General features: G+C 52.4%; 200 protein-coding genes, 1 tRNA gene and 2 pseudogenes (1 of these 203 only partly in view). 90 read left to right on the forward strand and 113 right to left on the reverse strand.

The annotated features are described in order from the left end of the window. Together cysQ and nudE are read right to left on the reverse strand one after the other, a co-directional pair. Positions 1 to 16, reverse strand: the beginning of a protein-coding gene (cysQ, locus tag J6J34_RS02425; RefSeq protein WP_301719324.1) for a 3'(2'),5'-bisphosphate nucleotidase CysQ. Its footprint begins 827 nt before the window's first position; 16 of the gene's 843 nt are visible here — the first part of the coding sequence; it begins with the start codon at positions 14 to 16; the stop codon falls past the left edge of the window. Next, complete coding sequence (gene nudE / locus J6J34_RS02430) at positions 3 to 560, reverse strand: ADP compounds hydrolase NudE (protein WP_301719323.1); 558 nt, start codon at positions 558 to 560, stop codon at positions 3 to 5. The genes cysQ and nudE overlap by 14 nt, the downstream gene beginning before the upstream one ends. Before the next feature lie 138 nt (positions 561 to 698). Here nudE and sthA point away from each other — a divergent pair, with 138 nt between their 5' ends. Beyond that, positions 699 to 2,105: a Si-specific NAD(P)(+) transhydrogenase gene (gene sthA / locus J6J34_RS02435; RefSeq protein ID WP_301719322.1), complete on the forward strand. Its 1,407-nt coding sequence runs from the start codon at positions 699 to 701 to the stop codon at positions 2,103 to 2,105. Here the strand turns inward: sthA and envZ are convergent. The 4 genes from envZ to J6J34_RS02455 form a co-directional block, all read right to left on the reverse strand. Continuing rightward, complete coding sequence (gene envZ / locus J6J34_RS02440; RefSeq protein ID WP_301775043.1) at positions 2,085 to 3,434, reverse strand: two-component system sensor histidine kinase EnvZ; 1,350 nt, start codon at positions 3,432 to 3,434, stop codon at positions 2,085 to 2,087. The genes sthA and envZ overlap by 21 nt on opposite strands. Then, positions 3,434 to 4,162 (reverse strand): osmolarity response regulator transcription factor OmpR, encoded by a 729-nt coding sequence (gene ompR, locus J6J34_RS02445; RefSeq protein WP_301719320.1) that lies wholly within the window; start codon positions 4,160 to 4,162, stop codon positions 3,434 to 3,436. The genes envZ and ompR overlap by 1 nt, the downstream gene beginning before the upstream one ends. Positions 4,163 to 4,275: 113 nt before the next feature. Continuing rightward, positions 4,276 to 5,763 (reverse strand): class I adenylate-forming enzyme family protein, encoded by a 1,488-nt coding sequence (locus tag J6J34_RS02450; RefSeq protein WP_301775044.1) that lies wholly within the window; start codon positions 5,761 to 5,763, stop codon positions 4,276 to 4,278. Between the two features lie 25 nt (positions 5,764 to 5,788). Continuing rightward, positions 5,789 to 7,456: an isovaleryl-CoA dehydrogenase gene (locus tag J6J34_RS02455; RefSeq protein WP_301719317.1), complete on the reverse strand. Its 1,668-nt coding sequence runs from the start codon at positions 7,454 to 7,456 to the stop codon at positions 5,789 to 5,791. A 136-nt stretch (positions 7,457 to 7,592) separates the two neighbouring features. Here J6J34_RS02455 and greB point away from each other — a divergent pair, with 136 nt between their 5' ends. Both greB and J6J34_RS02465 read left to right on the forward strand, forming a co-directional pair. Next, entirely contained in the window at positions 7,593 to 8,087 is a 495-nt protein-coding gene (greB, locus tag J6J34_RS02460; RefSeq protein WP_301719315.1) for a transcription elongation factor GreB, read from the forward strand. 106 nt (positions 8,088 to 8,193) lie between these two features. After that, positions 8,194 to 10,536, forward strand: coding sequence for a Tex family protein (locus J6J34_RS02465; RefSeq protein ID WP_301835495.1), 2,343 nt, complete (start codon positions 8,194 to 8,196; stop codon positions 10,534 to 10,536). A 134-nt stretch (positions 10,537 to 10,670) separates the two neighbouring features. On the opposite strand, the gene J6J34_RS02470 is transcribed toward J6J34_RS02465, so the two are convergent. Beyond that, entirely contained in the window at positions 10,671 to 11,807 is a 1,137-nt protein-coding gene (locus tag J6J34_RS02470; RefSeq protein WP_301719313.1) for a fatty acid desaturase, read from the reverse strand. A gap of 223 nt (positions 11,808 to 12,030) precedes the next feature. Between J6J34_RS02470 and fabR the strand changes: the two genes are divergently transcribed. Further along, entirely contained in the window at positions 12,031 to 12,654 is a 624-nt protein-coding gene (fabR, locus tag J6J34_RS02475) for an HTH-type transcriptional repressor FabR (RefSeq protein WP_301719311.1), read from the forward strand. On the opposite strand, the gene J6J34_RS02480 is transcribed toward fabR, so the two are convergent. After that, positions 12,620 to 14,398, reverse strand: a complete 1,779-nt coding sequence (locus tag J6J34_RS02480; protein ID WP_301719310.1) for an SLC13 family permease — start codon at positions 14,396 to 14,398, stop codon at positions 12,620 to 12,622. The genes fabR and J6J34_RS02480 overlap by 35 nt on opposite strands. A 111-nt stretch (positions 14,399 to 14,509) precedes the next feature. On the opposite strand from J6J34_RS02480, the gene J6J34_RS02485 reads away from it, so the two are divergent. Together J6J34_RS02485 and J6J34_RS02490 are read left to right on the forward strand one after the other, a co-directional pair. After that, the gene (locus J6J34_RS02485) at positions 14,510 to 16,522 is read left to right on the forward strand and encodes a prolyl oligopeptidase family serine peptidase (protein WP_301719309.1); all 2,013 of its coding nucleotides are present in this window, start codon (positions 14,510 to 14,512) and stop codon (positions 16,520 to 16,522) included. Next, entirely contained in the window at positions 16,503 to 17,561 is a 1,059-nt protein-coding gene (locus J6J34_RS02490) for a GGDEF domain-containing protein (protein ID WP_335342624.1), read from the forward strand. Before J6J34_RS02485 ends, J6J34_RS02490 begins: the two co-directional genes overlap by 20 nt. Here the strand turns inward: J6J34_RS02490 and J6J34_RS02495 are convergent. The 4 genes from J6J34_RS02495 to coaD form a co-directional block, all read right to left on the reverse strand. Further along, a complete protein-coding gene (locus J6J34_RS02495) occupies positions 17,545 to 18,726 on the reverse strand; it encodes an ABC transporter permease (protein WP_301835488.1) in 1,182 nt (393 codons plus the stop codon). The two genes, J6J34_RS02490 and J6J34_RS02495, sit on opposite strands and share 17 nt — an antisense overlap. Next, a complete protein-coding gene (locus J6J34_RS02500; protein ID WP_301775050.1) occupies positions 18,723 to 19,649 on the reverse strand; it encodes an ABC transporter ATP-binding protein in 927 nt (308 codons plus the stop codon). Before J6J34_RS02500 ends, J6J34_RS02495 begins: the two co-directional genes overlap by 4 nt. A gap of 167 nt (positions 19,650 to 19,816) precedes the next feature. Beyond that, positions 19,817 to 21,421: a phosphoenolpyruvate carboxykinase (ATP) gene (pckA, locus tag J6J34_RS02505; protein WP_301719305.1), complete on the reverse strand. Its 1,605-nt coding sequence runs from the start codon at positions 21,419 to 21,421 to the stop codon at positions 19,817 to 19,819. Between the two features lie 137 nt (positions 21,422 to 21,558). After that, positions 21,559 to 22,044 carry a pantetheine-phosphate adenylyltransferase gene (gene coaD / locus J6J34_RS02510; RefSeq protein WP_301719304.1) on the reverse strand — a complete coding sequence of 162 codons (486 nt, stop codon included), beginning with the start codon at positions 22,042 to 22,044 and terminating at the stop codon, positions 21,559 to 21,561. 114 nt (positions 22,045 to 22,158) lie between these two features. Between coaD and J6J34_RS02515 the strand changes: the two genes are divergently transcribed. Genes J6J34_RS02515 through ubiA form a run of 6 tightly spaced genes read left to right on the forward strand, consistent with a single transcriptional unit; the run spans position 22,159 to position 27,010 of the window. Then, positions 22,159 to 23,352 carry a glycine C-acetyltransferase gene (locus J6J34_RS02515; RefSeq protein ID WP_301719303.1) on the forward strand — a complete coding sequence of 398 codons (1,194 nt, stop codon included), beginning with the start codon at positions 22,159 to 22,161 and terminating at the stop codon, positions 23,350 to 23,352. A gap of 14 nt (positions 23,353 to 23,366) precedes the next feature. Next, the gene (gene tdh / locus J6J34_RS02520) at positions 23,367 to 24,395 is read left to right on the forward strand and encodes an L-threonine 3-dehydrogenase (protein WP_301719302.1); all 1,029 of its coding nucleotides are present in this window, start codon (positions 23,367 to 23,369) and stop codon (positions 24,393 to 24,395) included. A 23-nt stretch (positions 24,396 to 24,418) separates the two neighbouring features. Then, positions 24,419 to 24,742, forward strand: a complete 324-nt coding sequence (gene glpE, locus J6J34_RS02525; protein WP_301719301.1) for a thiosulfate sulfurtransferase GlpE — start codon at positions 24,419 to 24,421, stop codon at positions 24,740 to 24,742. Position 24,743: 1 nt separating this feature from the next. Beyond that, positions 24,744 to 25,595: a rhomboid family intramembrane serine protease gene (locus J6J34_RS02530; RefSeq protein WP_301719300.1), complete on the forward strand. Its 852-nt coding sequence runs from the start codon at positions 24,744 to 24,746 to the stop codon at positions 25,593 to 25,595. After that, positions 25,585 to 26,172 (forward strand): chorismate--pyruvate lyase family protein, encoded by a 588-nt coding sequence (locus tag J6J34_RS02535; protein ID WP_301719299.1) that lies wholly within the window; start codon positions 25,585 to 25,587, stop codon positions 26,170 to 26,172. The genes J6J34_RS02530 and J6J34_RS02535 overlap by 11 nt, the downstream gene beginning before the upstream one ends. Then, positions 26,165 to 27,010: a 4-hydroxybenzoate octaprenyltransferase gene (ubiA, locus tag J6J34_RS02540; protein ID WP_301835484.1), complete on the forward strand. Its 846-nt coding sequence runs from the start codon at positions 26,165 to 26,167 to the stop codon at positions 27,008 to 27,010. The genes J6J34_RS02535 and ubiA overlap by 8 nt, the downstream gene beginning before the upstream one ends. Here ubiA and plsB read toward each other — a convergent pair. Beyond that, the gene (gene plsB, locus J6J34_RS02545) at positions 27,007 to 29,460 is read right to left on the reverse strand and encodes a glycerol-3-phosphate 1-O-acyltransferase PlsB (protein WP_301898433.1); all 2,454 of its coding nucleotides are present in this window, start codon (positions 29,458 to 29,460) and stop codon (positions 27,007 to 27,009) included. The two genes, ubiA and plsB, sit on opposite strands and share 4 nt — an antisense overlap. A 144-nt stretch (positions 29,461 to 29,604) precedes the next feature. Here plsB and lexA point away from each other — a divergent pair, with 144 nt between their 5' ends. From lexA to J6J34_RS02575, 6 genes are all read left to right on the forward strand, one after another. Next, a complete protein-coding gene (gene lexA / locus J6J34_RS02550) occupies positions 29,605 to 30,225 on the forward strand; it encodes a transcriptional repressor LexA (protein WP_301719295.1) in 621 nt (206 codons plus the stop codon). Continuing rightward, on the forward strand, positions 30,222 to 30,638 hold the full coding sequence (locus J6J34_RS02555; RefSeq protein ID WP_301719294.1) for an SOS-response cell division inhibitor: 417 nt from the start codon (positions 30,222 to 30,224) through the stop codon (positions 30,636 to 30,638). Before lexA ends, J6J34_RS02555 begins: the two co-directional genes overlap by 4 nt. Before the next feature lie 332 nt (positions 30,639 to 30,970). Next, positions 30,971 to 32,059, forward strand: coding sequence for a cytochrome c oxidase subunit II (coxB, locus tag J6J34_RS02560; protein ID WP_301720778.1), 1,089 nt, complete (start codon positions 30,971 to 30,973; stop codon positions 32,057 to 32,059). Positions 32,060 to 32,072: 13 nt separating this feature from the next. Further along, entirely contained in the window at positions 32,073 to 33,692 is a 1,620-nt protein-coding gene (gene ctaD / locus J6J34_RS02565) for a cytochrome c oxidase subunit I (RefSeq protein WP_301719293.1), read from the forward strand. After that, positions 33,685 to 34,263 carry a cytochrome c oxidase assembly protein gene (locus J6J34_RS02570; protein ID WP_301719292.1) on the forward strand — a complete coding sequence of 193 codons (579 nt, stop codon included), beginning with the start codon at positions 33,685 to 33,687 and terminating at the stop codon, positions 34,261 to 34,263. Before ctaD (J6J34_RS02565) ends, J6J34_RS02570 begins: the two co-directional genes overlap by 8 nt. Positions 34,264 to 34,274: 11 nt before the next feature. Next, positions 34,275 to 35,156 carry a cytochrome c oxidase subunit 3 gene (locus tag J6J34_RS02575; RefSeq protein ID WP_301719291.1) on the forward strand — a complete coding sequence of 294 codons (882 nt, stop codon included), beginning with the start codon at positions 34,275 to 34,277 and terminating at the stop codon, positions 35,154 to 35,156. A 29-nt stretch (positions 35,157 to 35,185) separates the two neighbouring features. Here the strand turns inward: J6J34_RS02575 and J6J34_RS02580 are convergent, their stop codons facing one another. Next, positions 35,186 to 35,401 carry a DUF2909 domain-containing protein gene (locus J6J34_RS02580; RefSeq protein ID WP_301775053.1) on the reverse strand — a complete coding sequence of 72 codons (216 nt, stop codon included), beginning with the start codon at positions 35,399 to 35,401 and terminating at the stop codon, positions 35,186 to 35,188. Positions 35,402 to 35,428: 27 nt separating this feature from the next. Here J6J34_RS02580 and J6J34_RS02585 point away from each other — a divergent pair, with 27 nt between their 5' ends. The 5 genes from J6J34_RS02585 to J6J34_RS02605 are packed head-to-tail and all read left to right on the forward strand — an operon-like array spanning position 35,429 to position 39,283. Then, complete coding sequence (locus tag J6J34_RS02585) at positions 35,429 to 36,157, forward strand: SURF1 family protein (RefSeq protein WP_301835478.1); 729 nt, start codon at positions 35,429 to 35,431, stop codon at positions 36,155 to 36,157. Then, entirely contained in the window at positions 36,154 to 36,699 is a 546-nt protein-coding gene (locus J6J34_RS02590) for a hypothetical protein (protein WP_301719286.1), read from the forward strand. The genes J6J34_RS02585 and J6J34_RS02590 overlap by 4 nt, the downstream gene beginning before the upstream one ends. Before the next feature lie 3 nt (positions 36,700 to 36,702). After that, positions 36,703 to 37,686, forward strand: coding sequence for a COX15/CtaA family protein (locus J6J34_RS02595; protein WP_301719285.1), 984 nt, complete (start codon positions 36,703 to 36,705; stop codon positions 37,684 to 37,686). A 37-nt stretch (positions 37,687 to 37,723) separates the two neighbouring features. Then, positions 37,724 to 38,620, forward strand: a complete 897-nt coding sequence (cyoE, locus tag J6J34_RS02600; protein ID WP_301719284.1) for a heme o synthase — start codon at positions 37,724 to 37,726, stop codon at positions 38,618 to 38,620. A gap of 39 nt (positions 38,621 to 38,659) precedes the next feature. Then, complete coding sequence (locus tag J6J34_RS02605; protein WP_301719283.1) at positions 38,660 to 39,283, forward strand: SCO family protein; 624 nt, start codon at positions 38,660 to 38,662, stop codon at positions 39,281 to 39,283. Between the two features lie 2 nt (positions 39,284 to 39,285). Here J6J34_RS02605 and J6J34_RS02610 read toward each other — a convergent pair whose 3' ends face one another. After that, positions 39,286 to 40,377 carry a polysaccharide deacetylase family protein gene (locus J6J34_RS02610; protein ID WP_301835477.1) on the reverse strand — a complete coding sequence of 364 codons (1,092 nt, stop codon included), beginning with the start codon at positions 40,375 to 40,377 and terminating at the stop codon, positions 39,286 to 39,288. Positions 40,378 to 40,444: 67 nt separating this feature from the next. On the opposite strand from J6J34_RS02610, the gene J6J34_RS02615 reads away from it, so the two are divergent. Continuing rightward, a complete protein-coding gene (locus J6J34_RS02615; RefSeq protein WP_301835476.1) occupies positions 40,445 to 41,719 on the forward strand; it encodes an MATE family efflux transporter in 1,275 nt (424 codons plus the stop codon). On the opposite strand, the gene J6J34_RS02620 is transcribed toward J6J34_RS02615, so the two are convergent. Together J6J34_RS02620 and nfuA are read right to left on the reverse strand one after the other, a co-directional pair. Beyond that, complete coding sequence (locus J6J34_RS02620; RefSeq protein WP_301835473.1) at positions 41,712 to 43,109, reverse strand: DUF4397 domain-containing protein; 1,398 nt, start codon at positions 43,107 to 43,109, stop codon at positions 41,712 to 41,714. The two genes, J6J34_RS02615 and J6J34_RS02620, sit on opposite strands and share 8 nt — an antisense overlap. Before the next feature lie 69 nt (positions 43,110 to 43,178). Continuing rightward, positions 43,179 to 43,757 carry a Fe-S biogenesis protein NfuA gene (gene nfuA / locus J6J34_RS02625; RefSeq protein WP_301719280.1) on the reverse strand — a complete coding sequence of 193 codons (579 nt, stop codon included), beginning with the start codon at positions 43,755 to 43,757 and terminating at the stop codon, positions 43,179 to 43,181. Positions 43,758 to 43,901: 144 nt separating this feature from the next. On the opposite strand from nfuA, the gene J6J34_RS02630 reads away from it, so the two are divergent. Then, complete coding sequence (locus J6J34_RS02630; RefSeq protein WP_301835471.1) at positions 43,902 to 46,520, forward strand: M14 family zinc carboxypeptidase; 2,619 nt, start codon at positions 43,902 to 43,904, stop codon at positions 46,518 to 46,520. Here J6J34_RS02630 and J6J34_RS02635 read toward each other — a convergent pair. Beyond that, positions 46,517 to 47,215, reverse strand: a complete 699-nt coding sequence (locus J6J34_RS02635) for a ComF family protein (RefSeq protein ID WP_301835469.1) — start codon at positions 47,213 to 47,215, stop codon at positions 46,517 to 46,519. The two genes, J6J34_RS02630 and J6J34_RS02635, sit on opposite strands and share 4 nt — an antisense overlap. A 32-nt stretch (positions 47,216 to 47,247) precedes the next feature. Here J6J34_RS02635 and bioH point away from each other — a divergent pair, with 32 nt between their 5' ends. Next, positions 47,248 to 48,030: a pimeloyl-ACP methyl ester esterase BioH gene (gene bioH, locus J6J34_RS02640; protein ID WP_301719277.1), complete on the forward strand. Its 783-nt coding sequence runs from the start codon at positions 47,248 to 47,250 to the stop codon at positions 48,028 to 48,030. Here bioH and mutM read toward each other — a convergent pair. After that, on the reverse strand, positions 48,027 to 48,842 hold the full coding sequence (mutM, locus tag J6J34_RS02645) for a bifunctional DNA-formamidopyrimidine glycosylase/DNA-(apurinic or apyrimidinic site) lyase (RefSeq protein ID WP_301898434.1): 816 nt from the start codon (positions 48,840 to 48,842) through the stop codon (positions 48,027 to 48,029). The two genes, bioH and mutM, sit on opposite strands and share 4 nt — an antisense overlap. Before the next feature lie 110 nt (positions 48,843 to 48,952). Here mutM and J6J34_RS02650 point away from each other — a divergent pair, with 110 nt between their 5' ends. Further along, complete coding sequence (locus J6J34_RS02650; RefSeq protein ID WP_301898435.1) at positions 48,953 to 49,609, forward strand: 2OG-Fe(II) oxygenase; 657 nt, start codon at positions 48,953 to 48,955, stop codon at positions 49,607 to 49,609. A gap of 52 nt (positions 49,610 to 49,661) precedes the next feature. Here the strand turns inward: J6J34_RS02650 and rpmG are convergent, their stop codons facing one another. The 3 genes from rpmG to radC all read right to left on the reverse strand — a co-directional run bounded on the left by rpmG (position 49,662) and on the right by radC (position 50,902). Beyond that, the gene (rpmG, locus tag J6J34_RS02655; protein WP_126763407.1) at positions 49,662 to 49,817 is read right to left on the reverse strand and encodes a 50S ribosomal protein L33; all 156 of its coding nucleotides are present in this window, start codon (positions 49,815 to 49,817) and stop codon (positions 49,662 to 49,664) included. 11 nt (positions 49,818 to 49,828) lie between these two features. After that, positions 49,829 to 50,065: a 50S ribosomal protein L28 gene (gene rpmB / locus J6J34_RS02660; protein WP_126763405.1), complete on the reverse strand. Its 237-nt coding sequence runs from the start codon at positions 50,063 to 50,065 to the stop codon at positions 49,829 to 49,831. A 159-nt stretch (positions 50,066 to 50,224) separates the two neighbouring features. Then, positions 50,225 to 50,902, reverse strand: coding sequence for a RadC family protein (radC, locus tag J6J34_RS02665; RefSeq protein ID WP_301719273.1), 678 nt, complete (start codon positions 50,900 to 50,902; stop codon positions 50,225 to 50,227). 179 nt (positions 50,903 to 51,081) lie between these two features. On the opposite strand from radC, the gene coaBC reads away from it, so the two are divergent. Both coaBC and slmA read left to right on the forward strand, forming a co-directional pair. After that, positions 51,082 to 52,317 (forward strand): bifunctional phosphopantothenoylcysteine decarboxylase/phosphopantothenate--cysteine ligase CoaBC, encoded by a 1,236-nt coding sequence (gene coaBC / locus J6J34_RS02670; RefSeq protein ID WP_301898436.1) that lies wholly within the window; start codon positions 51,082 to 51,084, stop codon positions 52,315 to 52,317. A 42-nt stretch (positions 52,318 to 52,359) separates the two neighbouring features. Continuing rightward, on the forward strand, positions 52,360 to 52,947 hold the full coding sequence (gene slmA / locus J6J34_RS02675) for a nucleoid occlusion factor SlmA (protein ID WP_301719271.1): 588 nt from the start codon (positions 52,360 to 52,362) through the stop codon (positions 52,945 to 52,947). Here the strand turns inward: slmA and gpsA are convergent. The 3 genes from gpsA to J6J34_RS02690 are packed head-to-tail and all read right to left on the reverse strand — an operon-like array spanning position 52,939 to position 54,931. Next, a complete protein-coding gene (gene gpsA / locus J6J34_RS02680; RefSeq protein ID WP_301719270.1) occupies positions 52,939 to 53,940 on the reverse strand; it encodes an NAD(P)H-dependent glycerol-3-phosphate dehydrogenase in 1,002 nt (333 codons plus the stop codon). The two genes, slmA and gpsA, sit on opposite strands and share 9 nt — an antisense overlap. 23 nt (positions 53,941 to 53,963) lie before the next feature. Next, positions 53,964 to 54,467 (reverse strand): protein-export chaperone SecB, encoded by a 504-nt coding sequence (secB, locus tag J6J34_RS02685; protein WP_301719269.1) that lies wholly within the window; start codon positions 54,465 to 54,467, stop codon positions 53,964 to 53,966. A gap of 35 nt (positions 54,468 to 54,502) precedes the next feature. Beyond that, positions 54,503 to 54,931: a rhodanese-like domain-containing protein gene (locus J6J34_RS02690; protein WP_301719268.1), complete on the reverse strand. Its 429-nt coding sequence runs from the start codon at positions 54,929 to 54,931 to the stop codon at positions 54,503 to 54,505. A gap of 173 nt (positions 54,932 to 55,104) precedes the next feature. Between J6J34_RS02690 and gpmI the strand changes: the two genes are divergently transcribed. The 3 genes from gpmI to J6J34_RS02705 are packed head-to-tail and all read left to right on the forward strand — an operon-like array spanning position 55,105 to position 58,566. Continuing rightward, positions 55,105 to 56,640 (forward strand): 2,3-bisphosphoglycerate-independent phosphoglycerate mutase, encoded by a 1,536-nt coding sequence (gene gpmI / locus J6J34_RS02695; RefSeq protein WP_301898437.1) that lies wholly within the window; start codon positions 55,105 to 55,107, stop codon positions 56,638 to 56,640. Positions 56,641 to 56,650: 10 nt separating this feature from the next. Further along, the gene (locus J6J34_RS02700; RefSeq protein ID WP_301719266.1) at positions 56,651 to 57,802 is read left to right on the forward strand and encodes a murein hydrolase activator EnvC family protein; all 1,152 of its coding nucleotides are present in this window, start codon (positions 56,651 to 56,653) and stop codon (positions 57,800 to 57,802) included. Further along, positions 57,802 to 58,566 carry a divergent polysaccharide deacetylase family protein gene (locus tag J6J34_RS02705; RefSeq protein WP_301898438.1) on the forward strand — a complete coding sequence of 255 codons (765 nt, stop codon included), beginning with the start codon at positions 57,802 to 57,804 and terminating at the stop codon, positions 58,564 to 58,566. The genes J6J34_RS02700 and J6J34_RS02705 overlap by 1 nt, the downstream gene beginning before the upstream one ends. A gap of 4 nt (positions 58,567 to 58,570) precedes the next feature. Here J6J34_RS02705 and J6J34_RS02710 read toward each other — a convergent pair whose 3' ends face one another. The 5 genes from J6J34_RS02710 to ftsY all read right to left on the reverse strand — a co-directional run bounded on the left by J6J34_RS02710 (position 58,571) and on the right by ftsY (position 62,790). Next, positions 58,571 to 58,777 carry a YkgJ family cysteine cluster protein gene (locus J6J34_RS02710; RefSeq protein WP_301720777.1) on the reverse strand — a complete coding sequence of 69 codons (207 nt, stop codon included), beginning with the start codon at positions 58,775 to 58,777 and terminating at the stop codon, positions 58,571 to 58,573. 48 nt (positions 58,778 to 58,825) lie between these two features. Then, positions 58,826 to 59,692: an RNA polymerase sigma factor RpoH gene (gene rpoH, locus J6J34_RS02715; RefSeq protein ID WP_301719263.1), complete on the reverse strand. Its 867-nt coding sequence runs from the start codon at positions 59,690 to 59,692 to the stop codon at positions 58,826 to 58,828. Between the two features lie 160 nt (positions 59,693 to 59,852). After that, entirely contained in the window at positions 59,853 to 60,833 is a 981-nt protein-coding gene (gene ftsX, locus J6J34_RS02720) for a permease-like cell division protein FtsX (protein WP_301719262.1), read from the reverse strand. After that, a complete protein-coding gene (gene ftsE, locus J6J34_RS02725) occupies positions 60,830 to 61,507 on the reverse strand; it encodes a cell division ATP-binding protein FtsE (RefSeq protein ID WP_301719261.1) in 678 nt (225 codons plus the stop codon). The genes ftsX and ftsE overlap by 4 nt, the downstream gene beginning before the upstream one ends. Next, positions 61,504 to 62,790 (reverse strand): signal recognition particle-docking protein FtsY, encoded by a 1,287-nt coding sequence (ftsY, locus tag J6J34_RS02730; protein WP_301898439.1) that lies wholly within the window; start codon positions 62,788 to 62,790, stop codon positions 61,504 to 61,506. Before ftsY ends, ftsE begins: the two co-directional genes overlap by 4 nt. Positions 62,791 to 62,922: 132 nt before the next feature. Between ftsY and rsmD the strand changes: the two genes are divergently transcribed. Both rsmD and J6J34_RS02740 read left to right on the forward strand, forming a co-directional pair. After that, a complete protein-coding gene (rsmD, locus tag J6J34_RS02735; RefSeq protein WP_301719259.1) occupies positions 62,923 to 63,543 on the forward strand; it encodes a 16S rRNA (guanine(966)-N(2))-methyltransferase RsmD in 621 nt (206 codons plus the stop codon). After that, positions 63,540 to 63,821, forward strand: coding sequence for a DUF1145 domain-containing protein (locus tag J6J34_RS02740; RefSeq protein WP_301719258.1), 282 nt, complete (start codon positions 63,540 to 63,542; stop codon positions 63,819 to 63,821). The genes rsmD and J6J34_RS02740 overlap by 4 nt, the downstream gene beginning before the upstream one ends. Here J6J34_RS02740 and J6J34_RS02745 read toward each other — a convergent pair. Then, on the reverse strand, positions 63,818 to 64,432 hold the full coding sequence (locus J6J34_RS02745) for a YjaG family protein (RefSeq protein WP_301719257.1): 615 nt from the start codon (positions 64,430 to 64,432) through the stop codon (positions 63,818 to 63,820). The genes J6J34_RS02740 and J6J34_RS02745 overlap by 4 nt on opposite strands. Positions 64,433 to 64,537: 105 nt before the next feature. Between J6J34_RS02745 and J6J34_RS02750 the strand changes: the two genes are divergently transcribed. Then, the gene (locus J6J34_RS02750) at positions 64,538 to 65,458 is read left to right on the forward strand and encodes a threonine/serine dehydratase (protein ID WP_301719256.1); all 921 of its coding nucleotides are present in this window, start codon (positions 64,538 to 64,540) and stop codon (positions 65,456 to 65,458) included. A gap of 13 nt (positions 65,459 to 65,471) precedes the next feature. On the opposite strand, the gene J6J34_RS02755 is transcribed toward J6J34_RS02750, so the two are convergent. The 3 genes from J6J34_RS02755 to J6J34_RS02765 all read right to left on the reverse strand — a co-directional run bounded on the left by J6J34_RS02755 (position 65,472) and on the right by J6J34_RS02765 (position 68,365). After that, positions 65,472 to 65,906, reverse strand: a complete 435-nt coding sequence (locus J6J34_RS02755) for a VOC family protein (protein WP_301719255.1) — start codon at positions 65,904 to 65,906, stop codon at positions 65,472 to 65,474. Between the two features lie 321 nt (positions 65,907 to 66,227). Continuing rightward, the gene (locus J6J34_RS02760) at positions 66,228 to 67,391 is read right to left on the reverse strand and encodes a cystathionine gamma-synthase (RefSeq protein ID WP_301719254.1); all 1,164 of its coding nucleotides are present in this window, start codon (positions 67,389 to 67,391) and stop codon (positions 66,228 to 66,230) included. 2 nt (positions 67,392 to 67,393) lie between these two features. Further along, positions 67,394 to 68,365 (reverse strand): PLP-dependent cysteine synthase family protein, encoded by a 972-nt coding sequence (locus J6J34_RS02765; RefSeq protein WP_301719252.1) that lies wholly within the window; start codon positions 68,363 to 68,365, stop codon positions 67,394 to 67,396. A 145-nt stretch (positions 68,366 to 68,510) separates the two neighbouring features. Here J6J34_RS02765 and J6J34_RS02770 point away from each other — a divergent pair, with 145 nt between their 5' ends. Together J6J34_RS02770 and ltaE are read left to right on the forward strand one after the other, a co-directional pair. Further along, positions 68,511 to 69,104, forward strand: coding sequence for a hypothetical protein (locus J6J34_RS02770; RefSeq protein WP_301719251.1), 594 nt, complete (start codon positions 68,511 to 68,513; stop codon positions 69,102 to 69,104). Between the two features lie 9 nt (positions 69,105 to 69,113). Beyond that, positions 69,114 to 70,127, forward strand: a complete 1,014-nt coding sequence (gene ltaE, locus J6J34_RS02775; RefSeq protein ID WP_301719250.1) for a low-specificity L-threonine aldolase — start codon at positions 69,114 to 69,116, stop codon at positions 70,125 to 70,127. Here ltaE and J6J34_RS02780 read toward each other — a convergent pair. Continuing rightward, positions 70,113 to 71,648 (reverse strand): YifB family Mg chelatase-like AAA ATPase, encoded by a 1,536-nt coding sequence (locus tag J6J34_RS02780; RefSeq protein ID WP_301720776.1) that lies wholly within the window; start codon positions 71,646 to 71,648, stop codon positions 70,113 to 70,115. The genes ltaE and J6J34_RS02780 overlap by 15 nt on opposite strands. Positions 71,649 to 71,998: 350 nt before the next feature. Here J6J34_RS02780 and J6J34_RS02785 point away from each other — a divergent pair, with 350 nt between their 5' ends. Then, positions 71,999 to 72,757, forward strand: a complete 759-nt coding sequence (locus J6J34_RS02785) for a hypothetical protein (RefSeq protein ID WP_301719249.1) — start codon at positions 71,999 to 72,001, stop codon at positions 72,755 to 72,757. 45 nt (positions 72,758 to 72,802) lie between these two features. Beyond that, a pseudogene (locus J6J34_RS02790) lies at positions 72,803 to 72,904 on the forward strand (integrase core domain-containing protein); the annotation flags it as partial. On the opposite strand, the gene J6J34_RS02795 reads toward J6J34_RS02790, so the two are convergent. The 7 genes from J6J34_RS02795 to J6J34_RS02825 all read right to left on the reverse strand — a co-directional run bounded on the left by J6J34_RS02795 (position 72,876) and on the right by J6J34_RS02825 (position 77,227). Next, positions 72,876 to 73,124, reverse strand: a complete 249-nt coding sequence (locus J6J34_RS02795; protein WP_301719248.1) for a type II toxin-antitoxin system RelE/ParE family toxin — start codon at positions 73,122 to 73,124, stop codon at positions 72,876 to 72,878. The pseudogene J6J34_RS02790 and the gene J6J34_RS02795 sit on opposite strands and share 29 nt — an antisense overlap. Continuing rightward, entirely contained in the window at positions 73,121 to 73,393 is a 273-nt protein-coding gene (locus tag J6J34_RS02800; protein WP_301719246.1) for a CopG family ribbon-helix-helix protein, read from the reverse strand. The genes J6J34_RS02795 and J6J34_RS02800 overlap by 4 nt, the downstream gene beginning before the upstream one ends. A gap of 343 nt (positions 73,394 to 73,736) precedes the next feature. Beyond that, positions 73,737 to 74,165 carry a hypothetical protein gene (locus tag J6J34_RS02805; protein ID WP_301719245.1) on the reverse strand — a complete coding sequence of 143 codons (429 nt, stop codon included), beginning with the start codon at positions 74,163 to 74,165 and terminating at the stop codon, positions 73,737 to 73,739. 180 nt (positions 74,166 to 74,345) lie between these two features. After that, positions 74,346 to 74,480, reverse strand: coding sequence for a hypothetical protein (locus J6J34_RS02810; protein ID WP_301719244.1), 135 nt, complete (start codon positions 74,478 to 74,480; stop codon positions 74,346 to 74,348). Positions 74,481 to 74,487: 7 nt separating this feature from the next. Further along, complete coding sequence (locus J6J34_RS02815) at positions 74,488 to 75,195, reverse strand: hypothetical protein (protein ID WP_301719243.1); 708 nt, start codon at positions 75,193 to 75,195, stop codon at positions 74,488 to 74,490. Positions 75,196 to 75,208: 13 nt separating this feature from the next. Continuing rightward, positions 75,209 to 76,144: a hypothetical protein gene (locus tag J6J34_RS02820; RefSeq protein WP_301719242.1), complete on the reverse strand. Its 936-nt coding sequence runs from the start codon at positions 76,142 to 76,144 to the stop codon at positions 75,209 to 75,211. A gap of 339 nt (positions 76,145 to 76,483) precedes the next feature. Beyond that, entirely contained in the window at positions 76,484 to 77,227 is a 744-nt protein-coding gene (locus J6J34_RS02825; RefSeq protein ID WP_301719241.1) for a ferredoxin--NADP reductase, read from the reverse strand. 92 nt (positions 77,228 to 77,319) lie between these two features. On the opposite strand from J6J34_RS02825, the gene J6J34_RS02830 reads away from it, so the two are divergent. Beyond that, on the forward strand, positions 77,320 to 77,997 hold the full coding sequence (locus J6J34_RS02830) for a hypothetical protein (protein ID WP_301719240.1): 678 nt from the start codon (positions 77,320 to 77,322) through the stop codon (positions 77,995 to 77,997). On the opposite strand, the gene J6J34_RS02835 is transcribed toward J6J34_RS02830, so the two are convergent. After that, the gene (locus J6J34_RS02835) at positions 77,994 to 78,239 is read right to left on the reverse strand and encodes an accessory factor UbiK family protein (RefSeq protein ID WP_301719237.1); all 246 of its coding nucleotides are present in this window, start codon (positions 78,237 to 78,239) and stop codon (positions 77,994 to 77,996) included. The two genes, J6J34_RS02830 and J6J34_RS02835, sit on opposite strands and share 4 nt — an antisense overlap. 117 nt (positions 78,240 to 78,356) lie before the next feature. On the opposite strand from J6J34_RS02835, the gene rep reads away from it, so the two are divergent. After that, entirely contained in the window at positions 78,357 to 80,366 is a 2,010-nt protein-coding gene (rep, locus tag J6J34_RS02840; RefSeq protein WP_301719236.1) for a DNA helicase Rep, read from the forward strand. Here rep and J6J34_RS02845 read toward each other — a convergent pair. Both J6J34_RS02845 and J6J34_RS02850 read right to left on the reverse strand, forming a co-directional pair. After that, positions 80,359 to 82,917: a sensor domain-containing phosphodiesterase gene (locus tag J6J34_RS02845; RefSeq protein ID WP_301898440.1), complete on the reverse strand. Its 2,559-nt coding sequence runs from the start codon at positions 82,915 to 82,917 to the stop codon at positions 80,359 to 80,361. The genes rep and J6J34_RS02845 overlap by 8 nt on opposite strands. A 214-nt stretch (positions 82,918 to 83,131) precedes the next feature. Further along, on the reverse strand, positions 83,132 to 83,581 hold the full coding sequence (locus tag J6J34_RS02850; RefSeq protein ID WP_418055157.1) for a c-type cytochrome: 450 nt from the start codon (positions 83,579 to 83,581) through the stop codon (positions 83,132 to 83,134). A 74-nt stretch (positions 83,582 to 83,655) separates the two neighbouring features. Between J6J34_RS02850 and dinB the strand changes: the two genes are divergently transcribed. Beyond that, the gene (gene dinB / locus J6J34_RS02855; RefSeq protein ID WP_301719232.1) at positions 83,656 to 84,738 is read left to right on the forward strand and encodes a DNA polymerase IV; all 1,083 of its coding nucleotides are present in this window, start codon (positions 83,656 to 83,658) and stop codon (positions 84,736 to 84,738) included. Here dinB and J6J34_RS02860 read toward each other — a convergent pair. The 3 genes from J6J34_RS02860 to J6J34_RS02870 form a co-directional block, all read right to left on the reverse strand. Then, the gene (locus tag J6J34_RS02860) at positions 84,735 to 85,775 is read right to left on the reverse strand and encodes a PepSY-associated TM helix domain-containing protein (RefSeq protein ID WP_301719231.1); all 1,041 of its coding nucleotides are present in this window, start codon (positions 85,773 to 85,775) and stop codon (positions 84,735 to 84,737) included. The genes dinB and J6J34_RS02860 overlap by 4 nt on opposite strands. Continuing rightward, positions 85,775 to 87,880 carry a TonB-dependent receptor gene (locus tag J6J34_RS02865; RefSeq protein WP_301898441.1) on the reverse strand — a complete coding sequence of 702 codons (2,106 nt, stop codon included), beginning with the start codon at positions 87,878 to 87,880 and terminating at the stop codon, positions 85,775 to 85,777. Before J6J34_RS02865 ends, J6J34_RS02860 begins: the two co-directional genes overlap by 1 nt. A gap of 91 nt (positions 87,881 to 87,971) precedes the next feature. Further along, positions 87,972 to 88,817 (reverse strand): MurR/RpiR family transcriptional regulator, encoded by an 846-nt coding sequence (locus tag J6J34_RS02870; RefSeq protein WP_301719229.1) that lies wholly within the window; start codon positions 88,815 to 88,817, stop codon positions 87,972 to 87,974. A gap of 119 nt (positions 88,818 to 88,936) precedes the next feature. On the opposite strand from J6J34_RS02870, the gene J6J34_RS02875 reads away from it, so the two are divergent. The 5 genes from J6J34_RS02875 (at position 88,937) to J6J34_RS02895 (ending at position 95,653) form a co-directional block, all read left to right on the forward strand. After that, positions 88,937 to 90,310 (forward strand): Na+/H+ antiporter NhaC family protein, encoded by a 1,374-nt coding sequence (locus tag J6J34_RS02875; protein ID WP_301719228.1) that lies wholly within the window; start codon positions 88,937 to 88,939, stop codon positions 90,308 to 90,310. Between the two features lie 18 nt (positions 90,311 to 90,328). Further along, the gene (locus J6J34_RS02880) at positions 90,329 to 91,918 is read left to right on the forward strand and encodes a serine hydrolase (protein WP_301898442.1); all 1,590 of its coding nucleotides are present in this window, start codon (positions 90,329 to 90,331) and stop codon (positions 91,916 to 91,918) included. A 3-nt stretch (positions 91,919 to 91,921) separates the two neighbouring features. Then, positions 91,922 to 93,025 (forward strand): alanine racemase, encoded by a 1,104-nt coding sequence (gene alr, locus J6J34_RS02885; protein WP_301898443.1) that lies wholly within the window; start codon positions 91,922 to 91,924, stop codon positions 93,023 to 93,025. Between the two features lie 96 nt (positions 93,026 to 93,121). Next, entirely contained in the window at positions 93,122 to 94,540 is a 1,419-nt protein-coding gene (locus J6J34_RS02890) for an SH3 domain-containing protein (protein ID WP_301898444.1), read from the forward strand. 12 nt (positions 94,541 to 94,552) lie between these two features. After that, positions 94,553 to 95,653, forward strand: coding sequence for a dipeptide epimerase (locus J6J34_RS02895; RefSeq protein ID WP_301719223.1), 1,101 nt, complete (start codon positions 94,553 to 94,555; stop codon positions 95,651 to 95,653). Positions 95,654 to 95,669: 16 nt separating this feature from the next. On the opposite strand, the gene J6J34_RS02900 is transcribed toward J6J34_RS02895, so the two are convergent. The 3 genes from J6J34_RS02900 to J6J34_RS02910 all read right to left on the reverse strand — a co-directional run bounded on the left by J6J34_RS02900 (position 95,670) and on the right by J6J34_RS02910 (position 98,789). Continuing rightward, positions 95,670 to 96,104 (reverse strand): YqaA family protein, encoded by a 435-nt coding sequence (locus J6J34_RS02900; protein ID WP_301719222.1) that lies wholly within the window; start codon positions 96,102 to 96,104, stop codon positions 95,670 to 95,672. A gap of 2 nt (positions 96,105 to 96,106) precedes the next feature. Beyond that, positions 96,107 to 98,185: a S9 family peptidase gene (locus J6J34_RS02905; protein ID WP_301898445.1), complete on the reverse strand. Its 2,079-nt coding sequence runs from the start codon at positions 98,183 to 98,185 to the stop codon at positions 96,107 to 96,109. A 103-nt stretch (positions 98,186 to 98,288) separates the two neighbouring features. Continuing rightward, the gene (locus J6J34_RS02910; protein WP_301719220.1) at positions 98,289 to 98,789 is read right to left on the reverse strand and encodes a TIGR00645 family protein; all 501 of its coding nucleotides are present in this window, start codon (positions 98,787 to 98,789) and stop codon (positions 98,289 to 98,291) included. A 177-nt stretch (positions 98,790 to 98,966) separates the two neighbouring features. Here J6J34_RS02910 and J6J34_RS02915 point away from each other — a divergent pair, with 177 nt between their 5' ends. Next, a complete protein-coding gene (locus tag J6J34_RS02915) occupies positions 98,967 to 100,370 on the forward strand; it encodes a cytochrome ubiquinol oxidase subunit I (protein WP_301898446.1) in 1,404 nt (467 codons plus the stop codon). A gap of 2 nt (positions 100,371 to 100,372) precedes the next feature. After that, positions 100,373 to 101,374, forward strand: a complete 1,002-nt coding sequence (gene cydB / locus J6J34_RS02920) for a cytochrome d ubiquinol oxidase subunit II (RefSeq protein WP_301898447.1) — start codon at positions 100,373 to 100,375, stop codon at positions 101,372 to 101,374. 103 nt (positions 101,375 to 101,477) lie between these two features. On the opposite strand, the gene J6J34_RS02925 is transcribed toward cydB, so the two are convergent. Continuing rightward, entirely contained in the window at positions 101,478 to 102,311 is an 834-nt protein-coding gene (locus J6J34_RS02925) for a prephenate dehydratase (protein ID WP_301898448.1), read from the reverse strand. Positions 102,312 to 102,455: 144 nt separating this feature from the next. Between J6J34_RS02925 and J6J34_RS02930 the strand changes: the two genes are divergently transcribed. Continuing rightward, positions 102,456 to 103,850: an amidohydrolase family protein gene (locus J6J34_RS02930; RefSeq protein ID WP_301898449.1), complete on the forward strand. Its 1,395-nt coding sequence runs from the start codon at positions 102,456 to 102,458 to the stop codon at positions 103,848 to 103,850. Between the two features lie 2 nt (positions 103,851 to 103,852). Here J6J34_RS02930 and pbp4b read toward each other — a convergent pair whose 3' ends face one another. Genes pbp4b through J6J34_RS02945 form a run of 3 tightly spaced genes read right to left on the reverse strand, consistent with a single transcriptional unit; the run spans position 103,853 to position 110,731 of the window. After that, positions 103,853 to 106,312 carry a penicillin binding protein PBP4B gene (gene pbp4b / locus J6J34_RS02935; RefSeq protein WP_301898450.1) on the reverse strand — a complete coding sequence of 820 codons (2,460 nt, stop codon included), beginning with the start codon at positions 106,310 to 106,312 and terminating at the stop codon, positions 103,853 to 103,855. Beyond that, a complete protein-coding gene (locus J6J34_RS02940; protein ID WP_301719213.1) occupies positions 106,309 to 107,874 on the reverse strand; it encodes a tryptophan halogenase family protein in 1,566 nt (521 codons plus the stop codon). Before J6J34_RS02940 ends, pbp4b begins: the two co-directional genes overlap by 4 nt. A gap of 22 nt (positions 107,875 to 107,896) precedes the next feature. Further along, positions 107,897 to 110,731: a TonB-dependent receptor domain-containing protein gene (locus J6J34_RS02945; RefSeq protein ID WP_301898451.1), complete on the reverse strand. Its 2,835-nt coding sequence runs from the start codon at positions 110,729 to 110,731 to the stop codon at positions 107,897 to 107,899. Between the two features lie 504 nt (positions 110,732 to 111,235). Here J6J34_RS02945 and J6J34_RS02950 point away from each other — a divergent pair. Next, entirely contained in the window at positions 111,236 to 113,101 is a 1,866-nt protein-coding gene (locus tag J6J34_RS02950) for a glycoside hydrolase family 3 protein (protein ID WP_301898452.1), read from the forward strand. Here J6J34_RS02950 and J6J34_RS02955 read toward each other — a convergent pair. Continuing rightward, positions 113,098 to 114,255, reverse strand: coding sequence for a M14 family zinc carboxypeptidase (locus J6J34_RS02955; protein ID WP_301898453.1), 1,158 nt, complete (start codon positions 114,253 to 114,255; stop codon positions 113,098 to 113,100). The two genes, J6J34_RS02950 and J6J34_RS02955, sit on opposite strands and share 4 nt — an antisense overlap. After that, entirely contained in the window at positions 114,252 to 117,035 is a 2,784-nt protein-coding gene (locus tag J6J34_RS02960; RefSeq protein WP_335342625.1) for an FAD-binding and (Fe-S)-binding domain-containing protein, read from the reverse strand. Before J6J34_RS02960 ends, J6J34_RS02955 begins: the two co-directional genes overlap by 4 nt. Positions 117,036 to 117,105: 70 nt before the next feature. On the opposite strand from J6J34_RS02960, the gene J6J34_RS02965 reads away from it, so the two are divergent. Next, the gene (locus J6J34_RS02965; RefSeq protein ID WP_301719208.1) at positions 117,106 to 117,954 is read left to right on the forward strand and encodes a MurR/RpiR family transcriptional regulator; all 849 of its coding nucleotides are present in this window, start codon (positions 117,106 to 117,108) and stop codon (positions 117,952 to 117,954) included. A gap of 6 nt (positions 117,955 to 117,960) precedes the next feature. On the opposite strand, the gene J6J34_RS02970 is transcribed toward J6J34_RS02965, so the two are convergent. From J6J34_RS02970 to J6J34_RS02985, 4 genes are all read right to left on the reverse strand, one after another. Then, a complete protein-coding gene (locus J6J34_RS02970) occupies positions 117,961 to 119,130 on the reverse strand; it encodes an exo-beta-N-acetylmuramidase NamZ family protein (RefSeq protein ID WP_301898454.1) in 1,170 nt (389 codons plus the stop codon). Beyond that, positions 119,127 to 120,059, reverse strand: a complete 933-nt coding sequence (gene murQ / locus J6J34_RS02975) for an N-acetylmuramic acid 6-phosphate etherase (RefSeq protein WP_301719206.1) — start codon at positions 120,057 to 120,059, stop codon at positions 119,127 to 119,129. The genes J6J34_RS02970 and murQ overlap by 4 nt, the downstream gene beginning before the upstream one ends. 8 nt (positions 120,060 to 120,067) lie before the next feature. Further along, positions 120,068 to 121,648 carry a sodium:solute symporter gene (locus tag J6J34_RS02980; protein ID WP_301719205.1) on the reverse strand — a complete coding sequence of 527 codons (1,581 nt, stop codon included), beginning with the start codon at positions 121,646 to 121,648 and terminating at the stop codon, positions 120,068 to 120,070. Positions 121,649 to 121,761: 113 nt separating this feature from the next. Beyond that, the gene (locus J6J34_RS02985) at positions 121,762 to 123,072 is read right to left on the reverse strand and encodes a hypothetical protein (RefSeq protein ID WP_301898455.1); all 1,311 of its coding nucleotides are present in this window, start codon (positions 123,070 to 123,072) and stop codon (positions 121,762 to 121,764) included. Positions 123,073 to 123,196: 124 nt separating this feature from the next. On the opposite strand from J6J34_RS02985, the gene J6J34_RS02990 reads away from it, so the two are divergent. From J6J34_RS02990 to J6J34_RS03015, 6 genes are all read left to right on the forward strand, one after another. Continuing rightward, positions 123,197 to 124,093, forward strand: coding sequence for a glucosamine kinase nucleotide-binding domain-containing protein (locus J6J34_RS02990; RefSeq protein ID WP_301898456.1), 897 nt, complete (start codon positions 123,197 to 123,199; stop codon positions 124,091 to 124,093). Further along, a complete protein-coding gene (nagB-II, locus tag J6J34_RS02995; protein WP_301898457.1) occupies positions 124,090 to 125,082 on the forward strand; it encodes a glucosamine-6-phosphate deaminase NagB-II in 993 nt (330 codons plus the stop codon). The genes J6J34_RS02990 and nagB-II overlap by 4 nt, the downstream gene beginning before the upstream one ends. Then, positions 125,082 to 126,206, forward strand: a complete 1,125-nt coding sequence (gene nagA, locus J6J34_RS03000) for an N-acetylglucosamine-6-phosphate deacetylase (RefSeq protein ID WP_301898458.1) — start codon at positions 125,082 to 125,084, stop codon at positions 126,204 to 126,206. The genes nagB-II and nagA overlap by 1 nt, the downstream gene beginning before the upstream one ends. A 1-nt stretch (position 126,207) precedes the next feature. Then, positions 126,208 to 127,485 carry a glucose/galactose MFS transporter gene (gene gluP, locus J6J34_RS03005; RefSeq protein ID WP_301719200.1) on the forward strand — a complete coding sequence of 426 codons (1,278 nt, stop codon included), beginning with the start codon at positions 126,208 to 126,210 and terminating at the stop codon, positions 127,483 to 127,485. A gap of 62 nt (positions 127,486 to 127,547) precedes the next feature. Then, positions 127,548 to 128,702 carry a GGDEF domain-containing protein gene (locus J6J34_RS03010; protein WP_301898459.1) on the forward strand — a complete coding sequence of 385 codons (1,155 nt, stop codon included), beginning with the start codon at positions 127,548 to 127,550 and terminating at the stop codon, positions 128,700 to 128,702. 81 nt (positions 128,703 to 128,783) lie between these two features. Continuing rightward, positions 128,784 to 130,319 carry a serine hydrolase gene (locus J6J34_RS03015; RefSeq protein ID WP_301898460.1) on the forward strand — a complete coding sequence of 512 codons (1,536 nt, stop codon included), beginning with the start codon at positions 128,784 to 128,786 and terminating at the stop codon, positions 130,317 to 130,319. A gap of 5 nt (positions 130,320 to 130,324) precedes the next feature. Here J6J34_RS03015 and J6J34_RS03020 read toward each other — a convergent pair whose 3' ends face one another. Together J6J34_RS03020 and J6J34_RS03025 are read right to left on the reverse strand one after the other, a co-directional pair. Beyond that, entirely contained in the window at positions 130,325 to 130,792 is a 468-nt protein-coding gene (locus J6J34_RS03020; protein ID WP_301898461.1) for an ion channel, read from the reverse strand. Between the two features lie 8 nt (positions 130,793 to 130,800). Further along, positions 130,801 to 132,375 carry a leucyl aminopeptidase family protein gene (locus tag J6J34_RS03025; protein WP_301898462.1) on the reverse strand — a complete coding sequence of 525 codons (1,575 nt, stop codon included), beginning with the start codon at positions 132,373 to 132,375 and terminating at the stop codon, positions 130,801 to 130,803. A gap of 163 nt (positions 132,376 to 132,538) precedes the next feature. Here J6J34_RS03025 and J6J34_RS03030 point away from each other — a divergent pair. Both J6J34_RS03030 and J6J34_RS03035 read left to right on the forward strand, forming a co-directional pair. Beyond that, a tRNA-Arg gene (locus J6J34_RS03030) sits at positions 132,539 to 132,615 on the forward strand. Positions 132,616 to 133,298: 683 nt separating this feature from the next. Then, entirely contained in the window at positions 133,299 to 134,036 is a 738-nt protein-coding gene (locus J6J34_RS03035) for an endonuclease/exonuclease/phosphatase family protein (protein WP_301898463.1), read from the forward strand. 513 nt (positions 134,037 to 134,549) lie between these two features. Here the strand turns inward: J6J34_RS03035 and merA are convergent. Genes merA through merT form a run of 3 tightly spaced genes read right to left on the reverse strand, consistent with a single transcriptional unit; the run spans position 134,550 to position 136,630 of the window. Continuing rightward, positions 134,550 to 135,956 (reverse strand): mercury(II) reductase, encoded by a 1,407-nt coding sequence (merA, locus tag J6J34_RS03040; protein WP_301775025.1) that lies wholly within the window; start codon positions 135,954 to 135,956, stop codon positions 134,550 to 134,552. After that, positions 135,946 to 136,266: a mercury resistance system periplasmic binding protein MerP gene (gene merP, locus J6J34_RS03045; protein WP_301898464.1), complete on the reverse strand. Its 321-nt coding sequence runs from the start codon at positions 136,264 to 136,266 to the stop codon at positions 135,946 to 135,948. Before merP ends, merA begins: the two co-directional genes overlap by 11 nt. Before the next feature lie 13 nt (positions 136,267 to 136,279). Beyond that, positions 136,280 to 136,630, reverse strand: a complete 351-nt coding sequence (gene merT / locus J6J34_RS03050) for a mercuric ion transporter MerT (RefSeq protein WP_301898465.1) — start codon at positions 136,628 to 136,630, stop codon at positions 136,280 to 136,282. A 73-nt stretch (positions 136,631 to 136,703) separates the two neighbouring features. Between merT and merR the strand changes: the two genes are divergently transcribed. Further along, complete coding sequence (merR, locus tag J6J34_RS03055) at positions 136,704 to 137,123, forward strand: Hg(II)-responsive transcriptional regulator (RefSeq protein ID WP_301898466.1); 420 nt, start codon at positions 136,704 to 136,706, stop codon at positions 137,121 to 137,123. Positions 137,124 to 137,436: 313 nt separating this feature from the next. Here the strand turns inward: merR and J6J34_RS03060 are convergent, their stop codons facing one another. After that, positions 137,437 to 138,492 carry an isopenicillin N synthase family dioxygenase gene (locus J6J34_RS03060; RefSeq protein WP_301898467.1) on the reverse strand — a complete coding sequence of 352 codons (1,056 nt, stop codon included), beginning with the start codon at positions 138,490 to 138,492 and terminating at the stop codon, positions 137,437 to 137,439. 331 nt (positions 138,493 to 138,823) lie between these two features. On the opposite strand from J6J34_RS03060, the gene J6J34_RS03065 reads away from it, so the two are divergent. Next, positions 138,824 to 139,183, forward strand: coding sequence for a SpoIIAA family protein (locus J6J34_RS03065; RefSeq protein ID WP_301721078.1), 360 nt, complete (start codon positions 138,824 to 138,826; stop codon positions 139,181 to 139,183). 47 nt (positions 139,184 to 139,230) lie between these two features. Here the strand turns inward: J6J34_RS03065 and J6J34_RS03070 are convergent, their stop codons facing one another. Next, a complete protein-coding gene (locus tag J6J34_RS03070) occupies positions 139,231 to 140,154 on the reverse strand; it encodes a bile acid:sodium symporter family protein (protein WP_301721077.1) in 924 nt (307 codons plus the stop codon). Positions 140,155 to 140,876: 722 nt separating this feature from the next. Here J6J34_RS03070 and J6J34_RS03075 point away from each other — a divergent pair. Genes J6J34_RS03075 through J6J34_RS03085 form a run of 3 tightly spaced genes read left to right on the forward strand, consistent with a single transcriptional unit; the run spans position 140,877 to position 146,496 of the window. Beyond that, positions 140,877 to 142,124, forward strand: a complete 1,248-nt coding sequence (locus J6J34_RS03075; protein WP_301721075.1) for a TolC family protein — start codon at positions 140,877 to 140,879, stop codon at positions 142,122 to 142,124. Continuing rightward, positions 142,121 to 143,347 carry an efflux RND transporter periplasmic adaptor subunit gene (locus tag J6J34_RS03080; RefSeq protein WP_301898468.1) on the forward strand — a complete coding sequence of 409 codons (1,227 nt, stop codon included), beginning with the start codon at positions 142,121 to 142,123 and terminating at the stop codon, positions 143,345 to 143,347. Before J6J34_RS03075 ends, J6J34_RS03080 begins: the two co-directional genes overlap by 4 nt. Positions 143,348 to 143,358: 11 nt before the next feature. After that, on the forward strand, positions 143,359 to 146,496 hold the full coding sequence (locus J6J34_RS03085; protein WP_301898469.1) for an efflux RND transporter permease subunit: 3,138 nt from the start codon (positions 143,359 to 143,361) through the stop codon (positions 146,494 to 146,496). A gap of 58 nt (positions 146,497 to 146,554) precedes the next feature. Here J6J34_RS03085 and J6J34_RS03090 read toward each other — a convergent pair whose 3' ends face one another. Then, the gene (locus J6J34_RS03090) at positions 146,555 to 147,526 is read right to left on the reverse strand and encodes a retropepsin-like aspartic protease (protein ID WP_301898470.1); all 972 of its coding nucleotides are present in this window, start codon (positions 147,524 to 147,526) and stop codon (positions 146,555 to 146,557) included. A gap of 107 nt (positions 147,527 to 147,633) precedes the next feature. Between J6J34_RS03090 and J6J34_RS03095 the strand changes: the two genes are divergently transcribed. Beyond that, a complete protein-coding gene (locus J6J34_RS03095; protein ID WP_301898471.1) occupies positions 147,634 to 148,524 on the forward strand; it encodes a prenyltransferase in 891 nt (296 codons plus the stop codon). Between the two features lie 9 nt (positions 148,525 to 148,533). On the opposite strand, the gene J6J34_RS03100 is transcribed toward J6J34_RS03095, so the two are convergent. From J6J34_RS03100 to J6J34_RS03120, 5 genes are read right to left on the reverse strand one after another with little or no spacing between them, the layout of a single operon-like run. Beyond that, on the reverse strand, positions 148,534 to 149,352 hold the full coding sequence (locus J6J34_RS03100; RefSeq protein ID WP_301898472.1) for a cytochrome c oxidase assembly protein: 819 nt from the start codon (positions 149,350 to 149,352) through the stop codon (positions 148,534 to 148,536). After that, positions 149,343 to 149,684: a hypothetical protein gene (locus tag J6J34_RS03105; RefSeq protein WP_301898473.1), complete on the reverse strand. Its 342-nt coding sequence runs from the start codon at positions 149,682 to 149,684 to the stop codon at positions 149,343 to 149,345. Before J6J34_RS03105 ends, J6J34_RS03100 begins: the two co-directional genes overlap by 10 nt. Further along, positions 149,681 to 152,182: a cytochrome c oxidase subunit I gene (ctaD, locus tag J6J34_RS03110; protein ID WP_301898474.1), complete on the reverse strand. Its 2,502-nt coding sequence runs from the start codon at positions 152,180 to 152,182 to the stop codon at positions 149,681 to 149,683. The genes J6J34_RS03105 and ctaD (J6J34_RS03110) overlap by 4 nt, the downstream gene beginning before the upstream one ends. Beyond that, positions 152,175 to 152,891, reverse strand: coding sequence for a cytochrome c oxidase subunit II (gene coxB, locus J6J34_RS03115; RefSeq protein WP_301898475.1), 717 nt, complete (start codon positions 152,889 to 152,891; stop codon positions 152,175 to 152,177). The genes ctaD (J6J34_RS03110) and coxB (J6J34_RS03115) overlap by 8 nt, the downstream gene beginning before the upstream one ends. After that, positions 152,882 to 153,325, reverse strand: a complete 444-nt coding sequence (locus J6J34_RS03120) for a CopD family protein (RefSeq protein WP_301721066.1) — start codon at positions 153,323 to 153,325, stop codon at positions 152,882 to 152,884. The genes coxB (J6J34_RS03115) and J6J34_RS03120 overlap by 10 nt, the downstream gene beginning before the upstream one ends. Before the next feature lie 257 nt (positions 153,326 to 153,582). Here J6J34_RS03120 and J6J34_RS03125 point away from each other — a divergent pair, with 257 nt between their 5' ends. From J6J34_RS03125 to egtD, 4 genes are all read left to right on the forward strand, one after another. After that, the gene (locus J6J34_RS03125) at positions 153,583 to 154,857 is read left to right on the forward strand and encodes a sensor domain-containing diguanylate cyclase (protein ID WP_301898476.1); all 1,275 of its coding nucleotides are present in this window, start codon (positions 153,583 to 153,585) and stop codon (positions 154,855 to 154,857) included. 200 nt (positions 154,858 to 155,057) lie between these two features. Then, a complete protein-coding gene (gene katG / locus J6J34_RS03130) occupies positions 155,058 to 157,202 on the forward strand; it encodes a catalase/peroxidase HPI (RefSeq protein WP_418055279.1) in 2,145 nt (714 codons plus the stop codon). 62 nt (positions 157,203 to 157,264) lie between these two features. Further along, a complete protein-coding gene (gene egtB / locus J6J34_RS03135) occupies positions 157,265 to 158,536 on the forward strand; it encodes an ergothioneine biosynthesis protein EgtB (protein ID WP_301898478.1) in 1,272 nt (423 codons plus the stop codon). 22 nt (positions 158,537 to 158,558) lie between these two features. After that, entirely contained in the window at positions 158,559 to 159,500 is a 942-nt protein-coding gene (gene egtD / locus J6J34_RS03140; protein WP_301898479.1) for an L-histidine N(alpha)-methyltransferase, read from the forward strand. Position 159,501: 1 nt separating this feature from the next. On the opposite strand, the gene J6J34_RS03145 is transcribed toward egtD, so the two are convergent. The 8 genes from J6J34_RS03145 to J6J34_RS03180 form a co-directional block, all read right to left on the reverse strand. Then, positions 159,502 to 161,256, reverse strand: a complete 1,755-nt coding sequence (locus J6J34_RS03145; RefSeq protein WP_301898480.1) for a sensor domain-containing phosphodiesterase — start codon at positions 161,254 to 161,256, stop codon at positions 159,502 to 159,504. Positions 161,257 to 161,412: 156 nt separating this feature from the next. Further along, positions 161,413 to 164,418, reverse strand: a complete 3,006-nt coding sequence (locus J6J34_RS03150) for a ligand-binding sensor domain-containing diguanylate cyclase (RefSeq protein ID WP_301898481.1) — start codon at positions 164,416 to 164,418, stop codon at positions 161,413 to 161,415. 87 nt (positions 164,419 to 164,505) lie between these two features. After that, positions 164,506 to 165,606: a DUF2891 domain-containing protein gene (locus tag J6J34_RS03155; protein ID WP_301775013.1), complete on the reverse strand. Its 1,101-nt coding sequence runs from the start codon at positions 165,604 to 165,606 to the stop codon at positions 164,506 to 164,508. Positions 165,607 to 165,618: 12 nt separating this feature from the next. Next, positions 165,619 to 165,939, reverse strand: coding sequence for an antibiotic biosynthesis monooxygenase family protein (locus tag J6J34_RS03160; RefSeq protein WP_301721055.1), 321 nt, complete (start codon positions 165,937 to 165,939; stop codon positions 165,619 to 165,621). A gap of 37 nt (positions 165,940 to 165,976) precedes the next feature. After that, positions 165,977 to 167,530 carry a phospholipase D family protein gene (locus tag J6J34_RS03165; RefSeq protein WP_301898482.1) on the reverse strand — a complete coding sequence of 518 codons (1,554 nt, stop codon included), beginning with the start codon at positions 167,528 to 167,530 and terminating at the stop codon, positions 165,977 to 165,979. 155 nt (positions 167,531 to 167,685) lie between these two features. Beyond that, on the reverse strand, positions 167,686 to 169,278 hold the full coding sequence (locus tag J6J34_RS03170) for an ABC-F family ATPase (protein WP_301721052.1): 1,593 nt from the start codon (positions 169,276 to 169,278) through the stop codon (positions 167,686 to 167,688). Between the two features lie 115 nt (positions 169,279 to 169,393). Beyond that, positions 169,394 to 169,591 (reverse strand): hypothetical protein, encoded by a 198-nt coding sequence (locus J6J34_RS03175; protein ID WP_301721051.1) that lies wholly within the window; start codon positions 169,589 to 169,591, stop codon positions 169,394 to 169,396. A 94-nt stretch (positions 169,592 to 169,685) separates the two neighbouring features. Then, positions 169,686 to 170,276 (reverse strand): hypothetical protein, encoded by a 591-nt coding sequence (locus J6J34_RS03180; RefSeq protein WP_301721050.1) that lies wholly within the window; start codon positions 170,274 to 170,276, stop codon positions 169,686 to 169,688. A gap of 174 nt (positions 170,277 to 170,450) precedes the next feature. On the opposite strand from J6J34_RS03180, the gene J6J34_RS03185 reads away from it, so the two are divergent. From J6J34_RS03185 to J6J34_RS03215, 7 genes are all read left to right on the forward strand, one after another. Further along, complete coding sequence (locus J6J34_RS03185; protein WP_301721048.1) at positions 170,451 to 170,795, forward strand: zinc ribbon domain-containing protein; 345 nt, start codon at positions 170,451 to 170,453, stop codon at positions 170,793 to 170,795. Between the two features lie 149 nt (positions 170,796 to 170,944). Then, positions 170,945 to 171,367: a CBS domain-containing protein gene (locus tag J6J34_RS03190; RefSeq protein WP_301721047.1), complete on the forward strand. Its 423-nt coding sequence runs from the start codon at positions 170,945 to 170,947 to the stop codon at positions 171,365 to 171,367. 93 nt (positions 171,368 to 171,460) lie between these two features. Then, positions 171,461 to 172,078, forward strand: a complete 618-nt coding sequence (locus J6J34_RS03195; RefSeq protein ID WP_301898483.1) for a DNA polymerase ligase N-terminal domain-containing protein — start codon at positions 171,461 to 171,463, stop codon at positions 172,076 to 172,078. Then, positions 172,071 to 173,096, forward strand: coding sequence for a non-homologous end-joining DNA ligase (gene ligD / locus J6J34_RS03200; RefSeq protein ID WP_301898484.1), 1,026 nt, complete (start codon positions 172,071 to 172,073; stop codon positions 173,094 to 173,096). The genes J6J34_RS03195 and ligD (J6J34_RS03200) overlap by 8 nt, the downstream gene beginning before the upstream one ends. Before the next feature lie 15 nt (positions 173,097 to 173,111). Continuing rightward, positions 173,112 to 174,035 (forward strand): non-homologous end-joining DNA ligase, encoded by a 924-nt coding sequence (gene ligD / locus J6J34_RS03205; RefSeq protein ID WP_301898485.1) that lies wholly within the window; start codon positions 173,112 to 173,114, stop codon positions 174,033 to 174,035. A gap of 14 nt (positions 174,036 to 174,049) precedes the next feature. Continuing rightward, on the forward strand, positions 174,050 to 176,044 hold the full coding sequence (locus J6J34_RS03210; RefSeq protein ID WP_301898486.1) for an acetyl-CoA hydrolase/transferase C-terminal domain-containing protein: 1,995 nt from the start codon (positions 174,050 to 174,052) through the stop codon (positions 176,042 to 176,044). 75 nt (positions 176,045 to 176,119) lie between these two features. Then, positions 176,120 to 176,407, forward strand: a complete 288-nt coding sequence (locus J6J34_RS03215; RefSeq protein WP_301721041.1) for a sll1863 family stress response protein — start codon at positions 176,120 to 176,122, stop codon at positions 176,405 to 176,407. Positions 176,408 to 176,415: 8 nt separating this feature from the next. Here the strand turns inward: J6J34_RS03215 and J6J34_RS03220 are convergent, their stop codons facing one another. Beyond that, a complete protein-coding gene (locus tag J6J34_RS03220) occupies positions 176,416 to 177,159 on the reverse strand; it encodes a hypothetical protein (protein ID WP_301721039.1) in 744 nt (247 codons plus the stop codon). A 149-nt stretch (positions 177,160 to 177,308) separates the two neighbouring features. Here J6J34_RS03220 and J6J34_RS03225 point away from each other — a divergent pair, with 149 nt between their 5' ends. After that, positions 177,309 to 178,451: a sensor histidine kinase gene (locus J6J34_RS03225; protein WP_301721038.1), complete on the forward strand. Its 1,143-nt coding sequence runs from the start codon at positions 177,309 to 177,311 to the stop codon at positions 178,449 to 178,451. Beyond that, entirely contained in the window at positions 178,448 to 179,101 is a 654-nt protein-coding gene (locus tag J6J34_RS03230; RefSeq protein WP_301721037.1) for a response regulator, read from the forward strand. The genes J6J34_RS03225 and J6J34_RS03230 overlap by 4 nt, the downstream gene beginning before the upstream one ends. Here the strand turns inward: J6J34_RS03230 and J6J34_RS03235 are convergent, their stop codons facing one another. The 3 genes from J6J34_RS03235 to J6J34_RS03245 all read right to left on the reverse strand — a co-directional run bounded on the left by J6J34_RS03235 (position 179,102) and on the right by J6J34_RS03245 (position 183,580). Next, complete coding sequence (locus tag J6J34_RS03235; RefSeq protein ID WP_301898487.1) at positions 179,102 to 181,348, reverse strand: glycosyltransferase; 2,247 nt, start codon at positions 181,346 to 181,348, stop codon at positions 179,102 to 179,104. Continuing rightward, complete coding sequence (locus J6J34_RS03240) at positions 181,345 to 182,430, reverse strand: lysylphosphatidylglycerol synthase transmembrane domain-containing protein (RefSeq protein ID WP_301898488.1); 1,086 nt, start codon at positions 182,428 to 182,430, stop codon at positions 181,345 to 181,347. The genes J6J34_RS03235 and J6J34_RS03240 overlap by 4 nt, the downstream gene beginning before the upstream one ends. 94 nt (positions 182,431 to 182,524) lie before the next feature. After that, entirely contained in the window at positions 182,525 to 183,580 is a 1,056-nt protein-coding gene (locus J6J34_RS03245) for a threonine aldolase family protein (protein WP_301898489.1), read from the reverse strand. Between the two features lie 116 nt (positions 183,581 to 183,696). Here J6J34_RS03245 and J6J34_RS03250 point away from each other — a divergent pair, with 116 nt between their 5' ends. Continuing rightward, entirely contained in the window at positions 183,697 to 184,782 is a 1,086-nt protein-coding gene (locus J6J34_RS03250; protein WP_301898490.1) for a mechanosensitive ion channel family protein, read from the forward strand. Positions 184,783 to 184,796: 14 nt separating this feature from the next. Here J6J34_RS03250 and J6J34_RS03255 read toward each other — a convergent pair whose 3' ends face one another. Next, entirely contained in the window at positions 184,797 to 186,602 is a 1,806-nt protein-coding gene (locus J6J34_RS03255) for a diguanylate cyclase (protein ID WP_301721031.1), read from the reverse strand. A gap of 200 nt (positions 186,603 to 186,802) precedes the next feature. Between J6J34_RS03255 and J6J34_RS03260 the strand changes: the two genes are divergently transcribed. Next, positions 186,803 to 187,801, forward strand: coding sequence for a branched-chain amino acid aminotransferase (locus tag J6J34_RS03260; RefSeq protein WP_301721030.1), 999 nt, complete (start codon positions 186,803 to 186,805; stop codon positions 187,799 to 187,801). A 2-nt stretch (positions 187,802 to 187,803) separates the two neighbouring features. Here the strand turns inward: J6J34_RS03260 and J6J34_RS03265 are convergent, their stop codons facing one another. The 9 genes from J6J34_RS03265 to J6J34_RS03305 form a co-directional block, all read right to left on the reverse strand. Further along, on the reverse strand, positions 187,804 to 188,607 hold the full coding sequence (locus J6J34_RS03265) for an SDR family oxidoreductase (RefSeq protein ID WP_301721028.1): 804 nt from the start codon (positions 188,605 to 188,607) through the stop codon (positions 187,804 to 187,806). 101 nt (positions 188,608 to 188,708) lie between these two features. Then, complete coding sequence (locus J6J34_RS03270; RefSeq protein ID WP_301721027.1) at positions 188,709 to 189,638, reverse strand: sodium-dependent bicarbonate transport family permease; 930 nt, start codon at positions 189,636 to 189,638, stop codon at positions 188,709 to 188,711. Between the two features lie 181 nt (positions 189,639 to 189,819). After that, the gene (locus tag J6J34_RS03275; protein WP_301898491.1) at positions 189,820 to 191,016 is read right to left on the reverse strand and encodes an alginate export family protein; all 1,197 of its coding nucleotides are present in this window, start codon (positions 191,014 to 191,016) and stop codon (positions 189,820 to 189,822) included. A gap of 124 nt (positions 191,017 to 191,140) precedes the next feature. After that, positions 191,141 to 192,505, reverse strand: coding sequence for a permease prefix domain 1-containing protein (locus tag J6J34_RS03280; RefSeq protein ID WP_301898492.1), 1,365 nt, complete (start codon positions 192,503 to 192,505; stop codon positions 191,141 to 191,143). Further along, the gene (locus J6J34_RS03285) at positions 192,486 to 192,863 is read right to left on the reverse strand and encodes a PadR family transcriptional regulator (RefSeq protein WP_301898493.1); all 378 of its coding nucleotides are present in this window, start codon (positions 192,861 to 192,863) and stop codon (positions 192,486 to 192,488) included. Before J6J34_RS03285 ends, J6J34_RS03280 begins: the two co-directional genes overlap by 20 nt. Positions 192,864 to 192,965: 102 nt before the next feature. Then, on the reverse strand, positions 192,966 to 193,574 hold the full coding sequence (locus J6J34_RS03290; protein WP_301721022.1) for a 4'-phosphopantetheinyl transferase family protein: 609 nt from the start codon (positions 193,572 to 193,574) through the stop codon (positions 192,966 to 192,968). Beyond that, a complete protein-coding gene (locus J6J34_RS03295; RefSeq protein WP_301898494.1) occupies positions 193,571 to 194,908 on the reverse strand; it encodes a M23 family metallopeptidase in 1,338 nt (445 codons plus the stop codon). Before J6J34_RS03295 ends, J6J34_RS03290 begins: the two co-directional genes overlap by 4 nt. A gap of 103 nt (positions 194,909 to 195,011) precedes the next feature. After that, positions 195,012 to 195,497, reverse strand: coding sequence for a protein disulfide oxidoreductase (locus J6J34_RS03300; RefSeq protein WP_301721019.1), 486 nt, complete (start codon positions 195,495 to 195,497; stop codon positions 195,012 to 195,014). Next, entirely contained in the window at positions 195,498 to 196,232 is a 735-nt protein-coding gene (locus tag J6J34_RS03305) for an SGNH/GDSL hydrolase family protein (protein ID WP_301898495.1), read from the reverse strand. It lies immediately after the preceding gene. Between the two features lie 70 nt (positions 196,233 to 196,302). On the opposite strand from J6J34_RS03305, the gene J6J34_RS03310 reads away from it, so the two are divergent. Beyond that, positions 196,303 to 196,746: a YaiI/YqxD family protein gene (locus J6J34_RS03310; protein ID WP_301721017.1), complete on the forward strand. Its 444-nt coding sequence runs from the start codon at positions 196,303 to 196,305 to the stop codon at positions 196,744 to 196,746. A gap of 36 nt (positions 196,747 to 196,782) precedes the next feature. Further along, positions 196,783 to 197,415, forward strand: a complete 633-nt coding sequence (locus J6J34_RS03315; RefSeq protein ID WP_301898496.1) for a DUF3047 domain-containing protein — start codon at positions 196,783 to 196,785, stop codon at positions 197,413 to 197,415. A gap of 59 nt (positions 197,416 to 197,474) precedes the next feature. Here J6J34_RS03315 and J6J34_RS03320 read toward each other — a convergent pair whose 3' ends face one another. Beyond that, positions 197,475 to 199,904, reverse strand: a complete 2,430-nt coding sequence (locus J6J34_RS03320; protein ID WP_301898497.1) for a S9 family peptidase — start codon at positions 199,902 to 199,904, stop codon at positions 197,475 to 197,477. 176 nt (positions 199,905 to 200,080) lie between these two features. Between J6J34_RS03320 and J6J34_RS03325 the strand changes: the two genes are divergently transcribed. Further along, on the forward strand, positions 200,081 to 201,541 hold the full coding sequence (locus tag J6J34_RS03325; RefSeq protein ID WP_301721013.1) for an amidase: 1,461 nt from the start codon (positions 200,081 to 200,083) through the stop codon (positions 201,539 to 201,541). Positions 201,542 to 201,660: 119 nt separating this feature from the next. Next, positions 201,661 to 202,341 carry an SDR family oxidoreductase gene (locus J6J34_RS03330; protein WP_301721011.1) on the forward strand — a complete coding sequence of 227 codons (681 nt, stop codon included), beginning with the start codon at positions 201,661 to 201,663 and terminating at the stop codon, positions 202,339 to 202,341. Here the strand turns inward: J6J34_RS03330 and J6J34_RS03335 are convergent. From J6J34_RS03335 to J6J34_RS03350, 4 genes are all read right to left on the reverse strand, one after another. Continuing rightward, complete coding sequence (locus J6J34_RS03335; protein WP_301721009.1) at positions 202,338 to 203,024, reverse strand: dUTPase; 687 nt, start codon at positions 203,022 to 203,024, stop codon at positions 202,338 to 202,340. The two genes, J6J34_RS03330 and J6J34_RS03335, sit on opposite strands and share 4 nt — an antisense overlap. A gap of 52 nt (positions 203,025 to 203,076) precedes the next feature. Then, positions 203,077 to 203,739, reverse strand: a complete 663-nt coding sequence (locus J6J34_RS03340; protein ID WP_301721008.1) for a cupin domain-containing protein — start codon at positions 203,737 to 203,739, stop codon at positions 203,077 to 203,079. A gap of 23 nt (positions 203,740 to 203,762) precedes the next feature. Continuing rightward, complete coding sequence (locus tag J6J34_RS03345) at positions 203,763 to 203,978, reverse strand: YgaP family membrane protein (protein ID WP_323125499.1); 216 nt, start codon at positions 203,976 to 203,978, stop codon at positions 203,763 to 203,765. An 85-nt stretch (positions 203,979 to 204,063) separates the two neighbouring features. After that, positions 204,064 to 204,777 carry a thioredoxin domain-containing protein gene (locus J6J34_RS03350; protein WP_301721004.1) on the reverse strand — a complete coding sequence of 238 codons (714 nt, stop codon included), beginning with the start codon at positions 204,775 to 204,777 and terminating at the stop codon, positions 204,064 to 204,066. A 135-nt stretch (positions 204,778 to 204,912) separates the two neighbouring features. On the opposite strand from J6J34_RS03350, the gene J6J34_RS03355 reads away from it, so the two are divergent. Both J6J34_RS03355 and J6J34_RS03360 read left to right on the forward strand, forming a co-directional pair. Further along, positions 204,913 to 205,866 carry an META domain-containing protein gene (locus tag J6J34_RS03355; RefSeq protein ID WP_301721002.1) on the forward strand — a complete coding sequence of 318 codons (954 nt, stop codon included), beginning with the start codon at positions 204,913 to 204,915 and terminating at the stop codon, positions 205,864 to 205,866. A gap of 9 nt (positions 205,867 to 205,875) precedes the next feature. After that, positions 205,876 to 206,493: a glutathione S-transferase family protein gene (locus J6J34_RS03360; RefSeq protein WP_301721000.1), complete on the forward strand. Its 618-nt coding sequence runs from the start codon at positions 205,876 to 205,878 to the stop codon at positions 206,491 to 206,493. Here the strand turns inward: J6J34_RS03360 and J6J34_RS03365 are convergent. The 6 genes and pseudogenes from J6J34_RS03365 to J6J34_RS03390 all read right to left on the reverse strand — a co-directional run bounded on the left by J6J34_RS03365 (position 206,490) and on the right by J6J34_RS03390 (position 215,444). After that, positions 206,490 to 207,359 (reverse strand): DUF4434 domain-containing protein, encoded by an 870-nt coding sequence (locus J6J34_RS03365; RefSeq protein WP_301720999.1) that lies wholly within the window; start codon positions 207,357 to 207,359, stop codon positions 206,490 to 206,492. The genes J6J34_RS03360 and J6J34_RS03365 overlap by 4 nt on opposite strands. 29 nt (positions 207,360 to 207,388) lie before the next feature. Further along, a complete protein-coding gene (locus J6J34_RS03370; RefSeq protein WP_301720998.1) occupies positions 207,389 to 210,409 on the reverse strand; it encodes an NfrA family protein in 3,021 nt (1,006 codons plus the stop codon). Continuing rightward, positions 210,397 to 212,610, reverse strand: coding sequence for a glycosyl transferase family protein (locus tag J6J34_RS03375; protein WP_301720997.1), 2,214 nt, complete (start codon positions 212,608 to 212,610; stop codon positions 210,397 to 210,399). The genes J6J34_RS03370 and J6J34_RS03375 overlap by 13 nt, the downstream gene beginning before the upstream one ends. A gap of 230 nt (positions 212,611 to 212,840) precedes the next feature. Further along, positions 212,841 to 213,608: pseudogene (locus J6J34_RS03380) on the reverse strand (EAL domain-containing protein). A gap of 19 nt (positions 213,609 to 213,627) precedes the next feature. After that, positions 213,628 to 214,569 (reverse strand): YeiH family protein, encoded by a 942-nt coding sequence (locus J6J34_RS03385; protein WP_301720995.1) that lies wholly within the window; start codon positions 214,567 to 214,569, stop codon positions 213,628 to 213,630. Beyond that, positions 214,569 to 215,444: an MBL fold metallo-hydrolase gene (locus tag J6J34_RS03390; protein WP_301720994.1), complete on the reverse strand. Its 876-nt coding sequence runs from the start codon at positions 215,442 to 215,444 to the stop codon at positions 214,569 to 214,571. The genes J6J34_RS03385 and J6J34_RS03390 overlap by 1 nt, the downstream gene beginning before the upstream one ends. A 126-nt stretch (positions 215,445 to 215,570) precedes the next feature. Here J6J34_RS03390 and J6J34_RS03395 point away from each other — a divergent pair, with 126 nt between their 5' ends. Beyond that, the gene (locus J6J34_RS03395) at positions 215,571 to 216,290 is read left to right on the forward strand and encodes a YebC/PmpR family DNA-binding transcriptional regulator (RefSeq protein ID WP_301720992.1); all 720 of its coding nucleotides are present in this window, start codon (positions 215,571 to 215,573) and stop codon (positions 216,288 to 216,290) included. A gap of 16 nt (positions 216,291 to 216,306) precedes the next feature. On the opposite strand, the gene J6J34_RS03400 is transcribed toward J6J34_RS03395, so the two are convergent. Further along, a complete protein-coding gene (locus J6J34_RS03400; protein WP_301720990.1) occupies positions 216,307 to 218,466 on the reverse strand; it encodes a S9 family peptidase in 2,160 nt (719 codons plus the stop codon). 207 nt (positions 218,467 to 218,673) lie between these two features. On the opposite strand from J6J34_RS03400, the gene J6J34_RS03405 reads away from it, so the two are divergent. Next, entirely contained in the window at positions 218,674 to 220,764 is a 2,091-nt protein-coding gene (locus J6J34_RS03405) for a tetratricopeptide repeat-containing diguanylate cyclase (RefSeq protein ID WP_301720989.1), read from the forward strand. A 76-nt stretch (positions 220,765 to 220,840) separates the two neighbouring features. Then, entirely contained in the window at positions 220,841 to 222,340 is a 1,500-nt protein-coding gene (locus J6J34_RS03410; protein WP_301720987.1) for a winged helix-turn-helix domain-containing protein, read from the forward strand. Here the strand turns inward: J6J34_RS03410 and J6J34_RS03415 are convergent. The 5 genes from J6J34_RS03415 to J6J34_RS03435 form a co-directional block, all read right to left on the reverse strand. Then, positions 222,337 to 223,593, reverse strand: coding sequence for an amidohydrolase family protein (locus J6J34_RS03415; protein WP_301720986.1), 1,257 nt, complete (start codon positions 223,591 to 223,593; stop codon positions 222,337 to 222,339). The genes J6J34_RS03410 and J6J34_RS03415 overlap by 4 nt on opposite strands. A 10-nt stretch (positions 223,594 to 223,603) precedes the next feature. Beyond that, positions 223,604 to 224,686, reverse strand: coding sequence for an efflux RND transporter periplasmic adaptor subunit (locus tag J6J34_RS03420; RefSeq protein ID WP_301720985.1), 1,083 nt, complete (start codon positions 224,684 to 224,686; stop codon positions 223,604 to 223,606). Then, positions 224,673 to 227,738: an efflux RND transporter permease subunit gene (locus tag J6J34_RS03425; protein WP_301720983.1), complete on the reverse strand. Its 3,066-nt coding sequence runs from the start codon at positions 227,736 to 227,738 to the stop codon at positions 224,673 to 224,675. The genes J6J34_RS03420 and J6J34_RS03425 overlap by 14 nt, the downstream gene beginning before the upstream one ends. A gap of 177 nt (positions 227,739 to 227,915) precedes the next feature. After that, positions 227,916 to 230,081 carry a prolyl oligopeptidase family serine peptidase gene (locus tag J6J34_RS03430; protein ID WP_301720982.1) on the reverse strand — a complete coding sequence of 722 codons (2,166 nt, stop codon included), beginning with the start codon at positions 230,079 to 230,081 and terminating at the stop codon, positions 227,916 to 227,918. Between the two features lie 24 nt (positions 230,082 to 230,105). Next, positions 230,106 to 230,666: a glutathione S-transferase gene (locus J6J34_RS03435; protein WP_301720981.1), complete on the reverse strand. Its 561-nt coding sequence runs from the start codon at positions 230,664 to 230,666 to the stop codon at positions 230,106 to 230,108. Positions 230,667 to 230,686: the final 20 nt, after the last annotated feature.

The raw sequence follows: 230,686 nt of genomic DNA on the forward strand, positions 1-230,686 counted from the left end.
GCTTAGTTGGAGTCACGCTCAAGTTTCCTTAGGGTCATCAGTAAAGCCGCGATACTCCGCGCTTCGGTGAAGTCCTCCTGGTCCAGCAGCGCTTGTGCCTTACTCAGCAGCCAGGGTACCCGCTCCAGCGGTTCCGGCTCATCGCCCTCCAGCTGCTCAGGATAAAGGTCTCGGGCGATAAAAATATGCATGGTAGCGGAAAAGAACTGCGGTGCCATAGTGACACTTTTTAGCGGAATGAGTTGCTGCGCACCAAAGCCAATTTCTTCTTTAAGTTCGCGGTTGGCCGCCTGTTCCGGTGTCTCTCCCGGATCGATCAACCCCTTGGGAAAGCCGAGCTGATAATTGTGCAGGCCAGCGGCGTACTCACGGACTAACATTAGGGTATCAGCGTCGACGAAGGGCACGATCATGACTGCGCCGCGACCACTGCTTTGCATGCGTTCAAATTGCCGTTCGACGCCATTGCTAAAGCGTAAATCGACGGCTTCAATGCGCAGCAGGCGACTGCGCGCTACAATTTGTCGTTGAAGAATTTCTGGGGTAGGTTTTCGCGCCATATTTTTTCTGCCAACCAGAGTTGCCATCGCAATCGGTGAAACTGATATCCAGAATAAGCCTGGGTTACTGGCTTCCGAACTGCTGTTTCGGTTACTATAACGGCTTGTAACTAGCGGTACAACAAAGAGGAGCTTTTCATGAGCGAAACCACAGCACAATATGACGCCGTAGTCATCGGCAGTGGCCCCGGTGGTGAAGGTGCAGCCATGCAACTGGTGAAAAACGGTCGCAGCGTCGCGCTCATCGAAAAACACGAATCGCTTGGGGGCGGTTGTACCCATTGGGGCACGATCCCATCAAAGGCATTACGACACTCTGTCAGCCGTTTAATTGAATTCAATAGCAACCCGCTTTTCTCCGGTGAAAACATTCAGCGCGGGTTATCCTTTGCTGACATTCTCCGTCACGCGCAGGGTGTTATTTCAAAACAAGTGCAAATGCGTAGTGGATTTTACCAACGCAACGGGGTAACGGTGCTGCACGGCGTCGCTACTTTTGAAGACGCCAATACCATTAAAGTTACTCAGCCGGACGGAACCCTTGAATACATCGGTGCAAAACAGATAGTTATCGCCACTGGCTCACGTCCCTACCATCCGCCTGATGTAGACTTTAAGCACGAACGCATTTACGACTCCGACACCGTGTTGTCACTTAAATATGAGCCACGCAGCATCATTATTTATGGTGCCGGTGTGGTGGGTAGTGAGTACGCCAGCATCTTCCGTGGCCTGGGCGTCAAGGTCGACTTAATCAATACCCGCGACCGCCTGTTGTCGTTCCTCGATGCCGAGATTTCCGATGCGTTAAGCTACCATCTGCGTAACAACGGCGTAGTGATCCGCCACAATGAAGAATACGAGAGAATTGAAGGGCATGAAGATGGCGTCACATTGTTTACCAAGTCAGGTAAACGTCTTGATGCAGATTGTCTGCTGTACGCTAACGGCCGCTCCGGTAATATCGAAGAGCTTAACGTCGAAGCAGTGGGGTTAAAACCAAACTCTCGGGGACAGCTCGATGTTTCTAACCAGTACCAGACTGAGGTGGAAAACATTTATGCCGTCGGCGATATCACGGGTTACCCATCACTGGCGTCAGCGGCGTATGACCAGGGACGAATTGCCGCCACCGCAATGCTTCCCGGTGATTGCGCAGAACGTTTGATTAGCGACATACCGACCGGAATTTACACCATCCCTGAGATTAGTTCGGTCGGTAAAACTGAAGAAGAACTGACCGAGCAGAAGGTACCTTACGAAGTCGGTCGCGCGCAATTTAAACACTTAGCCCGGGCGCAGATCTCCAATATGGCGGTAGGTAGTCTGAAGTTACTATTTCATAGAGAAACCAAAGAAGTTCTTGGGATTCACTGCTTTGGTGAACGTGCTGCAGAGATCATTCACATTGGTCAGGCCATTATGGAACAGAAGAATGGCGGCAATACCATTGAGTATTTCGTCCGCACCACGTTCAACTATCCAACCATGGCCGAAGCCTATCGGGTGGCAGCATTGAACGGTTTAAACCGGGTTCGCGAATAATTCGTCGGATTTCGCGGCTGGTAGCTCAATGCGAACTGCCAGACCGCCAAGTTTCTGGCTCCGCCCGAATGATATACGCCCGTTATGCCGCTCGATAATACGTTTCACGATCGCTAGTCCCAATCCTGAGCCTTTCGCTGCGCGAGCTTTGTCTCCCTGAGTGAAGGGTTGCAGTACGTGCTCGACCTGACTTGCCGGAATGCCCTCGCCGTCATCACTGACGGTAACCCAGACGCTTTCCCGGGCGGCATGATAGCCGGTTTCAATACTGATCCGACGGCCTCCATAACGCTCGGCATTTTCTATCAGATTTAGCAGTACCCGCTTAATGGAAACGGCCCGCATCGGGATTTTCGGGATTTCGCCGTAATGCACCTCGATAGTGCTTTGCCAGCTCTCCGGCACATGACCAACGACGTCCTCAATGAGGTAGTTAAGATTTTCGCAGTCACTGTCAGCCTGGGTATCCACGCGCACATAATCAATGAACTGATCGATAATGGCATTCATATCGTCAATGTCACCAATAATACCCTCGGCCAATGCATCTTCACTCGGCGGCATCATTTCGGTCGCCAAACGTATGCGGGTTAGCGGGGTGCGTAAATCATGCGAGACCCCAGCCATCAGCAATACTCTATCCTGCTCCAATTGCCGTACCCCCTGCGCCATTTGGTTAAATGCCTTGGTCACCGCAATGACTTCAGTAGAACCACGTTCGGGCAAGGCCTCCGGATAATCTCCGCGACCAACCTTGAGCGCGGCCGCTTCCAGTGACTTAAGGGGCTTATTCTGCCAATTGGTAAACAGCATGCCGCCTAAAATACTTAAGGCGCCAATCAGGATGAGATAAAACAGCAAGGGAGAGAACCGGGCTTCATCAAAGGTTTCCAGCTCCACCCGCAGCCAGTATCCTTCAAGGGATTCGGTTTGAATCCAGACGAAGTAGACATCGTCCTGCGAAATACGAACTTCGGTATTTGCCGCAAGTTGTTGGCTCATTTGCTCAGAGAGGAAATTGTAGATCGTGGCCTGCTGTAAGCCGTTCGCCAAAGCTTCTTTTTCGGTGAAACCATCGATACCCACGGCTTGGGTATAACGCTCGGCCAGATTGCGTTTTTCAAACGCTGACATCTCATGAGTACTCAACCACTGGTCAAGCACAATAATGCCCTGCACCTGTTTCGATACCACCGAGCTGATCTGTTGCATGGTTGGCTTCACTACATACAGGCCAACCATGACGTAAGACACTACCTGATTAATGAATAGCAATAGCGCGATCAGGGCGACCGTGCGGGCAAACGCGGAACGCGGAAGGATACGCATCAACTGGCTTTTTTACTGCCATCCGGCACGAATACGTACCCGAGTCCCCATACGGTTTGTATGTAGCGCGGGTTAGCTGGGTCCACTTCCAGCATGCGCCGCAAGCGTGAAACCTGAACATCAATACTGCGCTCCAACGCGCTGTAGTCGCGCCCGCGAGCCTGATTCATTAATTTATCACGCGACATCGGCTGGCGGGGGTGAGTGACCAAAGCCTTCAGAACGGCAAATTCGCCACTGGTCAGCGGCATTGGCTCAGCACCGCGGTACATTTCCCGGGTGCCCAGATTCAGTCGGAAATCACCAAATTTAATTTCTTCATCATCCGCTGACGGTGCACCCGGGATTGACTTGCCTCGGCGCCTCAGCACGGCGCGCACGCGGGCAAGCAACTCGCGGGGGTTAAAAGGTTTAGCTAAATAATCGTCGGCACCAAGCTCAAGACCGATGATGCGGTCGACCTCGTCGCCTTTTGCGGTCAGCATGACAATAGGGATGTCGTTGCTTGCCTGACGCAATCGTTTACAGATGGATAAACCATCTTCACCGGGAAGCATCAGATCCAGCACCATCAGATGAAAGTTTTCACGTTCCAGCAAGCGGTCCATTTGCTCACTTTCCGCTGCGGAGCGCACGTAAAATCCTTGCTCAGTGAGGTACCGCTCCAGCAAGCTCCGCAATCGTGCATCGTCATCCACGACTAATATTTTAAAAGTCTCTTGCCCCATGCCTGCGATGTCCTATGGCTATGTCAGTAGTGCAACTATAAAAGAAGCTTGGCGGTTTGCCAACGCAGCGGGAACTAGCCGCAGCCGCTTTTTGTATCCAAATGTGTTCTGCCCTAGCCCAGCTGATGTTTTAGGACCTTACCGTTGGCGTTGCGCGGCAACTCATCCATGACCTCATAGAGTCGCGGCAACTTATAATCTGCCAACCGTTCTTGCAGAAACTCGCTCAGTTCCTGCTGCGGAGCTGCCAGCGGCTGCCGCAAAATCACAAACGCCTTCACCGTCTCTCCCCATTCCTTATGTGGCACGCCGATAACGGCAGCTTCGATGACAGCCGGATGCGCCGCCAGAGCATCCTCTATCTCGCGTGGGTAAAGGTTGACCCCACCGCTGATGATAATGTCTTTTTTACGGTCCTTAATCCAATAGAAACCGTCCTCATCACGGATAGCAACATCGCCGGTTTTCAGCCAACCATCTGCGGTGAAGGCCGCAGTGGTGGCGTCCGGATTATTCCAGTAACACTGCATCATGCCCTCGCCGCTGATCTCGACCTCACCCGGCTCGCCAGTCGCGGGTTCCTGCCCCGTTTCCGTGCGTAATCGTACTTCGGTGTTAAAAGCTGCGCGCTGACCGACGGACCCCGCTTTGGTTGCATGTTCATGGGGCAATAAGAGCGTGCCCGACGGGCCGGCTTCGGTAAGTCCGTAAACACAATAAAACTGATCTGAACCAAAAGCCTTTTGTACCAGCTGTGTTTGCTCAGTGGACATCGCTGCACCGCCGTAAATCCAATGACTGACACTGCTAAGATCGGCGGTTTCTACTGTCGGCTGCTGAGCCGTCAGTAGGTAAGCCACGGGCGCACCAAAAAAGTGGGTCACCTGATGTTTGGGCACCAGACTTAATAACAGGTCCGGTGTGAAAGTAGGTGCGACCACATGAGCTGCGCCGACCAGGGTGCCGGCCATGAGAAATAAATTCAGCGGCGCGGAGTGCGTAAATGGCATTAAGTGCAGCAACTTACTGTGCGGCGTCATCGCCATTTCCAGGGCAATCATGGTGGCTACGGCATGAATTGCGGTGTGCTGGAACAGGACGCCTTTCGGCCGCCCGGTGGTACCCGATGTATAAAGTAAAAGGGCCGGGCGGTCAGACTCCGCCAGCGGCACATCTAACTCTCCGACAGAAACGCCAGCCATCACTGAGAAATCGTCCAGCCAGAGACCGGCCAGGCCTTGCTCAATCAATGGTTTGAGCGCACTGTCCGTCATTGAGCAAGTGAGTACTAACTTTGCTTCAGCATCGCCAAGAATATACTCCAGCTCTGGAGTGGTAAGGCGCACATTGATAGGCACGGCAATAGCGTCTAACCGCTGGATGGCAAAAAAACCGACGATAAAAGCGATACTATTAGGTAAAACCAGCGCGACCCGATCGCCCGCTTGGACCCCCTGTTCCTGCCGTAACCAGGCCGCGGTGCGCTCTACCTGTCTGGCAAGCTCCTGCCAGTTGAGTTCCTGCTGGTCATCGGTGACCGCCAGGCACGCTGGAAACTTGCGCGCATTACGCGCCAGCATCTGATAGATCGTCATCGTCATTCTCTCCTTGTCCCTCAGGTTGTCATTAAGCAGGCCAGGCGCGCGACAGGATCTGCCTGGCTGCAGTAGGGTCAGTTAACCTACCATACCCCATGTGCTCTGTTACGCCTAAACGCGAGCTACAGAACGCATCGGCGACTGCATTGGGCGCATGCTGTTGCAACAAAGCGCCTTGTAGCGCCCGCGCCATCAACTCCACCAGTTGTCTGGCATAGAAAGGCTGCTGCTGCGCCGTTTTCAGGCGCTCGGGCAGCGCTGCAATAGCCGCATCAAGGTTGGCGTGGCTGCCTTTGGCGCGATTGAGCTCCTTTAAAAAGGCAGCAAAAGAGTCCGGCTGTTTTGCCACGGCCCGCAACACATCCAAACACTGAACATTGCCACTGCCCTCCCATATAGCATTGATAGGTGCCTCACGATACAGCCGTGGCATGATGCAATTCTCCATCACCCCACTGCCGCCGATGACTTCCATGGCTTCATAGGCATGTTCTGGAGTGCGCTTGCAGATCCAGTACTTACCAACGGCCACGGCAATACGGGCAAAGGCGCGTTCATGTTCGTCGTGTTGATGATCCATGGCCCGAGCCATGCGCATCGTCAGGGTCATCGCTGCTTCGCTCTCCAGCGCCAGATCCGCCAGCACATTCTGCATTAATGGCTGGTCGATAAGTTGGGCACCAAATGCTGCCCGGTGATGACAATGATGAACAGCTTGCACTGTGGCCTGCCGCATTCCCGCCGAAGAGCCAATCATGCAGTCGTAGCGCGTCATAGCAACCATCTCAATGATGGTGCGCACACCGCGTCCCTCATCCCCCACCATCCACGCCAGCGCACCGCGCAGTTCAGCTTCACTGGAGGCGTTCGCGACATTACCCATTTTGTCTTTGAGGCGCTGGATCTGTAGGGGGTTCTTGCTGCCGTCAGGCCGCCAGCGTGGCAGCAGGAAGCAACTTAATCCGGCTTTTGTTTGCGCCAACACCAGGAAGGCATCGCACATCGGTGCCGAAACAAACCACTTATGGCCCACCAGCTCATAGGCTTGGCCCGGCCCCTCTTTGCCAACGGGATAAGCATAGGTAGTATTGGCTCTGACATCAGAGCCGCCCTGCTTTTCGGTCATTGCCATGCCAATGGTCACCGCCTGCTTCTCGCCATCAGGGACATTGCGCGGATCGTAGCTGTTTTTTAAAATCTTCGGCAGCCAATAAGCCGCCAAATCCGGCTGGTGTTGCAAAGCCGGAACTGCAGCAAAGGTCATGGTGATCGGGCAGCCATGCGCAGCCTCGACCTGGGTGTGCAGATAATACCTGCAGGCACGGGCAACATGCGCTCCTGGCCCGGGCTCTGCCCAGGGCGAAGCATGCAAGCCGTGCTTCGTGGCCAACGCCATCAGCTGATGATAAGCGTCGTGATACTCGACCAAATCGGTGCGGTGACCGAAGCGGTCCTGCGGCTCAAACTGCGGCCGATAGGCATTTGCCAAAAATCCGAGGCGGATGGTCTGAGCCTGGCCAGCAAGTTCACCAAACGCAGCAACCGAGTCCCGGGCCCAACTCGCACCTTCGCGCTTGAGTGCCTCTTGCAGGGCAGTATCTTGCGCAAATAAATTATAGTTCTCGAGCGCCGGAGGTTGATTCTGAACCTCGTGCGTGCGCGCCAGAAATCGTTCTGCCTGTTGCCAGCTTGTCATAAAACCCCCTTATCAAAACCTTACCATCGCACCCGTGCCAGCGCTCATCAGTTGGGCATGCCCGCAGCTAAGTGCTATTATCCGCGGCTAGTCCTCAACCGTTACCGAACCCTTATCGCATGATGGTATACACGACATGGCACGCACGAATCTGATTACCCGCAACGGCTACTATAAACTCCAGCATGAGCTTGACCACTTGTGGCGGGTCGAGCGCCGCGAGACCACCGAAAAAGTGACCTGGGCTGCGAGCTTAGGAGATCGCTCAGAAAACGCAGACTACAAATATAATAAACAAAAACTGCGACAAATCGACCGCCGTATCCGCTTTTTGCGTAAGCGCCTGGAAGCCCTCAAGATTGTCGATTATGCGCCCTCTCAAGAAGGAAAAGTATTTTTTGGCGCCACCGTGACCATTGAAAATGACGATGGTGTCGAAAAACAATTTACCATTGTTGGTCCCGATGAGATCTACGACGATAAGACAGTCATCTCTATTGATGCGCCTATGGCCCGCGCCGCGATCGGTAAACAGCTTGACGACGAGGTGCGGGTCACCACGCCTACCGGCACCCACGAGTGGTTTATCACTGCGATTCATTACCAACGCACGAAACCCGACGCTTGCTAGGTCAGCTCTACCCTGCACAAATCATCACGACGAGGTCGCGCCTGCTGCGCAATGACTGTTATACTGGCGCGCAACTTTTCAGGCATTCACTAACAAGAGAGAATACATGAGCTCGATTCCCCAGCAAATCGCGAACGAGTTAGCAGTCAGTTCGCAGCAGGTTCAAGCTGCTATCGCGCTTCTCGATGATGGCGCCACCGTCCCCTTTATCGCTCGTTACCGAAAAGAAGCCACCGGCGGTCTTGATGACACTCAGTTACGCAATCTGGCGCAGCGGTTAACTTACCTGCGTGAGCTGAATGATCGTCGTGAAGTGATTCTGGCCAGTATCCGCGATCAGGAAAAGCTCACACCGCAACTGGAACAGCAGATCCGCGCCACCCAGTCGAAAACCGAACTGGAAGATTTATATCTGCCCTATAAACCGAAGCGCCGGACCAAAGGTCAAATCGCTATTGAAGCAGGCCTGGAGCCGCTCGCGCTAAGCCTGTTAGAGAACCCGGCTCAAGATCCAGAGCAACTTGCCAGCGGCTACATTAATCAGGATGCGGGCTTTGCGGATAGCAAAGCAGTTCTGGAAGGCGCGCGCTTTATCTTAATGGAGAAGTTCGCCGAAGATGCAGCATTATTAAAGAAAGTACGTGATTATTTATGGAATAACGCCGAGATTTCCAGTGTTGTTGCCACCGGTAAAGAGCAGGAAGGGAGTAAATACCGTGATTACTTTTCCTTCAGCGAAGCACTGAAGAAAATCCCTTCGCATCGAGCCCTCGCTTTATTCCGGGGCCGTAATGAGGGCATGCTGCAGCTCAAACTGAACGCCGACCCGCAACAGGAAGACCCGAAAGCACGCAGCTATGGCGAACAGATCATCGCTGGTCATATTCAGTTTACCCCTGCGGACCGGGCTGCAGACGCCTGGCTACAGCAAACCATTCAGTGGACCTGGCGAATTAAATTACTGCTGCATATGGAAACCGAGCTGTTTGGCACCGTACGCGAACGTGCCGAAGCTGACGCGATAAAAATCTTCGCCAACAACCTGAAAGATCTCCTGATGGCAGCGCCGGCCGGTGCGAAAACGACCATGGGCCTGGATCCAGGCGTGCGTACGGGAATTAAAGTGGCAGTAGTGGATAGTACCGGCAAGGTCCTCGGCACTAATACCGTATTCCCGTTCCAGCCGCAGAATCAGGTAGATAAAGCCATGCGCACCATCGCGGGCATGTGCAAACAGCATAAAGTTGAACTCATTGCCATTGGTAACGGCACCCACTCCCGCGAAACCGATAAACTGGTGGGTGACTTACTTAAAGCGGATGCAGATCTTAAGGCCAGCAAAGTCATAGTAAATGAAGCCGGCGCATCAGTGTATTCAGCATCGGAACTTGCCGCGCAGGAATTTCCCGATTTAGACGTGTCCTTACGCGGTGCAGTCTCTATCGCACGGCGCTTGCAAGACCCACTGGCTGAGCTAGTGAAGATTGAACCTAAATCTATCGGTGTAGGCCAATACCAGCATGACGTGAGTCAGGCTCAGCTGGCGCAAAGTCTCGATGCCGTGGTTGAGGATTGTGTTAACGCGGTGGGTGTGGATGTAAATACCGCGTCCGTGGCACTCCTGGCGCGCGTTGCTGGTCTCAATAAAACACTGGCGCAAAACATGGTCGCGCATCGTGACGCCAATGGTCGATTCGAGCATCGCAAGAGCTTACTGGACGTCAGTCGCATGGGCCCTAAGTCGTTCGAACAGGCCGCAGGCTTCTTGCGGGTGATGGATGGCAGTCAGCCGCTGGATCGCTCTGCCGTCCACCCGGAAGCCTATCCTCTGGTCGAGCGCATGGCGGCCGATCACGACAAACAGGTGGCGGAACTTATTGGCGACAGTAACTTCCTGAAGAGCCTGGATGCCAATGCGTACACCGATGACACTTTCGGTCTGCCTACGGTTCGCGACATCATCCGTGAACTCGATAAGCCCGGCCGTGATCCGCGTCCTGAGTTTAAAACTGCCAGCTTCAAAGAAGGCGTGGATACACTGCAAGACCTGCGACCCGGCATGACGCTTGAAGGGGTTGTTTCCAACGTTGCCGCCTTTGGTGCTTTTGTAGATATTGGTGTGCACCAGGACGGTCTGGTGCATGTCAGTGCCCTGTCCGACAATTTCGTCAGCGACCCCCGTGAAGTCGTGAAAGCGGGTGATATTGTCAAAGTGAAGGTCATGGACGTTGACGTACAACGCAAACGCATCAGTTTGTCGATGAAGCTCAATGACGAAGTGACCGCCAGGGACGGGGCGAAGCCTGCCGCTGCAGCCAGCACCAAGGGTTCCGGCAAGCCCAAGTCAGCACCTGCTGGCAAGAAGCCGACCGCGAAAGGCCCGCCATCGCTTGGTAACTCAGCGATGGGCTCAGCCTTTGCTGACGCGTTCGCAAAAGCGAAGAAATAACTTTAGCTAAAGAAGTACCTGAAACAGAGTAGAGCCGAACATACTGTCCACAGGACCAGGCTAAAAACCGGTAGCGCTACCATCACCCGTACTGTCGCTGAGCGATTCCGGGTGGTGGTATCAAGGAAATGCGGTTAATTTATTTGTGGCTGCTGCAGTAACATCTTGAATTGACGCTTATGTTGCAAAAAAGCGTTGCGTAATTCTGCTACCTTTTCGTGCATCTCTTCGAGCGTTGGCATATGCTCAGCCAGCGCTTTGGTCTTGCTGTCAAGCAGCTGTTTGCGCGCTTGATAGTACTCACGTAAGCGCAACAGTAATGCATCGTACTCATCATGGAGTTTCTGCATCGTTGTCTCGCAGCTTATCGGCGCTTTGGCGGTGAGTTTCTTAAACTGCATTTCCAGTTTAGCTTTCTCCACCTGATAGCCATGAGTACGTTTTAGGTTGCGCGTGAGGCCCAGCCAGGAGCACCCGCGAATCAGCCATTTGGTCGGATCAAACTGCCACCAACGGATACCATTGCGATAGTCCGCGGAGAAGATGTGGTGGTAGTTATGGTACCCTTCGCCAAAGGTCAGAAACGCGAGAAAGCCGTTGTCGCGCGCAGTATTTCTGTCCGTATAGGTCTGCTTGCCCCAGATATGCGCAAGCGAGTTAATAAAGAATGTGGTGTGGTGATTAATCACCAGTCGCGCAAAGCCTACCAGAATAACCGCACCCCAAACATCACCCAGCATCAGGCCAATCGCAACTGGCCAGCCGATCGTGGTCAATAAGGTCAGCGTCAGGTAGTGACGGTGTTGCCACATCACCACGCCATCTTTTTGCAGGTCTTTGACGTTGTTGTAGTCGTGATAGCGTGACGCCTGGTACTCGCGCAGCATCCAACCGATATGTGAATACCAGAAGCCGCGTTTCGCTGAGTACGGGTCTTTGTCGTTGTCATCCACATGCTTGTGATGTTCACGATGATCCGAGGACCAGTGCAAGGCGCTGTTCTGCACTGCTAAGGCTCCGCCTAATGCAAAGAGTACACGCAAGGACCAATGCGCATCATAAGTGCGGTGAGCCCAAAGCCGGTGATAGCCAGCAGTGATGGAGATTCCGGCAAAACCAATGGTGCCGATTAAAGCCAACCATAAGCCAAAGGAAAAACCGTGGGTTAAACCATACCAGGGTACGCCAATAGCGGCGACCAGGAACGTAATGGTGAAAACGAGGGTGTTCAGCCAGATGATCTTTGGCTTCGCAGATTGAGACGTCGACATAAAGTACCTACATAAAAAAAACGGCATGCTGCTGAACTGTTTCGTTTAGCGAACATGTGTACGCTGAATTTACTTACATTTAGCGTAGGGTGCAACCCTTATTTGCTCAAAAGCGATGAATTGCGTGAACAGGCGTTCACTGACATAATCGCTGCAAGAGCGCCAGCGCTCATTCGCCAGAGTTAAAAATTTAGGCAACAAAACCGTTAAGGAAGTTCAATTTATGGCCGGTGTTCGTGCTGCGCAAAAAGAAAAGACTCGCCGCGCTCTGATTCAGGCAGCGATGAACCAGTTAAGCGCAGAGCATGGCTATGCTTCGTTGAGCTTGCGCGAAGTGACCCGCGAAGCAGGTATTGCGCCTACTTCTTTTTACCGTCACTTTCAGAACATGGAAGAATTAGGGCTCACTTTGGTCGATGAAGGTGGGCTGGCCTTACGCCAACTGCTGCGCCAGTCACGCCAGCAGATCGCCAATGGCGGCTCTATCATCCGCGCATCCGTCACCACCTTCATGGAGTTTGTCGCCAACAATACGGCGATTTTCCGCTTACTCTTGCAAGAAAAGTCCGGCAACTCGCGCGAGTTCCGCCTGGCGGTGCAGCGGGAAGTTGAGCACTTTACTGCAGAGCTGGTGGATTACCTGGTGGATGAGCAGGACTTCCCGCGTCAACTCGCTGAGCTGCAAGCCGACGCCATTGTCCGTATCGTCTTTAGTGCCGGCGCCGATGCACTTGATGCCTCACCCGCCGAACGCCACCAGCTACTAGAAGCAACCGTAGCGCAGGTGCGTATCGTTGCCCGCGGCGCTGCAGTTACCCGTACATCGGCCATGTCAGTGAAATCATAATAACCGCAATCACCGTCATCACGATTGAAAGTGGCAAGCCCAGCCGCCAGTAGTCGGCGAAACGGTAACCGCCCGGCCCCATGACTAAGATATTCGACTGGTGCCCGATCGGTGTTAAAAAGGGTAGTGCTGCACCAAGAGCGACAGCCATCAGGAAAGGATCCATGGACGCCCCCAGCGTATCCGCCATACTGATGCCTATCGGTGCCATCAGCACCGCTGCCGCCGCGTTGTTAATGACATTTGATAACAACATGGTGACCACCAGTAACAAGCTCAGGGCGACGAAATCAGGCGACCCCTGACTAATTGCCAGAGCTGCGTGCGCCAGCGTATCGGCCGCGCCACTTCGTTCCAGAGCGCCACCTAGGGGTATGGTTGCAGCAAGTAACACGATGATCGGCCATTCGATATGTTCATAAAGCTCGCGAATCGGAATGACATTGGCCAGCACCATAACGCCCGCAGCCATAGCAAACGCCACCGGCACACTAAGAAAATTAAACGCGCTTAACCCAATCGCAGTCGCAAATATCGCCAACGGCAGCAGAAGCTTGCGCTTGCTGCCCAGCCGCAGACTGCGCTGCGCCAGCGGAAAACAGCCAAATCGATTGAAAACATCATTCAACACCTCGGCATCACCTTGCAGCAGGAGCACGTCTCCGGGCTTAAAGCGGACGTTAGATAGACTCGGCTTCAACGGCTGTCCTTCGCGCGCCACCGCCAACACGTTCACACCGAATCGATGACGTAACCGTAAGTCCGCTGCAGAGCGTCCAATGAGTCTTGAATCGTGTCCTACAATCCCTTCAATCACCTTGATTTCATCTGAGATCAGGAACCGCGTATCCAGCTCTTCTTCGGCATTTAACTCAAATTTCGTCAGATCAATAATTTGCTGCAATGTCTCAGTATCTGCTTTCACGATCAGCACATCTTCGGCTTTCAAGCGCTGGTAGCGTGGCGGTCCGCTAATCATCTGCTTGCCGCGCTTTAGCGCAACCACCACGAAGGGATCCTTAATTTGCGATTCAAACTCAAACAGAGTTTGCCCTACCAGACTCGAACCGGCAGGAAGGTAGAGTTCGGTCAGGTAGGCGCTGACATCGTAAGGGGAGTTCGAAGTATCGCGGCTTTTGCTACGCGGAACCAGCCAGTGCGCGGTCAACCACATGACCACCAAGCCCGCTACCGCTACGCTTAAGCCGACCGGGGTAAAGTCGAAAATGCCGAAGGGTTCAGCGCCATGACTGGCGCGAATATCTGAAATGATGATGTTAGGCGGAGTCCCTATCATGGTGATGGTGCCGCCGAGCAGAGAGCCAAACGCCATTGGCATCAGCATCAGTGAAGCATGTCCTGCGCCATTGCGGGAAAGCTGCAGCGCCACTGGAATCATGATCGCCATGGCTCCGGTATTACTGATAAACGCCGAAACAAAGGTCGTCAGACCGGTCAGTACAATCATCTGCAACCAGACCCGGTCGCCGACTTTCTTGACACTACTGGCCATTGAGTCGACCACTCCTGAGCGCCACAATGCATGGCTGATTACCAGTACCGCAGCAACGGTGATGACGGCGGCATTGCCAAATCCGGCAAATACCTCCTGCTTCGGTATCAGCCCAACAATGTAAGCGGCAAACAGCGCCCCCATGGCCACGAAGTCGTAGCGCCAGCGGTCAACTACGAACAGCACCAAAGCTGTGATTAGAATAGCGCCAATCCAGATTTGATCCGCCATACAACTTTTCCCTTATGAAAAACCCAAAGGTTAGAGTGGCTTGATTTCGTGGGAAGTCAACTATTTTGCTGCTACTATGGAGAAGGAAAATAACATGTATAGGAGAAAACGATGTTCCTTCGGATAGGTCTCACAGCACTTTGTGCGGCACTTAGCATGAGTGCCTCAGCTCGTGATATTTCACTCACAGAAACAGTCACAACGCAGTCCATCAATAGCGTTGCCATAAGTGATGATGGCCAGGTGGCCGCCTTTACCCGGGTTTCACCGCGTACGCCCTATGTTGATGACGATGGCGGTTCCTTTGTAGAACTTTTCGTTGTTCGTGGCGAGAACGAGCCGGTGCCTTTCATCTCCGACAAACAAGGTGTCAGTGACGTCAGCATTCATGGTGACTTTATTTACTTCACCAGCAAACGTGATGGCGATGACCACACCAGTATTTACAAGATATCCCTCAACGGCGGCGAAGCTCAGAAAGTCTTTGAGCACGAGAACGGCATCTACACTTATGCACTGAGTGCCGATGGTCGTTACCTTGCTTTTACTGCCCGTGCCGCAGCTGATAAGACCGAGAAAAAGCTCGCCAAAAAAGGGTTTAAAGCCGAAGTCTACGAAGAAGAAAACGAGTTCACCCACGCCTGGTTTGTTGACTTAAGTGCCGAGTCACAAATTGCAGCGCAACTGACCGACGACCGTCAGGTGTTCTCGGTTGCCTTCCGTCCGGATCAGGAACAGCTTTTACTGCGCACAGCACCGACGCCGTTGGTGGATGACAGCTACATGAGTAGCAAATATGAGCTGGTTTCTTTCGCCGGCGTGCAGGAATCAAGCTTCGCTACCGTAGGGAAACTGGGTAAAGCAGAGTTTTCACCAGATGGTCGCTACCTGGCGGTGATTGGCGCGGCGGATTACAATGATCCAGCCACCGGCCGCTTGTACGTTTTCGACCTGCAGAACGACAACAGTGTCCGTGATGTATTGCCCGACTATCCCGGCCATGTTCAGGATATCGACTGGCGCAATAACGATGAACTGATTTACCTCGGTCACGTTGGCACCGAATCAGAAGTACATGCCATCACCATGCAATGGCTCGAAACACGGCCACTGCTTGAGCCCGGTAATGCCATTGTGGTGGACATCGAAGCAGCGCCAGGTCAGACCGGTGTTTACGCTCGCGCACACCGCGCTGAACATCCAACGGAGCTGTTCCGACTGGAAATGCAAAGTATGATTCGCCTGACCAACTCCAATCCCTGGTTAAGCGAAATCACTATGCCGACTCAGGAAACCGTAACCTATGAAGCGCGTGACGGTCTCGACCTGCAGGGCATTCTGGTGTACCCCACTGATTATCAGGAAGGTACCCGCTACCCATTGATTACCGTGGTTCATGGTGGCCCTGAGGCACACTACAGCAACGGCTGGTTAGATCGTTACTCCAGCCCAGTGAAGCATGCCGCACAGCAAGGCTACGCTTTGTTCTTCCCGAACTACCGAGGCAGTACTGGCCGTGGTGTGGAATTTTCTAAGTTGGGACAGAACGACTACGCTGGTAAAGAATTCGACGACATCGTGGATGGTAAGAACTTTCTGGTTGAGCGCGGCATCGCAGACGGCGATCGCGCAGGTATTACCGGCGGTTCCTATGGCGGCTTCGCATCAGCCTGGGGCGCGACAGCGCAGACCGAGCATTGGGCAGCCAGTGTCATGTTTGTCGGCATCAGCGATAACATTTCCAAGTTCGGTACCACCGACATTGCCAAAGAAATGCATGCCGTACATGCCCGTAGCTACCCGTGGGAAAAATGGCAATGGTACCTGGAGCGCAGCCCGATTTACCACGCAGAAAAAGCCCGGACCCCGATTTTAATTATGCACGGTAAAGAAGATACCCGGGTGCATCCTAGTCAGTCCATGGAGCTTTATCGCTATCTGAAAACCCATGGTAACGTGCCGGTACGACTGGTGCTTTACCCGGGCGAAGGACATGGTAATCGCCGCGTCGCGGCACAGCTCGATTACAGCATGCGTCTGATGCGCTGGATGGACAGCTTCTTAAAACAGGGGGCAACTGAAGCACCTGCACACGAGCTTCCTCATGCAGAGCACATCGACTAGTATCAACTCACCATTGGACCCGCGTTATCGGCGGGTCCAATTTTTACGTTCACTGCTATGGGTCCTCATAGTGGTGTCCCCAGTCCTTGCCATTATTAATCAGCTTTTCGATCAAAATCACCTTATGATCGCCCTCGAATACCTGCTCTTTGCGGTCGCTATTGGTCTTTATATCTGGCTTCGCTATCGCCCTGAGCATGTGATTGTTATCAGCTGGATTGTCACGCTTATCATTGCCATATTAATCGCGGTTTACGTAGTGATAAGTAAGGGGCAATCCTACGCTCTTTATTGGCTGGCCACCTTCCCGCCCATCGCTTATTTTCTGCTAGGTGGCAAAAGGGGTCTGATTACCAGTGTCATATTTTTTGCACTGTGCTTTATTTTTCTCACGCAGGCCACAGATGACTGGGAGTCTGCACCTTTTACGTTGCACTCGCTGAACAATATTTTCATCGCAACTGTCGCACTTATTATTATTCTTCGTCACATTGAACAAACCCGTGCTGAAGCTTTTCACTACCTGGAAGAACACAGCCAAAGGCTCGAGTATATCGCCGTAACCGATCGGCTCACCGGCTTATATAACCGCGCCAAGCTGGATAGTGCATTAAGCAATGCGTTGCGCAAAACCAAGCACCATCAGCGCGAGTTTTCGGTTGTTTTATTGGATATCGATCACTTCAAGCGCGTCAATGATACCTACGGGCATCAGGTTGGCGACAGTATTCTGGTTGAGCTCGGTCAGCTGCTACGCTGCAATGTGCGCAGTACTGATGTCGCGGGCCGCTGGGGGGGTGAAGAATTCCTGCTGGTGCTGACGGAACATACACGCCAGCATGCAGTGATGCATGCCGAACGTCTACGTCACGCCATCGAGGCTTATGAGTTCCGTGATGGTATTCGCATCACGGCAAGCTTTGGTGTAGCTTCTTATCGCCCCGGAGATGATGAATCCAGTATCATCAAGCGGGTCGACCAGGCGCTTTATCGCGCCAAAGACGAAGGCCGCAATCGCACCATCAGCGACGCCCAATAAAGGCGCGTCCCATCATTCGCCAGGAAGGCTCTTTGCCATACATGGTAATGCCCATGCTAAACAGCCGGATGGCGGCAGAACGAATGGTATAGGTCATTAATAGCAGTAACAGTAAACTGCCCAGAACTTCCCACCAGCTTACGCTGCCGTCTGCGATGCGCAAAGGCATCACCGCAAAGGAGGTCAGTGGAAACCAGGATAGAATCTGGGCAAGAATGCCCTGTAAGTTATCCATCACGCCAAAGCCGGCACCAACAAAGAGTGCCGGAATTAACATCATCGCGGTGCGTCCCGAGTGATTCGGATCATCAATGGTTGCGGCAAAGCCTGCCATCAAAGCATTGATCATCACCAGTCCAACAATGGCAAACACAGTGGTGCTGCCCAGAACCGTCCAGTTAATGGACGGGAAGTCTAACGGGCGGCCTTCAATCACCATCATTAACAATGACACCAGAACAATAATCAAAAGCACAGTGGCCATGCTTTTCAGACAGTGCAATGTAATTCCCAGAATCTTGCCATCGATCCACTCGGGCGGGCGAATTATGGTCAATAGCTGTTCCGTTACCCGTTGTTGTTTTTCCTGGGTGATGGCCGTCATCATCAAGCCAAAACTACCGAAAACGCCGACCATAATGCTGACCAGAATCAACATCGGAATCACCTTGCTGGCGGAGCGGCTGGTTTCTTCCTCTCCACGCTGCACGGTGATCGACACCCGAACGGGGTCGTTGAGCAGCGCTATCTGACTCGCGTCGAGGGGCAGTGCCTCAAGCTTTTGCTGTTGCAGCCAGGCCTGGAGTTGCGCCTGCATGCGGTCCTGCCAACCACTGCTGTTTGCTGCCCATAGTTCGGCTCCATAGCCCTCTTCCGGACTCGCGGAAACACGCAATACACCACTGTAGTTTTCACCGAGCTCGGTAAGCGCAGTGGTGGTATCTGACACCGGTTGCCATTTAATGTTGGCAAGCTCCGGTAAGGTCACTGGGGCAACAACAGCAACGGTATGAGTTTCTTCCAACGCAGTTTTTAACACGCCCCAGCCCGCGGTCACACCGAACAGTGCCCCGATCAGGACCAGTGAAAAGAGTTCTTGTTTCCATTTAAAAAAGCGGCGGAATTCAAAGCCGCCAATCCGGATAACCTGGCGCCAGTGTTTCATGAGTTCACCTCCGCGCGAACGGCTTGTAAGTAGAGATCATGCAGTGCTTGTCGCTGGGGGCTAAACTCAGCCACTGGCGCAATGTCCTGCAGTTGCATCAGTAACTTGTCAGCGGCAAGTTGATCATCGCAGGTCAGTTCAAAACGGGTGTCGCTCAGAGGCACAGCCTCAATCACACTTGTCAGTATCGATATCTGCTCCGCCTGCACCGACTGGGTAAACTCCACCTGCAGTCGCTGCTGCTGAACCAGTTGCTGGCGTACCTCTGCCAGACTGCCCTGTGCAATCACCGCGCCCTTATTCATCAACACCAGCTTATTCGCCATGCGCTCGACCAATGCCATCTGATGGGCGCTTAAAATGACGGTGGTTCCGGTACTACGTAAGTCATTAAGCACGCTCAGCACAAATTCCTGATTCATGGGATCAAGTCCAGAGAAAGGCTCGTCCAGCATGACCACTTGCGGCTCATGAAGTAAGGTTGCGATCAGCTGAATCTTCTGTTGATTGCCTTTCGATAGTTGGCGCATGGGTTCACTTGCACGGTCAGTAAGTTCGAACCGATCCAGCCAGCGCTGGATACTTTGTTCCGCTGTGGTTTTATGGACACCTCTCAATCGGGCGATGTAACGAAGGTTATCCAGGACCGTGCGCTCCTGATAAAGCCCCCGGTCTTCGGGAAGGTAGCCAAAGGCAGTGCTGGGTAATGCCGTCAAAGGCTGCTGATCCGCTGCGGACCGATAGACAATCTGGCCGCTGTCCGGCTGAGTTAAGCCCACCATCATGCGCACCAACGACGACTTGCCCGCACCATTGGGGCCCAGTAACGCGAGGATCTCGCCACCTTTTGCAACCAGACTCACCTGGTCGACAGCCCGTACCGTGGCGTACTCTTTGGTGACATTATTCACTTCAACGTACATGGATGGTTCTCCAGCTCAACAAGGGATCGCTAGAGATTATTCCACACCACGCCCGATAAGGTCGGTAACTTTAGTTAATAATTTGTTTGCAAATGTGTCGGAGAGCGCTCTGCCGGGCATAAAAAAACCCGCCAGAAGGCGGGCTTTTATTATCTTTTCGTTAGCTTTTACTTTAACTGAGGTCCGGCAGCAACAAGTGCCTGACCTTCTTCATTATCGGTAAATTTTTCGAAATTAGCTACGAAACGGCGCGCCAGATCGTTTGCTTTCAAATCCCACTCAGCGACATCTTCGTAGGTCTTACGCGGGTCGAGTAAAGAGGTATCCTCAACGCCATGCAACTGAGTTGGCATTGCCAGGTTAAAGTAAGGCAGATTCACAAACTCTGCGTCTTCAATGCTGCCATCCAGAATCGCGTCAATAATGGCGCGTGTCGCTTTGATCGAGATACGTTTGCCACTACCGTTCCAACCAGTATTCACCAGGTAGGCTTCTGCACCAGCGGCTTCCATACGCTGCACCAGTACTTCGGCGTACTGCGTTGGGTGTAAGCTTAGGAAAGCTGCGCCAAAACAGCTCGAGAAGGTCGGGGTCGGCTCGGTAATACCGCGCTCAGTACCTGCCAGTTTGGCCGTGAAACCTGACAAGAAGTGGTACTTGGTTTGCTCTTTGGTGAGTTTGGAAACCGGAGGTAATACGCCAAATGCGTCTGCTGTCAGGAAGATAACCTTCTTCGCATGACCCGCTTTGGAGACCGGCTTAACGATGTTATCGATGTGATAAATCGGGTAAGAGACGCGTGTATTTTCGGTTTTTGACCCGTCGTTGAAATCGACAGTACCGTCGTCGCGAACAGTTACATTTTCCAACAAGGCATCACGGCGGATCGCATTATAGATATCCGGTTCAGCTTCTTGCGATAAGTTAATGGTTTTGGCATAACACCCGCCTTCGAAGTTAAACACGCCGTCATCGTCCCAGCCGTGTTCATCATCGCCAATTAACTGACGTTTTGGATCTGTTGAAAGGGTGGTTTTACCCGTACCTGACAGGCCAAAGAAAATTGCTACATCGCCGTCTTCGCCGACGTTTGCGGAGCAATGCATCGAGGCAATTCCCTGCAACGGCAGGAAATAGTTCATCATCGAGAACATGCCTTTTTTCATTTCGCCGCCATACCAGGTACCACCGATCAACTGGATGCGCTCGGTGAGGTTAAAGGCGACAAAATTCTCTGAATTCAGCCCATGTTCCTGCCATTTTGAATTGATGCACTTGGCACCATTCATTACCACAAAGTCAGCTTTGAAGGTCTTCAGCTCTTCCTCGGAAGGGCGGATGAACATGTTTTTTACAAAGTGGGCCTGCCACGCGACTTCGGTAATAAAGCGCACTGACAAACGCGTATCTTCGTTAGCACCACAGTAGGTATCAACAACGAACAAGCGCTTACCCGACAACTGACCGGTGACGGTGGTTTTCAGGTCCGCCCAGATCTCCGGCGAAATCGCCTTGTTATCATTTTTACCCTGATCAGCCCACCACAAGGTGTCTTTGGTGGTTTCATCACGCACAATGTATTTATCTTTGGGTGAGCGACCCGTAAAGATACCAGTATCCACGGCGACAGCGCCAAGATCAGTAACTACACCTTTTTCATAGCCTTGAAGATCGCTGCGCGTTTCTTCTTCAAAAAGCTGGTCATAGGAAGGGTTGTGAACGATTTCAGTGACGTCTGTAATGCCATAACGGCTTAAATCCAGATCAGTCATGGGGCGGACTCCTGCGGGTCTAGTCTGAGCAAAAAAGAAAGAAACAAAAAAAGAAACGAATTTTGGGGCGCGATTCTAACCTGAAATCATCAAAAATGGTAGCTTCGACCGCGCATTGCAGTGCCATTCAGCAGCTCTTAACGCGATTTTATCTTTTCATTCAATGCGTTTGCGACTCGGGTATCGGTGAACTGTCTGACATCGCCATGGTGCAGAGCCACTTCTTTGACCAGCGTTGAGGAAATAAAGGAATTTTCTTCTGAAGGCGTCAGAAACACGCTTTCAAGACCCGGATACAGACGTCGGTTCATGTTTGCCATTTGAAATTCGTATTCGAAGTCAGACACTGCTCGCAAGCCACGAATCAAGACGGTAGCTCCGTGCTCTTTGGCAAAATCGACCAGTAATCCGCTGAACCCGACCACACTGACATTCGGTAGCTGATCGGTTACCTGCCGCACCAGCTCGACACGTTCGTCGAGGGTGAACATGGGGTTCTTGTTCGGATTATTTGCAATACCAACCACAACTTCACTAAACAGGTTTGCCGCACGCTCTATAAGATCGGCATGACCGTTGGTAATGGGGTCGAAAGTCCCTGGATAGATAGCACGCTTGTGCATGAATTTTCTCCGGCAACAGAAATGAGGATGCGCGATGCCCTGCAGATCAGGTAAACTATAGGACAAATCCTATGGATTACATCCGCGTACGCTATTCAAAGCACGGAGAATTACATGAAGAACGATTTTTATCAACAGCTAGATAGCCAGCTGGAAGAGTTACAGCAAGAAGGCTTATACAAAAAAGAACGCATTATCACCAGCGAGCAAGCAGCTGAGATTCAGGTGGGTGACGGGTCCTCCGTTCTCAATTTCTGCGCCAATAATTATTTAGGTTTGGCCAATCATCCTGACCTTATTGCTGCTGCTAAACAAGGGCTCGACGAGCACGGCTTTGGTACTGCATCGGTGCGTTTTATTTGTGGTACCCAGGATATTCACAAAACCCTTGAAGCCAAGCTTAGCGACTTTCTGGGCACCGAAGACACGATTCTGTACTCGTCCTGCTTCGATGCTAACGGTGGTTTGTTCGAAACCCTTATGGGACCCGAAGATGCCATCATCAGCGACGAACTTAACCATGCCAGCATTATTGACGGCATTCGACTGAGCAAGTCCAAACGCTACCGTTATAAAAATAACGATATGAGCGATCTTGAAGCCCAGTTAAAACAAGCCAAGGCTGACGGCGCGCGTCATATTTTAATCGCCACCGATGGTGTGTTCTCGATGGATGGCGTGATTGCTAACATGAAAGCCATTTGTGATCTGGCCGACCAGTATGGTGCGTTAACCATGATGGACGACTGTCACGCGACTGGCTTTCTGGGTGCCAGCGGTAAAGGCACGCACGAATACTGTGGCGTATTAGGTCGGGTGGATATTATCACCGGCACGCTGGGTAAGGCGCTTGGCGGTGCATCAGGCGGCTACACCTCAGGTAAAAAGCAAGTGATTGACTGGCTCCGCCAGCGTTCACGTCCTTATTTGTTCTCGAACTCAGTGGCGCCAGCGATCGTTCAGGCCTCCATTCGTGTATTAGAGATGTTGGAAGAAGGCGACGAGCTACGCCAGCGCCTGTGGGACAACGCAAACTATTTCCGCACGGAAATGACGAACGCCGGCTTCACCTTGAGTGGTGCTGATCATGCCATCATTCCAGTGATGATCGGCGACGCTAAACTGGCTTCAGAAATGTCTGACCGTCTCTTGGCTGAAGGCATTTATGTGGTCGGCTTCTCGTTCCCTGTGGTGCCGCGTGGCAAAGCTCGCATCCGTACGCAAATGTCGGCTGGGCATACGCGTGAACAGTTGCAACGAGCTATCGATGCTTTTATTCGTATCGGTAAAGATTTAGGCGTCATTTAAACGCGGAGGAGCTTATGAAAGCTTTAGCAAAATTACACGCTGAACCTGGCATTTGGATGACCGATGTCGAGCAACCCGAATACGGTTATAACGACCTGCTCATCAAGATTAAGAAAACCGCCATCTGCGGCACCGACGTACACATTTACAAGTGGGATGAGTGGTCGCAAAAAACCATTCCGGTGCCTATGGTGGTGGGTCACGAGTACGTAGGTGAGGTTGCCGCCATGGGTGAAGGCGTACGTGGCTTCGCCAAAGGCGACCGCGTCTCTGGCGAAGGGCACATTACCTGTGGTCACTGCCGTAACTGTCGTGCCGGACGCCGCCATTTATGCCGCAACACTGTAGGTGTTGGCGTCAACCGTCCCGGCGCCTTTGCCGAGTATCTGGTGATTCCTGCCGATAACGCCTTTAAGCTTCCCGACGATATCAGCGATGACCTTGCTGCCATTTTTGACCCCTTTGGCAACGCTGTGCACACGGCCTTAGCCTTTGATCTGGTAGGTGAAGATGTGCTGATCACCGGCGCGGGTCCGATTGGTATCATGGCTGCCGCGGTCGCGCGTCATGTGGGTGCACGCCACGTTGTTATTACCGATGTGAACCCTTACCGCTTAGATTTAGCGAAAAAGATGGGTGCGACCCGCGCGGTTGACGTGAGTAAAGAAAAGCTCCGCGACGTGATGTCAGAACTTGGCATGAAAGAGGGCTTTGACGTCGGCCTAGAGATGTCCGGTGTTCCCTCTGCGTTCAGTCAGATGCTGGAAACCATGAATCATGGCGGCAAAATCGCAATGCTTGGTATCCCGCCGCAAAGTGTCGCCATTGACTGGAATCAGGTCATCTTTAAGGGCTTGGTCATCAAAGGTATCTACGGTCGTGAAATGTTCGAGACCTGGTATAAAATGGCGAGTTTGTTGCAATCCGGGCTCGACCTGTCGCCTATCCTGACGCACAACATGCCCGTCGATGAATTCGAAAAAGGTTTCGAAATCATGACCTCAGGCCAGTCGGGTAAGGTTATTCTCGACTGGGAAGCCTAAGCCACTAAAAGAAGGATGTTACCATGAGCGAGTTCAGCCGAATCAATACCGCTGCAGCACATGAACTATGGCAAAGCGGAACGGCAGCTTTTGCCGATATTCGCGATGCCCGTTCATTTGCACTCGGGCATATCCCGGGCTCGGTGCATTTGACCGATGCTTCGCTCACCGACTTCCTTGCCGATCTGGACGACGACCAACCTGTAGTCGTCGTCTGCTATCACGGTAACAGCAGCCAAGGTGCCGCGCAGTATCTGGCGCAGCAAGGCATTGAGCCAGTCAGCAGTCTCGACGGCGGATTTACCGCTTGGGCGCAGTTTTACCCGGACGCGGTGGAGCATAGTTAACATGCAAAAATTACTGACCACCCGCAACGCCGATATGATGAAACGCCTGCACAGTTTTCTCCAACGCCGCGGGGTGCCAGTAACCGTCAGCGAACATGGCAACCAGCTTGAGCTCTGGCTCGTACAATCAAGCTACAGCGCTCTTGCCAAGGACCTCATAGCTGAATTTAAAGCCGACCCCGACGGCGCTGAAGCAGAGTTGGAGCAAGCGTCTCAAGCGTCCCCAAGAGCACAACAAACGCCTTCGCTGGTGCAGCAACTACTGCGCCAGGCAGGTCTGGTCACCATCATTTACGCCGTTCTTGTATCCCTTGTGTTTGCCCTGCTCAATACCCAACTGGCAATGCCTTTATTTGAGAATCTGCGTATCAGCGATAGTTTCACGGATCTTCCCTGGCTCCAGCCCTGGCGTTTCTTAACCCCAACGCTGTTGCATTTCAGTGTGCTTCATTTCCTCTTTAATGTGTTCTGGTGGTGGTATCTGGGGGGTCGTTTCGAGCGTGCCTACGGCTCCTTGTATCTGCTGATCGCGCTGGTGGCCTGTGCGGTGTTCTCCAATGTCATGCAATTCATGGTAAGCGGGCCCTACTTTGGCGGGCTTTCTGGTGTAGTTTACGGGCTCTTTGGCATCGCCGTGGTGGTCGCCTGGCAGCGCCCTGCCCACCCGTTGTTCTTACCCATAGGTCTCATCGGCTTTATGTTGGTCTGGCTGTTGCTCGGTTATACCGATTTGCTATGGGTCAATGTTGCCAATACCGCACACTCCGCAGGTCTGATTGCCGGGCTCGTGTTGGGCATCGCTATTCGTGTCATTGAACATATTAACAAAACCAACACCGCGCATGGCAGCTGAGTTTCCTGAGATCCGTTTCCCGGTCGTCGCACAAGGCGGAGAGGCGAACTGGGATGCTCCACAGGCTACGGCAAACTGGTCTTCCTGTGCCAAAGACTGGCTGTTAGACCCTGACTCACTCACGGCGAAGCTGAAATCACGCTGTCAGCAGTTTAGCGTCCAACTTTTAGGTCAACATGAAGCCTCGTTACTGGCTGATGAGCAGCGCTGGCTGGGCCAGCAGCAGGCCTGCGTCGTACGCGAAGTCATCCTTTGGTGTGACCAGCAACCCTGGGTTTTTGCCCGCAGTGTGTTTCCGCTGCAAGCCCTTGCCCAGCAGCAGCTGGGGCTGAAGCAGCTGGGCGACAAGCCGCTCGGCGAACACTTGTTCAAACAGCCGGATTTACGCCGCAGTAGCGTCGAAGTCTCTAGTTTTGCGCCTGACTCAAAAGTTGGCCAACTGCACCAGCAGCTCGGTTTCCCCCCTGCTACACTATTTGGCCGTAGAAGTTGTTTTACCGCCGCTGCCCAGCAAGTTCTGGTCGCTGAAGTTTTTATTGGCGCCTCACCTTTAGCACAGGAGAATTCCGATGACTAACCCCTACTGGCGACTGATGCGCGCCGATCGTCCTATCGGCACCCTGTTACTGGCCTGGCCCATGCTCGCTGCATTGTTGATTGCCGGCGCGGGCAATCCACCGCTGAAGGTTGTGGTGTTATTTTTAATCGGCGCCTTCGTTATGCGCTCTGCCGGCTGCGTCATCAATGATTTCGCCGATCGCGCAATTGACGGCCACGTGACGCGAACCAGACAGCGTCCGCTGGCCACAGGGGAAGTGAAAAGCTGGCAAGCGCTGCTGCTCTTTATCGGTCTGCTCATCATTGCTTTTCTGATTGTACTGCAGTTCAACAAGTCAACCATTTTATTGAGCTTTGCAGCGGCCGGAGTGGCGATACTCTATCCTTTCTGCAAACGCTTCACCCAGCTGCCACAAGTGGTTCTCGGTATCGCCTTCAGCTTTGGGATTCTGATGCCCTTTACCGCGCTTGAGCAAGGTTTACCTCTTGCTGCGTGGCTTCTGTTTGCGGCGAACATCTGCTGGACCGTAGCCTACGACACCGAGTACGCCATGGCTGATCGTGCCGATGATATGAAGATAGGGGTGAAATCCACGGCGATATTGTTCGGTGGTTTTGACAAGCTGGCAATTGCCCTGCTGCAAGTGGCAACTTTAGGATTTTTGGCAGCCTTAGGGCATCTGCTGGTATTGGGTTGGATTTACTGGCTAGCTTTGCTGGTGATTGTGCTGCTCTTTGTCTGGCAACAGTTCCTGATCTGGTACCGCGAGCCGCAACGCTGTTTCCGCGCGTTTTTGCATAACAACCACGTAGGATGGGTGCTCGCGGCCGCAATAGCCGCGAGCTACTGGTATTAGTCTTGCAGGCGGCGCTGCACCGATTGGCGGATGGTTTGAACCACCGCCGGCTCGAGCAGCCGATCAATGGTATCGCTGAGTTCGCCAACGTCGGCGTGGGCAACAAAGTTACCCTCGCTGTTGACCTCAATGAGATCTTGCCGTTTAAGGGTTGAGATCAGCGCGCTAAGCAACTTTTTATCAAAAAACTCAGGTGCATTCACACCGTGCATCGCACTTAAGCGCTCGGCCAGTTCCACTGAAGCCTGTTCCAGCTGTGCCCGACTCTCTGGCCCGCCCTGCTGCAGGAGTTCAAATAGAATCGCATAACGCTGCAGCGTTTCACCAGCCGCGCGGGCAAGTAATTCCAGTTTGAAATAAGCTGAACTATCACGAGCTGTGGTTGCGGAACTTCCGTCTTCCGTCTCGGTCAGCATCCCCTCGGTCTGCATGTGATCGACGATCGCCTGAGTCCAGAGTTTCATGTCCTCGCGGGTGTGGCTTATAAACAATTCTTCTTTTAACAACGGCTGCACCTGCTCAAGCAATTTCACCACGTCGGCAACCTCAAAACGGTGATGGGCGCAGGCAAAGGCAGCGACAATCGCCGGGACAATGACCATGTGCATGATGTTGTTACGATAGTAGGTCATCGCGATGGCCGAGGTGCCATCCAGGCGGATCATTTCACCCATGGTATCGGCCACCACAGTGAACTTATCGTGACGTTTCGCCAGTTGCCAAAGCTCTTCGCCTGACTCCGCAGGAACGTAAGCGTCCTTGCTGTAGGGGACATCGCGTAGCAGCTTGGTGTACACGTCGAGCTGCGCCACCAGCTCCTCGCGCGACAGGGTATGATGCTCAGCACTCAATAGCGCGAGTGCTGACAGGTTGACACTGTTCATGCCTGCGGCATCGTTGATGCGCTGCATGATTTGTTCCGCGACCAGATTCACTGTTGGCGTCAGCCACTTAGGACGCTCCGGCTCTTCAGCGCCATGGGTAATAGAGTCACGCCAGTTTGGCGTCAGTTTATCCAGCGTTTGTCCAACATTGATGGGCGCGCCAAAAGTGACGAAGCCCTGTCCAAAATTGCGCAAGTGGCGCAGGCTCGAGATCACTTTCCATACGGATTCTTTTTCTTTGGACTTACCTTTGAGCTCTTTTAAGTAGGTGCCGACTTCCATGACATGTTCGTAGCCTATGTAGACTGGCACGATCGACATCGGCCGCTGCTGGCCACGCAACATACCCTGGATGGTCATGGCGATCATCCCCGTCTTCGGTGACAGTAAGCGTCCGGTGCGACTGCGCCCGCCCTCTGTGAAGTATTCCACGGGGTAGCCTTTTTGGAACAAGCGGTTCAGGTACTCACGGAAAACTGCCGAGTACAGTTTGTTACCCTTGAAACTACGGCGAATAAAAAATGCGCCGCCGCGACGGAACAGCGGACCAGCGGGGAAGAAATCGAGATTCACCCCGGCCGCAATGTGCGGAGGCACTAAGCCTTCTTTATAAATAACGTAACTCAGCAGCAGGTAATCCATATGGCTGCGATGGCAAGGTACATAAATCACTTCGTGCCCCGCTTGAGCCAGACCCCGAATGCGCTCACCGCCTTCCACGTGAATGCCGTTGTAGATGCGACTCCACATCCAGCCCATGAAACGATCCAACATACGCACCAGGGTATCACTGTACTTGGCAGCGATTTCATCCAGGTAGTCATAGGCGCGTTGATGCGCCTTTTCGGGGGAAATCTTCTTACTTTTGACTTCATCGGCAATGGCTTTTTGCAAAGCCGCACTGGCCAGAAGCTCCTTAATGACGCGATCGCGGTGCGCTACTTTTGGGCCTGCCACCGCATGCCGTAAGCGCACAAAGTGCACCCGCGCGACCCGCGCCAGTTTGTGCGCGATACGCCGGCTCGAACCATGCTGATCGGTCATTCTCCGAAGACTAACCGGGCGGCTTCCGCGTACTAAAATGTTGCGACCTGAAAAGACCACTAACCAAAATTTACGCCAGCGGCCCGGATTATCAAGATCGGCAACCATAGTGTTGCCTTCGCGCAGCTCCTGCCCGGCCTTACGCCCCCAAAACAAGCCCAGCGGCACCAGCTGTACATTTAGTTTGCTTTCTTTCTCGTGGCTTTTCAGCAACTGCAGGAATTCTTCAATGGCGGCCTCACTGGTATCGGCTTTAGCCTGCTCGAGGTACATCACCCGCGCGTGCTCTGTGCCGTTAATCAATAAGGGGTCTGTTGGATCAGGTAGTCCAGCATCGCGTAAGGCGCGTTGCGCAACCAACAAGTCAGTGACTGATGTCGAGCGCATGACATACACCACATGTTGAGCGCCAGTATCAGCGGCAGTCTCGGCACTAATGGTTTCGTCAAAAATCACTTCGAAGCGCGTTAACCAACGCACTGGCCAATACATTACCTTGGCAACAAAGCCTCTCCAGCTCATGGACTTCCCTCACTAAAATAGACCCTTAAAGGATATCATTGATTCGGCTGGTTTGCTGACAGAAAAAAAACGTACAAAAAAGTTGCGATCTCAAAACACCTGTATATACTCACAGTATTACTGTATAGATAAACAGGTAAAAAGATGCGACCTTTAACGCCACGACAACAAGAAATTCTGGATCTTATCAAGGATACAATTGACGCTACGGGCATGCCACCGACGCGCGCTGAAATTGCGGCCCGGCTAGGCTTCCGCTCGGCAAACTCTGCCGAAGAGCACCTCAAAGCGTTAGCCAAAAAAGGCGTCATCGAAATGCTGCCAGGTATGTCCCGTGGCCTGCGCCTGGTCGGCGTTGAGGAGGAAGATATTCCTCAGGGCCTGCCGCTTATTGGTCAGGTCGCCGCCGGCGAACCGATCCTCGCACAGGAACATATCGAAAGTCACTATCAAGTGGACCAGAACCTGTTCCGTCCACACGCCGACTTTCTGCTTCGTGTAAATGGCATGAGCATGAAAGACATTGGCATTTTGGACGGTGACTTACTCGCAGTGCACAAAACCCAGGAAGTACGTAACGGCCAGATTATCGTCGCCCGCGTGGAAGATGACGTCACCGTGAAACGTTTCGAGCGAAAAGGAAATACGATCTTACTGCATCCAGAAAATGAAGAGTTTTCACCTATCCAGGTCGACCTTACTCATCAGTTCTTCACTATCGAAGGACTTGCGGTCGGCGTGATTCGAAATGGAGCATGGTTATGAGATACAACTATCCCCACGCGAGCCAGGAGCTTGCGGTCAATACCCTAGCTATTACTGATGACAGCAGCTTTTCAAGCGAGGAGTTTGCCAGTCTGATGCCGCGTATCCAGTCACTGGCATTACGCACTAAACAATGGGTAACCGTGATTGGTGGCAGTCGTGAAGCGATTCAGCAACTGGTTAACGCTGGCGTTAGCCGCTCGCGCATTCGCTGGGTCGCCGGACGTGACGCTGATCAGCGTGAATGGGCAACAGAGCAGGCACTGCTCGCCGGTACCAGCAGTGTCGTCCTCAGCTTTCTTGGTGATGTCTCATCATCGCGAGTTGCGCAACGCTTAAAAATGGCGCGCAAAGTAAGTCAGACCCATAGCTTTATTTTCCACAATCAACCTTCTCGATCCCCACTCCACTAATTGAGAAGGTTTTCCCTGCAAGGCTGCTTCGGCAGCCTTTTTTTTCAATCTAATCTGAAAAATCTTAACTTTGGCGGTGGCTTTTTCATCTACTCATGGTATTTTGTTCGAGCAGCTTACTGCTAACACACTAAATAAAAATAACTATTAAATACAAAACAACAAAAGGGTTAGTAGGGAAAGCGATTTTTCTCCACAGAAATGCTGTTCCTTTTTCTGCTCACCTCGTTGTTCTTCAGGCTCGCACTTCGGTGTATTCGCGGAATAATCCGCGTCGGAAGAATGAGAGGAGATGTCGCGTGAGTATCAGACTCATCACCGCGCTAACAGCAATGTTTCCCATTGCTGCGCAAGCGCAATCGCAGTTTAACCTAACTCAGGGCGTTACTGAGATTAGTCAGCGCGTTTACGACTTACACATGACGATATTTTATATCTGTTGTGTGATTGGCGTAATCGTTTTTGGGGCAATGTTTTGGTCAATGATTCGCCATCGCAAATCAAATGGCCGGAAACCCGCAACTTTTCACGAGAGTGTTAAAGTTGAGATTTTATGGACCATCATTCCGTTTTTGATTTTGATTGGTATGGCGATTCCCGCTACATCGACCCTTATCGCAATGGAAGACAGTTCAGAATCCGACGTCACTGTTTTAGTGACCGGCTCGCAATGGAAATGGCATTACAAATACTTTGACAGTAACGTCGAGTATTTCAGCCTGCTCGCAACTCAGCGCGATCAAATCGAGAACAAACTCGAAAAAGGCGAAAACTACTTGCTCGAGGTTGACCGTCCATTGGTCATTCCTACCGACCGTAAAGTTCGTTTCCTCATCACCTCAGATGACGTTATCCACTCCTGGTGGGTTCCGGACTTTGCTGTGAAAAAAGACGCCAACCCGGGTTTCATTAACGAAGCCTGGACCAAAGTCGATCAACCCGGTATCTATCGCGGCCAATGTGCTGAGCTTTGCGGTAAAGACCATGGCTTCATGCCAGTAGTCGTTATTGCTAAAGAGCCAGCCGAATACGACAAGTGGCTCGCCGCGCAGGAAGAGATTCAGCGCAAGGCAAAAGAAGAGGAACAACGTCTATTGGCCATGTCTATGGACATGACCGAGCTGATGGATCTTGGTGAACAGGTGTACCTGGGTAGCTGTGCCGCCTGTCATCAGGCAAATGGCGAAGGCATTCCAGGGGTATTCCCGGCACTCAAAGGGTCGCCTATGGCACTTAACGATATGGAAGGTCACATCGATATCGTAGTGAATGGCAAATCCGGCACCTCGATGCAGGCGTTTGGCAATCAGTTGAGCTTACGCGAACTTGCCGCAGTGATTACCTATGAGCGTAACGCCTGGGGTAACGACACTGGCGAAACCGTACAAGCTTCTGATGTTAACGCGTACATGAACGAATAAGGGAGACCTGACTATGAGCACAGTTGTTGGCGAGATGGATCAGCACGACGATCATCACCACCATGCGCCGTCGGGTGTTACCCGTTGGCTGTTTACCACGAACCACAAAGACATCGGCTCGATGTACCTGTGGTTCAGTTTCATTATGTTTTTGGTTGGCGGTTCAATGGCGATGGTTATTCGCGCTGAACTCTTTCAACCTGGACTACAACTTGTAGACCCCCACTTTTTTAATCAGATGACCACGGTACATGGTCTTATCATGGTATTCGGTGCAGTTATGCCGGCCTTCACCGGCTTGGCGAACTGGATGATTCCAATGATGATCGGTGCACCGGATATGGCCTTGCCACGGATGAATAACTGGAGTTTCTGGATTCTGCCGTTCGCTTTCGCCATTTTGTTAGCGTCACTGTTCATGGAAGGTGGCGGCCCGGCCTTTGGCTGGACCTTCTACGCACCGCTGTCGACCACTTACAGTAGCGATTCCACCGCACTGTTCGTGTTCTCCGTGCACATCATGGGTATCTCGTCGATCATGGGGGCGATAAACGTTATCGTTACCATCATGAATATGCGTGCACCCGGCATGACCTACATGAAAATGCCGTTATTCGTATGGTCCTGGTTTATTACTGCCTTCCTGTTGATAGCAGTCATGCCAGTACTAGCCGGCGCAGTCACCATGGTGTTGACAGATAAATACTTTGGCACCAGCTTCTTCGATGCCGCAGGAGGTGGTGACCCAGTCATGTTCCAGCACATTTTCTGGTTCTTTGGGCACCCCGAAGTTTACATCATGATCTTGCCGTCCTTCGGGATTGTCTCAGCAATTATTCCTGCGTTCGCCCGCAAACCTTTGTTTGGCTATGCCTCAATGGTCTATGCAACGGCGGCCATCGCCGGACTCTCCTTCCTGGTATGGGCACATCACATGTTCACCACGGGGATGCCAGTCTTTGCTGAACTCTTCTTCATGTACTGTACGATGCTGATCTCGGTGCCGACCGGGGTGAAAGTCTTCAACTGGGTTGCCACCATGTGGCGTGGCTCAATCACTTTTGAGACGCCCATGCTGTTTTCACTGGCATTCGTGATTCTGTTTACCATTGGCGGCTTCTCCGGCTTAATGCTGGCGATCACTCCAGTAGATTTCCAGTATCATGATACCTACTTCGTCGTCGCGCATTTCCACTACGTACTGGTCAGTGGTGCCATCTTCTCTATCATGGCCGCCGCCTATTTCTGGCTGCCAAAATGGACCGGCCATATGTACGATGAGGGACTTGCAAAACTGCATTTCTGGGCATCCTTAATTTCCGTCAACGTGCTCTTCTTCCCTATGCACTTTGCCGGTCTTGCAGGAATGCCACGGCGTATCCCGGATTACTCAATACAGTTTGCTGATATTAATCAGATCGTCAGTATTGGTGGCTTTGCCTTTGGCTTATCGCAGTTGATCTTCCTGTGGGTTGTTATCAAGTGCGTGAAAGGTGGCGAGAAAGCGCCTGCTAAACCATGGGAAGGTGCCGAAGGACTGGAGTGGACAGTACCATCACCAGCTCCGTATCACACCTTCGATACACCGCCTGACACCTCCAAGACACCACCTGAGGCGCAGGACCATGGCTGAGCAACAAGGCAAACCTGACAACACCCGTATCGTCCGCCGTCTATTACTGACGGTGGTGGGGATGTTTGCGTTCGGTTTCGCCTTGGTGCCACTGTACGACGTGTTCTGTGATATTACGGGTTTCAACGGCCGCTTCACCGATGGACAAGCGGCCGCGAACACCAAAACAGTGGATACCAGTCGAACGGTAAACGTGCAATTTATTACGCGTGTGAATAAGGGTATGCCCTGGGGATTCGAACCTGAAGTCAACTCAGTTCGCGTGCACCCGGGCGAGACCAAGGTGGTCAACTTTCTCGCCAACAACCCAACGGGCGGCAATATGATTGCACAAGCCATTCCGTCCGTGGCGCCTGGCGAAGCCTCCCTGTATCTGAATAAGGTCGAGTGTTTTTGCTTTAATCAGCAACCACTCGCCGCGGGGGCGAAAACGGCGATGCCGATGCAGTTTTATCTCGATCCAGAGATTCCCGACGACATTCACACGGTTACCCTGTCATACACCATGTACGATATGACAGAAAACGCTACACCTGATGCGCTGGCTGCGATCGCACAGCCAGTAAACTGAGGATTTTTGCAATGGCAGAACAAAAACACGAAAAATACTATGTGCCTGCATCAAGTCCATGGCCGATCGTAGGCGCCATTGGCCTCGGCCTGATCGCTTTCGGTGCTGGACACACAGTCATTGATATGAAAAACGAAGCCGATGGCTGGGGCATTAACGTCCTGTTAGCCGGCATTGTTGTCATTCTGGTGATGTTGTTCGGTTGGTTTCGCGACCAGATCAACGAGTCAATGTCCGGACTTTATAGTAAGCAGCTTGGCCACTCCTACCGACAAGGTATGGCATGGTTTATCTTCTCGGAGATTATGTTCTTTGCGGCGTTCTTCGGCGCGCTTTTTTACGCACGGGTTATCGCCGTTGAATGGCTCGGCGGCGCCAGCAATAATGTCATGACCAATGAGGTTCTGTGGCCGGGTTTCGAGGCCATCTGGCCGTTGACTGAAACCCCTGGTGGCATTGAGTCAGGAGCCATGGGCTGGCTGGGACTACCACTCTACAACACCTTGATCTTGATCACCTCCTCGTTCACCTGTCATTTCGCTCACGTTGGCCTGGAGAAAGGCAAACGTAAGCAGTTGATCGGCTGGCTGGGTGTGACCATTGTGCTGGGCCTTATCTTCCTGTACCTGCAAGGCGCAGAATACGTGCACGCTTATCAGGATTTAGGTCTGACGCTCGACTCAGGAATTTACGGTAACACCTTTTACATGTTGACCGGTTTTCACGGCCTTCACGTAACTCTGGGAACCATCATGTTAATCGTGATGTTCCTGAGGGTTTTAAAAGGTCACTTTACGCCAGAAGGCCACTTTGCCTTTCAAGCCACCAGTTGGTACTGGCACTTTGTGGACGTGGTCTGGGTATGCTTGTTTATTTTCGTTTATATACTCTAAAGCATGGACCCGCGGCCTACTGAATCCATTCAGTAGGGTCGCGGGTTAGGTTCCAGAACACCGGAAGCCAGCAGCAATACTATGATAATAATGGCCAGCACGGAGGCACCTACGCGGCGCCCTAGATAGCGCGTCATTGGCGGTTTGGTCGGATCATTGCGCAGCATGGTAATTAAAGCGCGCATGAGGTTGTAGACCATGAATAACATGAGTAGTACCAAAATGAGTTTTGCAATAAAGACCATATTATTTTCCTCTTTCGGTTTAAGCTGATGCGCTACGGCACCACGTTAGCAACTCTAATAACTGTGCTGGCAATTGCCTTTTTGGTCAAGCTTGGATTTTGGCAACTTGACCGTGCCTCAGAAAAACAGGCTCTGTTTGACGACTTTAACAATGCTCAGTCCCAGGTCGATCAGAGTGCATTTCAACCTTTGCCGGAAGACCCTGCAGCAAGTTCCCGCTACACTCCCGTCACTGCCACCGGTGCCTTTAGCGATAATTATTTACTGCTCGACAATAAAATCTTTAACGGCAAGGTCGGCTACCAGGTGATTGGTCTGCTTAAGGTCAGCGATCGCCAGGCGCTCATACCGGTCAACATGGGTTGGGTACCCGTCGGCCAAGACCGCCGTCAGCTTCCCAATCTGCCGTTACCTGACGGCCAGGTCCAAGTGAACGGCTGGCTCTATCCAGCGAACGCCGATGCTTTCACTTTTGCTGAACAGATCGTCGAACCTAGCAGCAAAGCGCCGTGGCGCGTGCAGCAGCTGGATTTTAACGCCATAAGCGAGGCCCTGGAGCTTCCCTTAGCCAACTATGTAGTGCTACTCTCAGAACAATCGAATTTTGGCTGGCCGCGGCAGTGGTCTCCACAAGTCATGACCCCAGCTAAACATCAGGCCTATGCCATGCAGTGGTTTTCCTTAGCTATCGCTTGCCTGATCGTATTTTTCTTTGCCCGACGTTCCATAATCAGAACAAAAAAGGAATGTGAATGACTTCCGTAAAAAAATCTCGTGCCACCTTAATTGGCGTAATTCTGGCATTTGCACTGCCGGTGATCGGTGCCAAGTTCGTACTGGATCAAAGCTGGTACCAGGGTGCCGCCACTAACAAAGGCACCATGCTCATGCCGCCCATCAAGCTGAGCGACGAACTGCAATCACGGCTGCCCGAAGGCTGGCGCGTTGCTTTGGTCGCCGACAACGAATGTGGCGCAGCTTGTGTACAGGGTCTCTATGCCATGAACCAGCTTGATGTCGCCTTAGGTAAAGAAAGTGATAGGGTCAAACCCATCGTCTTTAGCCGGACGCCGTTAGATTTTGATCTCGAGCAGACGCCGTTGGTCATACCGATTATTTCTGACGAATTCCCCGCGGCTTTTGCAGACATCCCGCCGCACCGTCTATTTATTATTGATCCCCTTGGCAACGCGATGCTCCACTACGCGACCTTTTCAGAAGAAGAAGCCATGCGCGCAGAAGCAAAGAATTTGCTCTCGGATCTACGTACCTTACTTAAGCTCTCTCGAATTGGGTAATTTATGCGTACTCTGGTAAATTTAAGTTTAATTCTGGCGTTGGTCGTGATCGTACTGGGTGCTTACACAAGATTAACGGATGCAGGTCTTGGCTGCCCTGACTGGCCTGGGTGTTACGGTCACTTAAGCGTGCCTATGGATGTCGATAAAGCGGCAGCGGCGCAAGCACTGTTCCCGGACTCCCCTTTGGAGCATGAAAAAGCCTGGAACGAGATGATTCATCGCTATGCTGCCGGGACCCTTGGGTTATTTATTCTCTTTATCGCCATCAGCGCTTTAGTAAAAGCACGCAAACACGCTGAAACACCGGTAAAGCTGCCCCTCTTTTTATTGGCTCTGGTGATTTTCCAGGCCGCGTTAGGCATGTGGACGGTCACTCTGAACCTACAGCCGTTGGTGGTCATGGGGCATCTGCTCGGCGGCTTTTCCACGCTGGCCTTGCTCTATCTGCTGCGCTTGCGCCTGAAACGTATTCACCTGCCCATGGGCGATGCCAAGATGCGCCCGCTGGCAAGCTTCGCGTTGTTCGCCCTCCTCGTGGTGGTGGCTCAGATTGCGCTGGGCGGTTGGGTGGCTGCTAATTACGCCGCCCTCGCCTGTACTGATCTACCTATCTGTGAGGGCGACTGGCAGAGCCAGTTAGACGTTGCCGGGGCCTTCTCAGTACCTGAGGCGGTCACTTATCAGTACGGTGCGCACGATTACGCTGAACGTATGACCATGCATGTTGCCCATCGGATCGGTGCCATTATCACCCTCATTGTGGTTGGCATTTTACTATGGCGCGGCTTTAACCGGGCCCAGTCAGCTGTGATTCGCAGCAGTCTGAACTGGGTGGGCCTGGCCCTGGTAGTGCAAATCGCTCTCGGTTTAAGTAACGTTATTTTCATGCTGCCACTAAGTGTCGCCGTTGCCCATAATTTGGTAGGTGCATTGTTGCTGCTGAGTCTGGTAGGCTTGAACTATAAAATCGTACGCCACGCTTAAAACAATAATAACCGCGTGCGAAAAGGAAGTAAGTTGTATGACAGAGATTACATATAAGAGACACGCTCACTGGCGTGACTATCTGGAATTAACCAAGCCACGGGTAGTTCTGCTACTCCTGCTCACCGCACTTGTCGGCATGTGTCTGGCCAGCCCTACCTGGGTCGGCTGGTCGGTGGTAGTGCCAGCCATGATCGGCATCGGCTTGATGTCGGGCTCGGCTGCCGCTGTCAACCATCTGGTCGATCGCCATATTGACGCACAGATGGCGCGTACATTGCGTCGGCCGCTGCCATCCGGTGTCTTGTCACCACGGCACGTGCTCAGTTTCGCCGCCATCATTGGTGGCCTGGGTTTCGTGGTGTTGGCGATTTGGGTGAACATGTTGACCGCCTGGCTCACCTTAGCCAGCCTGGTCGGCTATGCCATTGTTTACACGATGTATCTAAAGCGTGCGACGCCGCAAAATATTGTCATCGGCGGTCTCGCTGGTGCTGCTCCACCGCTCTTGGGCTGGACTGCTGTCACCAATGAGATTCACCCTCATGCGATTTTGCTGGTGATGATTGTCTTCACCTGGACACCACCGCATTTTTGGGCATTAGCCGTACATCGCGCCAAAGATTACGCCAAGGCCAACATCCCTATGCTACCGGTGACACACGGTATCGAGTTCACCAAGACCTGTATCTTGCTGTACACCGTTTTGCTCGCCATTATCTGCCTGTTACCTTATATTGTCGGCATGTCAGGGATTATTTACCTGATCGGTTCGAGCATCTTGAGTATCTGGTTTTTACTTTACGCCTGGAAGCTTAAGTTTGCTCCAACCAAACATACCGCATATGGCATGTTCAGTTTCTCAATCTGGCAATTGATGGCACTCTTTGTGCTATTGTTAGTAGACCACTATGTTGTAACGCCAGCACTCTGATAGGAGTGTTGCAACGCTAATGCGAAGGTGCAGAAAACAATGCAGAAATTATTAGTTAGTGTGGTTGCTATTGTGGCATTACTTGCCGGGGTAGTGATCTTTAACAGCTTACCGCGTCCCGAGCCACAAGCACTGGTTTACGAACCACCGCGGGAGCTCGACCCCTTCATGCTAGAGGCTCACAATGGCGCCCAGCTGACCAATGCCGATCTTACCGGGCAATGGACCTTTCTGTTCACTGGCTATACCTCATGTCCGGATATTTGCCCGACCACCATGGCGGACTTTAAGAAAGCATTACCGCAGCTCGCTTCGGTGACCAACCGCCCGGTGAAAGTTTGGCTGATCAGCGTTGATCCACGCCGCGATACTCAGCAAAAGCTGGCGGACTACACGACCTATTTTGGTACCGAATTTATGGGCGTACGCGCCGAGCATAAAAACCTTTACCCCTTCGTCAACGGTCTTGGTTTGATGTACTCTATTCCCGGCGAGGAAGAAGTGGATTACTTAGTGAACCACAGCTCTGCCATTGTCCTTGTTAATCCAGACGGCAACCGGCATGCCATCTTTAAAGCCAGTCACACGCCTGGCACGCTGCCGACGGTCGATATGGAGCAGATGGTTCAGGATTTCCAGCTCATCACCCAGCAATATCAGTAAGCTTAGTCTGGCCAGCGCCCCTCTGCATTGGGGCGCACCAGCGGCACCGAGTGCCAGTAAAAACGTCCCTGCTGTGAGCGACTGGGTACCGTGCAATTCACCCGTGAACGTCCCAAAGGCGGATTTTTGAGATGCAGCGTTAACTGCCAGCCATCACCGAGCTGGTGCTCAAGCTTGCGCCACTGTGGTTTGAGTTGCTCACCCTGATAAAAGCAGTTCAGCAGGGAAGTATCAAAGTCATTGCTGCTAGCCACGTCGACCTTGACCTCCACCTTTTTACTACCGTCCTCCAGCACCATGTTACGTGGCGCTGTCGTCACTGCTGGCAATGGCAAACTGAGTAATTTCGTGCGTAATGTTTTCAGGTCAGCGTATTGAGCTGATGCAGGAAACCGTGGGATCTGAGTTGTTGGCGTCGCAGGTCCCCAAGGGCCCGAATGCTGACCAAAGGCAATATATCCTTCCTCGGCCAACATCGCTTCCAGCTGCGGGTTAAATTCCCCGTAAGGATAGGCAAACTGACGTGGCTGTTCGCCGGGCAGCGCCTTCTGTAACATCTGCTGCGCTTCAACAACATCCCGGCGCTGCCGCGCCAGCCATTGTTGTTCACTTTCTCCTTGCTGACGCCAGGTCATGTGGCCGTGACTGTTGGAGTGATTGGCAATGGTCGCACCGTAACTCTGGAGTTCGGTTAACTGCTCCCAACTCATATACAGGTGCGGAGTCTCCTCCATGAGCTTCGGATTGATAAAAATCGTGAACGGAAATTCAAATTCTTTAAAGATATGTATCCCGTTGTCGTAAACATTACGCCAGCCGTCATCGAAGGTAATCGCCACCGCTTTGTTTGGCATAGGGTCCGGGCTTTCCAGCAACCGCTGCGCTTCCGTCAGCGACACCACGGTAAAATCATTGTCCTCAAGAAACTGGAAATGTTCCTCCAGTTCTGCGGCTGTCACTGAGGTCACCCGCGGTGTATCATCACCGATATGATGATATTGCAAAATCACCACACCATGCTCGGCCGCATGGCTAGCGCCAGCGCTGAAAGGGAACAGGATGAGCCAAATCACGCCTAATAACACACCACGCATTGTCGATCTCCAAAAGTTTTGGGGGTCGTGGCCAGCTCACCGAAAAATTTTTGCCATCGCGTTGCCGATGATCATTTCCAATATTGCTGCGCCACTTTTAGGTCTTGTCGATACTGCCATAATAGGCCATCTACCTGATGCGATCTACCTGAGTGGAGTGGCATTAGGCGCCATGGTAGTTAGTTTTATTTTCCTGCTGGCTATTTTCCTGCGAATGACAACGACGGGAGAAATCGCCCGCGCTTTCGGCCGCGAGGTTCTCGCTGAGCAGCGTCAGATAGGACTCCATGCACTGGCCTTCGCCGTGATACTGGGCGTCGGTCTGCTGCTGCTGACACCCTTGATTCTCGAGCTGGCGTGGTGGTTGATTGCGCCAAGCCCGGAACTGCAAGAGTATGCCACTCGTTACATTGAGATTCGCATGTGGGCGGCGCCCGCGGCGCTCATTAATCTGGTGGTTCTTGGCGTGCTGTTAGGGCGTCAGCAAAGCCGAAGGGCCATGATCCTGGTGATTTTTACCAACGCCGTGAATGTGATTGCCGATATCATTTTGATTATTGGTCTGGATATGAACGTCGCTGGTGCCGCGTGGGCGTCAGTTACTGCTGAGGTGAGCACCGCATTGCTCGGCCTGTACCTGATACGGAACGTGCTGCAGTTAGGCCAAAGCTGGCACTTACAACGTCAGTATTTCAGTCGTTTTTTTGGCATGAACCGTGATGTCTTTCTACGCTCTTTGCTGCTGCAGCTGTGTATGGCCACAATGACCGGTTATGCCGCTCGATTTGGCGATATTTACGTGGCGGTGAATGCGGTATTGATGCAATTTTTGATGCTTATTTCGCTGGGACTTGATGGTATCGCTTACGCCGTTGAAGCCTTAGCGGGTGCCGCGGTTGGCCGGCAGCGCCGGGATGAGGTCAAGTATTGGCTACGTCTCACGCTACTCTGGTCGATGCTCTTTGCCATCGCTTATAGCTTTTTGTTCTGGCTTGCTGGCGATTCTGTCGTACGCTTGCTGACGGATCTACCAGAGGTCATCGCGACGGCGCAACACTACCTGCCATGGATTTATGTGCTGCCGCTGCTCGGCCATTGGAGTTACTATTTTGATGGTGTTTTTATTGGGCTTGGCTACACCCGCGCCATGCGCGATACCATGGCGGTCAGCGCGCTACTGGTGTTTGTCCCGCTGTGGCAGTTGGCGGCAGTCTGGTTCAGTAATGAAAATGCCAACCACGGACTGTGGTTGGCATTAAGTGCTTTTTTGCTGGCCCGTGGCGCAAGTCAGTGGTTGTACTTACGCTACTGGGCGAAACCTGTGCCGCAGTTCACTACATAGCCGGCGCAAGATCATCCAGTAATAGCAGTTGTGGGGGCAGCCCACCGCCAGTCGCATCGACCGCTGCAGCTGTGTAAATACCGCCGCCTTCGAGCGTCAGATTGACCGGGCCAATAGCGGGAGTAGTGGTTCCCGCAGCGGTTACAGTAACTACATAATCACCGGGCGGTAAGGATACATACCCGGTCGACACCAGGGCCGTTGCAGCAAAGGGGACGTCTGCAAACGCGGGTGTTGCGTCGGTTAAATCCTCAGTCGTTGTTACGTAGATATCGACGTTGCCCGCACTTGGCGAGGCATGAACCAGCTGAATCTGTGCTTCAGTGGCAATCCGACGCTGCATGTCGCTTATCACCGCCAGTGTCAGTGAGCTATCGCTCAGAGCACCTACGGCATAAACGCTGAGCTGATCGCTCGTTGCTAACGTCAGGGGAACATCATCCAGCACCAAAGGGTCGCCCCCCGCTGCAGCTACATCGAAAAGATAATCACCGGCCGGTAAGTTAATAAAGTCGGTTGCCGAAAGAAACTGCAGTCCCGGAATTGCCGGCTCCGCTGCATTATTTACCGTAACATCCACAGCGGGTGCATCAGCACTGGCATGAACAACCCGGATGTCTGCACCGGCGTCAACATCTGGCACCAGCACCGCACCTTCGCCATCAGCTACTTGCAGCATCACCGGTGAATCACCCGTCATGGTGTTGGCGACCGCAGCTACAACCAGATCTGCACCGTCGGCTAATGTCAGCGTGCCGCTGTCGTAAACTACGCTCGCTGGCTCACCGGCCACAGTAATACGGACCTGATAATCACCTGCAGGGACTTCAACCTGACCCGAGTTGTCGCTAAATGCCAGCGTAGTTACCGCTGATTCCGCGCTCAGATCGGCCCCGGGTGTCGTCACGTAAACGTCGACTGGCGGTGCATCTGGCGCTGCGTGCACAACTTCAACCCGGGTGTTGCCCGAACTGACCGCGGTATAGTCGTTGGCGAAAATAAGGGGCGCAATCGATTCATCACCCACTTTGCCCACGGCAAATACTTCGTAACGCATGTCGGCGTTAAGCTCAACATCCGCCGGACCGATGACAGTGGCGGTCGTTTCGTCGGCAAGAATGCCATCCACCTGAATACTGTAGGTGGCTTCTTCCAGCTCAATTACCCCGGAAGATGCACCGAAGGGGACTGCCTCTAATGCAATTTCTCCATCGAGCAGGACATTGACATCAGGAGCATCAGCAACACTGTGATGAACACGCACATAGGTCGATGCTGGAGGTGGTGGAGGTGGCTCAACAACTGGAGCTGCGTCGTCATTGTCACTATCACAGGCGGCTAGCATTAACACCGCCAGGACAGGTATACTGTACTTAGTGATCCCATTCATTGTTAAATCCTCGTTGTGATATAGGCAAATACCATTACGCAGGATGAAAATGTTTGGGATCACTTTCTGTTAGTAGTAGGAATGCTCGCCGGGTTGATGCTCGGTCACATCCTTGACGCCCTTGAGCTCTTCAGGGAAGCGCTGCAGTAGCTCTTTTTCGATGCCTTCTTTGAGCGTGACATCGACCATGCTACAGCCATTGCAACCGCCACCAAACTGCAGCACCGCAAAACCGTCATCGGTAATTTGATTGATAGCAACACGGCCACCATGGCTGGCTAGCTGTGGGTTGATTTCCGCCTGAATCACGTACTCAACACGTTCAATTAAGGGCGCATCATCATCGACCTTACGCGCTTTCGCGTTAGGTGCTTTTAATGTCAGTTGCGAGCCGAGTTCCTGCTCTTCAAAGTCGATCACGGCATCTTGCAAAAATGGCGCACTACCCGAGTCAACGACGGCATCAAAGCCTGAAAATGGCAAGGTCTCGTCATCCGGCTCTACGGAGTCTGGCGGACAATAGGAAACGCCGCACTCGGCTGATGCAGTACCCGGGTTCACCACAAACACACGGATATTGGTGTTATCCGGCTGTTCGGCAAGCAATTTGCGAAAATGCGCCTGGGCGCTTTCTGTAATACGAATCATGGGCTTACCACCTCACTGCTATACTTGAGTATTTTAGTAGGGTATATCTTATCGCAAAAATCGGTCATTGCATAGTAAGGAGCTTGGGGTTCTACCGGTATTTTGCTAGCTTAAGCTGATGTTTCATTGGCTTAGGAAGTTGTTATGCGTTATCTAAAACTAGTCGCTCTGGCGCTGTTGTTGGTAAGCACCAGTGCTTTCAGCGCGACGCTAAAAGATTATCTCCCGCAAGATGTCACCTATGACCCAAGTATTCCTACACCAGAATCCGTGTTGGGCTATCAGGTCGGTGAGTGGCACGTACGTCACGATCAGCTCGTCCGTTACATGGAAGTGCTTGCTGAAAACAGTGACCGATTCCAACTTGAATACACCGGTCGTACTCACGAAGACCGCCCTTTGTTACTGATTACCGTAACAACTCCTGAGAACCATCAAAATATTGATGCCTTGCGAGACGCCCACATGGCAGTTGCCGACCCGGCGCGCAAAGGCGACCCTGAGACTGCTCCTTTGGTGCTCTACATGGGCTATAGCATCCACGGTGACGAGCCTAGTGGAAGTAACGCAGCGCTGTTATATGCGTACTATCTCGCCGCAGCCCAAGGTGAAAAAATCGAAGCTGTGTTGCGCGATTCGATTATTTTACTCGACCCAAGCCTGAACCCTGACGGCTTAGCACGTTTTGCCCAGTGGGCCAATCAGCACCGCAGCCAGAACCTGGTTGCAGATCCGCAGCATCGCGAGCATGTCCAGGGGACTCCACGTGGCCGCGTCAACCATTACTGGTTCGACTTGAATCGTGACTGGTTGTTGCTGCAACACCCTGAGTCACGGGCACGTGTGGTGAACTTCCAGAAATGGAAGCCTAACGTCCTGACTGATTTCCACGAAATGGGTACTGACAGTACATTTTTCTTCCAGCCGGGCATTCCAACCCGCCGTAATCCGAACACCCCGGAAGAGAACGTAACACTTACTGCCAAGTTAGCCGAAGGCCATGCTGCCGCGCTCGATGAGCAAGGTCGTTTGTACTTTACAGAAGAAGCATTTGACGACTTTTATGTCGGTAAAGGTTCAACCTACCCTGACGTACAAGGCGCAATTGGTATCTTGTTCGAGCAAGCCTCAAGCCGCGGTCACGCACAAGATTCAATTAATGGTGTAGTTGAATTCCCCTTCACCATCCAGAATCAGTTCACCACTTCGTTGACCACCATGTACGGTGCTCACGCAAATAAGACTGCATTTCTTGATTACCAGCAGCGTTTCTTCGACAGCGCGTTGGAATTAGCTGACGACGCCGATTTCCGTGGCTACCTGTTTGGCGATGAGACCGACCCGGCCCGGGTAGAGGGATTACTTAAGCTGTTAGCGCAACATGAAGTGCAGGTGTATCCGGTCACGCGCGACATTGAAGACAATGGTGTGACCTTTAAAGCGGGCAGTAGCTACTATGTACCTTTACAGCAGCCACAGTACCGCTTGATCCGTGCCATGTTCAGCACGCGCCAGGACTTCCGCGACAATACCTTCTACGATGTTTCTGGCTGGACCTTGCCACTGGCATTTAACCTCAAATTCACCCGTACCGATGAGCGGGTTCGTCACAGCGATACCGCATGGCAGGCAGCTCCGGAAGCGCCGGCTGCGACCGCACTAAGTGCCGATGCCTATGCGTATGGTTTCGACTGGCATAATTACTTCGCACCACGTGCGTTGCAGGAATTGCTGGAAGCCGGCGTACACGTTCGTCAGGCCGACCTCGACTTTACTGCCAAGGTAACCGATGGCACACACGCATTTGATGCCGGTGCAGTCGTGATCACCCAGGCTTATCAGGACAAGCCATGGGCCGAAGTTCAGCAACTGGTGCAGACCATTACTGCACGCAATGGCCTCAACGTGCACAGCATCACCACCGGGCTGACGCCGTCGGGCATGGATCTGGGCAGTCGCAATCTGCGTCCGGTTGAACCTGTTAAGGTCATGATGCTGGTCGGCGACGGTGCCAATATGTACGAAAACGGTGAAGCATGGTATTACCTCGATCGCCACGTTGGCATTCCGTTATCGATGATTGATACCGACCGCTTTAACCGCATTGACCTGCAACGTTACACCCATATCCTGATGGTCGACGGTAGCTACCGCAACCTCAACGACGCTAGTGTTTCGCGTCTGCAGGACTGGGTGCGCAAAGGCGGTGTGGTTGTCGGTCAGCAAGGCGGTGCCAAGTGGCTTTCTGAAAACGAAATCCTGGCCGCCAAGTTTGTTGAAGATGAAGCTTTCGATGAAAAATTTGATAGCTCTGCGCTCAGCTACAGCGACCGTGACAGCTATTATGGCAAGCGTCGCGTTGCCGGTGCGATCTTCGGCGTTGAACTTGATTTGAGTCATCCGCTAACCTTCGGCTTCCCGCGTCAACAGCTACCTGTTTTCAAAGACAGCCTGAACGCTATGACGGTTCCGAAATCACCGTTCATCACTGTTGGCCGTTACCTGGATGAGCCACTACTTAGCGGTTATGCCGCCAAAGAAAACCGTGAAGTTATCGCTGATAAAGCAGCTCTGGTCGCGCACCGTCTTGGTGGTGGCCGCGTGATTGCCTTTGCCGACGACGTCAACTTCCGTGCGTTCTTCTGGGGCAGCGCGAAATTATTGAGCAATGCCATCTTTATGGCGCCTGCCATCGACGCTTATGCCAGCGAAGATAAAGACGCCGCAGCTGCGGCAGCAGAAGCTGAGGAAGCAGCGCACTAAAGAACTCCCGCCCGATGCGGTTCGGTGTAGCACAATGCCCACACATCGACCGCTTTTGCTCCCCGCCGTTGCAGTGCTGCAGCGGCGGCGGTTACTGAAGCCCCCGTAGTGACCACATCATCGACTAATGCCACCGTTAGACCCTTAAGCGAACGGGTACAGTGCATGGCCTTCGCCATGGCCTGCCAACGTTGCTGACGGTTTAACCGATGCTGTTGCCCTTCATCATGCAGCCGTCGCAGTAATCCCGTGGCAAACGGCAGTTGTACCAAAGCCCCAACCTCACGGGCTAACAATGCCGCCTGGTTAAAGCCTCTTTTGCGCCAGCGTTTACCTGTCATCGGCATCGCCACTATCAGATCTGGCCAGCTTTCCGGCTGTCCCCGGTAGCAGGCGTAGACGTGCGCCGCCAGCAACGGTGCCAGACTGTTGACCAGCTCAGGGCAACGTTGGAACTTGTACCTTTTCACCAGCTGCTGACTTTCAGCTTGCCAGGCTAACGCCGCAAACCAGTGCCGCCCATAGCCCGTCGCTTCAGGCGGTCCACGCCAACGCAACGAGTTTGGTGGCAAGCGCGGTAGGTCGTGATAACAGGCTCGGCAAAAGCCATAGGATTCATCACGATGCAACGACTGCAGACACAGCCAGCAGCAGCCGCCGGGTAACTTGGCAAGCAACGATTGCAGGGGTACCATAAGCTCCTCCGTGAGCGGTAACAGGAATAACTATGGTAGCCAAGGTTTGGTCAGACGTCAGTGGCACAGGAGAGGATATCGTTGTCCTCCATGGCTGGGGTTTAAATGGTGCAATCTGGACACCGGTGCAGGACGAGCTCGCCCGCCTCGGCCGCTTAACCCGGCTCGATCTGCCAGGGTATGGCGAGTCACCATGGCCCCCTGAGCGTCCGCTCAACTTCACCCAACTCTGTGAGCTAACCCTCGACGCGCTACCTGCGCGCTGCCACCTGATCGGCTGGTCGTTAGGCGGGCTGGTGGCTACGCAGCTGGCACTGCAGGCACCAGCACGGGTTGCCAGTTTGACTACGGTCGCCTCCTCGCCCTACTTTCCGGCAGAGCCGCCGGCCTGGCCCGGCATTGAGCCGAGCATCCTGAGCCAGTTCGGCAAACAACTGAGCAAAGACTTCCGCCGCACTGTGGAGCGGTTTCTAGCCCTGCAGTCGTTGGGCAGCCCCCATGCAAAACAAGATGTGAAAGCGATTAAAGAATGGTTGTTTAGCAAGCCCATGGCGAGCGTTGAGGTGCTGGATGCCGGTCTGGATATGCTCGCCGAGGTTGACCTGCGTGAGCAACTGCAGCAACTTACCTTGCCGTTCCTACGTATCTATGGCCGCCTCGATGCGCTGGTTCCCAGCACTGTTGCGGAGCAGGTGGACCGATTGGCTCCGCACAGCGAGCGCTTCATTGCGCCGCAATGCAGTCATGCGCCGTTCATCAGCGCCCCCGAAACCTTCTGTGAAGTATGGCGTGAGTTCTTCCTGCGCGTGCGCTAGCGCTGGCAACGTTTACAATACACGGTGCTACGCTGACCCAGGCGAATTTCCGTGAGCTCCTGTTTGCAGACCATACACTGCTTGCCGCCGCGGCCATAAACATTCAGATGCTGCTTAAAGTAACCAGGCTGGCCATCGGCCTGGGTAAAATCCTGCAAAGTGGTACCGCCTTGTGCAATGGCTTCGGTCAGGGTTTGCTTGATAATAGGCACCAGGCGCTGCAAGCGCGCCAGACTGACCTTACCCGCCGCACGTTTAGGGTGAATACCCGCTTTAAACAGTGCTTCATTGGCATAAATGTTGCCAACCCCTACCACCACATGGTTATCCATAATAAAGGTCTTGATGGCTTGCTGGCGGCCCTTGGCCCGCTGATGCAAGTAGCCTGCGGTAAACGCCTCAGTCAGCGGTTCGGGTCCCAGATCTTTAAGCAGGGGGTGGTCCAGACCAGGATGCTGCTCACTCAGCAATACACAGCCGAACCGACGTGGATCGTTGAACCTTAAACATTGACCGCTGCTGAGCTGAATATCGACATGATCATGTTTCACCACCAGGCTATCCTTGGGCACCACGCGCAATTTGCCTGACATGCCCAGATGAATGATAAGGTAGCCTTTATCAGTGTGCAGAATGAGGTATTTGGCGCGCCGCTCGACCCGCGCAATTTCCGCTCCTGCAAGCGCCGTCACGCCCTCGGGGATCGGCCACCGTAAACGTCGATCGCGCACCACTACCGAAGTGATGGTTTGTCCTTCAAGATGCGGGGCGATGCCCATTCTGCTGACTTCAACTTCTGGTAATTCTGGCATCTGCTTTCTCTTGTGCTGAGGGCCTATGTTTAGTGCTTGTCTTTACAGCTTGTCTTTAACTACGCTGTAAACTATATTTCGCGCCGACGATAAAGGAGAGCCTCCACCTGATGACCACTGCCCCACCAGTACTAACGGTTGCTGATTTTGCCACCGAGTCGATCGCTGTCGACCAGCTGGCACAGGCTGGCTATGTCATTGTACCTAACTTTCTTGCCCGCGAACATTGCCAGCAACTTTACGACTATGCCCTTGGTTTGCCAGCGCAAGGATGGCAGCAGGCAGGCATTGGCCGGGCTGACAATTACACCACCAACAGCGCGGTGAGGCAGGATAAAATCCGCTGGTTACGGGCGGACTACCATTACGAAAACGCCTACCTGAGGATGATGGATCAGTTACGCCTGGAGCTCAATCGTGAACTCTTTATGGGGCTGTTCGATTATGAATGTCACCTCGCTCACTACCCACCCGGCGCCTTTTACCGTAAACATCTAGATGCCTTCAAGGGCCGCAGCAATCGCATTCTGACCACGGTGTTCTATCTGAATCCTGATTGGCAGGAACAGGATGGCGGTCAACTGGTGATTTATGGGGAACGGGGCGAGGTGCTTGAGACCGTGTTGCCCGAAGCTGGCAAGTTGGTCGTGTTTTTAAGTGACGTGTTCGTGCACGAGGTGCTACCCGGCGCCCGTGATCGATTCAGCATTACCGGCTGGTATCGCCTTAACGCGAGTATTGGCGGCGTGGTCGATCCGACCCGTTAAAACAAAAAACCCGACACGAGGTCGGGTTTTTCAGAACATGCTGGAACGAAGCTTACTTAATTTTAGCTTCTTTGAACATCACGTGTTTACGAACCACAGGATCGAACTTTTTGATTTCCATCTTTTCTGGCATGTTACGCTTGTTCTTGTCGGTAGTGTAGAAATAACCAGTACCGGCAGAAGATACTAAACGAATCTTATCGCGCATAGTTTAATTCCTTACACTTTTTCGCCACGTGCGCGCAGATCCGCGAGCACAGAGTCGATACCGTTTTTATCAATAATACGCATACCTTTAGTGGTAATACGCAGCTTCACCCAACGCTTTTCTGATTCAACCCAGAAGCGGTGTGATTGTAGGTTTGGCAGGAAACGACGCTTGGTCGCGTTGCGCGCGTGTGAACGGTTGTTTCCGCTAACCGGACGCTTTCCTGTAACTTGACATACTCGTGACATCGTTTTTTACTCCAAAAATTGCTTCAAGCTCGCCTGTCGCCCATCGCGGCCTTGCCTTGAATCCGAGGGCGCATTTTATACAGTAATCCGACTCGGTAATCAAGTGATCGACGCGTTTTTTTGATCTTTTCTGATCGTCTTGATGGTGGCGCTACTCTACTACAATAGCCCGCGCTCGGCAAACGAAACTGGCTCCCCGCTCCCAATCACAAAGTGATCCAGCAATGCCACATCGATCATTGTCAGCGCATTTTTAAGACGATCCGTGACCCGCTGATCCGCCTGACTGGGTTCGGCCACGCCCGAGGGGTGATTGTGCGCTAAAATCACCGCCGCGGCATTATGTTGCATCACCAGTTTAATGATTTCACGCGGGTATACCGGCGCCGCGTTAATGGTCCCATGAAACAACTCCACGTATTTTAGTAAGCGGTGCTGGCTGTCTAATAGCAACACCACGAACACCTCCCTTTGCTGATGGCGTAACTGAGCGGTTAAATAGTCACGGACCATGGCAGGTTGGGTAAAACCTTCGTCACGCCGCAACTGCCAGGCCAGATAACGTCGCGAAATTTCCATGACCACTTGCAACTGCATCACCCGCGCCGGTCCCAGTCCCGGCTGTTGCAGCAACTCTTTGGTCGAGGCGGCCAGCATGCCGCCAATGCCCTCAAACGCGTGCAGCAGTTCGCGCGCATAAGTGACCACATCCTTGCCCCGTACCCCGGTGCCCAGTAATATTGCCAGTAATTCGGCATCACTTAAGGCGCTCACGCCCAGCTCCGCCATCTTCTCTCGCGGACGCTCCTGGGCTGGCCAGTTTTTGACTGTACTCATTGTTCCTCCATGAACCTCTTCGCTGTCTCAATTCCAATGTCAGATTACCAGTGAACGACGTCTGGATTCGGGGGCGATGATGAAAAGTTGGTCGCTTCGCTCATCAACTGCATGTTAAAAGTTCCGTAAAGACAGTATCTCGTGCTAGGCTAACAGACCTGGATTGGTGAGGACTTACTATGACGGAAACCCCTATCAAATCGTTATCTGGACGCCATGTTCTGGTTGCTGTCAGTGGCGGTATTGCAGCCTATAAAAGCCCCGACCTGGTGCGTCGCTTACGTGATGTGGGCGCCATCGTACGGGTGGTTATGACCAAAGGCGCACATGCTTTTATTACCCCGCTGACACTACAAGCCGTATCTGGCCATAGCGTCCACGATGACCTGCTGGATCCGGCGGCGGAGGCGGCCATGGGCCACATCGAACTCGCCAAATGGGCCGATGTGATCCTGATTGCACCGGCCAGTGCCAACACTCTTGCCCGCCTCGCCCATGGCTTTGCCGACGATCTGTTAAGCACCCTGTGTTTAGCAACCACGGCACCTGTCATGCTGGCGCCGGCGATGAATCAACAAATGTGGTCGGCCAGTTCGGTGCAGCGCAATATGCGCGAACTTGAGGATCTTGGCTTTCATATCATCGAACCCGCCAGTGGCTCGCAAGCCTGTGGTGACGTCGGTGCTGGGCGCATGCCTGAACCCATTGCATTGCGCGATGCCGTGGTTGAGCTGTTAGCTCCGGGCAAGGTTGCTTTTGCCGGAAAACATATCGTAATTACCGCTGGTCCGACGCGCGAAGCCATCGATCCGGTTCGCTACCTGAGTAATCATAGTTCCGGCAAGATGGGCTATGCACTGGCGACACAAGCCCTGCGCGCAGGCGCGCAGGTGACCTTAGTGACCGGCCCGACGCAATTAACACCCCCAAAAGGGGCAAAATTGGTCGCGGTAGAGAGCGCCGAAGAGATGTTGGCTGCCGTTGAAGAAGCCGTGTCTGCGGATGATATTTTCATCGCGTGTGCGGCCGTTGCCGACTACCGCCTGGCCCGCGTGGCGGAGCAAAAAATCAAGAAACAGGACGGCGCAACCCAGCTTGAACTGGTGCGGACTCCGGATATTCTTTCGACCATCGCGCATCGTGCAAAGCCTCCCGTATGTGTAGGTTTTGCCGCAGAAACTCAGGATGTTGCACGCTACGCTGCCGATAAGCTCAAACGCAAAAAGCTCACTCTCATTGCGGCTAACGACGTCAGCGATAAAAGTATCGGCTTTAACAGTGATGATAACGCCATGACCCTGTTCTGGCATGACGCAGACGGTGAGTTGCAGCGACGCGATCTCGGCCGCGCGCCAAAAGCGCAAATTGCCGACGCAATTTTGACCCAACTACACGAATTACAGACTTCACGCTGATGTAACTGCGTGCCCCATAAGAATAAAGAGAGAACGTTAACGATGACGACGAGTAAGAAACCGAATCGTAAAGAGCAAATTTTAGGGACGCTGGCCGCCATGCTGGAAACCAGCCCGGGTCAACGGATCACGACCAAGAACCTGGCTGCTGAACTGGGCGTCTCTGAGGCAGCTCTATACCGCCATTTTCCGTCCAAAGCACGGATGTTTGAGGGGCTCATTGAGTTCACCGAAGAAGCTGTATTAAGTCGCATCAATCAGGTCATGGAAGTCGAGAAAGACACCCTCATTCGTTGCGAAATGATGTTGCGAGTGGTCCTTACCTTTGTCGAACGCAATCCGGGTATTACCCGTATTTTGACCGGTGATGCCTTGATGGGTGAACATGATCGTCTGCGCTCGCGGGTGCAGAATCTGTTCGCTAAAATTGAGTCGAACCTGAAGCAGGCGCTGCGGGAACGTCGCCTGCGGGAAAACGTACAAAGCCGTCTTGATGAAGCCGTACTGGCTAACCTGTTGATGGCTTATGCGGATGGCAAAATTGCGCAGTTTGTACGCTCAGAGTTTAAACAGACCCCGACCACCGAGTTTGATGCGCAATGGCAAACCATTGCCCACCAATTACTCTGAAGTCCGCGCCCGGCTCAGCAGGTTGATTGCCGCCTGCTGAGGCGTGGTATCGCCGTAGAGAACATCATAAATCTGTTCACAAATCGGCATTTCTACGCCGTGCCGTCGGGCCAGCATCACCACTTCCTTAGTGTTACGATAGCCTTCGATGGCCTGACCAATATCGCTCATCGCCTGTTCAACAGACTTGCCCTGTCCCAGCGCGAGACCGAAGCGTCGATTGCGCGACTGATTATCGGTACAGGTTAAAATCAGGTCGCCCAAGCCCGCCATGCCAGTAAAGGTTTCCGGTTTAGCGCCGAGTTCCAGTCCCAGTCGGGTCAGTTCGGCCAGACCGCGAGTGATCAGTGCGGTGCGCGCATTGGCGCCGAAGCCAATACCATCGGCCATACCGGCACCTATAGCGATCACGTTTTTCACCACGCCACCAAGCTGAACACCAATAAAGTCATCGTTAGTGTAGACCCGGAAGCTGCGATTACAGTGCAATAACTCCGAGAGCTCGTGGACAAAGTCAGGGTCCGTTGACGACATGGAAATTGCCGTCGGCAGACCTTTTGCCATTTCCATCGCAAAAGTAGGTCCGGATAACACTGCCAGTGCATGTTCGTTGCCCAGAATTTCTTCAGCAACCTCAAACAGCAGACGGCCGGTGTCGGGCTCCAGGCCCTTGGTCGCCCACGCCACGCGGGCGTCACTGCGGATCAATGGCTTGATATCATGCAGCACCTGGGCAAAACCACTACTGGGCACGACCACCACGATGTTACGGGCGTCGGCAACAGCTTCAGCCAGATCGCTGGTGACCGTTAATGCATCAGGAAGAGGGATACCTGGCAAGTAGCGTTTATTTTCCCGCTGCTCGGCCATAGAAGAGGTTTGCTCTGCGTCGCGGCCCCAAAGACAAATTGGATTTCCCTTGCGCGCAAAACAAAGTGCCAGGGCGGTTCCATAAGAACCGGCTCCTAGCACTGTCACTTGAGTATCACGCATGAGTTAGCGTTATACCTGATTGCTTACGCGTCAGCTTGCTGTTCAGCTTGCTGCTGTTGCTGTTGCATATGCTGTGCGAACACTGCGTCGAAGTTTACTGGCGCAAGGTTCAATTGTGGGAATGTTGCACGGCTTACTAAGCTCGACAGGCATTCACGTGCATATGGGAACAAGATGTTCGGGCAGAATGCACCCAGCAATTGCGCGCGCTGTGCTTCTTCAATCGAGTCAGCAATAGTAAAAATACCGGCCTGATGAACTTCAGCTAAAAACGCAACGTCTTCACCCACCTTGTTGGTCGCGGTGATTTTCAGCACGACTTCATAGGTGTTGTCTTCCAGCTTGGTGTTTTTCACGTTCAGATCGAGGTTTAACTCAGGCTTCCATTCTTTACGGAAGATCTCTGGTGAATTCGGCGCTTCGAAAGAAACATCTTTGGTGTAGATACGCTGAATTGCGAATGCTTGTTCTTGTTGTGCTTGCGCTTCGCCTTGAGCGGCGCCGTTTACTTGCTGTTCATCAGCCATGGTTATACTTCCTATTAACGATTTGGTTTTACGAGTTATTTGTTAACGAGCGGAAAACTTGCGCCTTTCCAGGCTGAAATTCCACCTTGTAATAAGGCAACGTTTTCATAGCCCGCTTTAGTCAATTCTTGCGACACTGATTTTGCGGTCATGCCAGTTGCACATACCACAACGATGGGGGCAGATTTGTATTTCTCAAGTGCCGCAGTGTCATTTTTTCGGATCCGCTCAGCAGGTAAATTGACTGAGCCATGGATATGCCCTTTGCGAAATTCATCAACCGAGCGGGTATCGACAAATACGCCATCGTTGCGGTTGACCTCCAGCGTCGCCTGCTGCGGGGTAAGCGCTTTAACATTGGACGTTGCGGCCTGCACATAAGAAACGATGAGGGCGATTAGCAACACTACCCATAAGATACTCATCAAATAGTGGTCGGCTGCGAAGGCTAGGATTTGCTCCATGATTGCTCACTACTCCTACTGAAAAAATCAAGCACCAGAGTATACCTGCTGAAACGCCAGTTACCAGTAAAATTTGGGGGCATTTCGACCGACAGCGGGTGCGTTGCGACGTAAAATCGCATAAACTAAAGATCAATCAAGAACTACCCACAACAACCAAGTGAGGATGTGCAATGGCGAAGCCACATACCCCCCTAGCGCTGTTGATTTTAGACGGCTGGGGTCACCGCGAAGCAACCGATGACAATGCCATAGCGGCGGCAAATACGCCCAACATGGACAAGTTATGGGCAGAATGCCCGCATACACTCGTTGACGGTTCTGGCATGTCGGTGGGTCTTCCCGACGGTCAGATGGGCAATTCCGAAGTTGGCCATGTCAATCTGGGCGCCGGCCGCGTTGTTTACCAGGACTTTACCCGGGTCAGCAAGGCCATCCATGATGGCGAGTTCTTTGCTAATCCCGCGCTCACTGAGGCCGTCGATAAAGCGGTAGCGAATGAACGCGCAGTGCATATTATGGGGTTGTTATCTCCGGGTGGCGTACATAGTCACGAACGGCACCTGCTGGCAATGGTCGAGATGGCCGCTCAGCGCGGCGCGAAGCAGGTTTATGTGCACGGCTTTCTGGACGGTCGCGATACTCCACCGCGCTCGGCTAAACCAAGCCTTGAACGCTTTGAACAGCTGTTCAGCAAGCTCGGTGTTGGCCGTTTTGCCAGCCTGTGCGGCCGCTATTATGCGATGGATCGGGATAAACGCTGGGACCGTATCGAACAAGCCTGGCAACTCCTGGTCGATGGTAGCGCTCCCTTCGCTGCGCCCAGCGCGGGCGAGGCCCTGGCGCAAGCCTACGAGCGCGGTGAAAATGACGAGTTTGTGAAGCCTACCCGCGTGGCTGACGCCGCGCCCATGCAGGACGGCGATAGTGTTATTTTCATGAACTTCCGGGCCGATCGCGCCCGCCAGCTTAGCCATGCTTTTGTAAGCGAAGATTTTAACGGCTTCGAGATCACCCGCCGGCCAAACCTGGCAAGCTTTGTCTCGCTGACCGAATATGCGAAAGATATCCACAGCACAGTAGCTTTTCCTCCAGAAAGCCTGGATAACGTGCTTGGCGAATGGCTAAGTAAAGAAGGTTATACCCAGTTACGCATCTCAGAAACTGAGAAATATGCGCATGTGACTTTCTTTTTTAGCGGCGGCAGAGAGCAGGAATTCGAAGGCGAAACCCGTGTACTGGTGCCTTCCCCGCAAGTAGCAACCTATGATCTGCAACCAGAAATGAGCAGTGTCGAACTGACCGATAAGCTGGTTGCGGCGATTAAGAGTGGCGCGCACGATGTCATTGTCTGCAATTACCCAAATGGCGATATGGTCGGTCACACCGGCGACTTTGCCGCGGCAGTCAAAGCGATTGAAGCCGTGGATGCCGCGGTGGGTCGAGTGGTAGCCGCGTTGCGCGAAGTGGGCGGCGAATGCGTAATCACCGCCGATCATGGCAACGCCGAGCAGATGGAAGATCATTCGACCGGGCAGTCGCACACCGCCCATACCAGTGAGCTGGTACCCTTCATTTACGTTGGCCGCGCGGGCTCTGCCCGGGATGGCGGGATCCTTTCCGATGTGGCGCCGACGCTGCTGCATCTACTTGGACTGCCGCAGCCCGAGGAAATGACCGGCAAATCCATTATTACGCTTGACTCATGAAGCGACCGCAATGAGGCGTAATCTGGCGTTTCTGTTCCTGGCATCCCTGCTGTTGGCGAGTTCTGCGTCGACAGCAGCGGGCTGGCAGCAAGCACGCCCGGAGGATGCCGCTGAGACTCAGGCGCGGATTGATGCCATCAGCCGGGAGCTGGAGCGGCGGCAATCGGCAATGGAGCAGCGCTCAAAACAAATGAGCTTAACCGAGCGTGAGCTGCAGCAGCTGGAAATGCAAATCAGCACGGTCGCCAATGAACTGGCGCAAACAACGGCCAGACTGGCACAAACCAATCAGCGTATTGGCGCGCTGGAACAGCAACAGTCCACCCTCGAGTCAGAACAACGGCAACAGGCCAAATGGCTGGCAAAGCAGCTCAATATGGCCTATCGCATTGGTGAACACGACTTTTTGAAACTGGTTCTGAATCAGGAGAATCCCGCCGATTTTGAACGATTGCACGGCTACTACGGTTACTTTAACCGGGCCCGCTTAGAAAAGCTCGATGAACTCAAGGCAACTCAGGCACAGCTAGCCCAGGTGATGGCTGATCTCGCAGCCGCACGCAACGACATTGCCGCGCAACAGCAAGAGCAAAAACGCCAACAGGGCGTGCTGCGTGAACAGCAAAAAGAGCAACAACAACTCATCGGCCGTTTGCAGCAACAGCAACAACAGGATCAGTCGCGGGTCGCCCAGCTGCAGCAGGATCAGGAAGAGCTTGAGCAAGTGCTGGCCGCAATTATCGCCGCGCTACGCGACGAGCCTCAGTTGGATGGCCTGGCTAAGCTAAAGGGCGACCTGAACTGGCCAGCGCAAGGTAAAGTACAGAATCTGTTTGGCCGCACCCGTAGTGGTGGGGTCAAGTGGAAAGGTACCTTAATTGACGCAGCGGCTGGCAGTCCGGTGCGCGCTATTGCCGATGGCCGAGTCATTTTCGCCAACTGGATGCGTGGCTACGGTCTGCTGCTGGTACTTGATCATGGTGACGGTTATATGAGCCTTTACGGTCATAATCAGACGATTTTGCCCAATGTTGGTGAAGTGGTTCGGCGCGGCGAGGAAATTGGTCTGGTGGGACAAAGCGGCGGGCGTGAATCCCCTGCGCTTTATCTTGAGATTCGAGTCAAGGGCGAGGCGGTGAACCCCGCGCAGTGGTGCCGCTGATGGCGCTTGTGACTTCGCTCAAATTGGCTGTTGTATTACTCTCGGCCATGATCTTGCCCCCTGTTCTGGCCCTTCCCCTGCAAGGCGAGCCGCCAGTGCAGCCGCGAATTGCCATCGTCATCGACGACCTGGGTCATCATCAGAATCATTTCGACTTTGTCGAGCTCTCCTTTCCTGTCACTCTGGCGATCATGCCATTTACCCCCAAAGCTGAAGCGCTGGCAACGAGCGCAACCCGTCAAGGGCATGAGGTGATCATTCATATGCCCATGCAGGCAGAGCACCGTGATGAACAACGTCAGGGGGAACTCGATCGCTTCGATACGCCGGCGCAGTTTCTTGCGACCTTAAACGCCGCATTTTCCCGCCTGCCCCAGGCTAAAGGTCTTAACAATCATCAGGGCAGTCGATTGACTGCTGAAGTTGCGCCGATGCAGCTGTTAATGAAGGAACTGACCGCGCGCCAGCTTTACTTTCTTGATAGCCGGACGACCACTGCGACACAAGCAGAGGAGCTTGCCCGGACAGCAGGTATCCCCGCATTAAGGCGCCACGTTTTCCTGGATAATGAGCCGCATCTGGAGGCTATCAAGAAGGAGTGGTCGCGGCTGCTTGATATCGCCGCAGAACAGGGCTTCGCTGTGGCTATCGGGCATCCCTACCCAGCGACTCTGGAGTTCCTGCAACAGCATTTACCGCAGCTTGCCGAACAGGGACAGGTCGAGCTGGTGTACTTGTCTGAGCTCCTGCCAACACCCCGGTAACGTCTCAGGACGTCTCCGCTTCCAGTCGGGTCAGTAAGATCAAGGCTTCATCGCGGTGACTTCCGCAGATCGAAGGTTCGGCGTCAAAATCCGCGCAGACTTGCGGCCGATCAGGATGACCGAAAATGCCACAGAGATGATTTTCAGTGAGGTGAATACAACGAATGCCAGCTGGTTTCCCGGCTGGCATCCCTGGTATTGCTGAACTTATTGACGGTGCGATACAACAGGCACCACAGCCGGCGCGGCATTGCACGCCTTAGGCCATCGCCATACGCAGCTTTTTAATCGCGTTTGCTTCAAGCTGACGGACCCGCTCCGCAGAAACTTCGTATTTGTCGGCAAGCTCTTGCAAAGTGGTTTTATTGTTATCGTCCAGCCAACGGGCACGAACGATGTCCTGGCTGCGCTCATCAAGCGTGTTAATTGCAGAGAAAAGGCGTTTTTGCGTGTGTGCCTGCCACTCTTCCTGCTCAACTTCTTCAGCGAGATCAGAACGTTTGTCTTCTAAATACTGTGCTGGTGAATAGTTGCCGCCTTCACGTGCATCATCATCGTCCGAGCTTAATTCGAACGCCTGGTCATGAGCACTCATGCGCGCTTCCATTTCCATCACTTCTTTGGTGCTGACGCCCAAAGTTTCAGCGACTGTGCTTACTTCTTCATGGGTGAACCACCCCAGACGCTTTTTCATTTTACGCAAGTTGAAGAACAATTTGCGTTGCGCTTTCGTGGTTGCAACCTTAACTACGCGCCAGTTTTTCAGCACGTACTCGTGAATTTCTGCTTTAATCCAGTGAACTGCGAATGATACCAGGCGCACACCCACCGATGGGTCGAAGCGACGCACGGCTTTCATCAGACCGATATTACCTTCCTGGATCAGATCTGCCTGCGGCAAGCCGTAACCGGAATAGCTACGTGCCACATGCACCACAAAGCGCAAGTGCGACATGATCAGCTTACGTGCAGCTTCTAAATCATTTTCTTCGGTTAATCGAACCGCCAGCTGATTCTCTTCCTCAGCAGTGAGCATTGGAATGCGATTGACCGACTGAATATAGGCCTCAAGGCTTCCGCCGCTTTGCGGGACCGCTAGTGCCATATTTGTCATTTCAGTACTCATTCAACAACATCCTCTTTTGCAGGTAACTGCACCTGTGAATTGATTCTGCAGTCACACAATCAGACCTTATACAGCCTGAGAAGTTCCCTCATTCTAGCAAATCTGACGCTGCTGACAATGGGATCCTAATGATCTTCATAAAACTTACATGGGGGATAAATTAGCGCGGTTCAATAGCACTCACGTGTTTTCTTACCGCAATATACGAACCCACTAACCCCAGTCCGATAGCAATCCCCCAGACCACCGCCATTTCCGTCAGATTCAGACCAGTTAAACGAAATTCGCTATCATAAAGATCAGCGATATCGCGCACTGCACCACTGAGCCACCACAACAAGGCTCCGGTCGCCAGCCAGGTAATGATGCCGCCCACCAGACCATACCAGACGCCGGTGTACAAGAACGGTCGCTGGATATAGGCATCCGTCGCCCCCACCAGCTTCATCACCATGATTTCGTCACGTTTGCTACTGATATTCAGGCGAATGGTATTGCCAACAATCAGGATAACAGCGACACAAAGCAACAGCGCCAGGGCCAGAAAACCGTCTCTGACCAGATTCACAATGGCCTGGAACCGCTGTAACCAGCCAAGATCAAGGCGCGCCTGCTCGACTTCGCGCTGCTCACTGAATTTGCGAACCAATGCTTCGGCGGCAGCTGGGGTGCGAAAGCCCTCGCGCGGAATCACGATCAGAACATTCGGCAACGGGTTGCTGCTCAGGGTATCTAAGGCCTCGCCGAAGCCAGAACGCTGGCGAAATTCGGCCAGTCCCTGCTCTTTGTCAATCAGGCGCACGGCTTCGACCTCTTCAGCCAGTTCGGTACGCTTACTAAAAGTCTGCACTTCCTGCTGGGTGAGTTGCTGCCGTAAAAACAGGGTGATTTCCGAGGCCTGTTGCCAGTTCGCGCCCACATCATCAGTATTTTTTACGATCACATACAAAGTCGCTGGTAACGTCAGGCTGAGTCCAAGCACCGCCATCGTCATCAATGATGCGAAAGGATAGCGCGCCAGCTCACCAAGACTGCCGATACATTGCTGAATGTGATGGACCCAGAACATGAGAAAGCGTCGCATGCCCGATATTTTGACCTGCTGAGCGCCTTGCTGACGGGAGCGAAACAGCACACTCATAACGCTTCCTCCGTCAGGCCGTCGTTAATCATGCGACCTTCTTTGAGGTTTAAGGTGCGGTAACGTAAACGGGCAATCAAACCCAGATCGTGCGTCGCGATAAGCACTGAAACGCCGACCCGATTGAAATCTTCAAACAGCTTGATGATCTCGCCAGAGAGCTTCGGGTCAAGATTACCAGTGGGTTCATCTGCCAACAGCAACGGTGGCTTATTCACCACCGCCCGGGCAATACCTACCCGCTGTTGTTCGCCGCCCGAGAGCATTTGCGGATAATGCCGGACCTTATCGCCTAGCCCGACTTTCTCAAGTGCGGCTTGCACACGCTTGCGCGCCTCGGCGAGACTGTACCCCTCAATCATCAGGGGTAATGCAACATTATCGAATACCGTGCGATCCATCAGCAGCCGGTGGTCCTGAAAGATCATGCCGATATCACGTCGTGCATAGGCAATTTGCTTACGCTCAATGCGCTTCAGGTCGTGACCGTTGATCATCACCCGTCCCGCGGTGGGCCGCTCCATCATACTAATGAGCTTCAGCACGGTACTTTTGCCTGCACCGGAGTGCCCGGTCAAAAAGGCCATTTCCCCTGGCTCAATGTGAAAACTGACATTTTTCAGAGCCTGAAAACCACCAGGATAGACTTTGCTGACTTGCTCAAATTTGATCATTGCTGCTGCGGTTCCTCAATGGCACGCTGAAACAGTGCCTGGACAAAGGGCTTAGCGGCAAAAGGTCGTAAATCATCAATGCCTTCGCCGACACCAATATAGCGGATCGGCAGCTTGAACTGATCCGCTATAGCGAAGATCACCCCGCCTTTCGCGGTACCATCGAGCTTGGTTAAGGTAATACCTGTCACGCCCACGGCTTCGGTAAATAGTTTCGCCTGACTAATGGCATTTTGCCCAGTTCCGGCATCAAGGGTCAACATCACTTCATGGGGCGCATTTTCGTCGAGTTTCTTCATTACCCGCACGACTTTTTTCAGTTCGTCCATCAGGTGCGCTTTGTTCTGCAGGCGTCCGGCAGTATCAGCGATAAGCACGTCAACATTACGTGCTTTTGCGGCCGCTACCGCATCGTAAATGACCGACGCGCTGTCGGCACCGGTATGTTGCGCAATCACTGGAATGTCATTGCGTTCCCCCCACACCTGCAACTGTTCAACCGCCGCGGCACGAAAAGTATCGCCTGCGGCCAGCATCACGGACTTGCCTTCACGGCGCAATTGTTGTGCGAGTTTACCGATAGTGGTGGTCTTACCGACGCCGTTCACGCCAACCATTAAGATCACATAAGGGCCTTGCTGCTTAGCTGGAATCGTCAATGGTTGCTCGACTTCCTGTAAGATTTCGACCATGTCGTCTTGCAATAACTGATAGAGAGTTTCGGCATCCTTGAGCTGCCGGCGATCGGCTTGCTCGGTCAGACGCTCCACGATGCGCATGGTGGTGGGTACACCAATATCGGCCGTCAGCAGCTGGGTTTCCAGGTCTTCAAACAGCTCATCATCAATTTTTTTGTCTTTGAAGATGCCCCACAGCCCATCGCCAATAGCGGTCGACGTCTTTTTCAGCCCCGTGGTCAGGCGTTGCCACAGGCTCGGTTTAGATTGCTCTTGGGCAGGCTCTGGCTCTGGTTCTGGTTCTGGCTCTGGTTCTGGTTCTGGTTCTGGTTCTGGCTCTGGTTCTGGCTCTGGTTCTGGCTCTGGCTCTGGTTCTGGTTCTGGTTCTGGTTTAAGCTGCGCAGCACGGCTTTCGGCGGTCACCTGGGCGCAAATTTCCGTTGCATCCGGCGCGACCAGTTCCGCTACCGATGTCTCAGGTTCGGGTGCCTCTGCCTCTGCATCAGCATCCGCCTCATCTTGTTGTTCGACCTCCGGTTCCTCAGACTGCTCGTGCTTGTCGTCTTTCTTTTTCAGGAACCGCGAAAAAAATGATCCTTTAGCCATGCCTTGTTTACCTTTGGAAGTTCGCTGCGACTCAGTTTACAATGGCGGCAGTTTAACACGTACACTGGCGGTCGGCATCTTGCCAACGCCAACTCACTGCGCCAAATCAGTCAATCCGAGGGCTACTTTAGCATGGGTCGCACTTCAAACAAGCAGAAAAGCGGCAGCCGCGGAGCAGCTGGTCAGCTGCGCATCATCGGCGGCCGGTTACGCGGCCGCAAACTTGCTGTTGCTGATCTGCCAGGGCTACGCCCCACCACCGATCGGGTGCGCGAAACCCTGTTTAACTGGCTGCAATTCGAACTGCCCCAACGCCGTTGTCTGGATCTGTTTGCCGGAACCGGTGCGCTGGGTTTAGAAGCTCTGTCGCGAGGCGCAAGTGAAGTGACCCTGATCGAACGTAATGCGACGGCTGCAGCTCTGTTAACAGAGCACACCCGCGCTTTGAATGACCAGTGCCATGGCAGCGCAACTGTGGCCCAGGCCGATGCGTTGCAATGGCTGACGCAAGCCCAAATGCCGCCCTTTGACATCGTCTTTGTCGACCCACCCTTTCACAGCGATCTCGCAGCACCAGCCTGTGCTTTATTGCAGCAACAGCAGCTGATTCACTCAGGCAGTCTTATTTATCTGGAAACAGAGAAAGAGTGGCCGTTAAAAGTGCCGGCAAACTGGCGTCTGGAACGGGAAAAATTAGCCGGGCAGGTCTGTTATCGCTTATTCACAGTTGCTGCAGAAGAGGATCTTACATGAGTGCTTTAGTCTGGGTTGGCCGTAGTGTTTTCGCCATTATTTGGGGTGCTATGCTGGCCAATATCGTCTGGCCTTTTCCCGGTAAAGGCTTTCCGCTGTTTTTAATTTTGTTGTTTATTCTGGTCACCCTGCACCTGCTCCAGTTGCTGATGTTTGCCACTGTTTATCGGGAGCATATTCAGTGGCGTCGCGGTGACTACTGGCAAATCATTTTTTTCGGGGTGGTCGGCTGGCTGGCCATCGTCCAGGACCAGCCGCACCGGCAGCAGCGAGACTAACTCTCGCTGTCACGTTCCATGCCAATATTGGTAATGCCCTCGGTCACCACCATCTCCTGCAGTTGCCGTACCATCATCTGCGTCGGTGCGTCGGCTGAGCGCTGCATTGCTTCCAGGAAGTCGAGCAGAGCTTGCTGCACCTCCACTTCATAAACAGCCAGCTCATGCTCACGTACCAGCTCGCGGCGTGCTTCAGCTTCAAGTTCAGCGCCTTCTGTCAGCTCTAGAAACTTGGCCACACTCGCCTGCGAAACTTTCGCTACACTGACCAGATCGGCCGTTTTTGGATCCAGCAAACTTTCCAGCATGGTACTGATTGCGGTGCAGGCATCCATCGCCGGATAAACCCCCAGCATGTCATGGCCATATTCACTTGGGGTAACGTCATCGATCTTTTCCTGCCAACGGGCAAAGTTAACCTTCACTTTTTTGCCCTGCCAGCTCCAGTCCCAGCACGCATTCAAGGCGCCACGCAACGGCTTAGGGTCGCCAAATCCGGTCACCTGATGAAACAGTTCGTAGTTCGGGTACATACGTTCACACAGATAAAGCGCAGCCAATACCTGAAAATTGAAATTGAGTTCGCGAAAACGTTGGAAAGTATTCAGCATGTAACGTCCATTAATCCTTGTCCTGTGTTGGTCATGGCCACATCATAGCACTCGTGACGAATTCCATGTAATCTGTTCGCAAATACCTAAGTATCAGATAACTGCATGATGACTTTTGAAGCGATTGCCGCAGCCGCCGACCGGATCGCCGCCCGCGCACTGCGTACTCCGGTAAAACGGTCGGATGAACTTGATGCCGCGTTGGGCTGTCAAGTGTATTTGAAATGTGAAAACCTGCAAAAAAGTGGCGCGTTCAAATTTCGTGGGGCCTGTAATGCCTTATTGCAACTTGCTCCAGAGCAACGCTCCCAGGGGGTCATCACCGTATCCTCCGGCAATCATGGTGCCGCCCTTGCCTGCGCCGGCAAAATGCTCGGCGTCGAAGTAACCGTTGGCGTCGCCAGCAACGCATCGCCGTTAAAGCGCAGCAATATGGTGCGTTACGGCGCAAAGATCATACCTATTGAGCCGGGTATGGAGGCGCGCGAGGCCTTTTTAGCAGAACACCGGGCACAAGGTGCCATCATTATACCGCCCTACGATCATCCAGACATCATTGCCGGACAGGGTACCGCGGCGTTGGAGTTGCTCGAAGCTTACCCACGCTTATGGGGGCTGGTGGCGCCGCTTGGCGGCGGCGGTCTGTTAAGTGGCAGTTGCCTGGTTGCGACGCATTTCGACACCTTTTGTTATGGCGTGGAGCCAGAGCTTGCTGCCGATGGCAAGCAGTCGCTGGAGCGTGGTGAAATTCAACCGGCAATGCCACCGAAAAGTATTTGTGACGGTCTGTTAACCAGCCTGGGCAAACACACCTTTGCGATCTTACAGGAGCAAGTCACCGATGTTTTGCTGGTGTCGGATCAGGAAGTGGAAGCCGCTCAGCAGCTCGTTAAGGAATGTACAGGAATGTGGATAGAGCCTTCATCAGCGACAACTATTGCTGCACTTAAGCGCTATCCTGAAATCTTTGCAGAAAAACAGGTGGGCGTCATCATTAGCGGCGGCAACGTCCCGCCTCGCGAGTAACCCACTAGCTGTTTCAGGAAGCGAACAGCTGTGACAAGTCTTTGAACGCTTTAAATTCGAGTGCGTTGCCACTGTAATCGTAGAAAAACATGGTCGCCTGCTCACCGGGCTTGCCAGCGAAGCGCACATGAGGTTCGATGACAAATTGAATGCCCTTCGCGGCAACGCGATCGGCTAATTCACGCCAGGTTTCCATTGTCAGCACCACGCCAAAGTGCGGCACTGGAACGGCATGCCCATCGACCGGATTATGATGCGCAACACCCGTTTGTTCAGGTGCCAGATGGGTAACCAGCTGATGGCCGTAAAAATCCCAGTCCACCCATTCTTCGGCACTGCGGCCTTCACTACAGCCGAGTACGTCGCCATAAAACTCACGCGCACGGGCGATGTTATCGACAGGAATGGCGAGATGAAATGGTCGTACTGCAGAATCGACAGAGCTCATAATGAATCTTTACTCAAGCTAATGTTTAACAGTCATCATAGTTGCAGGTCGACGCCACATGCGGACGCCAACAGCAACCATCAATAGTGCCCAATTGATCGGTGGAATCATTCCACAAATTAGAACGGCAAGCATACTCCACAACGGCTGGCGATGGTGTTGACCGACCAGCACATAAAACAACAATGCCGCCACTAAACCTTGTAATAAGAACAGGCTAAGAGGCATAAGATAACCCTTGTTTTTGTGTTTCTAATAATTGTTGAGTAAGCCTACCGTAACTTCATTCAATTGTAAAAGAATGTAAATGGACCTGTATTATCAGTCAGTTAGCGCCTGATCCAGATCAGCAATCAAGTCATCTACGTCTTCAATACCCACCGAAATTCGCACGAAATTATCCAGAATACCGAGTTTCTCGCGGTTCTCTTTTGGAATCGATGCGTGGGTCATAATCGCCGGATGTTCAATCAGGCTTTCCACTCCACCCAGACTTTCCGCAAGGGCAAAAATCTCGACTTTCTCGAGGAAAGTGCGTGCTTTTTCGATGTCGCCTTTTAACAGGATTGAGATCATCCCGCCAAAGCCAGACATCTGCTTTTTCGCCAGCTCATGTTGCGGATGACTCGTCAGGCCCGGATGGATAACTTTCTCCACCGCTGGGTGTTGCTCAAGCCATTTAGCGATGGTCAACGCTGCTTCATTGTGCTGTTTCATCCGCAAGGCGAGGGTTTTCACACCGCGCAATGCCAGGTAGCTATCAAAAGGTCCGGCTACCGCGCCCACTGAGTTTTGTAAAAACGCCATTTGCTCAGCCAGCTCTTCATTATCACCCACCACCGCAATGCCACCGACCATGTCTGAGTGACCATTGAGGTATTTCGTAGCTGAGTGCATGACAATATCCGCACCCATATCGAGCGGCAGCTGGTTATAAGGTGTCGCAAAGGTATTATCGACCACCACAATGATGTTGTGCTGTTTCGCAATCGCTACGATGGCTTCAATATCCACCAGCTTTAACATCGGATTACTTGGTGTCTCGACCCAAATCATCCGGGTTTTTTCAGTGATAGCTGCTTTAACTTCGCCCATGTCACTGAGGTCAACATAGGAGAATTCCAAGCCCGCAGAACGTCCGCGCACCTTATCAAACAAGCGGAAAGTGCCGCCGTAAAGGTCATCCATCGCCACCACATGATCGCCACTATTAAGGATTTCCATAATGGTCGAAGTAGCAGCCATACCCGAGCCAAAAGCGAATCCGCGGCTACCATTTTCCAGGCTTGCTACGGCGCGCTCCCAGGCAAATCGTGTTGGATTGTGTGAACGCGAGTACTCAAACCCTTTGTGCACACCCGGGCTTTCCTGAATATAGGTTGAGCTGGTAAAAATCGGTGGCATCACCGCGCCAGTAGCTGGCTCAGGTGATTGTCCGCCGTGAATACTTTTGGTTGCAAATTTCATCTTCTTGGCGTCCGCCATGCTTACTCCTCCAGCAGATTTTGAGCGGCCATCCACTCATCATTGTATAGTTTCGAGAGGTAACGATTGCCGGTATCACAGGCTAAAGTTACGACACGTTTCGGTTCGGTTTGGTCGCGGCAATAACGTAGTGCCGCAGTGATCAGCGTGCCACTTGAAGACCCCACCATAACGCCCTCTTTGACCAGCAGTTGCCGGGCCGTTTGGAAGGCATCTTTATCGCTTACGGCATAGGCTTTGTTGGCGAGCTTGATTTCACAAATATCTGGAATAAAGTCTTCGCCAATGCCTTCTACCAACCAGCTTCCGGCTTCTACGGTTTCATCGCGATTGACCAAAGGTTCGAGAATCGAGCCTTCCGGATCCGCCAGCACCAAATCCACATCCGGGTTTTGTTCACGTAAATAACGACCGACGCCAGTTAAGGTACCACCTGAGCCTACCCCACAAACGAACGCATCAAGATTGCCTTCCATCTGATTCCAGATCTCAGGACCTGTGGTCTCATAATGTGCAGTCACATTGGCGTCGTTGGTAAACTGGTTCACGTAGAAGTAGCCGTGCTCTTTAGCTAAACGCGCAGCGACATCCTGATAATATTCCGGATGCCCTTTTTGCACGTCCGAGCGGGTGCGCAGCACCTCCGCGCCCATAGCTTTAAGGTTATTCACTTTCTCAGATGACATTTTATCAGGCATCACGATTTGTAACGGATAGCCTTTACTTGCGGCAACCAAAGCCAGACCTAAACCGGTATTGCCCGCAGTGGCCTCGATGATCGTCATGCCCGGTTTTAAATCACCAGACTGCTCGGCCGCTTCGATCATACTGACCGCAATTCTGTCTTTAATCGAACCGCCCGGGTTTAAGTTTTCTAATTTTAAATACAACTCACAGGGGCCGGTATCGATATTGCTGACTTTGACCATTGGCGTGTTGCCAATCATTTCCAATACGTTTTGATAAACTCGCATGCTGTGATTCCCATTCAATCTTTAAGTTGCGGCATTATCGCACGATGCACACTGATGATGCCAATTTGTGCCTGTTCTTTCATCATGCTTTTTCGCATAAGTTATGGCACATTATGAGCACACACTCTTAAGTTAGGATAGTTGCATGTCAACTTCATCACAGTTTTTCCGTCCTTTGATTATCCTTGGCAGCCTGATCGGTATCACCGCGTGTCAGCCCCAGGCTGCGGATCCACAGGACGCCTTTATGGCTAAATTTACCCCCTATTGCGGCAACGCTTACGCCGCTGAAATCGTTGCGGATAATCAACCGAGCGAAACCTGGCAGCAGGATCTCGTCGTCCACATCCGTGATTGCGAAGCGAATGTTATCCGTATGCCTTTGCACGTCGGTGAAGATCGCTCCCGCACCTGGGTGCTGACCCGGACCACCGATGGCATCGACTTCCAGCACATTCATTTACATGAAGATGGCACGCCGGACGCGGTGTCGCCTTATGGTGGCCAGACCGTGGCCATTGGCAGTCCTGATATGCAGGCCTTCCCGGTGGATGAGGCAAGTAAAGCGTTGTTTATCGAAAATGGTCTTGATGTCTCCACCGCCAATACCTGGATCATTTCCTTCGAAGACGAAACCATGTATTACGAGCTTACCCGTCCGGGTCGCGAGTTTGTGGTGGCCGTTGATTTATCTCAACCTGTCACCGAGCCGCCTGCGGCTTGGGGCTATGCGAAATAGGAGCGCAACGTGGTACTCGATTTACGCAGTGATACCGTGACGCAACCGACCGCCGCCATGCGCGATGCCATGGCGGCCGCGCCGGTTGGGGATGATGTGTTCGGCGACGACCCGACTATTAATGCCTTACAGGAACGTGTTGCCGCAATGACCGGCAAAGAATCGGCGCTGATTGCCGCCAGCGGCACGCAAACCAACTTACTGGCGCTATTGAGTCACTGCCAGCGCGGTGAGGAGTATCTAGTCGGTCAGGAATACCATACCTATCGCTACGAAGCCGGCGGTGCTGCCGTGCTTGGTGGCATAGTGCCGCAACCCTTCGAAGTCGAAGCCGACGGTACTTTAGATCTCGCCAAGGTAGAGCAGCGCATTAAGCCCGACGACCCGCACTTCCCTATCACTCGGCTGCTGGCACTGGAAAACACCCATACCGGAAAGCTTATTCCGCAAGCGTACATGGAGCGCGCGCGAAAGCTGGTGGAAAAGCACGGTCTGAAACTGCATTTAGATGGTGCGCGTATCGCTAATGCTGCGGTCGCCAGTGGTCTTTCTCTGGCAGAGTTGGCAGCGCCATTTGATAGCGTTTCAATTTGCTTCTCCAAAGGTCTGGGTACACCGATTGGCTCGGTGCTGGTTGGCGATCGCGCATTTATTGCCCGTGCTCACCGGTGGCGTAAAATGCTGGGTGGCGGTATGCGCCAGGCCGGAATTGTAGCCGCTGCTATGGATTATGCCCTCGATCATCATATCGAGCGTCTCGCCGACGACCACGTCAATGCCGAAAAGCTTGCCGCAGGCCTGAGTCAGCTCGATGGCCTCGATGTTGAGCCGGCGCAAACTAATATGGTCTACGTCAATTTTGCCTCTGCAGACAGGGCCAAAAAAGTAAGTGAGTACTTACGCAAGCACGACATCATCGTTGGTACAGCGCAACGCATGCGATTGGTGACCCACCTTGGTATTCCGGCCACGACCATCGACCAAATCGTCAGCAGCTTCGCTAACGCGTTAAAGGTCCTGTAATTGCTGCAACAGGCGGTCCAGAGCCCGATAGCTTAAGGCTTCGGCGAGGTGGGTTTTGCTGATGTGCTCAGCGCCCGCCGCATCGGCTATGGTGCGGGCAAGCCTTAACACCCGATGATAAGCTCGGTGCGATAAGTTAAAGCGTTCGATGGCGGAGACCAAAAAACCGTGGTCTTCGTCACTGAGCCGACAAACATCGGCAAGTTGCGCGGTTTCCAGCTCTGAGTTTAAGCACTTTTGACGTTTCAACTGCAACCCGCGAACCGCCTCGACCTGTTCGCGCAACAATGGCGTTTGCGGTTCCTGTTGCTGATGCTGTTGTTGCAACACAGCGGGTTGCCGGGGAACCGAGACCTGCATATCAATGCGATCTAACAGCGGGCCGGAAAGTTTCCCCAGGTAACGCGTGATCTGATCCGGGCTGGCGCGCGCACTCGCCAGGGTGCCATCAAAATGTCCGCAGGGAGACGGATTCAACGCACACACTAACTGAAACTGCGCCGGAAACTTGGCTTGATAGCCCGCGCGACTAATTGAAACCTGCCCGGACTCCAGGGGCTCACGCAGCGAGTCCAGTACATGCCGGGAAAATTCGGGTAACTCATCTAAGAACAACAAAGCCTTATGAGCCAATGAAATTTCGCCCGGCTGCGGCGGTGAGCCTCCGCCCACTAAGGCCGCGGCCGAACAGGAATGGTGCGGCGCCCGCATACTTCGTTGCAACCAACTCTGTGGGGTTGCGGCGCGGTGTTCGTAGCCCGCGACACTGCGTACTGCAGCAACTTCCAGACCTTCCTCGTCGCTTAACGGTGGCAACAATCCGAGCAACCGTTGGGCCAGCATGGTTTTACCGGTGCCCGGTGGTCCGACAAATAATAAATGATGTCCACCCATCGCAGCCAGTACTAAAGCTCGCTTGGCTTGCTCCTGACCGATGACATCGGCAAGATCACCGCCCGGGTAAACATAGCTGGTCTCGGCTACCGGCTTCACCGGTGGCAGTCGATGAGGCCCCGACAAATGTTCGACGACATCACGCAGGCTCTCGCCCACCACACATTGTTGCTCCCGAATGACCTGTGCCTCTGCCAGGTTATCCAGTGGAATGACCGCCTCCCGGCCTTCCCGCCGACACGCCAGTAACGCTGGCAACATGCCCTCTACCCCGCGCAATTCACCATTGAGCGTCAGCTCACCGTAAAACTCCCGCGATACCACCGAACTCTCGCTTAACTGACCATCGGCAGCGAGAATGCCCATGGCAATAGCCAGATCGTAACGCGCGCCATGCTTAGGTAAATCGGCTGGTGCTAAATTGACGGTGATCTTGCTGCCCCGGGGAAAGTTAAATTCACTCGCCTGAATAGCTGAGCGCACCCGGTCACGCGCCTCCCTCACTCCCGCCTGCGGCATCCCAACGACCGTAAAGGCCGGCAACCCCGCCGCCAGGCACACTTCAACCGTCACCAAGGGTGCTTCCATGCCATACAATGCCCGGGTAAACACCCGCGCCAAACTAATCGATCCCATCGTCACTCCTTTGACCGTCGCCCGCAGGCACACTCCATCAAACAAGTATAACGATGTCTCTCGAATGAAACGTCATCAGAGCGACTGATTTAGCTGTACGCCATCATCGTTTGGTTTGTAAATCGTAAAATCGGGGATTACAACCATTCCACTACAGATACGCAAGAGAACGCTCCTATGCGAAGCTCGCTCAAAAAAATGGTCGTCCCATTAAAAGTATCTTTGAAAGTTGACAAATCCACACACCGTTCTTATTTTTTTTAACTTAAATGCTACATTTTTGAAAATCAGCTTTACTACCTTTAACGCTTAAATTACATGAGCAATGAGGATTATCCATAATGAAGTTACCACTTATATCATTATTACTAATTGCATTACTGTCATCACTAGGGACTGTTCCTGTCAATGCTAAAGAAAGACCAAGACCAGATCCAGGTGCAGAAGTAATGCTCCTTGTGGCATCGACGGTGGGTCTCTCACGAGACGAGCTTAACCGAGCTTTTAAAGTCATATCAGACTTTCAATCTCGTAAATTTACCCTCTCGGAACTTGATTCACTTTCAGATGATGACGTACTTGCCAAAATTAACTTCGCAACAGAGCCTTACGCGAGTCTCGACAGCCAGCAATTAATGTTAGTTGCTAAGCGCTATGAAATTGAAACTGAATTGTTGGCTGATCGAGCTGGTGTTGATGTTGAGAAGTTTCGCCAGTTTTATCGAACTTTTGATAGGACATTGACGCTCGCTCTGCGTCTAAATCGCTACGTTTCAGCAAAGCAGAATACTATATCCTCGACTGATTCCTCACTCAGCTATTTTGATGAGGATGACTTCGACGGCCCGCTTATAGATTGCGACCGTTCTTGCGAGGCGGTTCAAGAGAAAGTTTGGGACGATTTCATAGACCAGCTAAATATAGTCGGTGATATGCAGGACTGGGAGAATCAACAAAATGACGAGCAACCAATAGGAACCGTCGCCCGCATTGTTGATAGTGAATCAGGAAACTTCATTGAAGTCAGAAAGCAGTTTAGTACCGTTTCCTGGGTACCATTAACAGGCGGTTCGGACTGTGGAGCTGCAGCTTGCATTTGAATCTTAGCTAGTCGAGTACTCATTTTTCAATCGAGCAAAACTAAAGGCGTTCGCTTGAGCTTCATTCAGCCAGGGAAGCCGACACAGAATGTGTTTGTGGAAAGCCTGAACGGCAAATTCAGGAACGAGTGTCTGAGCCAACACTGGTGTCAACAACAAGGTCAAAGACGACATCCCGCACGGCTCCTACTTCAGGCGCTTGCGTGACCGGTGTGCCAAGGTGTGGAAAGCTTTTTAGTAAACTCAGCTTTTCGATAAGTTGCGCTGCAGTCTCTGCTGCTGCATGAGGGTTATGGACTGCAATGAATGCTTCTAAGCGCTGTAAATCCTGAATGGCCACGTCCGTGTAAACCAAGTTCATTTTCATTCAAGCGGTCCTTTTTTATCTTCCTCTCCTTCAGTGCCCCAGCTTGCCAACCAATCGTGGACTGTATCACCGGGAACAACATTCCCTTGCGCGGCAAATTCCATCGCTTGCAACGTCTCGTTCCACCGTTGCTGTTCTAGTTTCCGCTTTTCAATGAATTCAGATAGCGCCTGTTTGATCACCCATCCCTTGGAGCGATGCAGTTTATCAGCGATAGCCTGAACCTCTTGTTCAATATCGTCTTGTAAACGCACGGTAGTTACACCCATAAGTCCGACCTACTTTTGACTACAATGTTATACATTGTGGTGGAATAGAGTTTAATCGCCAGAGCTGGTGTCCACTTTTGTCGTTAAACGGTCTCTCAAAGTACGAAAATTTTTAGGAAAGTCTTAACAGCAACACCTTTAAGCCGTGGCTAAACCTAGCTTTAACGGTTTACCACAGTACCCATGACTGCCGTTTTGGACATACGAGCATGCCCGAAGGACGGAAGGCAGGATGCCAGTTCTGCCATGTGGCGCGTTCGCTGTTCCAATACTGGCCTGAACAAACATGTCTGTAACATATTTGAACATCGCTTGCGATGGCCGGAGGGACGAGAAAAGCTCGTTACATCGCTTTTTCATCCTTGGCATTTATAAAACTACTCAAATCACTTATTTGTAAACGCTTAGGACAGAGCTCAAGCTGCCCCTCTGGGTGATAGGCGATATCGATCTCAACACGATAATCCTGATTTAACGGTAAACAACCGACGGAAAGATAGCGTTGCTCCCACAATTCAACACTTAGCTTTGATACCGCAACAAGTTTATCTTGGGCCGTCGAGTATATGGAAACCGTAGAAATTACATTGCTTAATAACTTTCCGTCTCGCTTAAAAGCTGGGGTTTCAATTTCCACAATTGAACACATCGCTCGATAGTTTTCGCCCAAAGCTTCGACGCGCACCTCCACACCTTCAAGATGAGTCTGCGCTGGTAAAACGGGTGACATCGAGATCAAGCATAGCGCCGAAACAGGCAATAATATTTTCAATTAGTGTCCTCCATTCTGAGGCCTAAATGTCACCCAACGCCCCATTTTGCAGTCCTTGCCAACCATTTTAATTTACCAGATAAGGGACTGAGGGAGCCGTAACAGGTTGATTTAACGGGTTTGCTAATTTTTGTCCAAATGAGCTCGTCCCTTTTGAACCCGTCTCGCAAGAGTAAAGCTTTACAGGTTGTTTACGATCGCTAACTCGCCTTCGAGCCAAATATAGCTTTTCACATGCGAGCCGTCTTTGGTTTCACTCAGCAGTTCGCCGCTTTGGCCATACAAAAAGTGGCACTCCGCGGTCAGCGATCCCACGATAAGCTCAATATGCAAGACGGCATTGCTTTTTTAGCAAACTAATAAACAGTTCTCTGTGGGCCATATCTTTTAGCAAGCGAATACGGTATTCCTGCTCGTCACCCGCCTCATCTTTGGCTAGTATACAAAGTATATCGCCATGCGAATCCAACTCAATAACACCGACCCAACTGCGCTTTTGTTCAACTTTCAGCAGACTCTGAAAAGGCACTACTACCTTTCCTGTTTGCACACCATCAAGCTCGACCGTTTCATCTCTAAATTCAGCAGAATTAAAGATTGCTGGGATCAACGTAGCGAAGTAGATATAGAAAACAAGAAGGATAGGTATCGGCAGTAGTAGTAACGGCGATGGTTCCTTCACAGAATAAAGCATCAACAGGTATATCGGTGTTGCGAGAGAACAAACCATCATGCCTTGAATAAGCCGATTACGTCTGGCTTTGGGGGTCATAGACACGAACTTAGTCGCGACCACTTTTGTTCTTGCTGGCTCGTTCAGCACCAGCTTTCGGGATAATTGTGAGACAATGAACACTGCCGCGAGTATTGCTAACAGGAATCCTGTACTGGGTATGTTCGCGTAGGGCGCGTCGTTGGATGGACCTTTGAGCATCGGCGGTAACATAACAAGGCCAACTATCACCACCGCTGCGCCAACAATTATTCGATAAATTACCTTCCTAGTGGCAGGATTCTTTAAACTAAACATAAAAGTATTTCCTTTAAATCGGAAAACAAATAACGTGGGAAGTGGGGTCTGAGAATGGGCTACTAGTGGTTGCTGTTCTGCAACGATATAGCTGGTCCCATGCAAGATCAACTAGGGGATTACTGTCAGGAGTCGTTACAGTTCCCGGTGCTACACTGCCGCCACCCTGGTTTTGGTCGTCGTCATTACGCTCCAACTCACACGCTTCTAGCTCAAACTGGGTTTGGTTAAATGACGCAAGGCACACATCTATTCTTGATCGAAAGCTGTTGTGAGACGCAGCAACTGCGCTCATTCCAACAGCGCAGGTCGCCCCGCCTGTAAGAGCGCATCCAGCGATAGCGGCCATAAACGTAGCTAAATCTGTATAACGTTCACTTCTTGAGCATTGCTCAAGGGTTGCTGAGCCATCATAGGGATAAGCGCTACGAGCTCCTACAACAGAACAAAAAGCAGAAGTTTGCGTAGTCAAAGTCTGCTCAAATGAATCTATACCTATATGTGGAGGACACGGCATTCCTGGACGAACTTCTACATGGCAGAATGGGTCTGTCGGGGCTTCTGTCTGAGAAATATACGGATGATGATTGGCGTAACTTGAGAGAACATTGGTTGCATCTTCTGTCATGTTGAATTGCGACGGGACTCCAAACATTCCAGGTTGGATACTATTGGTCTCGGGATTGAAGTACACGATGTCATCTGTGGATTGATTTAAAACAAAGAAACTTCCGTCGTCAAACGTAACCGTGATCAGCTCATTCGCGTAATCAAGATTCACGATAAAAGAACTAGCTTCTTCATCCACGTTAATGAACCTAAATTGACCATGATGATCGATATATGAAAAGCCGTGCGGTGACGTATCCATAGTATCCTGAAACGCCTCAGCCTTACCGACAAGTAGAGCATAAGCAATAGTCAACATTAGAAGAAAAAACAACCTCATAGCGAATTAACTCCTACCCCAAGAAAAAGTGCGATAGTAATAATTTAAAATTAATTAAACTTTTTATACATTTTACAAACAAAACACTCAAGCTTTAATTAATAATATTTATACAATTCCCTGAGTACCAGCGTGAAGGATGTTCAATATTCTGTGTCAACGAAGTTTTCATAAGTCGATGTAGTCATCCAGTCGATCTTAGAAGTGGGTGGGCGGCTGGATTCGTAGCTCATATTTGGATGACGTGGTTGTGGCTGCAAGCTCGTTGCTCGCCAGTCAAGCGAGCTATATTGTCGCCTTAGCAACTGTTGACGATAGCTTGGCTAAACGCGATGTGGCTTACCAGTAATGTTCCACAGTCACGTTGCCCGGCTTGCGACGCAGGTTTTTTGGCAGGCCTTTGTCGGCGAGTACTTGCTTGGCGTCGCGGATCATCTCGGGGTTGCCACATAACATGACCTGCGCGTTTTCGTTGAGCTCATCGCCCAGAGCAGCTTCCAGCTGGCCGTCGACAATAAGGGATGGAATTCGACCACGCAGCGCGCCGGTGGCGTCTTCGCGGCTTACCACAGGCTGATAATGAAGTTGCCCGGGATGGGCAGCAACCCAATCCAGTATTTGTTGCTGATAGGCTAAGTCAGCCTCGTATCGCACCGCATGAATCAGATGGATCCGCGCAAAACGTTCGTATGGAATCGTGGTCGTCAGCATAGACAGATAAGGGCCAATGCCGGTACCCGTAGAAATCAGCCACAAGCTCTCGCCTTCCGGCACTTCATTCAGGGTAAAGAAGCCAGTTGGAGGCTGACTGACTTCGATCGACTGGCCGGCGCGTAAATCATGCAGCCGCGGTGAGAAATCGCCGTCATGCACACGGTTCACCAGAAAATCGAGGATCGGATCATCGGGACCATTGACCAGTGAATACGCACGCTGAATGCGCTGCTCCTCAGTGTGCAAGCCTAAGCGCACAAACTGCCCGGCGATAAACTCAAACGGCTTAGGTACCCGCACCCGTAAGCTGAATAACTCATTGTTCCACGCATGATTCTCAATCACTTCGCCAGTCATCCACTGTGCCATGGGTACCACCTTTCAAATTAATAAATTGACGTCACTAACCTTATGCTAGCATTACTGGTAGAGTACGCGTTTCTTAACTACAGGGCTAGGTTATGGTCAGCAAATTCTACTTTTTGGCGTTCGTCTTTCTGCTTGCTGTGGCAGGTTGCAGTGATGCCTCTGATAACCAGCAACCGCAAGAGCCTGTGCTGCGTTACAGCCAGCTGAAAGTTTGTGAGTTTGCCGAAAATCTAGCTCAGCTTGATGTCTCAGCGCCAAGTGCAAAACAGCTTCGTTTCCTGAATGAACAGTGGCGCACGCTGCAACAGGATAATGCATTACGCCCCGCCGAAGCTGAACACCTGCAACACGTCATGAGCGCCCTCAATTACCATTTAGCTCGGGACTCGTTAGCACGAATTCAAGAGGTGCTCGCTCATACTGAGCGAACCTATGAACAAATCGAAGGATTGCGCCGCTTTAGTTCGAATCCGAAAGAAATGAAAGTGCCCGACTCGATTATCCGTAATCTGCGCAATGCTGTGCAGGATTGCTGTGCAGACGCGTTAAGCCGTAACGCCAGCGCACTGCTGCGCGAAGATGAAGAATCTGCGCGGTACGCGATTGGCCGCCGTGCCTATTTTATCCAACGCGACGTGAATCGTATTCTCAATAATGAGCTGACGTTCACTGCCTATCGTGAACGCCTGCAACAAGCAGCTGCGGAGCTTCCTGACGCACCGGCGCCGATCGATGTCTCCGCATCCTGGGTAACGTGCCGCTCGACTTAAAGCTCTTTATCTTGCTGCAATGCCTGCACTTGTTTTTCCAGCTCTTCAACACGCTGGCGTAAGCGCAATAACAGTTGTTGCTGGATATCCAGCTCTTCATGAGTGACAACGTCCAGCTTACTCAGCTGCTGTTGCAGGATTTGTTTGGTTCGCTGCTCCATGCTTCCGGCAAAATCCTTCATGCCAGCTGGGATGCTGTCATTGATTTGCTTGGCGATATCTTCAATTTTCTTCGCGTCCATCTCAAACTCCTTGGGCGAATTAGGGAATAGTCTTTTAGCTTAGCAGGAGTTTACGGTAAAATCTGCTCTTCAGTTCGCTGCTACAGCGCCATTTTCCCTCACTTTAACAGGACAATCATGCAGTTAAATCCTCGCCAACAAGAAGCAGTCGAAGCCATCGGTGGTCCGGTGCTGGTACTCGCTGGCGCGGGCAGTGGCAAAACGCGCGTGATTACCGAGAAAATTGCTTACCTGATCACCCGCTGTCAGTATCAGGCTCGTCATATAGCCGCCGTGACCTTTACCAATAAAGCCGCACGCGAAATGAAAGAGCGCATCGGTAAGACGCTGGGGCGCCATCAGATCCGTGGTTTAACCGTATCGACGTTTCATACCCTGGGGCTGAGTATTATCCGCAAAGAGGTCAAACATCTTGGTCTCAAGTCTGGTTTTTCACTGTTTGACGACCAGGACAGCTTTGCCTTACTTAAAGCCCTTACCGAACCTGAACTGGACGGCGATAAAGACACTCTGAAACGGCTGCAGAGCCAAATTGGTAACTGGAAAAATGCCATGTGGACACCACAACAAGCGCTGTCCCATGCAAAGACACCAGATGAAGAAGAATTTGCCGAGTTTTACCGTCGCTACCAGCAAAATATGCGCGCCTGCAATGCCTTAGATTTTGATGATCTTATCTTGCTGCCGACGCAACTGCTGGCCAGCGACCCGGCCGTCCGCGAACGTTGGCAGAAGAAGTTCCAATACTTATTGGTTGATGAATATCAGGATACCAATACCTCGCAGTATCAGCTGGTAAAGTTACTGGTTGGCGAGCGTGCGCGCTTCACTGTGGTAGGCGATGACGATCAGTCCATCTATTCCTGGCGCGGCGCGCAACCGCAGAACCTGGCACTTTTGCAACAAGACTTTCCCCAGCTGCAGGTGATTAAGCTTGAGCAAAATTATCGCTCCCATGGTCGTATTCTTAAGTCAGCGAATATTCTGATTGAGAACAATCCTCACGTATTTGAGAAAAAGCTGTTCTCAGAAATGGAGTACGGGGTGCCGCTGCGGGTGATTTATGGCCGTAATGAAGAGCATGAGGCAGAGCGTGTGGTTGCTGAAATTGTACGGCGCCGCTTTTTAGAGCGCACCCCCTACTCCCATTTTGCGGTGCTGTACCGCGGCAACCACCAGTCCCGCATTTTTGAAAAAGCCTTGCTGACCAACCGAATTCCGTACCGCATGACCGGTGGCCAAAGCTTTTTTGCCCGGGCCGAAGTCAAAGACATCATGGCCTACCTGCGCTTGCTCATGAACCCGACCGATGACACGGCCTTTATTCGGGTCGTCAATGTCCCTAAGCGAGGTATTGGTCCGCATACGGTGGAGCGCATCGGCGAACTGGCCCACGAGTTACACACCAGTTTGCTGGAAGCCGCACAGCATCAAGCGTTAAAAACACGGTTAGGAAGCCGCGAGTATCAATCGGTACAGCTGTTTACTCACCTGATCAGCCAAACCGCACGGCGTTGCGATCATAGTCCCGAGGTGATGCCAGCACTTTACCATCTGATCAAAGAAATCGGCTATGAGGAATGGCTGTACGAAGCCAGCCCCAGCCAGAGCGCGGCGGAAATGCGTTACAAGAACATCAGTGAACTGCTGCGCTGGGTCGGGGAAATGCTCAAGGGTGACGACGACCACGAACCGTTAAACTTTGAACAAGCCGTCGCCAAGTTATGTTTACGCGACTTAATGTCGCGTCATGAAGAAGAAGAGTTTGGCGACCAGGTGCAACTGATGACCCTGCACGCCTCCAAAGGTCTGGAATTTCCGCATGTTTTTCTGGTGGGCATGGAAGAAGGCTTATTACCTCACCAATCGAGCATCGACGACAATATGGTCGAGGAAGAACGCCGGCTGGCTTATGTCGGTATTACCCGCGCCCAGCAGTCATTAATCTTTACCATGGCGAAAGAACGCCGCCAATATGGTGATGTACTCAGACCGGAGCCGAGCCGTTTCTTGTTTGAGTTACCGCAAGATGACCTGGAATGGGAAGGTAAAACGCCAATTACGCCTGAACGGGAAGAAGAATCACGCAACGATGGCTTGTCGATGTTGCGGAATGCGCTTAAATAGCCTCTTGCTTTTGTTTTGTTTCAACCCACACGGGTTCACCCAGTTGCTTGCCAACGCCAATCTGTACCCCTGCGTCCCTTAACGCCTGCAACTGTTCTTTGCTATCAATCCCGGCAGCTGCAATGGTGATCGACAGTTCGTTACACAGGTTGACGACGTTTCTGACCATCACTCCCGCGCGTTCGCTATTTGCCGTTTCTTCGACAAAGCGGGGATCCAGTTTCACGTGGGTGAACGGATAATTCAGCAAGTACTGTAAAGCTCCTGAGCTACGGCCGAATTCATTCAGGGCTAGCCCAACACCGGCATCAGCCAGGGTTTTGAGGGCAGTAAGCTGACGTTTTGAATTATCGCTCAGCTCCGTCTCGCTGAACTCGAAGACCAGTTGCTTAGGCGATACGCCGGCGCTTTTGATAATGCCCAGCAGAGCTTTGACATCGGCCAACTTGTACAGGTGTTTGGTAGATAGACTTACATAAATGGGGACGTTGCTCTTGCCCTCACAGAGTATTTCGCAGCAACGGGTCAGCATCCAGTGATCGAGCGACAAAATCATGCCGGTCTTTTCGGCCACGTTCAGGAAACTTTGTGCCGTCAGCAACTGATCACCGCGCTGCCAGCGCACCAGCACCTCACGCGCCTTGGGCTTACCGTCGACTAACGAAACAAGGTCGAACTGCTGGAGCAGGAAGTCCTGATCAAACTGCGCATGCCGTAGCTCGCTCTCACGATGTAACGACGCCACCAGATCTTTATGGATACTCTCGTCGAACACTACGAAGCGGCCACGGCCCATGCCTTTGGCCTGATACATAGCCGCATCAGCGTCCCGCAATAAGCGTTCTGCTGAATCATTGCGCGATTTGCATTCTGCGATACCCACACTGGCACCGGAATAGTGTTCAGTCTCACCAAACTCAAAAGGTTGACGCATATGCTCGATGATCCGCGAAGCAACATCTTTGGCATCATCTATGTGGTGAATAAGATTCAGTAAAATAACGAATTCATCTCCACCTAAGCGCGCCACAGTATCATTGTCACGCACGCACTCACCGATACGCCGGCTGGCCTCAAGCAAAAATTCATCGCCCGCCGAGTGGCCCAACGAGTCATTGATATCCTTAAAGCGATCGAGATCGACAAACAACACGGCAAAGTTATGGCTGGGGAAACGGCGCTTTTGATTGAGTGCCTGCTGCAAACGCTCGGTAAACATAGAGCGGTTCGGAAGGCCTGTTAACGCATCATGATGCGCATCGTAGAAAAGTTTTTCTTCGATCTTCTTACGGCGCTCGATTTCGTTGACCAGCTCTTCGGTGCGCTCGGCAACCTTTTTCTCGAGGAAGGCATTCACCCGGCGCACTTCATCAGCATTACGGCGTCGCTCAATCGCTACAGCGACGTGCTGAGAAACAAAGTTCAGCAGTTCAAGGTCGTCTTGTTTGTAGCTCACATCGCCATTATAGGTCTGTACTGAGAGTACGCCGATAACCTCATCGTCCACTAACAGAGGTGATCCTAGCCATTGTTTTGGTCGGGTTCCATAATATCTGATGGGGCCCTCGACCTTGCCTGCTGCGACGAGTTGTTCATAAGCCTGCTCATCAATAAAGACCGCTTTCCGGGTCGAAATGACATACTCCGTCATACCTTTGCCCAAGGGCCGTCGATCGACTAACTGGCTGTCACGTTCATCCACGTAATAGGGAAACCGGATATGTTTGCGGTCGTCATCGAGCAAGGCGACGAAAAAGTTGTCATTGTTCATCAGCAAGCCAATTTGCCGATGTAACTGAGTAAAGAAGTTGTCCATGCTCTCGGAGGTATTGGTCAGCTCAGAAATACCGTACAGCACAGCAGAGAGTTTTTCGGCGCGTTTGCGCTCAGCGACCTGCTCTTCAAGATTTGCATTTATGTCGCGCAGATTAGCCGTTTGCCGATCGATTTCCTCGCGCATAAACTCACGCTGACGAATCCGCTCCAGGGCGTTAACGATGTGCTGAGAAACGAACATGAAGAGCTCTTTATCGGCACGCGTATAGCCCTCACCGTCGGTGTAGCTTTGCACCACCATCGCCCCGATAACACGCTCGCCGCTACAAAGTGGCACCCCTAGCCAATCGATCGGTGGCGAGCCTAGATCAGAGACTTCGCCTGACTCGACCAAGGCACTGAAATTTTCTTCATTGAGCAAAAAGGGTTGGGCTTTACGAATCACATAACCTGTCAGACCTTTTCGCAAGACTTCCGCGGGAAATTGCTCGTTACTTGGCACATCGTCATATTCATCGGCGAAGTACACAAATTTTACGGTGTCTTGTTGTTGGTCGAACAAGCAGACGAAAAAGTTTCTGGCCACCATAAGTTCATCGATAATGGCATGCAGGGCAGGATAAAACTCTGACATATCGCGTGCGGATGAGGCAAGTTCAGAGATTCGGAAGAGTGCTTTTTGGACAACTTCGGACTGCCGGTACTTTAGAGCAATGCTTTTCAGACGTACTACTGCCTTGCGCAAGCGCGCAATGTCGCGAGAATCTGTAGACAACTGATGTTGGTTTGGCATCGGCTTTGAAAAGCTCTAATTGGTTATTTTTTCGTCGTATATTGAGTTTTTGTATGCTTTTTTGTGAACGAACTTGCAATCGATTATATCTTTACATTCCTGTACAAGAAAGGCTTTTGCTGGATTTTTCAGCTATTTTTAGGCAAAAAAAAACCGCCGAAGCGGTTTTTATCATTTAAATCAGTTGTTTCATCACTTAAATGTCAGCGATCATGTAATCGATTGCTGCTTGAATCTCATCATCGCTACAATCGCCACAGGTCCCTTTCGGTGGCATCGCGTTGTAACCTTCAATCGCGTGCTTTAACACTGTGTCCATACCCTGAGCCAAACGTGGCTCCCAATCTGCCTCGTTATTGAGCTTCGGTGCGCCTAATACACCGCCGGTGTGGCAAGCTGCACAAAACTGGTTGTAAACCGCTTCACCTGAGCGTGCTGCAGTACTACCGGAATCACCACCTGGGGCTGCATCCGCACTACCTGTGCGCACTTGACCGATAGGCGCAATACGCTTAGCAATATCTTCATTCTTGTCTTGTGGCAACATTGTCGCGCCAGCGCTACCGACCACGAAGGCCAAAGCGGCGGCAAACAAACGACCCGATTTTACAGCTTTCAATACGTTCACAGTGGACTCCTGTTTCATTGAGTTGAGCTTGCACGCTCACTTAGTTGTTGCGATTATAGCCAGATTCCGTCCAAGGTTAAACATTTCGTTTTATGTCCCAGCAATCGACCTTTAATACGCGCAAAATTGCGCTTCTGGATCTTGATGCCTTCTTCGCCAGCGCCGAAGTCTTGCGTGATCCGAGCCTGCGCGATCGGCCGTTTGCCGTCGGTGGCGGCAGCGAACGTGGCGTAGTAGCGACCGCGAACTACCTGGCCCGTCAATTCGGTGTTCGCAGCGCAATGTCCGGTGCCCACGCCCGGCGTCTGTGTCCCCACTTGCACTTCGTTAGCCCTGATCATCGCTATTACCGTGAGCTTTCCAGACAGGTACTGGCCGTCTTGCAGCAGGTAACGGATCAGGTCGAACCCGCTTCGATCGACGAATTCTACCTCGACCTGACGGAAAATAAGGATTATCACGGCAGCGCCTCGTTAACCATGGAAGCCATACGCGGGGAGTTGCGTAAACTTGGCTTGACAGCATCTGCCGGTATTAGTTGTCAAAAAATGGTCGCCAAAATCGCTAGTGAGGAACAAAAACCTGATGGTCAGTTTGTCGTACCTCCGGATCAGGTGGTGCCCTACATCGCCCAACTGAGCCTGAAACGCATCCCGGGGGTCGGACCGAAGAGCCTTGAGCGGTTGCAACATGCCGGGTTTTACACCGGCCTTGATATTCAGGCCGCCAAACTGGAGCGCTTGCAGCGCTTATTAGGCGAAAAAGCCGGCTGGTTATTACAGCAACGTTGCAATGGTATCGACCAACGCCCGGTCGTTACCGAACGCACCCGCAAAAGCGTCGGCTGCGAGGAAACCTTGCGGCATGACTTTCAACAGTTGCGCCAGCTGGAGAAGTTTCTTGATGAAGTTTTGCTGCCCCAACTGCAAAAACGCCTGGGACAAAGCCGTTGGCAGGACACCCACATCAAAAGCCAGACAGTAAAACTTAAGTTTAGTGACTTCCAGCAAACCACGGTGTCCCGCACCGCGAAAACCGCTTCACCCAGTTTGTTTTACCAGTTACTGCGCGAGGCCTGGGATCGTCGTGACCAACGCGGCGTGCGCCTGGTCGGCCTCAGTGTGGCGTTGCCTGACCCAGATGAACAGTTGCAGCTGGAATTGGATCTGGACTAGTGCGCCCGCTGCCGGCGCTTTACCCAAAACCAGACGCCAGTTACTGGCAATAGCATCAGTACCAGACCGCCCAGCAAAGTTACCAGCAACCAGATGATGCCACCCACCGCAGCGACATGCAGCGGATAAATAAGCTGCGACAACTGAAACCCTAAAGCTTTATTGCGTACATCGTCGGCACTGATGAGTGGCCCTTGTGCGGCAAAGGTCAGGTAACTGCGGCCGTTTGGATGCCACTCGTCGCTATACTTTAAGCGCATCCGATACGCGCCTTCCGCATTAGCTTGTAAGTACACCAGCCGTGGCTTTTGATCGGGCCAGAAGCGCTCAGCAATGGCAAACCGTTGCTGCCAGTTCGTCGCACTCGCGGTGGGTAGTTCCGCGGTTGGCCGTGTTTGGGTTTGCGGGAACATCGCGGTCAATGTGGAATTTACCGTCGCTGCATACATGATGGCAGTACCCGTCAGCAACAGCACCGCAACCGGCACCAGCGCCAGCACCCCCGAGGTGCGATGCAGTTGCCAGAGCGTTGCCCGAAACTGCCGCGAACGCGGCCCATGCCAGCGCACGCTGAAAACACGCCAGCTCCAGTTTCGTGGCCACCAGCGGACCATGCCGGCAATGACCAGCAACAGGCTTAGCAATCCGAATATGCCCATCAGATCTTTACCCAGCTCGTCCAGCAGCAGGTGATGATGAAACTCAACAAACCAGGAAATCCAGTCGCCAAGGTGGGGTCGCGCCAGTACCGCAGAGCCAGCGGCATCGAAATAATGGGTCACACCCTCAGCATCGACGACCTCGATCCAGGGCTTATCTGCCCGCGGCAGATAGGCGTAGCCCGCCTGGAACCGATCAAAAACCCTGGCAGCATCGGCAGTTGACGGGACTTCAGCCAGCCGTAGTTCGGGGTACTGCAGTTGCAGCAGTTCAGTCTTATACAAAAGCAGAGTGCCCGTTAACGAAACGAGCACCACCCAAAGACTTAATGTAAGGCCGAGCCACTTATGGACCCGGCCAAACCCATGTCGCCACATCAGAAGCTATAGTTCCAGTTCAGGCTTAAGGTACGACCGCGACCAGTGAAGTTACGTGAGTCCGAACCTGCCGTCTGCGCATAGTAAGTGAAGTAGTACTCATCCAATAAGTTCTCAACACCGACGGTGAACTGGCCATAATCCATGGTCTCGATAAGGACCTGCAGATCCAGAGTCTGGTAACCATCAAAGTTATTAATGGCTTGTGCGCCACTGTAAATGTCGCGATCAAACAGCATGTTGTACTGCAAACGGCTGCTGACTAATGCGCCCCACTGCTGCTCCCAGTAGAGATTGGCACGCTCGGGAGCGATGTTACGACCGCCCAGTTCGCTATCCACCCGGTCGTCGCCGTCGCTGTCGTATTCACCATCGGTTTTGGCGTAGTTCATGCCAAAGCTGGTGTAGGCCGACCAGGCATAGTTCGCGCTCAGTTCGACACCACTGATTTCCGTGCGCTCACGTTTGACGCTGTAGAAACCGTCGGCGTCGGCTTGTAAGCGGGCACCAAGGTCAGAGTCTGAGGTGAAGTAGCTGGCACTCAGATTCAGTGCGTTACCGCGGTACTCAATGCCAATTTCCTGATTGTCAGCAATCACTGGCTGCAAATCCAGGAAGCTGGCTACGCTCAAGTTGGGCTGGCTGATGCCGCGCAGTACGCGCCCTACATCAGGCATACTGAAGCCTTCCGAGTAGCTGGCAAAGACACGCCAGTCTCTGGTCAATTCGTAAACCGCGCCGACATTTGGCAATAGCTCGTTAAACGACGGTTCACCGCCTTCCACGAAAACGCTGCCGTAGCTGGCCAGCGTGGTGAAATCGTCCACGTTCAGCTTGCCGTATTCGTAGCGCACGCCGCCACTTAAGGTCAGCCCCTGGTTGCGGTAGCGCACTTGCGCAAACGGCGCCCAGTTGTCAAAAGTGGTTTCCGGTACCCATTTACGCCCGGTTTGTGCCAGTTCCTGAAAAGTACTGTCGCGCAAATAATCGACCCCGCTGCTCACGGCAATGGGTAAGTCCGCCACTTTGTTCCAGTTCATGGTTAAGCGTGAGCCGTATTTCTGTGAATCGTTACGCGACTGATCAAAGATGTTGTCGCCGTACGCCGGATCTTGGAACGTGGCATAGGTGCCACCCCCGTAAAGGGCCGAAAAGTCCTGTGAGAACAGCTGCCAGTTTAAGTCGGCGCCTAATACATCAGTGTTACGGTAAGTGACTGTTGTAGTCGTCACCTTATTGCGCGGTGCTTCACCTGCGGCAGGCTCTTCCACTGAGAGGGTCGGCTCACCTGTACTGCGATCGCCACCCACGGACGAGTAGTCGCCGTTACCTTCCATATCGAAATGGTTCAGCATAACCTCAAGGCTTTGGTTGGCATCGATGCGATATCCCAGCTTGGCAAACACATCGTAGCTTTCCGAATCCATGGTATCGCCTTGCGCCATATCAACACCGATCAGCTGACCGTTGCCGTCCACATACATGCCGGTGCTACGCAGTTGCACACCCGCTACCGCAGAGACATCACCAGAAGCGCCACGGAACAGATAGCCGGTGCGGTAACTCAAACCTTCACTGGTTTCGCTGGTCGGCGCGGTGATGCCTGCGTTGACTTCATGGCTGGCACCCTGCTCGGCAGACTTAGTGACGATATTAATGATACCGCCGCTGGCGCCCATGCCCTGGATGGCGCTGGCACCGTGAATAATTTCAACCCGCTCAATCATTAGTGGATCGATGGTATAAGACGCCCGCGCGCCGTTACGCAACGGATTGGACTGCGGCACGCCATCAATCAGATACAGTGGCTCACGACCGCGCAGGGTCTCACCGGAACTGGTTAGCTTCTGCCGCGAAGGGGAAAACGCCGGGACTAAATTGCCAAGTACATCAGACAGCGTGTCGGCGCTGGCCAGTTGCTGGCGCAGGTCGGCACCATCAATCACCGTCACTGTCGCGGGAATAGTTGCGGTGGTTTGTTCGGTACGGCTTGCCGTGATTTTAATGCGTTCGTCAGCTTTAACGACCTGACTGTCTTGTTCCTGTGCGACAGCAGGTGTCGCGATAAGAGTGGCAATACTCAAACTCAGCATGGTTTTTTTCATAACTACGAATCCTATGTGCGCGATGTCTAAAAAATTTGCGCTAATGATAACGATTCGTATTTAAGATTCAATACCTAAATGGGAATAGTTTTCATTTGGTATCTAACAGATTGTGCGAATTCATACTTTCTTCGATTAAACTATCGACTTTCAGGGTTTGGCACAGCTGCACATAGAGCATATGGCACAAGTGCTGCATCCCTAACTGCATCAGCACACTGTCCATGCGCATATGGGTATCGCCGCCCAACGCAAATAAGCTGATATCGGCCAGCACACTGGTTGGATTATTACCATAGCGGGTCAGTGAGATGACCTTCGCACCTTTGCTTTTTGCCTGCCGCACAATCTTCAGTACATCGCTGTTCTGGCCGCCGTCGCTTATGGCAAACAGTACGCTGCCCTCACTGAGGGTCGTCGCCATCTGTACCTGCAACGCCGGATCAGTGCTGCTTAAGGTCACTTTACCCATCTGCATTAAGCGCAGCACAAAATCTTTCGCCACGATCGCTGATTTGCCAAAGCCCATTACCTGTATGGTTTCGGCAGCGGTGAGCACGCGCAACGCCTGCTGCAGTTTTTCGACTTCGTTAATGTCAGCTACACCCTGCATGACGGCATAGTTTGCATCGCGCAACTCGGCAAAAGTTGCAGCGATGGAACGCTCCTGAGAAGGATGGCTGGCTTGCGTTCGCGACTGACTGGTAGCAGACACTACCGCTTCGTTGACGGCAAACTTCAGATCCGGGTAGCCACGATAGCCAAGCTTTTGACTGAACTTGACCACACTGGACTGGCTCACGCCGATGGCATCAGCCAGCTGCTGTGAGGAGTAATCGCGCAACAGATGGGTATTCTCAAGAATAAAATCCGCCAGCTTGCGCTCGATTAACGACATATCTTCGCGCATTGCGCGTATTTTTAATAAACAGGACATAGGTGCTGTCTTTCTTCATAATCTATGAAAGTTGGACTCCCATATTGAATAATTTATTACTGATTGGCAATATGGACGTCAAAAATCCGCCACCAACTATTCAAAACAAGGTCTCATTTATGAGCTGGATGTCCGTACTACCGCCGCTAGTGGCCATTATTGTGGTGTTCTGGCGCAAGGAAGTTATTGTTGCCCTGCTCCTTGCCATCGTTACTTCAGAACTTCTGCTTACCTGGCAAGGTGGTGAACCACTGGTCTACACCTTCGTGGCGACCATTGAACGCATTATTTCTGTATTCGGCTCGCCTGGCAACACGCGAATCCTTATTTTTAGCCTGATGGTGGGTTCGCTGCTGGCCTACATCCGCGAATCCGGCGGGGTCGCGGCAACCGTCGAAGCCCTGCTTGCGCGCGGCCTCGGTTCCACCAAGCGCAGCGCCAGTCTGATGACCGTCTTTACCGGTATCTTCGTGTTTATCGAGTCTAACTTAAGCGTACTCACCGCCGGTATACTTTCACGTGGCCTATTCGAGAAACTGGGCATGAGCCGCGCGCGTCTGGCCTATCTGATCGATAGTACCAGCGCACCCATTTGTATTCTGATCCTGCTAAACGGCTGGGGCGCCTACGTGCTCGGAATGCTCGATCAGCAGGACTTACCCGGCTCCAGTGTCAGCACCTTATGGAGCACTATCCCGTTTAACTTCTACGCACTGGTCACCCTGAGTATCGTTTTTTATACCGCCATCACCGGTCGCGTGTTTGGTCCGATGAAAAAAGTTGAAGAGCGACCGGTCGAGCATAAAGACATACCTGAACATGTACCAAGCAACAGTAAAGCACGCTATATGTTAGTGCCACTGACCGTCATGGTTGTCGGTATGGTTGCCTTTATGTTTGGTACCGGTGGTGGCGACATCACCCAGGGTGACGGCTCCAAGTCGGTACTTTACGCGACTGTTCTGGCCTGTGTCGTCGCTTACTTCATGCTCATTATCAGCCGTCGTAAAACCCACCAGCAGCTTGTGAATCTGGGATTTAAGGGAATGGGCGAGCTGCTACCGCTGGTCAGTATCGTGTTGCTTTCACTTGCCTTAGGCAGCAGTTTGCGCGAGCTGGGCACCGGAATTTTCCTAGCCGGACTGGTCGGTGAGTTCCTGCCACTGTTCCTGATCGCCCCGATGCTGTTTATCGCCGGTGCTTTAATTTCTTTTACCACGGGTACTTCGTGGGGCACCTTCGCGATTTTGATTCCGATCGCCGCGCCGATGATTATCGCGCTTGATCTGCCCGCGCCATTATTACTGGCCGCGGTGTTAGGGGGTGGCGTCTTCGGCGATCACTGCTCGCCTATTTCAGATACCACTGCGGTGTCAGCACTGGCATCCGGCTGTGATCTGCTCGAGCACGTGCGCACACAGCTCCCTTATGCCCTGACAGGTGGTGCCATCACTCTGGTACTCTATGTCATCGCTAGTCTGATCATGATTTAACCGACGAGACTAAGAACCATGATGCATAACTTAAAATTACTGACCCGGCCTGCTGTCGCCTTAGCCGCCGCCGTGAGCGTGGGCTTAAGTGCTACAGCTCAGGCAGAGCCAAGCAAAATCAGCAGCGACAAGCTCAATTCAACCGTCCAGGAAGTGATGTCGGTCTACGCCGTGCCCGGTATGGCCATCGCTATTGTCGAGGGTGACCAGGTGGCGTTCGAAAAGGGCTACGGCGTGCAGGAGATCGGTGAACCGCGCCAGGTTTCGCAACGAACACTATTTAAAATTGCCTCGGTGACTAAAAACTTCACCACCGCGGCGCTGGCTCTGCTGGTGGATCAGGGCAAGATCAGCTGGGATGACCCGGTCATTGACTACATTCCCGAATTTCGGGTGCAGGACCCCTGGATCACGCGCAACTTCACGGTGCGTGACTTGCTGATCCATAAAAGCGGCCTGAACCTGGGCGCGGGCGATCTGATGTTCTGGCCCACGCCGAATGATTTTACCCGAAAAGATATCCTCCATGGTCTGCAGTACTTGCCTATGACAGGTGGCTTTCGCACGCAATATGCGTACGACAATATCCTTTATGTGATCGCCGGTGAGCTGACCGAGCGGGTCACCGGGCAACGCTGGGAAACCTTTGTTGAAGAGAACCTTATGCGGCCGCTGGGGATGGAGTATTGCTTTGCCGGTCCAGTGCCCGAGGCTTACAAGCAGTACCTTGCGCAGCCACATGGGTTCTTAGATGAGCAACCGACGGTGGTACGCCGTGACTTTGCCGCGGACTACCTGACTTCGGCCCCGGCGGGCGGCATTCGTTGCAGTATTCAGGCCATGACCAAGTGGATGAAAATGCACATCGCCCGCGGTGCCTATACCACCGCCGAAGGTGAACAAAAACAATTGATCAGTGCCCGCCAACATGCGGAGATGTGGTCACCACAAACCATCATGAACGTCGGCTCCCGCGCCTCTGACTGGGACAACACGCACTTCGCTGCCTACGGTCTTGGCTGGCGTATGCACGATGTCGATGGCTTATTACGGGTACACCACACGGGTACCTTACATGGCATGAACGCTTACTTGTCATTCTTTCCCGAGCTTGATGTCGGCTTCATGGTACTGATGAACCGCGCGCACAGCGATGCCCGCACCGCCATGATGCAAACCATGATCAAAGCCTACACCGACAGCCCCGACCGCGACTGGATTATGGCCGTGCAAAAATGGCGCGAGCAGGCCAGCGCCAGCCGTCAGGCAGCGTTTTCAGAGCCTGAGACGCATCCCGTCACTGCGGCAGTGGCCGCGCGTGTAACAGGTGAATATGTCGACCCCTGGTTCGGCAAAGTCACTGTCAGCTGGCAGGATGGCGAGTTGCGCTGGCGCTCGCACAGGTCTGAGCGGATGGTAGGCGAGCTGTTTCATATTAAAGGCGACACCTTTGCCGCGCGCTGGGACGACCGGACCCATCATGCGGATGCCTACGTGCGTTTTACCACCACCATGCAGGGCGATATTCTGGGCATGCAACTGGCCCCGATTGACCCTGCCGCTGACTGGAGCTTCGACTTTGAAGACCTTAATTTTACTAAGCAGTAACCGATGAACAACGGCTTACATTTTCGTCCAACCCGTGCCGAAATTTCGATGACTGCGCTGCAACACAACGCCGAGGTCGCCCGCCGCGAGGCCGGCGACTGTAAACTGTTAGGCGTGATTAAGGCAGACGGCTATGGTCATGGTGCTATTGCCGTGGCACGCGCCATCAATGGCGCCGTAGATGCTTATGCCGTGGCCTTCATTGATGAGGCGCTGCAACTGCGCGAGGCGGGTTTCACCCAGCCCATAGTGCTGCTGGAAGGCTGTTTTAGTGAGGCAGAACTCCCCGTGTGTGCACATTACAATCTGCAGCCGGTGGTTCACCATCAGGGGCAAATTGATGCCATCGCCGGCGCGCGCCTGGTGAAACCCCTTGCGGTCTGGCTGAAAACCGATACCGGCATGCACCGCTTAGGGTTTGCCCCGGCCGCCGTCGAAGCTGCCAGTCGTGAGCTGGCCAGCCTGAAGCAAGTGGCAAGTGTCACCCTCATGACCCACTTTGCCAATGCCGATCGTGCCGATCACGACCTCAATACGCTGCAACAGGAACGCTTCACCGAGCTCTGCGCGTCAACCTCGCCTACCGCCGCGATTAGCAGCGCCAACACCGCAGCTTTGATCAGTAGTGCCATTGATTTAGGTACCGACACCAATCAGTGGTGTCGCACGGGAATTTTGTTGTACGGAGTCAATCCCACCACCACGGCGCAAACAGAGCAGCTTCAGGCCGCCATGCGCTTAACCGCGCCGGTCATGGCGTTGCGCGAGATTGCCCCGGGTGAGGCCGTCGGTTATGGCAGTCGCTGGCATGCAGAACGAGCCAGTCGTATTGCAACTCTGGCCATTGGTTACGCAGATGGTTACCCGCGCCATGCCCCTGACGGTACGCCTGTCTGGCTGAATGGCCAACAGGTGCCACTGGCCGGGACAGTGTCCATGGATATGATCACCGTGGATGTCACCGGGTTAAAGGAAGTGGCCATAGGTGATGAAGCGGAGCTTTGGGGCCCGAATTTGCCGGTGACCACAGTCGCTGATGCAGTAGGTTCTATCAGTTATGAGCTGTTGTGTCGTGTCAGCCCGCGTGTACCCAGGCATTACAAATAATTTATGCCTAAAAAACTTGTTGTTTGGAATATTATTCCAATTTAAGATGGAGACCAGGTACATCCACAAACTTCATCAGCCCACTAGGGAGAAAGCGTGAAATATATTGCGTTAGCTATTAGCCTCGCGACCTTAGCCGGCTGCCAGCCGGCACCAACAGAGGCACCTGAAACCACCACTGCCGTTGCCTATCAGTCGTTACCTGGTTACCAGCACGATGTCATTGGCATGCAGGAACAGTATCTGGAGCCTGAGTTCTGGGTACAGCGTCTGCAACAACCGCACGCAGCGGTGCTCACTCCTGCCCAGATCACAGCCTTTAATCAGCGCTCTTATGCAGTGCAGGACGAAATGGTGCTGCTTGACGAGTATCCAACCGAGTTCCGTGCGGCAGAGCTGATTGATAAAATCAACTCGATCAGCAGCCTGCCCGGTTATCCGCGCTTTTATGCCACCGGTGAGCAAGCAACCACGGCCCAGTTAGAGGGCTACCGGAGTGCTGCTAACCTTGCCGCGGTCGAGGCGGTTAACGCCGTTCGCTTCGGACTAGTGGTGAAACGCTCTTCGATGCGAACCTTCCCGACATTGGATAAGCTCTACAGTGACGACCTTGATCTCGACATTGACCGCTTTCAGGAAACCGGAGTCTTTCCAGGTACGCCATTAGCGATCCTGCACACCAGCACAGATGGTAAGTGGTACCTGGCGCAATCCTACCATTACCTGGCCTGGATCCAGGCCAGCGATGTTGCCATAGGTCCGCGCGATGAAGTGCTTGCCTTCGCTGACAAAAAACCTTTTGCCGTCGTCACTGAAGCCAAAGTCGAAACTAACTATACCCCGAGCTTCGCCCCGGTCTCCGCAGTACAACTGGATATGAGTACCCGTCTACCGTTGTTAAGTGCAGCCGATACCGGGCATGATGTGCATGGTCAGAATCCGTTTGCCAGCTACACGGTGCAACTGCCGATTCGCGACGCTGAAGGTGCACTGGCCTTCTCGCCAGCGTTAATTGCGCGTCATCACGACGTGCATGTCGGTTACCTTCCTTATACTGAGGCTAATGTGATTCGACAGGCATTTAAGTTCCTGGGCGAACGCTATGGCTGGGGTCACGATTACAACGCGCGCGACTGCACTGGCTTTGTGCTGGAAGTGTATCGGAGTATGGGCATCGATATGCCACGTAACTCCAGCCAGCAAGGTTATGGCGAGTACGGTGACACTGTCGTGTACGATGAAAACAGCAGTAACGCAGAGAAACTTGCACGCTTAGCCAACGCTAAAGTTGGCGATTTGATTTATTTACCCGGCCACGTGGTCATGTATATTGGCGACATCGAGGGGCAGCCCTACGTCATTCACGACGTTCACGGACTGAATTACCGCGATGCGGAAGACCAGCACTACCAAGGCACTTTAAATGGTGTCTCGGTAACGCCGCTGATTGACCTTGGCTTTAGTGCCAATGACACTTACCTGGATCGCATCTATGCGATCAAATCGGTACGCTAAACAGGAACTGATATGAAAATTACTGACATCAAATTCGCTATGCTCCGCGTACCGTTAAAAACACCATTTAAAACGGCGCTGCGTACGGTCGAATCGATAGAAGATATCGTCATTATGGTGCATACGGATACCGGTCACGTCGGCTATGGCGAAGCGCCAGCGACCGCCGTCATTACCGGTGACACCCATGGCTCGATCATCGAAGCTATCGATCGCATCATGAAGCCGAAGCTGGTGGGTCAGGACGTCTCTGATCTGAACCACCTTATCGGTATTATTCAAAACGGTATCATCCGCAACTACAGTGCTAAAGCTGCTGTGGAAATGGCGGTTTATGATCTGTGGGGACAACTTTACGACGCCCCGCTTTACAAAATGCTTGGTGGCGGCGTGCCGACCATATCGACGGACATCACCATCAGCGTCGATTATATTGACAAAATGGTGGCCGACTCACTCGAAGCCATCGACCGCGGTTTTGAAACCCTGAAAATCAAAGTTGGTAAAGATATCGGCGTGGATATTGAGCGAGTTAAAGCTATCTACGCGGCGGTGGAGGGCAAAGCCCTGCTGCGCCTTGACGCCAATCAGGGGTGGACGCCAAAAGAAGCCGTCTATGCGCTGCATAAACTCGAAGGTGCCGGTGTGCGTCTGGAGCTGGTGGAGCAGCCGGTAAAAGCCCGCGACATCGATGGCATGAAGTACATCACCGAACGCGTGCATACGCCGGTCATGGCCGATGAGAGCAGCTTTGGCCCACGGGAAGTGATCGAGCTGATTAAGATGCGCGCCGCCGACATCATTAACATCAAGCTGATGAAGACCGGCGGTATCTCCAACGCAATTAAAATCGCAGATATCTGTTCGGTGTACGATATGCAGTGCATGATCGGCTGTATGCTGGAGTCCAGCATCAGTGTCTCAGCCGCGGTGCATCTGGCGGTGGCAAAGTCCAACGTGATTACTAAGATAGACCTGGATGGTCCGTCGCTGTGTGCCTTTGATCCCGTTGAAGGTAGCGTCCGCTTTAACGATGCGGAGATTTCAATTAATGATTCACCGGGGCTCGGTATTAAGTCCGTGGCCGGACTGGAAGAAATTAAGCCGCGTTAAACTGCGCGACGTTGAGCTAATCGAGGATGGGTGCAAACCACATCTGCAGCAGACCTAAAAGCAGGGCATAACGCCCTGCTTTACTGATCCAGACAATCACTAAGAACTCCCAAAAACGCAATCTCAGCATACCTGCAATAAAGGTTAGTGCGTCGCCAATGAACGGCGCCCAGGCCAGCAACAACGACCACTTACCGTAGCGCTCAAACCACCAATGCCCGCGTTCTAACGACTTTCCTTTAAAGGGAAACCAGCGACGGTGCTGGTACTGCAACAGAAAACGCCCTAAGACATAGTTCACGACACTCCCCAGGGTATTGCCAAGAGAAGCACTCAACCAGATCAACCAGACGTTGTAGCCCATTTGCTGGGCGCTGACCACCAGCACTTCAGACTGTGCTGGTAGCAGCGTCGCCGCCAGGAAGGCGACCAGAAACAGGCTAAGGTACACGCTTACTCTTTATGGTAGCGTTTGAACCAGGCCAGAGCATGCTCAACTTTCGCCACGATCCGCGACGGCTTAGCGGTGACCCCATGATAGGCATCTGGCACGCGGACCATGACCGTGTCGACATTGCGCAACTGCAGCGCCTGGTAAAATTGCTCAGTTTCCGCCATCGGTGTACGGCGGTCCAACTCACCGGTGAACAATAACGTTGGCGTTTTCACGTTACCGACCAACGAAAGTGGTGAGCGTTTCCAGTAGTGCGCTAAATCTTCCCACGGCATTGCCGGGAACTGGTTCTGGATCTGGCCTACCGAACTGTCTGCCGTCAGCGTCTTGCTGACCCAGTTGATCACCGGGTTAGTCGCGGCGGCTGCATTAAACCGATCCGTCAGGCCCACCGCATAAGCGGTAGCGATACCACCGGCAGAACCACCGGCAATATAGAGGTTGTTGGCATCGGTAATACCCATGTCAATCAGCTTATCAAGACCGGACATATGGTCGGCGAAATCCCGCTCTGAGGAATAAAAGCCATCCAGCAAGTTGGCGAACTCCTTCCCGTAAGAGGTGCTGCCCCGGTAGTTGACGTAAAGCACAACATAGCCTTCCGCTGCGTAGCGCTGATGCTCGATACCAAACACCGGCCCATAAGACGCATGCGGGCCACCGTGAATTTCAACGATAGTCGGGTAGGACTTACCGGCTTCATAGCTTGGCGGCAAAATATACCAACCCTGGATTTCGGTACCGTCGAAAGACGATTCATAAGTAATTTCACGAACTTCGCCAAGCTCGCGATAGCCAAGCACGTCACTGTTAAGATCCGTGTACTGATGCGTAGCACCGTCCACATTTACCGCAACATTGGCAAGGTCATAAGCACTGGCATGGGTATAGGCAACCGCGCCCGTTGCCGGGGCAACTGAATACATACCACTGGTGTAAGGTCGGCTGACGTAGGTACCACCAAGACTGCTGACACGATCCTTCATTTCACCGTTGAGGTTCACTTCAGCGACCTTGGTTAAACCACGATCCGTGTACTGAACGGTCAAGCGCTGATTATCAATCCACAGCGGTTGCTCCAGTGAACGGTCGAGATCGGTTTTGACTTCACTCAGGGCACCACTTTCCATATTTAAACGATGCAAGGTGGCATTGCGATAAGGAACCGGCGCATTGTCGCCGTGCAAGAACGCCAGCTGCTCGCCGTTCGGAGACAGGCTTGCACTGTATTCATCACCGGGCAGATCCGTCAGTTGCTCCAGGCTGTTATCGGCAAGTGTTACGGCCCACAGATCGCTTTCGCGGGTCTGGTATTCCCAGTCTTTGGTACGGTTGCCAGAGAACACAATCCGTTGATCATCCTCAGCCCAGACCAGCGGCCCACGATGTTGGAAAGGCCCATCGGTGATCTGGCGCGCGCTGCCGCCATGACTTGGCACGACAAAGACCTGATTGTAGGCTGACTTCACTACCCCACGGCCATCACGCTGATAAAGGGTGCGTTCTACAATAAGCGGAGTTTTTCCCCACTTTGCTTTTTCCGGTTTACTCGGCGTGTGGACGCTCTTGGCAAAATCAGACTTCGGTTCTTCTACTGACATCATAAATGCCAGTTGCTCGCCATCACGGGACCACGCCATTTGACTCGGACTATGCGCCACTTCAGTAACGGGCGCGACGCGCTGCTCTTCAACCCAGAACACATGGATCTGGTTGCGCCCGGAGCGATTCGAGGTAAACGCCAGACGCTTACCATCCGGCGACCAGGTCGGGTTGCCGTAGCTGTGCTGATCGGCAAATAGCGGCGTGTGCTGCCCGGTGCTGGTGTTGATGACCCAAAGCGCTTTGCGGGTGCCATCGGTCATGATGTCAAAGCTGTTACGGACGTATGCAATGTGGCGACCATCAGGAGAGATCTGCACATCATTGGCATACTCAAGAGCAAATACATCCGCCGCTTGCAACGGCATTTTCAACTTCGGTGTGGGTTGCTCATCCTGTGCCATAGCAGGCGCCAGGAAAAGCGCCGAAGCAAGGCATAGGCTTACAGCTGTAGGTGTTAATTTTTGCATTGTCATTGGGCTTCTCGTTGGTCTGTGAGTTTTACTCTAGTACCAACGAGACTACCCAAAGGCAAGGGGGAATAGCAACTTAACTAGACCAAACTCTCAGTTTTAGAGATTAATCGTTGCCGCTTTTACGGGTCAGTTTATCAAGGTAGCCCATGGCAAAGGCCGAACCGACAAAGGTCAGGTGAATAAGCACGTACCATTTAATCTTATCGATACTAATATTTTCCGCATTCATGAACACTTTCAATAAGTGAATCGACGAGATGGCAACAATCGAGGCGGCGACTTTATTCTTTAAGCCCCCTGAATCAATCTTACCCAGCCAGGCCAGCTTTTCAGTGTCACCACTGATATTAAGCGTGGAAACGAAGTTTTCATAACCGCTTAGCATCACCATCACCAGCAGACCGCCAACCAGCGCGATATCAATCAGCGTCAGGGTCAACAAAATCAAGTCGACTTCGGCCATGGTAAAAATCAGTGGGATGGCGTGGAACAGCTCCTGAAAGAATTTCACTCCCAGCAGCATCACAGCGATACTCAGGCCAAGATAGATCGGCGCCAGCAACCATCGCAAGCTATACATTAAGTTTTCAACGATACGTTCCATGATGGGTCCTGTCTGTCATCTTCAGTCTGCAAGTTTAACGCGGGCAAGCAGGACTTGCCATACTTGAGGTAGGTCAATCGATAAATAATCGTCTTACAAAATTCATGGTTTTAGCCTGTCAATTCCTCTGAGACTACCTACAATTAAGTAGATCCTAAAATAACTGGAGAGTCTGGCATGATTGAAAGTCTTTTCTCCGATGCGGATGCACTCCTGTTGGCGCGTATTCAGTTCGCGTTCACTGTTGCTTTTCACATCATTTTCCCAGCGTTTACCATTGGTATCGCCAGCTACTTAGCGGTGCTTGAAGGGTTGTTTTTAAAGACTCGTAACCCCGTTTACCAGAAGCTGTTCCGTTTCTGGCTGAAAATATTTGCCGTTGCATTTGGTATGGGCGTGGTCTCTGGCATCGTTATGAGCTATCAGTTTGGTACCAACTGGGCTGTATTCTCAGACAAGGCCGGCCCGGTGATTGGCCCGCTAATGGGTTACGAAGTACTGACTGCATTCTTCCTTGAAGCAGGCTTCCTCGGTGTCATGCTGTTTGGTATGAACCGTGTGGGCGAGCGCTTACACTACTTCGCCACCCTTATGGTGGCGATTGGTACTGCCATCAGTGCCTTCTGGATACTCTCCGTCAACAGCTGGATGCAAACCCCCGCAGGCTTTGCCATGAATGATGTGGGTCAGTACGTCGTCGAAGACTGGCTGACGGTCATCTTCAATCCCAGCTTTCCCTATCGCCTTGCCCACATGCTGCTGGCAGCCTACCTGACAACCGCCTTTGTGGTGGGTGGTGTTGGTGCCTGGCACCTCTTGCGTGACCGCAGTAATGCTGCCGCGCGCAAAATGTTTTCCATGGCCATGTGGATGGCACTGCTGGTGGCTCCGCTACAGGTTTTCGTTGGTGATTTACACGGCTTAAATACTCAAGAACATCAACCGGCCAAGGTGGCGGCGATGGAAGGCCATTTCCAATCGGAAGCACGCGCCCCGCTGTATTTATTTGGCCTGCCGAACGAGGAGACCGCCGAGGTGGATTACGCACTTAAGATTCCCGGACTCGCCAGCGTCATCCTCAAGCACGATATCAATGCCGAAGTCACCGGCCTGGACGCCTTTCCGCGCGACGAATGGCCGCCGGTCACGATAGTGTTCTGGGCCTTTCGGATCATGGTCGGACTAGGCCTGCTTATGGTGGTGATTGGCCTCTGGGCTGGCATTCAGCGCGCCCGCGGTAAACTCTATCAAAGTTCATGGCTGCATAAATCGGCTCTGCTGATGGCGCCATCGGGTTTTGTTGCGGTCATCGCCGGCTGGATTGTCACAGAGGTTGGCCGCCAACCCTGGGTTATTTATGGCTTGTTGCGCACCAGTGATGCGGCGTCGCCAATTGCCGCCGAAGGCGTGGGCGGCAGCTTACTGGCCTTTATCGTTGTGTATTTTCTGGTGTTCGGTGCAGGTACTGTGTACATCCTCAGGAAAATGGCAAGCGACCCTGAGCAGGTTCACATTCCCGACTACGCCAAGCCTAAAGCGGCGGGTATGGCGGCTGAACGACTCATGCACGAGGAGGACTAACCATGGATTATGCACTCATTTGGGCAATTCTTATCGCGGTGGCGGTATTTGCCTACGTCGCTCTCGATGGTTTTGATCTTGGCGTGGCGATGCTTTTCCCCTGGTTTAAAAAGGAAGAAGATCGCGACATCATGATGAACACAGTGGCGCCGGTCTGGGATGGCAATGAAACCTGGCTGGTGCTCGGTGGCGGCGGCTTGCTGGCGGTGTTCCCGCTGGCTTATGCGGTGCTCATGCCAGCCCTGTACATGCCAGTCATTGCCATGTTGCTGGGCTTGATCTTCCGTGGCGTCGCCTTTGAATACCGCTTTAAGACCAAAACCAGCAAGCATCTGTGGGATCTGTCTTTTATTCTGGGCTCACTGGTTGCCGCCCTTAGCCAGGGCATTATGCTGGGTGCCATGTTGCAGGGTATTAAAGTCGTTGACCGCTCCTATGCCGGTGGCTGGTTTGACTGGCTAAGCTGGTTTTCAGTGTTCTGCGGCGTTGCGGTGGTCATCGGTTATGCCCTGCTCGGCTCCACCTGGCTGGTCATGAAAACTGAGGGCCAGCTGCAACAGAAAAGCTATCAATTAGCTTTTCGCTTCGCGCTGGGTTTAGTCGCCTGTATTGCCTTCGTCAGTCTATATCTGCCATGGCGCGACGCGGCTATCGCCGATCGCTGGTTCAGCTTCCCTGCCTCCCTCTGGTTATGGATATTGCCGGTGGTGTTGGGGTTGGTAACCTTTGGCCTTTTGCGCGCCTTGAAAAAAGAGCGGCATGTCAGCCCTTACCTCTGGTCGCTTGGCCTTTTTCTGGTGGCGTTTCTCGGGTTCGCCGTCAGTATCTTCCCTTATCTGGTGCCGCGTGCAATTACCTTATGGGAGGCCGCCGCGCCCGACAATAGTTTAATATTCCTGCTGGTCGGTGCTGTCATCCTGTTGCCCATTATCTTTGCGTACACTGGCTACACCTATTGGGTCTTTCGTGGCAAAACCCGCGCTGATGCAGGGTATCACGACTGATGCAAAGGCAAAGCTGGCAACGCCTGGGCTGGTTCATACTGCTGTGGTGCCTCGGCGTGGTCGCCGTCACCGCGGTTGGACTGCTGATCCGATGGGCGCTGCTCTAAGCGGCGCCCGCATCCGGATAACTGCCCAACACCATAACTTTATTGCGCAGCTGGATCAGGGTCAGCGCTGCGCGAATGGCACTGTCGTCGCGATGCCCTTCACATTCAATATAGAAGTGGTACTGGCCAAACTTCTGCCCAGTAGGCCGTGAAACAAGTGAGGTCAGGTTCACCCGATAGGCCGCGAAGACCTGCAAATGTTCCACCAGAAGACCCGGATGATCGGTATCGTCAATAATTAATAATGAGGTTTTGTAGGTCACCTGCGGCTGCCGCAAGCTCTCCTGCAGTCCCGGCATGCGTACGGCAACAAAACGGGTTTCATTATGGGCGTAGTCGGTAATGTCATGTTCAACATGGACAAAGCTATGTTCGCCCAGACAATGCTCCGGCACCACTGCCGCAGCCGGTTCACGGCTTTGCTCCAGCAACTGTAAGGATTCGCTGTTACTGGCGGTATTCATAATGGGTACGTTGTAACGACTCAGACACTCGCTGCACTGACCCTGCGCAACAAACTGGGCGTAAATTTTGGTGGGCATATCGTGATTGGCGACGAGGGAAAAGCGCACCGGAATACTCAGCTCATCGATGATCTCCAGCGGCCGCTTAACGAAGGTATCAATCACCGGCGACACCATCCCCTCCACGATATTTTCAATCGGCACCACCGCAATATCCGCTTCATCAGGCAGCGCCTTTAGCACCCGGCCCAGGGCAGGATAGTACTGCAGAGTGTAGTTGGGTAACTGCTGCGCATACTCAAGGGCTGCCAGTTCCGAAAAAGTACCTGTGGGGCCAAGGGTTGCGATTCGTGTTGCGGTTTTCATAGTGAGCGGTGTCCTCCTGATTTCACTTGTTAAGGTAAACAGGAATGGCCACCTTTACTAGTGCTTCGTGGCAAAAGCATGAATAATTGGTGACCAGCGGTTTATGTAATATGCTGAACGAAACCACTTAGGTAAGGACCCATCATGTTGCGCATGTACAAAACGTTACTGCTTAGCTTTAGTCTGTTGCTGTTGGGCTGTTCCCAAGCGGCTGATGTCGCCCAGTCACAGCCGGCGAATGGACAGTCGTCAGTGCCTCCAGATACGCTCGTGACCAATGTGCAGGCGGTGATCTGGCAGGAACAACAGGCACAACTCCTGCGCAACGCCAGTATTGCGATTAAAGACGGTGTCATTGTCGATGTCACTAGCCAGCCCGACCCGATGTTGACCGGTGCCGCTACAGAGATAATTGATGGTAAGGGTGCCTATGCCCTCGCCGGCTTTACCGAAATGCATGGCCATGTACCTGCTGCAGTCAATTTTGGCGGTATGCCCGAAACGTACGCCGACGACATGTTGTTCCTGTACATTGCCAATGGCGTTACCACGGTGCGCGGCATGTTGGGCTACACCCGGCAATTACAGCTAAAAAAAGATATCGCTTCCGGCCAACGCATCGGTCCTAACTTATTTCTCGCCGGACCAAGCTTTAATGACAGCACCGTTGCGTCACCAGAGCAGGCTGCTGCGCGCGTGCGCGAACATGTTGCTGAAGGCTGGGACTTACTCAAGATTCATCCTGGTCTGGAACTTGCTGAATACCGTGCTGTGGCGGCCGCCGCACGCGCCGAGGGAATTGACTTTGCCGGCCATGTGCCGGTTGCGGTAGGGATTGATGTGGCCATGGCCGAAGGCCAGCGCACCATTGATCATCTTGATGGCTATCTGCGATATGTCGATGCCAGCAACCGTCCGATCACTGCCAGCGAGCTCGATGCACTGGTCGAACTGACACTGGCACACAATACCGCCGTGGTGCCTACCCAAGCGCTATGGGCAACCTTAATTGGTGCAGGTGATGCCGTTGCTCTGGCCAACTATCCGGAGCTGGCACTGGTGCCTGAACGCGTCAGAGAGGGCTGGTTAGACTACTACCCGAGCCGTGGCTCGAGTTATTTCAACACCGACAACGCGGCCGTGCAACAGGACAATCGCCGCCAGCTGCTACAAGCGCTGTATGAGGGTGGAGCCACCATTATCTTCGGCACCGATGCGCCGCAGCTGTTCAGTGTGCCCGGCTATTCTATTCATCATGAGATTCGCTATATGCAAGCTGCGGGAATGCCGTTAGAGGCCATTTACTACAGTGCGACAGTGGCCGCTGGAGACTACTTTGACGACGATGACAGCGGCGTCAGAATCGGCCATATCGCCAGCGGCTATCAAGCCGATTTCATGTTGCTTAAGGACAATCCGCTGGCTTCAGCCGCAGCCTTGCAGGAACCACAAGGTGTGATGGTGCGCGGTCAGTGGTTTGACCGCGCTAACCTTGATGCGCGCATTGCAGAAATACGCGCACGCTATGCCAGTCCTTAGGCTTATTTCGCTTCGAGAATAGCTTCGTAAACGGCAGTCATCAGGCTGCCATAATTTCCGGTTTCAAAGCTTTTGCCGAGAAATTCAACGGCGCCGTCGACTTCCGTGGTCGGGCTGTGCCGCGCATTGGTCAACAAGATAATGCCGAGGTCGAGGGCCGGATCCACCACGGTCGCAGTGCCCGTCCAACCGGTATGGCCAAAGGCCTGATGACTGGCATAAGGACCAAAATGCCAGCGCAACTGGCCATCGGCCGCGCGTCGCCAGCCCAAGCCAAAGGTGCGCTGTTGCTGATGCGGCTTGGTAAAGGCATCCAGTACCGAAGCTTCAAACAGATGCACATCGCCGTAGCCGCCGCCATTTAGCAAGGTTTGTACCAGTACCGCTAAATCCGGCGCGGTGGCAAACAAGCCGGCATGACCCGCCACTTCGTCCATAGCATAAAAGGCTTTCTCATCATGGACCTCGCCCTGCAGCGTATAGGTCCGCACCCCAGGGAAATCGACCACGCCACCACGGGTATTGCCTTGCAGCTCGGTAGCAGCAATCTCACCCGGACGACGACCTTTGCGCAGCGGCGCGAAAAGTGTGTCATGCAGACCTAAGGGGACATAAATGTTCTGCTCAACGTACTGATCCAGCGGCATTCCGGTAATCCGCTCGATGATGGTACCCAGCAACATGAAATTGGTGTCACTGTAGGTCGCGCGGACACCATTGCCGACATCAAAGGGCACCTTGGTGGCCATCAGCCGCTGCGTTTTTTCTTTTTGCAGCGAATAGAAGCCTTTACCAAGCTTGTTCTCCGGATCAAAGAAATGCACCTGCGGGGCATAGCCAGAGTGATGGTTGAGTAAATCTTTTACGGTTCGTGCTTCACGTCCATCGCCGCGGTATTCAGGCAAGTAAAAGTAAATCGGCTTATTAACATCCAACTGCCCACGCTCGACCAGTTGCATCATTGCCATCGAAGTTGCAAAAGCCTTGGTATTTGACGCCACATCAAACAAGGTACCCGGCTGCATTGGCGTCGGCGCAGCCAGTAACTGACCCTGCTCATCGTAACGGCGGGCATAGCCATAGGCGCTTTGTTTAATGATTTTTCCGTCTTTCACTACGACCAGTACCGCACCCGGAAAACCTTTGGCGATGTCGGCTTCAATCAGCTCATCCACCTCATCAAACCTGCCCTGATAGTCTGCTGTAGCATCAATCAGGCGCGGATAAGGAATTCGCACCTCCAGCGTCGCATCCGCCGGTTCAACAGCTTTGACATGGAAGGTGTTGATACCGTCCTGCGTTCGCCGATGCAGCGAATAATCGTAAGTTTTTCCGGCCCGCAAAGGTGTGGCGATATTCAATGTTTCACCGTTGACCTCGAGTACTGCGGTCAGATCCTGCTCCGCGGACAACAGCAGCTCACCACGCCCGCGGTAGCTCTTGAAGCCGGCCTTGTCATTCACCAGTTCACGACTCGAACGCTGCGCCTCTGGCTCTGGAAAACTGGCATCAATCTGGCCATGCTTAGGCTGCCAGCGTGGAGCGGGCTGCGCGGTAAGCTCCGCCTGATAACGCGTCCACAGCTGCTCCAGTTTTTCCGGGAAATACTTCTCCAGTAATGCGAACAAAGCCGCACTGGTCTGGCTATCAGCTTTACCGTTCACCAGCCAGGGTAAGAAGTGCATTTGAAACGCCGCTACCGTGCTTGCGGTGGTCTCATCGTAAACACCCGTCTCGGTCAGTCCGTAACCGTAGGCATGCAACGCGGCCTGTAACAAACCGGTGTTCAACGGCTGCTGATTAAAAATCTTCCAGTATTTGCTTAAGGTATCCTGCTCGTACCAAGCGCCGACGCCATGTTGGTAGAGCTGATACCAGGGGAAGCGTGGACCTGGATCGTTTTTACGGGTGGGGGTGATATCCGAATGCCCCACTACAGCAGTTGGGTGAATGTCCGGATGGCGCTCAAGAATATCCTGCGCTAGCTCAATCACCTTTTCGATTTGCGCAGGATCGTAGTCCGGGAACACACACAGGCGGTTTTCGCCGTGCTCCGCGCGGGACGGTTGTGTGCTGGTATCCCATTCGCACTGCGGTACGTTGACGATTTCAATGCCAATGGACTGATCATTGAGGTCACTGCGGCCCTGCCAATAGCTTGCGCCGGCGTGCCAGGCCCGCTCTGACTCGTCCACCAATTGGAAGACCTTAAGCTCATCATGCGGATAGCTTGGATCACCAGACTCCGGCACCAGATAATGCGAACTTAGCCCTTTTGGCTCTACCAATACCTGCACGCTTTTCTGATAGTCGATGGCCGTGTAGTGCATCACCAGAACTTTAATCCGGTGATCGTAATTCGCCGACGGCATCTGTTCATAGTCTGCGAAGCTGCTGCAGCTATTGACGGTAAACAATGCCACTAAGGCAACGCTAAAGGGTTTGATAAAAGTTCGGATCATGGTGCCTTACAATGCTTCTGAATAAATTGTTCATGAGTCGGAAGTTGCGCGACAGATTGCGCAAAGATCCGCTGGACCGTTTGCAGGTGCTGCTGCATTTCCGCTGCTGGCATCTGCTCTGCTAAAGGATGCACCTGGGCGGGCCGGAGCCCCTGGCCCTGGAACATGGAAAACCAGCTGATTTCGTTAAATAGCTCGTTATTACTGTTTTTAAATACGCTGGCGTTCTCGCGGTACAGGTCAAGCCGCTCCTGCAGGGAGTCCGGCACTTCCATGTCACGGCAATAGCGCCAGAACTCCGAGTCATCCCGCTCAGTCAGCTTATAGTGACACATGACAAAATCACGAATGTTGGTGATTTCCTCCGCGGTGTACTTATTAAACGCTGCCGCCCGTTCGCTGAGTTCACCTGGCCCCGGTAACAAGCTGATTAAGCGCATAATGCCTGACTGAGTCAGTTGTAACCCGGTCGACTCCAGCGGCTCAATAAATCCGGCGGACAAGCCGATGGCAACACAGTTATGACGCCAGGCCTGGTCGCGACGGCCATTTATCCAGCGCAAATGATTAGCTTTACTGTCGTGATTGCCGATGGTCTGGCGAAAATCACGCTCGGCTTGCTCCGTATCCGTGAAGCGACTCGAATACACCCAGCCCTCGCCAGTGCGGTGCTGCAAAGGGATCCGCCAGCGCCAGCCCTCATGATGGGCGATCGAGCGTGTATACGGCAGAATAGCATCGTTATGGTGCTGACCGGGTAAGGCGACAGCGCTGTCACACGGCATCCATTTACGCCAGTCGTGATAGCTGACGCCCAGAGCTTCACCAATCAGCAGCGCTTTAAAACCACTGCAGTCAATGAAAAAGTCGCCGTTAAGTTCGCCGTGCTGCTCGAGCATTAAGGCATCGATTGGGCCTTGCTCGACGCGTTGCTTGGCACTGACCATGCGGTCTTCCAGGGCGACAACACCCCGCTGCGTGGCATAGCGCTTAAGATAGTGAGCGTATTTCAGCGCATCAAAATGATACGCATATTTGATGTGCCCCAACGGACTGCGTTTATCTGCAATGGGCCGGCTAAACTTGTGTTCGATGGCGGCACGCCATTCTAAATTGAGATCGCTAAGCGGGATGGCATTGGCCTCGCCCTGCTCGCGAAGGTGGCGTAAGTAATAATGATGAAAAGGCACGCCGTTTAAGGTAACGCCATAAGGACCAAACGGATGCATATAGAAATCACCGATGTTCTGCCAGTTTTCAAACGCAATGCCCAGCTTGAAGGAGCCATTGGTTTCCCGCAGAAAGTCATCTTCATTGATTTCAAGAAGTTGATTGAATTCCCGAATGCCCGGGATGGTGGCTTCGCCGACGGACACGGTGCCGATAGCTGCCGATTCCACTAAGGTGATTCGGTACTTTTGCCGGTCAAGGACTTTGCTTAACGCTGCAGCAGTCATCCAGCCTGCCGAGCCCCCACCTAAGATAACGATTTGATACGGATGCGTCATCGAATTGTTCATCAGAGGACCAAAATAGATGCGGCCAGCCGAAGCTGACCGCATTGTTTCATTTTCACCGTGCGACTTAGAAGTTGTAAGTCAACTGCAGGGTGTATGAACGCCCGCGTGGATCTGCTACGCGAGGGTCAAACGCTGCACCAGGTGAATAATCGTTCTGGTGTGCAGTGAACGGTGGATCGCGGTCAAACAGGTTCTTGATGCCGAAGGTCACATCAAGGTCTTCCCACGCCAGGTAGCGAACACTGTAGTTGTAGATTGTATAGCTACCAACTTCACCATCGTAGTACGCAGGGTTTGCGATACCTGAACGAACACCTGGTGGTGTTTCATCATCGTAGCTATGACGATAAATCTGCGTCAGGTTATGTGCAAAGTCGCCTTTAGCGTAGTTGAACATAATGGTGTGCTTCCAGCGCAGAGGAATGTTACCGCGTGAGTGGGTACCCACCAGGTTGTCACCCCATGCTGCGTTGTCGAGCAGTTTCTTCTTATCTTCAATCAGATAGCTACCATTGAAGTTCACGTTCCAGAGACCACCGGCAAGTTCACCGTTGCTCTGAATACCCACTTCAATACCGCTGGTTTCACGTTCACCGGCGTTGATGTAACGGGTATCGATGGTTACCAGTTCGCCAGCTTCATTACGGATGAAGTTCTCTTCGAACAGCTCGTAGTTTTCCAGCAAGTCGCGGAAACCTGGGATCTGAATGGTGCCGTCGATGACGATACGCCACCAGTCGACATTCATTGAGAAGCTATCGGTCGGTGCATAAACGACACCAAAGCTTTGTTGCTTCGATTCCTCAGGACCTAAATCTTCTTTACCACCGAATAAACGGGTTGGCGTGATAGGTGTATCACAGTTCGGGTCGCTGGCGTCGACTTCACCACCAGGGCAGTCACGCGGATCAGCAAGATCCTGACCTGTGTAAGGTTGCTCAGAAACGCCGTTAAACAGTTGGTTAAATGACGGTGTACGGAAGCCAGTACTGTAGGCACCACGTACTAAGACTTCCTCCACTGGGGTCCACACTAAGCCTACTTTCGGGTTAGTGGTGCCACCAAAACCATCGTAATGGTCATAGCGAACCGCTAGGTTCATTTCAAACGTCTCAACTACCGGCACCAGTGCTTCGGTAAATACCGCTTTTACAGTGCGGTCAACATCGTCAAGCTCGTTGGCGTTGTCAAATGGCGCACCATAAATTTCCGGACGATCTGCAGCTGCACGACGGTCACCGTTGAATTCATAACCTTCGTTACGAATATCAACACCACCGGCTACATAAACGTTATCGCCACCCCAACCAAGGCTCCAACCTGTATCACCCGTGATCGACGCATCGAACTGGGTCATCGTGGTTTTACCACCGTACAGGATAACGCCTTCAGCAGAAGCTGCGGCTAAAGCATCCATACCGGCTTGAGTTTGTGACTGGTCCGGCAATAAGAATGGGTTAATCGCGCCACTACCAATGCCTTGTGCAAGCATTGAGGTGTAGTGATAACCACCGCCAAGCTGCGACTCGGATTCGTTGGTAGCATGGCCTAAGCCAACACGGTAATCCCAAAAACCGATAGTGCCTTCAACACCGAACTGAATCTTCATTGCTTCAGTTGTGGTTTCGATTTCACGAGGTCCACAATCCATACAACGCCAGCGATACGCAATCGGGGCGCCGATGTTTAACTGATCGGCGCCGTAAAACGCTGATAACGCATCAACAATATAGTCATAAGACGCACCAGTACTTGGGTAATACCCCTCAGAACCGATTGACCATGGTGTGATCTGGTTTGGCTCAAAGACTTTTTGTGAAGTCACTTCTGAACCCAGAACTTCGACAAAACCTTCAGCATTATCGCCCAGAACCATAGTTCCGCGTGCAACGAAATCAAAACTGTCGACCGGCTGCTGCAATGCTGCGGCACGCGGATAATCCCATGCACAGCTCACACCTGAGTTACGTTCACGGTTCCACAGTTCCGCTGCATCAGGGCCCATGTTCGGATAGACATCACAACCGGGCATACCAGGGAGAGCAAGCACGTTGAGTACGTCATTAATCCGATCAGGGTCGCCCGGGTATTGTAAACCGGTACCGATCAAGTTGTAGTTTGGTGAGTTAGGATCATCACCGCCTGGACGGTTGTTCAGTGATGCGAATGGCGTACCACGCGTATCTGGTGACAAACCACTTTCTGGCTGGAAGGTGTTGGTGAAATCACGATCGACACCGCGCAGGATTTCTGCTTTACGATACGAGAGTGAAGCCATCACATTGTAGCCATCAGAATATAAATCGCCTTTACCTGCTAAGACGTTGAAACGGTAAATGTTACCGCCGCCGTTCTCAGTATGATCTGCGAAGGCGCCAACTTGCGCGCCCTGAAAATCTTTTTTCAGGATAAAGTTGATAACACCACCGATTGCATCAGTACCGTATACGGCAGAAGCGCCGTCACGTAATACTTCAACTCGCTCGATGGCAGAGAAAGGAATTGAGTTCAGGTCAACTGAACGCCCCTGGAGGCCGTGAGTTGCAGTACGACGACCGTTCAAAAGAACCAGTGTCGACCCTGAACCTTGTTGTCGCAAGTTAGCTGTTGAAGCACCGTTGTTACCGCGCTCTTCACCACTTACGATACCTGTGTTACTGGCCAGGTTGTCATTTGAGTTTGAAGCAACGTTAAGTTGTAACAATAACTGTTCTGCAGTGGTAATACCCTGTGCATCAATCTCGTCACGCGAAATAACGGTCAGCGGTAAATCGCTTTCCATCGCTGTACGTTTGATACTTGAACCTGTTACCTGAATTCGTTCAACTTTCTCTGCTTCTTCGTTTTGCTGTGTGTTCTCTTCTTGATCGACATCCTGAGCATAAGCGAGGCCGCTCATACTTGTAGTCAATCCCAGCACGAGTGCTATTTTATTGAGTTTCACTTTGCAATCTCCGCTCGTTGTAAGAATCTGATGCGTATCGTGACTACGCTTTCTTTTTATAATCTCTGCCGCTAATCGACGAGTTACCACAACCGATGAAAAAATCCATCATGAGTTGAAAGTACCACATATTCTTATAATGTAAATAATAAATTATTCCAAGTTGTTTAGTGAGTAATTTTTATGCGTCAGGTCAAGAGTGCTGTTTTTACACTCAATTTTTATGATTAATTACCGCCGCTTATGGGTGTCAGCCAATTTTGTTGCGGAATGTTTCTTGCGCCAGAAGCGTCAACTCCCACGCCTGTTATGTCAATTTATTCTAACAAATGGTGCTTTTATTCAACTCCTGAGATGAGATAAATCCCTTTACTAAGGAATAATTTATTTTTCGGGGCAGCTGAAGTAGGATAGCTGACCAGAAATCTATCACCCGAACTTAATTTAAAGAGTGTAACCATGTTTCGTACCTTTGCTTTTCTTGCTGCGACCGCGTTTGTGATTGCCAGTATTGCCGCCTGTTCGCCGCAAAGCGAGCCGCCAACGCCAACCTCGGAGGTACGACAGCTGCTGGGTCAGAAGCTGATGCTGGACTTCCGCTACTTTTGTGACGATGGCACCGCCGCGGAAAAGTGCCAGCAAGCAGTGACGGAACTTCCTGAAGAGCTGGCCGAAGTGCTTCGCGAGGGTGTGATCGGCGGCGTGATCGTGTTTTCTGAAAACCTGCAAAGCGTACCGCAGATCATGACTCTGATTGATGAAATGCAGGACGTCATGCGCGCAAGCGGTCACCCGCCACTCTTTATTGCCTTGGATCAGGAAGGTGGCCGCGTGGCCCGCTTACCTGATGACATCGCCACGCGTTTTGCCGGCAATATGGCCATTGGCGCAACTTACCCACAGCGCCAGACCGAATTTGCTGAGCAAGTAGGCGCTGGCATTGGCAAAGCTGTTAAATCACTAGGCTTTAACGTGAACTTTGCCCCCACCGTCGACGTTAACGTGAATCCGGAGAACCCGGTCATCAATGTCCGCAGTTACGGTGAGGACGCTGAGCTGGTGGCCACCCTTGGCATGGCCACTGTCAAAGCCATGCAGGCACAGGGCGTGATGAGTGCGCTTAAACACTTCCCGGGGCACGGCGACACCCATGTGGATAGTCACACCGGCTTGCCCCGCGTAGATCATGACCGCGCCACTATTGACGCAGTTGACTTGCTGCCATTTCAGCGCAGTATTGCCAGCAGCACGCCACCGGCGATGATTATGACCGCGCATATTCAATACCCGCAATTAGATGACACCACCTTTGTCGCGAAAGATGGTCAGGCCACGGTCGTGCCGGCCACCATGTCGCAGAAAATTTTAACCGGCGTATTGCGTGATGAACTTGGCTATCGCGGTGTCATCATCACCGACGCGCTCGACATGGCAGGAATTGCTCATTACTTTGAACCACTGGCGGCGACCATTCAAACCTTCAACGCCGGTTCCGATATAGCATTAATGCCGTTCACTATCCGTAACAATGCGGATATTGATGCCTTTTGGCAGTATTTCGAAGGGTTGGAGAGGGCTGTTCAAGCTGGGCAACTTGATTTGGAACAGTTGCGCGTGTCCGGCGCCCGCATCGCCGACCTGAAACAGCGCTATGGACTTCTGTCATCAGCATCTCTGCCGCTGGCTGAACGAATTCAGTATGTCCAGAATAAGCTGCCCCTGGCGGCTAACAAAGAGCTTGAACGCAAGCTGGCAGCGGCTTCTGTTACTAAGGTCTGGGACAACGCCCTATTGCCGATAACGACGAAAGCCTGGCAGCTGGTCATGCCCGATACACTGCGTTGTGTTGCTTTTGAACAAGCGATCCTTGCACAACAGCCTGGTGCTGAAGTGAACTGTGTCAGCTTGAGCAAATTACCTGAGGGCCAGCCATGGCAGGACTGGAATCCGGACGCGACACTGGTCATCGGCGATATAACCCCGCACCACAGTCTGGCAGAGATGGGTGGGATGGACGATTTGGCGAACTGGCGCGAACGGCCCAGTAAAGCAGACCAGTACCTGTGGCTGGAACAGGTACTCGCTGTGGCTAAGCAGCGTCAGCAACCTACTGTGCTGGTCGCCCTGCGCGCTCCTTATGTGCTGTCACGTTACCGGGACGTCGCTGATGCCGCGCTTGCCAGTTACGACTACAGTGCGCATGGTTCTGAAGACAGCAGCGCACGGATTCATAGCCCCAGTATCGATGCCATCGTCGCCGTTTTATTAGGCGAGCAGGCACCGGGTGTGCTGCCGGTGACAGTATTCCCGTCTGCGCCTAACTAAAGGCCCGCCTGTACAGGTTTGAGTGACGCAACCAATTCGGTTGCGTCATCGCCGATGTTGATAAGCTCCGGCAGTTGCTGCTGCCGGGCGTCATATTCAGTAAAGCCGTGGATACCACGCGCATCACCGATAAATTCCACCCGTAGCAACTCATCACCTTTTTCCCGTGACAAACAGATATCCGTTTGAAAAGGCGCATGAGTACCATCGTCGATGGTCACCTGACAGATCTTTATGTCGCAAAAGCCATCCGCCGTATTGGCTGGAATAGAGTAATAGTCAGCTAACGTGTAGTTTCGGTGTGCATCGGTAAACAGGGCCTCCAACGCCACCTGCAGCGCAATTACATTCATACGCCGGGCAATCTGTCGATGCGGATCCTGACGGTGTGCACCGCTTTCGATCAAGATGGTACTTGCTCCTGTACCGGCAATGTTGTCGCCAAACGAGCGTTCTGAATAGCTGTCGTCGTACCGGGCAATGCCGCCTGGCAGCCAGTGCGACAACATTTGTCGCATGTGGGCAATCATCTGTTTGGCTTGTAAGCGTGCACTATCGACATGTTTGTCCGGATGATAAGCAGGCGCCAGAAAAGCAACGGTCGCCGGTTCCGCGCTGTTCCCCACCGCATAATAAGGGTTCTGATCATGCAGATTAAACGCCAGCGTCGGCTGTAAGCTCTGCACTTGTTGCCATAATAAACGCCCTTCCGGGCTTTGCCTGGCCAGTGCATCGCGGTTGATGTCGATGCCTTGGGCATTCTGCCGTGTGCGTTGCGCCGCTCCGTCGGGATTTAGCATCGGCACCACATGCAAGGTGAGCAGCTGCTGCCAGTCGTTGGGTAAGCCCGACAATTGCTGCGTCAGCAGCAACTGCAGCCAATCCAGTACCGCTGCTGTTGCCGTGGGTTCATCGCCATGCATCTGCGTCCACGCCAACACCACCAGAGGTCCATTGCCAAGGGTGAGCCGGCGAATCGGTGTGCCCAGGTAGGACGCGCCGATATGAGTCACTCGCAGTGCCGCATGCCTGGCCAGCTCGTCCATAACCGGAGCGATATCAGCATAGGTCAGGTGCCTGCGATCAAGTTGTGGCCACTGCACAGCGCTAATTTGCTGCTCCAGTTCAGCAATGGCAACGTTGGGATGGGTCATGACGAAACTCCTTTAGAACTGTCTTTTTGCTGGCTGATGGCATCGAGTAGAAAAGCAATATGCTGATAGTCCAGGCCACTGTGCTGCGCGAGGCCTATTTCACAGGTGCGGCTATTGCTGATTGCGGTCTTACAGCCGCTGGGTATTTGGCTTGCCAGGGGGCCGAGCGCATGCTTGTTCAAGTCGGGTAAGGTAAAGCCTTTATCGCCGGCAAAACCGCAGCACTGAATACCGTCCGGTTCTATCACCTGCTCACTGCACAGCTGCGCCAACCCGCGCAACGTCGCGCCCCCATCAATCCGGCGACTACTACAGGTGACGTGCAGCATCACCGGCTCCTCAGTAGGCCGAATATCAAGCGCAGGCGCTACCTGTCGATAAAGAAAGTCACTCAGTTCCAGCACCTTGAGATCTTTGGCATCACTCAGCTGTAATGCACATGGACTCGCGTCGAGCACCACTGGCCAGCGGCCCTGCTCACTGGCCTGCCATAACAACTCCAGCAAGTGGTTTTTGCGTTCACTTGCCTGGTCCGGATAACCTTTACTTTGCCAGGGCTGCCCACAGCAGGACTCACTTGCGGTATCTGCCAAAATCACCTCGATGCCGGCCTTATTGCAAAGTCGGATCACCGTATCTGGCAAGCTATCTCCGGCGCTCTTCTGATAACCAAACAGACGATTTGGACAGGTCACCAGGTACACCACTTTGCTGGCGGCCTTGCGAGCTTTTAATGTGACCTCGCCGGTTGCTACTGGCGGTAACGCCGGCATTCCCCGGGGGCTAAATTTTTGATACAGGACCGGGGCTAGCCTGGCGACATTGCGCGCTGCACTCATCCCAAACCTTGCGATCTGCAGGCTACCTTTCAGGTGTTGCGCGGACCACCGTGCCAGACGCGGATATCGAGCCTGCTCTGCGCGCAACTGCTGCACCCAGGTGCCGGTGTTGATGCCGACTGGACAAGCACTGGCACACAGCCCTGTCGCCGCACACGAATCGATACCTAAGTGCTGGAAATCCTGTTCAACGGTGCGTTTATCCGCCGCATTGAGGTGCTGCGCACGTCGCATCAGCGCAATTCGCTGACGCGGTGACAGCGTGTAATGCAACGACGGGCACTGCGGCTCACAAAAGCCACATTCAATGCAAGCGTCCACGATGGGATCAACCGCAGGCAGTTGTTTCAGGTCCTCAATGTGAGCTGTCGGACTGGCATTAATGATGACGCCCGGATTTAAAATCCCAACCGGGTCGATCAGTTGCTTTAACTTTTGCATGACGGCAAGCCCTGCCCCACCCCATTGCGCATAAAGGTAAGGCGCCATATTCCGGCCGGTGCCGTGCTCTGCTTTCAGGGTGCCGTCGAAACGTTCGGTGACCAGCGCCACCACTGCGGCCATAAAGTTGGCATAGCGCTCAGTTTCGGTGGCCGTCGCGAACGCCTGAGTAAAGACGAAGTGGACGTTGCCATCCAGCGCATGTCCAAAAATAATCGCCTCATGGTAGCCGTGCTCGATAAATAATTCCTGCAAGGCCGTGACCGCTGCAGGGAGTTGAGACAAGGGAAATGCCACGTCCTCGATGATGACCGTGGTGCCGCTGGCCCGCACTGCCCCCACGGCGGGGAATAAACCCTTACGGATCTGCCAGAGCGCCGCCACGGTGGCAGGGTCATCGGAAAATTCACACAAGGCCCGCACACCCGCTACCCCGGCGAAACACTCTTCAATACTTGCTAAGGCTTGGTGCAGCTGGGCGGAGGAGTCACGGCCCACATCGACCAACAAGGCGACCGCATCGCGATCAGGCAGGACGCTGGTGTGGGCTGCCAGTAGGTCACTCACCGACGCCAGCGAGCGGCCATCCATAAATTCCACAGCATTCACGCCAATCGCTTTTAGGTCAGCGATTACCGCGCAGGCAGCGTGACTATCTGCGAACAGATAAAGCCCCGTCGCACTGGCTTTGGGAAGTGCTATGGTGTGGTAGGTAATATCCGCGATAAAACCCAGCGTGCCCTCAGAGCCAATCAATAAATGAGTTAAAATCGCCACCGGATCCTGGTAGTCGAGTAAGGCATTCAAACCATAGCCCATGGTGTTTTTCAGGCGGTACTGATGGGTGATTTTGCTGCTGAGATCGGCGTCGTCGCGCACCTCTTGCGCCAGCTCCGCGAGCGCCTGCAGTAACTCGGCATGACTCGCGCGGAACGCTGCAACCGAAGCCGCGTCGCTGGTGTCTACCCGGGTGCCGTCGGCCAGCACAAAGGTGAGTTCCTGCAACGTATGGTAACTGTTGTGACGCACGCCACAGCACATGCCTGAGGCATTGTTGGCGGCAATGCCGCCGATTTTACAGGTGTTAATTGACGCCGGGTCCGGGCCAATTTTACGGCCATAAGCCGCCAGTTTACGGTTGGCCTCAGCGCCAATCACGCCAGGCTGCAAACGCACGCGCTCGCCTTTGTCCAGAATCGCAATACCCTGCCAGTCACGGCTCAGCACCACCAATACTGAATCTGAAATCGCCTGCCCGGACAAACTGGTGCCCGCAGCGCGGAAGGTTAATGCGACTTTATGCTGTTGCGCCAGGCGCAGCAGCTGCTGCAGTTCCGCAACATCGACAACCTCCACCACCAGCTGCGGCACTTTATGGTAGAAACTGGCGTCGGTGCTATGCGCAAGGCGACGGGTCAGATCCGTCATCCGTCGCTCGGGCGGAAGCAGCTCCTGAATACCCTGCATAAAGGCATTAGTTAGCGCTGAGGATTGAGGCACCAGAAACTCCTTTTGATATTCGCGTCAACTCGTTTATATTTGAATAAATAATTCCACAGGGTAGGGCATCATGTCCGCATTTGCGAAAATAAAAGCAATACAACATTCATTATCGGCCAGCGAAGCTAAGCTTGCGTCGTTTACCCTTACCTCGCCGAGTGCCATGCGTGATATGTCATCGTCGCAATTGGCAAAAACTGTTGGCGTCAGCCAGTCCAGCGTGGTCAAATTCGCCCAGAAGCTTGGCTATAAAGGTTATCCGGCATTTAAGCTATCCGTTGTTGATGCACTCAACAAAAAAGCGCACCAAGCCGCCCGCTTACATGGCGAAATCACCCTCGAGGATGATTTCAACGACATGGCGGATAAATTACTGGCCGCCAAAATCAATGTGCTCAGCGAAACCCGCAACCTGAATGAGAAAGAATCTTTCCGTGACGCTGTTCAGCGAGTATTGGCTGCCGATCGCATTCTTATCAGTGGCATTGGCGGCTCGGCCCTGGTCTGCAAAGACCTCTGCTACAAGCTGCAGAAACTCGGCTTGCAAGCTCAGGCCGATGCCGACAGTCATATCCAGCTTGCTATCGCGGCCACCCTGAGCGCCAACGATGTAGTAATTGCCATCAGTGAATCGGGCACCACCCGCGAGGTGACCCGGGTCATCAAAGAAGCGCAGCGTCATCAGTGCCAGGTGATCTCCATCACCCGTTACGGTAAAACTGCCGTCAATCAGTTAGCCGATGTAAAACTCTATTCCGTTGCCGAAAGCGAGTCGACGCGGCTTTCATCTATTCACGCCCGCACCGCACAAAACTTGATTATCGATCTGCTCTTTATCGCGTTGATTCAGGCATCGGAAGCGGGCCGAACCACACTGGCGCAGACCAACAAAGCTTTTCAGCGGCTGCGCGGCAACTAAACTGGATCACGGGTACAGCAAATACGGCTCACGTCGCGCTTTAAATCGCGCCAGATCCGCTTGCCAGGAGGCCCTTATTTCTGCCTCGGACTGCCCTGCCTCGATGGCTTTGCGCAAAGCGTCTGTGCCACTTAGTTTATCCATAAAATCGGGCGCGGTGAAAAAGGTCACGCCCGCCTTCGTAAAAGCTTGGTGCGCACTTATCAGTAAACTCAGATCCAGTCCCTGCAGATCACTGTCGCGCAGGTCTTTACCATAAACAATCTGACCTTCGAGTTTCGGTGACGGCGCGCTCTTCGGCATGCTGCGCGGACTGAACTTAAAATCGCCTAAGTGCACTTCATCATGGCCCATGACCTGAAATGGGAAATCCGTACCGCGACCAATACTGACCGCTGTGGCTTCGAACAGACACAGGGACGGATACAGTTGAATCGCCTGATCATTGGGCAAATTTGGACTCGGCGCGACTGGCAACGAATACGCCTCCGTGCGCGCATAGTCCGCCACAGGAATAACTGTCAGACTCAGGTCCTGTGCCTGTTGAATCCAGCCTTCGCCTTTAATCATCAGCGCCAGCTCGCCAACGGTCATGCCATGCAACAGAGGAATTTCGTGCATACCCACAAAGGACTGAAAGGCAGGTTCCAGTACCGGGCCATCGACAAAAGCACCATTGGGGTTCGGCCGATCCAGTACCATCATGGCGATACCCTGCTCCGCCGCAGCTTCCATCACGTAATGCATGGTGCTGATATAGGTGTAAAAGCGTGCGCCCACGTCCTGAATGTCGAAAACGATGGTATCGACATCCGCCAGCATTGCCGGCGATGGTTTTTTGGTTTTGCCATAAATCGATAAGATCGGCAGTCCGGTGCGCGGGTCAATAGCATCAGTAATGGTTTCGCCGGCACCAGCGTCGCCGCGAAAGCCATGTTCAGGGGCCAGCACTTTGACCACCTCTATGCCTTCGGCTAAGAGGTAATCGACCAGGTGCTGCTCACCCACGCGCGAGGTTTGATTAACCACCAGCGCCACGCGCTGGCCGCGCAAGGAGGGTAAGTACTTACTTGCTTGCTCTGCAGCAACAGTGGTCGCCTGTGCCTTACCTGGCAAGGCAAAGGCACTGAGACTTAGCAGGCAAATGATAAGCGTCAGGCGCTGCCAAAGATTCATAATTTTTGCTCCACCGCACGGCGCAGGAAACCATCTTGCTGGTCAAGCAGCGCTTCAGCTTCCGCCAGCTCGGCACCGGTTAAAATCATTAAAATGGCGAGCTTGGCACGGTTCTTAGCCGCTTTTAAGGCCGCTTCTGCCGTTTCACGGGAACAGTCTGTGGCCTGCATGACAATTCGAATCGCCCGCGCGCGCAGCTTTTCGTTACTGGCGTTGACATCGACCATCAGGTTTTCATAGGTTTTGCCAAGGCGAATCATGCTGGCGGTGCTAAGCATGTTGAGCACTAGCTTTTGCGCCGTGCCCGATTTCATGCGGGTCGAACCGGTCAGAGCCTCAGGCCCCACCACCGGACAAATGCCAATCTGCGCAGTGGTCATCAGTGGTGAGTCAGGATTACAGGTCACCGATACCGACACACAACCGATGGCATTCGCATACTCAAGGGCTGCGACCACATAAGGCGTGCGGCCACTGGCGGAGAGTCCTACCAATACATCCTTGCTGGATAAATGAACGGCTTTGACATCGGCAATCCCCGCTTCGCGGTCATCTTCGGCGCCTTCAACGGCGAACTGGATGGCGTGCTCGCCCCCGGCAATGATGCCCTGTACCAGATCATCGGGTACGCTGAACGTAGGCCGGCACTCTACTGCGTCGAGAATGCCGAGTCGGCCACTGGTGCCGGCACCAATATAAAATAGCCGGCCTCCGGCTTGCAGACGTTCGACAATGGCGTCGACGGCCTCAGCAATGCTGGGGATTTGGGAAGCCACCGCGGGTGCGACGTGCGCGTCTTCATGATTGAGCTTACGCAAAATCCCCTCACTGGAGAGGATATCGATTTCCATCGTCTCTGGGTTACGTCCCTCTGAAACGATTTTATTCAGTTGCGCCAGCAGTTCGGCAGTGCGTTTTGAATCTTCCATAAGTACTCTTATACGTTGCGCTCGTTGCCGTTAGCTTCCTTAGCTGACGAGCCGGTCAAACAAATCAGGGTTGAGATGGCAGTGCCAATCATCAATTGCCAGGTAAAGCCGATATCGGTCACCCACGCCGTGGGCCAGATGGCGTCCATGACATAGGGTTGCATCAGCAGTGGCACAATAAAGCCAATCACCAGCGCTGCGGCGACAGATGCCGGGCTACCGCGCTTACTAAACAAAGTCACAAAGTAGACGCCCAACAGACCACTGTAGGAGAACACCATGACACTTAAGGCAAACTGCAGCAATGGCGTATCCGTGTACTGTTGCCAGTAATAGCACAGGCAGGCCATCAGTGCTAAAGCGGCCGCGACCAGGGTCATACCTAACTGACCGGCACGCACGAAGTGCTTTTCGCTGGCATCGGCGCGCCGACGCAGCTTCCAGGGCCGGTAAATATCCTGGATCAGGACGCTGGACATGGAGTTCAGGCCCGAGTTCAGGGTCGACAATGCGGCGGCAATAATACCTATGGTGACCAAACCACGGACGCCCGCAGGGATTTCCGTGAGCACGTAATACATGAAAATGGTGACCGCTTCGCCGGCAAACGTTGGCACCGGTCCATCGCCCTGGCCACTGGCCATGATATCCGGACGCTGATAGTAAATGTAAAGCAGCAGGCCGATGACAATAAAGAGCAGCATGACAGGAATAACCATGACCACCGACATCAGCATGGCTTTACTGCCTTCTTTGGCATTTTTACAGGTCAATACCCGTTGGGTCATGTCCTGATCCAGACCAAAGGCGGCAATATTCAGTAGCACGAAGCCCGTTAATACTGACCAGATGTTGAAGACGCCCGCGCTGCTGAAATCCATTTCCGTATCAATCAGCTGCAGCTTCGAGGGAGCCCCCGGTGCGGGATTTTGCAGGGCACTGACCAGCTCGCTAAAACCAATCGGAATCGCATTATAAAGTACGATGATGACCGCGATGGCGGCACTGACATAAATAACAGCCTGCAGGACATCCGAGTAAATAACCGTACGGATCCCACCATAAACTGTATACAACAGGCCAGCTAAGGTGATGATGAGCGTCGCCGCGATAACGCTACTAGCAGCAAAATCGCCAAACAGAATCATCGCCACGGCAATCGCCGCCATATACAGCCGCGCCCCGCTGGCAAAGATACGTCCAAACAGGTACATGACCCCCGCCTGACGCTTCGCCGCCGCGCCAAAACGCTGTTCCAGTAACTCATAGACGGTGTAGACGCGGAACTGGTAAAACTTGGGGATCAGGAAGATGGCAACAAAGCCGACCGCGATAAACGCACCAATGTTGGTCGCCAGATAGGTTAAATCACCGCGATAGCCCTGATCCGGGCCACCCAGGAAGGTTGCCGCGGACTGTGACGTCGCCAGTACCGAAATCGCCACCACCCACATCGGCATTTTGTTGCCGCCAAGGAAGTAATCCTGCGTTGACGCATTACGACGATTAAACAGCCAGCCGCTGCCCAGCAGCACCAGCCCATAAGCAATAAACACCAACACGTCTGCAAACGAATAATAGCCGAGCATAAAGTCTTTTCGGGTTAAATGATTTACCAGTTAGAATAGATTATTCCAACTTTAATGTATACCAGGAATATAAAATGGAAAAAGGAAGGGCTGCCCTTCCTTTTGCCAGGCCGCTAGTTTGCGGGATTTGTGAGAAGTGCCTGTACGGTTTCGGTCAGCAGACGCTCAAGTTTTGCGCCAGCAATGCCTACGTTTTCATAGCTGTTGCCTGCGACTGAGGCTTGTGCGGCGACGGTAAATTCGCGGGTGCCAGAGGCCAGTGGCAGGCAAACGTGCGCCAACGCTACGACTTCACTGGTACCGCGAGTTTCACTGGGACCGGCACCAAGTTTATGGAAGATCCGCCAGTTGCCTGCGGTTGCCTGATCGAGAACTTGCTGGGTGCTGAGTTCCGCCAGTTCCGGCAAGTGGGTTTTTAATGCTGCGGCGATGGCCCGATGGGGCATCAGGCTGGCTCCGGCCATCATCCCGCCGGCGTTGGCACTATTAGCACTGTGTCCCGGACCGTAAAACAACATCATCACGGCATCATCCGACAGGCCCGGCATACGCGTTTCCGGCACGCGTTTATGGGTCGCCAGCCGTTTGAGGAACTCAGCCGAAGCCAGTGTCGTCATCGGTTTATTGCCGGTCAGCCCGCAGTCTTCACAACGATAACCGAGCATGCCGGGGTCACTGTCATCGGGCACAAAAGCCGCACTGACGGCGCGTGATGGCGTGCGCCAAAAGCGATCGACCGGGGCATAAGCTGCAGGTCCGTAGGCACCGCGGAACTTGACCTGGGGCTGGCCGATGTGCAGCCAGGAGTCATGGAACAACGCAGTTAAGTAATCGCGCCCGGCGAGGTTAGCAAGGTAATAGGCGTAGGCGTTGGAATTTCCATCTGCAGCACCTGAAGCCTCGTAACTATGCACGCTGGTGATTAAATCCGCTAGTTTCAGGTCGCCCACAGTCGTATCAGGCTGCGCAAAATTGTCGCTCAGCAGCGACAACGCGCCGCTGTACGCCATAATTTTTGACGAGCTCCACGGCTCATACAGATCATCATGGGTCTGCGCATTGGCAAGGTAGCGAAACGCCAGTTCCTCGCCCTTGCGGGCGTAATCGATCACTAATACTTTGCCATCTTCGGCACTGGCATCAAAAAAGCTCCAGTCATGCACACTGCGCTCCACCCAGCCCTTGCTCACCCCGCTTTCCCTAACCGTTTTGTAGGAATCACTCGCTGGCGCAATCGCCGGAGCACAGGCCTGCCAGCGTTGCTCGGCGTTTGCTGGTAACAACGGCGGTGCCCCCATCACCTGCTCGTAATAGGCTTCCCCCTGCGGACCTTCATGTTTGGCGATGGCGGTCCCGGCGAAAACCGCGGCGCTAGCAAAGACACCCACCACCGTCGTAGAAATTGCATTTGTTGTTTTTTTCATCGATCGATTCCTTGTTATTCCTGAAACAAGAATAAAGTATTACAACTCATAGAGCAAAGTATGGCAGTATGTTGTCCATTCGCTGGCACAAAAACTGAAATTTCCCAAACGAAAAAGTGAGGCCATGAAGCAAGCAACCTCTTCTCTTTATTATGTGGGCGTAGATGGCGGCGGCACCAAATGCCGCGCCGAGCTCTACAACGTTCAGGGCGAACGGCTTGGCGCTGGTATAGCCGGCTCGGCCAACATTGCCCGGCAGGGCAATACCGCTCAACAGTCCATTCTTACCGCGGTAAGCAATGCGTTTGCCGACGCCTGTCTGAGTCAGGAACATTTTGCCGAGACCACGGTCTGCGCCGGTCTGGCCGGGGCTAACTTGCCCTCTGCTGCCGCGCAGTTACGTGCCTGGCCGCACCCTTTTAAAGCTTTTCACTTCACCTCAGACCTGCACACTGCTTTATACGGTGCCCATGCCGGCGCGAATGGGTCGGTGCTGGTCATGGGCACGGGTTCCTGCGCTGCTGCTTTGGTTGACGGCAAACTGGTGCAGTTCGGCGGGCATGGTTTCTTACTTGGCGATAAAGGCAGCGGTGCCTGGCTGGGCAAACAAGCGGTGATGCATACTCTTGAAGCCCTCGACGGCATTGTTCCCCGTGGCGAGCTGGCAGAGGCAGTGTGCCGTCACTACCAGTGCAGCACCGCGACGGACATTGTTGATCGACTGATTCAGGCCGCTCCCGGTGAGTTTGGTCAAATCTGTCCGAAAATTTTAGAGCTTGCCAGTCAGCACGAAAGCACCGCTCTGGCCCTGGTTGAACGCGGCAGCAGTTATCTCAGCGCCATTGCCCGCCAAGCCCTGCAACTTAGCGGTGGCAAGCTGGTGATCGCCGGCGGTGTCGCCGCCGCAATGACCCCCTGGCTTGATGACGACATTCGTGCTGCGCTCCAGGACACCCAATTTGGTCCTGAATGGGGCGCAGTGCTACTCCACCAAAACGGCGGCCTGGGAGACGTATCATGAGCCAGCAAATGTTTGACGAAGCCACCTCAGCCCCTGACATTATCGCCCAGCAGCTGCACAATAACGCTGCCCGCTGCGAGGACATTGCCAGTCAGCTCAGATCGCAGCCGCCGCGCACCATCATGATGATCGGCCGCGGCACTTCAGATCATGCCGGCGTGTTCGCCAAATACCTGTTCGAAGTGAGCTGTGGTATTCCAGTAGTTGCCGCCGCGCCCTCCGTTGCCGGGGTGTATAAACGCACCCTGAACCTCGAGGGTTGTCTGGCGATTTGTATTTCGCAGTCCGGGCAAAGCCCTGACATCGTGCAGCAGGCGCAACTGGCGAAAGCTGGCGGTGCGCGTCTGCTGGCGCTGGTCAATGTAGTGGACTCCCCACTAGGTCGACTGGCCGACGAAGTCCTGCCGCTGCATGCTGGCCCCGAACTTGCTGTGGCAGCGACCAAAAGTTACCTGGCCAGCCTCAGCGCACTGTGCCAGCTATGTGCGTACTGGCAACAGGATCGCGACTTACTGCAAGCGCTGGAGCAATTGCCGGAGGCCCTGCGCGAGGGCCAGCAACTGCCCGCCCAACTCGAAGCCACGCAACTCGATGGCTTAAAGCATTGCGTGGTGTTGGGCCGCGGCTTTGGTTATGCCATCGCCCGCGAGGTCGCGCTGAAGCTGAAAGAAGTGCTGAGTATTCACGCCGAAGCCTTTAGCAGCGCAGAATTTCTGCATGGCCCGGTAACACTGGCAGAAAAACAGCTATGCATTATCGACCTGCAGATTGATGATGAAGGCGGCCCTACTCATCAGGAACAAATGCAGGGTATTGCCGCACGCGGCGCCCAACTCATTCGTATGCACGTTCCGGTTGCCCCCCATCCGCGGCTGCAACCTCTGGTACTGATGCAGCGTTTTTATTTAGACATCGAACGGGCTGCGAGGCAGCTGGGCCTCGACCCAGACTCTCCTCCGGGCCTGAAAAAAGTAACGGAAACCCGCTAATGTTTGTATGCGACCAGGTACTTACGCCACAAGGTTGGCGCCAGAACCAACTCATTGAAGTTGCAGCCGGGGTGATTACCGCGATCAGCGACGCCCCCGCCCAGCATAATTATCCCAGTTACCAGGGCCAGTTAGTGCCGGGCTTTATCGACGTGCAGGTGAATGGCGGCGGCGGCGTGTTGTTTAATCAGCACCGCAGCGCCAGTGCCTTAGAGCGCATTATGGCCGCCCATCGCGAGCACGGCACCACCGCGCTGCTACCCACCTTGATCACCGATAGCTACAGTGCAATGCATGATGCTGCAGCCGCCATGAAAGCGGCAAAAGCAGAAGGAATTCCAGGCATCATCGGCGTCCACTTCGAAGGCCCCTGGCTGAGCACCGCCCGCAAAGGCGTGCACAGCGAGCAGTTTATCCGGCCACCGAGTGCGGATGAGATCGCCCTGCTAAGCGACCCTGCGCTGGGCACTGTGATGGTGACAGTGGCGCCCGAGAATGTATCTGTCGAGGTGATCAAAAAGCTGAGCGCGGCCGGCATTAAGGTCTTTTTAGGTCACTCGGATGCCAGCGCCGCGCAGGTTAATGCCGCACTGGACGCCGGCGCTATCGGCTTTACCCATCTATACAACGCCATGTCGCCGCTGCAGTCACGCGCGCCCGGCATGGTCGGCGTTTGCCTGGCGCGGGACTGTTATGCCGGCTTGATTGTTGATGGCTATCACGTGGATCCGCAAGCCTGTCAGGTGGCCTTCCGCGCCAAGGGTAAAACACAAATGATGCTGGTGACTGATGCCATGGCGTTAGCGGCGACAGACGCCACCGAAGTACCTTTCTTCGATACCCGTATTGTTCGCGATGGTGACAAGCTGACCACGCCTGACGGCACCCTCGCAGGTTCCTGCCTGACCATGATCGATGCCGTTCGCAATACGGTTCAGCAGTGCGCTGTCAGTCTCGCGGATGCGGTTGAAATGGCCAGCCTTACCCCGGCCCGAATGCTGGGTCTGGACCACATGCTCGGGAGTATAGAGGTCGGTAAGCAGGCCGACTTTATGCTGCTCGACTCTGAACTCAACATCGTGCAACTGTGGCAACAGGGCACCCCGATTCGAAAGGACGCCTGATATGCGCACTTTGATCCCCATGACCACCATAGGTATCTTGTTTTTTATTTTCGGCTTTGTGACCTGGCTCAACGGCGCGTTGATCCCGTTTCTGCAGATCATTTCCGATCTGAGTGAGTTTCAGGCACTCCTGGTCGCCTTCTGTTTTTATATCGCTTACGTGGTCATGGCTTTGCCCATGTCGTGGATCCTCGACCATACCGGCTACAAAAACGGTATGGTGTTAGGCTTGGCGTTGGTAGGTCTCGGCTTGTTCCTGTTCGTACCGGCTGCGAAAACTCACTATTTTAGTATTTTCCTGTTTGCCCAATTTGTGGTGGGCTCAGGGCTCACACTTTTGCAGACCGCCTCCAACCCTTACATTGTGCGCATTGGTCCACATGAGTCAGCGGCCGCGCGTATCGCCATTATGGGCATCCTCAACAAACTGGCTGGCGTCTTTGCCCCGCTGTTTTTCACCTGGCTGGTACTCGCCGACTTTCCAAATGTGAGTGCGGCGAGCATTGCCGAGCTAAGCGCGAGTGAGCGCGCAGCACAGGTCAGCGCCATGGCAGCGAACATCATTCCGCCCTATGTGGGCATGGGGATCGCTATGTTTGTGCTGGCCCTGGGCTTATTCGGTATTAAGCTTCCTCATATCCGCGAAGAAGCGCCTTCCGGTGCTGATGTTCATACATCGGTGCTGCGCTACCCGCAACTGGTGCTGGGCGCCATGGCCTTATTTTTCTATGTCGGTGTGGAAGTTATCGCCGGCGATACCATTGGTATGTACGGCTCACGGCTGGGCCTGGCCAATTACTCCAGCCTGACCTCCTATGTCATGGCGGCCATGGTGATCGGTTATGTGTTGGGCCTGTTGCTCATCCCTCGTTTACTCAGCCAACAGCAGGCGCTGACAGCTTCAGCTGCGCTTGGTTTGCTGTTCAGTGGCGCTTTACTGATGAGCTCCGACACCAGCACCGCCATTGCCAGCCTGTTGTGGGGCTGGAGCAGCGTTCCTGTGGTCCCCAACTCCGTTGCCCTACTGGCGCTGCTGGGCCTTGCCAACGCCATGGTCTGGCCGGCCATCTGGCCGCTGGCACTTGCCGATTTGGGTAAGTTCACCGCCCGCGGTTCCGCCATACTGATTATGGGTATCGCTGGTGGCGCCGTCTTGCCACTGGTCTATGGCGGGCTTGCCGACGCGTTCAGTGCTAAACATGCCTACCTGTTACTGCCAGTAGGCTACGCCGTGATTGGCTGGTACGGACTGGTCGGACATAAGAAGCGGAGCTGGTGAAATTCGTGCTTTCACGCTAAGCTGATAGCTAATAAAAACTATAACGAGAGTCGACGACGCACGTGCCATTCCACTTACCTACGTTGATCATTACTGTCATCAGCCTGAACCTCATGCTAGGCGGCCTGATGCTGGTGATCTACGAGGTTCGTAAAACCCAGAAATGCTTCTTTACCTGGGGGATTTCCTGTTTCATATTTGGCATCGCCGTCGGACTCGCCGGCATGCAAACGTACTTTGATCAGGCATGGCTGACCATATTTGTCGCTGACGTGCTGATTATCCTGACACCGTTGTTGTTGTTACATGGGTTGCGTCAGTTCCAGATGCAGCGGCCTGTTTCCTACAAATTAGTAGCGCTGGTACTGAGTTATAGCGCGCTACCGCTGGTGCTACTTTATACCGCCCCCATACATGCCCAGACCTTCACTGCTGTGGTCTGTGCAGCAATCTTTTTGTATGCCGCAATTTACATACTGACCATCCAGCAAGCACCCACCCTGATGCGTTGGATGCTGTTCTTGCTGTTTCTTGCCCACGGCGCGCTGATGCTGACCCAGAGCGGTATGTTGGTACAGAATTTGGCGTTAAAGAATGTGCTCATGCTGCCCTCATCGTTCGAATGGCTACTGATAGGTCACCTGGCGTTAACCACAGGGACCGCGACTCTATTTCCGCTGCTCGCCTTCGCGATGAGTGAGAAACGTCTGCTCGAGGTCACAAATTTTGATGAGTTAACGCATATGCTTAACCGTCGCGGGTTTCTTGAGCGCACTGGCTTATTGCTGGCGAAAAATCGCATTCAGCGACGGCCGTTTTGTGTGTTAGTGGTTAATCTTGACCAGTTCAAAAACATCAATGCCAACTATGGCGACGCAACTGGCGAGGAGTGCCTGCGTCAAGTTGCTGATATTATTCAGGGTCACCTACGGGAACATGACGTTGCCGCGCGCATCGGCGGTGAGAAGTTTGCCGTCGCTTTAGCGGATGTTGACCGCAATCAGGCTGAACTGATTAGTTACCGCTTGTGTGATCGTATTGGCAAAGCGACCTTAAGCATTCAGGGCGAAATCTTAAAGCTCACAGCAAGCATTGGCGGGATTCACAGCCGCTCGAGCCGCTGTGAATTAGGCGATTTATTGCGGACCGCAGATGAAGCCCTCTACCGCGCTAAATCAACTGGCCACAATCGTTTTGTACTGGCGACTCAAGCTTAACCTACAGGTTTAATAACTGTTGTGATTGGCCGTCATTTAATCAACGCGATCGCAGCGGTTACTATCACGAGGACTTTACTAATGAACAAATTCCTAAAGGTGTTGAGCTTCAGCGTACTCGGCGCAACAACCTTCATCAGCGCTCCTGTGGCGGCGCAAACTGCAGAAGATATCCGCGCGACCGCCAGACAAACCCTCGAGGCGTTTAATATTCCTGGTATTGCCGTAGTCGCGGTGAAAGATGGTGAAGTCATTCTGGCGGAAGGCTTTGGCGTGCGCGATGTTGCCACCGGCGGACCCGTGACCGCTGATACCTTATTCGGTATCGCCTCCAACACCAAAGCCTTCACCTCAGCCGCGATTGCAACTCTGGTTGAGGACGGCAAGCTCGACTGGGATGACAAAGTCATCGACTATATACCCGAGTTTCGCTTAGCCGACGAATCGATCAGCAACCAACTCACCCTGCGCGACATGTTAAGCCACCGGTCCGGTCTGGGCTTAGGCGCGGGCGATTTGATGGTCTGGCCCGACACCGACAAAGGCATGGACGACTTAATCAAAGGACTGGCGAAAGTGCCAGTGCGGGGAGCGTTACGCCAGGGGTTTGCTTACAACAACCTGATGTTTATTCTGGCTGGAGAAGTCATCGCCCGCGTCAGCGGCATGCCTTATCATGAGTACATTCGACAAGAATTCCTGCAGCCCCTCGGAATGGATGCGACTGCGGTCGGTTATTCTAATATTCCGGAAGGTTACGACAATGTCGCGGTTGGCACCATCGAGTACTACGGCGAACTTAAGCGTTTCCCTCTCGATTTTCTCGAAGACTTTAGCTCCGCCGGAGCCATGGCAAGTACCGTTAATGATCTGAGCCAGTGGCTGCTGACCCAGCTTAACCAAGGCGTGACACCTGGCGGCGAGCGCTTATTCAGTGAAGCTTCGCAACACACCATGTGGAGCGTCGCAACACCGTTAACCAGCAACGGTGACCCGGCCACGAACTTCCGCGGTGCCGGTCTGGGCTGGTTCGTTAAGGACTATCACGGCGTCAAGCATGTTTCTCATAGCGGTGGCATCCTGGGTATGTTGTCCCTGACCACGCTCATTCCTGAACACAACTTCGGCATGGTGGTGCTGAGCAATCAGCAAGCCTTTGGCGGCCTGACCGCTATCACCGAAGAGACGCTGGAGGATTTGCTGGCTCTGGAAGATCGGGACTGGGTGACGGAAGAGCAGGAGCGTTATCGGCAGGCGCTGCAAGAAAAAACCGACTTCGTGTTACAGCAGCCGACGACCACCCGTCCGGCACTACCGCAAGAGAGCTATGCTGGAACCTATCGTGATCCCTGGTACGGCGACGTGTTGGTGACACTGGAGGACGACCAGTTGCGCATCAACTTTACCCACACCGAATTGCTGGAGGGCCGGCTTGAGCATTATAACGCCGATACCTTTGTGGTGCGCTGGGACGAGCCGCTGCTCGAAGCCGATGCTTTTGTCGAGTTTCAGGTGACGCGTGACAACGACGTGCAAGGCGCGCGCATGGAAGCCGTGGCACCTTTTACCGACTTCAGCTTCGACTTCCACAATTTACGCCTTGAAAAAGTACAGTGATCAGGCTACTTGTCCTGCTCCATGTTCTGCCAGTGATGTTGCATTTCAAGGAAGGAAAGCGAGGCTGACCAAGTAATCATCATGAAGCCCAGCAGGCCCTCTGTGCCGTATAAAAAGCGCAAAGGGCCCATGGGATAAGCGTCAGCAAAGCCAACAGTGGTGTAGCTGGCAATCGACAAAAAGACAAAATCAAATAAATCAGGATTTGCCAGCGCACCGATACCACCCGAGGGCGCTAAGTCTGCATAATTAAATAACAGCCAGCCACCCACGCCAAACAGCCAAACTTCGCCAATGTGAGCGAAGAACAGCCCGATCAGCAAAACCATGATACGCGCCCGACGCCGCAGCGAACGATTTCGCTGCAGCAGTCTACGCAGTCGGAACGACGCTTCGTAGTGCATAAGAATAACAAGCAGCACCAACACTAAGGTGGTTACTGCGACAATCCAGTGAGCACCAGCGAGCATCATTCTCCCTCCTAGTCAGCGCTTACCGAAGACGCTGAGTTGTAGTTCTCGACCCACTCGCTCAGCAGGCGCACGCCATAACCGTTGCCACCAGCCGGGTGAATGCCACTGGCACTGGTGCCGTAGGCATTGCCAGCCATGTCGATGTGGATCCATGGCGTATCTTTCGCAAAGTGCTGGAGCAGTCGCGCACCGGCCTGAGCGCCCGGCGAGCCGACGTTCTGAATATCCGCCAGCCAGCTGTCGATAATGCCGTCATAAGGCCCCAGTGGTAGCTGCCAGACCAGTTCGCCGGTGCTTTCTCCCGCCGCTTTCATGGTGCTAATCAGAGCATCATGCTCGGAGAAGATAGCGGCATAATCGGTACCTAACGCCCGCACTTTCGATCCTGTTAGCGTCGCGATATCGGCAATTGCCCGCGCCTTCAGGCGATCGCGCGCGTACCAGATACCATCCGCCAGAATCAGACGGCCTTCGGCATCAGTGTTGACCACTTCAATACGGGTACCGTCTGCCGCATGCAAAACATCGCCCGGTAAGGTCGCACTGCCTGAGATCAGGTTATGCGATAAGGGCACAACACCGGCAACATTAAGCTCGGCATCTTTGCCGGCAAGCGCCATAACCGCGCCAAGTACAGCCGCACCGCCGGCTTTGTCAGTTTGCATACGAACAATAGAGCTGCCCGAGGTTTTCAGGTTGTAGCCACCGGTATCAAAGGTATTACCTTTGCCCACCAGAGCAATTGGCGCTTCATTGCCGCCACCTTGGTACTCGACTACCAATAGATGCGATTTATGCTGACTGCCCTGGCTTACGCCATACAGCGCGCCCATGCCCATCTCTTTGACTTGTTCGGGTGTGTAGACCGTGGCTTTGATGTCGTAATTACTCACCGCAGTTTGCGCAAGTTCGGCGATTGCCTTGGGGTAGCCATCACTACCTGGTAAGTTGATGATATCGCGCGCCACAAATACGCCGTGCGCCAAGGGCTGCGTATCAGCGTAGGCTTGCGCTGCCGCATCGCTCTGGTCGCTGTGCCAGTGGACGGTATAGTCGGGCCGCTCAGCCGGCTCACTCTTGTAGCGGTCGAAGCGATAATTGCGTAAGTCCATACCGTGCGCCATCGCAGCGACCTGAGTATCACTGAACCCTTTCGCGTGCACGACAACAGTGTCAGCGGCCTCACCTACCTGCGCCGCTACCTGTGCACCAAGCTTTTCAGCATCAGCACGCGTCATAGCGGTACCGGTGCCCACCACCCATAAACGTTTCGCATAAAAGCCAGGTAGGGCCAGCAGTTCAACCTGTTGCCCATGCTTACCGGTAAAGTCTTCCAGCGCCAAAGCACTCTGAACAATACTGCGTACCTGTGGATCCCACATTTCCGGTAAGTGAATCGCGCCGTCTTCCGTTTCGGATGCAAGCAACACCAGAACATCGGCATCGTCCTTATGCTTATGTGCAAAGTGATGCTGGGTCTTTACATAATCACTAAAAGCGGCTTGCGCCTGAACATCTGTGCTGAGCGTTGCGCCGCCTGCCAGAGCAGCAGTTAACAGCACCGCCGTTATGCTTTTTTTCATCGTCGGGTTTACTCCATGTTTTGATTATTCACTAAGTGTAAACATGCAACAGCGAGAACGCCAAAACAAGTGATTAATCGTTGAAGTGGGTAGACAATGCGGCGGTTTTTCCCTAGAATTCCCGCCTGCTTGTTCGCAGGCAGATTCATTTCCTATTTAATGCGCACCCGTAGCTCAGCTGGATAGAGCGCTGCCCTCCGGAGGCAGAGGCCGCAGGTTCGACTCCTGCCGGGTGCGCCATTTTTACTGGCCTGTAGCTCATCCTTGCGTCTTTATAGTGCTGACAACTCACAAAGCCCCACATTGAGTCCCACACTTTTGTGATTTTCGCTGATTTGTCTTGGTGACGGGCCCCCATTATTGACTAGGCTCGTCCGCTTCAGCTGGTTCCGCCCGGAAACTAGCGTTCTTTGCGCGCAATATAAAAGCAAAAAGAAGCAAAGTTATTACAGGGAAAATCACGACAAAATAAACCAAAATCGATTGAATCATTGGCGGTAAAAGTACTAACGCCACTATCGCCAGGCTTTCGACAATGACCGCGAATGAAGCAACGGTTTTTAGTGAATCATTTTTTTCATGACTTACCTTATTAGTTATCTGGCTTAAATTTTTTGGGTGTTACTGCAGTGGCTTTCTCTGAGCCTACGATCCGACTACCCACACATAATCACGCTAACATATCAAGTTAGCAGTCTTTGACTGTAGTGCTCAACATAAGCCGGACTCTTTTCAGTTAATTTCTCAGCTTGCGCCTGTCAAAAGACTGAACGCTCATCGAAAATAGTGTCCGCTTTCACGGGAAAGGCCAAAGCCCGCCAATGCAGTAAAAACAATGAATCTGAACTTTTGCTGAACAAATTGACTAAGCTTTTAAATAGTCCATAAATTGCTTTGTATTTTATTACTCGGGAGGCGGGAGCGTGCTTAAACCCAAAGTCGTGGTTCCTCAACAGTTCATACATGAGCACCCTATTGTTCGTGGTGAGGAGTTTGGCGTGCTGTGTTGGAATACTCAGAAGCTTACCGAAACACCCAGGTTTCAGCGCGCTCTGGCAGGCGTTTTGGCCGACTTCCCTTGCTTATTTTTAGTGCTTCAGGAGGTAAAGCTTCGTGCGAAGGATAATTGGTTACTCCCGCATTGGTCTTTTGCTGTCGCTCCGAATATACAAACACGGCGGTCTATTTATGGTGTGCTCACCGCGAGCCAATATGCCTTTACCGAGGCGCAAGCACGATTGAGCAAAAAGCGCGAAGGTATGTTCGCCACACATAAAAGTTATATGCTCTCGTATCACTCACTCGCAGAGGGCGGCTCGCTGTTAGTCGTCAATGTCCACGCGATAAACTTCGTTCGTACGCATCAGTTTTCGCAGGAAATAGAACTCATCAAAGCAGAGTTATTAGAGCACAGAGGGCCACTCATCGTGGCGGGTGATTTTAACGTGTGGAGCCGCCAACGCCGCTTGCGCTTGCTGCAATTCTGTCGCAGCGTCGGCCTCAAACACGCTATTATGGCCGACCCACATCATATTAAAACCTACCGCCAACATCCTCTGGATTTCATCTTCTACCGCGACCTTTCGCTGCAGAAAGCGTTAGCGATTGATACCAGTACGGTGTCCGACCATAACCCCCTTTATGCGCGATTTAAGCTATAGCGATATAGGGTTCAATCGCGCTCATATCAAATGCGACTAACTGCGGCTTAAAATGTGGGCATGGCCTTAACGTTCTTCGGATCTCGCCGAACCAACCCAACAGCACTTAGACAGTGGCCACAACCCGAGCCAGTCAACACTCGATCTCAACTAGCGCCTTGCTCGTCATGCTTCATTATCTCCTCGTGAGGCGGGGGAATTTCCTCGCATTCATCCCACGCTTCATAGGCGCTGGTCGGGCCGCTCACCTCTAGTTCCTTATTGAAGGAATAAGGCATCATGCCGGACAACGCCAGTTTTGAATTTACGCTGTAGCCCGTACCCTGCCCAGGGCCTGCACGGAGACTTCAGAAACCATGGCACTACTGGCCGAACGCTTGCGCAATATCAGCTGCTAGCGCCAACAATATGACAAGTCTGGTACACATAATGAAACCTCTGTGTTGCCACCAATATAGCTTTAGCGTAGTACCTGGAGTGAACTCCAGGTCAAGAATTGGATGAAATAAATTATTAACCCGCACAGCACGACAGCTGCTTGATATCTTTAGTGAACGTCTGCGCACATAACTTCAGGCCTTCGACCATGGTGAGATAAGGGAAAAGCTCCTGCCCAATTTCCTGAACTGTCATATTAGCCCGCATCGCCATTACCGCTGTCTGTATTAGTTCGCCTGCCTCATCTGCAACAACCTGCACGCCAAGTAGCCGTCCGGATTCTTGCTCAGCCACCATCTTTATAAAGCCGCGCGTATTAAAATTGACGAGAGCTCGCGGTACATGGCTTAGGGCTAAACTACGCACATCGACAGCGATCCCTTGTGCGGTCGCGTTGCTTTCTGATAATCCGACAGTAGCAACCTGAGGATCGGTAAACATGACAGTTGGCATCGTCCTGAGATTCAGCGTGGTTGCTCCTCCTGTCATATTTATCGCGGCGCGGGTTCCTGCCGCCGCCGCTACATATACAAATTCCGGCTGCTGCGTACAGTCACCCGCGGCATATATTGTGGGTACTGTAGTTTCCAGCTGGTCGTTAACCACAATGGCACCGCTATCCATTTCCACTCCAATAGCACTAAGGTTTAAAATTTCCGTATTAGGAACCCTTCCGGTTGCTACCAGCAGCTGTTCAGCTCTCAATTCTCCTGCGTTTGTCTGTAGTACAAATTCGTTTTTCACGAAATCGATATGGCTCGCCTGCGTTTCAGTCAGCACCTGTATCCCCTCATCGCATAACGCCGTTTTTAATGCGTCGGCAATCTCCGGATCGTGGTCCGACAGGAGAGAACTACGAGCAACTACGGTTACTTTACTACCGAGCCGGGCAAATGCCTGAGCCAGCTCTAAGCCGACATACCCAGCCCCAATCACAATTAAGCTGGCAGGAATTTTAGTAAGCTCCAGAGCACTGGCCGACGTCAGGTAAGGCGTTTGCCTTAACCCCTCGATGAGCGGCTCTGCGGGCCGCGCACCCGTTCCAATAAATGCGCGATCAAAGTCGATAATTTGCTGCTTACCGTTATTCAGCTTCAGATTTAGTTGCTGGCCGTTAACAAAACTCGCCTCACCAGTTATCACGGTAATGTTTTTATGATTACGCAATATGCTTTCATATTTAGACTCTCGTAACTCATCGATAAGCTCTCGCTGTTGCTGAAGAAGCTGCTGACGATTCACCACTGTGCGATGCGCGCTTAGCCCCTCATCAAAGGCACTTGAGCCCCGTAAATGAGCGATATTGGCCGTACGAATGAGCATTTTTGAAGGTACACAGCCGGTATTGACACAGGTGCCACCTATAACGCCTCGCTCGACGAGAGTAACCCGGGCGCCCCGCTCAGCGGCCTTTAACGCTGCCGCCATCGCGGCTCCGCCACTACCAATAACGGCAATGTGCTGTTGGTTATTATCGGGCATCAGGAGAACCTCCTGGTTTATCCTGTGTTGGCCGGCTTATTAGCTCTGACGGATAACCCGCGTTAGTAGTCGCCTTTATCAACGCATCCACTGATACTAAAGTGTCCTCGTACGTGACCATGGCTCTGCGATTCGGGTAGTCGACACTCACCTCAGATACCCCGGCTACTTGGGTAAGCGCCAGTTTTACGGTTATGGGGCAAGCCACACAGTTCATGCCTGGCACTGACAAATCCACCGTTCTCATGGTGGCCGCAGCCGACATACTGATTGAAGCCAAAAAAAGTGCAGAAAATAGTTTTAATTTCATAAAGGTCCCCCTGTTAATAAAATAGCGGCAAGATATAGGGAAAAATCAGCGCGGCCAGCACAAGTAGTGACATCATCCAAAATCCCAATTTGTAGACAAAACGCGATTTAGGTGCCGCGCATATATTTTTCGGACTGCAGTTATCCTGCGCACGAAAAATTTGATGCCAGGCAATAAACATCGCGATCAATGCAATACCAATAAAGACGGGACGGTAAGGCTCCAACGCCGACAAGTTCCCAATCCAGGCGCCAGACACGCCTAACATAACCAGTAGCAGTGGCCCTAAACAGCAGCCTGCGGCTAGAACAGCACCGATTGTGCCCATCGCTAACGACGTTTTTTTTGAATCGAATTTGGCCATTATCTTTAAAACTTTCCCTTTTGCGTTTACTCCAGTAAGCTTAGCCCCGTAGTTAGGTACGGAGTCAAGCGTAATGGACGATAAATCAGAAAGGGTAACCATTGGAGGCCTGGCCAAGGCAGCTGAGGTGAATGTAGAAACAATCCGTTATTATCAGCGAAGGGGATTGCTGAATGAACCGGTACGCCCGGCCGGCGGCATTCGATATTATGGCTCTGCTGATATTGCTCGACTAGTATTTATTAAAACAGCACAAAAATTAGGCTTTACCCTGAGCGAAGTGAGCGACCTGTTGCGCCTGGATGATGGCGCGCACTGTGTTGAAGCTAGTGAGCTCGCAGCGCGAAAATTGCACAATGTAAGGGGCAAGATTGATACGTTAAAGCGGATCGAAGAATTGTTAAGTGAGATGGTCACTCGCTGCCATACGCAACAAGAGACCGTCGCTTGTCCGTTAATCTCTTCGTTGTACAAGGGGGTCGGCATATTGTGATCCCCCCGCTTGAAGCAGCAGCTATTCGTAGAAATTAAATGAGCCGCTTGCGTTAATTGTTTAGGAGAAATCCTCCAATGGCCCTATTCGTCCTCTCATGGTTACCCAGCCAAAGCCATTCCGTGTCAACGGTAACCTTGTTTTCACCCGCCTGTGGGTCAGTTTTAAAATTGTCGGTGACAGCACGACTAAGCGGAGAGCGTCCGCACAAGTCAATCCACTAAGCGAGTGGCTCTTAAAAAATGGGGGCCTGTCAGGTCGTCAGGTGAGCCATTTTCAGCTGAATCGCACCATCCAAACAGTCCCAGCTCACTTAAACCCGACAGTCGTCACAGATTTCAGCCGTTGGCATGTAAGCAAAGCTCTTGTCGAGCAGATGCCGTAAAGGTTCATCGCAATAATGTTTCCTGGTGACATGCGGGTGCGAGCGCAAGCGCCCTTTCAACACGTTATTGCCGACATCGGTCAGCAATGGATTCGCAGGGTCAATCGATGGTCCTGTTGCTCGTGTCTTCAGCTCCGGTGGTAAAGCCAATACCGGCACTGTCGCTGATAATTGCGCGGCCATAAAAAACGCAATCGAATAGCGCTCACCACCTTGTACAGGACTCTCAACTTTATGATTTGTGGCTTTCAAAAAGCCATCCGAGGCCAGCTCCAATAGCTCGCCAATATTCACCACAAGTGCGCCTGGAATTGGCTCGACGTCTACCCACTCGTCGCCCCGCTCCACCTTGAGCCCACTTTGTGAGTCCTGCATTACCAGGGTCAGGTAACCCGGATCTTTGTGCGCGCCAACCCCTTGCTGGGTCGATTGCTGTGCCGGATAACGGATGAGCTTGGCATGAGTATAGGGCTGTTCACCCAGGGTTGCGTCAAGAGCATTGCGGTCGACACCCAGCGATTCGCAGAGTTTCTGCAATACATTCACCGTGATGTCACTCAATTTACGTTGCAGTGTCAAAAGCGTCGGTTTCAGGATTGGCATAGCGTCAGGCCATAAGTTAGGGCCAATTAATTTTTGCCATGGGTACTGAAGTTGCTCTGGTGCAAGCGCCAGCTCTTCATTCATCCAGTCAAATTGCTCGCGTGCATCGAGCCGCCCGGCAGTCATTTCATTGCCCACTGAGTTATAACCGCGAAAATGGGGCGAATGAATCATATCAACGCTTTGCTTTTCTTCGTTCGATAGCTGAAAGAACTGCTTGCTCAACGCCAGGTAGTCTTGCTGCGCTTCATTGCTTAAACCGTGATCGACAAGATAGAAAAAGCCGACGTCACTGGCGGCATGACGCAATTGCGCCAGGCCTTCGTCAGAATCAAGCGATGTCATTGAGATAATGGGTAGTGGCGCAGCGTAAGCGTGCATAAGTAAGCGCTCCTTATTTGGGTAACCGCGCTCAATATAGGCCTCTGCGCATAATTTATGAACGAACCAATATCTCTAAGTTAGATTGTTTCGCTATAGCGGCTGTTTTACAGCACCTTTTGCGCACGTCTGGAAATTTGAAGACAGCTAAGCACGATGAAAAACACCGCAAGCACGAAAACTATGAATCCTAATCTAAGCATAAATACCGATCACGATAAATTATCCGACAACACGACATTGGCCGGACTCACTTATCAAGTTCGGCAATGCCTTTTGCTATACTCATGGATAACCTGATTTTTGCGTAAAGGAACAGGAGGATTTCAATATGATCGACATTCTAGACGCCAATAAAGAAAATCTGATTGCAATTAAGTTGACCGGTAAAGCCACCCAAGCAGACATGGAGAGGATTCACGAGCTTATTCACGGTATTGTGGATAAGGGTCAACAAGTGGATTTCTATATGGAGTTTGAAAACTTCCACGGCTATGACATGAAAGGGTTATGGGAAGACCTGAAAATAGACACGGCTCATTTCTCAGACTACGGAAGGATGGCTTTTGTTGGTGACAAGAAGTGGCTCGAAAGCGCTGCAAAGGCAACGGATTTTTTTACTGCTTCGGATGTGCGGTATTTCGATCGCGACGATAAACAGTCTGCCAAAGAATGGTTAGAAGCCGAATAGACCCTAGCGATTGAGTATGCACTCACTCAATCAACACTTTAATTGGTTTAACTGAGCCTCGCGAGAATCTTGGCCGCGATCGGTGAGGTAATCATCTGAATTACCGCAAAAAACGCAGCAGGAATCGCGATCTCTGCTGGCAACCCAGATGCCGCAACAAAAGCAGCAGCAATACTGAACTCCTTTTTACTGACGGTAAAAAGGTACGCGATGACCTCACCGCGGTCAGTGGTGACCAACAAGGAAACCATTCCTAGTAGATAGCCAATCAGGTTTAGGCATAATGCCGCCCCCGCAATCACAAACGCATACCAGCCATAACCTATAATGGTTGCTGCGTTCGGTCCGACAACTGCGAGCAGAATAAGAAGATATAAAATGGATCCAAGCCCAGCATAAGCCGCATCATGCTGGGCAAAAAAGTTAGGAAATCGCGTGCGTAAGCTTACACCCAAGACCGTAGGAACAAGAACAACTAACACCAATTCCAGAATAATCGCGTCTAGGGGAACCTCGAGTTGAACGCCTGTCAGCCATAAAAATAAGACAGGAACGATAAACGGAGATAACGCCGTATTGACTGCATTGAAAACAGCAGCCAGGGCCACATTACCTCGTGCCATGAGAACCAAAAGTGGGGATGAAACATCCGTTGGTAGCGTGCCAAGCAAGGTTTGGCCGGCGGCCAGAGGACCGCTCCCAAAAAAAAGACGCCCCGTCAGTAACCCCCCAATCGACATAGGCCCGTAGACAAGGACCATCGCCAAAAGCTGTCGAGAAGGTTTACGCAGCACCAATCGCACATCGTTAGCGTCGAAAGTCAGGCTAATAATAAGCATCAGTAACGCAAGTAATGGCCCAATGGAGCTCTCGAAGAACTTACCAATTTCTGGAACGATCAATCCTAGCCCGGCTGTAACAATGACAAACAATACAAGATTGGCTTCGACAAATGAGATGAGTCGGGTCATGTTAATGAATTAACGTTATCGGTTGATATGGGCACTCTTCGCATTTGGCGAGCAATCATTTCAATATCTCGACGCAGATTTAAAATCTGAAGTTTACTTGTGGTAAATATTGGTTCAAGTGTACTTGCATTAGTCAGGTATATCTAATTCAGACGGTCCATAGCTCTGGATCTTTCCGAACAGACGTTTGTGCACTGACACTGATCACAACATTTTTCGACGTCCAAGGCCTAACTATCAAACTTCTGCATACCTGATCTTTACTCTCGAGTCTGTATTGAGTCTTGAGGGTATGTCTGTTATTTTGCAAACGCTATCTGCCTCTTTCAAAGGTTACTTTTTTTGCCCAAGCGTGTCTGGTCCTTGATCATCGTTATGTTTTTTCACAGTCTCTTCACCTGTGCGGTTTCGGCCGGGCACGTGGAAATCACTGACCATACGTTCGATTATGCCTATCAAAATCATGCCCATGCGGAACACCAGTCGGACTCCTATGACCGCTTCGAATCAGACCACCAGCATCAATTTCACGCGCATATTAGCTGTATCACCGGATATGCAACCTTTAATCCGGAAGCACCTTCACCAACACTCGCCATAGCACATCAACTGCTGCCTTTTGACAGTAACGACAACCAGCCACCAGTTCCTCCGCCTAATTCTTAGTCTTCACCTTTAGAATCTGTGCGTAAAGCACTCTCTTTTTATTGTGGAGATAAATCATGAAATTACTTTATTTCGTGGTTGCTGCAGTGGTGGGCTCAGTGGTTTTGCCTGCTTCAGCAATCGCGAACGACTTGACCTTAGGCAACGCCTTAGAACGGGTGTTGCAAAATAATCCGGTCTTACAAAAATACCCGTATCAACAAAGGATGGCTGAAGCTGAAAAACTTCAGGCTTCCTTAACGCCTAACCCGAAGATTGGATTAGAGCTTGAGAATTTTGCGGGTAGTGGCACCAATCGCGGATTCGAAAATGCACAAGCAACCTTATCTCTGAGCCAGCTCATTGAGTTAGGCGGAAAACGTGAGCAACGCATTGAACTTGCGTCAGTTAAACAGCGCCAGCTTAATGCAGAGTTTGATTACAGCAAGTTAGCGGTATTTGCAGAAACTGCACATCGCTTCTATCAGTTAATCCGACTGCAAGTGTTGGCGGACTGGAGCCAGCAACAGAAGCTCCGCCTCGATGAGGCCTTGAGGGTAGCGTTGGAACGTGTGGAAGCTGGCGCCGTCCCCCCGTCTGAGGTAACGAGAATTCGATTGCAACAGCAACAAGTGATCGCCAAAACTGAAGAAATAACTGGCCAAATTCAAGTTGCTAAGTCGAATCTTAGCGCGATGTGGGCTTCTGCACCTGACTTTACCCAAGTGACCGGTAAGTTTAGCAGTTCATTGCGCCTGCCCACAGATGTTGAGGTTGAAGAAGCCGTCAATCAGGCACCAGAGTTCCTCCGTCTAGTGGATTCAGAACATTTGTTAGCAGCCCGGGTGAGTACTCTGAAAGCCGAGGCTATAGCAGATGTTACGCTTGGAGTTGGTGTCCGCTATGACAATCAGCTCAACGATTCCGGCCTCGTCGTGCAGGCGTCGATGCCATTGCAATTAACAAACCCAAACCTGGGCTTCATTCAAGCAAAGCAAGCAGAAAGAGACCTCATTCTCGATCAACAGCGGGTCGTGCGCCAGCAACTGCGCGCAGACGCCCGAACGCTTCTCGCGCGCTTGCAAGCTAACCGCAACTACTTAGAACGTATTCGACTTGATTTACTGCCTATTGCCCGACAGTTAGAGCAAGAGACAAAGGCTGGATATGCAAAAGGAATACATAGCCTGTTGATGGTGCTTGATGCACAAGAAGAGCTTGCACAGTTGGAATATCAGCAAATTAATCGCCGTTACGCTATTTATCAGGACCTCCTTGAACTTGAGCGAATGACGGGGCAATCATTTTTGGGACCAGAATTATGAACCTTATTAAAACAACAGCCATCCTTCTCGGCCTGTGTGTTGGACTAACGTCGGCACAACCAGCTTTAGGTCAGTCGCACCATGAGCATTCCGAAGCAGCCGTAGAAGGCCCCCGTGGTGGAACTTTACTTGGCGATAATGAATTTGCCGTCGAGATCACGATTTTTGAGTCCGGAATTCCACCTGAAATGCGCGTTTACACCTATTCAGAAGGTGAGATTGTTAATCCTGATGAAGTCGAGCTCGAAGTCACCTTGCACAGATTAGGCAATCGCGATGACAAACTAAGCTTCATTCCGGAAAATGATTATCTGGTCAGTAATGAGGTTGTTGAGGAACCTCACTCCTATGAAGTGTCAGTAAAAGCTTCAACTGAGAGCAGTGCCGGTGAATGGCACTACGAGAGTTTTGAGGGGCGAACAACCTTGTCCGATCGAGTCATCGATAAAGCAAATATATTGGTCGAAACAGCAATGCCAAGGACTTTGACATTCAAAGAACGTTTATTCGGTGTTGTTGCCCCCGTAACTGGACAAATTGCGCAAATCAGACCGACTTACAATGGCAAAGTCACTGAAGTATTTGTCGCAACCGGTGAGCAAGTGACTGAAGGACAGGTCCTGGCAAAAATCATGAATGCCTCTAGTGGCGCGAGCTATGATGTTGTCAGTCCCCTGACCGGGGAGGTTACGCAGCGCTTGGTTACAGCAGGTGAAATTGTAAAAGAAGAACTGCTCTTTGAAGTGGTCGACCTGTCGAGCGTCTGGATAGAACTTTCCGCATTCCCTGAAAGTATAGAAAAACTAAGACCAGGGCTTCCCGCTGAAGTCTTCGACTTACATCATCATAAGCGTGTTTTCGGCGAAATCACCTATATTGCACCGGTGATGACAGGCGGACACATTGCCCGGGCTCGAGTGCTCGTAGACAATAAAAATGGCCACTGGCGGCCCGGCATGCATGTACAGGCAGATGTAACTACAGGCGAAAAAGATGTTGCGTTGGCGGTGAAGGTAGATGCCGTGCAAACGTTCCGAGATATACCTGTCGTTTTTGCTCAATACGGCAACACGTTTGAAGTTCGAATGATCGATCTTGGCGTTAGCGACGGCGAATACATCGAGGTAAAGGGCGGTTTAGCTGCCGAAACTCCTTATGTGTTTGGTAACAGTTATTTATTGAAGGCTGATGTGCTGAAGGATGGCGCGAGTCACGACCACTAGAGGGCGAACTTATGATTGATTCATTTATCCGCTTCGCCATTCAACGTCGTTGGTTGGTGATTGCTGCAACTCTGCTTATTGCAGCACTGGGCGTTTACAGCGCCCTAAAACTGCCTATAGATGCGGTACCCGACATTACTAATGTTCAGGTTCAAATAAACACTGAAGCTCCGGGCTACTCGCCATTGGAGACCGAGCAACGCATTACCTATTCGGTGGAAAATGCGATGGCCGGCATTCCCGACCTGGATTACACGCGGTCAATTTCACGATATGGATTGTCACAGGTCACCGTGGTGTTTGAGGAAGGTACGGATATTTATTGGGCGCGGCAGCAAATCAGCGAGCGCCTGCAGAGGGTTCGTGGCGAATTGCCTGACAAGGTTGAGCCAGCTCTCGGTCCTATCGCAAGCGGATTGGGTGAAATATTCACCTATCTTGTGCGCGCAAAAAAAGGAGCAGTTGATGAGTTCGGTCAACCCTACACTGCGGAATCCCTGCGTACACTGCAAGACTGGGTGATACGTCCACAGCTGGTGAAAGTACCCGGAGTGACTGAAATCAATACTGTCGGTGGCTACGAGCGGGAATACCAGGTGGCTCCGGATCCCGGCAAAATGTTGGCTTATAAACTATCTATCGAGGACATTTTTAAAGCGCTTCAGTTAAACAACAGCAATGCCGGTGCCGGGTATATCGAGCGAAATGGTGAACAATGGCTGGTCCGCTCGCCAGGACAGCTAGCTTCTTTAGAGGATATTGGCAACGTTGTTATCACCAAACGTGATGATGCTCCTGTTCGAATTAAGGATGTTGCTGAAGTGTCTTTCGGGAAGGAGCTGCGCACCGGTGCTGCGACTTCCGATGGTGAGGAGATAGTGCTTGGCACGGCAATGATGCTCATCGGTGAAAACAGTCGTATTGTGTCGGAGGCGGTTGCAAAACGCTTAGAGGCAGTGCAACTGAGTCTTCCGGACGGTGTTGTGGTCGAGCCTGTTTACAACCGTACGACCCTGGTCGAAAAAACTATCGCTACGGTTGAAAAAAACCTTTTTGAAGGCGCCGTACTGGTCATAGTTGTGCTCTTCTTACTTTTAGGTAACGTTCGGGCTGCGCTCATTACTGCGCTCGTGATTCCGTTAAGTATGCTTTTCGCAATCACCGGAATGACGGCCAACCGAGTCTCCGGTAACTTGATGAGCTTGGGTGCAATAGACTTCGGAATAATTGTTGATGGTGCCGTAATTGTTGTTGAAAACGCATTGCGCCGACTGGGGCTTGCTCAACAACGCCTAGGCCGACTACTAACAACCAGAGAGCGCTTGCACGAGGTTTTTGAGAGTACTCGTGAGGTTTTTAACCCCGCAGTATTTGGCGTACTCATCATCATGTTGGTCTACTTACCAATATTTGCTCTAAGTGGTGTCGAAGGGAAAATGTTCCATCCTATGGCATTTACGGTTGTGTTTGCCTTATTAGGTGCACTCATTTTCTCAATCACATTTGTGCCGGCAGCGATTGCGATTTTTGTCACCGGAAAGGTGAACCACAGAGAAAATCGCATCATGCGGGGTGCTCGCCGATTATATGAACCGGTATTAAAGCTTTCATTAAAACAACCCCTGGTGATCATCGTGATCGGCTTCGGCTTATTCACCGGATCGCTTTATCAAGCATCGAAAATGGGCACCGAGTTTTTACCCCAACTCGATGAAGGTGACGTTGCTCTACATGCACTCCGCATTCCCGGAACAGGCTTGCAGCAATCGGTCGACATGCAATTACAACTCGAATCCGTCATTGCTAAGTTTCCTGAAGTAAAACGGGTCTTTTCCAAAATAGGCACTCCGGATGTCGCCACAGACCCTATGCCACCTAGCGTAGCCGACACTATTATTATTTTGAAACCAAAAGAAGAGTGGCCCGACTCGTCAAAATCCAAAGATGAGTTCCTCACGGAACTGCGTAGGGCTGTCGAGCAAATACCGGGGAACAAATACGAGTTTACCCAACCTATTGAGATGCGCTTTAATGAGCTGATCGCTGGTGTACGTGCCGATTTAGCTGTGCGCATTTACGGTGACGATCTCGATACGTTAAAGTCCTTAGGTGATGAAGCCGTGCAAATTATCAACGGCGTTAGCGGTGCTGCAGACGTGCGTGCTGAGCAAATGACGGGCTTGCCGACGTTGTCTGTTACACCACAGCGTGATCATTTGGCTTTACTCGGCTTAACGGTCAGCGACGTACAGCGGGCCATCCAGGCTGCTGTGGGTGGTTTAGAAGCTGGTACGATTTACGAGGGAGATAAACGGTTCCGTTTAATGCTTCGTCTAAATGAATTAAATCGTGCTGATATTGAGACGCTAAAGCGCTTACCCGTTGCTGTTCCTGAGGCCAGCAACCCAGAGCTTCAATATGTTCCGCTTGGAGAAATCGCTGAGATTAAACTTACAGTGGGCCCCAATCAGATCAATCGCGAAAGCGGCAAACGCAATATGGTTGTTAGTGCAAATGTGGTCGATCGTGATCTTGGCTCATTTGTCGCGGATATCCAGCAGCAAATGCAATCTAATTTATCGCTTCCGGCTGGCTACTGGATTGACTACGGTGGCACATTTGAACAATTGCAGTCTGCAACCCAGCGGTTAGCTATTGTTGTTCCGCTGACACTACTGCTCATTCTTGGACTGCTTTATAGTGCGTTCAATTCACTGAGCAATGCCCTGATTATATTTACCGGTGTACCACTTGCATTAACCGGTGGTATTTTGGCGTTGACCGTCAGAGGCATGCCGTTATCGATTTCAGCGGCTGTTGGCTTTATCGCTTTGTCTGGTGTTGCCGTCTTAAACGGTGTGGTGATGCTGTCCTTTATTCAACAGCTCCGCAACGATGGTAAAGCACTTAGGGAGGCAGTCTTTGAGGGCGCTCGCCAACGTCTGCGCCCCGTACTAATGACTGCCTTAGTGGCGAGTTTTGGCTTCGTCCCTATGGCTTTCAATACAGGTACGGGAGCCGAAGTGCAACGTCCGCTGGCAACCGTGGTGATTGGCGGTATCGTTTCCTCCACACTGTTGACACTGGTTGTGCTTCCTGCGCTGTACCTGTTCATTAACAGGTTACGGCGCGTGCCATCGTCTGTATAAGAGTCAGATAAAAAGTTGGGTCTTGTGACCCAACTTTGTTGATATCACTTCCCTGCGCTCAGTCTGCGCAAACGTGCAGTGTCTGGGTCGAGTATGCTATGACCATCGGGCAATCTGCCATGAATGCCGCCCCGACAAGCATGGCTGGCTGATCCGCAATCCCTAGAACACTGAAAACCGGAAGATCCGCGATCTTAACGTTCATAGACAAATAACAGCGTTCGCCCAGACAGATGTTGCTAACTGGAGCAGTGAAACTTTCAGTGCCTATGCCATCGATACCCCGCGATCCCCCTTCTTTTATTGTGACCGCGTCGCTATCTGGAAATAGTCGGGCGAGACTTGCCGCCTGCCAGTTGATAGTGCCAACCCGAGCCGCGCTATCAAGCACTGCCGCGACCGGTGTTCCTTCCAACATCACATTAAACTGCACAAAGCCAGGCTGGACTCCAGAGTGAAATTCCAGCCCTGTTTCGTTTACACCCAGCTCAGAATATGAAGTCCCATCTTGCAATAGCGAGACCGTCGCGCCGGGCACATCAATTGCAACGTCATAGCGCGAGAGTACATCGACCCCAAGAATACCCTCAACCTGCCGCCCGTCATACTCGCGAAAGGAACTGAGGTCAGCGACCACGGCACTCACATCCTTCTGCGGTAGCTCGCCGAGGGACAGCCCTGACAGGGTAACAACCTCCAGGGTGATCGCGCCAGTTGCGCCCTGTACCTCAAGCTGACTTATATCCTCTGGGGTGAGGTCCAGCTCGGCGCGTAGGTCTGCGGAAATCACTGACCGCCCCGCGGCGGTGTCAAGAATGAAAAAGCGCTCGCCAACGCCCTCGATCTCAACCGGAAGCAGAATCCGTTCTTCCAGATAACTGATCGGAATATGTACCGGCTCTGCGGTAAGCGCAAAAGCAGGTGTGGATATAAAAAAGAGTCCGGACAACACGCCGCCCAAGTAACGAAATAGCATAATCAGATACTCCGCAAAAATTAAAGCCAGATAACACAGGTTAGATTTAGCCAAGCATACTCTTCTTTCCACGATCATCCACCTGTTGCTTTTACGAAACAACTCGCTTACAACTGCTACTTCATCGCAACGGTAATGTTTTTTTGGGAAAAATCAGAGCCATGCTGGCAACGCTAATAAAAACCACACGCCCTTCTTTTTTGTTGCTTACCCTCGCGATGGTGGCATTGGCTGCTGCCCTTGCCGAAAGCAATGGCTTTTCAGTTGCTACGACCGTGTTCAGCCTGGTCGCGCTTGGCGCAGTCAGTGCTCATGCTTGCGTTAACGTACTCAATGAAGTGCATGATGCCCGCTCTGGTCTCGACGATCTGACTCAACGCACACCTTTTAGCGGCGGTAGTGGCGCACTGCAGGCTAATCCCCAGGCGCTAAAGGCCGCGAGCCGTCTGGGTAAAGCTCTACTGGCGCTGCTTATCACCATTGGCTGTTATTTCATTTACCTGCGCGGCTGGAGTTTGCTCCCGTTAGGGATCGCAGGCATGGTATTAGTGATGGCCTACACGCCTATGCTCACTCGTCGGCCCTGGCTCTGTCTGATCGCGCCTGGATTAGGGTTTGGTCCGTTGATGCTGACAGGCAGCTACTTTGTTCTGACTGGCGAGTATTCCTGGAGCGTGTTGGCGGTATCACTGATACCTTTTTTCCTGGTGAATAACTTGCTGCTGCTCAATCAGTTTCCGGACCTGACCGCAGATGTTCAGGTGGGGCGGAGAAATCTACTCATTACCTCCGGCCCGGGGATAGCGCTGCGGATCTTTCGCTGGTTTTTATTTGCTGCGTATAGCGTTTTAGCAATACTTGTAGCTGTGGGTATCTTGCCGCCTCTGGCACTGCTAGGTATGCTAAGTCTTAGTCTGGCAATCCCCCTCTATTATGGTATCGCTAACTTAAATAAGCCACAGCAGGTTCCGCACCGCCTGCTGGGTTTAAATGTTGCGATAAACATCAGCCTGCCGCTGCTGATAGCAATAGGTCTCGCGCTGAGCTCATAAGCCAGCCGCCTAACCCGACAACATGCGGCGGTTGAGGTGTTTATACCAGCGATTACCCGCCCACAGCGCGCCGACGATATAAGGAATGCCGCCTAGCACCCACATGATCAAGCCCGCCAGTTGCTGATCCTGAAGGTGCCGAGCTTCGCCATACAAAGGTTCGCCGGCGAAGGTGAGTAAGGCCCCTAAAAAACCAGTGTGCATGAGGGTGAAAAGCAGCGCCAGCAATGCAAACGGCGCTTTTCTGGCGCTTGCGTACAACACCGCCCACCAGAACCACACCGCCGTGATTAAAAAGCAGGCGTGTTCAAACACGTGAATCCAGGGGTCGTCTACGGCCAGCATATAAAAGACCGGGATATGCCAGAACCAAATCATGAAGCCATGGAGATAGGCACACAGCATAGGGTAACGCGTGATCTTAAACGCCAGGCCCCAAAATCGTCGACCATGTCTGCCAAAAGCGACAAATAATTGTGGTAACGGCTTACATAACGCAAACAGTGGCGCGATCACGACCATCATAAACATGTGCTGGGTCATATGGGCAGCAGCGCTTACTTCGGCCCATTCATCCAGCGGGCCCAAAATCGTGAAGAGAGTGATGAGAGCTGTGCCGTGAAAAAGCCATCGTTGCCATGCCCGTGTCGGGCTTCGCCGTGTTCCCACAACATACATCAACCAGAACACCACAACCACCAGCGCCGTCAGTCCTGAGGCTAGTCTATCCTGTCCTTCACTGGTCACCGGATTGTGCGCGAAGGCTGCCGGCACCCAAAGTGCCGCAAATCCTGCTACTAGTGCTGCGAAAAGAAGCGCTAAACGCATGGCGGGTAAATCACGCTTTGTAAGCCTATCGCCAGAACAGCGATGGTCGCCACCAGATAAACGCCCGTCGAAACCTTGAGGATAAAACGTCCATTACCTGATTCAGCCGGTGTAGAGCGGTGCGCCAGCCAGGTCAGATAAAGCAATACCACAGCGAACACCAGGGTATGCAGCAGTAGTAAGCCGTTGAGCCAGGTCCACACCCCCGCATTAGCAGGCGGCGGTGCGGTTTCACAGCCCAGCGCCTGTCCGCTGTAGAGCACCACATACCAGATCGCCCATAGCAATGGCCCGGCGAACAAATGCAGCGGATGAGCGCGCAATGTTTTCATGCAGCCCCCCACGCTATCGGTAGTAATAAGAAAGACGCGACGCTGCACCAGAAGGTGGCGAGGCTGAAGAGCCACAGGGGTTGCAAAACCACCGGCTCATACGGCAGCTCTTTGCTGACGTAGCCGTAACGAACCCGCAGCGCCTGCAGCGCCGTTGCAATCACGCTTATGCTGCTATGAAAGATAAGGAACATGAGCATCACCAGCAGCACGGCGTCATGGGCTAATTCCGTAATCGCTAATGGTGAAACCAGAGTAACGCCGACTAATAAAACAAGGTGTATCGCCCCTGCCGCCGTGACCACCCAGAACCGGGTCTGCAGTCCGGTATCGTCTCCGGCTTTGAGTTGCTTCACCGCCCGACAATACCACCAGGTCGCAAAGGTCAAGAAAGCTCCGCTCCAGGCCATGACGGGCAGCGAGACCAGCGACTCATCCGGCAATGTCCAGTTCGGTGCCACTGCCCATAAATACAACCAGCCAAACAATAACGCTAAAAATAGGGCGCCATCCGCCAGCAAGGTAATCACCATGCCCCACAAGCCGGAACCGTCCAGAGTACGCGATTGTAATGGCGCTTCTACAGGCTCTTTATCACCCAGGGGCGCAGCTAGCGGATGCCCGCCATTTTCCCAGCTCCAGCGGAACAGAAAAATGGCTGCCACAATCGTGATGACCACAGCAGCCAGATAACTGCGCGTGAGCAGGCTGATACAGACCACCGCAAGGCTGGAAGCAACCAGCAACGGAAGCCATGAGTTGGTCGGCAACAGCATCACCTCTTTCAGTTTGCCGGTGATGGCATCGGTTCCAAAGGTTTCGCGGCGGCCATGTTCAATCTGCGTTAACCCATGCTCGCCAGCAGGAATGCTCTGCAACAGCTCAGGGTTATCCCATAACGGATGCCGGCTGTTTATCTCGGGCAGACTAGCAAAGTTGTACATTGTCGGAGGCGTACCGGTGGTCCACTCCAGCGTGTCCGCATTCCAGGGGTTGTTGCCGGCTTTGCGACCAAAACGAAAGTGCAGCAGCACATCAATAATGATAATGGCAACACCCATGGCAATGACAAAACTGCCCACAGAAGAAAGCATATTCAGCCAGTCCCAGCCGAACCCCGTTTCGTAGGTATCGACACGCCTTGGCATGCCCAACAAGCCGGTCAGGTGCATTAGGAAAAAGGTGGCATTAAAGCCAACAAACACCAAGCCGAAGCCCCAGCGGCCGAGACGTTCTGACGGCATGCGTCCGGAAAAATGAGGCAACCAGTAATACAAGCCGCCGATTAATGGAAACAGCATGCCGCCGACTAATACATAGTGCAGATGCGCAACAACAAAGTGGGTATCGTGAACCTGCCAGTTAAAGGGGACCATCGCCAGCATCACGCCGGTGAGTCCGCCCAAGACAAAGACAAACAAAAAGCCAAACACCCATAACATAGGCAGGCTGTAAACGACCCGCCCGGCCCATAGAGTCGCCAGCCAGGCGAAAACCTGAATCGCTGTAGGAATGGCCACCAGCATGCTTGCCATTGAGAAAAACGCCTGCGCCAGTTGCGGGATCCCCACGGTAAACATATGGTGAGCCCAAAGCCCGAAACTGATAAAACCTGTCAGAATCACCGCCATGACAACCCAGCGGTACCCCACCAGCGGACGACCGGTAAACACCGGCAAAATAGTAGAGACAATGCCGGCCGCGGGCAGAAAGATGATGTAAACCTCGGGGTGGCCGAACAGCCAGAACAGGTGCTGCCACAGCACAGGATCGCCGCCAGCGGCTACGTCAAAAAAGGGCATGCCCGCAGCACGTTCCAGCTCCAACAGAATGCTGGCAAGAATTAATGGTGGGAAACCGAAGACAATCATCAGCGCCGTCACCAGAATATACCAACAGAAAATTGGCATCTTACTGAGTGTCATTCCCGGCGTGCGCGAGCGGAGTATAGCAACGACCAGTTCAATACCTGCAGACACAGACGATATTTCTACAAAGGTGATACCCAATAACCAAAAGTCCGAGCCGGGCCCCGGCGAAAATTCAGTGCTGCTTAGCGGTGTATACATAAACCAGCCGGAACTTGGCGCCATGCCCAGCAGCAGACTCGAAATAACAATGATGCCGCCAAATAAATAACAGTAATACCCGAGGGCTCCAAGGCGCGGAAATATCAGGTCCCGGGCACCTATCATTTTCGGGATCAGGTAAATGGCCGCCCCTTCCAGGATAGGAATAGCAAACAGGAACATCATTACGGTGCCATGCATCGTAAACACCTGACTGTAGACATCAGGATTTAAGAACTCCTGGCCGGGCAACGCGAGCTGCATGCGGATAAGTAGTGCCAGCAGCCCACCTATCAGAAAGAAGATTGCGCCTGTTAACATAAATCGGCGCCCGACCGACGTATGGTTAACTGCTGCTAAGGTGCCCCAACCCGGGAGGTTGCGCCAGACTTTATTAAACCGCTGATGTAAAGCTTCCTGTTCAGTCATTCTTATCAGAGTCCTCCTGCTGTAGTAACCACTCCTCAAAGTCTTCAGCACTATGCGCAATCACTTTAAATTGCATCGCGGTGTGCCCCTGACCACAGTACTCTGTGCATAGCCCCCGGTATTCACCGACCTCATCCGCCTCAAGCCGGACCACGTTAGTGCGGCCGGGAATCGCATCGATTTTGCCCCCCAGACGCGGCGCCCAGAACGAATGAATAACGTCTTCGCTGGTAATATGGAAGTCGACAGGGGTATTCACCGGAATGTGGATTTCATCGGTCAATTCGATCTTGCGCTCCGGGTAAGAAACACGCCAGAACCACTGTCGGGCTTTAACATCGACACGCATCACCTCCCCTTCCTGAAAAGGTAAGGGCAACAGGCTGTGGCCAATCGGAATGCCAAAGGCGAGCAGTGTCGTGATCGCCACGGTGGGTAAGGCAATGCCACCGGCGATAATCCAGCGGTTCTGCAGCCGCTGAACTTCGGCGTCGCTGATATCCTTGCTATTACGACGCACCGCAAACACGCACAGCACAATGAGACCGACGAACACCGCCAGCGCGACAATGATCATGGCCAAGGTCAGTGGCAGCACCGATCCTGCTGCCGGCCCTGCTGGGTCAAGGGTAGAAAATGCTCCGCTGCAGCCACTTAAAAGCAGCACGGTGGCAGCGCCAGTAACTTTTGCTATGCTCTTTATGTCCACGGCATCATCTCCGACAGTTGCGGTTTGGCTAACGCCAACCAGATAACCGTCGTCATTAACAGCATCAGCACTACAGAAGCCAGTGCGCTCATAAGCCGTAAGTGCTTATATTGCTTACGCTCGGCCCGACGAATTAAAACCCACAGCAATACATGAATCAGCGCCACACTACTGACCAGTGTCAACTTCGCGATGAACCAGAATTCGCTGGTTTGATTGAACAGGAAAGCCATGGCGCCCGAGACGATAGCAACCAGCGCCGCCGGGGTGGCTATATAGGTAAAGACGAAACGTGCGGCCGAATCATGACTGCCAGAGCTGCTCTCAAACTCATCGTCTGCTCTACTCGCTCCGGCCAGCATCACAGGAATATATAAAATTCCTGCCCCCCACATTAATAAAGCGATGATATGAAGTAATAAGAGCCATATCACGTGTTAGCACTCCCTTCGCGCTGGCGTTGTCCCCAAACCTTAAACGATTCGACTTTTTAGTTTTTTTTCATACAAAACAGTACTTAGCTTTGCAGGCAAAACCTATTTTTGCAAGTTGACACCTTGGTGCTAAGCTGACTCTCCTTGCCCCCTGCAGGCGTCTCACATCGGACGAAAAATGAAGGCTCCACATATAGTTATCCATTCAGACGAGCGCGTGATAAAGTTAATCCTTTCAAGCTTAGGGAGTGCAATAGATGGATTCTCAGGTAAATCAAGAATTGTTCGAGCTTGCCGTAGAGCAGGCCTACGATTCTGTTTTGATCACCACCGCAGAGCTTGATCTTCCCGGTCCCCAAATTATTTACGCCAACGATGCTTTTTGTAAAAAGACCGGCTACAGCCGGGAAGAGCTGATCGGCAAAACTCCCCGCATTCTGCAAGGCCCGCTAACGGATCGCGGCGTTCTGCAGCGGCTTCGGCAGAATCTGGAAAACGGCACCAGGTTTGAAGATTCAACGGTGAACTACCGTAAAGATGGCTCGACCTATGTGGTTCATTGGAGCATTAGCCCAATGCGCGACAACGAGGGCAAAATTACTCATTTTGTCTCGGTGCAACGAGATGTGACGCAGACAGTGCAGCTGGAACACTTTAACCAACGCTTATTGGAGCATCTGGCTGAGGGAGTTATTGGCATCAATCACGAAGGTCAATGTACGTTCGTAAATCCGTCCGCGATAAGGATCCTCGGTTTTCCTGATGAAGACACACTCATTGGCCGTTGCAGTCACGACGTCATTCACCATTCCCATGCTGATGGCAGCGCGTACCCTAAATCTGAATGTCCGATCCATCAAATGCTGCACGACGGCGTAGCACCCGAACCCTGGCGTGACTATTTCTGGTCCTATTCTGACAAACCTGTCCCCGTCGAAGTCTCTGCCACGCCCATGCGCTACAATAGTGACCCGGTGTTTGGTGGGGTTTTTATCTTCCGTGATATTTCCGAACAATTGGAGCTTGAGCAGCAGCTGCATAAAGCCGCAAGTCACGATCAGTTAACAGGCACTTATAACCGCCGCTTCGGCGACCATGTGCTGGGCAAGGAGTATGCCCGGGTAGAGCGGGAGGAAAGCCAGGTCGCGGTGATTCTCGCTGACATTGATCACTTCAAAGACATTAATGACACATTTGGCCACCTGGTTGGCGATCAGATTCTAAAGCAATTCACCGAAGTCCTGCAGTCGCGCTTACGTGCTATGGATTCCCTGATACGCTGGGGCGGCGAAGAATTTTTAATCGTGCTGCCCGATACCGATCTCAAAGGTGCACAGACACTTGCTGAAGATCTCTGTCAGGCGATTGAAAATCACCATTTCGAGGCTGATGTTGACCGCCTAACAGCTTCATTTGGCGTGAGTTTATTGCGCGCAGCGGGTTCTATCGAAGCCTCCATTAAACAAGCCGATCAGGCACTTTATGCAGCCAAACAAAGTGGTCGTAACTGCGTTATTGCTGAATCGTCATAATGCCTTTTTTTCACTTTGGACGTGCCGGCTTCCTCTTTGCAACCATGGGATTGGATACCGAGTTGATCTCTGGCTATAGTTAGACTCGTATAGTCTGTTAGTAGACAGACAACTCGATTTTTAAAGTCCAAGTCAAGGAGGTACATGTGTCTGACCAGGAGCCAAAACGACAAGAGTGGGGTGCGCGCACCACGCCCCGTTTGCAAGGCAACGAACATTGGTGGCCCGACCAACTCAATCTAAATATTTTGCATCAAAAGCATCCCGACTCCAGCCCTTTTGGTCCAGACTTCAGCTACGCCGACGCTTTCGCTGAAATTGACGTCGACCAACTCAGTGCTGATGTCGATGCCTTAATGACCGACTCCCAGGACTGGTGGCCGGCCGACTGGGGCCACTACGGTCCTTTCTTTATTCGCATGTCCTGGCACGCCGCAGGTACCTATCGCGCCGTAGACGGCCGCGGTGGCGGCGGCACTGGGGCACAACGTTTTGCCCCCCTCAACAGCTGGCCTGACAATGGCAATCTCGACAAAGCAAGGCGCCTACTCTGGCCGATCAAACAAAAATACGGTGAGAAAATCTCCTGGGCCGATTTGATGGTCTTCGCCGGTAACCGCGCTTTGGAAACCATGGGCTTTCGTACCTTTGGTTTCGGCTTCGGTCGCGCTGATATCTGGGCGCCGGAAGACGATATTTACTGGGGACCCGAGACCGAGTGGCTGGCGACCCAAGACGAGCGCTACACCGGCAGTTTCGAAGACGGTAACCGAGTTCTCGATAACCCTCTCGCAGCGGTTCAGATGGGCCTGATTTACGTGAACCCAGAAGGTCCTAACGGTGTCCCTGACGCGCTGAAATCCGCTCAGGATGTGCGTGAAACATTTGCTCGTATGGGTATGAATGATCGCGAAACCGTCGCACTTACCGTTGGGGGTCATACCTTCGGCAAAATGCATGGCCGCGGCAAAGAAGAGATGGTAGGTGAAGCTCCCGAAGCCGCCAAGATCCATCAGCAAGGTTTTGGCTGGGCCAACAAGAATGAAACTGGTCTGGGAGAATACACTGTCACCTCAGGCCTTGAAGGCGCATGGACACCGACGCCAACCAAGTGGGATAACTCCTACCTGGAGACCATTTTTGCGCACCAGTGGGAAGTGAAGAAATCACCCGCCGGCGCCAATCAGTGGGAACCTGTTGAAGTGAAAGAGGGTTACTGGGTGCCCGATGCTCATGTTGAAGGCCGCAAAAATCCACCTGTCATGACCACCGCTGATATGGCCATGATCACTGACCCTGACTATCTCGAAATTTCAAAAGAGTTTCATGCCAATCCTGATGTACTCGCCGATGAGTTTGCCCGCGCCTGGTACAAGCTACTCCATCGTGACATGGGTCCACGCGACCGCTACCTCGGCTCGCAGGTTCCTGACGAAGTTCTGATCTGGCAGGACCCTGTTCCTGAACATGAGGGGCCGCTGGTGAACGATGAGCAGATCGCAAGCCTGAAGCAGAACATTGCCGACTCGGGTCTTACCGCGAAGGAACTGGTAACCACTGCCTGGGCGTCAGCCTGCACCTATCGTCAGACCGACCATCGTGGTGGTGCGAATGGCGCGCGCATCCGACTTGCGCCGCAGGTCAGCTGGGACATTAATAAGCAATCCGGTGTCACCGATGTCATCGACCGTCTGGAGCAACTAAAAGACGCTAGTGATGCCAATATTTCGCTGGCAGACATGATTGTGCTCGGCGGTAGCGTGGGAGTCGAAATGGCTGCCAAGGCCGCTGGACACAGTATTGAGGTGCCCTTTACCCCGGGTCGCACCGATGCCAGTCAGGATATGACCGAGGTCGATACGCATGCGTACCTGGAGCCTCGCCATGATGCGTTCCGCAATTACTTGCAGAAGCAAGCAAGCTCAATCCCCGCCGAACACCTGATGGTTGATCGGGCATTTTTGCTCAATCTCAGCGTTCCGCAGATGACCGCACTGCTCGGCGGTATGCGCGCCATCGGCGCCAATGCCGGTGACAATCAGGACGGCATTCTTACCGATCGCGAGGGTCAACTGAGCAACGATTTCTTTGTGAACCTGGTCGACATGGGTACCGTCTGGGAGCCGATCGATGATAATGAAGAACGCTTTGAAGGTCGGATCCGTGCCAGCGGCGAAGCAAAGTGGACGGCGACACGGGTTGATCTCATTTATGGTTCAAACTCACAGTTGCGCGCCATCGCCGAAGAGTTTGCTGCGCATGGCGGCGAGCAGAAAATGCTGGATCACTTCGTCAAAGGCTGGGTAAAGGTCATGGAGAATGACCGCTTCGACCTGCATCGTTAATTGGTGCACAAGAAAATTATGCAGACTTAGCGAATCCACTTGCAGTACAGGAGGTTTAGCCGATGCCAAATGTTGCAGCATCCTTTGCTTCGGACGGCGCGCCCGATGAGCCAATTTTGGCGCAGTACGAGCGTGTCCGTGCGCAAAGTATGGGCCTGATCAAGGGACTCAGTGCAGAAGACATGATGTTGCAGTCTATGCCCGACGCGAGCCCGACCAAATGGCATCTTGCGCATACCTCCTGGTTTTTTGAAACCTTCTTACTGCAGCCCCACCTGACTGGCTATCAGTCCTTTGACGATGCCTATCAGTATTTATTTAATTCCTACTATGACACGGTCGGCGAGCGCCATCCGCGGCCTCAACGTGGTTTGCTGTCGCGCCCGTCATTAGAGGAGGTCATCGCTTATCGGCATCATGTCGATGAGGCCATGCAGCAGTTACTTCACACAACCGATGCCGAGATTGAGGCTGCAGTGACCATTGGCTTGCACCATGAAATGCAGCATCAGGAACTGCTGCAAACTGACATTAAACATGCGTTATCGCTGAATCCCTACGCGTTACCCACGTCCAATACTACTCGTGCGCCTTCGCGAACCCCGGACAGTGCTGACTTCGTTGAGTTTGAAGGCGGTTTGTCCTGGCTGGGCACTAACGCAGAGTCGAGTTTTGCCTACGATTGCGAACAGCCCCGCCACCAGGTGTTTGTCCCTGATTTCAGCCTTTGTGAACGGCTGGTGACCAATGCCGAATGGCTGGAGTTCATGGCCGACAATGGCTATCAACGGCCCAAGCTCTGGCTCTCCGATGGCTGGGCAACTGCGCAACAAGAGAACTGGCAAGCCCCATTGTACTGGCACCGGCAGGATAGCCAGTGGTGGACCATAGCCGGACAGCAACGACGCCCATTGGATCCGAACGCACCGGTCTGTCATATTAGCTATTATGAAGCCGACGCATTTGCGCGCTGGCGTGGTTGCCGCTTACCCACCGAGTTCGAATGGGAACATGCCGCCCGTGCTATGGATTTAAAGGGGCATTTTTTAGAATCCGGCCATTCACTACCCCAGCCAGCAACTAGCCAAGCTAAGGGTCTTAAACAAATGTTTGGCGATGCCTGGGAGTGGACGCAAAGTCCGTTTACTCCCTATCCAGGCTTCAAGACGCCGGAGGGCGCGCTGGCTGAATACAATGGCAAGTTTATGGCCAATCAGTGGGTCCTGCGGGGCGGTTCATGCGCCACCGCAGCGCAGCAGATGCGGCTGACCTACAGAAACTTCTTCTATGCGCATCAGCGCTGGCAGTTTACCAGCCTGCGTTTAGCAAAATAACAACAAAGAGCCAGGATAAGTTATGGACCACGTGTTTTTACAGGATGTTTTGGCGGGCTTACGACTGCCGCAAAAAGCGCTGCCGCCTAAATACTTTTATGACCAGCAAGGGTCAGCTTATTTTGATCAAATTTGTCAGCTCGATGAATATTATCCCTACCGTACCGAGCTGGGCTTATTGCCAGAAGTGGCGCGCGAACTAAAGCACTATTTTGAGCGTGCCTCAGTGAGCAGTCTTCAACTGGTCGAATTCGGCGCCGGCTCGCTGCATAAAGTTAAGCCCGTGCTGGAAGAGCTCAGCATGGTAGACGAATTTGTTGCGCTGGATATTTCCGGAGAGCATTTAAAAGAAGCCTCATCGGATCTAGCTGAGGCTTTTCCACAGCTGACCATCAAGGTTGTACAGGGTGACTTTACCCAACCGATGCAGATGGAGCTGTCATCCGCGACACCCATGGGGTTTTTCCCGGGTTCGACCATCGGTAATTTCGAACCAGAGGAAGCCGTTGAGTTTCTCTGCAACGCGGGGACAACCCTCGGTGAAGAAAGCTATCTACTGCTCGGTGTAGATACCAAAAAAGATCGCGCCATCCTTGAGCCTGCCTACAATGACAGTAAAGGCGTAACAGCGCTGTTCAACAAAAATATTTTAACCCGTATCAACCGTGAACTTGATGGCAATTTCGATTTAGATCAGTTTGAGCATACTGCCATTTATAATCAGCAGCTTGGCCGTATTGAAATGCATTTACGCAGCCTCACCAAGCAGGAAGTCTCCATCGCTGGCGAGCGATTTCAGTTTGCCGAAGGCGAAACTATTCATACAGAGAACTCCTATAAATACCATCCGGAAGAATTCGAACGGCTGGCCAGCCGCGCAGGCTGGTCGCCTGAGTCTGTCTGGCTCGCTGCGGACGGTATCTTCGCAATTATGTTGCTACGTCGCTCAGCTGCAGGGCGTTGATTTAGGCGAGGGTTCCATGATGCCAGCGTCCAAAGTCGTCGGCCGACATAGGCTTGGCAAAGAAATAGCCCTGTACTTCGTCACATCCGAGTGATTTCAGAAACTCATGGGCAGCTTCAGTCTCCACGCCTTCAGCAACCACGCGATAACCGAGATCCCGGGTCATGGCCACCATGGCCCTGACCAGTGCCTGGTTCCGAGGTTTGCTCTCAATCTCATCGACGAAGCTGCGGTCAATTTTCACCACCCGCGCTGGAATCGTCTGCAAGTACGACAAACTACTATATCCCGTACCAAAGTCGTCAATAGCCAATGAAAGACCACTGTCGGCGATACACTGTAACTGCTGACTGGCCTTATGATTATTGTTCATTAAACTGCTCTCGGTCAGCTCCAGCTCAATCGCTGAACGCTCCAGCCCGGCGTCACTCAGGTAGGTCAACAGGCGTTCACAAAAGCTATCTTCTTCCAGGTTGGCCGCTGCAATATTGATCGAGAGCTGCAGAGTATGGCCTTCGTTATGCCAGTGCTGCGCCTGTTGGATGGCATTGCGTAAGACCCAGTCGGTAAGTTCTTTTGCCAGAGGCGTCTTTTCAATCAAAGGCACAAACTCTGCGGGCCCAATATTACCGAGCGTAGGATGCTGCCAGCGCAGCAATGCTTCTGCGCCGACACATTTCCCCGAGGCATTATCCAGCCGCGGTTGATACACCAGATAAAGTTCATTCGGCGCTTTTAGCGCATCAGCAAAGTTCGCGATCAACCCGAACCGCCGTTGATGCGACTGATCCGATTCTTCATTGTACCAACCGACAGCAACTTCCTCGCTACGCGCGTCACGCGAAGCGCTGTGCGCTAGTCGCAAAATATTACCTGGCGGATTCACGCCCACCTGAAATGGCGCCACACCTATCACCGGGCGCAACATAAAGGGAGAAGCGTCATTTAAACGAATCGCCAACAGTGTCTCATAAAGGTCATTCGCCTGCTGCGCAATGTGCTGTTTTGAACCGCTGTCAACAAACGCAAACTGACCGGGGCCAATATGATAGATGCGCGCTTTGGCGCCCAGCATTTCTTGTAGGACTTCACTACCAGCAATGGACAAGTTTTCAAGATAAGACGGCCCCATTACCCGTTGCAATGCGCTTGCTTCACTTAAGTCAATGAGCTCTACACTCATAGCGTAATAAGTTTGCTTTGGATTGTCCCGTGCCAGATCTTCCAGATCTTCGACAAACTGCAGATAGTTAGGTAAACCCGTGCCCGAGTCCACTCGCCCGACCGCGTGCTGCAGCTCAATCTGCGACATCACCATTTTTGACAAATCGTGCAGAGCGCTAAGCTCTTGCTCTGTGACGTCGCGCGGCTCGGTGCCGAGCACACACATCGCACCCAGCGAAAAGCCATCACGGGTCATTAATGGAGCACCGGCATAAAAGCGGATACCGGAATCGGCCAAAACGCTGTCTTTGTAGTAGTCCGAGGCCAGTAAGTCATTCACGACGACTACATCTGCAGTATCTGCAACTTCGCCGCAGCAGGTTTTTTCCCGGGGGATCTCCCAGTGCTCAACGCCCACTCGTGACTTGAACCACTGCCGGTCTTCATCGGTAAGTGATACAGCGGCAATAGGCAGATCAAAAATCTGGCTCGCCATGCGGGTAATACGATCGAAACTTTCGTTCGTGGGTGTGTCCAATAAGTCCAGACCACGTAACCGTTTCAAGCGCTCTTTTTCGTACTCAGTTGTCATAATTCGCCATCCCTCAGCTGACTAACCAGACTAAAAGTATAGTCAATTAGTCGCTGAATGCTATTTCAGATAGTGCGCATCATAGTCATAACTGGCTTCGACTCAACTGATAAAAAACGAACACCCTAAATTGTTTTACTGATTAGAATGGCCGGTTCATGAACCGCTCAGCACAGCATCAACTTGCGCTGCCACGACCTGATTACGGCCATCCGCTTTGCCTTGGTAAAGCGCAGCATCGGCCTGCTTAAGGCAATCAACGAGTGTCGCCGCAACATCATCGGTTGCGGTCACGCCGAAGGTGGCAGTGACTTGCACATGATGTCCTTCTGCAGCTGTCACCAGACTCGCAATGCCCTCGCGCAGGGCTTCACAGACGCCAGTCGCACTGGTTAAATCCGTATTGGGTAGCATCACGATGAATTCCTCTCCGCCCCAACGTCCGGCAATGTCCTGTTTTCGCAACCTTTCACCAAGTACTCCAGCTATTTGCTTAAGTACCTGATCGCCGACATCGTGACCGAGCTGGTCATTCACTTGTTTGAAATGATCGACGTCCAGCAACACCAGCGCCAGCGGCTGCTGGAGACGCCGGAAGCGCTCGCTGAAGCCGCGGCGGTTCAGCAAGCCTGTCAAGGGTTCCGTCTCGGACTGGGTCCGCAGCTGCGCATTAGCTAGCTCCAGTTCACGGGTACGCGCCTGAACTTCGTCATCCAGCCTCTTGTTCGCAGCTTCAAGAGCACGAAAACGCAGCCGCAGCAGCACATACAGACTTAATGCCAGTAGTGCCAGTGCCAGCCCTATCGCCCATGAAGTTTGCCACCAGGGCTTTAATACCCGGATTTTTAATTCTGCTGGCAGCCCGGAGACAATACCTTGGCTATTACGCCCTTCTATTTGCAGCACATAATCCCCTGGCGCTAAGCTAGCGAACGAAATTTCGCGGCTCAAGCTCCATTCGCTCCACTCATCACTTGCACCAAGTAAGCGGAAACGCCCGCTATTACGCGCAGTATCGTGAAAATCCATCACACTGTAGTGCACCGTAAAACTTCGGTCTTCTGGTGCCAAAGTCATTGCATAGTTGCTAAAACCCAGCAGGGATGTACTGTCCTGACCACTTATCATAAGTTTTGTCAGTGCAACCTGTGGCGGTTGTGTATTCAGGGTCAACTCCGCAGGTGTGTAGCTAAAAGCACCTTGCACCGAGCCCACCGTCATTTCGCCCGCTGGACTTTGGCTTACAGCCTGGCGCAGCATCGCCTCGGAGGGTAAACCATCGTTGAGGCCAAAGTTAATGATGCTATCCGCCGCTTCATCATATCGGGCAAAGCCAAGGCTGGTAAGCAACCAGGTGTAACCCTGTTGATCACTATAAATGCCGACCACGCGATCCGATGGCAAGCCATCAGCCATACTGATCAGGGTACGACTGCGATCAGCCAGATTGATGCGCCAGGCACCTTCACTGCTGCACAACCATAGTGTTGCCGGTGGTTCTGCATAGGCGCATAGATAATCATCGCCGCCATTTTCTTTTATCTTATAGGACTGCCACTGCTGGCTATATGGCGAGCGCTGAAATACACCCGAGTAGCGGGTCACCATAAATTGCCCGTACTGGGGCAAATGCACCAGGTCATAGACTTGATTACCGCGCAGTCCCTGTAACTCACGAAATTGCCATTCTGCTTGTTGCTGCACCGGATTATAGGTCGCAATCCCCTGTCCCCAAAAGCCGAGCAGCAGTTGGTTTTGGTCGGTTTCAAGAATAGCATTGACGGCCTGATCACTGAGTTCGAGCTGGTCGTGGATATGCGTCACCCGTCTCAGTTGTTCGGGTTTGTCTACATGCGTCCGGTATAAGCGGGTATTGGTCGCCACCCAGAGGTTGCCATGGGAATCTGAGTAGATGGTTTCGACTTGGTTCACAGACTCGTCGTCAGGGAAGGATAATAAACGCCAGTTCTGGCTCTGCGCATCGCGATGTGCGACTCCAGCAGTTGTACCGAGCCATAGGTCATTGTTGGCGCTGTAATGAACAGCATAGGTTGCACGCTGCTCTGCCAATCCGAGCTGGCTGAGGTGAGCAGCACTGAGCGTCTCTGTAAAGTCCTGACGATCGCGGCGGCCAACAAAAATACCCTGGTCGCGCGCGCCTACCCACATATCACTGACACTATCGAAAGCAATCGCGCGCACGTCTACGCCCTTGAGTTTACCCCACTCCTGATCAAGCCTGACGTACTCTCTGCGTTGCCGGTCAATCAAATGCAGACCATCGGACCCTCCGGACCAGAAGGTATTGGCGTCCGTTGCAAATGGATCCTGGGCCAGCACATTAGAGCGAACCTGCCCTAGATTTTCGTAACCTTGTGGATAACGAACAGGAACGAACTCTTCGTGCTGTTGATCAAAGAAGAACACTCCGAAATCGGTGCCAACCCAGACTTCACTATCGAAAACCGCCAAGGTACGGATTTCATTTCGACGATTCGGCCCCTGTTCAGCCGGATTGAGCAGATAGTGCTGCCACTCCTTCAAATCAGGGGTTAAACGGTACAAGCCCTGAGAGGTGGCCACCCATAGATAATCACTCGACTCTGTCAGCCACCAGATACGTTCTGTGCGCAAGGGATGCCCTGCCGGCAACCCACGCGTTTGCCACTTTGCTTTGTCGGTCATTACCAGGTAGCTGAGCCCATTCAGGGTGCCGACCCAGAGCCGTTCTTTTGCATCGTAATAAAGGGTCTGCACCCGATCGTCGCGCAGCGAGGAGGGATCCTCCGGACGGAGTGAAAAACTCCCGGCGGCGCTCGCAGCAACATGCCAGTTGGCGAGACCATGGCCCCATGTCGCCGCCCATAAAGTATCGTCTGGGGTGATGAGCAGGGATGAATAGCTGACACGTTCACCGCTGGGAATGAGTTGCGACGACCAGGACACATAATCGTAGCCATCGTAACGCAGGACGCCATCGGTATCTGATGCGAACCAGAGGAAATCATTGGCGCCACGATAGATAGCGTAAACAGAGGATTGACGACCGCCGAGTTGCTCTGAGAGTCGGTGGAACTCGTCAAATTCGCTGGCTTGCGCTGTGGTCAGCAGCGATAGCCAGCTTAACGCCGTCAGGAAAAGTGTATAAATCGATGTTCGCATTCTGTCCCGCCGGCATCTGACAAACTAACGTCAAAACAATCAAAAAAGATGCCGTATTGTGACTAATTTATAACACTTTTCCCACCCTTATTTCGAATCTTTCCGATGCTGCGCCTGATTCAGTGCCTGAATCGCAAAGCTTCCCAGCCAGTGCCCGCCTTCATAACTGTCGCCAATCAGGTTCGGGTACGAATAGGCAAAATGCGCATCTGCTACGTCTCGTAAATGACTGTATTGCGGGTATTCATTGGCAAGTGCATACAGGTTCCACGCCCGACTAAAATTCAGACCGTCCAGATGAACCAGTTTGCCGTCGGTACGGTCACTGACGCGTCCAACCTCGAGACTGTAATCCTCATCAGCAAGTTGTGGCATAAAATCAGCCAGCCATGGCAGAAACTCTTCTTTGCTCAGCACACGTTGCATCAGCCCAATCTCTTCCAGGCAAGGTGAGATGAAATCATAACCACTTGGCTCCCAACTTATCGGGCAATTTTTGTCGTCAATAAAGTAGGCTTTGGCCCGCTGTCTGATGAGCTCCTGCAGATCCGTCAAATTCTGGTTTACCGCATAGTCATAAGCAAAGCTTAAGCCAAAGGCTGTATTGCTGTGCTCCCCCACCCGGACCGGGTACAGCAGTTGTGGTAAAAAGCTCTGATAGCGGTCAACAATGACATCTGCCAGTGGCTGCAGGTTTTTCGCAAGCTCCTGGCCCAGTGGATCCTGCCAAGCGTGTAACTCGTCAGATAATTTCAGTAACCATGCCCAACCGTAGGTACGCTCAAACGATTTGTGGATCTCTTTACTAAAAAACTCCGCTTCATGCGCTACATTTTCCGCGGTTAAATTACGCTTCAGAATGGCCCGGGCTTCATCTGCATGCTCCATGTCCGGAAACTGTCGTAACAAGGTGACTAATGACCAGTAGCCGTGGACTGCACTATGCCAGTCAAAACAACCATAAAACACTGGATGATGCTCTCTTGGCTCCTTTACATCCTCTGCACCGCCCAAAACAAAGCCGGTTTTATAAGGGTAAGGGGTTTCAACACAATGCAGCGGTAGTGCTACCAACTTATCGGCTTCTGCCTGCGTGAGTCGGTGAGTGGTATCAGTGGCGGCCTGAGCCTGGCCAAACCAGCCGCACGAAAGGAGGATGGCGGTGCTGATCACGGCGTATTTATTCATAGTTTTAGCCCTTTATTTATCAGGTTCAGGTGGCATCACCACCCAGTCAGGATCGGCGAACTCACCAATGGGACGAATCTCGCAGAAGTCCGCCGCACTGCGGATAATTTCTGCGACTTCCGGATTATCTTTAGACTCCATGCTATCGCGAGCCGCTTTACTATCCCAGCTTGCAATAGCGATAAGCACCTTGGGATCATCAAGTTTGCGGTGCAGTTCGGTGCCCCTGGCTCCTGGCGCCCGCTGGATAATCTCGCTGGCGCGAACCCAAGCCTGCGCATAATCCTCTGCGCTATGCTCGCCTTTAATGTGTACTTCAAAAATATACTTCATTATCCCTCCTCAAACGAGCAGTGACGCGACCAGCACTTCATAAAAAGTAATCAATTGGGAGCAGTGACATGAACCAGACATAGCTGCGCCGGCACCAGCTGGTTTCGGGGTCCTTGTTATAGGTCAGCACTTGCTCCTGCTGGTGCTCAATCCAGACCAGATCGCCCTGCTCGTCAAGTGTCAGCCGATAGGCCCGCTTACGCACCCTTGAGTCAAACAGCTGACCTAAATCTCGCGCCAGTTCAGGGCTTTCAATCATAAAACCCAGTTCGGTATTAAGGTTCGCCGAACGCGGATCAAAGTTAAACGAGCCAATAAACAGCTTCTGACCGTCAATTGCCACTGCTTTGGCGTGCAAACTGGATCCTGGTGATAGGCTAAAGCTGCCGGCCGGCTCCTGCTCCTCATCAAGTTGCGCATCCGTTGGACGTAACTCGTAAAGCTTGATACCCGCCTCGAGTAATTCTTGCCGCCATTTACCATAACCCGCGTAAACAATGGCTAGATCTGTCGCCGCCAGTGAGTTGGTCAGGATGCTTATATCAACATCCCGCGCCGCCAGTGTCTTCAGAATTTCAACTCCGGAAGCAGTGGGAATTAAGTAGGGAGTCACCAGATAGAGACTTTGCTGTGCTTCGCTAATGGCCTGTTCCAGCTGCGGATAGAGTTGCGCACTGTCACGCGCCTTTCCCAGCCCTTTGCGCGGGTCATCACTTAGCATTTGCGTCGAGGCCCAGGTCAACTCCAGCTCATCTCTTACTAACTTTTCGAGAAAACGAGACTCAGTTGCGGCCGCTTTATACTTACCTGCATGCTCATTGTTGCTGCGGCTACGAACGATAGCCGAAACGGGCTCTGAGCCTGCCAAAGGATCATCCGGCGTATAGATTAAGTCGATGGGGTAAACGGACTTACTATTCCAGTAAGCATCGAACTCCTGCTGCACATCGTCAACCACTGGACCAATGGCCAGCACATCCAGGTCGGAAAAAATAAATTCGTCGGTGGCACCAAAATAGGCATCGGCAATATTTCGGCCACCGGTAATGGTGACACTGCTGTCGACGGTAAATGTTTTACCATGCATGCGCCGGTTTGCGCGGTCGAGATCAGTAATAAAGCCAAACCATTTCTGCGAGCGCATCACAAAGGGGTTAAACAACCGTACTTCGATATTGGCATGCCGATGCAGTCGGCTAAGTTGCGCATCCATACCTGTTGTTTCAAAGTCGTCCAATAGCAAGCGTACCCGGACACCGCGATCAGCAGCCTTCACCAGCTCATTCGTCAGCAGGCTTCCGGTATTATCGAAACGCCAGATATAGTACTGCAAATCAATAGATTGCTCAGCTCCTTGCACGAGCTGGATGCGCGAGGCGAAAGCTTGCTGGGAATCGGCGAGAATGTGAACGCCGGACTGGCCCGGGTGCTGAGCAGTTTGTTCAGCAACTGCGCTTCCTAATGTGGTTGCCTTGGTGATTGAGGTGGGAAGGGCGTAGCTTTCTTCGATACTCGCGCGCGGTGGCAGTTGGCATGCCGTCAAGAATAACGTGGCCATTACTGACAGCACTATGCGCAGTCGTTTTTCCATTGTCATCCCTTGCAACGTCTTGACTAGCTTAGAAAGTTTACTCTTTCTAGTATAGACCCATTACGCTGAGATAAAACCGTGTCCAACAATGGCATAAATGATCTGCGCACGCTGCCAGAGTCATCCGACCGTGCAGCGCGGTCAGATGCTACTGGTCAGGACTGCATCTGCTGCCGCAGATAGTCGTCGTAGCTACCTGAAAAGTCGCGCATACCTTTATCGGTTAACTCGATAATACGGGAGGCCAGTGAAGAGACAAATTCGCGGTCGTGACTGACAAACAGCAGGGTTCCGTCGTAATGTTCCAACGCCAGGTTCAAGGCCTCAATGGATTCCATGTCCAGGTGGTTGGTTGGCTCATCCATGATCAGGACGTTGGGCCGCTGCATGATGAGTTTGCCAAAAATCATCCGGCCTTTTTCACCACCTGACAAAATGGTGACAGGCTTTTTGATGTCGTCCTGGGAAAACAGCATGCGTCCAAGCACGCCGCGGATGGCCTGCTCGTCATGGTGTGGCTGTTTCCACTGGCTCATCCAGTCAAACACGCTGATCTTGTCTTTGAACCAGTCCGCGTGATCCTGCGCGTAATAACCAATAGTGACGTTTTCCGACCACTTAATCAGTCCATCTTCAGGTGTGTGCTGTCCAACCAGCGACTTCAACAATGTCGTTTTACCGATACCGTTGGCACCAAGAATCGCAACTTTTTCGCCGACTTCGATCATTGCACTGACGTTCTTTAACACGTGTAAGTCATCAAACGACTTGTTCACGTTTTCCAGTTCCAGGGCTAAGCGGTAGAGCTTCTTCTCTTGTTCGAAGCGAATGAAAGGGCTGACCCGACTCGACGCTTTGACTTCGGCCAATTGAATTTTTTCGATTTGCTTGGCGCGTGACGTTGCCTGTTTTGCCTTAGAGGCATTCGCAGAGAAGCGGCTGACAAACTGCTGCAGCTCGGCAATTTTCTCTTTCTTGCGGGCATTGTCGTTCAATAGCTGCTCACGCGCCTGAGTTGCGGCAAACATGTACTGGTCGTAGTTGCCAGGATAAACACGTAGTTCGCCATAATCGATATCTGCCATGTGCGTGCAAACGCTATTTAAAAAGTGACGATCGTGCGAAATGATGATCATGGTCGCCTGACGTTCATTCAACACCGTTTCCAGCCAGCGTATGGTATTAATATCGAGGTTGTTGGTCGGCTCATCGAGCAGCATAATGTCAGGCTCAGAAAACAATACCTGCGCCAGCAGCACCCTTAATTTCAGACCCGGAGCGATGTCGCTCATCAAACCGTAATGCGCTTCCAGTGGTATCCCGACGCCTAACAACAGTTCTCCGGCACGTGATTCTGCGGTGTAGCCATCCATCTCAGCGAATGCCACTTCGAGGTCAGCCACGCGCATGCCATCTTCTTCACTCATCTCCGCTAAGCCATAAATGCGATCACGCTCAGCTTTGACCTGCCAAAGTTCCTCGTGACCCATAATGACCGTATCAACCACGCTGTATTGCTCGTAGGCAAACTGATCCTGGCGCAGCTTCCCCACACGCATGTTTGGCTCAATCGAGATATTTCCCGCAGAAGGTTCCTGCTCACCGCTCAGAATGCGCATGAATGTTGATTTACCGCAGCCATTTGCGCCGATCAAACCGTACCGGTTGCCGTCGCCAAATTTAACAGAGATATTTTCGAAAAGAGGTTTTGCACCAAATTGCATGGTGATGTTTGCAGCAGAAATCACGATTACGCACCCGACTAAAAAATAGGCGCGTAATCTACGTGTTTTAGCGGTAAATTACAAAGGAAGTTTGCAGTAATTGACAGTTTGAGTAAGGTTCCTGTCAATTACCAAAGCGTTAGCGGTCGTCTTGTCCACGTTGTTCTGGAGCAATCTGCTTGTCTTTCTGCGAGTGATTGCCGTGCGTCGAATCTGGCCGACTGTGATCTTCGCGACTTTGATTCTCTTTATCCTGCTCCGATTGCAGTTTCCGCTTTTCTTCTTCCGTCAGATCCTGCTCGTTCTTTTTAACTTTAGGATTCATTGGCCCAGTCATAAAGCCTCCTTAATCATTAAAATGTAAGTGCGTTTTGATCTTGTTTTCATGACTCAGTATAGCAAAGGATTGCCAATTCCTTAAGCCGAAGCCGCTAACGAGGTGCGAACAGCCGCTTAAAAATAAAGTGCGAGGGCGTATATATAAGAAGGATAAAGCCCGCCAACAGCAGGGTGAGATAAAGAAGTGGCGGCAAATCCGTACGCTGCTCACCCAGCCCATACACCCAGTTGATGTTGTCCTCCGGCTCGGTCAGCAGGTAACTTAGAGGAACAACGACGAGCGCGATCAGAATCTGTAATGGATAAGCCCGTTTATCATAACCCAGCTTGATCAGCATAAAGATAAGCACAGGCGGCAGTGCCAGATGAAAAATCCCCGATAATACTCGCACCGGCCAGGAGGTTTCGCCGCTAAACATGTAGAGCGCGACTTGTGTCAGCTGGCCGGCAGCAAGAAAGTCGGCCGTCCAGGATAACTCCAGTAACAACACCGCCACGGCCATCGTGCTGGCCAGCAAACGATTTTCCCACCACAGAGCGGGTACCAGCACAATCAGGGCAATATCCGAGAACCAAAGAAAATTCGTAGGCCCCAGCGTATGCCAGTAAACCGGTACGATGATGGCCACCATGATCGTATAAGCCACTTTTAGCCAAAGCGGAATTAGCTGTTGCGTGCGCATAGCGTCGCTCCCTGCAGGCGTCGTTTATTTCACAGCTCTGAATTAAAGGTGTCACTCAGTGATGAAAAAATCAACTTTTCCAGTTGCGCCTGACAACACACCCGGATTTTGATGAAAAATCAGCTATTTCTTCTACACTTACTATTAAGTTCTCAACAACGGATAGGTGGGCTGATGCCAATTGAAAAATGTCCTAAATGCGAAGATCAGGTTCTGGACAGCAAGTACAGTTGTCCAGGTTGTGGCTATGTGAAACGTGATGAACCGGAACAGCAAAAGCACCCCAAACGTGAAATAACCACCAAGAACACCGCTAAACACCTGCAAATTCAGGGGGTCATTGCGCTGTTTTTGCTTATCGCTGGGTTGCTCTGGTTTTACCTGACCGCAGATGCGTATGAAGCCCGCGATCAGTTAAATGTCGTCGCCCTGCTGATGTTTGTTGTCGGCTTTTTTTGGTACGCAGTGATCCGCTTTAGAATCTGGCATCAGCACGATGACAAAGACCCCAGAGATTAAGCTGGTAACTCAACAGCTTCGGGCTGAATTTGAAGTTTTCGCCATCGTTCCTATACTTAACAGGTGCAGGGAAATGAACTTGAACTGCACATTCAACTGCAGTTTTAGCCTTAATTTTGTACTTTAAAGCAAAGAAGGGAGGCGTAATCATGCAAGTTAAAAATGTAATGACAACTCAACCGCAGTATCTGAAAGATAACGTAACCATTCGCGAAGCTGCGCTTACCATGCGCAACAATAAGAGCGGCTTTGAACCGCTCACCGATGCCAACAAAGTGACCGGCGTCATTACCGACCGCGACGTTACTGTTCGCGCTGTAGCTGAAGGCAAAAGCCTTGATGACAAGGCCAGCAGTATCGCTACTGAACGCGTCTTGTATACGTATCAGGACGAAGATATTGAGTCAGTTGTGCAAAATATGGTTGAGCAAAAGGTTCAGCGATTATTAGTGCTTAACGACCGCGAGAACAAGGATTTGGTCGGTGTTGTCACTTTAGGCGATATCGCCAATCACTGTGAAACACCACAGCTGGCTGAAAAAATCGTCAAAGCTTCGCGTACTTACAGTTAAGCGATGTAAAGAGCTTTCAAGATGAACTAATTTAAGCCAGCCATTGTGCTGGCTTTTTTCTGCACCAGCCGCAACCGACGGGAGGGAGCAGCCATGGCATCCTCAGACACTGACAGCTACAGTGACAAAAGAGACTTCCGCAAAACATCTGAGCCAAAAGCCGATGATGTCAGCTTTGACTGGGCGGAAAGCCGTCCGGTGTTTGTTATACAAAAACATGATGCGTCCAATCTGCATTATGACTTTCGCATTGAAGTGGATGGCGTCCTTAAATCCTGGGCGGTCCCCAAAGGCCCTTCCACCGATCCCTCCGAACAACGTCTGGCGTTGCCCACGGAAGATCATCCGCTGACCTATGCCGACTTTGAGGGCACCATCCCTGAGGACGAATACGGGGGCGGCACTGTGATGGTCTGGGACAGAGGCTGTTATCGCAACCATAAAGACGCAAGCAATGGCGATGAGCCTAAGTCAGTTGCCGAGCAACTTGCCGATGGTCATGCCACGATCTGGCTGGAGGGCGAGAAACTGACCGGAGGCTACGCTCTGATTCGCACAGATAGCGGCGATGATGAGCGCTGGCTGCTAGTGAAGATGGACGATGAAGAAGCCGATGCGCGCCGTAATCCGGTCTCTACGCAAAGCAATTCGGTAAAGACCCAGCGCAGTTTGTCTGAGATCGCTGATGAGGAAGCCTCAGCTGATGACTGATTTTATCCAGCACCTGGATGAGGATGATCGCGAACAAGCAAATGAGCAGGCCATGCCCGATTGGCTAGCTCCAATGCTGGCCAAACTGACTCATGACCATTTTGCCGACGATGCGTGGATGTATGAGCGTAAACTTGATGGTGAACGAATTCTTGCTTATGTCGACACTCAGGGCCAGGTAAAGCTGTGCTCGCGCAACAAGAAATGCCTCAACACAAGCTATCCGGAACTGGTCGAAGCCTTGCAGCAACAGGCACCGCGCGGTGCCATTTTTGACGGTGAAGTGGTTGCGCTCAATGCTGAGGGAGTCAGTGACTTTCAACAACTGCAGGGGCGCATGAATGTCAGTTCAGAAGAGGAAGCCCGGAACAGTGACGTGCGGGTCTATTATTACCTGTTCGACTGCCTGTATCTGGACGGCCATAACCTTACCAAATGTAGTTTGCGCGGGCGGAAGAAGTTACTCCGCAGTGCATTGCAATGGGACGACCCTCTGCGCTTTACCGCGCATCGCAATGGCGACGGTATCAACTACTATAAAGAAGCCTGTGAGCGCGGCTGGGAGGGCCTCATCGCCAAGCTGGCAAGCAGCCGCTATGTGCATAGTCGTTCGCCCCACTGGCTGAAATTTAAATGTTTAATGCAACAAGAGTTTGTGATTTGCGGTTTCACCGCGCCAAGTGGCGAGCGGATTGGCTTTGGTGCCTTACTGCTGGGCTTCTATCGCGATGACAAGCTGGTTTATGCCGGTGATGTCGGCACGGGGTTCGATGATGAAACCTTAACGCGGCTCCATGAAAAACTGCAGTCGTTGAGCCGCAAAACATCACCCTACGATGAAAACTCACCAACAGGCGAGGCGATCACCTTTGTTCGCCCAGAGCTCGTCTGTGAAGTTGCCTTTAGTGAATGGACCGCAGACGATAAGCTACGCCACCCGCGTTTTCAGGGGTTGCGCCGGGACAAGCACGCTACCGACGTGCACAAAGAAGATACCGAGCAAGTGGCGGACCTTTAGGGGGAGTAAACGTTTATGAAAGTCGACGGACATCAGATTGACCTATCGAAACGCGATAAAATGTTCTTTCCTGACGCGGGTCTCAGTAAGGGTGATTTAATCGATTACTACGAGAAAGTCGCGGACATCATGGTGCCGCATATGCAGCATTATGGCGTCAGCATGGAGCGTTTTCCCGACGGTGTGCAGGGTGATAGCTTTTTTAATAAAGACACCCCTGATTATTTTCCTGACTGGATCACCAGGGTGGCTATCGAGAAACGTGAAGGTGGGCAGTTTCATGCGCCGGTGGTCGACAGTGCCGCCGCATTAATTTATCTGGCCAACCAGGCGGTCATTACCCCTCACCTTTACTTAGCACGTACCGACGACCTCGAGCATCCTGACAAGCTGGTCTTTGATCTGGACCCGCCCAGTACCGGCGACCCCGCAGCAGCACTGCGCCAGGCGTCACTGCGCGTACGCGAGTTGATGGCAGAAGTGGACATGCAAACCTGGATCCAGACCTCAGGTGCAAATGGTTTTCACCTTATTGTGCCGCTGGATCGTAGCGCCGACTTTGAACAGGTTCGTGAATTCGCCAAGGACTGCGCGCGGGTCCTGGTGAACCGACACCCCGACGACTATACCCTTGAGCAGCGTAAGGATAAACGAGACGGGAAAATCTTTCTGGATATGCTGCGTAATGCATACGGGGCGACGTCTGTCGCACCCTACGCCGTTCGCGCGCAGCCGACTGCTTCAGTGGCTACGCCGATAGAATGGCAGGAGCTTGAGGATGGCGCTGGCCCGCAAAGCTGGACCATCGAGACGATTCCGCGCCGTTTGGCACAGAAGAACGACCCCTGGCAAGGCATGATGCGGCACAGCTATAAACTGGGCTCTCATGAACAAAAGTTACGAGAGCTGCTAGCCGCAGAAGGGGTTAACGATGACTGATCAGGAACTTTGCTATGCGTCATGACCGTCCGCGCCATCTTGCAACTACCGATGACTGTGTTGAACAGCTCATCGAGCGCGTTGGCAAGAAAATCATTTTAGGGCTGCCCCTTGGTTTAGGAAAGCCGGTTCATTTTACTAACGCTTTGTATCAACGCGCTAAAGCAGACGCTTCGATTGATCTGCATATTGTCACCGCATTATCCTTGGTGCCTCCTGCCCCTGGAAGTGGTTTAAAAGCAAGGTTCATGATCCCCATCATTGAACGTCTTTACGGCGATGTCCCTGAATTGGATTTTGCCCGGGACGTACTCAAGCAAAGGTTGCCCGATAACGTAAAGGTCTCCGAGTTTTTCTTTCAAACGGGTGCCTTTCTCAAGCACGATGAACAACAGCGGCGCTATATTTGTACCAATTATACCCACGCTATCCGTGATCTACGGGCGCTTGGCATCAATGCCGTTGCCCAACTGGTTGCTGCCGACAACAAAGCCACGCCAGAGCACATCAGTCTCAGCTGTAACCCTGACTTATCGCTTGACCTGTTTCAGCAGTTACGTGCTGCTGAAACACAAGAGAAGCCCATCGCCTTAATTGCCGAGTGTAATCAGAATCTCCCATTTTTTGCTCTGGATGCTGCTATTCCGGCGAGTACTTTTGATTTCATCTTGCAAAATGACAGCACGGATTATCCACTGTTCCCGGTACCGCAAAGCCGCATCAATGCGGTCGATCACATGATTGGTTTTTACGCCAGCAGTTTGCTGAAAGACGGGGGGACATTGCAGGTCGGCATCGGCTCGTTAGGTTCAGCCGTTGTTTATAGTACCTGTTTGCGCCATGAAAAAAACACCGACTGGAACAAGCTTCATCGCTCGCTGAAGCTCGCAGAACAATTCCCGGTAACAGCCAAAGAAGGAGGTACAGGTCCGTTCAAGCAAGGGTTATATGGCTGCAGTGAAATGATGGTAGAGGGTTTTTTACATTTACTGGAAGCAGGTATTCTGACTCGCAACGTCTACCCCGACGCAGAACTACAAGAACAGATCAACCAAGGGGCGGTCGACCCTCAACACGGGGATGATGCGCGGTTAAAACATGGCGTGGTGATGCATGGCGGATTCTTCCTTGGACCCAATGCATTTTACCAGAATTTGCAGCGTCTCCCCGAAGACCAGCGCGAACGTATCTGCATGACGAGCGTCAATTATATTAACAACCTCACCAATCATCGATTCGGTGATCAGCGACTTAAAGTCGCACAACGCATAAACGGGCGCTTCATCAATTCGGCCATCAAGTGCACCTTAAATGGCGCTTTAGTTTCTGACGGACTGGAAGACGGACGGGTTCTAAGTGGCGTGGGTGGGCAGTATAACTTCGTCGCCATGGCGCACGAGCTGCCAGACGCGCGTTCCATCATAACCCTGCGCAGCACACGAACGTCAAAGGGGAAAACAGATTCAACGATTGTCTTTTCCTATGGTCACTGCACAATCCCCCGCCACCTCCGCGATATTGTTGTGACTGAGTATGGTATCGCCGACCTCAGAGGGAAAAAGGATGAAGAGATCTATCTTGCGCTCATCCGCATCGCCGACGCCAGATTTCAGCCTGAGCTGCTAAAACAGGCCAAAGATGCTGGTAAAGTCGCGCCTGATTTTCAGCTCCCGAGCGCCTGGCAACGTAATACTCCTGCCGCTATCGAAGCGGCACTTAAACCCTTTCAGGATGCCAGCTTATTTCCGCCATTTCCATTCGGCACCGAACTCACCGACGAGGAACTCCAGTTGCAGCAAGCTTTGCAGTACCTCAATCAGAACACAGCAACATTAGCAGGAAAAATTCGCACCTTTGCTCAAGCGCTGGTCTTCGGCTTTAGTGGTGACCAACATGCCAAACTTACAAAACGGATGAAGTTGAACAAAATCGATAGTTTCAGCTCCTGGTACCAGCGGCGACTGCTAATATTGGGTCTAAAGCGAGCGCGTATTCCATCACAACCTTGATTGTTTTAACTTTATTGCCCATCTTTTAAGTGAGTTCAGACGTTTTTGTGTAATTCCTAAATGAGGAGAGCAGCTATGGCTAGTAAAGAAGCGCTTGAGAAAAAACATGAAGCTCAAATTGAAGAAATGAAAGCCGAAATGGATCGTCTCAGAGCCAAAGCAAAACAAAAGGAAGCGGATTCCGAAATCAAATATAAGGAAAAAATGATGGAGCTTGAGGCCCTCAAAGACGAAGCCGAAAGTAAACTCAACGACTTTAAAAAGTCAGGCAAAGATGCCTGGACTGAACTCGGCACAGGTCTTGAGGCAGCCACCCAGTCGTTATCAACGGCGATTAAATCTGCCAAACAAAAGTTCGAATAAGATTTTCCTCACGACCGCTGTGCGCGCGTTGGCGCGACATAGCGGCGTGTCGCCCAGAAAATAACGAAAGTGCCAACAAGCCCAGGCACCAGCCATGCGAGCAACTGCCAGTCACCCAGAAAGTTAAACCACTGCCGAGCACCAAAGGCGAAAAACGCTGTATATACGGCGATCCCGGAGCCAATAGTTGAGCTGATATGCTCCGCCAACCAACGCTTTGGCGTTGCGTTTTTTTCAAACGCAAAACGTCTCATTTGCACACCGGAAATCAGCCCGATCCCGCCAAAAATGTAATGCAGAATTAAGCGGTCATCGCTGATGACTGCCATGCTAATCAGACTGACTCCACCCAAGAACATAATGGCCGGCATCCACAGATAGCTCCAGTGCCGAAATACTTGGGTATTGCGTTTATGTTTGAGTACCAACATTGCTTGGCGCACGCTGACAAAGGTCAATAACGACAAAAACAGTAACAGGCTCCAGAAATAGTAGATTTGTCGCAACATATCCTTGGCCGACGTAGCGTCCTGCAATAGCCCGGCTTTGAAAAACGCCGGATGAACCAACACCATCAATGACATCAAAATGCCCGAGGTGGCGACAAGGTACATACTCCAGACATAAATTTTGCCAAATAACACATGGTTGCTGCCGCCTTTGCGCGCCGCAATAGGAACCCAGAAGACCACTAAGGCAACACTACCGAGGATGATATGTAAATACAGCATAGCCTGATGAAGAACTAACATGGTGTTTCTCCTTGTCTAACCGGAACCTACTGGTTGTAGTTGCAACAAGCTTACTCAACATCAGTCCTTAGCACAGGTGCTGTTGGTCATGATTTAAAACATGACTTATGGGCTATTGTCCGGGGCGAACGCTGTGCCATACTCAAGTCATGAAAAAACTCTCGACACTCATTTCAGTAGAACTGTTCTCCGCGCTGATGACCATGCTCCTCGTCGCGGGCTCAACGATCTATTTCACGGTGTTGAGTGAACGCCCGCAGCCAGTTTGGATCCTTCCGCTACTATGCTTTTTATTCATTAGTTTTGCCGTACTGTTTTTGCTGAGTACCCGCGACAAACCTTTTCAACATGAACCCCATACACGAGTTCTGTTGATTGCAATGCAGTACCTGCTGGTGGTCGCAATGTATTTTGTAACACCCTTCACCTACGTTGCCATTTTCGGCACTATTTGGTCGGCGCAACTGCCCTACTTCATGTCGACGCGAAACGCTTTTCTGCTGTCGCCTTTATTTGCGCTACCGATCTGGCTGGTGTTTGGCTGGTACTGGGGAATCGAGAACACCTGGATCTCGGCACTGCTGTTTTGGGCCTTTAACTTGTTCGCCACCATGATGTCTGCAGCACAGTTACGCGAGGCGCGAGCCCGACGCGTAGCAGAACACAGTAATCGTGAACTGAAAGCCACTCAGGCACTGTTAACTTCAGCCACCGAGCAAGCCGAGCGCACCCGCATCGCCCGCAATATTCATGACTTGCTTGGCCATCACCTGACCGCTCTGACCATCCAGTTACAAGTTGCCGCGCGTAAAGCTAATGCCGAAGCCCGCGAGTCCATTGATCGCAGCCACGCTCTGGCAAAACTATTGCTGGCTGATGTTCGTGAGGCTGTTGCCGATATTCGGGATCATGACCACATTGATATTCATCAGGCATTACAGCAGTTGGCCAGCGCCTCGCCCTCAGTAGCCATCAAGGTGGAGACTGACGAGACTATTCTTATCAATGCCATTCAAGTTGCTGACACTATGCTCCGTTGCGCTCAGGAGTCCATCACCAATTCGCTGCGCCATGGCCAGGCAACCCGTATTCATGTCACTTTGGCTCAAGCCAACAGGGCATGGCAGTTGGTCATTCAAGACAACGGCAAAGCGCGCCAAGCGTGGCAGCCGGGAAACGGCCTGAAAGGGATGCAGGAAAGAGCTAAACACATTGCCGCAGAGCTTAACTGGAGCGTCACTCCAGAAGGCTTTCGCACGACGTTAACAGTGCCACAACAGGACCCGCTATGATCAAGGTCTATCTGGTTGATGATCAAACGCTGGTGCGGCAAGGCATTCGCAGCTTGCTGGAGCTTTCTGATCAGGTCGCCGTCATTGGTGAAGCTGCCAGCGGTCAGCAGGCATTAACGGAACTAAAAGATAACGAACCAGCCAATGCACCCCAGGTCATTTTAATGGATATTCGCATGCCCGGCCTAAGCGGTATTGATACCCTAACCGAGTTGCGTGATGCAGGCGTAAACGTGCCGGTTATGATGCTCACGACCTTCGATGATCATGAATCGGTGATGGCCGCCTTGCATCAGGGGGCCAGTGGTTATGTGCTGAAAGACGTTGCGCTGGAAACTTTGGTTGAGGCCATTACCTGTGTGGCCAATGGCGAACGCTGGATTCAACCCGCGGTAACCGAACGCATGCTGCAAGGCCTGAGCCAGATCCAGCCAGCGTTTGCCAGCGCTGAGCAGCCCGAGCCTTTGTCTGATAAAGAGCTGGCGGTCTTGCGGCTGATGGCTAGCGGTCTGAGCAATCGCGAGATTGCCAGCGCCCTGTTTAAATCAGAAGGTACGGTTAAGAACCAGGTCTCCACCATCATGGCAAAACTGGGCGTACGCGATCGCACCCGGGCGGTCCTGAAAGCACTGGAAACAGGTTGGATTTGATTATGATTGGTTCCGTTTCTGCCCTTTGTTTCGCTTTTGCTCGAACCGGGCCAGGGTCTCAGCATAAACAGTGCGAACTTCCGCAGTAAAATTTTCAATGGAATGAGACGCAGCACAGTCGATTGCCTGCTGCGCCATCTTCTCTCGTGTTGCCGGGTCTTCCAGCAACACAGTGACTTTATCCAACCATAGGGATTGCCGTGCCGGAGTTTTAAAGCCATTGGCGCCTTCTTTGATCACGTCATCAATACCGCTCGCTCGCACCGCCACCACCGGCAGACCTGCAGCCATTGCTTCCAGGATCACCATACCCTGAGTTTCTGACTGCGAGGCAAATAAGAACACATCGCCCAACTGGTACCAGCTTGGCATCGCCTCAGGGGGAACCGAGCCCACCAGAGTCACCTGCTGTCGTAACCCTAAGCTGTCGACTTTTTCCTGCAACCGCTGCCGCTGTGGACCATCGCCAATCAGTAAAAAGCGAAAAGCTTTCTCTGAACGCTGTTTCAGAGCTGCCAAAGCCTCGATCATAAAATCGATGTTCTTCTCGTTTGATAATCGCGCCACGCTGACAAACACAGTTTCATCAGTTACCTGTAGCTCTGCTTTAAGCTTGGCCACGGCCTGCTCGTCGACACTATGGAAACGCTCAAACTCGATCCCGGTCGGCTGCACATAGATGTCGCCCTTAACACCGATCATGCGCAAGTACTCTTCCGTTGAGTGTGTCGGCACAATCACGCTATCGCATTTATTGGCGAACCGGCGTACCAGAGCGTGTACGATGATATTATTGAACAGGCTGCCGGGAATAATCACGTTGTGAGAGTAATGCTCAAGCCGCGTGTGATAGGTATAGACCACCGGTATCTTCAGCCGCCTGGCCATATAAACGCCAAGTGAGCCAATCCAGAATGGATGATGAGAGTGAATCAGGTCGGGCTTAAATTGCTTCACCTTTTTTCGTACCGCAGCGGAAAAAATATTGGCGAACCTAAATTCGCTTTTGGCGCCAAATGAAAACAGCGAGGGTGTGCGCACCACATCCTCTTCGTCTTCCGCTTTCTCCCGATAGCGTGGTGCAACGATCAGAACCTTATCCTTGCTGGCCATCAGACCCCGTCGTAGCCGGTCTATGGAAATAGGAACACCGCCAATAAAGGGCAAATAGTTGTTGGTGAACATGGCAACTTGCAGTGATTTCTTAAGCCACGGCGTGGCATCAATATCGTAGTCCGGGTAATAGGACTTACCGACAAAGACGGCGTTGTAGAGTTTAATACTGATAGCTAAGAATAGACTTACCAGCAGGATAAAATTCAGATAACCCACATAAAAAAGTGAGTGGATAAAAAACCAGAAGCTTTCTAGTTGTTTCAGAATCGGGTGCTGACCTACAGGAAGGTCAATGACCCGATGCTCGACACCGTGCTCTGCACTGACCATGACTTCCACATAGTGGTAGAAGCTTTCATCCTGGTTCAAGACCAGGCCGCCCGCGCCACCGGTGGTGATAAACGGAATTCCATGGTGCTGCTGCTCAGCGTACATCGCGACATTCGCAGAGAACACACGGTCCACCGGGTACTCGCTTAGGGTTGCCAACAGTTCCTGGCGAAATGCCTCAGGCTGCAGATAATCGTCGGCCTCAGCTAACAGAAAGTCTTCCTCAGGGCGTAGTAACGGGTGACCAATAAAAACAAAACGATGGCGCGAGGTATCGGCCTGCAAAAGATCTTTCAGCCAACGCGCTTGCCAGCGCCAGGGGGTCTTTTCGGTGCTGTCGAGGAAGATAAAGCGGCTATCCCCGGCGGTGAAGGTAAAGAAGTGCGGGCCATAATGATCATAAAAGCGAAAACTGCCAAACTCTTCATACTCATGCTGGCCAAAGGTCAGCAAATAGGGCTTTTCCAGATGTGACAAGGTGCCGTTTAGTGCGCGGTATTTATCTTCACCGCCGCTGCTTACCGCGTTGCCAGCAGAAATGACAAAATCCAGCTCGCTTGCATTCAGCCGAGGAATAATTCGCCGTTCGAAGATACCGATGGAATTATTGATGTTACCCACGACCGCAAAACTGTAATCCTGCTTTGCTTCGATGGTTTTATTTATTGCCACTAGCTGTTCGTTATGAACACCGAAAAACTCCGGGGTGACCACATTCAGATAAACTTTATAGGACACTAACGCCGTCACAATAACGACATTCAGGTAAAATAGAATTTTCAGCCAACGTTTCTTACTCACGATGCGGCCTCACCGTTGCATTGGCTACGTGTAATCAAATAGCGCTGCAAAATAAACAGCCCCAAAATCATACCGAGATAAATCGTTAAAAAGCGCCAGCTAAACGTCACCAGCAGCAAGTGCTCATGCGCCAGTAAGTCATTAAAAAAGCTGCCAAACACCCCTTCTGAAATTCCTGATGCCCCCGGCGTCGGAGAAAAATACATGATAAAGGTTGTCACCACCAATAAGCCGACAGAGGTCAGATATGGCACATCGTAGCCAAGACCCCACATGAGTAAAGCAGGAAAACTAAATAGACATAGTAAAAAAACACCCGTCGCCAGCACGGACAAAGCAATGGCTGTTTTTGGCCCTTTGCAATACACCGAAAAACTTCGTGCGAACCGCAACACCTCACGCATCACTTTAAAGTACCAAAGCCTGGCTTTCTGCTCGGAGATTAAGCCCCAAACCTGAAGGCGCTGGATGATGAGCGTCACCGGCGTTATCAGCCACTGCGCGCGCAGCAACACAACGGCAAAGAAGGTAAAGTACAGGATCGCAACGACTAGCAGTGCTGTGCCAATGTCGCTGCTCAGCGAAGATGCGCCAAGAGTCGGTAATAAAAATAACAGTACAGGTGTTAGCGAAAAAATAAATAAAATCGCCAGTACAGTCCGAATCGTCGTTGCGGCGGTCGCTCTTCCTACTGAAATACCGTGATCGTGTAAGAACCACACCTGGGCAAAACCACCGCCGGTGGCCATCGGCGTAATATTGGAAAAGAAAATATTAATAAAGACCAGTTTCGCCATCGCTGTGGCCGGTATGCGTGCACCCAGGGCAACCAAAGTGTAATAGAGTCGCAGGCCATCGGCCGTAAAATACACCAGCAACAACACCAGCGTCGCCAGAATCACCCCGGGCTGCAAAAGCCGGGTATCGAAACTAAACGTTCGTCCTGAGAAGTGATCGAAGACGGCATAAAAGCCAGCCAGCGTGAACGCGGTAAAGAGCGCGGCAAAGACGGCCAGACGCTGCCACGAAAATTTCGGTGTGTGGTGCTCTGATTGGCGTTCTTCTTCCATGGATCTGCTCATTAAGGACTCACATCACTAGCCGATGTCTTTGATTATGTGGCGCCTGCAGCGGGATGTCAAAACCTCGGAGGCGACATGTTTCTTCTGTTTAACGTCAGCTTGTAGCTGTTAAACATGCAGCCAGATGCTTGCGCCAGAACTCGGGTGGGTGCGCCATGGTGCTGCGTCCGACACTTATTTCACAGATAGCTCTGCCTTCAGAATCTATGCCCCGGGGCTTCGGTAGCGTGATGATTTCATGCTGTTCCGCATAGTCCGCAATGACGTTAGCGAGTTCGTTCGCATCGCGCTCAATGTGCAGGTGAAACATGGCCGCCTGCGGTTGGGGTGGGTTCACCTGAACACCACAAACCGTTGCCAACAAAGGGCCGAGCTGCTGAGCATAAAGCACTGCGTCAGTGATACTCGCAAGGTTTTCCTCCAGCCCCTGCTCCGCGGCAAGAATATAAGGGTAAAAGGAAATCAGATTACCACCGGCGCGCCGACTCCAGATCTTTGCCTGCGCAATAAAGTCGTCTTCCCCGGCCAGCACAGCTCCGGCAATGCCACCGATATCTTTGTATAAACTGACGTAAACCGAATCCGCCAGAGCACTTATTTCCGCTAAGCTTTTGTCGTAATAGGCTGGGCAGTGCCATAGCCTTGCCCCATCAAAGTGTACCGCAAGATTGTGCCGTCGGGCCCAGTCAACTTGCGCCAGCAAGTCCTGCCACTGCGGCAGCTGCCCACCGATTTCCCGCATCGGTAACTCCAGCACCAGCGCAGCCAGCGCTGCTGGATTCAGTTGTTCGATGTCTGCCAAGGTAAGCACTTTGTTGCGCTGCCCTACCAACTTTCCTTGCAACCCCCATAGCTGCTGGTAACCGGCTTGCTCATGCAGGACCAGATGTGAGCTTGGGTGCAGCGCCACACCTCGCTGGTTGCGCTGGTCACTATGTATACGCAGCGCCAGCGGCTGCGCCAGGGTTCCACTGGGTAAAAAAAGCGCAGCTGGCTTACCCAGCATTGTGGCTAACCGCTGCTCAAAATTCTCGATCAGTGCACCACTGCCATAGACATCGGCGGCCGCGACACTCTCGGCGCGCGCTGCCAGTTTGCGCAGGGTCGTCGCCATGGATTCAGTGGGATGACGTAAAATAGATGCCTTCACTGCAGTTACACCCTTTGGATAAAGCCGTGCCCCACTTATAACCCAGCCCAGCTTCACCAACAACCGGAAAAACCAGCTACACTAAGAATAAGTTCTGCAATTACAGAGGCTTTTTCATGATCAAATTGCCGTCGATGGCCGCGATTTTACTCACCACAACGCCACCCCCTGAGGTCGATGAAGAGCCGACCGTCAGTGGTCAGCTACAGTCGGTCACAGATAAATTTCAGGAGCTGGGGGCAACCGCTTTAGACATGCTCCCGCTGTTTGTCATTGCCATTATCGTGGTTGTACTGTTCTGGTTTCTCGGTGGCTGGCTTAGCCGCCGCACTGGCTGGATGAAACGGGTTGGAATGTCTGAGCTGGCGACACTACTGGGCAAGCGCGTGGTCCGGCTGCTCGTCACCGCGGTAGGAGTCATTATCGGCCTGGAATTATTGAACGCAACGGCTCTGTTTAGCGCTGTTTTAGGCGTCGCAGGGGTGTTTGGTATTGCCGTCGGTTTTGCCTTTCGAAATATCGTTGAAAACTATCTGGCTGGTATCTTGTTAAGCGCCCGCAACCCCTTTCGGATTGGTGATGTCATTCAAATTGGTGAATTTACCGGTAACGTGGTGCGCCTTACCTCCCGCGATACCGTGCTCATGACATTGGACGGCAATCATTTGCGCATTCCCAACAGTGTCATCATCACCTCGTCGATGACCAACTTCACCCTTAATCCGTTACGGCGCGTGGATTTTTACGTGGATATCACCCCCGATGCTGACCTTGCCGATGCGCGGCAGCTCTGCGTCAGTATTTTACATCAGATGAAAGGTATTCTTGATGAACCGGCACCCCAGTGCCTGATTCATGAACTCGGTGCCAGCACTGTCGTCCTGCGGGTACTGGGCTGGGTCGACCAGCGGCAGACCGATGTACTGAAAATTCGCAGTGAGGCCATTCGCTTCGTCAAACAAGGCTTCGATGAAGCCGCCATCGAGATGCCCGAACCCACTTATCGCTTACGCTTTGAAACCGAGTTACCAGACACCTCAAAACCTGTTGCGGTGACAGCAACGAAGCCGAAAAGCAAAACCGCTGAGAAAGGCTCTCTGGCTGAACTGACTCAGTCAGATGTGAGTGCCGATCGCACCATTGATAAACAAGTGACCGAGGAGCTACGCAATTCAGACGAGCAAAACCTGCTCAAGAGTTAAGCAAGAATAAGCTACTAGGAAGAGCCATCTTTGCTGTACACAGCGATTTGGTTGCGGCCAGCATTTTTTGCCTCGTACAGAGCGTTATCAGCAAACCGGATGAGCTCTTCTTTTTTAAGCGTATGAACCGGATAGGTCGCGACGCCCAGAGAGATGGTAACCGTCCCCAGTGAGGTTCCGCCATAACTGAGTTGTAATGACTCTATCCGGCGGCGCATATCTTCAGCTCTGACGCTGGCAAGCTCGACGCCCACTTCGGGTAGAATCAACATAAACTCTTCGCCTCCGAAGCGACAGGCAACATCGCCCGGACGCGACAGAGCTGTCATGACCGTCGCCAGTTCTTCTAAAACACGATCGCCCGCTTCATGACCAAAGGAATCATTAAACCGCTTAAAGTGATCGACATCCAGAGTGATAATAGACAAAGGTTTGCCAGCGCGCGCGACACGCTGAATCTCGCGTTCCAGCGTCTCTTCCAGGTACCGGCGGTTGAATAGCCCGGTCAGCGGATCACGCACGGACTCGCGGCGTAATCTCTCCGTCAACCGTAGGTTGCTCAACGCCAGTGACAATCTTTCAGCAACGGTTTGCGCTAATGCGATTTGGTGCTTACTCATGCCATCATCGCCGTTGGAGACATGTGCAAGAAATAGCGTACCCATGACTTCATCGCGCGTGACCAGCGGAATGCAGAGTGTAAACTGGGGATGTTTTGACGCTGCATGTGCACAGAAAATTTCGGCGCTTTCCTCTGTTGCCACATAGGTGCGGCCAAGCCGCAGTGCCCGACAGTCTTCCGGGTGGAAGCGCGCAGTAGGTTTCTCAGCAAAGCCCCAGCTGGTGGCTAATTCAGCGAAGTCGCGTGAAGGCGCAATCAAATAAAGTGCACCGCTCAACTCAGGGAATAGCTTCGATAACGCGCGTGCAGCAGCTCCATAGGCCTCATCTTCATCATTAGAGGACACCAGCATCGACTGGAATCCCGCTAACACCGTGCTTTCTCGCTGGGCAAGCTCAAGCTGATCCACCATGCGGTTGAAATCTCTGGCAAGGATGCCAAGTTCATCGGAGCGGTTATCATGAACGCGCGCAGAGAGGTCGCCTTTTTCGACGTCACGTGCAGTTTTACGTAAGCGGTCAATACTGGAAATGACCCCCATCTGCATCAGTAACAAAATTGCTAAGCCCAGGCCAACGCCTATGACCGGCAATAGCACGGCCATGCGCTCGACTAATCTCATGCGATCAATAAGTTCGGCGTTGACACCACTGAGTACTGTCTGCTTTTCGGCAATCGTACTGCGGATGATCTCGCGCATATCATCCACTAATTGTTTGCCACGTCCCGATGCCACAAGCGCCTGACTTACACTCTCCAACTCAGCGCCATTATCTGCCATTGGCTGCTTAGCCCGGGCGGTAATCGCAGGCTTGGCAATTTCATTCAGCCAGCGCTGGAACAATTGCTCCATCTGCATAAGCTGCGCCTTGTCGTCAGCAGCTGTTGAAAGGCTGCGCCATTGCGAAGCGAGACCGGCAAATTTCGACTGCGCACGTTCAAACGGCTCAAGAAATTGTTCGTCACCGGTGATGATGAAGCCACGCTCACCTGTTTCAGCATTGATGACTTCTTGCAGCATTCTGTTGCGGACAGAGATTTCCTGCACCAGACGATCGGATCTATCCGAGAGCTGTCTGACATTTTCCATGGTGACAGAAACGATCCACGACAGCCCAGCCACCAGAATTATCGGTACTAAAAATGCTGCTAACGTTTGCGCCCTCAACGAGATATGGCGCCAAAAGGAATACTCCACAGTAGCGATTACCTGCTCCTATTTTCCGTTAGTTGTCCAACTAAGCCAAAGGTTATATTGCATGTATTCTAACCGATCAGATGACAAAAATCAGCCGGCGGCGGGCTTCGACCTATCCTGAGCCGGCGTTTGCAGTTAGCCCGCAAGCCCAGTAGACTTCTGTTAGTCTTTTACAGCTCGTTCAATTTTAGGAAATTTTCATGGCAGCCTTTGGTACTCGTTTTATGCCCGAAATGGCACTTAGCACCTTCGACGGCGACGGTTGGAGTCAACCTGTACAGGTTGCGGCCGATCAGATCAGTCTGCATCCAGCCGCCCATGTTTTGCATTATTCCAGCACCTGCTTTGAAGGCCTGAAAGCGTTTCGTCATGACGATGGCTCGGTCAATATCTTTCGAATGGAAGCTAATATTGCGCGACTCATTCAGAGCAGCCAGCTCCTCGCGCTACCTAAGGTGACACCAGAGCTGCTCGAAGAGATGATTGTAAATATCGTGAAAAAGTACGTAACTGACGTGCCAGAACCACCAGGTTCAATGTACATCCGGCCAACTCATATCGGTACCGAACCTAGTATTGGCAAAGCAGCAAGTCCAAGTCTTACTTCCATGCTGTATGTCCTGCTTTCCCCTGTCGGTGATTACTTCAGCGGCGGCATCCGTCCCCTGCGTTTGTTGTTAGAGGAGCACGGCTCACGCTGTGCCGCCCATATGGGCATGGTAAAAAGTGGCGGCAACTACGCCAGCGCCTTGCAACCCATCATGCAGGCGCGCGCGAGCGTCAATGCGGATCAGGTGCTGTTTTGTCCAGGCGGTGATGTGCAGGAGACTGGCGCAGCGAACTTCCTCCTGATTGATGGCGACGAGATGATTACCAAAGCTCTCGACAGCTCGTTTTTACATGGCATTACCCGCGACTCCATTTTGACTATCGCGCGGGACATGGGAATGAAGGTCAGTGAGCGGGAGTTAAGTGTGGATGAGTTAATCGAGCGGGCGTCGAAACCTGAAACTGAAGCGGCATTGTCCGGTACCGCAGCCGTGCTCACGCCCGTCGGTACACTGATCCGTGATGGCAAAGATTATCGCGTTGGCAGTGGCACGCAGGGACCCACCACCGAGAAGCTACGTAAGGCTTTAAACGCTATCCAGTGGGGCCAGACCGCAGATAAACACGGCTGGCTTACCAAGGTTTCTTAGTCTTAGTCAGACTGTACTTTAAAGCTGCCTGCCAAGACGCCGCCGTCGATGGTCAGCTCGGAGGCATTCATGTAGTTGGCTTCGTCTGAGGCCAACAATACGCATACCGCAGCCACTTCGCTCACCTCGCCAAACCTGTGCATGGGGCAACTAGCGATAATGGCCTGCATATTTTGTTCGCGCTGCTCGCCTTCACCTAACATTGGCTCCCAAATAGGAGTCATGATCGCAGCCGGGTGAATTGAATTACAGCGGATCGGTAAATTCTGCTGTGCGCAATAGAGCGCAACGGTTTTGGTGTGATTGCGAATGGCTGCTTTTGACGACGCATAGGCGGCTGCACCTGGGATCCCAACCAGCCCTGAGCGCGACGACATGTTAATAATACTGCCGTTACTCTTGGTCTTGCGCATCAGCTGAATGGCATATTTACAACCAAGAAAGGTACCGTCCAGATTGACCGCATGCACCCGATGCCAGTCTTCCAGCGAGACGTGCTCCGGATCATGGGGCCCTGAATGGGTCTCAAGGCCGGTAATACCAGCGTTATTCACCAGACCGTGTAAACCATTAAACGTTGTATACAGCCAATCGCTCATATCCTGCCATTGGCGTTCCTGACTGACATCAAGCTCGTAAAAGTATGCCTGCTCGCCCAACTCAGCAGCAAGGGCCTTGCCTTCGTCTACCAGAATGTCGGTGATAATCACCGTGGCCCCCTCTTCATGAAACGCGCGGGCGACGCCTTCACCAATTCCCCGGGCTGCACCGGTAATCACAATAACTTTGTCTTTTAATCGTGCCATAAGATTTCTCTTTTTTGAGTCCCTGTTTTGATTAAAAGCTGTTTTTGGCTAAGTTTCCAGATTGATATCTAATTATCTTTGGCTGAGTCAGCGCTTTGGACCTAAAGAGATGCTGCCACGAACGGAATATAGACAATCACATTTAACGGGAAGGTTACCCCCAGAGAGGCCAGCATCGCCTTACTGATGTTGGCATCTGGAATAGCTGCGCGGATCGCCGCGGGCGCTGCTATGTAGGATGCACTTGCCGTCAGGGCGCCTAAAATCAGCACGCTTCCCGCTGGCAACTCAAAGTACCAGCCTAGCAGTAAACCTGGCCAGAGTAGAATTAACGGTGCGAACGCCGCAAACAGCACCAATCGCCAATGAGCAAGGGGCAGTGGCCGGCAAATACGGGCGGTGGTTAACCCCATCTCCAGCAAGAACAGCGCCAGCAGAATTTTAAAACCATCGACCACTAACCCGGCGATAGAATCCAGACCAGCCGGGCCGTAGAGCCACCCGATGGCAACACCACCCATTAACAGGATCACGCCGCGACTGGTAAAAGCTTCGTGCCAAATAGACAGCATATTCTGCTCGCCACTGGTTTTACCCTGGCTCCAATGGTAGTAACCAAGCATTAAGATGATCGCCGGCAACTCAAGAATAACCAGATATAGCGTTGCATCCGCGGAAATCGTCAGGCCGTTGCTTTCTGCTAATGCCCAGGCTACGGCAAAAGTACCGGCACTCACCGAGCCATAATGTGCAGCGATACTGATTGCGTCGGCATTCGGTAAACGCACCAGTTTACGCAGTAGCGGTAACACAAGAACTGGAATCAAAAGCCCAAGCAGCGCAATCCCAAGCAGCGTGGACCAGACCACAGCATCTTGATCCGTATGTAAGGCAAGTCCACCTTTAATACCTATACTTAGCATCAACAGAATCGATAAAATCTCATAAATCTGCCCGGGCATTTTTAAATCTGATTTAACAACGCCGGCAACGATTCCAAGAATAAAAAATGCAATTACGATATCAGGCATGACTGTTCCTCTGCGTACATGTGCAAACTAGTATGAGGATTTTTATTCATTAATAAAGATGAATAATTACAAAGACAATTAGTGAGCTTAGCTCATCGCCAGAGATTTTGATCTTACGACGACTGGAAGTCTTTACTCAACTTTTCAAATGACAATGTATTTCCGCCAAACGCACCTTGCCTTATCCGCCGGATGACAGGCTGTAGCTCAACATCAGCCAGAGTTTGGTGGTATCGACGCCATGGGCATCGCCCTGATAGCCTGCGGCTTTAAAAATTCCCGACCAACGTGGTGACAGTCTGTAGGCACCAACCAGATCCAATTCCTGACCGTAATTCAGCGCACCTGCGTCTGACTGGAAGTCATGCCAGCTGAGCTTCCATTTACCACCGAACGCCTCGGTACCGACGCTAATCCAGTTATCGCGCAGGCCTGCAGCAGGAGTCGTGAGGAAGACATCGGCGAAGCCCGAAAAGGCGTGCAATGTCGCTAAAGGAGTCTGAAAAGCACTGGTGCCGTCGCCGGCCAAACGTTCCTGGCCCAAGCTGAACTTGAGTCGGTTTGGCTGCCAGTCCAGTACTATGCGGTGGTAATGATGGGTCGAATTATTCGGTGCGCTATGTGCATCGTTTTGCGCTGCTAGTGTCACGTGCAGCCGCAGATCGCGTTGGCCCCAGAGATCGCTCTGGTAATCTACCCCGTAAGTGCGACTGCTGCGAACCTGCCAGTCATCAAATTCGAAGTCATACCCGAACAGTGCCAGCTGCTGATTCGGCTGCAACTGCCAGTTTACCAGCGCTGTCACAAAGCTGCCGTTTTGATCAGCGTCAGCACCATCAGGCCCAAAAATTCGATTCACATTATGATAATAACCAATATCCAGCGTCCACGAATCGCGCCACTGCGACTGCACTCGGTAGCCATCAAAGGTCTGCTCATTTTGGCGCCAGCCAACCCCGCCGATAAACCGCTGATTAAGCTGACTCACCCGCTGGCGTCCCGCAGTATAAGCGGTTCCCGTTGTGCTTTCATAACGTACAAAGGCTTGATTGATATCCGTTCCCGTTGGATCCGCGACCAGACTATAGGACGACTTGCCGTTGTCGGTACTGTTATAAGTGTCTCCGCCGACCGCACTGACGTGGTCAAGCTCAGCGACCAGACTCCATCCCGATTGCGGTTGGGCTGTTAGAGTCACCCGACTGCGTAAGGTCGACGCCAGTGCATCCTCAAGGGCATTGTCCTGAGCGACCGACTCAAGCCGGTAACGAAAATCAACTTTCGCATCGACTTCCGTTGCCGCAGCAACTCCAACTCCCGCCAGGCTAAGCAGCAGAAACGAACTAACAGAACAAAGACAAGTGTGACGTAGGATCATGGCGGACTCCGCTGAATGAATTGACCACCACAGTTTATCCGCCTGCGCGACAAAACAGCATTCCAACAAGGAGTTACCTAATAAGGGCAGCCCTTACAGTGGAAGGGCTGCCCTTTCTTGATAGTTAGAAGATGAGGGGGAAGGCGATGACGACGAGCAGGGCCCAGGCGACGTAGACAGGGATGTAATTGGTCTGCCAGCGCTCGAGGTTGGTGAAGCCCGCTTTACCTTTGATAAACGTCGAATAGTGGTAGGCGTAGCCGCTGAGACTGACCAACAGTATCAAGTTCTCACCAAGCGCTGCCACGCGATTTGCGGTGACCCCCATGTCAAAAATACGACCAGCAATTGCGCCCAGCGCCAGCACATCGACCAGTAACGCGGTGACAACCAGCACCAGCTGCAGTTTATCAAACAAGGATACGGGTTTGCTCGGATCCCGCGAGGATACCGCATAGAGGACCAAACCTAGTACTACTACTAACATCAGATCCAGGCCAATGAGGACTTCGCGCTGAATATCAAACCCACGCCCGGTCACCAGCATGGTCACCAAAAAGCTACTCAGCATCAACGTAAACATTGGCGTAAAGACACGCGCCAGCACGGGGGCCATATTTTCAATCGCGCCCTGCTTGCCCTCGACCAGCCAGCCTGAAATCACCACTGCGCCCATCGCGCCACAGGGAATAATCCAGCTCTGTACCGCCCACTCGATATCGATACCAATGAAACTGAACATGCCAAGGGTAAACGCCGTTAAGACGCCTCCACCGATTGCGATTAACACGTAGTAAATGACAAACTCACCTGAAAATCTTAAAAAATCCATTCTTTTCGCGTGTGATCGCCACCAATCGCCACTGTATACGATACCGACCATAAACCAGATAATAATCGGTAGATGAATCATTGCCAGAGTCATGGTCGTTGTCGAGGCAAAACTGGCGTAGCCATTTATCAGAATCGCTGCGGCCACAGCAACGCTGGCAACAAAGCCCCACCCGGCGCGCTCAAGTTGACGGTCAAGTACGAAGTACAGCGCTAAGAACGGCAGACTGAACAAGGTAATATTGCGTGCGTAGAACCAGTCTGCACCCTCAGCATCAAAATGCATGCCAAACAAGGCCGGCAATTTGATTGCAATTGCCGCGCAAACTGCAAACACCAGAGCTGTAAACAAATTGCGTTGCTTCAAGCTGTCACTGGAGCCACCGAACACCAGGTTTTGCCAGAGCCGTCCAGAGTGGACCTCGGCGTACTCGCGTGTGACATCGTCCAGGTCGCCCACGCGCCTGGCCGCAATCAGAAAAGCTTCGTCATCTCGCAGGCCCTGCTCTTGCAGTGCTTCCATCTGGTCGCGAAGATGGGATTCCAACTCGTCAATATCGTGTTCATTCAATGCGGCATGGCGCATCAGGTGAGCGCGCCATTCGTTAACTTTTGACTCGGTATCAACTACCTGTGAATTAAGCGGGTTGGCAACCATTATCGTCACTCCGTTGTGGATTTAAGGTCATGTCATGCCAGATTCGGTTCAGCGCGGCGTTTATCAGCTGCCATTGCTGCTGTTGTTCCTGCAATGTTCTGCGTCCAAGCTCAGTAATCGCGTAGTACTTGCGTTTGCGTCCGGTATCACTGGCAACCCGCCAGCGCGATTCCAGTACGCCCTGCTGTTCAAGACGATGCAACAGCGGATAGAGCATTCCGTCAGTCCAGTTAAGGGCGCCGCCGGACAGCTGCTCGACCCGTTTTACAATTTCATAGCCGTAGGTTTCACCCTCAGCAATAATGCCCAGCACCAACGGAGTCGAGGATGCGGCCATTAGATCTTTTGAGAGATTCATGATGATTTCACTCGCATGCAATTTAATACCTAGTACATCTAGGTATTAAATCTATACCTAGAACTACAAGGTATGCAAGTTATTTTTTGCACAGAGATGCGTTTAGGGGGGGCTGAACTGCTGGATGGTGCAGGATTCGCCGGGCGAGTAACAGCACAACAGATAATCGCTGTGCTGCTGAAAACAGGCATGCGGAAGATAAGTTTCTGAAGATCGTTTGAGCACTTCCAACAGCAGCCCTTGTTCGGCTTTGGTCACCGCTTCCGCGAGTGTCCAACGCTGAAAAAAACTGACCAAATGCTCAGAATCGACGCCAGCCATAAAAGGTGTTCGCAATAAGCGAACCAGCTGTTTACGGGGCGCAATACGCTCGACGTCAACTCCAATCGGTGCGGCAGCCGGGCTAACAGCTACTATGGCGTGGTTGTGGCTATGGCTAATCGAGCACTGCCACTGCTGACCCTGCACCAGCAACAGCGGTGCGCCGTTTTCCTGCCGGGTGATGATGCTATCTTCAGCGGCCATCTGCCAGTACCTGTGCAACAGCCAACGCACCAGTCCACGCCCTGCCAGGTACTGCAGGCGCCGCTGTGGCTGTCGGTACTGCTGGCTTTGCTCACGGTCTGCTGCACTCAGCCAGGCATTTAATGCGGGAACTGTGGCTTCAACATCGGTGATAAAGGTACAGTGGACGCCGGTGCGCGCTTTCATTGCACTTCCGCAGTGAGACCTTCGGCGTAGGTCGAGCTCGCGCCGCCAGCCAGATCCGCCAGACGCAGGGTGCGCTCTTCTAAACTGGCCACATGCTCAATAAATTGCGCCAACTGTTCACCACTAAGACGTTCAGTAGAAAGTTTCTTCAAATTCAGCGGGTTGACGATTTTGCCGTGGCGATAAACTTCATAATGAAGGTGGCGCGCCTGGGAGAGGCCTGTATTACCTAAATAACCAATCACCTCCCCCTGTTTGACCCGCTGACCGGGCTCAATGTCGTTGGCAAATCCCTGCAGATGCGCATACAAGGTCTCATAACCATCAGCATGCGCAATTACGACCGCGTTACCGTAGGAGCCATACCAGTCGGCCCGCTTGATCGTGCCATTACCGGCAGCCATGATCGGTGTACCCTCAGGCGCACCGAAATCGATACCCTTGTGCATCCGCGTATAGCCGAGTACCGGATGCTTACGTTGTCCATAGTGCGACGACAAGCGCGCGCCGTTAAGGGGGGTTTTCAGCAGAAAACTTTCGGCTAACCGACCATCTTCGAGATAAAACGACTGCTCGTAACGGTACAAGCGGAAATCATCTTCGTCATTTTTGAAGCGCAGGTAGGTGGGTTGCAATGGTGTTTGCTGATGAGCAAACAACAGTTCATCCTGCGTCACTAAAGTGCGCTCGAAGACCACTTCAAAACGATTGCCCTGATACACCTGACGCTGAAAGTCGATGAAGTGCGAAAGCGCCAGCAGCGCCGAATTAATAACGTCACCCGGTACATCCGCTTCGGCCGCATTACCGTACAGGCTATGATTAATTTGGACCGCGTGTTCAGACACCTCGATGCGGGTCGGTACCTGATGCTTGCTGACGCTCCAGACACCGTCCTCATAATAAGCATCAATCCGCTCGGCATACTCAGCCGCGAGACTGATCTGGGCAGTATCTTTCTGTTTATTGATAGCAATCGCGGCACCGGCCTGCAGTTTGTCTAAATTGACATAACCATCTAACGCTTCCGCCAGTTGGTAAACATCACGTGCTTTAAAACCGTATTTGCTCAGTAAACCGGTCACCGTCTGACCACGTTTCAGCACTGCAAAACTCACGTCTGTCAGCGGGTCTGCGATAGTGGTTGCGGCAAGTTCGACGGGCCTGATTTTCTTCGTCCCTGAAGTCACCGGCGGCGTCACCGGCAACTCGAACGCAGCCGCCGCGTCGTCCCGCTCCAACTCTAATGGTTGCAGCTGGAGTTGCTGTTCCGCGGGTGATTCCGCAACCTCTTCCGGTTGTGGTTCTGCGCACGCGACAACTAACATTGCCATAGCTACGCTACTGATTTTTAAAGCTATTAATTTCACTAATGCAGGTTCCTAACTTCCAGTTTCAGCACCATTCTACCGCAATCTTGACCGCAAACTACCGCTTTTACCTAAAACTAGCCCATAGCCAACGGGCGTATAGACCTAACGGTGACGTGGCTCCTGCGGTGAATGAGTCAATCTTACCATCTTTGATCACGGCAAATGCAGGCGTGACAGGTACGCCCCACTGATTAGAGATCTCGGCCTCAGGATCGTTCACCACCTTAAACTGATAATCGTTATCCACCAGGTAGCGGCGGACCTTGGCATCACTGCCCGAGGTCATGGCGACACTAACCACCGGCACGTACTGCGCTAACCAATCCACGCTCGGTGTAAGCACGTGACAAACAGGACACCAGGATCCCCAGAAATAGACAATCACGGGCTCGCCATAGCTTTGTTCAACCAGATCCACATGCTCGTATTGAAGCGTCTGCCAGGTGCTTTGACTCAGCTGACCAGGCGGTAAATCCTGCGCGCGCCAGACATCCATCACCGTCACTACGGTGAGCGCGACGACAAAGAATAGGAGTATCTTTTTTATCATCTATTTGTTTTCCTCAGAATAAGCTTCAGCGGCGGTCCGCGCCCAGAGCTCTGCTGCCGCGGTCGAGGGATGGTATCCGTCGGCGGCAATAAATTGAGCTTCATAGGGTACCTCAAAATTGAGGTAATGGGTGTAGTTATGTCGCTGGCAGTGCTGCGCAAGGTATTGATTTAACAGCTTAGCTCGCTGTCCCAGCATCCAGCGTAAGGGCTGAGGCAAGGCCGGAAACTTGTGCATGGGGGGCAGCGCCGTATAGAGAATACGGCTTACCCCCAGGTGCTCGTTCAGGTAACGGCTCATAGCCTCAAGATCTGCCTGCCACTGGCTCGTTGAAGTTCGCCGTGTGACATCATTAACACCGACCGAAACCAGCACCACATCAAACCGCGACTCGGTAAGTTGGGTTTCTTTTAATAGTGTCAGTACCTGGGCACAGGTTAGGCTGGATTTCGCCACCAGTTGCCAGCTAACGGGGGTGGTTTGACTCAACTGCGCGACCCACTGACCGGTGACCGCCTGCTGCTGTGTGTCGCAACCTACCCCGGCAGCCGCAGAATCGCCAAGGATCAAGACCCGCAGCTCCTTTCCTGATGCAGGACGCGTGCGCTCCGAGCCAGCCTGTCCTTGCCGGGCGCCCTCTGCTTCTGGCAGGTGCGGCGTGCGGGCGCGCACCAGCTTCCCCTGCAGCAGCAACAAAGGTGCGAGTACCGGAAGCAAAATTTTATGTAATAACATAGCGTTCCATTATGTTGCGGGTTTCACCGTGCTAAGCTTATCACTGCCAACGGCTAATGAAGAACTACCCATGAAAATCTATGTAGATGCGGACGCTTGTCCTATCGTTATAAAAGATATTCTGTATCGCGCCGCCGAGCGCAAACAGTTGCAACTGATTCTGATCGCGAACCAGCCCTTGCGGGTGCCACCTTCACGATTTATTTCCGCACGCACGGTGGCCAGTGGTTTTGATGTCGCCGATGACGAGATTGTACGGCTGTGCGAGCGCGGTGACCTGGTGATTACCGCTGATATTCCACTCGCTGCCGAAGTCATCGAAAAAGGTGGCCAGGCACTGAGCCCGCGCGGCGAACTCTTCACTGTGGAAAATATTCGCAGCCGGCTGAATATTCGTGATTTTATGGACACCATGCGCGCCAGCGGTGTGCAAAGTGGCGGCCCGCCGCCGCTGAATCAAAAAGATCGTATGGCGTTTGCCAATCACCTGGATCGGATCCTGGCGCGCGCTTAAACGTCCGCATCAACAGTTCCGTAGCCTGGAGGTTTTATGCTTAAACACTACAGCCTGACCGCTTTGCTTAGCGCAGCCGTCCTGAGTCCTCAAGCCCTTGCAGTAGAGGACAGCAATTTCGCGCCAGCCAGCATTATTGAATGGCCGGTTCGCGAATTCGAAGCTCCCTCAAGCTACCAGGTTACGGACGGCGTTCTCAACGCGACCTGCAAGAGCGGGCAAGCCTCAGCGCTTTATTTAGAGCGGGAACTAGAACTCACCGAAAAGCCCTATCTGAATTGGCGCTGGCGAGTAATGCAACCGCCTTTGGCGCTGGATGAAGAACGGATAAAAGCGGGAGATGATTTCTCAGCCCGTATCTATGCGGTCGCAGAACGTGGCTTATTTGGTCTGAGCTCAAAAGCAGTCAACTTCGTCTGGACCTATGACCAGCCCATCGGTGCAAGCTGGCCAAATCCATTTACTGAGCAGGCGATGATGGTCGCCATGCGTAATCAGTCAAGTCCCATCGGCGAGTGGGTCACCGAAACAGTGCATTTACCTGAACATTTTCAACGCCATTTCGGCGTGCAAGTTGAGACTATTGATGGCTTAGCGCTGATGGTGGATTGCGATAATGCCGGCGGCGAACGTCGGTTCCAACTGCAGCGCATTTGGTTTAGCGATTAACCAAAAAAAAAGCCCGCATGAGGCGGGCTTTCGACAATCAGCTGCTAACAGCTCAGCTCTTAGTCCTGATCTTTCAGATAGAGATCAAGCCAGCGCGTTTGTTCCCAGAGCATGTGCAGCACGGACTCGCGTGCACGATACCCGTGCGACTCGTGCGGCAGCATCACCAGGCGCGAGGTACCACCAAGACCTTTGATGGCCTGGTAAAGACGCTCAGACTGCATCGGGAAGGTGCCTGAATTGTTGTCATTGGCGCCGTGAATCATCAACAGCGGTTCGTTGATTTTATGCGCATGGAAAAACGGCGACATACCAATGTACAAATCAGCATCATCCCAGACGGTGCGCTCTTCACGTTGGAAACCAAAGGGCGTCAAACTGCGATTATAGGCTCCACTACGGGCAATACCTGTTTTAAATAAGTCGCTGTGGGCAAGCATATTGGCCGTCATAAAAGCACCATAAGAGTGTCCGCCCAGGGCAACACGCTCAGGATCTGTCACACCAAGGTCAGCGCCTGCTTTAATCGCTGCCTTGCCGTTCATGACCAACTGCTCAATAAAGGTGTCATTGGGGCGCGCGTCGCCTTCACCTACAATCGGCATGGTCGCACTATCAAGTACCGCATAGCCCTGAGTCGCCAGGTACTGAGGCGCCCAGTAACTGATACGGACAAACTCGTAGGGTGAACCACTGATTTGCGCCGCTGCCGCAGAACTTTTGTATTCGCGCGGATAGGCCCAAACCACCGTTGGTAAAGGTCCATCGCGTTCTTTATCATAACCCGCGGGCAGGTAAAGCTCTGCCGACATCGCCAGGCCGTCTTCGCGTGTGTAAGTGATAAGTTCACGGCTGATCCCTTGCGTGTGCGGCATCGGGTGAGGCGTTTCCGTCAAAGCGGTCAAGGTGTTATCGTCAAGATCCCGGACAAAGAAGTCGGCCGGGTCGTTGACCCCTTCACGTTGCATCAAAAAGCTCAGCTGGTCGGCATTAATCAGCCCACGAGGACGCTCAAAGTAAGGCGCCTGACTGCGCCATAAACGCTCACTGCCCTTCGTGTTAAGGTCGTAGCGATCAATAAATGGGCGATCCCCCTCGGCGGATGCGCCGGTGCCGGTTAAGAGAATTTTGCCGTCATTCAGGTACAGCAAGCTGCGGCCATTTTCCTGCACGGTAAAAGGTTGTCCCGGGTCGTTGTAACGATCTTCCCAGGAGCGCTCCCACACCAGCTTAGGTTCGTACTCCCCCGTTGCATCGACTAACCACAGTTTTTCATCACGATCTGCCCACCAGCGTTCCCAGACCAGAATATGCTCCTCGTCTGCCGCCAGCATACGGCCATAGCGCTTACTGAGATCCACCAGTTTTTGTGGCTCTGCGGTAAAAGGGGCTGGCTGTTGAAACACCTGATCACGCGTTTCTGCGTCCACCGCCGGATCGCCCATATCGGTGGCCTGTGCCCAGACCAGGGTCGCGTCCGCATCGTTACGCCAGCTGATCGAACGACGTCCCTGCACCACCGCATCAAAGGCTATCGGCAAATCGTCTGCCAGCGGCTGTTGCGCCACGGTATAGTCAGTTTCACCCGCGGTGTTCCAGACCATGGTGGTTTCCGGGAAACGGTAGTACGGCACCGCATAGGAATACGGACGCTTAATTTCACTTACCAGTAAGTAGCTGTCGTCCGGAGAAACACTGACCCCGTTATACAGCGCCTGCGGACCAATGTCCTGCTCTTCACCGGTCACCGGGAAAAACGTAATCTGACTGGTAAAGTAATAATCAAACAGCGCTTCGTCTTGTTTGTTTTGTAGTAAATCCTGATAGGTTCGCCCAGGTGCTGTGCGCCCTGCACTCTCGGTGATGACCGGACCGGTCGGAACCGTGGTTAAGGCAGGCTTAGTAAGACCCTCTGCCAGCGTATAGGAGTACAAACCACTGCTATCATGGCGCCATTCCAGTTGCGGTCCCCACACCGCATTCAGCGCTGTGCCTGACCATAGTTTGGCTTGCGCTGAGTTCACATCGACCAGCCATAACTGAACCGTTGTCTCAGTTTGCTGTGCCACTGCAATGAAATCGCCGTTTGGCGACCAACTCGCCCCCAATGCTTTGAGATCACTCGGAAGTCCATCAATTTCTATTTTTTCGCCACTGGCAATATCGAGCAGTTCAATTGCGCTGATATAGCGAGCCTGACTGACGGTGTAATTCGCTGGATTAATGCGGCGTCCAGCGAGCTTCAGTTGGTCTGCAGCAACATCGGTGATATCTGGCAGTGCCGGATAATTTGAGATCAGCAGCATATCGCCATCAGGGCTTAAACTGCCACCTGGCGACGGTGCGGCATCAACGATGTCGACGATTTCCTGTACCGGCTCCTGATAATCTATCTTCACTGGATTCGCCTGAACAGCGAATCCTCCTGTAAGCGCCGCACTTGCAGTCAGCGTAAGCGCAATCGTATTGAGTCTTAACCCCTGGAACATGCTTAGTTACCTTTGTTGCTTCGAGAAGCTCACTGTTTTAATGTTAAAGAAAGCGTTCATTAAACTAACACAAATGCGAGTAGAACCAGCAAAATGTTCACTGGCATAAGTCGCATGGGCATGTGTGTTCAACGCAAGTTGTCTATGTTTTAAGCTGGTCAAATGGAAATGAAGCTATGAAATACATGTCAGCAACGACTATCGCGAGCCAAACAGCCTCGGGCGAGTTAAGTTCGACCGCAATCACCGACTATTACCTCGGTCGCATCGACAACTACAATCCGCAACTGAATGCCTTTGTCGACATTTTTGCAGAACAGGCGCGCTATACCGCAAAGCTTCGCGACCAACAGCAACGCGAAGACAAACCTGTGGGGGTTTTGCACGGGGTGCCGGTCTCGGTCAAAGAGTGCTATCAGATTAAAGACACCAAAACGACGCTGAATTATCAGGGCTTACGAAACTACGTTTCTGATTCGACATCGTTATTGGTGCAACGTCTGGTCGATGCCGGCGCAGTCGTGCTTGGCAAAACCAATGTGCCCAGCCTGCTCGCCGATGCCCAGACATTCGGCCCGATTTATCCGACCTGCAATAACCCCTACGCACTGGATCGAACCCCAGGCGGCAGCACCGGTGGCGGCGCCGCGGCGTTAGCTGCTGATTTATGTGCGCTGGAAATTGGCAGTGATATCGGCGGTTCCATCCGTAATCCTGCCCATAACTGTGGCTTGTTTGGTTTCAAGCCAACGGAAAATGGCCATCATCTTGACGGCCATATTCCCCCTCTACCGCACCTCGATCTCGGTCTTTCGGTCATGAACTGTACCGGTCCATTAGCAAGATCCGCTGTCGATCTGGAGTTAGCCTATAATGTCCTTTTTGCCCCGGACTGGGAACAACGCCTCTATCTGCCCATCGCCCGGGAGCAAAAAACGCCCGACGACCTCTCTGGCTACAGCTTTGGCTTTGTGGATAACATGGCCGGCGTGCAGCCCGGTAGCGAAGTGCGTAACGCCATGCAGCGAACCAGAGATAAGCTTATTGCTGCTGGCGCGGAAGTAAATGATATCCGCATCGACCAAGAACTGGCGCGCGAGGCGCTGGTGCTGTGGGTCGAGCTATTTGGTTACGCCATGGGACAAACCCTCAGACTGCCCGTACGAAAATTACTTTACTGGCAATACCGGCATCTTTTTAAGCGTTCAAGTCTGCCAGCAGACCAAGCCCTGAAAGCCCTAAGTTCAGGCCTTAGTCTCAACTTTAAAGCGTTTAGCCGGGCCCTGAAAAGACGCCAGGAGATCGTCACCGAAGCGCTGCGCCAACAAAAGTCCGTAGACATCATCGTCAGTCCAACCACACTGGGCCCGGCGTTTCCGCACAATAAGGATCATAAAGCCGTGATGTTGGACGGCGAAAAAATCCCTTATGTCGATTTTTGCTTCCCGTTCGTTAACTTTTTCAGCCTCACCGGCCAGCCCGTAGTTACCGTACCGACAGGGCTGACCGAGAGTGGACTGCCAGTTGGCTTATGCTTCGCCGCTGCTCATCACCAGGACCAGACCCTGCTGCATTTGGCACAACTCATGGAAAAGCAAGGCTTTACCTTCCAGCCGCCTGATTTTGGCAAGGACTAATGCGATAAGAGTTACCGCCTACCGGTCACCTTGAGGTCGTTAGCGATGTGCTAAACTGGAGCCATGCATACAATGAATTTCACCAACGCCCCACAAAAGTCGTGGGAAAAGGAGTAAACATGGCAAAAGTTCTACTCATCACCGGTGCCTCAAGCGGTATCGGTAAAACCACCGCCTTGGCTGCTGCGAAGGCTGGTCACAAAGTGATTGTGACCGCCCGTCGTGAGAAATTACTGGATGAGCTGGTGGCGGAGATTGGTGCCGATCAGGCACTGGGTGTGGCCGCCGACGCCAGTAACTTTGACGCCCTGAAAACCGTCGTTGACAAAGGCCTGGAAAAGTTCGGTCAGCTGGACGCAGTATTTGCTAACGCTGGCACTGGCGTTTCTACCGGAGGCACTGAAGAAGGCGACCCGGACGAATGGAAAACCATGATTGATGTGAACATCAATGCCTTGCTCTACACGGCTAAGTTAACGCTTCCCCACCTTCGTAAAACCACTGGGCATTTTTTAATGACCGGCTCGGCCGCGGGTCGTAATACCATCAAAGGTTCCGTTTACGGCGCCACCAAATGGTTCGTGCACGGCTTTGCCCAGAATTTGGCAGAAGAGATGAAAGAGTGGGATGGTCGCTGTACGACCATCGCGCCGGGTATGGTGAATACGCCGTTTTTTGATGAGCCGAAGCCTGACAAGCTCGACCCTCAGGATGTCGCGGATGCAGTCTTATTCGCGATCGATGCGCACCCGCGTAACTGCGTTCGCGAGATCTATCTGATGCCAGGATACCGCAGTTAGGCCTGCGCAACCTGTTTGTCATAGTGGTCGAGTAACAAGGTCTGCGCCTGTAGCAGCGGTTGCTCGGCCGCCACAATGCTCTGCTGGTGCTCCCCCAACAAGCGCATCATCACTTCATTATCCTCTTCGCCTTGCCACATTTTGATGTAAGTACCTTGCTTATAACCACGCTGTTGACGCAGGTTGTTCAAAGCGTTTTTACCAATATAGGTCAAATACACCGTATCGGCGTCGCCATAGGCGTCCACTAACATGGTCAGTAACTTGTCAAAAAACTGCTCGCCGCACACCAGCGGATAATCTTTAGACCCATCAGCGGCCAGAGCGGCCACCAATTCTTTACCGTCTTGCACAGCGGCATCATTGGCAAAGCTCTTCAGCATCAGTTGCGCGACGTACTCGAGCGCTGCTTCGGTGTTTTTGCCCTGGCGGCAGGCATGTTCAACGGCATCGGAAATGGCGAAGTGCAGAATATCGATAAGCTCCATATTTGCCTGCGCCCAATCTGCACTTTGCTTTTTCCACCACTTATACGCGGTGTGTTCAAAGTACTCGCCCAGTTCGACCAGAATAGCTTTGACATCATCGCGCTTCACTTTAGGCGCCGCGGGGTAATCCGGATCGATAACCTGGTTAAACGCAATTTGCATAGCGACTAACTGGCGGGCTTGGGCTGGCGTCATCTTGGGGGTCCTCTTCAACAGGCTGAAATGAATATCCCCAAAAATACCACACTTAGGCCGTGTTCAGCACCGGCAGATGACCAGTTTTTACATAAATGATGGTTTCTTCTTCAACACGTGGTGTGTGTTTACTGCCGTGCGGACTGCGCAGCCAGCTTGCCGCTGGATAACGACCATGCTCATCAATGAACTCACCGCTGAGCACAAAAATTTCTTCGCCGGCATAATGCCGGTGTGGCTTAAAAAGCTCGCCGGCGGGCCACTTCACCAAGGCAGTATGTTCGGTTTCAAAGCTATGCAAAGGCATCACCTGTAAACCTCCCTGGCCCTGCAACCAAGGTTCTTTTAGGGTATTCAGCCGCACCACTTCCTTATCAGCGCGAGAAAACTGATGGAGCTTGACCAGCAAGATACAGCCTTGTTCGCTGAAAGGTGCATGCTGAGAGCCCGGCGGGTTACGCAAGTAAGTTCCAGCGGGATAGTCGCCCGTTTCATCAGAGAACGTGCCCTCAAGAACTAATATTTCTTCGCCAAAGGGGTGCTGATGCGTTGCAAATCTTGATCCCGGTGCGTAGCGCACGACGCTGGTCGCGCGCCCGCATTCGGCTTCTTCTCGTTCCAGCAGCTTCCGCTCGATGCCCTTTGCCGGGCTTGGCTGCCACTGTTGCTCTGCCGTGTTCACCACGACGCGTTGTGAGAAATCCATATTCAACATGGAACTGCTATCTCCTGACTCGTCTAACTGGGTGACTTCTTCGCGCAGGTTGAGATTCCAAGCACTTTATATAGACCACAGAACTTGAAGATCGCTGTGGCTAACAGAACAGCCCCCAGAATCCACCAGTAATTTTCAGCGGTTATCCCATAATAGACCAAGGCGACCCCAATAATCGCGCGAACAACTCTATCTACTGTTCCTACGTTTGCCATGTTTAGCCCCTTATGATTTAGCATTCTCTAAATAACTACTCTTAAATTTAGTCAAGAGATCGCTAAAATGAAAGAACTTTCACCGGCAAAGGTCCTCCCCTACAGTGATTTAGTCCATGGCCAGCAAATGATCTAACAGGGCAAAGTAGCGTTGTGACTCGTCCTGTGAGTGCGGAGCTGGCGCGGTGACCACGTACTGCCCATTCACCACCAGGGTTGGGACGCTGGAAATATCTGCCGCCATCATATCCTCGAGCACAACGCGTAATTTATCAGTGACACTGGTGTCTTCGTAGGCGCGCTGAAAGGCTTCAGGATCCACAGCATGTTCTGCCAAGAAGGCATTGATATCATCCTGATCGGGCAGCCGGTTGTGATTTTCCCGAATGGTTTCGTAATAACCAATCAATTCATCATCCAGGCTATAGCCAAGATCGCGCAACGCGTAAAATACTCTGGCATCGAGTGCCCAGCGCTCATTCGCCGGTGCCGCTCGCTTAATGATGGTGACGGATGGACGTTCCAATTCGTAAGCGATCACCGTTGGATTAAAGTGCTGGCAATGGGGACACCCCGGCCATAAAAACTCAGTGATGTAACCGCCTTCCCCCGCAGCCGGCTCGAACGCTGCAATTTCAACGGGCTGTTCCAGCACACGATAGTCTTTGCCTTCAGTAAAGCTCCATTGCTCTTCCTGCGCGGGCGCGTTGCCGGTAAGTTCAGCCGCAACCTCGCTGCTGACTTCGGTTTGTTGCGGCTCTTCACTCGCGGGCTGGCAGCCCACCATCAACAGTAACGTAAAAATTAGTGCTAGCTGACGCATAATCATTCCTTGTTGGATCGGGTTGCTATTAAGTCGCTGCCATTTCACCGCAGAATCGTGCAAAAGTCACGCGGTGCTGTAAATGCTATGGCAAACAAGCAATAATGGTTCACATGAATGACGAAGGAGGTTGTCATGTTCATTACCCGAGTAGGCTATTTTATTTTGCCCTGGTCTGGTCTTATGCTGCTTAGCGGTTGCTCGCCGCAAGAGCCGGCCTATCCCAGTGAAGCAGCGGTTCAGACGTATCAATGTGGAGCACTTCAGGTGACCACCAAGAGACAAGACGAACGCCTGCAGTTACGCTTTGGTGAACAGGAATTCCTGCTGACCCCTGCTCCGAGTGCGTCCGGCAGCCGCTATGTCAGCGCAGAGTATGGCGCTGAGTTCTGGAGTAAAGGTAATGAAGCCCAATTCTCTACCGACAAATTCTCTTTGCCCCTTTGCGTGCAACAGGGCACCTTACCGCAACAGTTGAACGCCCGTGGCAATGAACCGTTCTGGCTGGTGAATGTGAACCAGGACCAGGCTCTGTTACGCACGCCCGGGGACGAACAGCTGTTCGCTCCCATTTCCCGTCAAACCCTCAATGACGCAGCGCCCTATTCTTACGCAATAGAACTGGCGGCAACACAACAACTATTGCTGGACGAGGCCATTTGTTATGACTCGATGACCGGGCAAAGCTTCCCTTACACTGCTCGCTTTAAAAATGCGGAGAAGCTTTGGCGCGGATGCGCGGGTGATCCACAGCGTCTGCTTACAGGGGTAAGCTGGAAAGACAGCCGCGCGACGGAGCATGTCGCGACGCTCACATTTTCATCCGACTCGAGGGTGACCGGCTTTGCCGGCTGCAACTATTTTACCGGAAGTTATACCCTGAGTGCGGAAGGCTTATCTTTCTCTCCACTGGCGGTAACGAAACGTATGTGTCCACCAGCAGCGATGGATTATGAAAATCGCCTGCTGCAGCAGTTAACGCAGGTGAACAATGTGAAAGTGTTTGCTGACGGGACCTTGCATTTGCGGTTAGGTAACGGCGACTATCTGCAATTTTCCAGCTACCCGCTCGACTTATTAGCTAACTGAGGTGATTCAATGAAACTTTACGAAACTAAAACTGCTCCGAACCCACGCCGGGTGCGCATGTTTCTGGCTGAGAAAGGCTTGCTCGACGAAGTCGAATGCATCGAAATTGATCTGCAAAAAGGTGAGAACCTGACGCCTGAGTTTGCCGCAAAAAATCCGATGAAAAAGGTTCCTGTACTTGAATTAGATAACGGTACCTGTATCGCTGAAACCATGGCAATTTGTCGTTACTTCGAAATCGCCTATCCCGATACCGTGAATTTGCTGGGCCAGTCGGCACTTGAGCAGGCTGAAATTGAACAGTGGCTGCGCTGGCTTGATTACTACTTTTTTATCCCTTGTGGTATGGGCTTTCAACACACCAGCGGCTTCTTTAAAGACCGTATGACGCCGGTTCCTGAATGGGGTGAGTTATGTGTTAAAGACGTACACAAATTTATGCTGTTTTTAAACGAGCACCTTGAGGGCAAAGACTTCATTTGCTGCGACCGCTTCACGGCTGCAGATATTACCGCATTCGCCGTTGCTGCCTTCGCCCGGGTTATCAAGATTCGTGTCGACGATAGCCTGCCACATCTGCTGAAATGGTATAAAGCAATGCAGTCCCGCCCCTCCGCCGAGGTTTAGTCCTTGCCTGGCGGATGGGTGATCAGATCAGATAAATACAGCAACCCTGCCGCTTCCGGCAAGTAGCGTAACGAAAATAAGATACGCGGGTGGCAGTCTGGCTGGCGAGCCTGGGCTTTGGCCAGCTCTGCCGGGGTTGCCGGACGGGCGCGAAAGGGCTGTTGCGAGGTCTGGATGAAGGCTTCATTAATCAGCCCTACGTCGCAGTTGAGGTGCGCAAAATAAGCTTCGCGCTGCGTCGCCGTCAACGCTTGTGTGCCTGCACCGTCCTGCAACCATACCTGATAGCCGAGATCCTGTATTTGCTGCAGCCAGGCGCCGAATTCACTGGCTGGCAACTCAGCGCTCATAAAGACACTTATCGCAAGCGGCGACCGGCCTAGTCGCTGTTTCAACTGCCTGAGAAAGTCATGCAATTGCCGACGCTCAGCGGCAGTGGCGAAGTACGCATCGCTTAACTCAAGGGGAATATACCAACCTAGAAACTGCGCTTGATGTTGCTGTATCCATCCTTGCCAACGCGCAGCCGTGCCATTTACTTTACGTAAATAAGTGGTAAAAAACTCTTGCTGCGCAGCCTTCCCCTCCGCCATTTTTGTGAAGTAGTCATGCTCAGTGTGCAAGCCCAGCCATAAAGGCATATGCCGCTGCCAGGTGCTCAACGCAGTTGCCAGCCAGGGGGTGGGCTGGCTGAAGGAATCAGCACCGTACTGAACCCATTGCACCACACCAAACTCAATCGGCGTGCGGGCGATCGACTGGAAGAGATAGTTCCAGCCGTAAGGACCCATCTCAGCGTCCCGGTTGAGCGGCTGATACATGACACCGAGTGCAGGTGAGTCAGTGTCCTGTGGCGATGTCGACATGCTCGGTAAGGGTAGGGTTAATACCAGCCCTAAAAGTACAGCTCGAAGCGAACGAGTAGCGCATTGTCGCCATCGTCCGCAAAATCGCTGGAAACCACGTGCTGCCATTCGACACCTAACTCCATTCGCAGGTTATAACTGTTGTAATCGGACGCAAACCATTCTGACATCCAGCCGACGCCGAGGCCGGCGCGGGTATCATCTGCGTCGCCAAGTGCAGCCACATCGTGCGAGGTGTCACCCTGCAGGAACCCGTATACACGCAGTGTCTGAAGGTGCGAAGGCGTCAGCTCAAAAACTGGTCCAGACTCGATCCGGCTAAAGAATGCGGACTGGTCATCTTCGGGGAAATAAATCCCGTCGACAAAGAAAGTGCTGTACCAGAGACGCTCCATCTGTGGCTCCCACCACTTCCCTTCGCTCCAGGGACTAAGTAAATCGATGGACGCTCGCACGTAAGGCTTAAACTCTTCATCGCCATCCAATTGCTTACGAAAACCCAAACCAAGTACCGAGTTGATCGTTTTAGTAGGCTTCCAGGTTAAGCCAACATCGAGCTCCTGACTCTCAAAAAAGTCCTGCTCACCACCTTGTAGCAGACTGATTTGTGCCCCTAAGCCACCTATAGATGCTTGCGACTCGGTGAATTCATAGGCAGCTTTTAACTGCATAAAGTAGTCGCCCTGGATATCTATGCCCTGTCCGGTGCTTGCGCGGCTGCTATCGCCTGCCCAGCCGGCAAGGGTAAATGACCACTGACTATCAACCTCGCGATGCAAACGCTGGGCTTTAAGCAACTGCTGTGCATCCGCTTGCGGGTTATCGAGCATTTTGTCGATGGCGGCCCTGGCATAGTGGGCTGTCTTTTCATTGTTACCGGCATAGTTGAAGGCAAATGCGGCTTGGTGCAGATGTTTCACTTGCGCATTTTGCTCATTGCCCGCTAGAGCTGTGTCAAAGTAGGAGGCCGACTCAATAGGATCGCGTTCGTAAATCGTAAAGGCCAGTTCGGCCTGAAAGTGACGGTTCTGCGGATAACTTTCTACAGCGTCACGATAGAGCGCTTCCAGGGCTTCAAAATCATCTCTTTGGCGATAAATATGAGCTCGCTCTTCAACCAATAAAGGGGAGTCAAAGCGCGCATCGGCACGTTCTAGCAGCAACAGAGTTTTATCGTCATCCTCTTGCGCCTGTGCAATATTGACGCCCAGCAACCACCAGTCCAGCTCATGTTCTTGTCGGGACGCCTGCCAGGCGGCTTCTGCAGCGATCAAATCGCCTTGCGCGAGTGTCAATCGCGCAATGGTCAGCTCATCAGAGGAAACGCGCTCAGCTGCGGGAATCTGTCGCAGGTAGCCCAACGCTGCCGAATTATCTCCGACTCGCTCAGCAAGCGAAGCTAACGAACGCAGATCTCCCGCTGACGGCGTGTCTCCTATTGCCATTCGTAACGCGTCATAGGCAGCTTCCGGATCACGATCGATCAGACATTCTGCACGGGTGCGAATGCCACGCTCTTTGCTGATTTCAGCCAAAGTCGCCAAGGCTGCGTCGCAGTTGCCACGCAGGCGCCAGAGCTCAGCTACGTCGACAGGGTCCGCATTGCTTCGCGCCAGCATTTCAATACGCGTCGCATCAATCTGCTCTGGTGCTCCATAGAGAATATTGACGTAGCGCGACAGCAGCACCTTACCCGGAGCGCTAGCTAAATTCACGTCGTTGAAGCCGTCCTCTAGAAGCGCGAGCGTTTCGTCGGTTTCGCCGCGTTGCCACATTAAGTACGTGGTTTTCTCCAATGCAGCTGGGTCACGGAAGCGTTCCCAGATAAGGCGCCAGGTGCGCTCTGCACTCTTGGTATCGCCGAGTTTCTCATAGGCCATTGCCAGGTAAGTCAGTTCTGCTTCGTTCTCTGCAGCGCCCTGTAATAATTGCACCTGGCGCTGCCACGCTTGCTGGTTATGGTAGTAATTCATCAATAACCGGCGTCGCTGCGCCTGCAAGGCATTGTCGGTAAACTGAACGCGCTGCACTGCTTCGTAGTGCTCAAGACGTTCCGCCAGGTTCAACCATAGGGCCGGATTTTCATGTACAGAACAGTTCACAAACTGTTGTCGGGCGGCGCTGTCTTTGTCCAGTTTTACCAGCAACTGGACCTGCTCTAAACAGCTGGTCTGGGCAGCGTCGGCAAGTGCCATGGCCGCTTCCAGTTGCCCATCTTGTTCTAGCAAAAAGTAATACTGCTTTGCATCGGCAGCCGAGAGCAGGTCACGTTCCTGCAGCCAGGCAAAATACTTCATGGCGCTGCTGCTATCAGCGCGCCCCAGGGCCTGATAGGCCAATTCCCGAATCACGCCACCGGCCGCTTTCGGGTAGCGTTGTGCAAGAGCAAACGCGCCTTTCGTGTCATTTGCTTCGATCAGCAGGTAACCATATTCAGCGATTTGCGCTGGGGCCAACTCAACCTGCGTGGAGAACTTACCGAAGTGATGCGCCGCTGCGCTAAACTGTCCTACATCCGCAGCCACTCTTGCAGCAATCAGATGTAATTCATGGGTCCATAGCGACTCAGGCAAGGCATTTAACCAGGCCCAGGCAGTCTCTTTGGACTCACGTTGTTCCAATTGATAAAGCCCTTGCTGGATCAATTCCAGACGCTGGTCGGCATCGACCCCTGCTAAAAAATCCGCCATGGCAGCGGCAGAAGGGACATTTTCTGACATTTGCGTGCGTAATAACCGCTGTTTAAGCTCAACCCGTCGCTGCGCCGGGATCGCCGCCAGATACGTCTGCGCTCGTGTCGTATCGTCACTAAGCATGGCCAGCTCAAATGCGTACTCGTAGAACGCTGTATGCTCCGGCGCAATCGCAATGGCCCGATCAAGCTCGTTCAACGCGGCCAGATACTTCTCGTCTTGCTGCAGCCGATAGGCTTTATCCACATAAGGATAGGTCCGAAACTCTTGGTAGTCGGATAAGCCCACGAAGATCGTGTCACCTATGGTCTGTGGCGCTAGCGCCGATAAAGTAGCGATTAAACCTAAAACACGCATGTGATTCCCGGTTGACCCGCAACCGCCTCAGCTAGTAGTTCTTTCATTTCAATTTGATGCCGCTTCTGATAGGCCAGTGCTTCATCGCGCTCCTCGTCCGAAATAATTCCCTCGCTCACCAAAAAGTCACCCAGCCGGCTTTCACTTTTCCGCGCATAGGCCATCATGACTTGTCCCATCACCGCGGGATCTAGCACTCCTGACTGAATAAGGGCTGAACCAAAAGGTATCTGACGGATGAAGTATGCGTCGCGTAAGAGTTGAACCGAGGCATCGGACAGGTTGCTTTTTTCCCTGGCTTGCGCAAGAAATTCACGCGGATCCGCCTCCTCATCGTTCATGTACCAATAACGCAGCCCCAAGGTCACGGCGCCTTGTGTCGTAACACAGCCGCGCACAGGTCGTTTTAATTTACGACTTATGGCCGCTTCTGCTACCGGACTCAGAGCGGATTCACGGCCAACAATCAAGGTTTTCCCCTCTTCAACAAGGGGGATAATAGAGTATTTGAAGGCAATATCCGCCGGCAGTTTTTTAATCAACTCTGGATCCAACTCAAAAGGGTCGCAGGCCTGAAATGAACTGTATTCTTGTACCGCAATAGCTTCACTCAGATCGTCAAGGCTGACAAAGCCCGCGGTGACCAGATAAACGCCTAAACGAATCCCTTTCGGCCGTTCAAGCAGCGCGCGCTCAAGTTCGGCTTCGGTCAACTTCCCGTTACGGATTAGAATCGCGCCAATAGGCTGTTTGCGTGGCGGTGCCACGATGGGAAATACATGAGAGGTTTTATCCCAGGCAACTTTGCGCGGATCACCATGCTGCAAAACCTGTTTGATGGCTCGCAGACTGGCCGTGAAATTTATGATCGTACCCCAGAAGATTCGAACCAGGGACATAAATCCCTGAAACCAACCGTAGTACTGTTTGGCAAAATAGAAACGTTGAAATAAGCGATTGGCCAGGAAAAATAAGTTCGCATACAGCAGGAAAATCACCACAGGCTGATCTTCGAAAATAGAGAGGACCCGATAGGAGCTGGGCACAAATTGCTCAATAATCCATATGACCAGCAACTGAATAAACACCGCCATAGCAAAGAAACTCACGATATTGGCGATGGCTCCGCGACGGTCGCGCCACAGGAAGTAATTGATCGGCCAGCTGCGGGTCCATTTGAGTTTACGTGAGCCCTGAAAAATAATCCCGATGATCCACCGGGTCTTTTGCCGCACGGAAGTTGAAAACGTGGTTGGAAAGTATTCGCGCACACAGACCACATTGCCATCGCGCTCGTCAACACCAGCATGCTTCTCACGCAGTTGCGCTTGCTCTAGCTTGACTGGATAACGCACGAAGATCTCGTCCATACCCCAGCTTTTTAAACGAAAACCAATATCATAGTCTTCGGTCAGGGAGCGCACATCAAAGGGCAGCCCGTCACCTTCTTTCAACAGCCTTAAAATAGCCCGACGGCTGAAACACGTGCCTACACCAGCACTTGGCACCTGCCCGGCGAGCGACTCACGCACCACAATATCTTTACCATGCAACTCCGCAAACTCATCCAGATAATGGGCAGCAGTGAACTCATACCAATGTTGTGGAAAAGGATAAACGGGCAACTGAATCATGTCTTTGCGGGCGACAAGATAATTAAATAATCTCAGCTCCATACTTGAGATAACATCTTCGGCGTCGTGCAGAATATAGCCGGAGAACTCGATTTTGGTCTTCTTCTCGAACTCAATAATCGAAGCGATAATGTTATTTAGACAATCCGCTTTGCTGGTAGGCCCGGGCTCAGCGCAAATAACTTTGTGAACATTGGGGTAATGCTCGACGACGTGATCAACTTCAGCCTGGGTTTCCGGGTCGTTGGGATAGGTGCCGACGAAAATCTGGTAGTTTTCATAATCCAGCGATGCCGCTGCTTTGGCGACCATCTTGTCGACTACGCCGACTTCCTGCCAGGCTGGAATCATAATGGCGAGCGGTTTTTCCGGCTCGGCAAGTAACTTGTCAGGATCCGAATAATCGTATTTACGGTAAACCGTGAGCTTACGGTAGAGATGCCGGATCCAGTAATACGTATCGATAAACAGATCATCTAAACCGAAGATGAACAGAATCACCATCACGGCTATCGCCAGCCACTTTAAACCATAGAGGTAAAAAACAAAGACATCGAACCACGTCATACGAAATGCTCCCGTCCATGACGGTGAAATAAACTATTTGCAACTAATGTGTTTAATTAGTTGACCGCAAGGGTTCTGTCAACACATCTGATTTCATGTTTAATTCTAGTACGGGCAGCAGATTAAGCCATTTATCCGGCGAAAAAGCTGAAAATGGCTCTATAACATTGTTAATGTTTTTTCTGGAAGGGGAAAAATAAGTTAACAGGCTAGCGTTTTGCGTGAACTCTCTAACAGAGGGGAGAAAAATCAACTTCCGGCAGGCTTTCAAAGCCCGGCTTCGCGAAGTAGTACCCCTGCATAAAGCGTATACCCAGCTTCGTCAGCACATTGAGTTCAGCTTCGGTTTCAACACCTTCAGCAAGCACTTTGGTTCCCTGCAGCTCACATTGCTGAATCACCTCTTTTACCTGCTTTTGCTTTTCCGGGGATTGATCGATGTCCTGTATCAGGCTTCGATCCAGTTTTAGAATGTGCGGTCTTATCTCGACCAGCCAGCTCAGGCTGGTGTAGCCTGCACCGTAATCATCAATTGCCGTCTGAAAGCCGCGTGCGGAGTAGCTACTGAAAATACGCTGCAAGTGAGACTTATCAACGATCTCTTCACCTTCAGTGACTTCGAAAACCAGCTTGGTCAAATCAAAACCGTATAAATCAGCAGCTTCAATGGTTGCCCGAATGCAGGTTTCGGGACTGTAGACAGCATTGGGTAAAAAGTTAATGTGCAAGTAGCAATCGATGCCAAGGCGAGCTGCGGTTTCAATCGCTTTTACGCGACAGGCCTGATCGAAATAATAGCGGTTGTCGTGGTTAATTTGCTCAAACACCCAGCCGGCGCCCTGACCTTCTGTACCTCGAACCAGTGCCTCGTAACCACAAATACGTTGCTCCTGACAGTCGATAATTGGCTAAAAAGCCATGGTGATTTCGAAACCTAAATCCTTCCCTGCCAGGCAATCTTTGCACGTCTGCTGACGTATCGATGCGGGTATCGTCATGGAAGCTCCGTTTTTTCCTTTAGACATTTGTAGTTAACCAAACGAGACTCCCAACGGCAATGATCAACCAGAGCATGACTGCTAATAATAATGGCTTTAACCCCGCTGCACGAATTCGTTGAAGTGTTAAGCTTAGCCCAATTAGAAACAAACAAAAAACAAGCAGTTGTTTACCCATCGCAAAAAGCAGGCTGAACAACGCTTCCTGTTCAGGCCAATAGGATGCGATCCCAGCGCTCGCGATGAAGCCGCCGATAAACCATGGCACCACCATCTTGGTTGTGCTTTTGTGTTTCTGCGAGCGCGCGAATACCCAGGCCGAAACAAGTGCCACGGGTACAATCCACAGCGCCCGCGCCAGCTTGGCTGTCGTCGCTACCACCAAAGCTTCATCGCCATAAGCCTCAGCTGCGCCGACCACCGATGACGTGTCGTGAATAGCGATAGCAGACCAAAGCCCAAAGGTCACCTGATCAAGCTCAAGCAAACGACCTATGATGGGAAATACAAGTAATGCTATGGCGTTGAGAATAAACACCACTGCCAACGCCAGCGCCATCTGATCACTGCGCGCCCGTATCGCTGGCCCCACAGCAGCGATCGCGCTGCCGCCGCAAATCGCCGTTCCCGAACCAATAAGGTGCGCTGTAGCGGTTTCCAGGCCAAGCCATTTGCCCAACAGCAGCCCGAGCACCAGGGTTAGCACAATGGAGACCACGATGAGTCCCAGGGCGTCACCGGTAATGGCAAGGGCAACGTCCAGCTGGATACCAAACCCTAATAAGACAATCGCCACCGCCAGTAAACGTTTGGCGAGTTGGCCGGGGTTAAGCTGCCGTGGAACCAACCCGAAGCCAGCCAGAATAAAGCCAAGTACCAGCGCCAGCGGCGAAGAGATGAAGCCGGCCAGTGCCAGTCCGCCGCCGATTAAGAAGGCAAGGTAAGGAAGCACAGTCGCCATCAAAGCTGGTTAATGGGTAATTTTAAGTAGACCTTACCCTGTGCATCTGCCGGGGGCATTTCTCCCGCCCGGATATTCACCTGAATCGAGGGCAGGATGAGCCGCGGCATTGCCAAACTGGCGTCACGCTGTTCGCGCATGGTTACAAACTCAGCTTCGCTGACGCCGTCGTGAACGTGTTTGCTGTGAGCTCGCTGGTCTGCAACGGTGGTTCGACACTCATGTGAGCGGCCGGCGGGTGGGTAGTCATGGCAAATATAGATGTCCGTTGCTGCTGGTAGCGCCAGCAGTTTTTTAATCGACTGATACAGAGTAGCCGCACTGCCGCCGGGGAAGTCACATCGTGCCGTGCCAACGTCCGGCATAAAAAGTGTGTCACCGACAAATGCCATTTGTTCGTTAATAATATAGGCAACGTCAGCCGGGGTGTGACCGGGGGTATGCAGCACACGAAATTCCATACTGCCTACCGAGAAGGTATCACCGTCACTGAACAATTGGTCGAATTGGGCACCATTGGGCAAAAACTCTTTTTCCAGGTCAAAGACCTCTTTAAACAGTTTCTGTACATCGCGAATGTGCTCGCCAATCGCAATTTTGCCGCCCAAAGCGTCCTTAATATAGGGCGCCGCTGAAAGATGATCAGCATGAGCGTGCGTTTCTAGTACCCACTCAAGTTCCAGCTCGTGAGCGCGGACGTAGTCCACCAGACGCTGGGCACCTTCTGTGCTGGTGCGCCCTGATTTATAGTCGAAATCAAGAACAGGGTCGATGATAACCGCTTTCTTACTTGTTGGATCACAGACCACATAGCTGAAGGTTTCGCTATCACTATCCAAAAATGCTTCAACATGAGGTTTCGCTGCCTGACTCATGACCACTTGCTCCTAATTCCATTCGCTCCTTTTAAACTACTTCATTCTGGCAAAGGTTTAAACTGGATCAGACGTCAATGTATGTATAAAATTGCGCCTTTCGTACAAAACAAGTGAGAACTTACTATGGGTCGCGCCTTCCAGAACCGCAAAGAGTCGATCGCGAAAACCGCGGCGGCGAAGAGCAAAGTTTACAGTAAATACGGCCGCGAAATTTACGTCGTGGCCAAACAAGGTGGTGTCGAACCCGATGCCAATCTGCAACTTCGTGGTCTGATCGATCGAGCTAAGAAGGACCAGGTTCCCGCACATGTCATCGAAAAAGCCATTGAAAAGGCCAAGGGTGGCGCCGGCGAAGACTACGCGCCTGCGGTTTACGAGGGCTTTGGTCCTGGCAACTGTATGGTGATGGTGGAGTGTCTGACCGACAATCCGGCCCGCACCTTTGGCGAGGTTCGTAACTGTTTCACTAAAACAAAATCGAAAATCGGTGCCCCCGGCAGCGTGTCTCACATGTTCGACCACTGCATGATTCTCGCCTTTGCTGGCGATGACGAAGACGCTGTGCTGGAAGCCTTGATGATGGCTGACGTTGATGTCACTGACATTGAAGCTGAAGACGGGAAAATCACGGTTTTTGCTCCCCATACCGAGTGGCATAAAGCAAAAACCGCGCTACAGGACGCATTCCCTGACATCGATTTTGACGTTGATGAAGTTCAATACCTGCCGCAAGTCATGACCACCATCAGTGGCGATGATGATATTGCCATGATGGAAAAATTCCTCGACATGCTGAACGACTGTGACGACGTGCAAAACGTCTACCACAACTCTGACGCCTGAGCGACAGCCCGCAGAGTTACTGCGGGCGCGCTTCTTCTCCAAGTAAGTTCAGGATAAAGGCATACTCCTCTGCGGTTTGTTTCAGCCGCGCGAAACGACCTGAGGAACCACCATGGCCTGCTTCCATATCAGTTTTAAACAACAATGGATTATCGTCCGTTTTAAGATGGCGTAATTTTGCCACCCACTTCGCTGGCTCAAAGTATTGGACCTGCGAATCATGTAGCCCCGTCGTCACCAACATGGCCGGATAGGCCTGTTTCATCACCTGATCATAAGGCGAATACGACAACATATAATCGTAGTAAGGCTGATCCTGCGGATTCCCCCATTCATCAAACTCATTGGTGGTTAACGGAATGGTTTCATCCAGCATAGTGGTAACCACATCGACAAAGGGCACGTGTGCCACCAGCCCCCGATACTTTGCGGGAGCCATGTTCGCCACAGCGCCCATTAGCAAGCCCCCGGCACTGCCGCCCATACCAAAGACTTTACCCGGGTGTGCGTACTCTTCTGCGACCAGGTGTTCCGTCACATCGATATAATCGGTAAAGGTATTCTTTTTATTTTCAAGTTTACCCTGCTCATACCAGTGTCGACCCATTTCCTGTCCACCGCGAATATGGGCGATAGCATAGACGAAACCGCGATCAACCAGTGAAAACACGGATTGACGGAACCAGGGTTCGGAGGTTGCACCGTAGGAGCCGTAGGCATACTGATACAGAGGAGCGCTACCGTCTTGTTGGAAATCGTTGCTATAGAGCAAAGAGACCGGGATACGAGTACCGTCATCTGCGGTTGCCCAGGTGCGCTCAGTGGCATAGTTGGAGGCATCATAATTGGGCACCTCAGTAGCTTTTAACACCTCGCTCTCTCGGGTTGCCATATTGTACGCGTAGGTCACTGTGGGCGTGACAAGCGAGGTGTAGTTGTAACGCACCACGGCAGTGTCTTGTTCAACGTTGGTTTCAAAAGTCATGACATAGGTTGGCTCGTCAGCACTGATCACGTGGCTTTGGCTTGGATCACTCCAGGGCACAACACGGACCTGACGCAGACCATCCCGACGCTCATTCAAGGCCAGATGGTTGCTGAAAACCGCAATATCATGAATAAACACTTGCTCGTCGTGAGGCACCACCGGTCGCCAGCTCGCCTTGTCGCCAAGGTTATCTGCCGTGACCTCCATGACCTGGAAATTGGGGGCATTGTAGTCGGTCAGGATAATCCAGCGCCCGTCAATATGGTCTGCTGAATACTGCAGGTCCCGCTCCCGCGGCGCAATCACCTGTAGTGCGGCATCCGGGGTCTCGGCGTCGAGCACATGCATTTCGTTGGAGACCGTCGACTGCAGGGTAATCACCACATACTCGCGATCCGTGGTATTACTCACCCACATGTAGAAGCTTTCATCTTGCTCTTCGTAGATGACTTCGGCGGTTTCAACGGGTGCTCCTGTTCGATATTTCAACACCCGTTTGGATAACAAGGTTTGAGGATCCTTTTCGACCAGAAACAATGTCTCATTGTCCTGTGCCCAGGCAAGCGCAGCTGAGAGTCCGTTGAGCCCCGTCGCAGTTGTGGTTGCGGAGGTCAGGTCTTTCACGTGCAGCTCGTACTGGCGACGGCCGATCGCATCCACCATATAAGCCAGCTTGGTCTGATCGGGGCTGACCTGAAGATTTGAAACCTGCATAAAGGCTTCGCCTTCGGCAAGCTCGTTCACATCGAGCAGGATTTCTTTTTGACCGCTTTCAATGTGCGTGCGCGTGTAAATCGCATACTCTTGCCCTTCCTCGTACTCGGTCTGATAAGTGTAATCTCCGCGCTGATAGGGCACGCTTTCATCGTCCTGCTTTACCCGGGCCATGAGTTCTGACTCGATTTTGTCTGTCAGCTGCTGATAATCCGCACGGTAACTATCGTAGTAGGTATTTTCTGCGTTTAAATAGCCAAGCACTTCCGGATCTTGGCGTTCATCGTCGCGCAGCCAGTAATAGTAATCGACGCGCTCTCCATGCGGCGAAACTATAGTGTAGGGCTCACGCTTAGCTACCGGAGCATCCGACTCCTTACTCTCTGCCGGTGTCGATTGCGGCTGACAGGCTGTCAGTAGAAGCAAAGCCGTCAACGACAAGGTACTGCGAACGCCTGAAGCAAAACTCAACATGGGGTGTCCTTTTCTGATAGGGTCGACTAGGTCTGTACGACTTTTAGTCATTTTAGGTACCGAGTCAAGGGTACAGAAACCACATTAAACTTATTGTAACTTTTAAACTAGTCAACGCTTATATACGTATTTTATCGCTTATTAGTTGAACTCGTCCGACCAGACAGTGTAAATTATGCGACTAATTTTTCATCAGCAGGGGTTTTCGTGCAGACCACTCAAGCAAACAAAGCTTTGTCGTCTTACCTGATGCAGGTGGTCATGGCCTGCGCGCTCGTGTTTGCCATGGCTGTTGCGCAGGCGCAAGAGACTGTTGCGCCGCCGCCCATGGCCCCTGCTGTTGAGCAGCAACTTGATGACATGCTCAACAGCAATTTGAGCGAAGCCGAAATGGGCAAGCAACTGCTTGCACTCGTCGAGACGCTGCCTGCTGATACCCCGGATATGACACAAATTCGGATAAAATCCTATCTGGCGATGTCCTACGGCTATGAGGGCGATTTTACAAAAGCTTATGATTTGTTAGATGAAATCGAACAGCAAGCGCTAAAAAGTGGCTTCCCGGACGCCATCACCGAAGCAGCCGCCACCCGGGTTTTACTCAAGACCCTCGAAGGCAAAATCACCGAAGCTTACAGTTTGATTAATGCGGTCATTGTGCCTGCAGAAAAAGCTAGTTTGCCGCGCGTTCGCTACTTTGCCCATAACCTGGTTGCCAGCATTTACATGCAGAAGAATCAGACGGAGCGGGCCTTAGAGCACCTGATTTATGCTTCAGACGCGGTCAACGAAACAGATTCTGAGCGTACTCCCGTGCGCCGTATCTATTTAAAGCTTCGTATCGCCGAAATCTACAGTCAACAAACTCAGTATGAGCAGGCGTTACTGCAACTTAACGAGGCTGAGGATACGGTCCAGTCCAATGGATTGGAGTCAACTTTCGCTCCGGAAATCCAATTTCAGCGGGCTTACATCGCCACTGAAATGGAAAATTTCGACGCGGCTTTTGACATTTATGAGGAACTTGAAGACCAGATTAAAGACGACCCGCAGTGGGTCGCGATGCAACCCACTGTTTTAAATAACCTTGGCGACCTCGCTATTCGCACCAAGCGCTTCGAATCTGGTATTGCGACGCTAGAAGAAGCATTGGCCATTGCGCAACAGCAAAACGCTACCATCACCGAGCAAATCATCCGCTTTAATCTAGGCTTCATCCAGGTCCACCTTGGTAATCACGACAGGGGCCTGGAGGCTATGAAGGCTATCGTCGAAGAGGTCCGGGGCGAGTGGATCAGTAGTGAATTCGAAGGCTTGCTTGGTGAGTATGCGCAAGCTCTGAGCATGACTGGCCGCTATCAGGAAGCAAATGAGGTCCTACTGGAGCAACGTGAGCTTCGAGCCGAAGTTTTTAACACGGAAATGCAAAAGAACGTTACCGAATTGCAGAACCTTTATGAATCGAAAGACAAGGCCCAGCAGATTGAACTGCTCGAACAGCAAAACGGCCTCAACGAACAAATGCTCAAAAACGAGCGCCAGCATCAACTGATACTGGCATTAGGAATTATTGTCGCCCTCTTGTTCTCTATTTTAGCGCTCTATCTCTATCGCGCCGCACGTCGATCGAACTTAGCGCTAAAAGATGCTAATGCCAAGTTGGCCGACCAGTCCGTGCGCGATCCTTTAACCGGTTTACTTAACCGTCGTGCCATGCAGCAAGAGCTGCAGCGTCAGCAGCGCGAAGGCTCCGCACACAATGATGCGATGGTGCTGCTGGATATCGATCATTTTAAACGCATCAACGATAAGCATGGACACGCCGCCGGTGATGATGTGATTTGTGAGGTGGCCAGGCGCTTGGTCGCCATTTGCCGCGAAAATGACAAGGTGATCCGCTGGGGGGGTGAAGAGTTCCTGATTTACCTCTCTAATGCCGATGCCGATGCACTTCCGCGTTTTGTGCGCCGACTCTTGCAGACCATCGCTGAACAACCGATTACCACCAAGTGTTCAGGCGACATCGCGATTACCGCCACAGCTGGTTTCATCAGTTACCCCTTTGCCGGGTTGGACGAGCAACAGATGGATTGGGAAGCGACGCTACAGCTCATCGATAATGCACTCTATGCAGGTAAGGTCCATGGTCGCAATCAGGCATGGGGAATTACCCAACTCAATGTCCCCCTCGATAAAGCCAGAGCAGCTCTTGATAGCGACCTTGTTGAAGCGATCGAACAGAAAGTTGTCACGGCAATAACACTGCACGGGCCCAAATCAGAAGGGTTATCTGACTAATCAGCCAAGGTCTTCCGCGTTTACATAGCTAGCTTAACTCGCTAAGCTTAAGCGATTGTGTTTTGGAGAACCTGACATGGCTGTACGCATCTATTGCTTCAGTGGTTACGAATTCGACCCCGTGCATGCGTTACTGCGCTCGCCTACCGATGAAATTAGCCTTGAGCACCGAATTGCTTCTTTGCTGGATTATTTTTGTCAGCATCCGCAGCAAGCGCTTACCAAAGAAGCGCTCCTGGATGCCGTTTGGGCCGGGCGCATTGTTAACGAAGACAGTCTTTCCGTTGCCGTCAGCAAACTACGAAAACTCCTGCACGACAGTCGCGGTGAACCCCAATTTATTAAAACTATTCCTGGCGTTGGCTATTACTGGCTACCTGACACCACGCTAAAAGCATCCTCCACCCCCGCAGCTGCACAAAATGTTGACACTCAACGCGTGTCGGCCAGCACGGTGCAAAGGCGCGATCGCTATCGCTGGGGATTGCTTAGCGCGGTACTACTCATTCTTGTTGCTGTCATTTACTTGCTGCAGAGTCAGGGTTACCTACATCCTGCGGCAGAGCCCTCCAGCACAGCCAGCGACCAGCCCGCGGCGGCAGCTTTGCTGACCGCGCCAGCACAAGCTAAATTCCAGGAAGCGCAAAAACTCATCGCGCCCGCCGTTTACTATGAGTCAACGCCAGCAAACTACCGCCGCGCGATTGAGCTATTCCGGGAGGTTTTGCAGGAGTACCCTGACTTTACCCCTGCTCACGTGGGTATTGCCGAAGCAAAATTTGAAATGAGCGGTCTGCGAGGGTATCGCGATTTGCAGCTCTACCTCGATGAGATTAATTCCATCGTCGCTCTTGCGCTCGCTCAGGATCCTGCCAATGGTGATGCGCTGGAGTTAAAGGCCAAGCTGGCATTTCTCGGCGAATGGGATCTCGAGACCGCAAAGATCTATTATGAAAAAGCCATCGAGGCAATGCCCAACGATCCCGGCGTTTACTTAGGCTATTCTGAACTCCTTTTAATTCGGGGACGTTATCAGGAAGCCGATAAACTCCTCAATCAGCTACGGGTAAAAAACCCGGATTTTTATCGCTACATGAACCTGTCTCTGGTTTATATGTTTAAAGGTGATTACCCGCGCGCTATCGCGGAAACTCAGCGTCTGATTAACTCCGAGGTGCCTTCGCGCCAGCATAACCATATTCTGACTCGCATCGGTGTCCTCACCCATGACGACGCGATGGCGATGGAACACCTTGAAGTTTTGATGCGTGAAGAAGGTTATAACGATCAGCGTATCGCAGCCTACCGAGAGCTCTTTGCTGAAGGCGGCATTGCTGCGGTATACGGTCAGCTGCTGGAGGAGCGCAACGAAGATAACCTGGGTCAATATATTCCACCGCTTTCGTGGGCCCGCTACGCTATTGTGATCGGTGAATACGACATTGCGCTGCGCCATATACAGGACGCGATAAAACGCAAACAACCGCAGGCACTGATATTACATAGTGATCCCCATTATGACCCGCTGCGACAATCTGAGGAATTCCAGCAGCTGCTGGCGCAGCTGCCGAACTAATCGCGCTGCTTTGCTAACGGGCGTAAGACTTCGCCCTGCTGCACCACTGCTATAGGTTTGCGTAATACCGCAAAATCCGCCAACGGATTACCCGGGTAAGCATTAAAACTAGCCTCAAAGCCGGGACCAAGCTCACCGACTTGGCGCTCGGGAAATAGCGCTTTAGGCGTCACCCGGGTCGCGGTATTAAGTAAAGCAACCGCATCAAGATGCATGTGTTCCCGTAAATAAATCAATTCATCGATAACAGAGCCCTGAAACTGGTCCGAACGACTTAGCAGTTCCACGCCGGCTGTACGCAAGAGCTCCAGGTTTTCCTTTTGCAGATTCTGCACCCGCTTTTTTTCAGCTGCTGAGACATTCTTGAACAGTTCAACAACGCCCGCGGTTGCCACCACTTTAATTCCTTTAGCCGCAGCAAGTCTGGCGGTAGCTTCCGCAATCCGATAATCCTCAGCTATCTTACCCTCGGCCCAATGGTACCCTGGCAGATGTCCGACCCAGTCAACTCCGGCAGCCACCGCTAAGGAAAAATCGGCCGCCGATTCGGTGTGGGCGACGACGCGCAATCCCCGTTCTTGTAGATAAGGAACCAGCGCCATGACGACCTTGACGGTCAGGCCATTCAGGCCAAAATACTCCGGCGCGCCGCGCCGTGTCTGATCTTCATGATGCACCAGGATGATTTTAACGAGATCCTCCGCTCCGGCAGCGATTAAGGGCCATTTGCGCTCGATGTCACCGACCGCATCGACCACGATGTAGCTGTGATCGTAAAGGCTAGCGGGTGCCGTTTCGGAACGCCCGCCACGCGACGCTAAAGCCATCGCTAACGGGTGGCCATCAGAGCTGGAAATGCACGCTCCTGCAACCTTTATCGAAGCAAGTCGAGCCCGTCGCAGACCCTCACGTGCCTCCCCTGCGTTGAGGTGACTGCCACATAGCATGGCACCGTATAAAATGCCTCTATCAATATAGCTACTGTGAAAATTGTCCACTAGCCAGGGGGTCTGGAGATTATGGTTGTGGGCATCAGCCAGCGGCGGCAACATGTAGGCACCTTCCAAGTCATAACTGTTGGAAACCTGCTTAACACGGTGCGCAGCAACAAATTTCCCAGCCTCGACAAATCGCGTGCCCTGAACAAACTCGCTACCGTTCCACCAGTAACCATTGCGATAAGCATCTGCGCCCTGCACCACTGCGCTAAACAGCAGCAGCAAGACACTTAAACCAACGCGCGATAACATCATGCTCTCCCTCCTAACTGCCCAATGTGGTCAACGGAAAATCCTCAGCACTGAGGACTTTAACCACTTGCCCGTTACGCAGTAAATCGGCACCGCGCACGACCACGGACTGTCCATTGTGAAGTTTGCCTTTGACGTTGACGTAATTGCCGGAGCCGCCGGCAATAGTCACCTTAATTTCCGTCGCTTTGCCTGCCTTATCGACCACAAAGACACGGGTTCCATTTTTACCGATCACCAGCGCATCTCTTGGCACCACGAAGTGCTCAGCCGGAAACGCTGCGGGAACCGCGATGGTCACCAGCTCACCGACGCGGAAATTACCGTATAACGCGGTTGGAATTGTCAGCAGACCGGTGAATGTTTGCGAGCGCGCGTCACTGACCGGGATCAGTTGGCGTAGCTGCATTTCACGAGTTCCGCCGGAGAAGAACACCTGGATGCTCTCAGCAGCGCGTGCAAACTCGCTATAAGCCAGTGGTCCGTGAAAACGGATCTCGAGGTTCTCAATGTCGACCAGCTCAATCAAAGGTGCAGTGCCGACGACGTCTTCACCACTGCGTTGCAGACGCTTAATCACAACGCCGCTATAAGGAGCCTTCACGGTAGTTTTATCGAGATCGTCCTGGGCCTGTTCAAGCTGTAACTGTAAGAGCTCGCGGTCAGACTTTAGTAAGCCAAGTTCTGCAGTTAAGTCATCGACATCACGAGTCGATACAGCCTGCTGGTGATGAAGCTCCTGTAACCGCGTCAGATCTTGCTCGGCACGCTTGATTTCAATCTCTTTGCGTTGAATTTGCGCCTGCAGTTGGCGCACCTGTAACTCGAAAGGCCGTTGGTCCAGCTGTACTAAAATGTCGCCGGCTGTAACCTGAGTGCCAGGCTCCGCAATCCAGGTGATTTTGCCAACCACGCCAGCACTTAATTCACTGCTGTGGCGACTTTGTACCTGCCCACTTACCATAACTGTCGGGCTTAGGGTTTTCATCGATACTGGCACGACCGAGACTGCCGGGGCTTGCTGTGCGTACCCGGCAAAGCTGATAAGTGCAAGGCTAAGTACAAACGAAGGTAGAATTAATTTAGTCAGAAACATGATCAGTCTCCTGTGAAGCTGGACGCGCTATTAAGCGCATTAAGGCAGGCATATAGATAAGCATGAAAATAGTACTCATCAGCATGCCGCCGACAATAACAACTGCAAGGCCGCGATAGATTTCACTACCAGCGCCAGGGATCAGAACAAGCGGCAACATACCGACCACCGAGGTCAGTGAGCTCATGTAGACCGGACGCACGCGTGTGGCAATGGCATATTGGGTTGCGGCCGCGATAGACATTCCCTCGGCTTGCGCTTTGCGCGTCTGATCAACCAGCAGAATGGCATTGTTCACCATCAGTCCAAGCAAGATGACAAAACCAATCATGGTCAATAAGTCGAGCGCCTGGAAGGTAAACATGTTCAGCACGGTAAGGCCAACAACACCCCCAGCCATAGCGACCGGAACGGTAGTGAGTACTAACAAACTATCGCGCATTGAGCGGAACACCGCAGCCATGATGAGGAACAAGATCACCACCGCGTAGATGAAATTCTCCTGCATCGTACCTATGGTATCCGCCAGGTCATCAGCGCCACCTGTCAGACTCATGTAGACACCCGGACTAAGCTCATTCCCAATCTCCTCCATGACAGTACGCGTGACTTCAATGGTCTCATCAAGGGTCACCGTGGGTGGCGGTGCAATCAACAAGGTCAATGTGCGTTTACCATTCAAGCGCTGCAGGCGAACGGGGCCGGTGATGCGTTTGGTTTCAGTCAGCTGGCCAATCGTCTGCACGCCACCGTTGTTGGTGTACATCGGCATGGCTTCGAGCTCTTCTGGGTTACGCCAGGGCGCGGACTTTACGATGATATCGCGCCGGTTATGCCCATCGAAGTACTCGCCGCTGTAGAGACCGCTGGTCACCGCTCGTACCATCTGTGCGACACTGGTGCGATCGATCCCTGCCTGAGCAAGTTTGTGATCTCGCGGCGTCACCAACAATTCTGGTTTAGCATCATAGATATTGGGGATAGCACGCACCGCAGTATTGGGTAAACGATCGCGCAACAGTTCGATGGTCCGCTCGATCACCAATCGTGAGGCATCGTCAAGCTCACCATTAAAGTTGAGTCGAATCGCACGATTGGTGCTACCCACACTGATATTTAACAGTGATGATTGTTGCGCATAAGCTTTGGTTTCCGGTAAGTCCACCAAAATCTTTTCGCGCAGTAAGGTCAGGACTTCCGTTGCACTGTCTGCCTCTTCAGGGTAGACAAAGAGAATCGACCCACCCGAGCTGGAGGCAATATTGTAGTCTTTGATTTGCGGTAACTGGTCACCTTCCACATAAGGTTCCAGGCGGCGCATAATGGTGCGCGCGATTTCATTTTCCAACACTGAATAGTTCGCGCCCGGTGGCACCATAAAGGCGACAAAAATCCCTTCCCACTTTGCCTCGGGGAGAAAGTCCGGACGTGGTAACAGCACCATCATGGCCACAATTGAAGCGCCCAGTAACGTCGTAACCCATAACGTGGCGCGGGTCGTTGTGCGGGTTGCACGACCATACCAATTCGCTAATTTGGACCACAGTGGCAACGGGTCATGTGCTGATGATTCTTGCTTCAGAACTTTAACAGCCACTACAGGGATCAGTAGCATCGCCGCCAGCATTGAGGCGATGACGGCCACCGACATAGTTACCGCCAGATCAAAGAACAGTTGGCCGGCCACACCTTCCATAAAAATCACGGGAGTGAAAATAGCAACGGTCGTTGCCGTTGATGCGAACAGAGCAGGCGCCACATCACTGGCTCCTTGCTTTGCCGCGGTCAGCAGTCCTAGCCCTTGCTGGCGCAGGCGTAAAAAGTTTTCCTGTACAACTATCGCCGCATCAAGCACCAGCCCCACCGCAAAGGCGAGCCCCGCCAGAGAAATGATATTCAGGCTACGGCCTAACATAGCCATCACCAAAAGCGCTGCGGCCAGGCTTATAGGAATCGTCAGGCCAATTAAAAGCGTTGCGCGAAAGCCGCGGATCATCCAGTACAACATACCAAGCGCCAGCAGAATACCAATGCCCAGACTGCTCTGCACCAGATCAATGGCACGTTTGATATGCACCGATGAATCGAAACTAAGCTCAATCTGTAAGCCATGCTTATTCAGCAGGCGCTCGTTGAGGTCCTCAGTCACACGCTTTAAGTTGTCCATGACCTCAACAGTGTTTGCATCGTTGGTGCCATTTAACGAAATGTAAAATGCCGGTCGGCCAGTGCGAAATGCGAAGCTACGACGTTCGGAGAAGCCGTTTTCGACTGTTGCAATTTCGCGCAAGTAGACCGGTCGACCATCATTGTAGGTGACAATCATGTCGCCAAAGGTCTCGGGCGTGTACTGGCCATTGTAGCGCACCGTGTACTCACGCCGCCCTACTTCAGCAAAACCGCCTGACATATTTGCCGAACGTTGAATGCTCTGAGTGACAGTACTCAGCTGCACGCCCAGCGCGGCCATCTTATACGGGTCGATCTCAACATGCAGCTGATGGCTTAACCCACTATTCAGATCAACCCGGGCGATGCCAGGAATTTTTTGCAGCTCGGGCTTTACGCTGGCTTCAATTAAATCCTGATAGGCCGTGAAATCGGCATCTTCACTGGCGTCGATCTTGGTAATCAGCAGTGAGGCAATGCTTTCCTCGAGTCCGCCCAGCATCACGGTCGGCTCGTTGGCTTCGCGTGGTCGTGCTGGCGCCTGGTTTAAGGCATTCACCACATTAATGAAAGCCTGTTGCATATCGGTACCGATCGAGAACTCCAGCATGGTGATGCTCATACCGGCCCGCACCGATGAGTACAGTCGCTCGACGCCGGCGATACCCGTCAAAATGTTTTCCTGGGGTTCAACGATTTCGGCTTCGATTTCCGCCGGAGCCGCCGCGCGCCAACTATTGATGATAGCAATTTGCGGACGATTGAGATTTGGCGTCAATTGCACAGGCATCTTGGTCATGCTGGCAAAGCCAATGATGGTAACAATCAAAAAAGCGATGACTGTCGCAAAGGGGTTATAGTGACTTAATTGAATCAAACGCATAGTTTTTCCTCCCGCTGCAACCTGCTGGTGGTTGCACGAGTAGCACTATGGTCGATCGTTTCTTAAAGCTCCTGAAGCTTTACTTAAGGCTTCTTAAGGAATATTAAATAGATGATTTAAAACAAAAAAAACCGGCGCATTTTTCTGCGCCGGCTTTCCCCGTTCAGCTAGAGCTGCTTATTGGATCTCGTTCAGCTCATCAATTCCCATGTTATACAGGGTGAATCCATAGATATCAGCGTACTGTTCGATGGTTTTTGAAACCGGCGTTCCGGCACCATGACCGGCATTGGTTTCAATGCGAATCAGCTGTGGATTTGGCCCTGTGTTTTTGGCCTGTAACTCGGCGGCAAACTTGAAAGAGTGCGCCGGAACTACGCGGTCATCGTGATCACCGGTGGTGATCAGCGTCGCCGGGTAGCTCTCACCTTCTTTGACGTTATGCACCGGTGAGTACGCGTAAAGATACTCGAACATTTCTTTGCTATCTTCAGCGGTACCGTAGTCATACGCCCAACCTGCGCCTGCAGTAAAGGTGTGGTAACGCAACATGTCCAACACACCCACAGCTGGCAACGCCACTTGCATTAAATCAGGACGTTGAGTCATCACCGCACCGACCAGCAAGCCGCCGTTGGAGCCACCGCGCACTGCGAGACGTTCATTCGAGGTGTAGCCTTCGCTGATCAGGTATTCACCTGCCGCGATGAAGTCATCAAATACGTTTTGCTTTTTCAGCTGCGTGCCGGCGTCATGCCATGCCTTACCATACTCACCCCCACCGCGCAGATTAGGCACCGCATACACACCACCTAACTCCAGCCAAAGCGCATTGGTGATGCTAAAAGATGGCGTCAAGCTAACGTTAAAGCCGCCATAGCCATAGAGCATGGTCGGGTTGCTACCATCAAGCTCCAGTCCTTTCTTGTGCGTGATAATCATAGGTACCTTGGTACCATCCTTGGAGGTATAGAACACCTGCTTGGATTCATAATTGTCACTATTGAAGTCGGCTTTTGATTTCTCGTAAACCGTAGACTCACCCGTTTCCGGAGTGTAGGCATAAATGGTGCCTGGCGTGTTGTAATTGGTGAAGGTGTAATACAAGGTATCTGCATCATCCTTGCCACTAAAACCGCCGATGCTGCCAACACCTGGCAGGCTCACGTCGCGCACCTTGTTGCCGTCATAATCGTACTGCTCGACTTTAGCAATGGCATCGACCATGTACTCAGCAAAAATGTAGCCCGCACCTGTACCTACGCTAAGAACATTTTCAGTTTCAGCAATAAAGTCCTGCCAATTCTCTGTTTGCGGAGCGCTTGCATCCACCGTGACCACGCGCTTATTTGGTGCATCAAGATCGGTAACCAGATAAAGCTTAGACCCCTTGTTATCTAATAGCGCAGTATCGGCATCAGTATGTCCCTGAATCGTCACCAGCTCACTATCTGGGTCGGTCAAATCTTTCATGAACAACTTATTGCCGGAAGTTGACACTGCTGCGCTGATAAACAGGTAATTGTTGTCTTCGGAAACCTGACCACCTACATAACGGTGTTTCTGCTCTTCAGTTGCACCAAAGACCACCGGGTCATTAGCTTGCGCTGTACCCAGTTCATGGTAATACAGCTTATGTTGATCGGTTTTGGCAGATAATTCGCTGCCGTCAGGTTTATCGTAGCTTGAGTAGTAGAAACCTTCGTTGCCGAACCATGAGATCCCGCTAAACTTGACGTCGACTAAAGCCGGCTCCAGTTGTTCTTTGGTTTCTGCGTCAATCACGATGATTTTGCGCCAGTCGCTACCGCCTTCGGAAATGGCGTAGGCAGCGAGCGAACCATCTTTAGAAAAGCTTAAGCTCGCCAACGAGGTTGTGCCATCTTCACTGAAGGTATTTGGGTCGAGGAAAACTTCCGTATTGCCGTCAGCGTCAGTGCGGTAAACGACGTACTGATTTTGGAGCCCGTCATTTTTATAGAAATAGGTATAGTCACCTTCTTTGAAAGGGGCGCTTACCTTTTCGTAGTTCCACATAGAACTTAAGCGATCTTCTAATTCCTGACGGTAAGGGATCTGCTCCAGATACGCAAAAGTCACCAGGTTTTGTGCTTTCACCCAGGCTTCCGTCTCTTCGCTGCGGTCATCTTCCAACCAGCGATAAGGGTCCGCGACCACGTTACCAAAATAGTTATCCGTGACGTTGCCACGGAACGTCATCGGATACGTGATCTGGGTATTCACAGTTGTCGTTTTCTCTGCCACGTCGTCTTTACCCGATTCTTGTTGTGGTGAGCATGCCGCTAACGCTGCTACGCTCAGCAAAGTAATCCACTGCTTCATAAAGTTGCTCCGTAATAGTAATACTTAACTTAATGCTGGATGCGTATTCGCAAACCACGCCTGTTGGTTCATGGACGCCAGGAAATTTTGTAACTCTGGCCATTGATGGATATCCAGACGTTCGCGGAACTGTGCCCAGCTGAGGAAACAAGCCAGGCGTAGGTGCGCATCGTTACCGGCATCGGCTACAGGCCACTCACGTTGATTGAGTTCGTCCAAAATACTCTGTACGCGGGCTTGCTGACGTTGCAGGTAAGGTACCTGGGCAGCCGTGACACCATCGCGTTCAAGTAAAAATAAATTCACCGCCGTGTCCAATGCGGTATTGACCAGACAATACAAGTCAAACTGCTCATCATCGGCACAGAAAGGCTCACCTGCCAACGTGCGAAGATAACGCAAAATAGAGGACGAATCATGTAATTGCAGACCGTTATGGCTAAAGAATGGCACGCGTTTAGCTGGTGAGTGCTGTGCGCTCTGCGCATAGTCCGTCGGCACAAATTCAAATTTCTGTTCATGCTGCGCCAGCACAATGCGGCAGTGGCGCACAAAAGGAGAGGTATAACTGCCAAATAATTTCATCTTGGTTCCTGAAAACGCTA

The sequence above is a fragment of the Pseudidiomarina terrestris genome (assembly GCF_030466405.1).
Taxonomy (GTDB): Bacteria; Pseudomonadota; Gammaproteobacteria; order Enterobacterales; family Alteromonadaceae; genus Pseudidiomarina; species Pseudidiomarina terrestris.

What these genes read in the sequence shown, in the direction of transcription:
- nudE (WP_301719323.1), bottom strand. Translation starts at nt 560, where the DNA reads ATGGCGCGAAAACCTACCCCAGAAATTCTTCAACGACAAATTGTAGCG.
- sthA (WP_301719322.1), top strand. Translation starts at nt 699, where the DNA reads ATGAGCGAAACCACAGCACAATATGACGCCGTAGTCATCGGCAGTGGC.
- envZ (WP_301775043.1), bottom strand. Translation starts at nt 3,434, where the DNA reads ATGCGTATCCTTCCGCGTTCCGCGTTTGCCCGCACGGTCGCCCTGATC.
- ompR (WP_301719320.1), bottom strand. Translation starts at nt 4,162, where the DNA reads ATGGGGCAAGAGACTTTTAAAATATTAGTCGTGGATGACGATGCACGA.
- J6J34_RS02450 (WP_301775044.1), bottom strand. Translation starts at nt 5,763, where the DNA reads ATGACGATGACGATCTATCAGATGCTGGCGCGTAATGCGCGCAAGTTT.
- J6J34_RS02455 (WP_301719317.1), bottom strand. Translation starts at nt 7,456, where the DNA reads ATGACAAGCTGGCAACAGGCAGAACGATTTCTGGCGCGCACGCACGAG.
- greB (WP_301719315.1), top strand. Translation starts at nt 7,593, where the DNA reads ATGGCACGCACGAATCTGATTACCCGCAACGGCTACTATAAACTCCAG.
- J6J34_RS02465 (WP_301835495.1), top strand. Translation starts at nt 8,194, where the DNA reads ATGAGCTCGATTCCCCAGCAAATCGCGAACGAGTTAGCAGTCAGTTCG.
- J6J34_RS02470 (WP_301719313.1), bottom strand. Translation starts at nt 11,807, where the DNA reads ATGTCGACGTCTCAATCTGCGAAGCCAAAGATCATCTGGCTGAACACC.
- fabR (WP_301719311.1), top strand. Translation starts at nt 12,031, where the DNA reads ATGGCCGGTGTTCGTGCTGCGCAAAAAGAAAAGACTCGCCGCGCTCTG.
- J6J34_RS02480 (WP_301719310.1), bottom strand. Translation starts at nt 14,398, where the DNA reads ATGGCGGATCAAATCTGGATTGGCGCTATTCTAATCACAGCTTTGGTG.
- J6J34_RS02485 (WP_301719309.1), top strand. Translation starts at nt 14,510, where the DNA reads ATGTTCCTTCGGATAGGTCTCACAGCACTTTGTGCGGCACTTAGCATG.
- J6J34_RS02490 (WP_335342624.1), top strand. Translation starts at nt 16,503, where the DNA reads ATGCAGAGCACATCGACTAGTATCAACTCACCATTGGACCCGCGTTAT.
- J6J34_RS02495 (WP_301835488.1), bottom strand. Translation starts at nt 18,726, where the DNA reads ATGAAACACTGGCGCCAGGTTATCCGGATTGGCGGCTTTGAATTCCGC.
- J6J34_RS02500 (WP_301775050.1), bottom strand. Translation starts at nt 19,649, where the DNA reads ATGTACGTTGAAGTGAATAATGTCACCAAAGAGTACGCCACGGTACGG.
- pckA (WP_301719305.1), bottom strand. Translation starts at nt 21,421, where the DNA reads ATGACTGATCTGGATTTAAGCCGTTATGGCATTACAGACGTCACTGAA.
- coaD (WP_301719304.1), bottom strand. Translation starts at nt 22,044, where the DNA reads ATGCACAAGCGTGCTATCTATCCAGGGACTTTCGACCCCATTACCAAC.
- J6J34_RS02515 (WP_301719303.1), top strand. Translation starts at nt 22,159, where the DNA reads ATGAAGAACGATTTTTATCAACAGCTAGATAGCCAGCTGGAAGAGTTA.
- tdh (WP_301719302.1), top strand. Translation starts at nt 23,367, where the DNA reads ATGAAAGCTTTAGCAAAATTACACGCTGAACCTGGCATTTGGATGACC.
- glpE (WP_301719301.1), top strand. Translation starts at nt 24,419, where the DNA reads ATGAGCGAGTTCAGCCGAATCAATACCGCTGCAGCACATGAACTATGG.
- J6J34_RS02530 (WP_301719300.1), top strand. Translation starts at nt 24,744, where the DNA reads ATGCAAAAATTACTGACCACCCGCAACGCCGATATGATGAAACGCCTG.
- J6J34_RS02535 (WP_301719299.1), top strand. Translation starts at nt 25,585, where the DNA reads ATGGCAGCTGAGTTTCCTGAGATCCGTTTCCCGGTCGTCGCACAAGGC.
- ubiA (WP_301835484.1), top strand. Translation starts at nt 26,165, where the DNA reads ATGACTAACCCCTACTGGCGACTGATGCGCGCCGATCGTCCTATCGGC.
- plsB (WP_301898433.1), bottom strand. Translation starts at nt 29,460, where the DNA reads ATGAGCTGGAGAGGCTTTGTTGCCAAGGTAATGTATTGGCCAGTGCGT.
- lexA (WP_301719295.1), top strand. Translation starts at nt 29,605, where the DNA reads ATGCGACCTTTAACGCCACGACAACAAGAAATTCTGGATCTTATCAAG.
- J6J34_RS02555 (WP_301719294.1), top strand. Translation starts at nt 30,222, where the DNA reads ATGAGATACAACTATCCCCACGCGAGCCAGGAGCTTGCGGTCAATACC.
- coxB (WP_301720778.1), top strand. Translation starts at nt 30,971, where the DNA reads ATGTTTCCCATTGCTGCGCAAGCGCAATCGCAGTTTAACCTAACTCAG.
- ctaD (WP_301719293.1), top strand. Translation starts at nt 32,073, where the DNA reads ATGAGCACAGTTGTTGGCGAGATGGATCAGCACGACGATCATCACCAC.
- J6J34_RS02570 (WP_301719292.1), top strand. Translation starts at nt 33,685, where the DNA reads ATGGCTGAGCAACAAGGCAAACCTGACAACACCCGTATCGTCCGCCGT.
- J6J34_RS02575 (WP_301719291.1), top strand. Translation starts at nt 34,275, where the DNA reads ATGGCAGAACAAAAACACGAAAAATACTATGTGCCTGCATCAAGTCCA.
- J6J34_RS02580 (WP_301775053.1), bottom strand. Translation starts at nt 35,401, where the DNA reads ATGGTCTTTATTGCAAAACTCATTTTGGTACTACTCATGTTATTCATG.
- J6J34_RS02585 (WP_301835478.1), top strand. Translation starts at nt 35,429, where the DNA reads ATGCGCTACGGCACCACGTTAGCAACTCTAATAACTGTGCTGGCAATT.
- J6J34_RS02590 (WP_301719286.1), top strand. Translation starts at nt 36,154, where the DNA reads ATGACTTCCGTAAAAAAATCTCGTGCCACCTTAATTGGCGTAATTCTG.
- J6J34_RS02595 (WP_301719285.1), top strand. Translation starts at nt 36,703, where the DNA reads ATGCGTACTCTGGTAAATTTAAGTTTAATTCTGGCGTTGGTCGTGATC.
- cyoE (WP_301719284.1), top strand. Translation starts at nt 37,724, where the DNA reads ATGACAGAGATTACATATAAGAGACACGCTCACTGGCGTGACTATCTG.
- J6J34_RS02605 (WP_301719283.1), top strand. Translation starts at nt 38,660, where the DNA reads ATGCAGAAATTATTAGTTAGTGTGGTTGCTATTGTGGCATTACTTGCC.
- J6J34_RS02610 (WP_301835477.1), bottom strand. Translation starts at nt 40,377, where the DNA reads ATGCGTGGTGTGTTATTAGGCGTGATTTGGCTCATCCTGTTCCCTTTC.
- J6J34_RS02615 (WP_301835476.1), top strand. Translation starts at nt 40,445, where the DNA reads ATGATCATTTCCAATATTGCTGCGCCACTTTTAGGTCTTGTCGATACT.
- J6J34_RS02620 (WP_301835473.1), bottom strand. Translation starts at nt 43,109, where the DNA reads ATGAATGGGATCACTAAGTACAGTATACCTGTCCTGGCGGTGTTAATG.
- nfuA (WP_301719280.1), bottom strand. Translation starts at nt 43,757, where the DNA reads ATGATTCGTATTACAGAAAGCGCCCAGGCGCATTTTCGCAAATTGCTT.
- J6J34_RS02630 (WP_301835471.1), top strand. Translation starts at nt 43,902, where the DNA reads ATGCGTTATCTAAAACTAGTCGCTCTGGCGCTGTTGTTGGTAAGCACC.
- J6J34_RS02635 (WP_301835469.1), bottom strand. Translation starts at nt 47,215, where the DNA reads ATGGTACCCCTGCAATCGTTGCTTGCCAAGTTACCCGGCGGCTGCTGC.
- bioH (WP_301719277.1), top strand. Translation starts at nt 47,248, where the DNA reads ATGGTAGCCAAGGTTTGGTCAGACGTCAGTGGCACAGGAGAGGATATC.
- mutM (WP_301898434.1), bottom strand. Translation starts at nt 48,842, where the DNA reads ATGCCAGAATTACCAGAAGTTGAAGTCAGCAGAATGGGCATCGCCCCG.
- J6J34_RS02650 (WP_301898435.1), top strand. Translation starts at nt 48,953, where the DNA reads ATGACCACTGCCCCACCAGTACTAACGGTTGCTGATTTTGCCACCGAG.
- rpmG (WP_126763407.1), bottom strand. Translation starts at nt 49,817, where the DNA reads ATGCGCGATAAGATTCGTTTAGTATCTTCTGCCGGTACTGGTTATTTC.
- rpmB (WP_126763405.1), bottom strand. Translation starts at nt 50,065, where the DNA reads ATGTCACGAGTATGTCAAGTTACAGGAAAGCGTCCGGTTAGCGGAAAC.
- radC (WP_301719273.1), bottom strand. Translation starts at nt 50,902, where the DNA reads ATGAGTACAGTCAAAAACTGGCCAGCCCAGGAGCGTCCGCGAGAGAAG.
- coaBC (WP_301898436.1), top strand. Translation starts at nt 51,082, where the DNA reads ATGACGGAAACCCCTATCAAATCGTTATCTGGACGCCATGTTCTGGTT.
- slmA (WP_301719271.1), top strand. Translation starts at nt 52,360, where the DNA reads ATGACGACGAGTAAGAAACCGAATCGTAAAGAGCAAATTTTAGGGACG.
- gpsA (WP_301719270.1), bottom strand. Translation starts at nt 53,940, where the DNA reads ATGCGTGATACTCAAGTGACAGTGCTAGGAGCCGGTTCTTATGGAACC.
- secB (WP_301719269.1), bottom strand. Translation starts at nt 54,467, where the DNA reads ATGGCTGATGAACAGCAAGTAAACGGCGCCGCTCAAGGCGAAGCGCAA.
- J6J34_RS02690 (WP_301719268.1), bottom strand. Translation starts at nt 54,931, where the DNA reads ATGGAGCAAATCCTAGCCTTCGCAGCCGACCACTATTTGATGAGTATC.
- gpmI (WP_301898437.1), top strand. Translation starts at nt 55,105, where the DNA reads ATGGCGAAGCCACATACCCCCCTAGCGCTGTTGATTTTAGACGGCTGG.
- J6J34_RS02700 (WP_301719266.1), top strand. Translation starts at nt 56,651, where the DNA reads ATGAGGCGTAATCTGGCGTTTCTGTTCCTGGCATCCCTGCTGTTGGCG.
- J6J34_RS02705 (WP_301898438.1), top strand. Translation starts at nt 57,802, where the DNA reads ATGGCGCTTGTGACTTCGCTCAAATTGGCTGTTGTATTACTCTCGGCC.
- rpoH (WP_301719263.1), bottom strand. Translation starts at nt 59,692, where the DNA reads ATGAGTACTGAAATGACAAATATGGCACTAGCGGTCCCGCAAAGCGGC.
- ftsX (WP_301719262.1), bottom strand. Translation starts at nt 60,833, where the DNA reads ATGAGTGTGCTGTTTCGCTCCCGTCAGCAAGGCGCTCAGCAGGTCAAA.
- ftsE (WP_301719261.1), bottom strand. Translation starts at nt 61,507, where the DNA reads ATGATCAAATTTGAGCAAGTCAGCAAAGTCTATCCTGGTGGTTTTCAG.
- ftsY (WP_301898439.1), bottom strand. Translation starts at nt 62,790, where the DNA reads ATGGCTAAAGGATCATTTTTTTCGCGGTTCCTGAAAAAGAAAGACGAC.
- rsmD (WP_301719259.1), top strand. Translation starts at nt 62,923, where the DNA reads ATGGGTCGCACTTCAAACAAGCAGAAAAGCGGCAGCCGCGGAGCAGCT.
- J6J34_RS02740 (WP_301719258.1), top strand. Translation starts at nt 63,540, where the DNA reads ATGAGTGCTTTAGTCTGGGTTGGCCGTAGTGTTTTCGCCATTATTTGG.
- J6J34_RS02745 (WP_301719257.1), bottom strand. Translation starts at nt 64,432, where the DNA reads ATGCTGAATACTTTCCAACGTTTTCGCGAACTCAATTTCAATTTTCAG.
- J6J34_RS02750 (WP_301719256.1), top strand. Translation starts at nt 64,538, where the DNA reads ATGATGACTTTTGAAGCGATTGCCGCAGCCGCCGACCGGATCGCCGCC.
- J6J34_RS02755 (WP_301719255.1), bottom strand. Translation starts at nt 65,906, where the DNA reads ATGAGCTCTGTCGATTCTGCAGTACGACCATTTCATCTCGCCATTCCT.
- J6J34_RS02760 (WP_301719254.1), bottom strand. Translation starts at nt 67,391, where the DNA reads ATGGCGGACGCCAAGAAGATGAAATTTGCAACCAAAAGTATTCACGGC.
- J6J34_RS02765 (WP_301719252.1), bottom strand. Translation starts at nt 68,365, where the DNA reads ATGCGAGTTTATCAAAACGTATTGGAAATGATTGGCAACACGCCAATG.
- J6J34_RS02770 (WP_301719251.1), top strand. Translation starts at nt 68,511, where the DNA reads ATGTCAACTTCATCACAGTTTTTCCGTCCTTTGATTATCCTTGGCAGC.
- J6J34_RS02785 (WP_301719249.1), top strand. Translation starts at nt 71,999, where the DNA reads ATGAAGTTACCACTTATATCATTATTACTAATTGCATTACTGTCATCA.
- J6J34_RS02795 (WP_301719248.1), bottom strand. Translation starts at nt 73,124, where the DNA reads ATGAAAATGAACTTGGTTTACACGGACGTGGCCATTCAGGATTTACAG.
- J6J34_RS02800 (WP_301719246.1), bottom strand. Translation starts at nt 73,393, where the DNA reads ATGGGTGTAACTACCGTGCGTTTACAAGACGATATTGAACAAGAGGTT.
- J6J34_RS02815 (WP_301719243.1), bottom strand. Translation starts at nt 75,195, where the DNA reads ATGTTTAGTTTAAAGAATCCTGCCACTAGGAAGGTAATTTATCGAATA.
- J6J34_RS02820 (WP_301719242.1), bottom strand. Translation starts at nt 76,144, where the DNA reads ATGAGGTTGTTTTTTCTTCTAATGTTGACTATTGCTTATGCTCTACTT.
- J6J34_RS02825 (WP_301719241.1), bottom strand. Translation starts at nt 77,227, where the DNA reads ATGGCACAGTGGATGACTGGCGAAGTGATTGAGAATCATGCGTGGAAC.
- J6J34_RS02830 (WP_301719240.1), top strand. Translation starts at nt 77,320, where the DNA reads ATGGTCAGCAAATTCTACTTTTTGGCGTTCGTCTTTCTGCTTGCTGTG.
- J6J34_RS02835 (WP_301719237.1), bottom strand. Translation starts at nt 78,239, where the DNA reads ATGGACGCGAAGAAAATTGAAGATATCGCCAAGCAAATCAATGACAGC.
- rep (WP_301719236.1), top strand. Translation starts at nt 78,357, where the DNA reads ATGCAGTTAAATCCTCGCCAACAAGAAGCAGTCGAAGCCATCGGTGGT.
- J6J34_RS02850 (WP_418055157.1), bottom strand. Translation starts at nt 83,581, where the DNA reads ATGAAACAGGAGTCCACTGTGAACGTATTGAAAGCTGTAAAATCGGGT.
- dinB (WP_301719232.1), top strand. Translation starts at nt 83,656, where the DNA reads ATGTCCCAGCAATCGACCTTTAATACGCGCAAAATTGCGCTTCTGGAT.
- J6J34_RS02860 (WP_301719231.1), bottom strand. Translation starts at nt 85,775, where the DNA reads ATGTGGCGACATGGGTTTGGCCGGGTCCATAAGTGGCTCGGCCTTACA.
- J6J34_RS02865 (WP_301898441.1), bottom strand. Translation starts at nt 87,880, where the DNA reads ATGAAAAAAACCATGCTGAGTTTGAGTATTGCCACTCTTATCGCGACA.
- J6J34_RS02870 (WP_301719229.1), bottom strand. Translation starts at nt 88,817, where the DNA reads ATGTCCTGTTTATTAAAAATACGCGCAATGCGCGAAGATATGTCGTTA.
- J6J34_RS02875 (WP_301719228.1), top strand. Translation starts at nt 88,937, where the DNA reads ATGAGCTGGATGTCCGTACTACCGCCGCTAGTGGCCATTATTGTGGTG.
- J6J34_RS02880 (WP_301898442.1), top strand. Translation starts at nt 90,329, where the DNA reads ATGATGCATAACTTAAAATTACTGACCCGGCCTGCTGTCGCCTTAGCC.
- alr (WP_301898443.1), top strand. Translation starts at nt 91,922, where the DNA reads ATGAACAACGGCTTACATTTTCGTCCAACCCGTGCCGAAATTTCGATG.
- J6J34_RS02895 (WP_301719223.1), top strand. Translation starts at nt 94,553, where the DNA reads ATGAAAATTACTGACATCAAATTCGCTATGCTCCGCGTACCGTTAAAA.
- J6J34_RS02905 (WP_301898445.1), bottom strand. Translation starts at nt 98,185, where the DNA reads ATGACAATGCAAAAATTAACACCTACAGCTGTAAGCCTATGCCTTGCT.
- J6J34_RS02910 (WP_301719220.1), bottom strand. Translation starts at nt 98,789, where the DNA reads ATGGAACGTATCGTTGAAAACTTAATGTATAGCTTGCGATGGTTGCTG.
- J6J34_RS02915 (WP_301898446.1), top strand. Translation starts at nt 98,967, where the DNA reads ATGATTGAAAGTCTTTTCTCCGATGCGGATGCACTCCTGTTGGCGCGT.
- cydB (WP_301898447.1), top strand. Translation starts at nt 100,373, where the DNA reads ATGGATTATGCACTCATTTGGGCAATTCTTATCGCGGTGGCGGTATTT.
- J6J34_RS02925 (WP_301898448.1), bottom strand. Translation starts at nt 102,311, where the DNA reads ATGAAAACCGCAACACGAATCGCAACCCTTGGCCCCACAGGTACTTTT.
- J6J34_RS02930 (WP_301898449.1), top strand. Translation starts at nt 102,456, where the DNA reads ATGTTGCGCATGTACAAAACGTTACTGCTTAGCTTTAGTCTGTTGCTG.
- pbp4b (WP_301898450.1), bottom strand. Translation starts at nt 106,312, where the DNA reads ATGATCCGAACTTTTATCAAACCCTTTAGCGTTGCCTTAGTGGCATTG.
- J6J34_RS02940 (WP_301719213.1), bottom strand. Translation starts at nt 107,874, where the DNA reads ATGCGGTCAGCTTCGGCTGGCCGCATCTATTTTGGTCCTCTGATGAAC.
- J6J34_RS02945 (WP_301898451.1), bottom strand. Translation starts at nt 110,731, where the DNA reads ATGAGCGGCCTCGCTTATGCTCAGGATGTCGATCAAGAAGAGAACACA.
- J6J34_RS02950 (WP_301898452.1), top strand. Translation starts at nt 111,236, where the DNA reads ATGTTTCGTACCTTTGCTTTTCTTGCTGCGACCGCGTTTGTGATTGCC.
- J6J34_RS02955 (WP_301898453.1), bottom strand. Translation starts at nt 114,255, where the DNA reads ATGACCCATCCCAACGTTGCCATTGCTGAACTGGAGCAGCAAATTAGC.
- J6J34_RS02965 (WP_301719208.1), top strand. Translation starts at nt 117,106, where the DNA reads ATGTCCGCATTTGCGAAAATAAAAGCAATACAACATTCATTATCGGCC.
- J6J34_RS02970 (WP_301898454.1), bottom strand. Translation starts at nt 119,130, where the DNA reads ATGAATCTTTGGCAGCGCCTGACGCTTATCATTTGCCTGCTAAGTCTC.
- murQ (WP_301719206.1), bottom strand. Translation starts at nt 120,059, where the DNA reads ATGGAAGATTCAAAACGCACTGCCGAACTGCTGGCGCAACTGAATAAA.
- J6J34_RS02980 (WP_301719205.1), bottom strand. Translation starts at nt 121,648, where the DNA reads ATGCTCGGCTATTATTCGTTTGCAGACGTGTTGGTGTTTATTGCTTAT.
- J6J34_RS02985 (WP_301898455.1), bottom strand. Translation starts at nt 123,072, where the DNA reads ATGAAAAAAACAACAAATGCAATTTCTACGACGGTGGTGGGTGTCTTT.
- J6J34_RS02990 (WP_301898456.1), top strand. Translation starts at nt 123,197, where the DNA reads ATGAAGCAAGCAACCTCTTCTCTTTATTATGTGGGCGTAGATGGCGGC.
- nagB-II (WP_301898457.1), top strand. Translation starts at nt 124,090, where the DNA reads ATGAGCCAGCAAATGTTTGACGAAGCCACCTCAGCCCCTGACATTATC.
- nagA (WP_301898458.1), top strand. Translation starts at nt 125,082, where the DNA reads ATGTTTGTATGCGACCAGGTACTTACGCCACAAGGTTGGCGCCAGAAC.
- gluP (WP_301719200.1), top strand. Translation starts at nt 126,208, where the DNA reads ATGCGCACTTTGATCCCCATGACCACCATAGGTATCTTGTTTTTTATT.
- J6J34_RS03015 (WP_301898460.1), top strand. Translation starts at nt 128,784, where the DNA reads ATGAACAAATTCCTAAAGGTGTTGAGCTTCAGCGTACTCGGCGCAACA.
- J6J34_RS03020 (WP_301898461.1), bottom strand. Translation starts at nt 130,792, where the DNA reads ATGATGCTCGCTGGTGCTCACTGGATTGTCGCAGTAACCACCTTAGTG.
- J6J34_RS03025 (WP_301898462.1), bottom strand. Translation starts at nt 132,375, where the DNA reads ATGAAAAAAAGCATAACGGCGGTGCTGTTAACTGCTGCTCTGGCAGGC.
- merA (WP_301775025.1), bottom strand. Translation starts at nt 135,956, where the DNA reads ATGCCCGATAATAACCAACAGCACATTGCCGTTATTGGTAGTGGCGGA.
- merP (WP_301898464.1), bottom strand. Translation starts at nt 136,266, where the DNA reads ATGAAATTAAAACTATTTTCTGCACTTTTTTTGGCTTCAATCAGTATG.
- merT (WP_301898465.1), bottom strand. Translation starts at nt 136,630, where the DNA reads ATGGCCAAATTCGATTCAAAAAAAACGTCGTTAGCGATGGGCACAATC.
- merR (WP_301898466.1), top strand. Translation starts at nt 136,704, where the DNA reads ATGGACGATAAATCAGAAAGGGTAACCATTGGAGGCCTGGCCAAGGCA.
- J6J34_RS03060 (WP_301898467.1), bottom strand. Translation starts at nt 138,492, where the DNA reads ATGCACGCTTACGCTGCGCCACTACCCATTATCTCAATGACATCGCTT.
- J6J34_RS03065 (WP_301721078.1), top strand. Translation starts at nt 138,824, where the DNA reads ATGATCGACATTCTAGACGCCAATAAAGAAAATCTGATTGCAATTAAG.
- J6J34_RS03070 (WP_301721077.1), bottom strand. Translation starts at nt 140,154, where the DNA reads ATGACCCGACTCATCTCATTTGTCGAAGCCAATCTTGTATTGTTTGTC.
- J6J34_RS03075 (WP_301721075.1), top strand. Translation starts at nt 140,877, where the DNA reads ATGAAATTACTTTATTTCGTGGTTGCTGCAGTGGTGGGCTCAGTGGTT.
- J6J34_RS03080 (WP_301898468.1), top strand. Translation starts at nt 142,121, where the DNA reads ATGAACCTTATTAAAACAACAGCCATCCTTCTCGGCCTGTGTGTTGGA.
- J6J34_RS03085 (WP_301898469.1), top strand. Translation starts at nt 143,359, where the DNA reads ATGATTGATTCATTTATCCGCTTCGCCATTCAACGTCGTTGGTTGGTG.
- J6J34_RS03095 (WP_301898471.1), top strand. Translation starts at nt 147,634, where the DNA reads ATGCTGGCAACGCTAATAAAAACCACACGCCCTTCTTTTTTGTTGCTT.
- J6J34_RS03100 (WP_301898472.1), bottom strand. Translation starts at nt 149,352, where the DNA reads ATGCGTTTAGCGCTTCTTTTCGCAGCACTAGTAGCAGGATTTGCGGCA.
- J6J34_RS03105 (WP_301898473.1), bottom strand. Translation starts at nt 149,684, where the DNA reads ATGAAAACATTGCGCGCTCATCCGCTGCATTTGTTCGCCGGGCCATTG.
- ctaD (WP_301898474.1), bottom strand. Translation starts at nt 152,182, where the DNA reads ATGACTGAACAGGAAGCTTTACATCAGCGGTTTAATAAAGTCTGGCGC.
- J6J34_RS03125 (WP_301898476.1), top strand. Translation starts at nt 153,583, where the DNA reads ATGGATTCTCAGGTAAATCAAGAATTGTTCGAGCTTGCCGTAGAGCAG.
- egtB (WP_301898478.1), top strand. Translation starts at nt 157,265, where the DNA reads ATGCCAAATGTTGCAGCATCCTTTGCTTCGGACGGCGCGCCCGATGAG.
- egtD (WP_301898479.1), top strand. Translation starts at nt 158,559, where the DNA reads ATGGACCACGTGTTTTTACAGGATGTTTTGGCGGGCTTACGACTGCCG.
- J6J34_RS03145 (WP_301898480.1), bottom strand. Translation starts at nt 161,256, where the DNA reads ATGACAACTGAGTACGAAAAAGAGCGCTTGAAACGGTTACGTGGTCTG.
- J6J34_RS03150 (WP_301898481.1), bottom strand. Translation starts at nt 164,418, where the DNA reads ATGCGAACATCGATTTATACACTTTTCCTGACGGCGTTAAGCTGGCTA.
- J6J34_RS03155 (WP_301775013.1), bottom strand. Translation starts at nt 165,606, where the DNA reads ATGAATAAATACGCCGTGATCAGCACCGCCATCCTCCTTTCGTGCGGC.
- J6J34_RS03160 (WP_301721055.1), bottom strand. Translation starts at nt 165,939, where the DNA reads ATGAAGTATATTTTTGAAGTACACATTAAAGGCGAGCATAGCGCAGAG.
- J6J34_RS03165 (WP_301898482.1), bottom strand. Translation starts at nt 167,530, where the DNA reads ATGGAAAAACGACTGCGCATAGTGCTGTCAGTAATGGCCACGTTATTC.
- J6J34_RS03175 (WP_301721051.1), bottom strand. Translation starts at nt 169,591, where the DNA reads ATGACTGGGCCAATGAATCCTAAAGTTAAAAAGAACGAGCAGGATCTG.
- J6J34_RS03180 (WP_301721050.1), bottom strand. Translation starts at nt 170,276, where the DNA reads ATGCGCACGCAACAGCTAATTCCGCTTTGGCTAAAAGTGGCTTATACG.
- J6J34_RS03185 (WP_301721048.1), top strand. Translation starts at nt 170,451, where the DNA reads ATGCCAATTGAAAAATGTCCTAAATGCGAAGATCAGGTTCTGGACAGC.
- J6J34_RS03190 (WP_301721047.1), top strand. Translation starts at nt 170,945, where the DNA reads ATGCAAGTTAAAAATGTAATGACAACTCAACCGCAGTATCTGAAAGAT.
- J6J34_RS03195 (WP_301898483.1), top strand. Translation starts at nt 171,461, where the DNA reads ATGGCATCCTCAGACACTGACAGCTACAGTGACAAAAGAGACTTCCGC.
- ligD (WP_301898484.1), top strand. Translation starts at nt 172,071, where the DNA reads ATGACTGATTTTATCCAGCACCTGGATGAGGATGATCGCGAACAAGCA.
- ligD (WP_301898485.1), top strand. Translation starts at nt 173,112, where the DNA reads ATGAAAGTCGACGGACATCAGATTGACCTATCGAAACGCGATAAAATG.
- J6J34_RS03210 (WP_301898486.1), top strand. Translation starts at nt 174,050, where the DNA reads ATGCGTCATGACCGTCCGCGCCATCTTGCAACTACCGATGACTGTGTT.
- J6J34_RS03215 (WP_301721041.1), top strand. Translation starts at nt 176,120, where the DNA reads ATGGCTAGTAAAGAAGCGCTTGAGAAAAAACATGAAGCTCAAATTGAA.
- J6J34_RS03220 (WP_301721039.1), bottom strand. Translation starts at nt 177,159, where the DNA reads ATGTTAGTTCTTCATCAGGCTATGCTGTATTTACATATCATCCTCGGT.
- J6J34_RS03225 (WP_301721038.1), top strand. Translation starts at nt 177,309, where the DNA reads ATGAAAAAACTCTCGACACTCATTTCAGTAGAACTGTTCTCCGCGCTG.
- J6J34_RS03230 (WP_301721037.1), top strand. Translation starts at nt 178,448, where the DNA reads ATGATCAAGGTCTATCTGGTTGATGATCAAACGCTGGTGCGGCAAGGC.
- J6J34_RS03240 (WP_301898488.1), bottom strand. Translation starts at nt 182,430, where the DNA reads ATGAGCAGATCCATGGAAGAAGAACGCCAATCAGAGCACCACACACCG.
- J6J34_RS03250 (WP_301898490.1), top strand. Translation starts at nt 183,697, where the DNA reads ATGATCAAATTGCCGTCGATGGCCGCGATTTTACTCACCACAACGCCA.
- J6J34_RS03260 (WP_301721030.1), top strand. Translation starts at nt 186,803, where the DNA reads ATGGCAGCCTTTGGTACTCGTTTTATGCCCGAAATGGCACTTAGCACC.
- J6J34_RS03265 (WP_301721028.1), bottom strand. Translation starts at nt 188,607, where the DNA reads ATGGCACGATTAAAAGACAAAGTTATTGTGATTACCGGTGCAGCCCGG.
- J6J34_RS03270 (WP_301721027.1), bottom strand. Translation starts at nt 189,638, where the DNA reads ATGCCTGATATCGTAATTGCATTTTTTATTCTTGGAATCGTTGCCGGC.
- J6J34_RS03275 (WP_301898491.1), bottom strand. Translation starts at nt 191,016, where the DNA reads ATGATCCTACGTCACACTTGTCTTTGTTCTGTTAGTTCGTTTCTGCTG.
- J6J34_RS03280 (WP_301898492.1), bottom strand. Translation starts at nt 192,505, where the DNA reads ATGGTTGCCAACCCGCTTAATTCACAGGTAGTTGATACCGAGTCAAAA.
- J6J34_RS03285 (WP_301898493.1), bottom strand. Translation starts at nt 192,863, where the DNA reads ATGAATCTCTCAAAAGATCTAATGGCCGCATCCTCGACTCCGTTGGTG.
- J6J34_RS03290 (WP_301721022.1), bottom strand. Translation starts at nt 193,574, where the DNA reads ATGAAAGCGCGCACCGGCGTCCACTGTACCTTTATCACCGATGTTGAA.
- J6J34_RS03295 (WP_301898494.1), bottom strand. Translation starts at nt 194,908, where the DNA reads ATGGCAATGTTAGTTGTCGCGTGCGCAGAACCACAACCGGAAGAGGTT.
- J6J34_RS03300 (WP_301721019.1), bottom strand. Translation starts at nt 195,497, where the DNA reads ATGATAAAAAAGATACTCCTATTCTTTGTCGTCGCGCTCACCGTAGTG.
- J6J34_RS03305 (WP_301898495.1), bottom strand. Translation starts at nt 196,232, where the DNA reads ATGTTATTACATAAAATTTTGCTTCCGGTACTCGCACCTTTGTTGCTG.
- J6J34_RS03310 (WP_301721017.1), top strand. Translation starts at nt 196,303, where the DNA reads ATGAAAATCTATGTAGATGCGGACGCTTGTCCTATCGTTATAAAAGAT.
- J6J34_RS03315 (WP_301898496.1), top strand. Translation starts at nt 196,783, where the DNA reads ATGCTTAAACACTACAGCCTGACCGCTTTGCTTAGCGCAGCCGTCCTG.
- J6J34_RS03320 (WP_301898497.1), bottom strand. Translation starts at nt 199,904, where the DNA reads ATGTTCCAGGGGTTAAGACTCAATACGATTGCGCTTACGCTGACTGCA.
- J6J34_RS03325 (WP_301721013.1), top strand. Translation starts at nt 200,081, where the DNA reads ATGAAATACATGTCAGCAACGACTATCGCGAGCCAAACAGCCTCGGGC.
- J6J34_RS03330 (WP_301721011.1), top strand. Translation starts at nt 201,661, where the DNA reads ATGGCAAAAGTTCTACTCATCACCGGTGCCTCAAGCGGTATCGGTAAA.
- J6J34_RS03335 (WP_301721009.1), bottom strand. Translation starts at nt 203,024, where the DNA reads ATGACGCCAGCCCAAGCCCGCCAGTTAGTCGCTATGCAAATTGCGTTT.
- J6J34_RS03340 (WP_301721008.1), bottom strand. Translation starts at nt 203,739, where the DNA reads ATGTTGAATATGGATTTCTCACAACGCGTCGTGGTGAACACGGCAGAG.
- J6J34_RS03345 (WP_323125499.1), bottom strand. Translation starts at nt 203,978, where the DNA reads ATGCTAAATCATAAGGGGCTAAACATGGCAAACGTAGGAACAGTAGAT.
- J6J34_RS03350 (WP_301721004.1), bottom strand. Translation starts at nt 204,777, where the DNA reads ATGCGTCAGCTAGCACTAATTTTTACGTTACTGTTGATGGTGGGCTGC.
- J6J34_RS03355 (WP_301721002.1), top strand. Translation starts at nt 204,913, where the DNA reads ATGTTCATTACCCGAGTAGGCTATTTTATTTTGCCCTGGTCTGGTCTT.
- J6J34_RS03360 (WP_301721000.1), top strand. Translation starts at nt 205,876, where the DNA reads ATGAAACTTTACGAAACTAAAACTGCTCCGAACCCACGCCGGGTGCGC.
- J6J34_RS03365 (WP_301720999.1), bottom strand. Translation starts at nt 207,359, where the DNA reads ATGTCGACATCGCCACAGGACACTGACTCACCTGCACTCGGTGTCATG.
- J6J34_RS03370 (WP_301720998.1), bottom strand. Translation starts at nt 210,409, where the DNA reads ATGCGTGTTTTAGGTTTAATCGCTACTTTATCGGCGCTAGCGCCACAG.
- J6J34_RS03375 (WP_301720997.1), bottom strand. Translation starts at nt 212,610, where the DNA reads ATGACGTGGTTCGATGTCTTTGTTTTTTACCTCTATGGTTTAAAGTGG.
- J6J34_RS03385 (WP_301720995.1), bottom strand. Translation starts at nt 214,569, where the DNA reads ATGGCGACTGTGCTTCCTTACCTTGCCTTCTTAATCGGCGGCGGACTG.
- J6J34_RS03390 (WP_301720994.1), bottom strand. Translation starts at nt 215,444, where the DNA reads ATGAGTCAGGCAGCGAAACCTCATGTTGAAGCATTTTTGGATAGTGAT.
- J6J34_RS03395 (WP_301720992.1), top strand. Translation starts at nt 215,571, where the DNA reads ATGGGTCGCGCCTTCCAGAACCGCAAAGAGTCGATCGCGAAAACCGCG.
- J6J34_RS03400 (WP_301720990.1), bottom strand. Translation starts at nt 218,466, where the DNA reads ATGTTGAGTTTTGCTTCAGGCGTTCGCAGTACCTTGTCGTTGACGGCT.
- J6J34_RS03410 (WP_301720987.1), top strand. Translation starts at nt 220,841, where the DNA reads ATGGCTGTACGCATCTATTGCTTCAGTGGTTACGAATTCGACCCCGTG.
- J6J34_RS03415 (WP_301720986.1), bottom strand. Translation starts at nt 223,593, where the DNA reads ATGATGTTATCGCGCGTTGGTTTAAGTGTCTTGCTGCTGCTGTTTAGC.
- J6J34_RS03420 (WP_301720985.1), bottom strand. Translation starts at nt 224,686, where the DNA reads ATGTTTCTGACTAAATTAATTCTACCTTCGTTTGTACTTAGCCTTGCA.
- J6J34_RS03425 (WP_301720983.1), bottom strand. Translation starts at nt 227,738, where the DNA reads ATGCGTTTGATTCAATTAAGTCACTATAACCCCTTTGCGACAGTCATC.
- J6J34_RS03430 (WP_301720982.1), bottom strand. Translation starts at nt 230,081, where the DNA reads ATGAAGCAGTGGATTACTTTGCTGAGCGTAGCAGCGTTAGCGGCATGC.
- J6J34_RS03435 (WP_301720981.1), bottom strand. Translation starts at nt 230,666, where the DNA reads ATGAAATTATTTGGCAGTTATACCTCTCCTTTTGTGCGCCACTGCCGC.